This window comes from Streptomyces sp. ISL-1, from assembly GCF_018614585.1.
In the GTDB taxonomy this organism is placed as follows: Bacteria; Actinomycetota; Actinomycetes; order Streptomycetales; family Streptomycetaceae; genus Streptomyces; species Streptomyces maoxianensis.
Genome location: NZ_JAGGOI010000003.1, coordinates 1 through 211,004, shown reverse-complemented (window position 1 = coordinate 211,004; position 211,004 = coordinate 1). Strand labels below are relative to the sequence as shown.

The window sequence follows — 211,004 nt, the reverse complement described above, 5'->3', positions numbered from 1 at the left end:
CGGGGCCTTTCTGCGTTCAGGGTGCGGTCCTACCCCTGTGCAGGTGCCGACAGCGGCTGACGGTAGGGTCAGGGGGCATCGTTGGCACGTTCCACACAGGAGGCTCCCGGGTGGAGGTCCAGGAGACCCGCGTTCAGACGGACCGGGTACTCACCATCCCCAACATCCTCAGCATGGCGCGCCTCGCCGGCGTGCCACTCTTCCTGTGGCTGATTCTCCGCCCCGAGTTCGGGGGCCCCAACAGCGACGGCTGGGCATTGCTGGTGCTCATGCTGAGCGGTGTCACTGACTATCTCGACGGCAAGCTTGCCCGGCGATGGAACCAGGTCAGCAGGCTGGGGCGGCTTCTCGACCCGGCCGCCGACCGTCTGTACATCCTGTCCACCCTGGTGGGGCTGACCTGGCGCGAGATTCTGCCCATCTGGCTCACCGCGGCCCTATTGGCGCGGGAACTGATGCTGCTGGTGATGGTGGGAATCCTCCGGCGGCACGGCTATCCGCCGCCCCAGGTGAACTTCTTGGGCAAGGCAGCCACGTTCAATCTGATGTGTGCCTTCCCGTTGCTGCTACTCAGTGACGGCAGCGGGTGGCTTGCGTCACTGGCTGCTATTTTCGGATGGGCGTTCGCAGGATGGGGTACAACTCTGTATTGGTGGGCAGGGATCCTCTATGTGGTCCAGGTCCGCCGACTCGTCAAGGCGGACGCAGTGGCCGATTGACCTCGTCGATGCGGTGCCGTGCAGTGTTGCCGGCCGCGCATGGCGCCAGAGTGCCTTTTTGGGCGGGTGAAGTCGGCTAGACCGTCGTCTCTTCAAGGAGGACGCTTCCGACATGAAGGCCGTCGTGATGGCCGGTGGCGAAGGAACCCGACTTCGCCCTATGACCTCGAGCATGCCCAAGCCGCTCCTGCCGGTGGCCAATCGACCGATCATGGAGCATGTGCTGCGATTGCTGAAGCGGCATGGACTCAATGAGACCGTCGTAACCGTGCAGTTTCTCGCCTCACTCGTCAAGAATTACTTCGGTGACGGCGAAGAGCTCGGGATGGAGCTCACCTATGCCGATGAGGAGAAGCCACTCGGCACCGCGGGGAGCGTGAAGAACGCCGAGGAAGCACTCAAGGACGATACGTTCCTAGTCATTTCCGGTGACGCGCTCACAGACTTCGATCTCACTGATCTGATCGCCTTCCACAAGGAGAAGGGCGGATTGGTCACGGTCTGTCTGACGCGCGTGCCGAATCCGCTGGAATTCGGCATCACCATCGTGGACGAAGAGGGAAAGGTCGAGCGCTTCCTGGAGAAGCCGACCTGGGGACAGGTTTTCTCGGACACCGTGAACACGGGCATCTATGTCATGGAGCCCGAAGTATTCGACTACGTCGAGGCAGACGTTTCGGTCGACTGGTCCGGGGATGTGTTCCCGCAGCTCATGAAGGACGGCAAGCCGATCTACGGCTATATCGCCGAGGGCTACTGGGAGGACGTGGGCACGCACGAGAGCTATGTGAAGGCCCAGGCCGACGTCCTCGAGGGAAAGGTGGAGGTGGAGCTGGACGGCTTCGAGATCTCTCCCGGGGTGTGGGTGGCGGAAGGCGCGGACGTGCATCCGGACGCCGTGCTGCGCGGTCCGCTGTACATCGGGGACTACGCCAAGGTCGAAGCCAATGCGGAGATCCGCGAGCACACGGTCGTGGGCTCCAACGTCGTTGTGAAGAACGGTGCCTTTCTTCATAGGGCAGTCATCCACGACAACGTGTACATCGGGGAGCAGTGCAACCTCCGTGGCTGCGTGATCGGCAAGAACACCGACATCATGCGAGCCGCGCGCATCGAGGAAGGCGCCGTCATCGGTGACGAGTGCCTGGTGGGCGAGGAGTCGGTCATCCAGGGCAATGTCCGCGTCTACCCCTTCAAGACCATCGAGGCCGGCGCCTTCATCAACACCTCGGTCATCTGGGAGTCGAGAGGGCAGGCGCATCTCTTCGGCGCCAGGGGCGTCACCGGGATCCTCAATGTGGAGATCACGCCGGAGTTGGCGGTGCGGCTGGCAGGCGCGTACGCCACCACCCTCAAGAAGGGGGCGACGGTCACCACCGCGCGTGACCACTCCCGTGGTGCCCGCGCGCTCAAGCGGGCCGTGATCTCGGCTCTGCAGACCAGCGCCATCGATGTACGGGACTTGGAGAACGTGCCGTTGCCCGTCGCGCGGCAGCAGACCGCGCGCGGCAGCGCCGGCGGCATCATGATCCGTACATCTCCGGGTGTGCCGGACTCCGTCGACATCATGTTCTTCGACGAACGCGGAGCGGACCTCTCTCAGGCCGGACAGCGGAAGCTGGACCGGGTGTACGCACGCCAGGAGTACCGGCGGGCGTTCCCTGGCGAGATCGGCGATCTGTACTTCCCGTCCAGCGTCTTCGACTCGTACACCGGATCCCTGCTGCGCAACGTCGACACCTCCGGGATCGCCGAGTCGGGGCTGAAGGTTGTCATCGACGCGTCCAACGGCAGCGCCGGACTTGTTCTGCCGAGCCTGCTGGGCCGGCTCGGGGTGGACGCCCTGACGATCAACCCGGGCCTCGACGAGTCGCGGCCCACGGAGTCGGCCGACGGACGCCGGTCCGGGCTGGTGCGGCTCGGCGAGATCGTGGCCTCGGCGCGGGCCGCCTTCGGGGTGCGCTTCGACCCCGTCGGCGAGCGGCTCTCCCTGGTCGACGAACGAGGACGGATCGTCGAGGACGATCGTGCGCTGCTGGTGCTGCTCGACCTGATCGCCGCCGAGCGGCGCAGCGGGCGGGTGGCGCTGCCGGTGACCACCACACGTATCGCCGAGCAGGTGGCGGCGTACCACGGCACGCAGGTCGAATGGACGACGACGTCGCCCGACGATCTGACGCGGGTCGCGCGTGAGGAGACCACGATCTTCGGTGGTGACGGCCTCGGTGGCTTCATCGTGCCGGAGTTCAGCAGTGTCTTCGACGCTTCGGCGGCGTTTGTGCGGCTGGTCGGGCTGGTGGCCCGTACGCAGCTCACGCTGAGCCAGATCGATGCCCGCATCCCGCGGGCGCATGTGCTGCGGCGTGATCTGGCGACGCCCTGGGCGGTCAAGGGGCTGGTGATGCGGCGGGTCGTCGAGGAGGCCGGGGACCGGCACGTCGACACGACCGACGGAGTACGGGTGGTCGAGGCCGACGGCCGCTGGGTCATGGTCCTTCCCGATCCCTCCGAGGCCGTCACTCATCTGTGGGCAGAGGGGCCCGATGACGCTTCGGCCCAGGCGCTGCTCGACGAGTGGGCGGCCGTTGTGGACAGCGCCGGTCACTGAGGTGGGACAGGTGTGCCGGGAGGGGTCTTTCGACGGCTTCCGGCACACCGGTGGGGCCATTCGGCGGTAGCGCCTGCGACGTGCGACGATGTGCGGCATGTCGCAGCAGCCCCCCGTTCGGAGCACCGGCTCTCCACCCGCGCGTCCAGATGCGTCCATGTCGCTGCTGACGAACGTTATGGAGCACAGCCTCGACGACGGATACGCGGAGGCCGCGGCCCGCAGGGAGGCCGAGGGCGGGGGACTGCCCCGTACGCTGCGTGCGAAGCTCGGACTCGCCGCCGGTCTCGTGCTGGCGGCTCTGGTCGTCACCGTCGGGGCCGCGCAGGCGCGGATATCGGCACCGGTCGTGGCGAAGGAGCGTGAGGAGCTCATCGACCGGATCGGTACCGAGACGGCCGACGCCGACGCGTTGGAGGAGAGCGTCGACAAGCTCCGGGACGAGGTGGGGGACCGGCAGCAAAAGGCCCTCAAGACGCAGGGCGGGGGCCAGGGGGAACTCGTCGCACTGCTCTCCGGCGCCACCGAGGTCGAGGGGCCGGGTGTGAAGCTCGTCGTCGACGATGCGAAGGACACCGACCAGGGCGGCGACGGGCCGCGGGAGACCAGCGGCTTCAGCGACACCGGCCGGGTCCGGGACCGCGATATGCAGCGGATCGTCAACGGGCTCTGGGAATCGGGTGCGGAGGCCGTCGCGATCAACGGGCAGCGACTGACCGCCCTGTCCGCGATCCGCGCGGCGGGCGACGCCATACTGGTCGACAACAGGCCGCTGGTGCCGCCGTACACCGTGCTTGCCGTGGGGGACGGCAAGAAGTTGAGCACTGCGTTCCAGGACAGTGCCGATGGGCAGTATCTGCACGCGTTGCAGGAGAACTTCGGTATCCGCACCAGCATCTCCAGCGAGGAGAAGGTGCGTCTGCCGGCGGCGCCGAGCTTGATCGTACGTACAGCAGAGCCGAAGACCGCCGACGCCGGTAAGGGCAACGGGCAGGGCACGGCTGACACAGGGAAGGGCACATCGTGATCGCCGTACTGGGCCTCGTCGTGGGAGTCGTGGTCGGACTGTTGGTCCGACCCGAGGTACCGGCGGTGGTCGAGCCCTATCTGCCGATCGCTGTCGTCGCTGCTCTCGACGCGGTCTTCGGCGGCCTTCGGGCCATGCTCGACGGGATTTTCGTGGACAAGGTCTTCGTCGTCTCCTTCCTGTCGAATGTGGTGGTGGCAGCGCTGATCGTGTTCCTGGGCGACAAGTTGGGCGTCGGCGCCCAGCTGTCCACGGGTGTGGTGGTCGTGTTCGGCATCCGAATTTTCTCCAACGCTGCCGCGATCCGCCGGCATGTGTTCCGGGCGTGAGGCCGATGAACAGCGAAGAGAACCCGAAGGGCGAGACCCCGAAGAGCGAGAACCCGAAGGGTGAGGAGCCGGAGGCGGTTGCGCCGTCGGCGGGACGGTCCGAGCCCGACCGGGGCGGTCCGGACCGGCCCGATCAGCCCGAGCAGGGGCAGGCTGAGCCGGATCAGCCCCAGGCCGAGCAGCAGACCGGCCGCCAACGACTCGTCGCGGTGCTGTGGCCGCCGCGGGTCAACCGCGCTCAACTCATCGTCGCCGTACTGCTGTTCGTCCTCGGTCTGGGGCTTGCCATCCAGGTCAGCTCGACCAGCGACAACAGCGCGCTGCGCGGTGCCCGCCAGGAGGACCTGGTGCGCATCCTCGACGAGCTCGACAACCGCACACAGCGCCTCGCGGACGAGAAGCAGCGTCTCGAGACCCAGCGCACCGAACTGGAGAGCAGTTCGGACCAGGCGGAAGAGGCGCGTAAGCAGACGCGGCAGAAGGAGCAGCAACTCGGCATCCTGGCCGGCACGGTCGCGGCGCAGGGCCCCGGCATCACGCTGACCGTGGAGGACCCGTCCGGAACCGTGGAGTCCGACATGCTGCTCGACGCGATCCAGGAACTGCGCGCCGCCGGTGCGGAAGCAATCCAGGTCAACGACATCCGCGTTGTCGCTGACACGCATTTCACAGGTACGGGTGGTGAGATCGAGGTGGACGGCAAGAAGATCACCGCGCCGTACCGCTTCAAGGTCATCGGCAGGCCGCAGGATCTGGAGCCCGCCCTCAACATCCCCGGCGGTGTGGTGCAGACGCTGGAGAAGGAGCAGGCCACCGCCAGGGTGGAGCGTTCGCAGAAGATCGTCGTGGATGCCTTGCGACCTGCGAAGCGGCCTGACTACGCTCGGTCGTCGGCGCAGTGAGGCGGGGGTGCATGGGGTCGGGCGGACCAGGGCATGACGTTGCGGGGGGTCGACACATCACAAGCGTGCCGCCTGGTGGAAACTGTCTGGTGGTTACGGACGTTGTGAGGATGTCCGGGTCGGCAGGTGTGATCATTGAGGGTTCGTCCTGCCCCACGGGCGGGTCTATTTCGGTCAAGGGGAATCGCCCGTGAAGTTGTTTGGGAAGTTGTTCGGCAAGAGCGCACGCGAGGACGGCGGCAACGCCAGGCATCGCGCACCGCGCCATGGCGAGAGTGAGGAGCAGGGCGCTGAGCGGCCTCTCTTCCGGGACGAGGTCGGTGGCCCGGGTGGTGACATTTCGGGCGGTCAGGGCGCGTCGTCTGTTGACCCTGCCGGTCCCGGCCGCATAGGTTTCGGGGAACCATCAACCTCAAGTACGGGTGGAGGGTTTTCCTCCGACCCGTATGCGACCAATCCCCACGCGGGGCAGCCGCGGCAGGAGGATCCTTCCATGTCGGCCTTGGTTTGTACGAGGTGCGGGCACCGCAATGCCGAGGCCAGCCGGTTCTGCTCCAACTGTGGCGCGCCGCTGCGTGCCGGGACGCCGGCGGAGCGCCCTTCGGAGACGACCTCGACGATCTCCATCTCCGGTATCGAGGCGTACGACTCGGAGGTGACGGGACAGACGCAGGTTCCGTCGCTCTCTCCCGAAGCCCAGGCGGCCGTCGACGCACTGCCGCTCGGCTCGGCGCTCCTGGTGGTGCGCCGCGGACCGAATTCCGGCAGCCGCTTCCTGCTGGACGGCGACCTGACCACGGCCGGCCGTCACCCGCAGAGCGACATCTTCCTCGACGACGTCACCGTTTCGCGGCGTCACGTGGAGTTCCGCAGGGGTCCGGACGGCAGCTTCAGCGTCGCGGACGTCGGCAGTCTCAATGGCACGTACGTCAACCGCGAGCGGATCGACTCGGTCCTCCTGTCGAACGGCGACGAGGTCCAGATCGGCAAGTACCGTCTGGTCTTCTACGCGAGCCAGCGGGGCGTGTGACCCTCCCCCAGACTCTGTCTGGGGGGACCTCAGGGAAGGTACATGCTGCGAACACCGACGGGCGGTGCCGGTCACGGCACCGCCACAGCGGGCGAGAGGCTGATGAGCATCGGTATGGTGCTCAGTCGGCTGCGCGACGAGTTTCCCGAAGTGACCATCTCCAAGATCCGTTTTCTGGAGACCGAGGGTCTGGTCGAGCCCCGGCGCACCCCGTCCGGGTACCGCAAATTCAGCCCCGAGGACGTGGAGCGGCTGGCACAGGTGCTGCGGATGCAGCGGGACCACTATCTTCCGCTGAAGGTCATCCGCGAGCATCTCGACGCCCTCGGCCGCGGCGAGCAGGTGCCGCTGCCCACGCAGGGGCCGCAGCGGGAGCTGCTCGACGGCGCCTGGGAAGCCGACTCGGAGCGGGTGACCGCGGCCCGGGTGGGCCGTTCGGAGCTTCTCGCGGCCGCCGAGGTGAGTGAGGCGGAGCTGGACGAGTGGGAGTCGTACGGCCTGCTCGCGCGGGACGAGGACGGCGGATACGACGCCGAATCGGTAACTGTCGCACGGCTGGTCGCGGATCTGGGGAGATTCGGCCTCGAACCCCGGCATCTGCGATCGATGAAAGCCGCCGCAGACCGCGAGGCGGGACTGGTCGAGCAGGTGGTCGCACCCTTGCGGCGGCACCGTAATCCGCAGACCAGGGCGCACGCCGCGGCGACCACGAAAGAGCTGGCGGCCCTGTCTGTGCGGCTTCACGCGGCCCTGCTGCAGACAGCCCTCGGGGTCCGGCTGCACTGATCTTGGGGGAGCCCGACTACCCAAACCGGTCGGGCAAGTCCTAGGGTTGCTGTGTGAACGAGCTCGACGTTGTGGGTGTCCGGGTCGAAATGCCCTCGAACCAACCGATCGTGCTCCTGCGTGAAGTGGGAGGCGACCGGTACCTCCCCATTTGGATCGGTCCCGGGGAGGCGACCGCCATTGCCTTTGCCCAGCAGGGCATGGCACCGGCAAGGCCGCTGACGCATGACCTCTTCAAAGACGTGCTGGAGGCCGTGGGCCAGGAGCTCACCGAGGTCCGCATCACTGACCTGCGTGAAGGGGTTTTCTATGCGGAGCTGGTCTTTGCCAGCGGAGTCGAGGTGAGTGCGAGACCGTCCGATGCCATAGCGCTTGCCCTGCGCACCGGTACGCCGATCTACGGCAGTGACGGGGTGCTCGACGACGCGGGAATCGCCATTCCGGACGAGCAGGAGGACGAGGTGGAGAAGTTCCGCGAGTTCCTCGATCAGATCTCGCCCGAGGACTTCGGTACCAACAGTCAGTGACCGCCGAGACGGGCGGAGTTGGCACATTCGAGTAGCCTTTCCCCGAATACGGGCACGAGAAACCACTCTCAGGGTGATTATCACTCGGCGTGCCGAGTGTGGCGATCGTTGACGCACCCCGGGTGACTGCCTACCGTCGACATGGCAGGTCAAGGACGGAGGTCGGCGTGAGAAATAGCGGCGACGGTGCGGCAGGGGGCGTCCCCGGACGGAGTCTGGGGGAGGGCGGGCCGTATCCGCTCCACGAGAGTTCGGCCGACCCCTCCAGGGAGACGATCGGCTACCGGGGGCCGACCGCGTGTGCGGCGGCGGGAATCACCTATCGGCAACTCGACTACTGGGCGCGTACCGGGCTGGTCGAGCCCAGCGTGCGGTCGGCGTACGGATCGGGCACCCAGCGGCTCTACAGCTTCCGCGATGTGGTCGTCCTCAAAGTCGTCAAGCGTTTTCTCGACACCGGTGTGGCGCTGCAGAACATCCGCACCGCGGTGCAGCATCTGCGGGCGCGGGGCTTCACGGACCTCGAACGCATGACGCTCATGAGCGACGGCGCCACGGTTTACGAGTGCTCCTCGCCCGACGAGGTGGTCGACCTGCTGCAGGGCGGTCAGGGGGTCTTCGGGATCGCCGTCGGCGTGGTGTGGCGGGATGTCGAGACGGCGCTGTCGCAGCTGCACGGCGAGCGGATCGACACCGGCGAGACCCTCGTCGGGAACAACCCCGCGGACGAGCTGGCCAGGCGCAGGCGCGACCGGGCCGTCTGAGCGCCGACGCCAGGCTTCGTTGGCCTCGCTCGCCCGGATGGCTCCCCGTCCCTCGGCGCCATTGTCAGTGGCGTAGGGCAGCATCGGACATGTGAGAACCGCGCCGACGATTCTGCATCTGGACATGGATGCCTTCTTCGCCGCCGCCGAACAGGCGGCGAAGCCGAGTCTGCGCGGAAAGCCGGTGGTCGTCGGGGGGCTCGGGCCGCGAGGGGTCGTCGCCACCGCTTCGTACGAGGCGAGGCGCTTCGGGGTGCACTCGGCGATGCCGATGGCGCAGGCAAGGCGGCTGGCTCCGAACGCCGCGTATCTCGTGCCGCGCTTCTCGCTCTACCGCGCTGTCAGCGAGCAGGTTATGGACCTGCTCGGCAGGCTCTCGCCACTGGTGGAGCCGCTGAGTCTGGACGAGGCCTTCGTCGACCTGGAGGCGGGGGGCTCGGCCGACGACGCGGCTTCCGCGCGGGTGGCCGGTGAGCGGCTGCGGCGGGACATCCTTGCCGTCACCGGGCTGTCGGGGTCCGTCGGGCTCGCGGGCTCCAAGATGCTCGCCAAGATCGCTTCCGAGCAGGCGAAACCGGACGGCCTGTTGCTCATAGAGCCGGGCACGGAGCGCGAGCTGCTCGGGCCGATGTCCGTGCGGACGCTGCCGGGGGTGGGGCCTGCCACGGGGGAGCATCTGCGGCGGGCCGGGATGACGACAGTCGCCGAGCTGGCGGAGGCGGGCGAGGACGAGCTCGTACGGCTGCTGGGCAAGGCGCACGGGACCTCGCTGTTCCGGATGGCCATGGGGTACGACGACCGGCCGGTGGTGGCTGAGCGGGACGCGAAGTCGGTGTCGGTGGAGGACACCTTCGATGTGGATCTGCACGACCGGGTGCGGGTGCGGATCGAGGTGGAACGGCTGGCCGACCGGTGTGTGCGGCGGCTGCGCGAGTCCGGGCACTCGGGGCGGACCATCGTGTTGAAGGTGCGGCGGTACGACTTCTCCACGCTGACGCGCTCGGAGACGCTGCGGGGGCCGACGGATGACCCGGAGGTGGTGCGGGAGGCCGCCGGGCGGCTGTTGGAGGCGGTGGACACCACGGGCGGGGTGCGGCTGCTGGGGGTGGGCGTGACGGGGCTGGCGGACTACACGCAGGAGGATCTCTTCGCGCAGGCCGCGGCTGTTGAGCGGGCCGAGCGTGAAGCAGACGAGGAGGTGGCTGAGGCCGAGCGGGAGGCGCACGAGGTCGACGACGCGGCGGGGGCGGGGACCCGGGCGGGGCGGGGTGCCTGGACAGGCGTGGAGGGCGCGGCGGGAGCCGGCACCGACTCCCGGGCCCCGGCGGGAGGCGCTGCCGGAGCCGAGGCCGGGGCTGGAGCGCCAGCGGTAGCAGGTGAGGGTGTGGGCGCAGCGGGAGGGGCAGGAGTCCGGGCGGGAGCAGGTGATGGGGCGGGGGCGGGGGACACCCCCGGGGGAGCGGCCGCAGCCGGAGCGCAGGCCGGAGTGGAAGCCGGGACAGGGACAGGGGGCGCGGCGGGAGGCTCGAGCGGAGCGGAGGCCCGGGCGGCGGGAGCGGGAGCTGGGGCCGTGACCCGAGCCGGGACAGGGACAGGGGGCGCGGCAGGAGGCTCGAGCGGAGCGGAGGCCCAGGCGGCGGGAGCGGGAGCTGGGGCCGTGACCCGAGCCGGGACAGGGGCAGGGGCAGGGGCAGGGGGCGCGGCGGGAGCCCAGGCCGGAGCAGAGGCCCGGGCGGGAGGGGCCTCAGAGGGAGCCCGGGTCGGGGCAGGGGCCTCGGCCGGAGCCCGGGTCGGGGGAGCCGAGCGCGAGGCGCTTGCGGCGCGGCGGTGGGCCGCCGGGCACGACGTCCGGCATGCCGAGTACGGGGCGGGATGGGTGCAGGGCAGCGGGCTCGGGCGGGTCACCGTGCGGTTCGAGGAACCTGGGTCGCCGCCGGGGCGCGTACGCACCTTCCGGGTCGACGACCCCGATCTGGAGCCCTCCGACCCGCTGCCCCTCGTCGGGCAGCCCACGGCGGTGGAGGGTGCGGGTCAGTCCTCCGGGCCGGCCACGCGGCCGAAGGACCTGTCCCCCGAGGAGGGGGCCGGCGTCTCGGGTGCCTCGGAGAGGTCGAGGCCGTAGTGGTGGTAGAGCTGAAGTTCCTGCTCCGGGGAGAGATGGCGGCCGACGCCGAAGTCCGGGGCATCCCTGATCAGCGAGCGCTCGTAGGGAACATGCAGGGTGTCGTCGACCAGCTTGCTCGGCTCCAGCGGGACGAACGCGTCCCGGCTGAACAGGCCGGTTCGCACGGCTGCCCACTCGGGCACTCCCGTGGCATCGTCCAGGTACACCTCGTCCACAGTCCCGATCTTGTGGCCGTTGCGGTCGAACGCCTTGCGGCCGATCAGGCTGCGCGGATCGATATCGGTCTGCACGGTCCCTCCAATTGGTCGCAACTGCTCTGTAAATACTACAAAAGTGCACATCGGGGGTGTCGGCCACTTGAGCGATCGCCGAGGGGGCGCGCTGGTAGGCTGGCAAACGGCTGCTGACCCCGTGCGGGAGAGTCCACCGGTGAACGTGCCGGCGGCGCCGAAGGAGCAAATCCTCCCCGGAATCTCTCAGGCCCCTGTACCGCACGGACGAGGTCACTCTGGAAAGCAGGGCGGGCGTCGGACGGCATCCGCTCTCACCGACGGTGAAAGCCGGAGCGTCACATCCGTGCGCCCCGGTGAAACTCTCAGGTTGAGATGACAGAGGGGGAGGCCGTCCGGGCATCCGCGCCGTGGTGCCCCTCGCCGGTCGTGTCAGACCAGGAGGCCTCCTATGACCGCCAACCGCATTCCGCTCTCCCAGCTGGAGCGAGGCATCCCCTTCGAGCAGCGCCACATTGGGCCCGACGCCGAGGCCCAGGCGAAGATGCTGGCGCAGGTGGGCTACGGCTCGCTCGACGAGCTGACCGCCGCCGCGGTGCCAGATGTGATCAAGAGCGCGGAGGCGCTGAACCTCCCGGGCGCGCGCACCGAGGCGGAAGTGCTCGCCGAGCTGCGCACCCTTGCCGACCGCAATCAGGTGCTTGCCCCCATGATCGGCCTTGGTTACTACGGCACCTTCACGCCGCCGGTGATCATGCGCAATGTCATGGAGAACCCGGCCTGGTACACCGCGTACACGCCCTACCAGCCGGAGATCTCGCAGGGCCGGCTCGAGGCGCTGCTCAACTTCCAGACGATGGTCGCCGACCTGACCGGTCTGCCCACCTCCGGCGCCTCGCTGCTCGACGAGAGCACGGCCGCCGCCGAGGCCATGTCGCTGGCCCGCCGGGTCGGCAAGGTCAAGAACGGCGTCTTCCTGGTCGACGCCGACACCCTGCCGCAGACCCTCGCGGTGATCGAGACGCGCGCCGAGCCCACCGGCGTCGAGGTCGTCACCGCCGACCTCAGCGACGGCATCCCGGCCGAGATCGCTGAGCGCGGCGTCTTCGGCGTGCTGCTGCAGTACCCGGGCGCCTCCGGCGCCGTACGCGACATCAAGCCCGTCATCGCGCAGGCGCACGAGCTCGGCGCGATCGTCACCGTCGCCGCCGATCTGCTGGCGCTCACCCTGCTCACCTCGCCCGGGGCCCTGGGCGCGGACATCGCGGTGGGCACCACGCAGCGCTTCGGCGTCCCGATGGGCTTCGGCGGCCCGCACGCCGGTTACATGGCCGTACGCGAGAAGTTCGCGCGCAGCCTGCCCGGCCGGCTTGTCGGCGTCTCCGTGGACGCGGACGGCAACAAGGCGTACCGGCTCGCGCTGCAGACCCGCGAGCAGCACATCCGCCGCGAGAAGGCCACCAGCAACATCTGTACCGCGCAGGTGCTCCTCGCCGTGATGGCGGGGATGTACGCCGTCTACCACGGCCCGAACGGGCTCAAGGGCATCGCGCAGCGCACCCACCGGTACGCCGCGGTCCTCGCCGAGGGTTTGCGGTCCGGTGGGGTCGAGGTCGTGCACGGGGCGTACTTCGACACGCTGACCGTACGGGTGCCGGGCAAGGCCGCCGACGTCGTGGCCGCCGCGCGTGAGGGCGGGGTCAACCTCCGCCTCGTCGACGCCGACCACCTCTCCATCGCGTGCGACGAGACCACGACCCGTACCCAACTGGCCGCCGTCTGGGCCGCCTTCGGCGTCGAGGCCGACGTCGAGGCCCTGGACGCGGCGAGCGGCGACACTGTGCCGGCCGACCTGCTGCGCTCCGACGACTACCTCACCCACCCGGTCTTCCACCAGCACCGTTCCGAGACGGCGATGCTGCGCTACCTGCGCAAGCTCGCCGACCGCGACTACGCGCTGGACCGCGGCATGATCCCGCTCGGTTCCTGCACCATGAAGCTGAACGCGACCACCGAGATGGAGCCGGTCACCTGGCCGGAGTTCGGGCAGATCCACCCCTTCGCGCCGGTCGAGCAGGCCGCCGGATACCTCACGCTCATCCATGAGCTCGAGGAGCGTCTCGCCGAGGTCACCGGATACGACGCGGTCTCCATCCAGCCCAACGCCGGTTCGCAGGGCGAGTTCGCCGGTCTGCTCGCCGTGCGCGCCTACCACCGGGCAAACGGCGACGACCAGCGCACCATCTGCCTCATCCCGTCCTCCGCGCACGGCACCAATGCCGCCAGCGCCGTGATGGCGGGCATGAAGGTCGTCGTGGTGAAGACCGCCGACGACGGCGAGGTGGACATCGAGGATCTGCGCGCCAAGATCGAGCAGTACCGCGACGAGCTCTCGGTCCTGATGATCACCTACCCGTCCACGCACGGCGTGTTCGAGGAGCATGTCGCCGACATCTGCGCGCAGGTGCACGAGGCCGGCGGCCAGGTGTACGTCGACGGCGCCAACCTCAACGCGCTGGTGGGCCTCGCCAAGCCGGGCAAGTTCGGCGGCGACGTCTCGCATCTCAATCTGCACAAGACCTTCTGCATCCCGCACGGCGGCGGCGGTCCGGGCGTCGGCCCGGTCGGCGTACGGGCGCACCTCGCTCCGTACCTCCCGAACCACCCGCTCCAGCCGACCGCCGGTCCCGAGACGGGGGTGGGCCCGATCTCGGCCGCTCCCTGGGGCTCGGCGGGCATCCTGCCGATCTCCTGGGCGTACGTACGGCTGATGGGCGGCGAGGGCCTCAAGCGCGCGACGCAGGTCGCCGTGCTCGCCGCCAACTACATCGCCAAGCGCCTGGAGCCGCACTACCCCGTGCTCTACACCGGCCCGGCCGGTCTGGTCGCGCACGAGTGCATCGTGGACCTGCGGCCGCTGTCGAAGGCGACCGGAGTCAGCGTCGACGACATCGCCAAGCGCCTGATCGACTACGGCTTCCACGCGCCGACGATGTCCTTCCCGGTGGCCGGCACGCTGATGATCGAGCCCACCGAGAGCGAGGACCTGAACGAGATCGACCGCTTCTGCGACACCATGATCGCGATTCGTGGGGAGATCGAGAAGGTCGCTTCGGGCGAGTGGCCCGCGCAGGACAACCCGCTGCGCAACGCACCGCACACCGCGGCGGCGCTGGGCGGCGAGTGGGAGCACGCGTACAGCCGCGAGGACGCGGTCTTCCCGGCCGGGGTGAACGCCGCGGACAAGTACTGGCCGCCGGTGCGCCGGATCGACGGTGCCTTCGGTGACCGTAACCTCGTCTGCTCCTGCCCGCCGATGGACGAGTACGACAACTGACGGACACGGCGGCGCACATGCGTCGGGGCCGGTGCGGAGATCCGTCTCCGGGCCGGCCCCCTTGTCGTACGGACGGCGTTAGGCGGCCGTCATCACCTGCCCGCTCCCACGCGGCCGGTGCGGCGCGATGATCTGGCCGTCCGGCAGCAGCTCACCGGTGTCCTCGAAGAGCAGGACGCCGTTGCACAGCAGGCTCCAGCCCTGCTCCGGGTGGTGCGCCATGAGACGGGCGGCTTCCCGGTCGGCTGAGTCGGATGTCGGGCAGGCTGGTTTGTGCTGGCACATGGGTGGGTTCTCTCGCTGCGTTGTAGTGACTGTGACTGTCCTGCGGCTCGATGAGGTGTTCATGGCCGCCCCCCGTATCTGTCGGTCGGATCCCAGTGTTGCCCCACGGGCGTCAATCCGCAGGGATTTCGCGGCAGCTCTTCTTACTGGTTAATGACGTATCACCCGGGCGGACGGTTCAGCTCAACTCCATTGTCCTTTCGGGTGGTTCGGGGTGGCCGGTATGGGCTAGTCCGGATGGGGCAGCAATGCGCCCCGCGACCGAGTGGTCACGGGGCGCGAAGGGGGCGTGAGCTGGGCTCGAGCGGCTCGCGAGCGAGGGTGGACGGTCAGGCCGGGGAGCCGAGCAGTGGTGCGGGTGTGAGCCGCAGGGTCATCAGCGGCAGCAGATCCGCGACCCGGTGCGGCCGGTGGGCCGTGATGCCGGGAGGCGCCGGGCGCAGCGGCACCAGGACGTCGGTCGGACGGGGTGTGCCGGCCGAGGCGTCGGCGTCCGTGTCGCCGTGCAGCCAGAGGGTGAGCATGTAGAGCTCGGGGATGGAGAGCAGTCTTGGCTGGAAATGAGTCCCCATGGACTCGGCCTGGCGCAGCGCCCGTTCGGTGGAGCTCAGATAGGGCCCTTCGAAGAAGTGGGAGAAGGTCCAGCCGTCGGGGGTGAGGATCGTGTCCGCCGCGGCCACGGCTCGTTCGCCGCTGCGGATCAGGAAACGCCAGCCCGTGAGGCGGGTGTAGGGGGCACTGTCGCTCGGGACGATCTGATCCAGTACATGGACGGGAAGCGGCAATTCGGGGCTCAGAGATCCCTGGACGGACCTGAGAGCGGGCGTACGGGCCTCGCGGACGGCTGTCGGGGAACCGAGTGCCGCGAGGACGCTGCGCAGGGCAGGCGCGGGAGCCGGGGGGACATGCAGCGGCATGATGGGTCGCCTCTCACTTCGGAGACACGTTGGTGCAAGGGTTGGTGCGATGGCAGGTGCGGACGGCGCTGTCAGCGTGCGGGGCCAGAGGGGGCCGGAAAGGCCACCGGGCGCCAACTCTCTGCCTCGTTCACGGAGTTTATACGACTCGCGTTCTCACAGTGTTTCCGCTAGCGCTCGAGCGTATTTCCGGCAAGGGTGTATCAGGTCTTTTTGTTGCGGTTTTTTCTCCCGATTTTCCGTGACGGCAGGTCCGCAGCCTGGGATTTTAGCGGCCGAGCGGTAGGCCGAAACCTGTCGGGGCTTTTCACCAGGCATCGAGCGGTGGTAACTGCGTAGTGCATCATGCCGACGGAATGTGCCGCTCGAACACTCGGCACACGCTACCGGCAGCGGACCGTTCGCGGGGCGTTATAGATCGGCCAGTCTGGGCATTATCGTCCGTGACGCGAGCGGCTGAGGCTGCGTGGTGCCCACTCGAGGAGGGACGCTTCGATGGGGGAGAAGGTCGTGGCAGGCGGGATCGACCTGTCCGATCGGCTGAGGTACCGGCGAAAGTTGCAGCAGTGCCTCGCGGGTCTGGGGAGGCTCCTGGCGGAGAAACGGTTCGACCGGCCCAGAAATCTCATGGGCCTCGAGATCGAGCTGAATCTGGCAGGTGCCGACGGGCTGCCGCGGATGATGAATGCGGAAGTTCTGAAGCGCATCGCGAGCCATGATTTCCAGACCGAGCTCGGTATGTTCAACCTGGAAGTAAATATCGTTCCGCACCGGTTGAGCGGGCGTGTTCTGGACCAGCTGGCCGAGGAGTTGCGCACCGGTCTCGGATATGCGCACCGGAAAGCGGCCGAGGTGGGCTCGGGGATCGTGATGATCGGAATTCTGCCGACGCTCGCCCAGCACGACCTGGTCTCCGCGAATCTCTCCGACGTCGACAGATATATGCTGCTCAACGACCAGATCGTGGCGGCACGCGGCGAGGACTTCACGCTCGACATCGAAGGCGTGGAGCGGCTGACCTGCACCTCGGCGTCGATTGCTCCCGAGTCAGCCTGCACCTCGGTGCAGTTGCACCTCCAGGTGACGCCTGCGCGCTTCGCCGATGTGTGGAACGCCGCGCAGGCGGTGGCCGCCGTGCAGGTCGCCGTGGGCGCCAACTCGCCCTTCCTGTTCGGCAGGGAGCTGTGGCGCGAGTCGCGGCCGCCGCTGTTCCAGCAGGCCACCGACACCCGACCGCCCGAGCTCCAGGCCCAGGGGGTCCGGCCGCGTACCTGGTTCGGCGAGCGCTGGGTGAGCTCGGCGTACGACCTCTTCGAGGAGAATCTGCGCTACTTCCCAGCCCTGCTGCCGATCTGCGACGAGGAGGACCCCCTGCGAGTGCTCGACGACGGCGGCGTACCGCGGCTTCAGGAACTCGTCCTGCACAACGGCACGGTCTACCGCTGGAACCGCCCGGTCTACGGAGTCGTCGACGGCGTGCCCCACCTACGGGTGGAGAACCGCGTACTGCCCGCCGGGCCCACGGTCACCGATGTGATCGCCAACACCGCCTTCTACTACGGGCTGGTGCGCGCGCTCGCCGAGGAGGCCCGGCCGGTGTGGAGCAAGCTGCCCTTCGCCGCCGCGGCCGACAACTTCGACACCGCGTGCCGCCACGGTATCGACGCCGAGCTCCAGTGGCCGCGACCGGGCCGGGCCGGCGGCATCACGCGAGTACCGGTCGTCAAACTCGTACGCGACGAGCTGCTGCCGCTCGCCGCGGCGGGACTGGACGCGTGGAACGTCGAGCCTGCCGACCGCGACTTCTACCTCGGTGTGATCGAGGAGCGGTGCAAGCGGCGGGTGAACGGGGCGTCGTGGCAGGTCGACACGTACCACCGCGCGCTGGAGGCCGGTCTCGAACGGGACGCCGCCCTCGCGGCCACCACCCGCCGTTACTGCGAGCTGATGCACGAGGGCGAGCCGGTGCACACCTGGCCGGTCGGCTTCCCCGGTGCGCACTCCTGAGCGGGCCTCCACTGAGCGGGTGCGGGCCTTCACTGAGCGGGCCTTCGTTCAGAGGTACTCACTGAGCGGCGGTTCCGCCCGCCTGGCCGACGGCCATGATCGCCTTGAGGATCACGGTCTGGATCTCGGCCGGGTCGCTGACCTGGTAGCCGGCCCCGCCGGTCGCCCTGGCGATCTGGTCGACCTCCGAGAGGTCGGCGTCGGGCCCGACCGCGATGGCGATCAGCGGCACCGGGCGCTCCGTGTCGGTGCGCTCCTTCAGCTCGGTGATCAGCGAGCTGCGGGAGATGCCGAACTGGTCCTGGTTGGCGCCGTCGGTGAGGATGACCACGGCGTTGAACTTGCCCTCCGCATAGGTGGCCTGGGCCTCTTTGTAGGCCGCGAGCGTCGTGTCGTAGAGACCGGTCGCACCGTCCGGCACGGGCGCGAGCTCCTCGAATGCCTTGGCCAGCCGCGCCCGCTGGGTGCCTTCGCCCTTGGCGGGAGCGCCGAGCCGCGCCGTCGCCACCAGCTGGCGGTAGTCCCGCGGGCCGTCGAGCCCGGCCGCGAACTCCCACAGCCCGATCTCGTCATCGGGCGTGAACTGGTCAAGCGCCTGGAGGAGGGAGGCTTTGGTGACATCGAGCCGGCTCTGCGAGCCACGGCCCGGCACCGGCAATCCCATGGACCCCGAAACGTCGACGACCGTGCTCAGCCGGGCGCTCCGCACGGTGATGGTCCACAGCCCCAGCGTCTCCTCGAGGGCGTCCGACGACAGCGGCGCGGCCGCGACCTTGGACGCGTCGTACGGCTGTGGGTCGCTGCCGCCCGCGGCGCGTACGAGGCTGTCGTCGACCGTGTTGTCGGCAGGGCGGAAGCCGTGCGCCGCCAGCGTCCGCCGGGACTCCTTCTCGCCGAGCAGCGCCACGAAGCGGGTGGCGGCCCGGCCCTCGTCGGTGCTCAGGCCGCCCTCGTCGACCAAAGTGAACGGATAGTCCAGCCGGGGCGTGGCGTCATTGGGATAGAACAGATCGAGGTCGCCGGCGCCGTCATGGGCGGAGTTGTAGGCGAAGGCGGCCTGCTCGGACAGGAACACGGCCTGGTTGCGGCGGGAGTCGGCCCCCGTGCCGGAATCGGGCGCCAGGGTGCGCAGGAGCTGCGCGTCCGCCTCGGAGACCCGCTGCGACAGCAGTTTGGCGGTGGCCGCGACCCTGGTGTCGGCCTCCGGGCCCTCCTGCGCAGTGGACCGGGAGACGCTGGTGAGCGCGAGCAGCCCGGTGGCGCTGCGGGCGGGGTCGGCGGCGCCGAGGCGGATCTCGTCCGTCGCGGTGGTGGCTGCCGCCAACTGCGCCCAGGTGTACGTCTTCGTGGGCCAGCCCAGCGTGGCGCCCGCCGAGTGGACCGTGGCCAGGGCGACCGGTGACACGGCGACATTGCCGGCCGGTGTCAGCGGTACTCCGTCCTCGAGCGCCTTGGCGCGCTGGGACCACACGCCTGAGTCGGGCACCCAGACTTCGTAGTCGGGCGTGGCGCTGGCGGCGGCGAGTTCCTGCGCGACCTCGTAGTTCTCGCGGGCGGTGACGCGTATGTCCATGCACTGACCGTCCGAGGTGATCTTCTCCTCGCGGGCGCGGTCGGCGACCTCGCGCACGGCCGGGGCGATGTCGGGGGAAGCGACGACGTCGAGGCGCACGGTGGAGCCCTCGCACGGCTCCGCGAAGGACAGCAAGCCGCTCTGCGCGGCGATCCCCGTCCCCGCCGCCACTGCCAGGAGGAGCATCGTGGCGATGGCGATCGTACGACGGCGTTCACGCGGACGGGACCTGGCTGTGTCCCTCGCCCTGTCGTCGGGCAAGCTGTGACGTCCCATGCGGTGGTGCCCTCCTTGAAACGATGAACAAGGAAAAGGGGACCGCGTCATTGCGATGACGCACGTCCCCCGGCCTGTCGCGTGCGATCTTCGTACCTGCATTCGAGACCCTAGCGGGGCGAGGATGTGGATGAGGCGGGATTACTCAACTGGAGGCAGGTGTGCAGGCGGAGGCGGGACGCGTGGCTGATTCTCATCCTCAAGGGGGCATGTCGCGAAGGATCTTGCGGTCCGAGACACTGCTCGTGCTCGCGGTCTCGCTGGGTGCGAGCGCAGTGTCCGCGCTGATCAGCTTCGTGGGTTCGCTGACGAAGCCGGGTGCCCTCAAGGAGCAGGCGGCGACGCTGAACGGGTCGTACGCCCCTGGGCGGCCGTGGCTCGATCTCGCCTGGCAGCTCTTCGACATCGCGACGGGTCTGGTGCCTGTACTGCTCGTCGGGCATCTGCTGCTGCGGGATGGCGTTGGGCTGCGGGCGATCGGTTTCGACCGGAGCAGACCATGGTCCGACCTCGGGCGCGGCGCCCTCGTCGCGGCGGGCATCGGCAGCGCCGGGCTCGCGTTCTATCTGGTGGCGCGGGCCTCCGGGTTCAACCTCACCGTGGTGCCGGAGGCGCTGCCCGAGGTGTGGTGGAAGTACCCCGTGCTGATCCTGTCGGCGATCCAGAACTCCGTACTGGAGGAAGTGATCGTCGTCGGGTATCTGCTGCGCAGACTGGGGCAGTTGGGCTGGTCGCCGATGGCGGCGCTGGTGGCGAGCTCGGTGCTGCGTGGTTCGTACCACCTCTACCAGGGCATCGGCGGCTTCGTCGGCAACATGGTGATGGGTGTTGTCTTCGTGCTGCTCTACCGGCGGTGGGGGCGGGTCGGGCCGCTGGTGGCCGCGCACGCGCTGCTCGACATCACGGCCTTCGTCGGGTACGCGCTGCTGGCCGGGAAGGTGGGATGGCTGCCCACGCCGTGACCGCTGGACGAAGGGGCGTACGGCGGCTGCCGTACGCCCCTCGGCGTGTGCGGATGCCGGTCGGGCCGTCGTCAGCTGCTCGGCGTGGTCAGCAGCTCGCCGTCGATGACCGTGACGGCGTTTCCGGTGAGCAGGGTGCGCTCGCCGCGCAGTGAGGTGCGGACCAGGCCGGAGCGGGCGGAGGCCTGCAGGCCGGTCAGTTCCGTACGCCCCAGACGGGCGGACCAGAACGGAGCGAGTGCCGTGTGCGCGCTGCCGGTCACCGGGTCCTCGTCGATGCCGACCCGGGGGAAGAAGCCGCGCGAGACGAAGTCGTAGGAGCCGGCGGGGTCTTCGGCGGCCGCGGTGGCGATGACACCGCGCTCGGAGTGGGCCGTCAGCGCGCGGCAGTCCGGAGTCAGCGCCCGCACGGCCTGCTCGTCGGCCAGTTCGACGACCAGGTCGCCGATGTGCGGGCCCGTGTAGTGCGCCGAGACGACCTTGGCGCCGAGCGCCTCGGCGACGCCGTCCGGGACCTCGACTGGGGTGAGCGGGGAGGTCGGGAAGTCGAGGGTGATCATGCCGTCCTCGTGGGCGGTGGCGGCGAGGATGCCGCAGAGCGCGGCGAAGCGCACCGTGCCGCTCGCGTTGCCGGTGGTGTGCAGCACATGGGCGGTGGCCAGCGTGGCATGGCCGCACATCTCCACCTCGGTGGCCGGGGTGAACCAGCGCAGCGCCCAGGCGGCCTCGCCGCCGGCGGGCAGGGGGTGGGCGAAGGCGGTCTCCGAGAGGTTCACCTCGGTCGCCACCCGCTGCAGCCAGGAGTCGTCAGGGAACCGGTCGGAGTCCAGGAGCAGGACTCCGGCGGGGTTGCCGGTGAAGGGGCGGTCGGTGAAGGCGTCGACGATTCGAATCCGCATGAGCTGACCGTAGGGGCGGCGCAAAGCCGCAGGCCAAGGCCAATCCGGGGTTGCTGGACCGATTGAGCATTGCCAGTTGGCGGCTTCCGATATATCGTTGACGCATCGCGACAGATCAATGATGGAAGGAGCGTAACGATGCGTTCACATGGACAAGAGCACGGTCAGGGTCATGGGCACTGCGGGCCCGGCCATCAGGGTCGGGGTGACTTCGAGGGGCGGCGCGGGGCGTTCGGCCCGTTCGGGCCGCCGTTCGGCGGACCCTTCGGTGGCGGACGCGGTCGTGGCGGCGGCCGGGGAAGGGCGCGGCGCGGTGATGTGCGCGCTTCGATCCTGGCGCTGCTCAAGGACCGGCCGATGCACGGCTACGAGATGATCCAGGAGATCGGCGAGCGCAGCGGCGGGGCCTGGCGGCCCAGCCCGGGCTCGGTCTACCCGACGCTCCAGCTGCTCGAGGACGAAGGTCTCATCACCAGTGCGAGCGAGGGCGGCAAGAACCTGTTCACGCTCACCGAATCGGGGCGCGCCGAGGCCGAATCGGGGCCGGAGGCTCCGTGGGAAGAGGCCGGGCGTGGAGTCGACTGGGAGACGGTCAACGAGATCCGGCAGGCCGGGTTCGGCCTGATGGAGGCGTTCGGCCAGGTCTGGAAGACCGGCAGCACGGAGCAGCGGCAGAAGGCCGTCGCCGTGATCAACGAAGCCCGCAAGAAGCTCTATCTGATCCTCGCCGACGAGCACTGAGTACGTCGGAGAGGTGCGAGGAAGGGCCCCGTGCAGCCGCGCGGGGCCCTTCCTCCTGAGCAGGTGTACGGGGGATGGGGGCGAGTCTCAGGTGACGAGTCCGGCCAGCTTGCGCAGCGATTCATTGAGTGCGGCGGTCGCGGAGTCCTTCAGCTTGCCCGCCATCAGCGATACGGCGGCGCCGGTGAACTCCCCGTCGATGCGCACCTTTGTGCCGTCCCCGTCCGGGGTGAGCGTGTAGCGGTTGGCGACGCTGACGCCCATCGGGCCTTTGCCCCTGATCCCCAGCACGCGGCCGGCCTCGAACTCGTCCACGGTCCAGGCCACTTCGGCCGGGAATCCCATGAGCTTCATGTTCTCCTCATAGGTGGCACCGAGCCCCAGGGGCGCCGGACCGCCCTTGGGGAAGCTGGTGTGGGTGGCGTTCCACTGGCCGTAACCGGAGAAGTCCGTCAGCCGGGCCCAGACCTTCTCGGCCGGTGCCTCGATACGGGCCTCGGCGCTGACTTCGGCCATACGACCACCCCTTCGTGTCGGCTTACGGTGTCGCGGAACGTAGCCGCACCTGCCGGAACATTCAATACTGATGAACAGTCAGATCTCTTCGGGCGGTGGGACATGGCTGCCCACGTGCTGATGGCAAGGCGGCGCGCGCTCCCTCAGGGAGAGCTGTCTTGATCTCATCCGTAAGGAGGAGAAACCGGTCGGGTGTGCCCAACCTCCGTCGGATGGGCAAATGGGCCCCGACGGCGACGCACGGGCTCCCGGGAGCTGATGAGGTGGGAGATGTGCAAAGCCCTGTCCCGTGGGTGCCTCAACAGCCCGCCGCCACCCGCCCGGAGATCGACGCCAGACTCACCGCGGAGCTGGCCTCGGTGGTCGCGACTGCGCGCAGGAGGGCCCTGCGCGACGGCGACCGGCAGATCGACACGGCCCATCTGCTGCACTCCCTGATCGAGTCGGACCCCGAGGTCCGTGCCGCTCTCGGTGCCGGCCCGCAGATCGCGCGGGTGCTCGGCTATCTCGTGCAGCGCAGCATCGGATACGGGCTGCGCTGGCAGGGCTCGGTGGAGGACTCGGGCACCGTTCCCGTCGTACGCGCGACGGATGCGGAGGCGTCGGGATGGTCGCCTTCGGCGGCCGCCGCGATGGAGGGTGCGCTGGCGCGGGCACAACTGCGGGGCGCCGCGCGAGCCGGGGGGATCGATCTGCTCGCCCGCCTCGCCGCGGATCCGGAATGCCGGGCAGTGCAGGTGCTGCGGCGGGCCGGGGTGGACGCGGAGCTGCTGGGCGGGCGGATAGCGGCCGAATAGCGCCGGACGACCCAACGGCGGCCCAGAGTTCTCGACATGTGTCACGGGGGTGACGGTCCTGACTTGCGCTGACATGATGTGCCGATGCACGCGTCTCAGGTTAGGAGCGCCGGCCTGGGACTCGCCCTGGGCTCGGCGTTCGCATTCGGTGGATCAGGTGTCGCGGCCAAGCCGCTGATCGAAGCGGGTCTCGACCCGCTGCATGTGGTGTGGTTGCGAGTGGCCGGCTCCGCCCTCATCATGCTGCCGGTGGCCTGGCGCCACCGGGACCTGGTGCTGCGCAGGCCCGCACTGCTCGTCGGCTTCGGACTGCTCGCCGTCGCGGGCGTACAGGCCTGCTACTTCGCGGCGATCTCCCGGATCCCGGTCGGCGTCGCGCTGCTCATCGAATATCTCGCCCCCGCGCTGGTTCTCGGCTGGGTCCGCTTCGTGCAGCGCCGGCCCGTCACCCGGGCCGCGGCGGTCGGCGTGGTCCTCGCGGTCGCCGGGCTCGCGTGCGTCGTCGAGGTGTGGGCGGGGGTCGGCTTCGACGCGATCGGGCTGCTGCTCGCGCTGGCCGCGGCATGCTGCCAGGTCGGCTACTTCGTCCTGTCGGACCAGGGCGGCGACGGGGACGACGCGGCGGATCCGCTGGGCGTGATCGCGTACGGACTGCTCATCGGCGCGGCGGTGCTGACGCTGGTGGCGCGGCCGTGGGGGATGGACTTCTCGCTGCTCGGCGGGAGCGCGGACATGGGCGGTACGCAGGTGCCGGCGGCGCTGCTGCTGGGCTGGATCGTGCTGATCGCCACGGTGCTGGCGTATGTCACCGGGGTCGTCTCGGTACGCAGGCTCTCCCCGCAGGTGGCGGGTGTGGTGGCATGCCTGGAGGCGGTCATCGCCACGGTGCTGGCGTGGGTGCTGCTGGGGGAGCATCTGTCGGCGCCGCAGATCTTCGGTGGTGCGGTCGTGCTGGTGGGGGCGTTCATCGCGCAGTCACAGGCGCCGAAGGCGGCGTCGGGCCCGGTGGCGGGCGGCGGGCTCGCGGAGGGTCCGCCGGTGCACGGTGAGCGTGCCGTCGCCGATGGCGAGTTGTCGGCCCCGCACGCCGGACCGTAAGGTGGCGATCATGCATTCGACCGCACTTCCGCCGCCTGCCTCCTAGCGCGGGCCGCCACTTTCTGACGAAGACCGGGCTCGGGGTGTTCCCGAGCGGTTCGTCGCTGCCCGCGTGACGCAGTCGAGCGATCACCCATCCCGTTCTTCATGCACGGAGAAGTCACGTGTCGAATGTTTCCTACGCGCCTGCTGTCAGCCTGCCCGTCGGGCGGAGCCTGCTCTTTCTGATCTTCGCCGGAGTCGCGTGGGGGACCGCCGGCGCGGCCGCTTCGCTGGTCTTCCGGGTGAGCGATCTCGGTCCTCTCGCGCTGTCGTTCTGGCGCTGTGCGGGGGGTCTGGTACTCCTGCTGGGCGCGCTCGCGCTGCGGGCCCGGCGTACACCTGTGGCCAGGCGTTTTGTCGCGCCCGTCGAGCCGCGACGGCGCCGGCTGCTGCGCATTCTCGGTACGGGAATCGGGCTCACCCTCTTCCAGAGCGCCTACTTCGCGGCCGTCCAGGCGACCGGTCTCGCCGTGGGCACGGTCGTCACGCTGGGCGCGGGGCCGGTCCTCATCGCCGTCGGCGCGCGGCTGACGATGGGGGAACGGCTCGGGCGGGGCGGCGTCGTCGCCGTCACCGGGGCGCTTGCCGGTCTGTTCGTGCTGGTTCTGGGCGGCGAGAGCGGGACGGTACGGCCCGTGGGGGTCGCGCTCGCGCTGCTCTCGGCGGCCGGGTACGCGGCGATCACGCTGCTGACACGGTGGCTGGGGCGTGATGGGAGCGGTGACTCGCTGGCCACGACGGCGTGGGCGTTCGCGATCGGGGCGGTGGGGCTGCTGCCGATTGCACTGGCGGAGGGACTGTTGCCGCACACCGCGGATCTGGGTCAGGTGGTCTGGCTGTTGACGTACGTCGCGGCGGTGCCCACGGCGCTCGCGTACGCGCTCTACTTCGCGGGGGCGGCGGTGGTGCGGTCGGCGACGGTCTCGGTGATCATGCTGCTCGAGCCGGTGAGCGCGGCGGTGATCGCGGTGACGGCGCTGGATGAGCGGCTCACGGCGGCGACGGTGGTGGGGACGGCGCTGCTGCTGACTGCGGTGGCGGGGCTGGCGGTGGCGGAGACGCGGGTGGCGGTGGGGAGGGGGTAGACGGGTGCGGGGTTGCGGGGTGGGGCCGGTCGCGTGCGGCGGGCTTCTCCCCACCCCCGCCGCCCTTCCCACCGCCCCTTCCCGCAACTCCGGCTCGCACCGGAGCGCGGGGCGGAACGGCGGGCGCCGACTCCGCGGCGCCGCGGGTGGCCGGGGGTCGGTGCCGGGGCTCCTTGCCCGGAACTGGGCGGGCCCGCACTTGCGGCCTCGGCAGGCGCTCCGCGGGCCGCCGCCTGTCGCCGCCTCACGCTCCCGTCAAGTACCCCGGTACCCCGATCGAGTCGTCCAGGTCCGCCGCCGGGATCGGTGTGCCCTGCCCGGTGGTCAGCGGGACCACTCCCGTCCAGTACGGGAGTTCCACGTCCTCCGGGTCGTCGCTCGGGCCCCCCGTGCGGAGCTTCGCCGAGACCTCCGTCAGCGTCAGGCGCAGGACCGCCGTCGCCGCCAGTTCCTTCGGGTTTGCCGGGCGGGAGTCGAGTGAGCGGCCCGGGACGACACTGTCGACCAGGGCGTCGAGGGCGGTGCGCTTCTCCGCCGGGTCGGTGACCTGGCGGGCGGTGCCGTGGACCACGACCGAGCGGTAGTTGATCGAGTGGTGGAACGCCGAGCGGGCCAGCACCAGGCCGTCGACGTGGGTGACCGTCAGGCACACGTCGAGGCCGAGGTCCGCTTCGCCCGCCATGCGCAGGGGGCGTGAGCCCGTCGAGCCGTGGATGTACAGGTGGTCGTCGACGCGGGCGAACAGCGTCGGCAGGACGACCGGCGCGCCGTCGCGGACGAAGCCGAGATGGCAGACGTATGCCTCGTCGAGTATGGAGTGGACCAGCTCGCGGTCGTACGCGGCGCGGTCCCGGGAACGGGTGGGGACGGTGCGTTCGGTCGGCTCGTAAGCGTCCGGCATTGCGAACTCCATTGCATTAGTGCATAATCTTGTTTGTGCTAGGAGAGTATCGGATCGTTGGGCACCGCGCATCGGAGATTGCCGCCGACATCGAGCGCGCGGTCGGCGCGGGTGACCTGGAACCGGGTCAACTGCTGCCGCCTATGAGGGAGTTGGCCACCGAGCTGGGGGTCAACCCGAACACCGTCGCGTCCGCGTACCGGACCCTGCGAGAGCGCGGAGTCATCGAGACCGCGGGGCGCAAGGGCAGCCGGGTGCGCCCGCGGCCGGCCAGTACGGCTCGCGGGTCGATCCGGGTCGACGCGCCCCCCGGCGTACGGGACCTGGGCGAGGGGAACCCCGACCCCGCGCTGCTGCCGCCGATGGGCGACGCCCTCGCCGCCGCGGCCCGGCGCAACGCGGAGGAGCCGGGTCTGTATGGACAGGCACCCGTCGACGCGGAGTTGGCACGGCTCGCCCGCGCCGCGATGGACGCCGACGGCGTGCCCGAAGGGCCGCTCGCCGTCACCTCCGGATCGCTGGACGCCATCGAGCGCGTCCTCGCCGCGCATCTCAAGCCCGGCGACGCGGTCGCCGTCGAGGACCCCGGCTGGGGCAGCACGCTGGACCTGGTGCCGGCGCTGGGGCTGAGGCCCGTGCCCGTGGCGGTCGACGACGACGGGCCGGTGCCGCAGGCAGTGTCCAAGGCGCTCGCCGCCGGGGCCAGGGCCCTCATCGTCACCGACCGGGCGCAGAACCCCACCGGCGCCGCCGTGAGCAAGGAACGCGCGCGTGAACTCCGGGCCGTACTGGCCGAGTTCCCGCACACCCTGCTCATCGAGGACGACCACGGACACGCGATCGTCGATCTCCCGCTGCACCCGCTCGCCGGGGTCACGGACAGCTGGGCGTTCGTACGCTCCACCGCCAAGGCCTACGGGCCCGATCTGCGGGTCGCCGTGCTGACCGGCGACGCCGTCACCATCGACCGTGTGATGGGCCGTCAGCAGCTCGGACCCGGCTGGGTCAGCCGACTGCTGCAGTGTGCGGTGGTGCACCTCTGGACCTCGGGCGCGGTGGACCCGCTCGCCGTCGCGCACGCGTACGGGGAACGGCGCGACGCGCTTCTGCGAGCGCTGGCCGAGCGGGGGATCGAGGCCTATGGACGTAGCGGGATGAACGTCTGGGTGCCCGTCCCCGACGAGACCGGGGCGGTGGCCCGGCTGCTGCACGCCGGTTGGGCGGTCGCGCCGGGAGCGCGTTTCCGGATGTCGGCGCCACCCGGCGTGCGACTCACCGTTTCGAGCCTCGGGAAGGACGACATCGAGCCGCTCGCGGACGCGGTCGCGGCTGCCGCCGGCCCGGCGCCCGCGCGCAGTTACGGCTGAGCCGCAGCCCTCGCAGCCCTCGCAGCCCCCGCAGCAGCCTCGGCGGGAGCCTGCGGCAGCGCCGAGGCGCCCGTGGCGGCGGACGGTCGCTTCGGCCGGCTCTGGGTCAGCGCCGCGCCCGCCAGCACGATCAGTGCGCCCACCGGGGTGTTCCAGCCCAGCTGCTCGCCCAGCACCGCGACGCCCGCGGCCGTCGCGATGACCGGGATGAAGTACGTGACCATCTGCGCCGTCGTCGGCCCGACCTCGGCGACCAGCCCGTACTGGAGAAGCAGCGCGAAGCCCGTGCCCAGGGCGCCGAGCGTGATCACGGCGAGCAGCGGCACGAGTGGGAAGGACGTCGGCAGCGTCGTGAACAGCGGTGTGACCACGGCGAGTTGGACTGTGGCGAGCAGCAGCTGGGCACCGGTCAGCGAGAGATTGGAGTGGCTGCTGCCGGCCAGGGTGCGCCGTACGTAGATCCAGCCGATCGGATAGCTCAGCGAGGCCAGCAGCGCCATCGCCGTGCCGCCGAAGTCGAGCCCGGAGAATCCCTGCCACGCGCCGAGCACGGTCAGCACGCCCAGGAAGCCGATGCCGAGCCCGGCGACCCTGCGCCGGGTCGGCCGGTCCTCGGAGAGCGCGACCATGGACAGTGCCATGCCCCACAGAGGCGAGGTGGCGTTGCAGATGCCGGCGAGCGTCGACGGGATCGTCAGCTCGGAGTAGGCGAAGAGCGAGAACGGCAGCGCGTTCAGCACGAACGCGGCGACGGTGAGGTGCAACCAGGTACGGATCCCGCGCGGCAGCCGCTCCCGCCGCACCGTCATCGCGACGGCCAGCACCGCCGTACCGAAGAACAGCCTGCCGAAGGTGACTTGAAAGGGTGCGTACCCGCCGGTGCCGACCTTGATGAGGAGGAAGCTGAAGCCCCACACCGTGGAGAGCACCGCGAAGCGGATGCGCCAGTCGAGGCCGCGGCGGCGTGTGGAGTCGGCAGGGGCGGGGGCGGGGGCCGATGGAGTCCGGGAGGGGACGGCGGTGCTCATGCCGTCCACCCTGGCCGCTCCAATCTCGTAGGACAAGCGAGAATTATTTGCGGTATTCGCTTAGCATCACTTACATGTTGAATCTGGAGCGCCTGCGGACCCTGGACGCGCTGGCCCGCCATGGCTCGGTGAGCGGAGCGGCCGACGGGCTGCATGTGACGACCTCGGCCGTCTCTCAGCAGATGGCGAAACTGGAGCGGGAGGTGGGCCAGCCACTGCTGGCCAAGAACGGGCGCGGCGTGCGTCTCACCGACGCCGGTCGGCTGCTCGCGGACCACGCCGCGCGCATCCTGTCCCAGGTCGAGCTCGCGCAGGCCGATATCGAGGCGCAGCGCGGGCAGGTGGTGGGCGAGGTCAGGATCGGCGCGTTCCCGACAGCCGCCCGCGGGCTCTTCCCCGCGGCCCTGACTTCGCTGCGCACGAGCCACCCCGAACTGCGAGTGACATCGAGCGAGTTGGAGCCCGAGCAGGGGATCAGGCAGGTGGTCAGGGGTGACCTCGATCTCGCGGTCGTGCTCGACTGGAGCAACAAGCGGCTGCCCGTGCCCGGCGGACTCGCGCAGGCTCATCTGCTCGATGACGTCCCGGATGTCGCCATGCACGCGGACCATCCGCTGGCGGACCGGGCGGAGGTGGATCTCGAGGAGTTCGCCGAGGACGACTGGGTGTCCTGGCCTGAAGGCGAATTCTGCTACGAGTGGCTGATGTTCACGCTGCGCTCGAAGGGCTTCGAGCCGCGGATCGCGCACATGGCGGTGGAGCACCACACGCAACTGGCTCTGATCGAGGCGGGGATGGGGGTGTGCGTCACGCCGAGACTGGGGCGCGGCTGGGTGCCTGAGGGGGTACGGCTCGTGCCCGTGAGGCAGCGGATGCGCAGGCACATCTACGCGGTGTGGCGGACGGACGCGGACCGCCGCCCGTCGATCAGGGCGGCGGTCGATGCCTTGCGTGGGGCCGCGGAGACGGTGGAGCGGTCAGAGGCCTGACGGCTTGGAGTCCGGCTGCCGCGAAGGCTTGGCGGCTCGGAGGCCGGCTGCCTCGGAGGCCCGCTGTCCCAGAGGCCCGCTGTCCCAGAGGGCCTCACAGCTTCCTGAAGTCCCAGGAGGCGACCGAATCGGGGGTCAGCCGCAGCCACGCATGTCTGCCGTCGTGCGGCATCTCGTCCATACCGAAGTTCTTCCGCGCGAACAGCCTCTCCGGCAACTCCAGTTCGGGGCACACCTCACCCGTCCGAGGCGCTTCGCCCACGAAGACCGCGGTGCCGGACAGCTCCGCGCCGCGCAGTTCCCCGTACTCCTCGCCGTCGTCCACCACGACCGCGAGCCGAGGATCGTGCCGCAGCTGTGCCCAACGGCGGCTGCACGTAATGGAGTACAGCCACAGTGAGGTCCCGTCCCAGGCGAACCACAGGGCGCTGACATGCGGGCGGCCGTCGGCGGACACGGTGGCAACCCGGCAGGTGCGCTGCTCGGCCAGGAACTCGTCCAGTTCGCCGGGCGTCATCATGATGCGACGGCCCCGGCGTTGTGTGACGGTCATGGGCAGCCCCCTCCTCATAGCCGAAACACTTAGCTGACTGTGTGTCAGGAATCATGAGCGCTCTTCCTTCGTCGCGCAATGGCGGTTACTGTCGCGCGCCCGGCCCGAAGAGTCGAAAAGTCCGAAGAATCGAAGAGATCGAAGAGGGGGACTCGTGCCGTCCTTCGAACAGCTCGCGGAACAGCTCGACCCGGCCACCACCGCGCTGCTCACCGTCGAGTGCCAGCAAGGTGTCGTCGGCGAGGAAAGCGCCCTGCCCGAACTCGCCGCGCAGGCACGGTCTTCCGGCGCGCTGTTCAGGATCGCCCGGCTGGTCGCGGGTGCTCACGAAGCGGGCGTACAGGTCCTGCACGCGGTGGCCGAGCGGCGTCCCGACGGACGCGGCGCCAACCACAACGCGCGGCTTTTCCGGGCGGCCGCCCGGCTCCCCGTCCAGCAGCACTCCGGCACGACGGCCGTCCGCATCGCGCCGCCCATAGAGGTCGCGGACGGAGATCTCGTCGTACGGCGGCTGCACGGCCTCTCGCCCATCGCCGGCACCGACGTCGACGCGCTGCTGCGCAATCTCGGCTGCCGCACCCTCGTCGTCACCGGCGTCTCGGCGAACGTCGCCATCCCCAACGCCGTCTTCGACGCGGTCAACCTCGGCTATACGGCGGTGGTTCCCAAGGACGCCATCGCGGGGGTGCCCGCCGACTACACCCCGGCGATGGTCCGCCACACGCTCGCCCTGGTCGCCACGATCACCACGACCGAAGATGTGCTCTCCTGCTGGAAGCGGCCGCGCCGCGCCTAGGCGAGCTTGATCGAGTCCCCGTCCACAGTGATGGAGGCGGGCGGCAGCGGGGAGGTGGCGGGACCCTTCTTGACGCTGCCGTCCGCGGCGCTGAACAGGCTGCCGTGACAAGGGCAGTTGATGACGCCGTCGGCGACGTCCTTCACCGCGCAGCCCTGGTGGGTGCACTTGGACGAGAACGCCTTGAATTCCCCGGCCTTCGGCTGCGTGACCACGACATCGCCGATGACCTTGCCGCCGCCCTCGGGGATGTCGGCGGTCTTGGCGAGCACTTTGCCCCCGTCGCCCGCTCCGCCCGTGCCGTCTGCCGGTGGTTCGGCCACCTTCTGGCCGCCGTCGTCCGAGCCGGCGCACGCGGTCAGCGCGACGGTGAGGCCAGCCCCGCCCACCGCGGCGACGACGGTACGGCGAGTCACGGTCCGCGACGGCCCCTGTGATCCGTTCATGCTGGCTCCCTTTCGACGCTCCCTGTCCGGCCTTTCACACCGGCCGGTTCTTGATGTTTTACGCGTGGGCGGAGCGGCATGTTCAGTGCCTCGGGGAATTCAAGGATTTCTTCAGAAAGGCCGTCTCGAGCAGCAGCAGATTACTCGCCTGGTCCCGATCGGTGATCAGATGCGTGGCTCCCGAGAGCGGCAGCACTGTGTGCGGGCGGCCCGCCGCCAGCAGCGCCGATGAAAAGCGCAGCATGTGCGCGAAGACCACGTTGTCGTCGGCGACGCCGTGAACCAGCAGCAGCGGACGGGTCAGCTTGTGGGCATACGGGACGAGCGAACTGCGTTTGTAGTTCTCCGGCAGCACGTCAGGGTGACCGAGGAAGCGCTCCTCCCAGTGCGTGTCGTAGAGCCGCCGGTCGGTCGGTGCGGCGCCCGCGACCGCCGCGTGGAAAACCTCCGGGTGGTGCAGCAGTGCGCCCGCCGCCAGATAGCCCCCGTAGGACCAGCCACGGATCGCCACCGCGTCCAGGTCCAGATCGGGATGGAGGGCGGCCGCCTCGTGCAGCGCGTCGATCTGGTCCTCGAGTACGAGTGTCAGCCGGTCGCCGTGAATGGCCTTCTCCCAGGCCCTGCCCCGGCCGGGGGTGCCGCGGCCGTCCGTGACGAGCACGGCAAAACCCTGCTCGGCGAACCACTGCGACACCGCTGACCACCATCCGCGCTCGTGCACCACCAGCTGGGTACCGGCGCCGGAGTACGGGTTGAGGAGCACCGGCAGCTTCCCGGAGCCCGGCTTGTGCCGGGACGGCAGGAAGAGCTGGCTGCGCAGCTCGCGCTCCCCGAGGGTGAGGAACACCGGCCGGGGTGTGACCAGGGGGGTCTCGGCGAGCACGGCGATCTGTCCGCCGGGCTTGCCGCCGTGCAGCACGGTCACCGACTGTCCGTCGTCCGTCCTCCTGTCCAGGACGACGGTGTCACCGCCCACGGCGGCGGTGTGGACGCCGGGGCCCTCGCTGACCCGGACGAAGCCCGCGTCCGGGTCGTGCGACCAGACATGGATATAGGTCGGATCCTCGCTCGCGGTGAACAAGACCAACTCGCCGACGGTGCCGACCACCTCGCGGATCTCGAGTCCGTCCGGGGTGACGGTGTCTCCGATCCGCAGCCCCTGAGTGTCGGAGCGGCACCAGGGAATCACGAGCGTGCCCGACGGGAGACGGAAGGGAGTGCCAGGCATCAAGGACACCCACGCCTCGTCGCGGGCATGATGCTGCGTCTGTGTCGCCCCGGTCGCGGGATCCACGGACAGCGTCAACTGCGAGCGCTGATCACGGGTCTGCACGGAGATCAGCGGGCCATGGCGGTCCCAGTCGGCCGACGTGACGTACTCGAAGGCGGGATCGGTCCAGGCCGAGGGGTGGTGGTCCTCGCCGGCAGCGGCCGGGATGCGTACCCGCACCCGAGCACTGTCAAGGCGCACGATGTGCATCGACACCTCGGCGTTCGCCGTCCCCGCCGCCGGATACGGCATCGACGTCGGAGGCTTCGTCGGGTTCGCGGGATCCGCGATGTACCAGCGCTGCACGGGAGAGCTGTCCACGCGGGCGACCAGCAGCGCGTCCCCGTCCGGCGACCACCAGTGGCCGCGCGGCCGTCCGATCGACTCCGCCGACACATGATCGGAGAGCCCATAGGTCACCTCGTGGCCCTCCGGCGCGGCCAGCAGCCGGTCGTCGGTCCCGTCGCTGCGTACGACACGGAGAGCCCCACCGGTGACGTACGCGATCCGCTCGCCGTCCGGCGAGGGACGCGGGTCGACCACGGGGCCCGCTGTCGCGATCCTGCGCGCGGCACCGCCGTCCGTCCGTACCGTCCAGAGTTCCCCGCCCAGCGCGAAGGCCACGATCAGGACCGCGCCGTCGGTCGCGTACGACACCACACCCGACGATGTCTCCCTCGCGCGTTCCCGGCGGACCTTCTCCGCCTCCGGCACGTCCGCCTCGCCGCCCAACGCGAGGGGATCGGCGAGGACGCGTTCCTGCCCGTCCTCGTACAGCCACAGCCGGCTGACTCCGTCCTGTCCGCCCGTGCTGCGTACGAACAGCACGCGCGAGCCGTCCGGCGAGACGGTGAAGCGCCGGGGGACGCCGAGCGAGAAGCGCCGGGTCCGGGCGTACTGACGAGGGAAGTCCTGGGCATCCATGGGGTCTTGCGTGTCTTCGGCCATGAGGCATCCTTGGCATGTCTGCGCAGGCCATGACAAGCGATAATCCGAGCGGTCACCCGACCCGCCCGAAGTACTGTGGGGCAATGCTCTCCGAAGTCACCGCGACCCGCTACGTCACGCCCCTGCGTGAAGGCGGCTCGCTTCCGGGCTTCGTCGAGGCCGACGATCTCGGCACGTACGTCATGTAGAGGCCGAGACTAGGTCTCTGACCTCCCCAAGGCCTCCCAAACGACGAGGAAACTCCCCAGCCGCTCCCCAACGGGAGCGGCTGGCGAGGTCGAGTCCAGGGCGTATTGCACGGCGCCAGACGCGGGCAAGCGCATCGGGTTCGCATCGCCCGCAATGGCATCGAGTCCAGCGAACGACTCGGGCGGCGCAGATGGGTCATCGAGCGGACGATCTCCTGGCTGTCCGGCTACCGCCGACTCAGCCCCCGCTACGAACGCCATTCAGCCTCAGCAACCCCAGCCAGCTGGCCATCCATACAACAATCAAACGCCCCTGCCGGGACAAAAACTCTTTATGAAGGTGTTGGATCGGGATGGTTCGTGGTCCTGGGTGACATCGCCCAGCCCCAAAGACGCGCAAGACCCACCTCGTTGTCGACACCAGTATCTGGATTTTCGGCAAGCACGTGCTGCTGCCCGTCGGAACCATCGAGCGCATCGACACGGCCGCGGAGACGCTCTACGTCAACCGGACGAAAGATTCAGATCAAAGGCGCGCCCGAATTCGACGAGGCCAAGTACACCGGCGAGCCCAGCTACCTGGAGCAGTTCGCCCGGTACTACGGTCAGCCGCACATGTAGCGATGGTGTCACCCCGTCAGCGCAGAGGCACTGCCCACGATTGCCGGAGTCGCCGCCTACAACGAGCAGCGGCTGCGACAGCTTCAGGCGCCCGTCGGCTGGGGTGAGTACGTGATCTCTGCCGACTTCTGGAGCCGGTCCCTGCAGAACTGGCAGTCGGAGCTCCTCGCGGTCGCGTCCATGGCCATTTTGTCCGTCTACCTCCGTCAGCGGGGCTCACCCGAATCAAACCAGTCGGCGCCGCCCACAGCTCCACCGGCATCGAAGGCTGACGTCCGAGCTCGAATCCGACGGTCACCGTCCAGTTCACAGCCAGCGTCCCTGCTTTCGGAATGCACAGGGCCACTCAGCGCAGGAAATCGTCAGTCCATGAAGTCAAAAGGTTGATCCGGCTTCAGTGCCCGCTGCCGCATGATGCGGCGCGCGCGTACTTCCTCGACCTCAACCGGACCGTGTGGGAAAGCCTGCCCGACGGCGAGAGTGTGCGTGATTACCTGGAGGACAACCGCCTGGCCTTTCTCGACGCGGCCCGAGCAGTCATGGGATAGCTCACCGCAGGGTGCCCTCTGCTGTTCACCGCCGTCCGACAGCCTTCTGGGCTGCCGGAGTTCGGGTCAGGCGCCGGGTCATCAGAGTGATGGGTTACCAGGCCAGATGGGCTTCGCCGTTGTCGACGCTGTAGCGGATGGCATCGACGCTCTCGTGCCTCGGCCACCTTTAGGGGTGCCCTCCCGCCTTGGTCTGGCTGGCCGGGAGGCGGCATCGGTTCGAGCAGGGCCAATCAGCGACGGTGGTGTCGGAGGGATGTCGGCGGCGGCGCATGACGGGCGTTCGGGTTCTCGCGGGTGGGACAGGACGGCGCATCTACTTGCCCCCGGCGGCCAACCGCCGCCGACGACATGCTTGTTGAGCTTCTCCCCATGGGGAGAAGCACCGTGGATTTGCAACGACTCCGATTGCCGGCCGGTACGGCCTACGCGGCAACCGGACTCGCGCTGTCGGCAACAGCGGTGGCGGGATGAGGCTCTCGAGCGGGCCCGTTCGCGCCCGCTAACGAGCGGGAGAATCGAGGCCGCCGAGATCAACACGGTGAAGGAAGTGACCGAGTCCTTCTCGAAGCGCGCCAAACGCCAAGGGGGAGTGAACGGCGGACGGCCCTTTACCAGTACCCATACGAGGACATCGCGACGTCCGCGGTGGCGCCTTCGCGGTACGGGCGTCGCGCACGTCTGAGCGAGCGCGAAAGTCGCATGAGAGGTCTAATTCCGAAACGGACTAATCGAACCGGTTACTGGAGATCTGCAGCCGTAGCGTGTGCGATGACGTCGGAGGGGCACTCTGCCGCGCGTCTTGCTCGCCAACGGCAAACGTAGGGATTCGTATGGCCACTTCCACCGAACCGATCGCTCCTGTCCCGGTCGCGGGACGCACACGCGGCAGTGTCGTGATCAGCTGGATCACGACGACCGATCACAAGAAGATCGGTCACCTCTATCTCATCGCCTCGTTCATGTTCTTCGTGCTCGCCGGTGTGATGGCGCTGATGTTGCGGGCGGAACTGGCTCGCCCTGGTCTGCAGATCATGTCCACTGAGCAGTACAACCAGACGTTCACGATGCACGGCACGATCATGTTGCTGTTCTTCGCTACCCCGACCTTCGCGGGATTCGCCAATGCGGTCATGCCGCTGCAGATCGGCGCACCCGACGTCGCATTCCCACGGCTGAACATGCTCTCATTCTGGCTGTTCCTCTTCGGCGGGCTGATGGCCACCGGCGGTTTTCTCGCCCCGCAGGGCGCCGCCGACTTCGGCTGGACTGCTTACACCCCGCTCAGCGGGGGCGAGCGGACCCCCTTCATCGGTGGAGACCTGTGGGTCATGGGGCTCGCGCTGTCCGGGTTTGGCACGATCCTCGGCGCGGTCAACTTCATCACGACGATCGTATGCATGCGCGCGCCCGGGATGACCATGTTCCGCATGCCGATCTTCACCTGGAACATCCTGTTCACATCGGTGCTGGTCCTGCTGGCCTTCCCCGTCCTCGCAGCTGCGCTGCTCGTCCTGGAGGCCGACCGCAAGTTCGGGGCCCAGGTGTTCGACCCGGGAAACGGCGGCGCCCTGCTGTGGCAGCACCTGTTCTGGTTCTTCGGACACCCAGAGGTCTACATCATCGCGCTGCCGTTCTTCGGCATCGTCACCGAGATCATCCCCGTCTTCGCCCGTAAACCGATCTTCGGCTATGTGGGGCTGGTGGGCGCCACCATCGCTATCACTGGCCTGTCTGTCACGGTGTGGGCTCATCACATGTTCGCAACAGGCGCCGTCCTGCTGCCGTTCTTCTCCTTCATGACGTTCCTCATCGCTGTGCCGACTGGGGTGAAATTCTTCAACTGGATCGGCACCATGTGGACAGGCTCGCTGTCCTTCGAAACACCGATGCTGTGGTCCATGGGGTTCCTCGTGACCTTCCTCTTCGGCGGCCTGACGGGCGTCATCCTGGCCTCCCCGCCGATGGATTTCCACGTCACCGACAGCTACTTCGTCGTGGCCCACTTCCACTACGTCGTCTTCGGGACCGTCGTGTTCGCGATGTTCGCCGGTTTCCACTTCTGGTGGCCCAAGATGACAGGCACCCTGCTCGACGAGCGACTCGGAAAGATCCACTTCTGGACGCTGTTCATCGGCTTCCACACCACGTTTCTCATCCAGCACTGGCTGGGTGCCGAAGGCATGCCCCGCCGATACGCCGACTATCTGGCCGCGGACGGCTTCACCACGCTGAACACCATCTCGACCATCGGGGCCTTTCTTCTCGGCTCCTCCACGCTGCCGTTCTTCTACAACGTGTGGAAAACCGCCAAGTACGGCAAACGCATCGACGTCGATGATCCCTGGGGATACGGACGCTCCTTGGAATGGGCAACCTCCTGCCCCCCACCCCGGCACAACTTCGTTGCCCTGCCCAGGATCCGCTCCGAATCACCGGCCTTCGACCTGCACCACCCCGACCTCGCTGAACTCGAAAACATCACCAGTGGCGATCGCCGTGACGTCATCGAACCTGGCAAAGGCGTCGCACCCCCGCTGGGAGACGACAAGGGCGACTCCTGATGGAACAACCACCACCCACAAAACAGGAGACTGCCGCAGGTATCAACAAGATCGAGGGCTACCTGCTCTACCAGGCAGAACTGCGCACAGCACGCAGCGAAGCCGAAGCATTTGTCCGCAGCATGCCCTGGCTCACCACCGCCGAACAGAACGAGATCGCCCGGCGCTACGCCGAGCAGCGCGTCAACCTGTCGAAACAGATGCTCAGAGCGATTGCCGCCCGCTGCACCGAACTGAACAGCACCTATACCGCCCGCTACCTTGCCCTCCGCCGCCGACTACTCGGCCTCAACGTCGCCTGCCTCCTGCTATCGGCTGCGCTCTGCGTCGGCTTGTTATTGCTCTCCTGATACGGCAGCGCGTGCTCAGTCGTTCTTCTCGACAACGTCGCACGGGCGCCGAAGCGGCGGGCCGAGCTGAACATCTGGATCAAGGTCCTGAGGCACGGGACCTCTCGCCGCAGACCACGGGCCAGGTCCATGCTCATCACCAACCTGAGGAGCGTCCTGCCGTTCCTCACCGAGTACGCGGCAAAGTACACAACACTGCGTCAGATCACCCGAGACGACGTCATCGAATGGCTCGCCAACCGTCCCTATCGCGCATACGACGCCAGTGCCCCGAGAGGACTGTTCCGCACGCTCAAGGCCGAACGCCTGGTGTTCTCCAACCCGATGCGCGGCGTCCACGGCGGTAAGCTCCCCGACTCGATTCCCTTGTCGCTCACCGCGGACGAGGTGGAGTCGTTGGCTCAAGCGGCCCTGCAGGAACCGGCCCTTCGCGTGGATGTCGCTCTGTCCGGTGTCCATGCTCTGCCTGCCCGCCGGATCAGTTCGCTGCTGCTGGAAGGACGAGTACACCGCCGAGGCGATCAACGACTACCTCGCCTACCGGCACCGTCGCTGGTCGAACAGCACCACCGCACCTGCTGATCAGCCGGAACACCGCGACAACCACTGCGGCAGTGGGCACGTTCTGGATGGACAAGCTAGTCAAGCAGCTACCAGTGGGCATCGACCGGCTACGGCAGGACCGCATCCTCGAAGAAGCTCTCGCCAACGGCGCCGACCCCCTTCATCTCGCACACGTCTTCTCCCTCGGCGCCAAGACCAGCCTCCGTTACACGTGCGCCGTCGCCACTTCGGCCGCCGAACAGGATTCGCGCCCTCGGTGAGCAGATCGAGGCCACCAAGGGCGGGGGCTCAGATCTGACGGTCGTTCCGATGGCGGCCAAGGGCCCGACCGAAACGCTCTGAGATGCCCGGCATAAGGCCCTCGCCGTCAGCCGGCCGGTCCAGGCCGAAGACGTAGCCAGGGAAGTCCAGTTCCTTCTGCACAGCCCAGATTGCCTCGTGATCCTGGGGCGGAAGAATCCGCGCCGGGTCGCCCACGGCTACCCAACCGATCGGCACCATCGAGTCGGCGGGCAGCACCGTGCGCAGGTGCACGATGCCGTTGATGCGCACCTCCGAGCGCGTCCCGATGCGCGCGCCGTTGAACACCCGGCTTCCGGTTGCCAGGAATACCTCGTCCTCCACCGAGCATCCGGTCAGGTACGAGGTGGGGCCGACCAGGACCTGCCGCCCCAAGCTCAGTGGATTGCGGCGTGTCCCGCGCAGGACCGCGTTCTCCATCACGATGCAGCCCTCGCCGAGTTCCACCGGGCCGCCTTCGGCAGTGAGCACGGCGCCGAACAGCACCCGACACCCCGCTCCCACCCGCACGTCCCCGCTCAGTGTCGCGGTCGGCGCGACATAGGCCGTGGGGTGCACGGTCGGCGAACAGCCCTCGTGATCGATCAACATGCTCGCGATCATTCCGCAGCCTGGGCCATTTACGCGCGCTATTCCACCAGGTAAGACCGCAGGGCCCGGCACCAGGCTGATCAACGAACAAGACATCCCCCTGGGCAATCGGCACCGGTGTGCAGAAGCCCGAGTCCCTCGTCCGACGACAGTGCGGGCCAGCGCCCGAGGCAACCGGCTGGGGAAGGAAAAGCGGACCTGGGGATTCTCTGCACTGAACCGAGGTGCCCATGCGGGTCAAGTTCCTGTAGCCATCCGTGGATTCATCCAGAGCACTCTTCAGAATTCGCGAACTCGCGGAGGTTCGGCATCGAAGCTCTCTACTGCCGGCCCGGACTTGGGGGAGCCCATGAGAAGGGCGGAGTGGAAGACCCGATCGGCTGGTTTCGTCGCAACCACCTGGTACCGGTCCCCGAGATCGCCTCCCTCGCCGAGCTGAACGCGATGGTCGAACGATGGGACGCGGAGGATGAGGAACGCCGGATCGGCTCACGGCCCCGGCCGGTGAGCGAGTACTTCGCGGTCGAACGTCCGTTACTGCAGCCGTTGCCGGACGAACCCTTCGAGAGTGGGCGGCTGTTCAGCCTGCGAGTGGACCGGTTCAGCCAGGTCAGCGTCCGCACCAACCGTTACTCGGTGCCGGTGGGGCTAATCGGACGAACGGTGCGGGTCGTGCTGCACGCCTCAGAGCTGGTCGTCGACGACGGGCGGGAGGAGGTCGCCCGGCACGAGCGGCTGATTGCCAAAGGCAAGACTCGCCTGGAGCTGGACCATTACCTGGAGGCGCTGATCCGCCCGGTGCCTTTCCCGGGGCGACCGCACTCGACCAGGCCCGCTCAGCGGGAAGGTTCACTCCGGTCCACGACGCCTGGTGGGCGGCGGCCTGCAAGGCCCACGGCGACCGAGACGGCACCGGGGCCCTGATCGAGGCCTGCTGCTGGGCCGTCACATGTCCCACAAGCATCTGGTCACCGGGCTCGCTGCTGCCGTTCGAGCCGGCGCTCTGACCGCAGACGCGGTCGCGCTGGAAGCGAGGAAAGCAGCAGAGGCCGAAGAGGTGGTTGTCCCGCCCGTCCCGGCCGAGCCCGAGGGAGCCACGGTGACGTTCCTGACCGAACGGCGGCTGGCTCATCCTGCCGCCCGACAACCGGCCGTTGCCCTCGGTCGGCCTATGACCAGCTGCTGCGGTCGCGGCAGCCGGCCGACCGTTCCGCCACCCAGGGAGAGATGCCGTGACGACGTTCAAACGCCACCGCGGGCTGCTTGGTCCTTCCCCGATAGGTGCCGCTAACTGCGACCGGTCTATCGGGCGGCGGACCCGGTCTCGCGGACGGGCTATGAGCCGGGCGAACTGGCCCAGTGCGACCTGTGGTTCCCGCCCGCGGACATCCCGCTGGGCTTCGGCCAGATCGCGAGCCCGCCGGTCTTGGTGATCGTGGCCGGCTACTCGCGGTGGATCATGGCCAGGATGCTGCCGACGAAGAATGCGGCCGACCTCATCGCTGGCCACTGGCGGCTGCTGACCGGCCTCGGTGCTGTCCCGAAGACCTTGGTCTGGGACAACGAGGGTGCGGTGGGATCGTGGCGGGGCGGACGGCCTCAACTGACCGAGGACTTCACGGCGTTCGTCGGGCTGCTGGGCATCCGGATCATCCAGTGCCGTCCCGGTGATCCGGAGGCGAAGGGGCTGGTCGAGCGGGCGAACGGCTATCTGGAGACTAGTTTCCTGCCCGGCCGCGTGTTCGCGTCGCCGACCGACTTCAACATCCCAGCTGGCGGACTGGCTGAGTAAGGCGAATCGGCGTATCCATTGCACTTTGCAGGCCCGTCCGTCGGACCGGCTCGACGCGGACACCGCCCGGATGCTGGCGCTGCCGGCGGTCGATCCGCCGGGCTGGTGGAAGTCTTCGCTGCGGCTTCCGCGCGACCGCGTCTCCGCCGCAGGCGCCCGCCAGCGGCGGCGTCCGACATCGCGCAGCCAAGACGGAGGCGGCGGAGAAGGCGATCCGCACGCTGGTCAAGCGCGGCGAGCCGATTACCTTCCAGGCCGTCCAGCGCGAGGCCGGCGTCTCCTACGCTTTCCTCTATAACCACCCCGACCTGCGCGGTCGCATCGAACGTCTGCGAGCCCAAGCCCGTCCGGTCCCCGCACCGGCGCCTCCGGCCGACGAACAGACCACACTCGTTCTCGCGCTAACCAGCCAGATCACCCGCTTGAAGAAGCGGCACCGAGAAGAAGTACGGGCGCTGAGGGACGCGCTCGAACAAACCCACGGCGAGAACCTCGACCTCCGCCGCGAACTCGCCTGCCGCGGCGGCACCACAGCAGCCCCTCAGTGACGGCCCGACCGATCAGCCAACCATGCGGCATGCTGACGGATTCGGGAGAGATCGTCGGGAAAATAGCTCTCCCAGCCCTCGTCCAGCCTCTTCCAGGCCACCGGCTGCCCAGCCTCCGGGACAAACGAGGCCGCTGCATCAACGACAGCGGCATACGACAGCCCGAGAGTGACCGGCCAGTCCGGGTGATACGAGCGAACCGCAACCGCTGCCGGCTCGGGCAGCAGTTTCGCCCGAACGCCCGTCTCCTCGAAAAGCTCTCGGGTCGCCCCCTCGCACGGTGTCTCCCCGGCCTCGACTTTCCCGCCCGGAGGAACCCAACCCCGCCAACGGTGCTTCACCAACACCACCCGTGCAAGATCCTTGTCGAACACCCAGACCTCGGCCGCAAGAGGCTCCATCGGTCCCTGCCGGGCAGCAGCCAGCCACCGGCAGGCCCCGTCGAACTCGGCTATCGCCTGTTCGGCATCGTGCACCGCCGCCTCGACGGCCCGCTCGTCGACCACGTTCTGAATCATCGGGCCAACATACGAGGCTGCACTGACATCGCAGCCACGTCACGTCGATCTCATGAAGGTCCCACCAGCGACAACATGCCGGATCTCGAACCGAACCCTCGATAACCACCGGCAGGCTGCTGCCTGAGCCTCCACGAGCGGCGCGGCGGCGGTGAACATTGGCCGTCGCGGGCAGTCTGCGGGGCCGGTCCCACGGACTCCGTGCCCTTGCCCCTCATCCACACCGCGGCCACCCGTCGCCGGGGTGCTCGGACGGTGCCGCCACCGGCACCCCCAGCGGGTGTGCGGTCGTGGGGGGACCGTCACCCGGTTGGTTCACCCGCGGCGCGTGCCTCGGATTCAAGCCGTGGACTGGTGGCTGTGGCCCCGATAGAAAGCGCGGTTGTGGGCAGGTGATCAGTGCGGCCGAGCGCACTCGGCCTGCGAAGGAAGCTGATTCAAGGAGGGTGTCATGCCTGCAGGTTCCAGCCCGAAACGGGAGCGCCAGTACGAACACATCAAGGAAGGCGCCGAGAAGCGCGGTGCCTCCACCGGGCGGGCGAAGGAGATCGCTGCGCGGACCGTCAACAAGGAGCGCGCGCGCTCCGGCGAGTCGAAGAGCGCCAGCAAGACCTCCACCCGGGACAGGAAGTCTGCTTCGCAGCGTGGCGGCGAGCGTTCCCACAGCGGCGCGCAGGGCCCCACAAAGGACCAGCTGTATGAGGAGGCAAAGAAGAAGAACGTCGAAGGACGCTCCTCGATGAACAAGCAGGAGCTGCGCCAAGCCCTCGGGCGCTGAGAGCAACCCACCAAGGCGGGCACACGGACGGTACGGGCCCCGGCGACGCCCCGGCGAGCAGACGCTCCATGCGCTCGGGCAGCGGGGCCCAGCCCTCACTGCCAGCGCGTTTCGCGTTCACCTTGGCGACCGCCCGCGGTATAGGCGCTCTGGACTCCTTGGGGAGTGGCCCCCAGGTGATAATCGACCACCCGGTGACCGTTCCCGGTCACAGCACTCGTAGCTGTTGCCGGGGGCATCAAGGGGCTCTCGGTATGGGCTGCGGACTTAGGCAGGGGGAAGCCTTCGGGGTCAGTCCAGATGATATTGACTACGGTCGGGGAGTAATTCATGTAACAAGGCAGGTGTAAGCATTGAATGGTCGTCTTTACTTCACCCTTCCCAAGGGAGCTAAGGCGCGCACTGTGGATATGTCAGAATCTGTCGCTCAGGAATTGAGGACACACGTCGCAGACGTACCCCGCTGTGGAGGTGGAACTCCCTTGGGGGGAGCCGGGAAAGCCGACGAAGAAGTTCTCCCTGCTGCTCACCACGCGGTTCGCGAATGCCATTGCCGTGAACACGTTCAACACCTACGTGTGGAAGCCTGCGTTGGCGCGCATCGGGGTGATCCCGCCACGACTTGAGGCGGCGAAGCCGTGGCAATGGGAGGCGGCGCACAGGGATAGCTTCCACGTGCTGAGTCACACCTACGCTTCGGCCGTGCTTGAGGCGGGGGAGTCAGTGGTGACCCTCGCGAAGTGGCTGGGGCATTCGTCCCCGACGATCACGCTCGACCACTACGCTCACTTCATGCCGGAGGCTGGGGGGAGGGGCGTCGAGCCATCGACGGTCTGCTGAGCAGCCGGGGGACCGAGGTCCCCAGCTCAAACTCCCCAGATTCTCCCCAGGGTTGATCACGGGTCTCGCGGGATGAGCCGTGCTTCGGGGCGTGCCGTGGATCGTGAAGTGCAGCTGCCGGATAGCCTGGGAAAATGCTCTCCGAAGTCACCGCGACCCGCTACGTCACGCCCCTGCGTGAAGGCGGCTCGCTTCCGGGCATCGTCGAGGCCGACGATCTCGGTACGTACGTCATGAAGTTCACCGGCGCCGGACAGGGCCGCAAGACCCTGGTGGCCGAGGTCATCTGCGGGCAGCTCGGGCGGCGGCTCGGCCTGCGTGTGCCCGAGCTGGTCAGCATCCAGCTCGACCCGGTGATCGGTCTCGGCGAGCCCGACCAGGAGGTGCAGGAACTGCTGAAGGCGAGCGGCGGGCTGAACCTCGGGATGGACTTCCTGCCCGGTTCGCTCGGCTTCGACCCGCTCGCCTACGAGGTGGACCCGGCCGAGGCCGGCCGGGTCGTCTGGTTCGACGCGCTGATCAACAATGTCGACCGCTCCTGGCGCAACCCCAACATGTTGGTGTGGCACGGCGAGCTGTGGCTGATCGACCATGGCGCGACCATGATCTGGCACCACAACTGGCCGGGCGCCGCCGTCTCCACCGCCAAGCCGTACGACGCCTCCGACCACGTCCTCGCCCCCTTCGGGCCGGACATCGATACGGCCGCCGCGGAGCTCGCGCCGCTGGTCACCGAGGAACTGCTGACCGAAGTCGCGGCCGACGTTCCCGACGAGTGGCTGGTCGACGAGCCGGGCTTCGAGACCACCGACGCGCTGCGCCGCGCCTATGTCGAGGCGCTGCTGCCGCGTGCCGCGACCATCCACGAGCGCATCAATCTCGGGCCGCGCACCGAACGCAAGCCGTCCCAGGCGCCGGGCTGGCTGACCGAGCAGCCGACCCCCTGGCCCCACCCGACGAGGAAGACCACGAAGGACAGCGACCAGTGAACGACCGTGACGTCTTCGAGTACGCGGTGCTGCGCGTCGTGCCACGCGTCGAGCGCGGCGAGTTCTTCAACGCGGGTGTCGTGGTCTACTGCCGGGCCAAGTCGTTCGTGGCCGCCCGTACCCATCTGGACGAGGCCAAACTGACGGCACTGGACCCGCAGGCCGACGTGACCGGCGTCCGGGCGGCGCTGCACGCTGTCGAAGGCGTCTGCCGCGGCGGTGAGGGCGCGGGCCAGGCGGCGCGCGACGACGCCGGCCGCCGCTTCCGGTGGCTGATCGCGCCGCGCTCGACCGTCGTACAGCCGGGCCCGGTACACACCGGATTGACCGCCGATCCGGAGGCCGAAGTGGAGCGACTGCTGACGCTGCTGGTCTGCTAGGCACCCCCTCAGTGACGCGGGGCACCCGAAGGGCCGTTGACACCGGGTGCCAGGGCTTCTAGCGTCTCGTCTGCTGAAGGTACTAAGCGGTCGCTCATCCGGCGGACGCGGAACGTCACCGGGTGAGCCGCATCCAAGGGCGAGGAGAACCAGCATGTCCACCACCGAGCAGCGCGTCGCCGTAGTGACCGGGGCTGCGCGAGGCATTGGCGCCGCCACCGCGGTACGGCTGGCGGCCGAGGGCCGCGCCGTAGCCGTACTCGACCTCGACGAGGCGGCCTGCAAGGACACCGTCGAGAAGATCACCGCGGCCGGCGGCAAGGCCATCGCCGTCGGCTGCGACGTGTCCGACAGCGCCCAGGTGGAGGCGGCCGTCGCGCGCGTCGCCGCCGAGCTCGGCGCGCCGACGATCCTCGTCAACAACGCGGGCGTGCTCCGCGACAACCTGCTCTTCAAGATGAGCGAGTCCGACTGGGACACCGTGATGAACGTGCACCTCAAGGGCGCGTTCCTGATGGCCAAGGCCTGCCAGAAGCACATGGTCGACGCCGGATTCGGCCGTATCGTCTCGCTCTCCTCCAGCTCCGCGCTCGGCAACCGCGGCCAGGCCAACTACTCCGCCGTCAAGGCCGGCCTGCAGGGCTTCACCAAGACCCTCGCCAAGGAGCTCGGCAAGTTCGGCATCACCGCCAACGCCGTCGCCCCGGGCTTCATCGTCACCGAGATGACGGCCCAGACGGCCGCCCGCGTCGGCATGGGCTTCGAGGAGTTCCAGGCCGCTGCCGCCACCCAGATCCCGGTCGCGCGCGTCGGGTTCCCTGAGGACATCGCCAACGCCATCGCCTTCTTCACGGGCGACGAGGCCGGCTTTGTCTCCGGCCAGGTCATGTACGTGGCCGGCGGACCGCTCAACTGAACCGGGAGACGACCAACATGACCTCAGAGGTACAGGACAGCGGAAAGGTCGCCCTGATCACGGGCGCGAGCCGCGGCATCGGATATGGCATCGCCGAGGCGCTCGTCTCGCGTGGTGACCGGGTGTGCATCACCGGCCGCGGTGAGGACGCGCTCAAGGAGGCCGTGGAGCGGCTCGGTGCCGACCGGGTGATCAGTGTCGCCGGCAAGGCTCACGACGAGGCCCACCAGGCGGCGGCCGTCGAGCGCACCATGGAGGCGTTCGGCCGGGTCGACTTCCTGATCAACAACGCCGGTACGAACCCGGTCTTCGGGCCGATGGCGGATCTCGATCTGAACGTGGCGCGCAAGGTCTTCGAGACCAACGTGATCTCTGCGCTCGGCTTCGCGCAGCTGACCTGGAAGGCATGGCAGAAGGAGAACGGCGGCGCGATCGTGAATATCGCCTCCGTCGCCGGAATCGCGCCGTCGCCCTTCATCGGCGCGTACGGCATGAGCAAGGCGGCCATGGTCAATCTGACCCTGCAGCTGGCGCACGAGTTCGCGCCGGCCGTGCGGGTCAACGCGATCGCCCCCGCGGTGATCAAGACGAAGTTCGCCCAAGCGCTGTATGAGGGCAGGGAAGCCGAGGCGGCCGCGGCCTACCCACTGGCACGGCTCGGAGTTCCGGAGGACATCGGGGGCGCAGCAGCGTTCCTCACGTCCGACCAGTCGGACTGGATCACGGGGCAGACGCTGGTGGTGGACGGCGGTATCTTCCTCAATGCCGGGGTGCACTGAGCAGCCTGGACCGTTTTGTTCCTGAATGAGTCAAGTGCCCTGCCGGGCCAGAAGGTTGACCCGGCAGGGCGCTGCGGTATGGTCGGCCGACCCTGGCTGAACGAGGAGCGTGCACGTGTTCTACCGGACCTGTCTGCAGGCGGCTGCAGCCCTAGCGTCCATATCTCTGCTGGCCGGATGCAGTCTGTTCTCGAACGAGGACGCCGAGCGTGAGCAGAAGATTTCGGTCGGTACGACGAGTGAGCCCACCACGCTCGACCCTGCCGCCGCCTGGGACGGCTCATGGGAGTTGATGCGGAACGTCTTCCAGACGCTGCTGAGCTTCCCGGCCGGGAGTACCGTGCCGCAGCCCGACGCCGCGAAGACCTGCCGGTTCGTGGACACGAGTAACAAGGTCTTCGAGTGCGAGCTGCGTGCCGGGCTGACCTTCTCCAACGGTGACAAGCTCGACGCGGCTGCCGTCAAGCACTCCATCGACCGGATCCAGAAGATCGATGTGCAGGGTGGCCCCAACGGTCTCCTCGGCTCCCTGGACAAGATCGAGACGGCCGGCGACCGCATCGTGAAGTTCAGCCTCAAGACTTCGGACGCGACGTTCCCGTTCATACTCGCCACGCCCGCGATGTCGCTCGTCCCGCCCGCGGAGTACCCGGCAGACCAGCTCCGGGAGGACGGCAAGCTGACCGGCTCGGGGCCGTATCTCCTGGATTCGTACGAGAAGGGCAAGAAGTCCGAGCTGATCAAGAACTCCAAGTATGACGGGTTCGCGAAGCGTAAGAACGAAGCCGTCACCATTCGGTACTTCGGGGACTCCGACGTGATGGTCAAAGCCCTGAAGAAGAAGGAGATCGACGCGATCTACCGCGGTCTGACCGCGCAGGAGGTCGTCGAGCTGCAGAAGAAGAAGCCCGAGACCGAGCACCTCCAGCTCGTCGAGACGGTCGGCGCCGACATCCGCTACCTGGTCTTCAACTCCAAGGACCCGATGGCCGGCAAGCTCGCCGTGCGGCGCGCCATCGCCCAGGTCGTCGACCGCGGCGCACTGGTCGGCCGGGTCTACCAGGGCACGGCGGAGCCGCTGTACTCCATGGTTCCCAAGGGCATCGTCGGCCACACCACCGAGTTCTTCGACCGCTATGGCGAGCCGGACGTGGACAAGGCCAGGAAGATCCTCAAGGGCGCGGGTATCACTCAGCCGGTGCCCCTGACCTTCTGGTTCACCACCGACCGCTACGGCTCCGGCACCGCGCTGGAGTTCGCCGAGCTCAAGCGGCAGCTGGACGCCTCCGGCCTGTTCAAGGTCACGCTGCAGAGCAGGCCCGAGAAGGAATTCCAGAAGGGCTACAAGGCGGGTCAGTACCCGGTCTTCGGCCGCGGCTGGTTCCCCGACTTCCCGGACCCGGACAACTTCATCGCGCCGTTCGTCGGCTCGAAGAACGTGCTCAACACTCCGTACGAGAACAGCGAGATCACCGACCAGCTGCTGCCCGCGTCCCGGCGCGAGAGCGACCGCAGTGCGGTCACCGAGCAGTTCGAGCGGGCGCAGGAGATCCTTGTCGACGAAGTCCGTCTGCTGCCGCTGTGGCAGGGCAAGCTGTACGTCGCCTCCAGCGAGGAGATCGGCGGCGGCGAGCTCGCCCTCGACCCGCAGACGGTCATGCAGATGTGGGAGCTGTACCGGAAGGCCAGCTGGTAGCCGCGATTGTCAGTGGCTGCGGGTAGGTTCTGCGGTCGTAACTGATCGCATACCGGAGGTTGTTGACGTGACCGACACCGACATGCTGCCCGAGTCCTGGCGCGACGTTCTCGGCGAAGAGCTCCACAAGCCCTACTTCAAGGAGCTCACCGAGTTCGTCGAGGAGGAGCGGGCGCGGGGGCCGGTCTACCCGCCGCGCGAAGAGGTCTTCGCCGCGCTCGACGCCACTCCGTACGACCGCGTCAAGGTCTTGATCCTCGGCCAGGACCCGTACCACGGAGAGGGGCAGGGGCACGGTCTCTGCTTCTCGGTGCGTCCGGGCGTCAAGACCCCGCCCTCCCTGCGGAACATCTACAAGGAGATGGCGGCGGAGCTCGGCCACCCGGTCCCGGACAACGGCTATCTGATGCCGTGGGCCGAGCAGGGCGTGCTGCTGCTCAACGCTGTGCTCACGGTGCGGGCAGGCGAGGCCAACTCCCACAAGGGCAAGGGGTGGGAGAAGGTGACGGACGCGGTGATCCGCGCCGTGGCCTCGCGGCCCGACCCCGCGGTGTTCGTCCTGTGGGGCAATTACGCGCAGAAGAAGCTGCCCTTGATCGACGAATCGCGTCACGCGGTGGTCAAGGGCGCGCATCCCTCGCCGCTCTCGGCCAAGAAGTTCTTCGGCTCGCATCCGTTCACACGGATCAACGAAGCGGTGGCGGCCCAGGGGCACGAGCCCATCGACTGGCGGATTCCGAACCTCGGCTGAGCACCTCGGCCGATCTTCGCGCACCCGGCTGACAGGCTCGGGCCCCCGCCCGAGCCTGTGCCGCATTGCCCGCGGAGGCGGCTAGCGTCGTGATCCCTGGATGGTCGCGAATCGCCGCATGGACGTGGGAGGCCGCAGTCATGGAGCAGCAGGAGGCGTCGGAGGACGCCGTCATGACCCGCATCGGACAAGCGATCATGCTGCTGCACGGCGGTGACCGTGAGGAGGCGCGAAATCGCTTCGGCGCGCTCTGGTCGGAGATCGGCGAGGCCGGTGATCCGCTCCACCGCTGCACTCTGGCGCACTACATGGCCGATGCCCAGGACGACGCCAGTGACGAGCTCGCCTGGGATCTGCGGGCGCTGGCGGCGGCCGAGGGGCTGAGTGAGGAGCGGCTGGCCCGCCACGAGGTGACGCTCGCCGTGCGGGCCTTCTACCCCTCGCTTCATCTCAACCTCGCCGCCGACTATGTGAAGCTCGACCGGCCGGAGCCCGCGCGCGCCCACCTCGAACGGGCGCGCGCGGCGACGGACGCCCTGGGGGACGACGGATACGGAAACGGTGTCCGGGCCGCGATCGACCGCCTGGAGCGCCGTCTGGCCGGCGAGTGAGACCCGAGCGCCGGCCGGCCGACGAGTGAGATCGGGGCGGCGAGCGACGCTCAGTCGGCGAGCGCGGTTCAACTCCGGTAGGTCTCCCGGCAGATCAGAGACTCGGGGCTGCCCGGCCGCCAGCGGCCGTAGCTCTCGCCCAGGGCGCAGACATCCGGCCGGTCGGCCGGCAACGGCCGCACGGATGGCAGGGCAGGTGGCTCGGCGGTCCGGGGCACAGGTGGCCGGGACTTCTGCGGCCGGGGCTCCGGGCGCCCGGTCGGTGAGTGAGCGGCGGCGGGAGCCGGCGCCGTCGGGCGAGCGGCCGACTCGGCCGAGGGTGAGGTCAGGGGCGGTGGCGCGAGGACGTCGCGGGCCGGTCTCTGCACGATCTGCGGCTCCACGGCCTGCGCGGGACTGCCGCCGTGGGACGGGGGCGAGGCGACGGGCTGCGGATTCACGGCCACACAGCCGGACACGGCCCAGACAGCCATCCCCGCCAGGATCTTCGCGGTGGTTCTTGGTCGGTGCACCCGCGCAACTCTGCTGTGCGCGGGGCACGTTCACAGTCGTACGGGCACACAATGGCCCGCACGGGTGACGCCGGTCAGCCTCCGGTCAGTCGCCCGTCGCGCCGTCGATCCGCTCACGGATCAGATCCGCGTGGCCGTTGTGGCGCGCGTACTCCTCGATCATGTGCGTCATGATCCACCGCAGGTTGTAGCTCTCCCCGGTGCGGCGGGACTTCGTCTTGCCTATGTCGTCCAGCCCATGGGCCGCTGCCAGCTCCCGCGCCCGCGCGATCTCGGCCTGCCAGGCGGCGTACGCCTCGGCATAGGTGTCCTGCTCGGTGACATGGAAGTCGCCGTCATGGTCCGCTTCGCTGTAGTAGAGCGGATCGAGGCCCTCCCCGGCGAGGGTGTTGCGGAACCATCCCCGCTCGACCTCCGCCATGTGCCGTACGAGTCCGAGCAGCGAGAGCTCGGACGGCGGCGCGGACAGCTCCCTCAGCCGACTGTCGTCCAGGTCTGCGCATTTCTGTGCCAGCGTCTCGCGGTGGTAGTCCAGCCACCCGTCGAGCATCTCGCGCTCGCCGGCGGTGGTGGAGGGTTCGGTCCGTTCAGGCATCGTCATGGCGGTCATCCTGCGGCACCCGCCCCACGTGCCGCCAGGGCTTATTCGCCGAGCATTCCGCGCAACAGCTCGGCGAATCCGGTGCGCAGCTCCGCGAGGTCGGGGACCTCCGAGTGGTAGGAGCCGACCGCGCAGGAGAACATCAGACCCTCGCACCAGGCCACCAACGACAGGGCGTGGCGCTCCGGTTCGGGCGAACCCGCCGCCGCCATGAGGGCGTTGAGCCGCGCGCGGAACTGGCTGCCCGTCGCATCGTAGAACTCCCGCAGCTCGGGCCTTCGGGTCGCCTCCAGCGCCAGTTCGTAGCGGGAGACGAGCAGTTCGCGGTGGCGGGTCAGGTAGCGGTGCAGCGCCAGCGCGAGTGCGTCGACCAGGTCCTGAGTGCCGCCGTCGGGCACGGGCATCTCGTCGGGGGTCAGGACGGCCGCCTCGCGTTCCGCCTGCCGCCGTACGGCCGCCTCCAGCAGCGCCTGGCGGGTGCGCGCGTAATTGGATGTCGAACCCTGGGGGAGTCCGGCCGTCTCGTCCACGGCGCGGTGGGTGAGCCCGCGCATCCCGCGCTCGGCGAGCAGCTTCAGCGCGGCGTCGGCGATCAGTTCGGCACGGGAAGTGCTCGTGGTGGTGCGTGCGGCCATGAGAACAACCTACCGCCATTACTACAGCTGTAGTACGGTAAGTCTCACTACAGGTGTAGTCGGCGGCCCGTGAACCGGCACCAACGCACCGAACCGAGGAGGAGCCATGTCCGAGCCCCGAGCCGTCGTCATCGGCAGCGGAATCGGCGGACTGACCGCCGCCGTGGCCCTGCACCAGAGCGGCTGGCAGGTCACCGTCCTGGAGCGCGCCGAATCCCTGGCGCCGGTCGGCGCCGGAATCGGTCTCGCCCCCAACGCCCAGCGCGCCCTCGACGTCATCGGTCTCGGCGACGACATCCGCGAACTGGCCGCCTGGCAGGGCGACGGCGGCATGCGCAATCCCGCCGGCCGTCGGCTCTCCCGTACGAACAGCGCCGCCGTCGCCGAACGATTCGGCGGACCCCTGGTGCTGGTCCACCGCGCCACCCTGATCGACCGCATCGCAGCCCGGCTGCCGGCCGGCACGGTGCGCACCGCCAGCCCCGCACAGCTCGCCGACTCCGGTGTCACCGGTGGCCGCCCGGCCCGCGTCAGCACTCCCGACGGGCACATGGAGGCCGACCTCGTCATCGGCGCGGACGGCATCAACTCGGGTGTGCGCCGCACCCTCTTCCCGGACCACCCCGGCCCCGCCTACACCGGATTCACCACCTGGCGCGTCGTCGTCCCCGCGCCCGACCGTCCCTTCGAGCCGCACGAGACATGGGGCGCCGGCGCACTGTGGGGCACCCAGCCGCTCAAGGACGGCCGGATCTACGCGTACGCGGCCGCCGTCGCGCCCGCCGGAGCCCGCGCCGCCGACGACGAGAAGGCCGAACTGCTGCGCAGATTCGGCGCCTGGCACGAACCCATTCCCGGGATCATCGCCGCCGCCGAAGTCGGCCAGGTGCTGCGCAACGACGTCCACCACCTCATCAATCCGTTGCCGTCCTTCCACCGCGGCCGGACCGTGCTCATCGGCGACGCCGCCCACGCCATGGCACCCACGCTCGGCCAGGGCGGCAACCAGGCCATCGAAGACGGCATCGTGCTCGCCCACCACGCGGCCCCTGCCGGCGACCTGGGCGCGGGTCTTGCCGCGTTCACCGCGCAGCGCCTGCCGCGCACCACGGGCATCGTCCGCAGGGCCGCGAACATCGGCCGGTTGATGTCCCTGACCAGCGCTCCGGCGGTCGCGGTGCGCGACACCCTGATCTCCGCCGTCTCCAGGCTCGCACCCGGCCTCGTTCTGCGGACCTTCGACGGCATCGCCGACTGGCGGCCGCCCCATCGCACGTATGCTGCCGGAGCGCAGGACGTACACGAGGTACACCACGGACAACCGGCGGAGCGCCAAGGGAGGCCCCAGTGAAGGTCGGCTGCATCGGGCTCGGCGACATCGCGCAGAAGGCCTATCTGCCCGTGCTCACCACCCTGCCGGGGGTCGAACTGCATCTGCAGACCCGCACCCCCGCCACTCTGGCGCGGATCGCCGAGACCCATCACATCCCCGCCGAACGGTGCCACACCAGCCTCGACTCACTGCTCGCCCAGGACTTGGACGCCGCCTTCGTGCACGCCCCGACGTCCGTGCACCCCGAGATCGTCGACCGGCTGCTCCAAGCGGGTGTGGCGACGTTCGTCGACAAGCCGCTCGCGTACGAACTGGCAGACTCGGAGCAGCTGGTGAGCCTCGCCGAGGAGCGCGGCACCAGCCTCGCCGTCGGCTTCAACCGCCGCCTCGCGCCCGGCTACGCCCAGTGCGTCGAGCACCCGCGCGAATTGATCCTGATGCAGAAAAACCGCGTGGGCCTCGCCGAGGACCCGCGCACCCTCGTCCTCGACGACTTCATCCACGTCGTCGACACCCTGCGCTTCCTCGTCCCCGGACCGGTCGACCACACCGACGTGCGTGCCCGGATCGTCGACGGCCTGATGCAGCACGTCGTGCTGCAGCTGTCGGGCGACGGCTTCACCGCGATCGGGGCGATGAACCGGATGAGCGGCTCCACCGAGGAGATCCTCGAAGTGTCGGGCCAGGGGACCAAGCGCGAGGTGCGCAATCTCGCGGAGATCGTGGACCACAAGGGACAGCCGAGCGTGCGGCGGCGCGGCGACTGGGTGCCGGTCGCCCGCCAGCGGGGCATCGAGCAGTCGGTGCTGTCCTTCCTCGACGCCGTGCGCGCGGGAAAGGTCCTCAGCGCCCAGGACGCCCTGCGGACTCATGAGTTGTGTGAACGGGTGGTTCGCCAGGCCCTGGAGCAGGCCGCCTGAGGGACCGGGCACCCTCGGTGGCGCAGAGCGCGGCGAGGACGGCGAGCGCGCCGTAGACCGGCCAGTCGCCGAACCTGACGTACGGGGTCGTGCCACGGGCGAGTGGGATGTCGTAGACAGCCGCGGTGCTGCTTTCCGTGCCGAGCGGGCCGCCGACCCGCTCGCCGTCCGGCCCGTACACCGCGCTGACGCCGGTGAGTGTGGCATGCACCATCGGCCGCCCGCTCTCGGCTGCCCGCAGCGCCGCCAGCGAGGCATGCTGTTCCGGCGCCCAGCTCCCCTGGAACGACGAGGTCGCCGACTGGGCGATCAGCAACTGTGCGCCGTCCCGGGCAAGCCGCCGGCTCATATCAGGGAACGCCGACTCGAAGCAGACCAGCGGGCCCAGCCGCAGCCCGCCGTCGCCGGGCAGCACCATCACCACCGGACGGCTGCCGCGCAGCCGGTCCTCGCCCGCGGCCTTGCCCACCGAGGTCGCCCAGCCGAGCAGCGCGCGAGCCGGGACGTACTCACCGAAGGGGACCAGCCGCATCTTGTCGTAACGGTCCCCGGTCGGGCCCTGCGGGCCCACGAGGACCGAGCTCTTGTAGATCCCTGCCGTGCCCGTACCGCCCGCGCGCCGCCGGGCGTCCACATTGACCAGCAGCTCGGCCCCGACCGCGCGCGAGAGCACCGCGAGACGAGCGGCCAGATCGGGGCGCTCGCGCAGGTCCGAGCCGACACTGCTCTCGCCCCAGACCACCAGATCGAGGTTCTGCCCTGCCAGTTGGCGGGTCAGCTCCTCGCTGCGGGCGAAGCGGCGCTCGACACTCTCCATGCCGTCGACCACCCCGGGCTGGACGACCGCGACACGTGCCCGCCCCGATTGTCCTGGCTGCGGAACCCACATCCAGACCGCTGTGGTGGTGAGGGCACATATGAGGCCGCCACCCACCGCGGCCGTACGGGCGTGCGGCACCGCTACCAGCACAGTTACCGCTGTGTTCACGGCCAGCACCAGCAGACTCACCAGCCACACGCCACCCACCGAGGCGAGCTTCAGGGCGGGGGAGACCTCCCACTGGGTCGCCCCGAGCAGACCCCAGGGTCCGCCCAGGCCCTCCCAGGACCGGGCCAGTTCGATCATCAACCAGCCGGAAGGGACGATCGCGAGCGCCGCGGCCGCTCGCCCCGGCGACGGCGTCCCGCCGAGGAGCGACCACACGAGCCAGCCCCACGGCCCCCACATGAGCCCGAGGAGCGCGGCGATCACGACGATGAAGACATGCAGGCTCGGAATCAGCCAGTGGTGCACGGCGATCATGAAGCCGATGCCGCCCAGCCAGCCCTCGACCGCCGCACGGCGGCCGGTCGGCGCGGACCGCACGAGCAGCATCCACGGCACCAGCGCGACATACGCGAACCACCAGAGCGAAGGCTCGGGAAAGGCGAGCGCGGGCAGCGCACCGGCGGCCACCGCGGCGAGGCCGCGCCACCAGGGGGACGAAAGCGCCAGCCGGGTGAACGGCTGACTCTCGCCGCGGTCGTGCCGCTTCACACGCTGGTGGCACTCGCCACGGTCGCGCCGCTCGCCCCGGTCGCGCAGCTTCACACGCTCGCCCCGGTCGCGCAGCTTCACACGCTCGCGCTGCTCCACACGCTCGTGCCGCTCGCCATGCTCCTGCTGCTCGTGCCCCTCCAGCCCCTCCCGCCGCTTCGGTCGGCCGACCGGAATCCGCATGCCGCGCCTCCTCGTGCTGCCTCGAAGGACTCGCGAGCACTGTCCCCCTCCAGTGTGCGCGAGCGGGACCTGCACCGACAGACGACCCAGGAAGTCAGCCGCCGTCGAGCGCCCCCGCGGCCCGCCGCCACTTCTCGTGGATGACCACGGTCCGCAGCCGCCAGCCCGCGTCCGTACGCAGCAGACTGAAGGCGTATCTGCCGCCCGAGACGAAGTCGTCCCCCGACTCCAGACGCATCGGGTTCACATAGTCGGCCTGCACCTCCGCGCGGTCGCCCGGATAGCCGCCCAGGTCCTGGATGTGCAGTCGCCGGTTGACGATGAGGTGCTGACGTACCGGAAAGAGCCGCAGCGTCTGAGCCAGCCAGTCGGCGACCTCGGCGGCCGGGCCCTCGATCCCGCCCGAGCTGCGGTAGTCGGCGCGCCCCTCCTGCGCGAACAGCGCCCGGTACGCGCTCCAGTCGGCATCGTCCACGGCCACCGCGTAACTGGTGACCAATTCGTCGATGGACAGCCGGTCCATCACGGTCGCTAGATCTACGCGCTGCGTCATCGGGTCAGTTTCGGGCAGCGAGCGCCGGACGCCAAGAGCTGTGCGCACCAGTCACCCGCTCTTCACCCGCGCTTGGTCAGCAAACGGTCGATCTATGTCAGTTCGGGGATCCACCGGACCTTGCGTGTCACCAGCCATACTGACCCCATGCGCATCGACTACGACCCCGCCGAGTGCGACCGCGCCACCTTCTACCGGCTGCTGACCGCGACCGTCGTCCCGAGGCCCATCGCCTGGGTCTCCACCACGTCGGCCGATGGCACCGACAATCTCGCCCCGCACTCCTTCTTCACCATCTCGTGCGTGTCGCCGCCGGTCGTGCAGTTCACCTCCGTCGGCCGCAAGGACTCGCTGCGCAATATCGAGGACACCGGCGCCTTCGTGGTCAACCTTGCGCCGGAGTCGCTCTTCGAGCAGATCAACGCGACCGCCACCGACTTCCCGCGCGGCATCAGTGAGTTCGACGCGGTGGGCGTGGAGCGCGAGGCGAGCCTGCGCGTGAAGCCGCCGCGCGTCGCGGCATCGCCGGTGGCCCTGGAGTGCGAACTGCACAGCACCGTACGGCTGGGCGACTCGACCGTCGTCTTCGGCCGGGTGGTGCATGCGGCGATCAGCCCGGAAGTCATGGCGGACGGGCACCCCGAGGTGACGAAGCTGGCTCCGCTGACCCGGCTGGGCAAGGACGAGTGGGGCACGCTCGGCGACGTACGCGAGATCTCCCGTGTTCCGTACGCGCAGTGGCAGGACGGCGGCGCGGCCCGCTGACCGCTACTTCTTGACGGCCCGCAGGACCACGAACTTCGGGTCGGAGGCGACGACTTCGCAGTTGCCGAAGAGTCGGCGCAGCCTCGCGTGGTACCCGAGGTGCCGGTTGCCGATCACCCACAGCTCGCCCCCGGACCGCAGGGCGCGGCGCGCCCCGCCGAACATCCGGTGGGCCGTCGCGTCCGTCGTCGCCTGGTGCGAGTGGAACGGCGGATTGTTCAGAACCAGGTCGACCGAGTCGGCCGGCACTCCGGACAGTCCGTCGCCCACCAGGAACTCGGCCCTCGCGTCCGAACCGGCGTTGTCCCGGTAGGTGGCCTCGGCCGACGCCACCGCGGAGAACGACTCGTCGATGAACGTCACCGAGGCCTCCGGGTTGGCCAGCGCGGCCGCCGTGCCGATCACGCCATTGCCGCAGCCCAGATCCACCACCCGCTCCGGGCCGCGGCGCTTGGGCAGGCTGCGCAGGAAGAACCTGGTGCCGATGTCGAGCCGCTCGGCGCAGAAGATGCCCGCGTGATTGGTCACGGTCCGGCCCGCGAGCGCCCCGGCGTCGGCGGGCAGCGCGTACCGCAGCGGCCAGGGCCCGGGGGTGCGGGCCAGCCCGGGGGCGGGCGTACAGAAGATCAGCCGTGCCTTCTTCACTGCCAGCGAGGTCCTGGTCGGACCGATGATCCGCTCGAACAGCTTCAGCGTGGAGGTGTGGATCTCGGTGACCATGCCGGTCCCGACGATCACGGTGTCCGCGTGCACGGCGGGCGCGAGGCGGTGCAGCTGGTCCTCCAGCAGCGCGAGGCTCTTGGGCACCCGGACCAGCAGTACGTCGATGCGCTCCGGCGGCACGTCCCTGACCGACAGCAGCGCCACCGTGTCCGCGTCGATGCCGTTGCGCGCCAGATTCGCGCGGGTCGCCTGCTGGCCGAGGAAGGAGTCGGTGATCTGTACGGGGCTGTGCTCGGCGAGCGAGGTGGCAAGGGCGCCCCACCGGTCGCCGACGACGACTACGGAGCCGGAGAGATCCGTGGGCCCGGCGTCCTCGATTCCCTTGAGCGGCTCGTCCCCCTTGAGGTGCCTGAGGAGGTACTCATCCGCGGCGTCCCAGGCGCGCAGCGGGTCGCGGGGGTCCTCGGGGAAGCGGGCGAGGTCGAACCCGCCCCATGACGTCGTCAAAAGGTTCATCGTGCACCCAGGCTAGCCGAGCGCCCGGCCGCGGCGCCGACGGTCGGACCGGGCGTTCGGGCGGCCGGGTCCGGCCGGGGGCATGCCGGGCGGTCAAGAGCGGGGAGGCAGGGGCGGGTCGGGCAGTTGGGCGGTGAGCCCGTGCTCACGCCGCGCGCTCGACCCCGTCGAGCGACGCCGCGGCCCACTCCACCACGAGCGCCTCGTACTCCGGCCGTCGGTCGTCGGGCAGCTCGCCGTCGGCCCAGAGCTCGCGGATCCGGACATTTAGCTCAGCAGCGGACAGTGCAGTTTCTGACTCGCGGGGAAACGGCGACATGGCGACAGGCTAGGGCCTCGGTACGACAGCCGTCTCCACCCCGACAGCGGGCGTCAGCCCGCCGACTCACCCGCGTGCGGGCTCAGCGCATCCGATCCGACCAGGATGAACAGCAGGATTCCGAGCAGAATTCGGTAGATCACGAACGGCATGAAACTCTTCGTAGTGATGAATTTCATGAACCAGGCGATCACCGCGTAGCCGACCGCGAAGGCAATGATCGTCGCGAAGATCGTCTGCGGCCAGGACACATGCCCGCCCGCGCTCGCGTCCTTCAGCTCGAAGACGCCGGACGCGAGCACGGCCGGGATCGCCAGCAGGAACGAGTAACGGGCCGCCGCCTCACGGGTGTAGCCCATCAGCAGACCGCCGCTGATGGTGGCGCCCGAGCGGGAGACGCCGGGGATCAGGGCCATCGCCTGGCAGAGGCCGAAGATCAGACCGTCCCGGACGCCCAGCTCCTTCAGGGTCTTGCGCTCCTTGACCTGCCGGTGCTTGCCGCCGGCCTCGTCACGGGCGGCAAGGCGGTCGGCGATGCCGAGAACGATGCCCATCACGATCAGGGTTGTGGCGATCAGCCGCAGATCGCGGAACGGGCCCTCGATCTGGTCCTTGAAGGTGACGCCGAGCACGCCGATCGGGATCGAGCCGATGATCACGAGCCAGCCCATCTGCGCGTCGTGGTCGCTGCGCAGCGCCTTGTTCGTGAGGGAACGGAACCAGGCGGAGACGATCCGGGCGATGTCCTTGCGGAAGTAGATCAGGACAGCCGTCTCCGTGCCGATCTGTGTGATCGCGGTGAACGCCGCGCCCGGGTCGTGCCAGCCGGCGAATGCGGCGGTGAGCCGCAGATGCGCGCTGGAGGAGATGGGCAGGAATTCGGTCAGCCCCTGGACGAGCCCGAGGATGAATGATTCGAACCAAGACATGGAAAACTACGCCACCCAAGAAATGATCACGGTCTGACGGCGCGTAGCGTTCCCGATCATGCGCCAGTTGGGGGAAAGCGTAGCGTCCCCGGCTGACGGGGCTTCCGTCAGCCCCGAGGGATCTGCCTTGCGGGGCATCGTCAGTTGGGGCGGACGCCGTTTCAGGATCCGCGGGCCGCTGCGTTTTCTGGGTGGGCAGCGCGCGACTTTCACCGCGTAATGCCGCCTGGATCCCGTACTCGAACAGCAGCGCAATGGCCGTAGGCGCAAGGCGCGGGGGATCAGTGGCCCCGCAGCCGGTGCCGCTTGCGCCAGGCGATCACGCCCGCGGCAAGACCGGTCACCACGATGAAGCCGATCGCGATCAGAAACGCCGGAGAGGTCGGAGAGCCCGCCCGGCTGCCCGCGACCACATACGCCGCCGTGTTCGGGATCGAGCCGAGCCCCGTCGCCAGCAGGAAGGGCACATAGCCCATACGGGAGACGGCGGCGCAGTAGTTGGCCGCGGCGAACGGAACCCCCGGAAAGAGCCGCAGCGCCAGCATCGAGCGGAAGCCGTGGCTGCTCAGCTGGGTGTCGGCCGCCTTCAGCCAGCGACCCCGCAGCAGCGGCCGCAGCGCGTCCTGCCCCAGCAGCCGGCCGAGCGTGAAGGAGATGCCCGCGCCCAGCACCGTGCCGACCAGCGCCGAGACCAGACCGGCCTGCGAGCCGAAGAGCGCGCCCGCCGCCAGGTTCAGCAGCGGCCGAGGCACGAAGGCCGCCGTGCACGCCCCGTATGCGACGCCGAACAGCACCACCGCCGCCGCGCCGCTCAGCTGCGGCGGCCAGCCGGCCGCCAGCAGCCGTTGCGGCTCGTACAGCACCACCGTCAGGGCCGCCGCCGCCAGCATGGCCACGAGCAGCGACAGTCGCGACCACGGCGAGAACAGCGCGCGGGTGCAGCGAAGGGCGAGGCTTGATGCCGGCATGGGGACGGGGTCGAGCATCCGGGGAGACTAACCGACAAGGGGATGTGATCGCCGTAATGTGAGCGGCATGACCCGCACCGTCCCGCAGAGCGATCTCGCCGACACCGTCATGGAGAGGCTCACCGCCGTGTACCCGACCGGCGCGGACGCGACCCGGGCCGTGGGGGCCGCCGCGTACATGAAGGGCGTCGCCCCCTTCCTCGGTCTCTGCACACCCGATCGCCGAGCCCTGTCCCGCACCGTCGTCGAAGGAACGCCGCGGCCCGACGAGGCCGACTGCACCGCCATCGCCGTGCGCTGCTGGGAGCTGCCCGAGCGGGAGTACCACTACTTCGCCGTCGACTATCTGCGCCGCCATGTGGGGCGCTGCTCCTCCGGCTTCCTGCCGGTCGTGCGCCGCCTCATCATCACCGTCCCCTGGTGGGACACCGTCGACGCCCTCGCCTCACACGTCGTCGGCCCGCTGGTGAGTGCCGATCCCAAGCTGAAGTCAGACATGGACGCCTGGATCGACGACGACAACCTGTGGGTCGCGCGCACCGCGCTGCTCCACCAGCTCCGCTACAAGGACGCGACCGACGCCGACCGGCTCTTCTCCTACTGCCTGCGCCGCGCCGACCACCCCGACTTCTTCATCCGCAAGGCGATCGGCTGGTGCCTGCGCGAGTACGCCAAGACGGATCCGCAGGCGGTACGCGACTTCGTCGACGGCGCCCGCGACCGGCTCGCGCCGCTGTCGGTGCGAGAAGCCACCAAGCACCTGTGACCTGCTGAACTCCCGTACGCGGAAAACCATTCGACGCGGCCGTGGCCGTGAGCGATCATCGACGCCATGTCCCGGTACGCCTTCCTCGCAGCGCCGTCCGCAGTCGCGGACGCGCCGAAGGCTGCCGTACTTCCGGAGTTTCCCGCGGCGGCAGCGGCCGCAGCCGCAGCGCCCTTCGGCGGCGCCCGAAGCTGACCCTTCCCGGATCGTCCGGCGGACCCCACAGGGGGAGGGTCGGCAAGGCCCAGGGGTCCCCAGCACGCTTCGAGTTCCGAGGAAATCCGAGGGATACAGCCATGCCCAAGACGGCATACGTGCGCACCAAGCCGCACCTCAACATCGGCACCATGGGCCACGTCGACCACGGCAAGACCACTCTCACCGCCGCCATCACCAAGGTCCTCAGCGAGCGCGGGACCGGCACGTTCGTGCCGTTCGACCGGATCGACCGGGCGCCCGAGGAGGCGCAGCGCGGCATCACCATCAACATCGCGCACGTCGAGTACGAGACCGACACCCGGCACTACGCCCATGTGGACATGCCCGGCCATGCCGACTACGTCAAGAACATGGTCACCGGAGCCGCGCAGCTCGACGGGGCGATCCTTGTCGTCTCCGCGCTCGACGGGGTCATGCCGCAGACCGCCGAGCACGTCCTGCTCGCGCGCCAGGTGGGCGTCGACCACATCGTCGTCGCGCTCAACAAGGCGGACGCGGGCGACGACGAGCTCACCGACCTGGTGGAGCTGGAGGTCCGCGAGCTGCTGACGGCCCATGGATACGGCGGCGACGCCGCGCCGGTCGTCCGGGTGTCGGGACTCAAGGCGCTGGAGGGCGACCCCCGTTGGACCGGGGCCGTCGAGGCGCTGCTCGACGCGGTCGACACGTATGTGCCGATGCCGGTCAGGTACACGGACAGGCCGTTCCTGCTCCCGGTGGAGAACGTCCTCACCATCACCGGGCGCGGCACGGTCGTCACCGGCGCCGTCGAGCGCGGCACTGTCCGGGTCGGCGACCGTGTACAGGTGCTCGGGGCCGACACCGAATCGGTGGTCACGGGACTGGAGACCTTCGGCAAGCCGATGGAGTCCGCCGAGGCCGGGGACAACGTCGCCCTGCTGCTGCGCGGCATGGCGCGCGACGCGGTCCGCCGCGGGCACGTGGTGGCGGCGCCCGGCAGCGTCGTACCGAGCCGGCGCTTCACCGCGCAGGTGTACGTCCTGTCGGGCCGCGAGGGCGGTCGCACCACCCCGGTCTCCACCGGCTACCGGCCGCAGTTCTACATCCGCACCGCGGACGTCGTCGGGGACATCGACCTCGGTGAGGCGGCGGTCGCGCGGCCCGGCGAGACGGTCAACATGACCGTCGAGCTGGGACGTGACATCCCGCTCGAGCCGGGCCTCGGCTTCGCGATCCGTGAGGGCGGCCGCACGGTCGGCGCCGGCACGGTCACCGCACTGGTCTGATCCGATCCGGCCTTGGCGATCCCGCCCCGGCCGGTCTCCCGCACCTCACGGGAGACCGGCCGGGCACCTGGCCGGGCACAATGAGACGGTGAACGAGCAGATACCCGTCCTGCGCGACGTCGACGGCGGAACCGCCAAGCTGATGCCCGACGTCGACCGGGAGCGGGCCTGGCTGCTGACGGTGGACGGCGCACCCCAGTCGTATGTCGACCTGGACGCGCCCACCCATCTGGAGTTCGAGTACACCAGGCGCCTCGCCCATGTCGTCGACTGCGCCGCGGACGAGGGCGCACCCCTCGAACTGCTCCACCTCGGCGGCGGCGCCCTGACCCTGCCCCGCTATGTCGCCGCGACCCGGCCGGGCTCGCGCCAGGACGTGGTGGAGGCGGACCGCGGACTGCTGGAACTCGTCGCCGAGCATCTGCCGCTGCCCGCGGGGTCGGGCATCGAGGTGCACGCCGCGGATGCCCGCGCCTGGGTCGAGTCGGCCCCCGCGGACTCGGCGGACGTACTGATCGCGGACGTCTTCGGCGGCTCACGGGTACCGGCCCACCTCACGTCGGTCGAGTACGCACGGGCGGCGGAACGTGTCCTGCGCCCCGGCGGGATCTACGCGGCCAACCTCGCCGACGGCGCGCCCTTCGCCTTCCTCCGCTCCCAACTGGCCGCGTTCGCCTCAGTGTTCGGCGAGCTCGCGCTGATCGCCGAACCTGCCGTGCTGCGCGGCCGGCGCTTCGGCAACGCCCTGCTCCTCGCCTCGCACACCCCCATCGGCACGGCCGCCCTGGCCCGCCGCACCGCCGCCGACGTCTTCCCGGCCCGGGTCGAACACGGGCTCTCGCTGACCCGGCTCATCGGCGACGCGACGGCGGTACGGGACGTCGACGCGGTGGCGTCACCCGAGCCGCCCGACGGCGCCTTCAGCATCGGCTGAGGGCGTCACGGCAGGGCCCGTCGCGACCTCCTTCGTACGGCGGGTCAGATTCCGTACGTCCGGCACGAACAGCACCGCGGCGGTGACCAGCACCACCAGCACCGCGCACCCCCACAGCGACTCCCGCCGCCCGAACAGGCCCTCCGCGGGGCCGGCGAGCGCGGTGGCCAGCGGCAGCATCGCCACGGAGCCGAACCAGTCGTACGCGGACACCCGGGAGAGCATGTCCTCAGGGATCTCCTGGTGCAGCGCGGTCATCCACGCGACCCCGAACACCTCGATCGCCACACCGCTGAGAAGCATCACCACCGAGAGTCCCGCGACAGGCAGCGGCACGGCTAGCGCGGCCGCCGGCGCGGCCAGCGGGAAGACGCAGAGCGTTCCGGCGAGCAGCATCCGCCGCGGCTTCCAGCGCATCATCAGCAGCGCCCCGCCGAGGGTGCCCACGCCGAACGCGGCGAGCGCGATGCCCCAGGGGCCCGCGCCGCCGAGCTCGTCCCGGGCGACCAGCGGCCCGTACACCGACTCGGCGGCGCCGACGACGGCGACGACCACCGAGAACTGGGCGACGATGCCCCACAGCCACGGCCGGCTGCTGAACTCCTTCCAGCCGTCCTGCAGATCGGCCAGCAATCCGCCACCGGGCTGGCGCGGACGGATATGGCCGACGTCGAGGAAAGCCCGCAGTGCGCCCGCGACCGCAAACGCCGCGGCGTCCACGGCCAGCACCCATCCCGGACCGACAGCCGCGATCAGCGCGCCGCCGAGCGCGGCACCGCCGATGGCCGCGCCGTGCATGGCCATACGGAACAGCGCGAAGGCCCGGCCGGCCTGTTCGCCGCTGACGCTGGACATCAGCATGCCCTCGGCGGCCGGGTTGAAGAACGCCTGGCCGGCGCCGCAGAGCGCGGTCAGCAGCATCATCTGCCACAGCTGTGGATCACCGGCCAGGACGAGCACGGCGAAGAGCCCCTGCGAGACGCAGTTGAGCGCGTTGGCCGCGACCATCACCCGGTGCCGCGGCACCCGGTCGGCGATCGCGCCGCCGATCAGCAGAAAGAGCACAAGGGGGAGAGTGCGGGCCGCCGCGACCAGGCCCACGTCGCCGCCGTCCCCGCCGGACTGCAGAACCGCGAACGCCGCCGCGATCAGCGCACCATGGGTGCCCAGGCTGGTGACGATCGCGGCGGCGGTCAGCAGGGTGTAGTTGCGTCCGGCCCATTCGGGGCGGCGCGCATGGCGGCGGAGTCCGGCGGCGGGTGTGGTCACCTCGGGACTGTCCCCGCTGCCGGCCGCCGTGCCAAACGGATTAGCCGGAGGGCGTGCCCGCCAGCCGCACCGTGCTCAGGATCTGCTGGATGGTCGCGTTCGGGACCTCGTCCTTGACGCCGGTGTTGGCGTAAAGGACCCAGCTCCTGAACTCACCCGTGGCGTCCTTGAAGGAGAAGGCGATCGACTTGCCGTCGGTCTCGCACTTGTTCTCCTTCTTGACGCCGAGCGCGGTGGCCGTCGAGACGCTGCCGCTGAGCCCGGACTTGGTGGTGTACGGCTTGGCCTTGGTGATCTTGACCGTGCCCTTGGGCTCGGTCTGCGCGTAGCCCGCCCACACCCAGTTGCCGGCCTCGTTGTAGGCGGCCGTGGCGGTGTCCTTTGCGCCCTTGCCGCCCTTGGTGCCGACCGAACTCTGGCCCCACGTCTCGAGCTTGCCGTCCTTGTCGCTGTCGAACGTGCACCACTTGGACTTGTAGTAGGCCGGAGCCGACATGACGACGACCGGCGAGCCGTCACCCTTCTTCTCGTCCTCGAAGAAGGTGCTGATGCTCGAACCGGCCACCTCCCAGGTGGGCGGGACGTCGAACTGCGTGCCGTGCTTGGGGTTGCTGACGACCTTCCAGCCCGCGATGGTCGGCTTGGCCTCATCGCCGCCGCGCGGGTTCTCGGTCGGCGACGCGGGAGCCTGGCTGGGCTTGTCCGCCGCGGGCGTCTTCGAGCTGCTGACCTTGCCGCCCTCGTCCTCGGTGCCCTTGCTGTCGTCCTTCAGCACGATGACGCCGGTGACCACCGCGGCCGCGACGACAGCCGTGGCCGCGACGATCGCGACGATGGTCGTCTTCTTCTTGTCGTCCCGCGGCGGTTGTGGCCCACCGGGAGGCTGCCCCGGCACGCTGTGCTGCGGCACGGTCGGCTGCTGATACGGGTTGGCCTGCTGCTGGTAACCCGGCTGCTGATAGCCCGGCTGTTGGTACCCCGGCTGCTGGTACGGATTGGGCTGTTGGTACCCCGGCTGCTGGTACGGGTTCTGGTCCTGCGGGTTCTGCTCGCCCCCGGGCGGCTGCTGTCCTGGCCACATGGCGAGTAACGATAGAGGTGCGGCGTCATGGGTGCTACGGCCGCCCCCGCCCGGGTATGGCCAACCTCGCTACTCATGGGTAACATCCCGTTCCATGAGCGCTGATCAGATGTCCGTCGGCGAGATGCTCGCCGCCACGGTCCCCATGGCCCGGACCCTCAACCTGGAGTTCGTGGAGACCACCGCCGAACGTGCTGTCGTCCGCCTGCCGGACCAGCCCGACTTCCACAACCACGTCGGCGGACCGCACGCCGGGGCGATGTTCACTCTCGCCGAGTCCGCGAGCGGCGCGATCGTCATCGCCGCCTTCGGTGACCAGATGTCGCGCGCCGTGCCGCTCGCCGTCAAGGCGGAAATCGGCTACAAGAAGCTGGCGATGGGCGAGGTCACGGCGACGGCCACCCTCGGTCGTCCCATCGCGGACGTCGTCGCGGAGCTGGACGCGGGCGAGCGCCCGGAGTTCCCGGTGAAGATCGCCATTCAGCGCGCGGACGGCGCGGTGACCGGCGAGATGACCATCGTGTGGACGCTGCGCCCGAGCGCCTGAGGCCCTTCGTGCCGGTGCCCGGCTGACCAGGTAGGCTTCCCGGCGTGCGCCGACGGGGGCGCGCGCCGGGCAGCACAGGCCCTGCGAAATCGGGAGGAACCGGCGTTGCACGTCCAGGAGTGGCTCGAGACCGTCCCTGCGGTCAGCATTTATCTCCTGGTGGGGGTGGTCATCGGGCTCGAGAGCCTCGGCATCCCGCTGCCGGGCGAGATCGTCCTCGTCAGCTCGGCGCTGCTGGCCTCGCAGCACGGGGACATCAATCCGTACATCCTCGGCGCCTGCGCGACCGCCGGCGCGATCATCGGCGACTCGATCGGGTACGCCATCGGCCGCAGGGGCGGCCGCCCGCTGCTGACCTGGCTCGGCGGGAAGTTCCCCAAGCACTTCGGCGAGGCGCAGATCGCCATGGCGGAGCGGTCGTTCGAGAAGTGGGGCATGTGGGCCGTCTTCTTCGGCCGCTTCGTCGCCCTGCTGCGTATCTTCGCCGGGCCGCTCGCGGGCGTACTGAGGATGCCGTACTGGAAGTTCCTCATCGCCAATGTCTTCGGCGGGATCCTCTGGGCAGGCGGCACGACCGCTGTCATCTACTCCGTCGGCGTGGTGGCCGAGGCCTGGCTCAAGCGCTTCTCCTGGCTGGGTCTGGTCCTCGCCGTGCTGATCGGGCTCAGCTCGATGCTGGTGCTCAAGAGCCGCGCCAAGAAGGCGGCCGCGCGGGAGCAGGCCCGTACTGTGGCGGCGGCCGAGCCGGATCCCGTGCCCGCCGCCGACTGAGCGGCCCGAGACGAACCGGCCCATGAACGAGGAGAAGGCGATGCCGGCACAGGCGCTGATCGCGGCGGTGGGCGGCAAGGAGCCGCGGATCTCGCCGGACGCCTTCACCGCTCCCACGTCCGTCGTGATCGGTGAGGTCACCATGGCCGCGGGCTCCAGCGTCTGGTACCACACCGTGCTGCGCGCCGACTGCGGTCCCATCGTCCTCGGCGCCGACACGAACATCCAGGACAACTGCACGGTGCATGTCGACCCGGGCTTCCCGGTCACCGTGGGCGAGCGTGTCTCGGTCGGCCACAACGCCGTGCTGCACGGATGCACCGTCGAGGACGACGTACTGGTCGGCATGGGGGCGACCGTCCTCAACGGCGCGCACATCGGCGCCGGATCGCTGATCGCGGCGCAGGCGCTCGTACCCCAGGGGATGCGTGTCCCGCCCGGCTCCCTGGTCGCGGGTGTGCCCGCCAAGGTCAAGCGCGAGCTGACCGAGGAGGAGCGCGATGGGATCAAGCTGAACGCCGCGATGTATCTGGTGCTGGCCAAGGGGCACCGCGAGGCGTCCGAGACGGACTGAGCGCCGGCGCCCCGGCCCCCTATCGCGGGTGGCCCGAGGGCCCGCCGTACTGGGCGGACAGGATGATCTCCGCTGCCACCACGCTGCCGACCGCCAGGCGTCGCGTGCTGGTGCGCGTCGCGAAGGACTCCACCAGCGCCAGCCCATGACCGCAGTCGGCATGCGCGTCGAGCGGCTCCTGACGCCGCACCGGGCGGTGCTTCCACCTCCCGCCGTCCCTGACCTCGGTCGTCAGGGTGTCACCGCGGACCTTGATGGCCACAGCCACCCATGAGCTGCCGCTGTGCAGCACCACGTTGCTGACCAGCTCGGTGACGATCACCGACAGCGCCTCGTGGGAGTCGTCGCCCAGCCGCCAGCGGTGCGCCACGGCGCGGGCGAAATGTCTGAGCTTGCGCACCGCTTCCGGGGTCGCCGACATCGCACACTGGGCCAGACCCGAGATTCCGCCATGTGGCACCAGGCCGGAAGACGGAGGGTGGGAAGACTCCTCTGCTGCGAACACGTCGGCTCCTTTTGCCCAGGCGGTTGCCCCGAGCGGCAGCTCTACGCTCATGGTCGCCGCGTAGTAGCGCAATTGGGGAGACTGAAGTACGGATACGCAAAGAAATGAAATGACCGGAAATGTCGAGGAGCGTGAGCCTGTGAGCACACTCAGTGACGAGGCCTGGGAACGGTGGCTGACACAGACGCTTGCCCATCCCACCCGGCAACCGGCATTGCTGCTGATCGAGGGGCCTGCCGGAACCGGCAAGAGCCGACTGGTCGACCGGCTGCTCGAGGCCGCTGAGACCGGCCCGCGATCACGCGTCGTCCTGGCCTTCACCGCGTCCGGCGTCGCACTGGCGCACCACACTGTGCGCTCGGCGTCATCGGACGCGGGCAGTGGACAGGCCGCCGGGCGCACACGCCACGAGCCGCTTCCTCTGCCGCCGCGTCTCTACCCGGACGCCGCCGCGCTGGCCGAGGACCTGGTACCGCTGCTGGAATCCGAGGGGCCTGTCCTGCTGATCGCCGAGGACGTGCACCGCGCCGACGGGGGCGGCCAGGAGCTGCTGCGACGGCTGCTTGAGCGGGCGCCCGCCGGACTCGCCGCCGTACTGGCCTACCGGCCCGAGGAACTGGCCGAGCCCGGACTGGTCCTCGGCCGGGCCGTGACCTACCCGGCCCGGCTGTCGCTACTGCGAATACGCCTCATGCCGCTCGACGCCGAACAGGTGCGCCTGATGGTCGAGGAGCGGCTCGGCGCCGAGTGCTGTCCGCCGGAGCTGGTCGCCCGCATCCACGAGCGCTCGGCCGGCGTGCCCCAGGTCGTCGCCGACCTGGTGCGCCAGCTTCAGGACGTGTGCGGGCCGAAGGAGCGGTACACCGCCAAGGACGTGGACGCCACGGGGACGCCCGTACGACTGGCCGAGCTGGTCCTCGGCCGCGTCGCCGCGCTGCGGGAGGAGCACCGGGCCGTAGTCCGGGCCGCGGCGGTGCTGGAGGAGCCCAGTACCGCCGAGGATCTGTACGCGGTGGGCGCGCTGCCCGCCGGGACCGGCCGGCAGGCGCTCGTCGCCGCCCTGCGCAAAGCCGTACTCCAGGAGACCGGCAACGATGTGTACGGCTTCCCCTCGCCGCTCGCGGGCGCGGCTGTCTATGAGGAGCTGCCCGGGCCGCTGCGCCAGGAGATGCACCGCCGGGCCGCCGATGTGCTGACCCAGCGGCAACCGGTGCCGTGGGCCCGGCTCGCGGAACACCGGCACCGCGGCGGACGGCTGCGCGGCTGGCTGAAGGCGGTCGAGCGTGCCGCGTGGCAGTGCGCCGATGCCGGTGAGCACCAGACGGCGATCGATCTGCTGGAGCACGCCCTCTCCCACCACGCGGTCCCCCGGGAGATGCGGGCGCGGCTCGCGCCGCTGCTGGCCCACAGCGCGGTGCTGGGGCTGCACACCGACCAGACGGTGCAGGTGCTGCGGCAGATCCTCGACGAGCAGTCCCTGCCTGCGGCCGTACGGGGCCAGATCCGGCTCGACCTGGGGCTGGTCCTGTACAACCAGGCGGGAATGGGCCTGCAGGGCTGGGTGGAACTGGAGCAGGCGGTCGACGAGCTGGCGGAACGGCCCGCGCTCGCCGCGCGTGCGATGTCGGCGCTCGCGATGCCGGTCATGTCCACGGTCCCGCTGGAACGCAATCTGTACTGGCTCGAGAAGGTCCGGAAGATGGCTGCGCACAGCGACGACGCCGAAGTGCGAACGGCGGTCGCGGCCAACACCATCGCTGTGCTGCTGGAGACCGGGGACCCCACGGCATGGGACGTGCTGGAACGGCTGCGCGGCGCCACCGAGTCCGACCAGGCCGAGCGGCTGCCGCATGTGGCCCGCGGTCTGGTGAACGGCGCGGACGCCGCGCTGTGGCTGGGACACCCGCAGCGCGTCGGAGATCTGCTGGAGGAGGGGCTGGATCTGGCGGCCCGCAGCGGAGCCTCCTACGTCGAGCAGGACGGGCGCGGCACCGGCCTGCTGCTGGACTGGGTCACCGGCCGGTGGACCGGACTGTCCGGGCGGGCCCGGGCCTTCATCGCCGAGACCGGCGTCATGCCGGGACCCGCCGCCGACGCCCGGATCGTCCTTGGCATGCTCGCCCTGGCCCAGGGGGAATGGCAGCAGATGGCCGCCTGGCTGTCGGGCGACGGGCATCCGTTGCCTGTTGGCTCGCCGCTGCCGCATGTGGCGGCGGCCGCCGGTGCGTTGGTCCGGACCGCCCTGGCCCGTGGCGACGTCGACACTGCGGCGGCCGAGGCGGCCACGGCCTGGGACAGGCTGCGCGACAAGGGCGTCTGGGTGTGGGCCTCGGAACTCGCCCCCTGGGCCGTCGAGGCGACCGCCCTGGCGGGCCGCCGGAATGCGGCCGAGGACATGATCGCCGAGTTCGAGGCAGGGCTGAAGGGGAACGTCGGTCCGTCGGCCGCCGCCGCACTCCACTGGTGCCGCGGTGTCCTGTCACAGGCGGCGGGCGAACAGGCCCTGGCCGTACCTCATTTCCGCCGGGCGGCGGCTGTGTACGGCGAGATGCCCCGGCCGTACGCGGTGATCCTCACCACCGAGGCGGCCGCCCAGTGCACCCTGGAGTCGGGCGCGGACGCCGGGGCAGCGGCCGCCGCCGTGAAAGACCTCGCCTCCTGCGTGCAGCAACTGACCGATGTGGGCGCGGGTTGGGACGCCGCGCGGGTGCGAGCCACACTCCGTGCCCATCAGCCGGCCGCCGAACAGCGCCGTCGCGGCCGCCCGAGCTACGGGGACCAGCTCTCCCCGCGCGAGCAGGAGGTCAACGACCTGGCCAACGCGGGGCTCACGAACCGGGAGATCGCAGCTACCCTGCACCTGTCGCCGCGTACGGTCGAACAGCACGTGTCCCGGGCCAGGCGGAAGCTCGAATCGCAGTCCGGGCAGCAGCTGAGCCGGACCCGGACCTCCCGCCCCGGCTGATTTATTTACGTATCCGTGGATCGCCTGCACGGATAGGAGCATGGCGACATCCGGGCTTAGTTTCCAGGCACCGAAAAGCGGAATGCACCGTTGCCGTGTCTGATCGCGGGAGCCGGAGTGCCCGCGTTCGGTGCTGTGCCCGGGCTGCCGGAATGCCGGGCGAGTGTGCGCCACATCCCCACCTCGGTGGCTGCCCTCGTCGCGGCAAGGGGGCCCGGCCCCGGGCACGGCTCTGAGCCGGTCAATCTCCTTGAGAGCGTTGCCCCTCACTGCTTGAGGGGGCCGTGACCGGGGACGGCGGCTGAGGCTCGGCCCGCAGGTGTTCGCCGATCCGCTCGACCAGTTCGGTCATCAGATGGCCGACCAAGCCCGGATCGGCGTCGTCCTCCGTCACGACGGCCAGATGCGCTCCGCCTTCCGCCTCTACAACGAACAGCAGGCCGCCGTAGAACTCGGTCATCGAATGCCGTACGCCGCCGCCGGCGTTGCCGAACTCGACCGAGGCGCCCTGGGCGAGCGCCTGAATGCCCGAGCAGATGGCGGCGAGCTGATCTGCCTGGTCGAGCGTCAGATGCCGGCTCCAGCAGAGCTTCAGCCCGTCGCGCGAGAGCACCAGGGCGTGCTGGGCCCCCGGGGTCCGTTCCAGCAGGCTTTCCAGAAGCGGGGCGAGGCTGTTGTCAGTGGTCTGCATCGGGTGCGTGGGGCGGGTGCTGCCCGGTAGTCCGGTCACCCGCCCGTGCCTCCTGTCTCGACGTTCTCGTGCGGGTGGACGGGCGGGCCGGACGGGGCGGTCCTGAGCGAGCGGTGGAAGGCGCCGAACTGAGCACCGGCATCGCGCCCGGTCGAGTCATGGACCGCGTCCGGTGCGGCGGACCTGGTACGGCCGCGTTCGGCGGCGGCCATGGTGCGCCCGGGCGGCCGAACCGGCAGCCTGCCCGCAGTGGCCACCCGGGGGGCGCCCTGCGACGGGATCGCGGTGCTGGTGGCAGAGCCGGAGGGGGGCGGCGCGTCGGGTTTCCGGGCCGGCCGCCCGGCCGGGGCGGCGGCGGATCGCCGCTCATCGACGGCCAACTCCCGTACCGCCGTGTTCAGGAGGACCCGCAGCCGTGCGTCGGTGGGCTGTTCGAGCTCGGCGAGCACGGTTGCGGCCGAGGCGCCCCGGCGCAGACGCGCGGCGGCGGCCGGCAGAGTCACCGTCGTCACCCGCTCCAGCTCGTCGGCCGCCTGCGCCAACTGGCCGCGCAGTGAACACAGTTCGCCGTGCGCCACGGCCGCCGCTTCACGCAGCCGCCGGGAGGAGAGCGCGGCGGCCACGACCGTGACGGCAAGACCGAGCCAGGCGGCCGAGACGGTCCCCACGACCCAGGCGCGAGCCGTATCCGGCGCCGCCGTGATCACCGCGCCGCCGATCGCAGCCGGCACCACGAGCGCCGTCAGTGGTGTCGTGAGCGGTAACTGCCACGGCGTGCGTATCCGGTGCGGTTTCGGGGCGACTGGCACTGACATTCCGCGATCCCTCGCTGCTCGAGTGCGGGAAACAGAGGGGCCGACGAGCGCACATCGGCCGCACATACGGCTGTACGGCACCAAGTTGACGGTGATCTTCCGCATGTGTGTGGCGCTCATGCTAGCCACGCGGTGATGCTGGTGAGACCGGAGTGCTTCGACTGCCCTCAGAACGGAGGACTCGCACTCGAACGTGAGACACCCCGGCGAGCCGCCGTGGTAAGCGGCTTCGGCTTCGTGGGGTGAACATCACAGCGCACCACCGCGATCGGGCCAGGTCCGGCCGACTACCGTGTGCGGGTGCCGATGAACAGAAACACGTTCTCATCGCTCGCCGCCTGGCGGCGGCGCGTCCTCGCGCGCGCCGTCCACCGCGGCTGGCGCTGGGTGCAGGAGGCGGGCGCCGTCACCGCCGAGCACCCGGGACGCCTGAGTTTCCGCCGGCTCGGCCACGGCACCCGGCTCGCCTTCCCGCAGGGCACCGTCTTCGGAGAGGCATGGATCGAGCTTGGCGACCACTGCATCATCGGTGAGCGGGTCACGCTCAGTGCGGGGATGATGCCGGGCCTGGACCTGGGACCCGACCCGATCCTCACGCTGGGCGACGGCGTGGTCCTCGGCCGAGGCAGCCATGTCATCGCCGACACCAGGGTGACCATCGGCTCGGACACGTACTGCGGTCCGTACGTCTACATCACCTCGACCAACCACAGCTACGACGACCCCCACCAGCCGGTCGGCAAGCAGTGGCCTCGTGCCGAGCCTGTTGAGATCGGGCCCGGATGCTGGCTGGGCACCGGCGCGGTGGTCCTGCCGGGCGCGCGGCTCGGCCGCAATGTGGTGGTCGCCGCGGGCGCGGTCGTACGGGGAGAGGTCCCCGACCACTCGGTGGTGGCCGGGGCCCCGGCCAGGGTCGTCAGGAGCTGGGACCCGGCCCGCGGCTGGCAGCCCCCGCTGCGTACGCCCGCTCCCGTGCCGATTCCGGCGGGCGTCACGCCCGAACAGCTGCTGGCGCTCGCGGAGTTGGAGGAGAGCTGAACCGGGCTGCTCAGCCGCCCGCCAGCAGTACGGTGCCCACCAGTGCGAGCCCCGCGCCGGTCGCCTGGACCAGGCGCAGCCGCTCCTTGAGGAGCACCAGCGCCGCAAGCACCGTCACCACCGGGTAGAGGTTCGCCAGTACGGCGGCGACCGTGACGGGACCGTTCTGCGCGGCGATGGAGTAGGTGCCGTTGGCCGCGACATCTGCGAGGCCGACAAAGGCGAGGGCCGGGAGCGAGGACCAGATGACCCGCATCCCGCCGTCCTCCGGCAGCGCCCGGGCCCCGCGCTTCACCGACGCGTACAGTGCCGTGCCGCCGACCGCGACATTGGTGACGCGCTGCACGAAGAGCGCGAGGAAGAGTCCCGTGATGGTGGTCGAGGCCTCGGCGATCAGGGTCATCACCGCGCCGAAGCCGAAGGCGGCGACCAGGGTCAGCCCGATCGCCTGCCGCTGCACCGCCGCGCCGCGCAGCTCAGGTCCGCCCGCCAGGACGATGCCGGCCACGGCAACCGCGATGCCTGCGAACTGGAGCAGCCCGGGCCGCTCGCCGATCATCAGGCCGACACCGATGGGCACGGCCACACCCAGCGATCCGAGCGGGGAGACCACGCCCATCGGTCCGAGCGCGAGCGCCTTGTAGAAGGAGAGCATCGCCACCGGGCCGACGGCGCCCGCCGCGACCGCGTACCAGAGCTGCGCTCCCGCCTCGTGCCAGCCGCCGGTGGCCACCACGATCGCACCGAGGACGACCACCGCGACCGACTGCGAGGCGACGACCACGGTGAGGGCCGGCGCTCGTCGTGTCAGCAGTCCGCCGCCGAAGTCGGCCAGGCCCCACAGCAAGCTCGTGGCCAGGGCGAACAGTGCGGTCATGACGGGCCTCGCAGTACAGTGCAGTGAACGTTCGGGTGCACCACAGCGTAGTGCAGTTTATTGAACTCTGTCATTCAGAATATTGGACGGAATGTGACGGACCTCGACCAGCTCACGCAGTCGCTCGCCCGCAATCTCAAGCGCTGGCGCAGCGAGCGGGGGTTCACGCTCGACGCCCTCGCCGCCCGCGCGGGGGTCAGCCGCGGCATGATCATCCAGATCGAGCAGGCACGTACGAATCCGAGCGTCGGTACCACGGTGAAGCTCGCCGACGCACTCGGCGTCAGCATCACCACGCTCCTCGACTACGAGCAGGGCCCGCAGGTCCGCCTCGTACCCCCTGAGCAGGCCGTACGTATGTGGTCCACCTCGACCGGCAGCTTCACCACCCTACTCGTGGGCACCGAGCGCCGAGGGCCGCTCGAACTGTGGGCCTGGCGGCTGATGCCCGGCGAACGCAGCGAGTCGGACCCGCACCCCGAAGGCACGATCGAGTTGCTCCATGTCACAGCGGGCGAACTCACCCTCGTCGTCGACGGCGAACCGTACGCCGTACCGGCCGGGACGTCCGCCACCTTCGAGGCGAACGTCTCGCACGCGTACCGGAACGACGGTGACGAGACGGTTGAGATGACGATGGCGGTCTCCATCCCGCCGGTGCGCTGAGACGGTCGATCGCACTCGGAGGAACCGCTGTTAGCGTGAGGCGTATGCGCGCTCCCATCGGAAACTTCGACGACGCCAGGCCCGCCCCCCACTGCCTCGACGTGCTCACCCCGCCGGTCGCCGACGCCGTGCGCGCCTGGCACGGCGACGTGGCCGCCGAGCAGCTGATCTACGTCGACACCGACCCGGACATCGCCGACACCGCCGTCTTCGTGGAGCACTACGGGCGGGAACTGCTCGAGATGTCCGCGAACTGCGTGGTCGTGGCGGGTAAGCGCGGCGGCGGGACTTCGCTCGCCGCCTGCGTTGTCCTGTCCAGTACGCGCGTCGACGTCAACGGCGTCGTCCGTAAGCAACTGGGCGCCCGCAAGGCGTCGTTCGCGTCCATGGACACCGCGACCGGCGAGACCGGTATGGAGTACGGCGGCATCACACCGATCGGGCTGCCCGCCGACTGGCCGCTGCTGGTGGACTCGGCGGTCGTCGACACGGAGTGGGTACTCATCGGCAGCGGCCGGCGGCGCGGAAAGCTGATCGTGCCGGGGAAGGCGTTCGCCGGGCTGCCGGGCGCGGTGGTCATCGAGGGCCTCGGGATCTGAGGTCCACCGAGCCGCGGGCCCGACCCGCAGGCGCGGGCCCGGTCAGCCGAGCCGCGGGATCTCGATCGCCGGGCAGCGGTCCATCACCATGTCGAGCCCTCCCGCGAGCGTGCGCTCGTACGCCTCCACGTCGATCACACCCAGCTGGAACCAGACCGCCTTCGCGCGGATCGCGACGGCCTCCTCGGCGACCTGGCCGGCGAGGTCGGAGTTGACGAAGACATCGACGACGTCGACCTCGAAGGGAATGTCCGCGAGCGTCGCGTAGCCCTGCTCGCCATGGACCGTCTCGGCCTTGGGGTGCACCGGCACGATGCGCTTGCCGTAGCGCTTGAGCACATCGGCGACGCCGTACGCCGCCCGCGCCTCGTTGTTGGACAGGCCGACCACCGCCCAGGTCTCGCCCGTCGAGGTCAGAATCCTGCGGATCGTCTCTGCGTCTGCGTACATGCTCAGGACAACCGGCGGCCCGCGCGGAGCATTCCCCTCCGGGCGACGCATAGGGTGGCCGGATGCAGGAGCAGTACCGGACGGTCGCCCGCGAGGGCGTGCACGAGACCGAGATCAACAGATCACGTTTCATCTGCGCGCTCGCGCCCGCCGCGACCGAGGAAGAGGCGCAGGCATTCGTCGCACGCATCCGCAAGGAGCACCCGACCGCCACGCACAACTGCTTCGCGTACGTCATCGGCGCCGACGCCTCCGTGCAGAAGGCGAGCGACGACGGCGAACCCGGCGGCACGGCGGGCGTGCCCATGCTGCAGATGCTGATGCGGCGCGAAGTCCGTTATGTCGTAGCCGTCGTGACCCGTTACTACGGCGGAGTGAAACTCGGCGCGGGCGGCCTCATCAGGGCGTACGGCGGAGCCGTCGGCGAAGCCCTGGACGCGCTGGGCACCCTCACCCGGCAGCGCTTCCGGCTCGCCACAGTCACCGTCGACCACCAGCGGGCGGGCAAGCTGGAGAACGATCTGCGGGCGACCGGACGGCATGTGCGCGAGGTGCGGTACGCGGAGGCGGTCACCATCGAGATCGGCCTGCCCGACGCCGACGTCGACGCCTTCCGCGGCTGGCTCGCCGATTCCACGGCGGGGACGGCGCGATTGGAGCTGGGCGGTGAGGCGTATGGAGACGCCTGAAGCCACCCGTGATGTCCGACCCCACCGATACTCTCGGGGATCATGAGATTCCTGCATACGTCGGACTGGCACCTGGGGCGGTCGTTCCACCGGGTGAGCATGCTCGACGCCCAGGCGGCGTTCCTCGACCACCTGGTGGCGACGGTGCGCGAGCGCGACGTGGACGCGGTCCTGGTCGCAGGAGATGTGTACGACAGGGCAGTGCCGCCGCTCGCGGCCGTGGAACTGTTCGACAAGGCGCTGCACCGGCTCGCCGCCGCCGGTGTGCCGACCGTGATGATCTCCGGGAACCACGACTCGGCGCGCCGGCTCGGCGTCGGGGCGGGGCTGATCGATCGCGCCGGGATACATCTGCGCACTGATCCGGCCGCGTGTGACACACCCGTACTGCTGAGTGACGCGCACGGCGCGGTGGCCTGCTACGGACTGCCGTATCTCGAACCCGCCCTGGTGAAGGACGAGTTCAAGACCGACAAGGCACGACACGAGGCCGTCGTCGGCGCGGCGATGGAGCGCGTACGGGCCGATCTCGCGACGCGCGGGGCCGGTACCCGTTCCGTCGTCCTCGCCCATGCCTTCGTGGCGGGCGGCGAAGAGAGCGACAGCGAACGGGACATCACCGTCGGAGGCGTGTCCGCCGTGCCCGCCGGCGTCTTTCACGGCGTGGACTATGTCGCGCTCGGACACCTGCACGGCTGCCAGACCATCACCGACCGCGTGCGCTACTCAGGATCGCCGCTCGCCTACTCCTTCTCCGAGGCGCGGCACCGCAAGACGATGTGGCTCATCGACCTCGGCGCGCGGGGCGAGATCGAGGCCGAGCGCATCGAATGTCCCGTGCCCCGGCCGCTCGCCCGGCTGCGCGGCGCGCTGGAGGAACTGCTCGACGACCCGGAACTGGCCCTGCACGAGCAGTCGTTCGTCGAGGCGACGCTCACCGACCCGGTGCGCCCGGCCGAGCCGATGGCGCGGCTGGCCGAGCGGTTCCCGCACACCCTCAGCCTCGTCTTCGAGCCCGAGCGGACCGGCGACGACGCGGTCGCCTCGTACGCACAGCGGCTGAAGGGGCGCGACGATCACCAGATCGCGGAGGACTTCGTGGCCCATGTGCGCGGCGGCAGCGGGCCCGACGATCTGGAGCGCACCGTGCTGCGCGGCGCCTTCGACGACGTACGGGTGGACGAGGGCGTGCGCGAGGTGGCCGGGTGAGACTGCACAGGCTGATCGTCACCGCCTTCGGTCCGTTCGGAGCCGGCCAGGACATCGACTTCGACGCGCTGTCCGCCGCCGGGATCTTCCTGCTCCACGGCCCAACGGGCGCGGGTAAGACGTCCGTCCTCGACGCGGTCTGCTTCGCGCTGTACGGAGCGGTGCCGGGCGTGCGGCAGAGCGCCGGGGCGTCCCTGCGCAGCGACCATGCCCCGGTCGGCACCTTCACCGAGGTCTGCCTCGAACTGACCGTGGGAGGGCGGCGGTTGGAGATCCGGCGGCGGCCCGCGCAGCCACGCCCCAAGAAGAACGGCAAGGGCTTCACCACGGAGCGGGCCCAGAGCTGGCTGCGTGAATACGACTTCGAAGCCGGCCAGTGGCAGGCGCTGAGCCGCTCCCACCAGGAGATCGGCGAGGAGATCAGCCAGCTCGTCGGGATGAGCCGCGACCAGTTCTGCCAGGTGGTGCTGTTGCCACAGGGCGACTTCGCACGGTTCCTGCGCGCCGACGCCGAGGCCCGCGGCAAACTGCTCGGTCGGCTCTTCGACACCCGCCGCTTCGCCGCGGTCGAGGAGCGCCTCGCCGAACAACGCCGCGCCGCCGAGCAGCAGGTACGTGCCGGTGACGAGCGGCTGCTCGCGGTCGCCCACCGGATGGAACAGGCCGCGGGTACGGCGGCGGGGGACTGGCCGGTGCCGCCGCAGCAGCCGGGTGATCCGGGACTTGCCGCAGCGGTACTGCAGTGGGCGGCCGTCGCCCGCGCGGGCGCCCGGGAGAGGCTGGACATCGCCGAATGCGCGCTGGCCGCCGCCGAGAGCCGGCAGGCCGCCGCACGGCACGACCTGGATGCCGAGCGTGAACTCGCCGGGCTCCAGGAGAGATACGCGGACGCACTGCGGCGCAGCGAGGCGCTTCAGGCGCGGCGGCCCGAGTGGGAGCAACTGCAGGCCAGGCTGGCACGGGCCCGCAAAGCGGAACTTGTCGAGCCCGCGCTGCGGCTGCGCGACGACGCCGAGCGCGAGCACCGGCGCGCGAGCGCGGACCGCGAGCGGGCGCGGACCGGACTCCCGCCGGAGCTCACGGAGGCCGGCGCGGAACAACTCGCGGCGCTCGAACGCAAGCTGCGCCAGGACCTGGGCGGCCTCGAAGCCGCCCGGCGGGCGGAGCGGCGCAGCGCGGAGATCACCCACGAGCGCGCGGATCTCGACCGCCAGGCCCGGGCCGACGACGACATCCTGGCCGACGCGGCGGGCTGGCTGGCCGGCTGGGAGGCGGCCCGGCGCACCCACCAGGACCGCATCGCGGCCGCCCAGGACGCCGCGACCCGCGCCGAACACCTCGCGGGCCTCATCGACCCGGCCCGCCGCCGACTCCGCGCGGCCCGCGAACGGGACCGGCTCGTGGCCCGCACCGAACAGTTGGAGGACCAACTGCACACGGCCCGCGAACGCGCCAACACGGCCCGCGAGAGCTGGCTCGACCTCAAGGAACGACGCCTGCGCGGCATCGCGGCTGAACTGGCGACGGGCCTGGTCCGGGGCGAACCCTGCGCGGTCTGCGGCTCGGCGGAGCACCCCGCGCCGGCAAGCGCGGGTGAGGGCCATGTGGACCGCGGGGCGGAGGAGTCGGCGTACGAGAGGTACACGCGGGCGGACGCGGCGAAAGCGGAGGCGGAACGTGAACTGGCGGTGGTTCGGGAGTCGTTGACGACGGCGAGGGAGGAGGCGCGGGCTGCGGAGCGGGTGGCGGGTGGCGTCCCCGGCGACAGCGAGGAGGCCGGCGCGCGAACGGGCCGCTCAGGCACGCCGGGCTGCTCAGGCACGCTCGGAGGCGAGGCGCAGGGTGGCGGCCCCGGGGGCGGCGATGACGCGGATGCCACGCTCGGCCGGGCGTGGCGCTCCGATGGTGGGGGCGACGCGGTAGGTGCCCCTGCCGAGCGCCCCACCGACACCCACGCGCGGCAGCCGGGCGCCGGCTCCGGGATCGGGGACGAGCCCGACGTTTCCGATCTCCTCTGCCTCGTCGATCAGCTGGAGCGCGACCACCGGCATGCGCACAGCATCGCCTCCGGCATGCACGCCGCTCGCGAGGCGCTCGATCAGGCCGAGCGTGAGCGCGAGGAGCGGGTTGCCGCGCAGCAGCAGGCCGAGCGGCGGGTCGCCGCGCGGACCTCGCGGCGGGAAGGACTCGACCGGGAACAGGCCGCGCTGGAAAGCGAATTGGTCAGGGCCCGAGGCGGCGCGGGCAGCGTCGCCGAGCATGCCGAGCTGCTGGAGCGCCGGGTGCGGCTGCTCGCCGACGCCGCCGAAGCCGTGCGAGACGTCGACATCACCGCGCAGCGGCTGAAGGAGGCTGACGACCGGCTGGCCGACGCCGCGTTCCGGGCGGGGTTCGACACGCCGCGTGCTGCTGCCGCCGTGCTGCTCGGTGAGGCGGAGCAGCGGGATCTGCAGCACCGTATCGACGACTGGCAGACCGAGGCCGCGGCCGTCGCCGACCGGCTCGCCGAGGCGGACTCCAGCAGCGTGGCCGAGCATCCGCCCGCCGACCCCGAAGCCGCCCGGGCCGCGCATGACGAGACCGAGCGTGCCCTGCGCGCCGCCGCGTCGGTGCTTGCCGCCGCCCGCGACCGGTGCGCCGAACTCGCGCGGCTGTCACGGCAGGCCGTCGCGGAAGTGCTCCGCCTCGGCCCGCTGCGCGAGGAGTACGACCGGGTCGCCCGCCTCGCCGCGCTCACCGCCGGTACCTCCGTCGACAACGAACGTAAGATGCGCCTCGAGTCGTACGTCCTGGCCGCCCGCCTCGAACAGGTCGCGGCCGCCGCCACCGTACGGCTGCAGCGCATGTCGTCCGGCCGCTACACCCTGGTGCACTCCGACGCCCGCACCGGCGGCAAGCGCTCCGGACTCGGCCTGCATGTCGTGGACGCCTGGACCGGAAGCGAACGCGACACCTCGACCCTCTCCGGGGGCGAGACCTTCTTCGCCTCGCTCGCCCTCGCGCTCGGCCTCGCCGACGTCGTCACCGACGAGGCCGGCGGCGTACAGCTCGACACCCTCTTCATCGACGAGGGCTTCGGCAGCCTCGACGAGCAGACCCTGGACGAGGTGCTCGACGTGCTGGACTCGCTGCGCGAACGGGACCGCAGCGTCGGCATCGTCAGCCACGTCGCCGATCTTCGCCGCCGCATCCCGGCCCAACTGGAGGTCGTCAAGGGCCGCCAAGGCTCCGCGGTACGGCTCTGCGGGACGCCGCTCAGCGGCTGATCGCGCGGCGCGGCAGCGGCGAGGAGTAGACGACGCTCGTCGTGACCGAGCCGAGCGCGCCGATCTTGCCCGAGACCTCCTCGAGATGGTTCATGGACCGGGTGGCGACCTTCAGTACGAAGCAGTCGTCGCCGGTCACATGGTGCGCCTCGAGGATCTCGGGCGTCGTCTCCAGCAGATCGTGGAATGGCTTGTAATTGCCGTTCGGATACCGCAGCCGAACGAAAGCGAGGATCGGCAGCCCGAGCCGGTCCTGGTCGACCACCGCGGTGTAGCCGGCGATCACCCCGGCCTCCTCCAGCCGCCGCACCCGCTCGGTCACGGCGCTCGGGGACATCGAGACGGCCCTGGCCAGCTCGGCGAAACTGGCCCTGCCCCGGCTCTGCAGGGCTGCGAGGATGCGCCAGTCCGTGGCGTCCGGTGAATATCCGGTCATCCCCGAGAGATAGCAGGGAAATCCCCGGACGATCAAGACCGGTGCCGGGGATTTTCACTTTATGGAGTCGGCCACCGACCGTAGATTTTCGGTCATGACCACGACGCAGCCCGCCTCGAACCCCGTCCTTCGTGTCCCGCCGGCCTCACCGACCGCGGCCGCCGCGTACTTCGGCGCGTGCCTGGCCTTTCATGCTGACGTCTCCGATGTCGCCGCGGCCCTGTCGGCGGGCGGTGACCCCGGATTCGTCGTACTCGACTCCCGGTCCACCGAGTCCTGGGACCAGGGGCACATTCCCGGCGCCGTCCACCTGCCGACAGCGCTGATCCCCGAACAGGCCGAGCGGCTGCTGGACAAGTCGGTGCCGGTCGTCACGTACTGCTGGGGCCCCGGCTGCAACGGGGCGACGCGCGCCGCCCTCGCGCTCGCCGAACTCGGCTACCAGGTCAAGGAGATGCTCGGCGGTTTCGAGTACTGGGCCCGTGAGGGCTTGGAGTTCGAGACCTGGGAGGGCGGGCGGCAGCACGCCGCCGACCCTCTTACCGCGCCCATCGCCGCGGACGACTGCGGCTGTTGAGCGGCCGGCGCGACGGCGGGGGAGGGCGTCAGGAACGGCGCGTGCGAGCGGCCGGGTTCGGCCACCGGACGCGCCGCCCGCAGGCCGGGTGTCGCAGTCCCGGGCCCGTTCGCCCCAGGCTGCGTCGGCCTCGACGACCGCCCCTTCGATGTCCGCAGCGCCAACGCCGACCACGCCGACCGCGCCGACATCGGCGTCGACCACAATCAAGCTCGGCACCCTGACCGCGATCCGGCCCGCTCCAGTCGCCGACGCCGCGCCCGCTCCCGCAGCCGGCCCGGGCCCGCTCCGGCCGCCGTCCTGCGCGGCCGAGCGGGCCCGGTCCCCAGAGCTACGAGAGCTTCGACATTCAGAGCTTCGACAGCTCGTCGACCAGGTCGTCCAGCCCCAGCGAGCCCTGCGACAGCGCCGCCATGTGCCACGCCTTCGCGTCGAACGCCTCGCCGTGCGCCTTGCGGGCGTTCTCCCGCCCCAGCAGCCAGGCCCGCTCACCGAGCTTGTAGCCGATCGCCTGCGCCGGCATCGACAGGTACCGCGTCAGCTCGCTCTCGACGAAGTCGGCGGGCCGCCCGCTGTGGCTGCCGAAGAACTCCTGTGCCAGCTCCGGAGTCCACCGCTCGCCCGGGTGGAACTCCGAGTCCGCCGGAATCTCCAGCTCCAGATGCATGCCGATGTCGACGATCACCCGGCACGCCCGCATCATCTGCGCGTCCAGATAGCCGAGCCTGCGCTCCGGGTCGGGCAAGAAGCCCAGCTCGTCCATCAGCCGCTCCGCGTACAGCGCCCAGCCCTCCGCGTTGGCGCTGACGCCACCGATCGTCGCCTGGTAGCGGGAGAGCTGGTCGGCGACATGCACCCACTGCGCGATCTGGAGGTGATGGCCGGGCACACCCTCGTGGTACCAGGTCGACACCAGGTCGTACACGGGGAAGCGGGTGGCGCCCATGGTCGGCAGCCAGGTGCGGCCCGGCCGGCTGAAGTCCTCCGAGGGAGAGGTGTAGTACGGCGCGGCCGCGCCGCCGGGCGGAGCGATCCGGGACTCCACTTTCCGTACCCGCTCGGCAAGTTCGAAGTGCGTGCCGTCCAGCGCCTCGATCGCCTCGTCCATCAGCTTCTGCAGCCAGACCCGCACCTCCTCGACGCCCTCGATGTGCTCACCGTGCACGTCGAGATGGGCGAGGGCCTCCCACGGCCCGGCGCCCGGAAGGATCTTGTTGGCCTCGGTCTTCATCTCGGCCAGCAGCCGGTGGTACTCGGACCAGCCGTACGCGTACGCCTCGTCGAGGTCCAGATCCGTGCCGTTGAAGAAGCGCGACCAGCGGGCGTAACGCTCCCGGCCGACCGTGTCGGGCGCGTCCGCGACAGCCGGCGCGTACACATCGCGCATCCAGTCGCGCAGCTCGGCCAGCGCATCCGTCGCCGTGCGGGCCGCGGCGTCGAGTTCGGCGCGGAGCGTGCCGGGGCCGTCGGCCACGAAGTCCTCGAACCAGCTGCGGTCCGTGCCGAGCCACTCCGTCATCTGGCCGATATTGGTCGCGGTGGCACGGGGGCCGCCCAGGAGCTTGCGTTCGAGCCCCAGTTCCAGCGACGTCCGGTAACCCTCCAGCGCTCGCGGCACCGTACGAAGGCGCTGCGTGATGGCCGCCCAGTCCTCATCGGTCTCCGTCGGCGTCACGGTGAACACCTCGCGCACCGTGTGTACCGGCGAGCGCATATTGCTCACCGTACGCAGTCCCTCATCGGCCTCGTGCACAGCGAGTTCGGCCGTCAAGCGCTCTCGCAGCAACCGGCCGCAGCGACGCTCCGCATCGCTCTCGGCGCCCGGCAGCTTCTCGGCATCGTCGAGCCGGGCGAGCGTCTCGCGGGCGAGTTCGGCCATTTCTTCCTGACCCTCGGGCGAGTAGTCGGGAAGGAATCCCGAACTCTCCCTGATTCCGAGATATGTGCCGATGGTCGGGTCGAGTTCGATGAGTGCGTCGACGTAGGCGTCGGCGACCTGGCGCGGCAGCGCGCTGCTGAGGGTGACTGACATGCTCACATCCTCATACGAGTGGGGCCCCCGCGTCACCATCATCGATGCCCAGTGGCCTGTCAGCCATGCGTCAAATCGGCTGACGGCGGAAGCAGCGGGCCGCAGTCCCACTGCTGGAATATCAACCGGGTTTCGACGCGGGCGACTTCGGGCCGCGAGGTGAACTCGTCAACCACCAGGCGCTGCAGATCCGCCGTGTCGGCCACGGCGACATGCACCAGGTAGTCGTCGGGGCCCGTCAGATGGAACAGCGCCCGGGACTCGGGCAGCGCGCGGATCCGTTCCACGAACGGGCCGATCAGTTCGCGCCGGTGCGGACGCACCTGGACCGAGAGGAGCGCCTGCAGTCCCCGCCCCAGCCGGGCCGGGTCCAGGGCCAGCCGGTGCCCTACGATCACGCCCGAGCGACGCAGCCTCGCCACCCGGTCGAGACAGGTGGACGGAGCCACTCCGACCTCCGCCGCCAGATCGCGATAGGTGGTCCGGGCGTCGTTCTGCAGCAGGCGGAGTATGTGGAGATCCACCGGGTCGAGAGCGACAGTTTCAGCCATTTGCCGAACGTAACACGGGCCATGGTCCATGCCCTCCGGCAGGTGTTCAGAGTGCGGGCATGGAGAACGAAGCCTTCGCCGCCCCCGTACCCCGGGCGCTGGCCACCGAAGCCGTCCACGCCGGACGCGAGGACCTCGCGCGGCTCGGCGTGCACGCCCCGCCGCTGGACCTGTCCACCACCTACCCGTCGTACGACGCCGCCGGAGAGGCCGAGCGGATCGACGAGTTCGCCGCCACCGGCGCGCGCCTGGAGGGTCCGCCCGTCTACGCACGGCTGGACAACCCGACGACGGCCCGTTTCGAGACGGCGCTGGCCAGGCTCGAGGGGACGGAGAGTGCGGTGGCCTTCGCCAGCGGGATGGCGGCGCTCACGGCCGTACTGCTGGCACGGGCGAGCCAGGGCCTGCGCCATGTGGTCGCCGTGCGGCCGATCTACGGATGCAGCGATCATCTTCTCAGCGCGGGGCTGCTGGGCACCGAGGTGACCTGGACGGACCCGGCCGGCATCGCCGCGGCGATCCGGCCGGACACCGGTCTGGTGATGGTGGAGACGCCCGCCAATCCGACGCTCGCGGAGGTGGATCTGCGTGCCGTGCGGCACGCCTGCGGTGCGGTGCCGCTGCTCGTCGACAACACCTTCGCCACGCCGGTTCTTCAGCGGCCGGCGGAACACGGTGCGAGGATCGTGCTGCACAGCGCCACCAAGTATCTGGGCGGGCACGGCGATGTGATGGGCGGCGTGGTGGCCTGCGACGAGGAGTTCGCACGGACGCTGCGCCTGGTGCGTTTCGCCACCGGGGGCATATTGCACCCGATGGCCGGATATCTACTGCTGCGCGGGCTGTCAACGCTGCCGGTGCGGGTCCGGGCCGCGTCCACCACGGCCGCCGACCTGGCCTGCCGGCTGTCCGCCGACCCGCGCGTCGCCCGCGTCCACTATCCGCGGGTGGGCGGGGCGATGGTCTCTTTCGAGGTGTACGGCGACCCTCACCATGTGATCGCGGGCGTCCGGCTGATCACGCCGGCGGTCAGTCTCGGCAGCGTCGACACGCTGATCCAGCACCCGGCCTCCATCAGCCACCGCATCGTGGCTGAGGGAGACCGGCGCGCGGCGGGCGTCAGCGACCGGCTGCTGCGGCTGTCGGTCGGGCTCGAGGACGTCGAGGATCTGTGGCGCGATCTGACCGAGGCGCTCAGCGCTCAGCCTGTTCGAACAAGGAATGGGAGCGCACGGCTGTCGAGTCCAGTCTCGCGGTGATCACCAGCGTGCCCTCCTCGATCTGGTAGTCGAGCGGCAGGCCGAGGCCGCGCATGGCCGCGACCATGCCGGTGTTGGAGGACTGGGTCACCGCGTACACGCTCTCGCAGCCGGCCTCGACGGCGAGCGCGACCAGTCGGCCGAGCAGTTCCGAGCCGATGCCGCGGCGCTGCCAGGCGTCCTCCACGAGCAGCGCGACCTCCGTCTCGTCGCCGTCCCAGAGGAGATGGCCGAGGGCGACGAGCCGGCCGGAGGCCGTCTGCACGGTGAGGGTGCGGCCGAAGCGCGGGCTGAGCAGGTGGTTGAGGTAGCGGCCGGCGTCGCCGACCGGGCCGTGGTAGCGCAGGCTCAGGGTGCGGTCGGAGCAGCGCTCGTGCATGGCCGTGGCCGCCTCGACATCGCTCTGGTCGGCACGTCGCACAGTGATCTCATTGCCCTCGGGGAGGGTGAGGACGTCCTCGCTGCGCGGGATGCGCGGGCCGAGCCGGGCATCCAGTTCGACCAGGGCCCGGGCCCTGGCGAACTCCGTGGGTGTGAAGGGGAGGTAGGGCCGCTCGATGGTGATCGCGCCGCCGTTCGGGTCGCGCAGCCGCATCACCGTGTCCTCCAGCACGCCCTCCACGGGCGGGGTATCGCCCAGGGGGCGGCCGGTGAGCGTGACTGCGGGCAGTGAGTGGATGGTGCAGCGGCCGAGCAACTGCCGCAGTGCGAGCGGCAGTTCGGCCGCGTCGAGCGCCGTACGGGTGGCGAGGCCGAGCACCCGGGTCGGGGTGTCGACGAGATCGTGGGCGTCGGCGCGCTCGATCCAGGTGCTGCTGCCGCCCGCCGCCGAGATCTCCCGCGTCAGCTGCTGGGCCTGGAGGGACGCGGGGGCGCGCAGCAGGAACTCGTCGACCGTGCCGTCGGCGAGCGGATGCGTCTGGAGGGTGAGGATGTCGACGCGGTACTGAGCGAGGGCGATGCACAGCGCGGCCAGGCTCCCGGGCGTGTCCCGCACGGTGGTCCGCATCCGCCAGAGCGTGGTCTCGCGCACGTCGTCGTCCTGCTCGGCGGGCTCGGTCGCGGTCGGCGCGTACGCCGCGCCGCTGGAGACCGAGCCGCCGGTGGTATGGGTGATTTCGGCCGGAGGGGCATGGCCGTGGCGTCGTGCCCACCATGTGTGGAAGGTGGCCGTGGCAACGAGGATCACAGCGGAGGTGATGAGCAGGAACGGGCCGTCCGGCCGGTGCCCGATCATGTTCGCCACGGCGTCGGCGACTGCCACCGCCGTGAACAAGGCCGCCAGCTCGACGAGATCCCGCCGCCAGTGGTGTGGGCGGCGGGCGGTCTTCGCGGAAGTCACATCAGTCATGACCTCACTGTGAACGAATGGTGTTGCGTGATCACGAACGCTTTGTGACTGATGGGTTAAGCATGTCTATAGGTCACTATCGGCCGATTTTCACCGTTTCTGGCGTGGAGTGATCGGCTTCACGATCCAAGCTGGTCAGCAGCCGGGACGCCTGACCGACCAGCTGGGAAGACCCCCGCCGCCTCCCATTTAGTCCGGGTATCCCTCCCGCACTCGATGAACCCGCGGCGGCCGGTCCTTAATCGCTCGACGCAGTCGGCGGCCACGGTCACTGTCTCCCCGAGTCCGCGGACCGGAGCCTTGGAGGCCGACGGCCCGGGCAGCGCCCCGCGAGCACGGACCAGGTCGTCGCATACGCGCCGGTCGCAGCGGCCCGTACGGGCGGACTCGGCCGGTCCGTTGGCCGTCACCCTGCCGCATCCGACCAGCCCGGCCGGCTCGCGGCCCAGCTCGCCGTCCAACTGCCCACGGGCGGCCGGCACCAGCAGAGCGTCCACCGTCATCAGCCGGGCACCGGGCCGACGGGCGCCGAGACAGGGGGGATGGTCCTGGGCACCCGTCGGCGTGAGTCCGCCCCATGTCTCCAGGCCGAGGAGCCGTCCGCCCCTTGCGGACTCGAGGGCGGACGGTCCGGCGTAGGCCAGTGCCTGAACTGATCGCGTCATGAAATTGACGTTGCGCCCACCACTGGCAATCAGGGCGGGGAGCCGGGGCGCGCGGTTCAGCTACTGGCCCACACGCCCGGGCTGAAGCACCTTGCTGAACAGGACAGTTCCCCCCTCCGCCCGCAGCCGCACCGTCAACTCACCGCTGCCGCCGTCGATGTCGACCTCCCCGAAGTACTGCGGCGACTCCATCGGTGAGACATTCGCGCGCTCCGGCGCCCGTACGAAGACGCGCTCCGGACCGAACGTGGCGTCCAGCGCGTTGGCCGGGAAGCCGCCGGCGGCCAGCGGGCCCGAGACGAACTCCCAGAACGGCGCGAAGTCCTTGAAGGCCGCGCGCTCCGGCGCGTAGTGCTGAGCCGAGGTGTAGTGCACATCAGCGGTGAGCCACAGCGTCCCCGTGATGCGCCTGTGCTTGATGAACCGCAGCAGCTCGGCGATCTGCAGCTCACGCCCGAGCGGGACACCTGGGTCGCCCTGCGCCACGGCCTCGAAGTTCGCCGCGCCGTCCGGGACGACAAGACCGAGCGGCATGTCGGAGGCGATCACCTTCCACACCGCGCGAGAGCGCGACAGCTCACGCTTCAGCCAGGCGAGCTGCTCCGCGCCGAGGATGCCCTGCGTGTCGTCGGCCTGCCGGCCGGGGGAGTTGGCGTTGCGGTACGAACGCATGTCGAGGACGAAGACGTCGAGGAGCGGACCGTAGCGCACCACCCGGTGGACTCGGCCCTCGTCCCCGCCCGCCGGGAGGGTCGAGATCGGGAAGTACTCGCTGAAGGCGCGCATCGAGCGCTCCGCCAGCAGATCCACGTTCTTCTCGGTGTAGCGCGGGTCGTCCAGGATCTGTCCCGGGTACCAGTTGTTGCGCACCTCGTGGTCGTCCCACTGCACGACCGTCGGCACCTGGGAATTGAAGCGCCGGACATTCTCGTCGAGCAGGTTGTAGCGGAAGTTGCCGCGGAAGTCGGCGAGCGTCTGCGCCACCTTGGACTTCTCCTCGGTGGTGATGTTGCGCCAGATCCGGCCGTCCGGCAGCGTCACGCTCGGCTGGATCACACCGTCCGCGTACACCGTGTCGCCGCTGCACAGGAAGAAGTCCGGGTCCAGACGGCGCATTTCCTCGTACGCGCGGTAGCCGCCGATGTCCGGGTTGATGCCCCACCCCTGGCCCGCGATATCGCCCGACCACAGGAAACGCACGCCCTCGCGGCGCTTCGCGGGAGCCGTGCGGAACGTCCCGTACACCGGCTCACCGGTGCGCCTCGGGTCGTCGGGGTCGGCAAGCGTGACCCGGTAGTGCACCTGCTCGCCCGCGGGCAGACCGCGCAGCGATGTCGTCCCGGTGAAGTCCGTGCCCGACCCGATCAGCGGGCCGTGGTGGCGGTGCGCCCGCCGGAAGGAGTCCGTCGCGGACGTCTCCACGATTATCCGGGCGGGCCGGTCCGAGCGCACCCACACCAGGCCGGACGAGGCCGTCACGTCGCCGGTCTGCACGCCCCACGCGGCGCGCGGCCGGCCTGACAGCGCCAGCGCGGGCGCCGCTCCGAAGGCGGGCAGTGCCAGCGCCGCAGACGCGGCGACCGTGGCGCGCAGCACGGAACGACGGTCGGGGGACGAAATTCGCGGGTTGTGCGACATCGCTGCGCCTCCAAGGCATGTCGGGCGGGTGTGCCGTGCCATGCCTAGCGCCCGGCCACGGCCGTCACGCCAACCCCAAGTGAACAACTGTCCCTGGAGCGTTCGGCCGACGACCGGCTGCCGCCCCGACGACCGCTGCCGACTGACGAGCGGCGGCCGATCGACGACCCCCTGCCGCCTGACGAGCAGTGGCCGGTCGGTCCGTTCAGTGCGCCGCCCCGGCCGCCTTTGCCATCAGCCGTACTCCGTGCACGATCTCGGACGGCGTCAGATGCGCGTACCCCAGGACCAGCCGTACCCCGGCATCACCGGTGAGCGCCACCGCGTAATCGGCCAGCGGGTGTACCGCCACACCGGCCCCGGCCGCGCTCCTCAGGAATCGCGGCTCGGGAGCGTACCGCTCGGGCAGCCTCGCGATGATGTGCAGACCGGCCGCGATGCCACTGACCTCGGCGCCCGGGAAGTGCTCCGTCAGCGTGCCGACGAGGGCGTCCCGCCGTTCCCGGTAGGCGCGTTGGCAACGGCGCAGCTGCCGGTCGTAACCGCCGCGGTCGATGAAGTCGGCGAGGAGCGCCTGGTCGAGGGTGGGATTGCCGAGATCCAGGGTGCGTTTGCGCTCCACGACCTCGTCCATGAGGCGTGCCGGTACGAGCAGCCAGCCGAGCCGCAGTCCCGGTGCGAGGGACTTGCTGACCGAGCCGGTGTACGCGACGCGTTCCGGGTCGAGCCCCTGGAGAGCGCCGACGGGCGCCCGGTCGTAGCGGAAGTCGCCGTCGTAGTCGTCCTCGAGGATCAGGCCGTCCACGGCCCGCGCCCAGTCCAGGAGTTGGGCACGTCGACGAGCCGAGTAGGCGATTCCGGTGGGGAACTGGTGGGCCGGGGTGGTCACCACGGCACGTACGCCGGACCGCTCAAGCGGCCCGGTCGCGAGCCCTTCGTCGTCCAGCGGCAGCTGCGTCATGCCCAGCCCGGCCGCCGCGAACAGCGGCCCGTGCCCGGGGCTCCCTGGATCCTCGACGCCGAGGGTCCGCAGTCCGTGCTCGTGCAGTACGAACCCGAGCACCGTCATCGCCTGGGCGACGCCCGAACACACCACGAGGCATTCCGGATCGGCCACCACACCCCGCCGCCGGGTCAGCAGCGAGGCCACCGCGGTGCGCAGTTCGGGCAGGCCCCGCGGATCGGGATAGCCGAGCGCCCGGTGCGGCAGCCGCGCGAGGACGGCTTTCTGCGCCGCTGCCCAGGCGGTGCGCGGGAAGAGCGAGAGATCGGGCGTCCCAGGTCGGAAGTCCACCAGAGCGCCGGGAGCGCGCGGGGCGAGGTCGCGCGCCGCGGGCACGGCCGCGCGCGCCGCGTCCCCGACCCAGGTGCCCGCGCCCCTGTCACTGCGCAGATAGCCCTCCGCTGTCAGCTGCTCGTAGGCCTCAGTGACGAGTCCGCGTGAAACCCCCAGGTCGGCGGCGAGTTCGCGGCTCGAAGGCAGCCGGGTTCCCGCCGCCAGCCGCCCCGATCTGACCGCTTCGCGAAGCGCCGACTGCAACGCGAGCCCGCGCTGCCGGGCGGGAGCCGCGGCCGCGGGCAGCAGCAGCTCCCAGGCGGGGGTCCAGGAGTCACCCCGGGAAGGGCCGCCGGGCCTACCGGATTCGCCGGAGCCGGTGGCGGAAGTGGTCCCCGATGACGTCATGGAAGTGGACCTTAAACCGGACCGCCCTGATCCATAGCGTCGGCACCGTGCCGCATTTCCCGGGCACAACCCCCGGCCCCGGCCGGCAAACAGGCCGACGGGCTTATCGCCGCAAGAGCGTGAGACGGACACAGATGCACCTGAATTCCCTGCGTGGCGTGCTCCTCGTCACCTTCGCCTACACCCTCGTCGGCGCCTCCTTCACCGCCAACAGCGTCCTGGGCGACTATCCCTACGCGGGTGGCCAGGCGCTGCGCTACGCCCTGGCCTGCCTGCTACTTCTGCCACTGCTCGGCGGCCGGGCCGCACTTGCCCCGCTGCGTGCGCTCAGCCGGCGGCAGTGGGGGCGGCTCGCCCTGCTCGCAGCCGTCGGCATGGTCGGCTTCAATCTGGCGATCCTGGCGGCGGAACGTACCTCCGAGCCCGCCGTTCCAGGCGTGTTCGTCGGCTGCGCGCCCGTCATCGTCGCCGTTCTCGTACCGCTCGTGGACGGCCGTCGGCCGGCCCGGCCCGTGCTGTACGGGGCTCTACTCGTCGCCGCCGGAGCCTTCACCGTGCAGGGCTGGGGCCGTACCGACCCGGCGGGCATCCTGTGGTCGGTGGGCGCGCTGGTCGGCGAGGTGGGCTTCGCCGTACTGGCCACTCCCGTGCTGCGACCCCTCGGCCCCAAGCTGCTCACCGCCACCGTCTGTGGCATCGCGGCCGTCGAGTCCACAGCCATCGGCCTGGTCCTCGACGGCGCGGGCTTCGTGCGGACGCCCGACCAGGGCGAGACGCTGGCACTGCTGTGGCAGGCGGCGATCGTCACCGTCGTCGGCTTTGTCACCTGGTACATGGGCGTGCAGCGCATAGGCGCCGAGCGCGCCACGCTCTTCAGCGGGCTGATCCCCGTCGCCGCCGCCCTCACCGCGCCCCTGGTGGGCACAGGAACGTTCGGTCCGGCCCAGGCGGCGGGCGGTGTGCTGGTCGGAGCGGGCGCGGCCGTCGGCTCGGTGGTGTTCGAGAAGCGGTCAGCGGCTGCCGTCCAGGATGACGCGCGCGACGAGCGCGGGATCGTCGTTCATGGGCACATGGCCGCAGCCGGGCAGCCGCACCAGCCGTGCCCCGGGGATGACGTGTTTGGCCCTGATGCCCTGGCGGCGCAGCAGCAGCCGGTCACGCGTCCCCCAGCCGATGGTGACCGGCACGTCGGGGACGTCGTCGCAGAACAGGACGGATCGCCCGGCGGCAAGGGTCTCGTGGAAACCGGTGGCCCGGCGCAGCGCGAGGGTCTCGGCGACGGCCGCCTCGGGTGAACGGCGTCCGGGCCGGGCGTAGATGCTGCTGGTCAGCGCTGCCCGCCCGGCCGCTGTGCGGGACAGTCCCTCGATCAGCGGCACCGGCATCGACTGCGCCCCGAACCGCATCGCGCGAAGCGTCCCGAAGGCGTAGAGCCGCTCTCGCTCCGTCCAGAAGCCGGCGGGTGAGAGCGCCGTCACCGACCGTGCGAGCTTCTCCCGGCCGAGCTCCAGGGCGAGCAGTCCGCCGAGGGAGTTCCCCGCCACATGGGGGCGCTCGATGTCCAGCGCCTCGCAGAGAGAGCCGAGGAGCGAGCCCACAGTGGCGAGGTCGTACGACACGCCGTCGGGCAGCGCCGGTGAGTCGCCGAAGCCGGGCAGATCCACGGCGATGACATCGCGCTCGGCGGCCAGGATCCCGAGGACCGGCTCCCATGCCTGCCAGTGGTGCCCGATGCCGTGGAGCAGCAGCAGTGGCTCGCCCTCGCCGACGCGCTCGTAGATGACGGACAGCGCGTGGCTGCCCCTGGGGGACTCGATGGAGAACGAGATCTTCGCGGCCATGCTGCTGCTCCCTGGTGTCGCCCACGGTGTCGCGCGCTGCGGCGCCCACGTGAAAGCGTTTTAGACGGCTCGTCAGTAACAATTACCGCTCGGTAGCTTTCAGTTCAAGGGGGCATGCGGGTGGAAGGCTGCCTGGACAGGAGGTGCGTGGTCGGTTGGGATGGAGGGGTGGCAGCAGACACCGTGACTGACGTCTTCGAAGAGCACCGGCCCGTGCTGACCGGGGTGGCCTATCGCATGCTCGGCCGGGTGGCCGACGCCGAGGACGTGGTGCAGGATGCGTGGCTGCGCTGGTCGGCCGACGACCGCAGCGACGTCCGGGAGCCACGCGGCTTTCTCGTACGGATCACCACCCGCCTCGCCATCGACCGGCTGCGGCACGTCCAGTCGCGGCGCGAAGCCTACGTCGGCCCCTGGCTGCCCGAGCCGATCGCCACGGACTTCGGGCCCACCCTGCCCGACACGGCCGAGCGCGCCGTTCTCGCCGAATCCGTCTCCCTCGCGGTCCTCGTCGTACTGGAGTCGCTGTCGCCGCTGGAGCGCGCGGTGTTCGTGCTGCGCGAGGCCTTCGGATTCCCGTACGGAGAGATCGCCACCACGCTGGAGCGGTCCGAGGCGGCCGTGCGCCAGCTCGCGGGCCGGGCCCGCCGGCATGTGGCGGAGCGCAAGCCCCGCTACGACGTCGACCCGGGCGAACGCCGCGACCTCACCGAGCGCTTCCTGGCCGCCGCGTCCGGCGGTGACCTGGACGCGCTGCTGACCCTGCTGGCACCCGATGTGCGCCTGGTCGGCGACAGCGGAGGCAAGGCCAAGGCCCCGCTGCGGGTCCTCCAGAGCGCGGACAAGGTGGGCCGTTTCCTGTTCGCCGTGGCCAAGGAGCCGATCGAGGAGCTGGACGTCCGCCTCCTGGAGATCAATGGCGCGCCCGCGCTGCTCGTCCTCTCCGCCGGAAAGCCGGACAGCGTCTTGCAGTTGGAGGTCCTGGACGGCCGGGTCCAGTGCGTCTACGTCATTCGTAACCCCGACAAACTCGCCTCCCTGGCTGCCGCCTAGGCGCTCCTGTCGCCGCAGGTCGGGCCCCCTGCCCCACGAGGACACGGGGTCTTGTGCTGCCCGTGTTTCACAGGAGCACGAACGTCCTGTGAACGCTCTGCGATTCCGTTCGGTTCCCCTGCGTAACCGGCGGAGGATTGGTCTTGACCAAGGGGGAGTGCCGTCCTATGGTCGGCAGAGTTAGTGCAAGAACCTTTAATAAACAAGGGCGCGGAATAGCCGCCGCTGACACGGCGATTGCGGAGGATCAGGGTGGGGACCACGCAGCTCGATTCGGTGCCGGAGCCCAAGTACTGGCACCTCAGGACCGTCCTCGGCGAAGCGCTCGACTCGGACTTCGCGGTGGGGGAGATCCTGCCCAATGAGCGAGATCTGGCCGCCCGCTTCGGAGTCGCCCGCGCCACGCTCCGCCAAGCGCTGGAACAACTGGAGCTGGAAGGCCGGTTGCAGCGGCGTCGCGGCGTCGGCACGACCGTCGCCCCGCCGCGCATGGGCGTGGACGTCTCCACCACCGAGCACACCTGGCCGGGCGCCGGCGAGGACGCCTGGCGGACCGTCGACTGCACGATGGTGGTGCCGCCGCCGGCCGTGGCCCGGCTGCTCGACACCGACACGGGCGAAGAGACCCACACCGTACGCAGGCTACGCGTGACGCACGGCCAGTCGGTCGCCGCCGAGCTGCTCTACATCCCGGCCTCGTCCGTGCCCGAACTCTCCGCCATCGACGCGCCGTCAGGGACCGCCCGCGCCCGCGCCGTACTGCGTGAGCTCCAGCGCCTCGACCTCGAGGGCCAGGACCGGGCGGTGGAGCTGGGATCGGCCCGTGTGGACGACGCCAAGGAGCTCGACAGGCTGCCGGGCGCGCCCGTGCTGGTCGTCACCACGCGGTACTTCACCGAGGGCAGGACCGCGGCCGTCTCGGTGGCCACATACCGCGCCGACACCTGCCGGCTCACCTTCGGCGACTCGGGTGACCTGGAGATCAGCCACCACGACGAGGAACGCCGCGCCTCCTGAATCCGGCGCTGTCAGCACGGCCCGTCGCACCGAGCTCGCACCGAGCTCGCGCTCAGCGGCGGGCCGTCACCGTTGTCTCGACGGCGAACAGCTGCTCCTCGACATGATCGAGCGCGAGGCGCAGCGCACCGGTCGCCACGGCCGCCTCGCCGAGCAGCGACAGAGCCACCCGCGGCGGCCGCAGGCAGTACCGGGACAGCTCGTCGCGCAGCGGGTCGAGTACGCCGTCGAGCCCCGCCGCCCAGCCGCCGACCACCACCAGCTCCGGGTCGAGCGCCAGGACCAGTGCTGCCACATCGTGCACCAGGCGCTGGATGAACCGTTCCACCGCCTCCTGCGCCCGGGGATCGCCCTGCCTGGCGAGGGCGAAAACATCGGCCACCGCCTGCTCGTCCAGCGGGTGCAGCGGCTCGTCCGTCGTCGACAGCAGCTTCTCCGGGGTCACCTCGCGGCCCAGCAGATGCAGCGCCCCGATCTCACCGGCCGCTCCGCCGTAGCCGCGGTGCAGCCGTCCGCCGATCAGCGAGCCCGCGCCCGGGCTGAGCCCCGCCAGTACGAACACGATGTCGTCGGACTCGGTCGCGGCGCCCTTCCAGTGCTCGGCGACAGCGGCCGCGTTCGCGTCGTTCTCCACCAGCACCGGGCAGCGGAACGACCTGCGCAGCCGCTCGCCGAGCGCGAGCCCGGTCCAGCCGGGCAGCGCGGTCCCGAGCCGAACGGTGCCGTCGGCCTCCACGATGCCCGGGGAACCGACGCCGACGGCGCGCAGACTGCTGCGCGCGACCCCGGCCCGCCGCAGCACATCGGCGACGAGCAGGCGCACCCGCTCCAGCCGCTCGTCCGCGCAAGCCGTCTCCGACACATCCCGGGACCCCGCGCCGATGATGCGTCCGTCCAGGCCGGAGAGCAGCGCGGCGATACGGTGCGAGCCGATCTCGACCCCCAGCAGATGACCGGCCTCGGCCCGGAACCTGAACCGCCGGGCCGGGCGTCCCTGACGGCGCGCGCCACCCTCCTCGGGGACGGTCTCGACCACCAGGCCGGCCTCGATGAGCCCCTCGGTCACGCCCTCGACGGTCGGCCGCGAGAGCCCGGTGATCCGGGTCAGGTCTGTGAGAGTGGGGGAGACAGCGCCCCGCAGCGCATGGAGTACCACCGCGGAATTGATCCGCCGCAGTAGCGACGGGTCTCCGCCGGTCAGCCGCCCCACCGTGTGTCCTCCCCCGCTCGAGCGTGTGTTTGCCGGATCGTACTCGCTGGCTGCGACGGCGGCGAACGTCCGCGGGAGATCGCCGGAGTCAGGCAGGCGCCACGAAACCGGACTCGTACGCGGCGATGACCGCCTGGGTGCGGTCGCGGGCGCCCAACTTGGCGAGCACCGCGCTGACATGGGACTTCACGGTTTCTGCGCCGACGATCAGCTCGGCGGCGATCTCCGCGTTGGACAGTCCCCTGGCCATCAGCCGCAGCACCGCCGCCTCGCGCCCGGTGAGCGCGGCCCGCTCCATCGCGTCGCGGGCGTCGCGGTTTCCGTACTCGGCGGCCAGGGAGCGGACCGCGGCCGGGAACAACAGCGATTCGCCTTCGGCGACCAGCCGAACCGCGTGCACGATCTCGGCCGGCCGGGCGCGCTTGAGCAGGAAGCCGTCTGCCCCGGCGCGCAGCGCCTCGTACACGTACTCATCGTTCTCGAAGGTCGTCACGACCAGGATCTTCGGTGGCTGAGGGACCGTGCGGAGCACGATCCGGGTGGCCTCGATGCCGTCGAGCAGCGGCATCCGCACGTCCATCGCGACCACGTCTGGCCGCAGTTGCCGGACGAGGGGGACCACGGCGGCGCCGTCGGCCGCCTCGCCGACCACCTCGATGTCGGGCTGCGCTTCCAGCACGGCGCGCAGCCCCGCGCGTTCTAGAGGCTCGTGGGGGCGCTCGGCCCCTGGGCCGGGCTCGCAGTGACGGCGGCCTGGGCCGCCCCGGCGCTGGTCGCCGGGTGGTGGGCCGTACGCCGCCGGGATGCCTGACAGGCAGCCAATTGTCAGTGTGGGCCGGTTTACTGGGGACATGACCACGGCACGGCACCTCGACACGATCGACTTGCTGCGCTCCCGGGGGTTTCCCGCGGAGTGGGGCCCGTCGGACGTCGGCTCGGAAGGCCCCGGATTTCACATCGCGGAGCTGACCGGGCACTTCGGTCACGGCGCGGACCCGGACGCGGACCGAGAGGCGGAGGCGGAGGCGCAACAGCGTCTGGCCGAGCAGGAGGGCTTGTTGCGGGGGCTCACAGAGCGCTGGGGCGAGCCGGACCTCTTCAGCCTCGCCAGTACGCAGCTGCGCGCCGAGAGGGACGAAGAGGTGCCGGACCCGTGGCGGCGGCTCAGCGAGCAAATGGGGTGGCTGCACCTGTGGCGCATAGAGGACCGGTGGATAGCGGTCGGACTGTCCGAGTTCCAGCTGCTGGCCGTGGTGACCGAGATAGACCCGCCCTAGCGATCCTGGACTGAGCCGTCCTGGACTGAGCCGTCCTGAGGCGAGGCGTCCGGGAGCGAGGTGCTCTCCTCCGCCGCGGCGCGCAGCCGCGCGAATTCTTCGGCCATCGTCTGCGCGGTCCAGTGGGCGTTGAGCCCGCTCGGATTGGGCAGCGCCCAGATCCTTGTCCGGCCGATCGTGCGCTCCTGGGGCCCGATTTTCGCCTTCCGCTCGCCGAAGGCCGTGCGGTACGCCGTCACGCCGACGACTGCCAGCCACCGCGGCCGCAGCCGCTCCACCTTCGCCGTCAGCAGCCGCCCGCCTTCGCGGAACTCCTCATCGCTCAGTTCATCGGCGCGTGCCGTCGCCCGGGCCACCACATTGGTGATGCCGAGACCGTGGCCGAGAAGCTCCTCCTGCTCCGCGGGCTTGAACTGACGCGGCGTGAAGCCCGACAGATGCAGCACCGGCCAGAACCGGTTGCCGGGGCGGGCGAAGTGATGCCCCGTCGCCGCTGTCATCAGGCCGGGGTTGATGCCGCAGAACAGCACGGAAAGACCGCCCGCCACCACGTCGGGAACGACGCGGTCGCGGGCGGCCTCGAGCTCGGCGGGAGTCAGAGGATCGACCCCGGGGTGTAGCCGGCGGCGTCCGGGTGCTGCTTGACGATCTCCTCGATCCGGGATACCACCGCCGCCACCTGCTCGGCCGCCGCGCCCGTGAACGACAGCTTGTCGGCCATCAGCGCGTCCAGCTCCGCCCGGTCCAGTGGGATCCGCTCGTCAGCGGCGAGCCTGTCGAGCAGCTCATTGCGCTCGGCGCCCTGTTCACGCATCGCCAGTGCCGTCGCGACCGCCTTCTCCTTGATGGCCTCGTGCGCGAGTTCGCGGCCCACCCCGGCCCGTACAGCGGCCATCAGCACCTTGGTCGTGGCGAGGAAGGGGAGGTACCTGTCCAGCTCGCGGGCGACGACAGCGGGGAACGCCCCGAACTCGTCGAGCACCGTCAGGAAGGTCTCCACCAGGCCGTCGAAGGCGAAGAACGCGTCCGGCAGCGCCACCCGGCGTACCACGGAGCAGGATACGTCGCCCTCGTTCCACTGGTCGCCCGCCAGCTCGCCCGTCATCGAGGCGTAGCCGCGCAGGATGACCATCAGCCCGTTGACGCGCTCGCAGGAGCGGGTGTTCATCTTGTGCGGCATCGCGGAGGAGCCGACCTGGCCCGGCTTGAAGCCCTCGGTGACCAGCTCGTGCCCGGCCATCAGCCGGATCGTCTTGGCGACGGAGGACGGCGCGGCCGCCAGCTGCACCAGCGCGGACACCGCGTCGTAGTCGAGGGACCTGGGGTAGACCTGGCCGACCGAGGTGAACGCGTGTGCGAAGCCGAGGTGCCTGGCGATGCGCTGCTCCAGCTCGGCGAGCTTCGTGGCGTCGCCGCCCAGCAGGTCGAGCATGTCCTGCGCGGTGCCGACCGGGCCCTTGATGCCGCGCAGCGGGTAGCGGCCCAGCAGGTCCTCGAGCCGTCCGTACGCCACAAGCAGCTCATCGGCCGCGGTCGCGAACCGCTTGCCCAGCGTCGTGGACTGCGCGGCGACATTGTGCGATCGCCCGGCCATCACCAGCTCGGCGTACTCACCGGAGAGCTTGCCCAGCCGGGCGAGCACGGCGACCGTGCGGTCGCGCATCAGCTCCAGCGAGAGCCGGATCTGCAGCTGCTCGACGTTCTCGGTGAGGTCGCGGGAGGTCATGCCCTTGTGGATCTGCTCGTGGCCCGCGAGAGCGTTGAACTCCTCGATCCGCGCCTTCACATCGTGGCGGGTGACCTTCTCCCGCTCGGCGATCGACGCCAGGTCGACCTGGTCGAGCACGCGCTCGTAATCGGCGATCGCGGCCTCGGGCACCTCGATGCCGAGGTCCTTCTGGGCGCGCAGCACCGCGAGCCAGAGCTGACGCTCCAGCTTCACCTTCTGCTCGGGGGACCACAGGACGGCCAGCTCCGTGGAGGCATAGCGGCCGGCCAGGACATTGGGGATGCGAGGCTTCGCAGACACAGCAGTCACGTGTCCAGATTCTACTGGCGGTTTCTGCAGGCCAGCGCCGCGGTCCCGCTTGTACCTTGCTACGAAAGCCTACGAGGGCCTACGGGGAACTCCGAGGACTTACGAGAACTCCGAGGAACTCCGAGGAATTCCGTGTAACTCCGAGGAACGCAGAGCGGCCACGCGGAACGCAGAGCGGCCACGAGGAACGACCACAGGCACGCCGGCTACGAGAGCGGCGGCTCGTACGGCAGGAGCTCGGGCCGCTTCGACGGCAGGCCGTCCCCGGACGAGCGTCCCGTCAGCCGCCTCCCGACCCACGGCCCCAGATGCTGCCGTGCGAACCGCACATCAGCGACCCGCCGGGCCGCCCACCCGGTTCGTGCCGCAGGTGGCAGCAGTTCCTGCCAGTCGTGCTCGGCGTCAAGTCCCAGCGTCTGCCAGACGGCCTCGGCGACCCGCCGGTGTCCCTCGGCCGTCAGATGCAGTCGGTCGACGTCCCACATCCGCTGGTCGCCGAGGGCCCCCGTCCCGTACAGATCCACCACCAGCGCCCCGTGCCGGGCCGCCAGTTCGTCGATGTGAACGAACAGCTCCTCCATGCGAGGGCGGAAACGTTGCATCACAGGACCGTTGCGGCCCGGGCTGCGCATCAGCACCAGCTGACCGCAGGACGGCGTCAGCTTCTCCACGGCCTCCTCGAGGAGACCGCGCACCCTGCCCATGTCGCACTTGGGCCGCAGCGTGTCATTGAGCCCGCCCACCAGCGTGACCACATCGGCCTGCATCGCGGCCGCCACATCCACCTGCTCATCGACGATCTGGCCGATCAGCTTTCCGCGCACGGCGAGATTCGCGTACCGGAAACCCGGTGTGCGCGCGGCCAGACGGCTCGCGAGCAGATCCGCCCAGCCCCGGTAGGAACCGTCGGGCAACAGATCGGACATGCCTTCGGTGAAGGAATCGCCGACCGCGACAAAGCTGGTGTATGAGGCATTGATCTCCATGGCGGAGTGATCCTACCGCGCGGTAAGGTCCGTCGGTTCCGTACCGGGAGGAAGCCCTGTGAGTGACGCGCTGCTGAACGCGCTGGCTGAGGCGCTGGCCGATCTAGTGACCACGATCGACACCTGTGACGACGATGTGCTCGACCCCGACACCGCGGTGAAATGGCTGGAGAACACCGGTTATCTGCTCGCCGGTCTCCCGCCCGCGGACCGCGGGGCCCTGTCCGCTCTGGTACGCCGGGCCGCGGCGCGTCAGCCCGACGGAGCCTGGCGCGACGACCTGCTGCGGATACCCGAGAGCTTCGGCCTCGACGACGATCAGCACGAGCTGTACTGCGACTCGGTCGAGCAGCTGGAGCGCCGGTTTGTCGAGACCGTACGGGACGTGGATCCCGCGACGCCCGTGCCGAGCTGCCCCGGCTGGACCTTCGCCGACCTCGTCAAGCACCACGGCACGACGCATCGCTGGATGGAACATCTCGTACGGACCCGGGCCGCGGAGCGGGTCTGGTCGCGGGACGTCCCGCTCGACCTGCCCGAGGACCCGGCGGAGTATCCGCAGTGGCTCGCCCGCAGCGCCGAGCTCACGCTGCGCACCCTGCGCGGAGTCGACCCGGAGACCCCGATGTGGTCCCACGGCGCCGACCAGCGGGTGCGCTTCTTCCCGCGCCGGCTGCTGTTCGAAGCAGTCGTCCATCTCGCCGACGCGCAACTCGCCCTCGGCCTCGAACCGCGCGTCACAGCGGCCACGGCCGCCGACGGTATCGAGGAGTTCCTGGAGAACCTGCCGTACTACTCCTGGATCGCCGAGCCGGTTGCCGCGCTCGCGGGCGGCTCGGTCGGGCTGACCGCCACGGACACAGGCGCAGCCTGGACCATCGGCTTCGGGGGCGGCGGCTTCGCCTGGACGAAGAGCGATGGGTCGAGCGCCGTGGGTGTCGAGGCAACGGCCGGCGATCTGATGCTGCTCGTCTACGGACGCCTGAGCGCGGACGACGCGCGCTTCGGCATCAGCGGGAACCGCGCGATTCTCGACGCCTGGCTCGCGGCGACCGCCCTCTGACCGGACAGGCCGCTCTGCCGCCAGGGCTATCGGCACGGCGCGTTCCGCAGTATGTCCAGAGCATGTTCACAACAGACTTCTGGAAAGCCACCGCGGAGCGCGCCGTTCGTACCTTCGCCCAGTCCCTCGTCGCCGTACTGACGGCGGGTGCGACGAATCTCTTCGATGTCGAATGGCAGGCCGCTCTCGCCACCGCGGGCCTGGCCACTCTCCTCGCCGTCCTCACCGCGATAGGCGCGGCCAAGGCCGGACGGCCAGGACCCGGCATCACCGAGACCACGGAACGGGCCGTCACCAGCGAGGTGAGTTAGTCGTCACCCAGTGAGGTGAGTCAGTGGGGCCTGCCCACCAGCTCGCGCAGCACGTCCTCCATCGTCACGAGTCCCATCGGCGTGCCGTCCTCGTCCAGCACCGCCGCCAGATGAGTACGGCTGCGCCGCATCGCGGTCAGTACGTCGTCGAGCGGCGTGGTCGCCCTGACCCGGGCGATCGGGCGCAGCGCCGAGACCGGGAACGGCTGATCCCGCGGAATCGCGTCCAGCGCGTCCTTCACATGGAGATAACCGAGGATCCGGCCGCCCGGGTCGACAACCGGGAAGCGGGAGAACCCGGACTCGGCCGCCAGCCGCTCCAGCTGTTCGGGTGTGGTCCCGACCTGCGCGTACACCACCCGCTCGATCGGCATGACCACATCGCGCACCGGCCGGCGTCCGAGTTTCAGGGCGTCGCGCAACCGCTCGGCGGACCGGCCGTCGAGCAACCCGGCTTTGTCCGCGTCCCGTACCAGCCGCTCCAGTTCGGCGTCCGAGAAGGTCGCCGACACCTCGTCCCTGGTCTCCACCCGCAGTAGTTTCAGCAGCCCGTTGGCGAAGGCGTTGACGGTGAAGATCACCGGGCGCAGCGCCCGGGCGAACGTGACCAGCGGTGGTCCGAGCAGTAGCGCGGTCCGGGTGGGTTCGGCGAGCGCGATGTTCTTCGGCACCATCTCGCCGAGCAGCATGTGCAGATAGGTCGCCGCCGACAGCGCGATCACGAACGAGATCGGGTGCACCAGGCCGTGCGGCACGCCCACCGCGTCGAAGAGGGGCGTCAGCAGATGCGCGATGGCGGGCTCGGCGACGATGCCGAGCACCAGGGTGCACAGGGTGATGCCGAGCTGGGACGCGGCCAGCAGCGCCGAGACATGCTCAAGGCCCCACAGGACGCTGCGCGCCCTCCGGTTCCCGGCCTCCGCATCCGGCTCGATCTGGCTGCGGCGTACGGAGATCAGGGCGAACTCCGCGCCGACGAAAAAGGCGTTGACCACCAGGGTCAAAAGGCCGATGAGGAGCTGAATCGCGGTCATCGCCGGGCCTCCTCGGCGTCGTCGTCCGAGGGGAGCGGCGCATGCATCAGCACGCGCGCCGCACGTCGCCCTGAGGCGTCCACGACGTCGAGCCGCCAGCCCTCCAGCTCGACCTGGTCACCCTCTTGGGGGATGCGCCCCAGCTTGGTGGCGACAAGTCCGGCGAGCGTTTCGTACGGGCCTTCAGGCACCCGCAGCCCGACCCGTTCCAGTTGGTCGGTGCGGGCTGCGCCGTCCGCCGACCACAGGGTGCGTCCGTCCGCGTCCTCGCCGGCCGGCGCCAAGTCCGGTGTCTCATGCGGATCGTGCTCGTCGCGCACCTCGCCGACGACCTCCTCGACGATGTCCTCCAGCGTGACCACACCGGCCGTGCCGCCGTACTCGTCGATGACGATGGCCATTGTGTTCTTGCCTGACAGCCGGTCGAGCAGCCGGTCCACCGTCAGTGTCTCGGGCACGAGCAGCGGCTCGCGCATCAGCTCGGAGACCGGGTATCGGAGCCGTTCCTCGGCCGGGACCGCCAGCACGTCCTTGATGTGCGCGATCCCGACGACGGTGTCGAGGTTGCCCCGGTAGACGGGGAAGCGGGACAGGCCCGTGGCGCGAGTGGCGTTGGCCACGTCCTCGGCGGTGGCCTGCACCTCCAGGGCGGTGACCTGGACCCTCGGGGTCATCACGTTCTCCGCGGTCAGCTGGGACAGCTTGAGGGTGCGTACGAACAGTTCGGCGGTGTCCGGCTCCAGCGCGCCTTCCTTCGCGGAGTGGCGGGCCAGTGCGACCAGTTCCTGCGGGCTGCGCGCGGAGGCCAGCTCCTCGGTCGGCTCCAGACCGAGGCGGAGCAGGATGCGGTTGGCCGTGTTGTTGAGGTGGCTGATGAAGGGCTTGAAGGCCGCGGTGAAGATCCGCTGCGGGGGCGCCACCACCTTGGCGACGGCCAGCGGGGAGGAGATCGCCCAGTTCTTCGGGACCAGCTCGCCGACGACCATCAGCACGATGGTGGACAGCGCGGTGCCGAGGGCCAGGGCGGCCGACGAGGCCACCGAGGGGGAGAGGCCGAGCGCCTCCATCGGTCCGCGGATCAGCTTGGCGATGGACGGTTCGGCGAGCATGCCGACGACCAGGTTGGTGACGGTGATGCCGAGCTGGGCGCCGGAGAGCTGGAAGGTGAGGCTCTGCGCGGCCTTGAGGGCGCCGGCCGCACCGCGCTCGCCGCGCTCGGCGGCACGCTCGAGTTCGCTGCGCTCGACCGTGGTGAGCGAGAACTCCGCCGCGACGAAGACGCCGCAGGCGACCGAGAGCAGTACCGCAACGACGAGCAAGAGCACTTCGGTCATCGGTTCACCTCCGTCCCATGATCGGGCAGGGACCGGAGGAATGCTCGATGTCGGCTACTGGGAGGCTCGCCCATGGGCGGACGCTCACACCTTTCGTAGGAAGAGGACGGTCTGCCCATGGTAAAGGACCTGCAAAGTGTCCGATGCGATGGCAGCGGCGGCTAGGCGAACGGCTTCACCCAGCGGCGCCAGTGGTCCTCGCGCTGGTACCCGGCGGCGGCCCACGCACGCCTGGCCCGCTCGTTGGCCTCCAGGACCATGGCGTCCCCGCGCCTGCCGCCCACGGCCAGAAAGCGCCTCTCGGCCGCCTCGAGCAGCGCCGAAGCGATCCCCCGCCGGCGGTGGGACGGCAGCACGGCAAGCCGGTAGAGCGAGCAGCGCCACCCGTCGTACCCGGCGATCACCGAGCCCACCACCCGGCCCTCGTATTCGGCGAGGATCAGCGCCTCGGGGTCGCGCTCGATGAGACGGGTGACCCCGTCCATGTCGTCGGTGATGCTCGTGCCCTCCGCCGCTGCCTTCCAGAAGCTGAGGACGGTCTCGGCCTCGCCGGCCCTGGCGGTGCGTATCTGCAGGTCGATCACGCACGGGAGCCAAACACGCGGGGAAGCGGGCGCGCCACCGACTTTCAGGGCTCGAGAGGGGCCGGCGGCGCCGGGTTGAGCCGCCACGCAGCTCCTGGAGACAAGGCCCCGGCCCCGACCGCGATATCAGGGGGCCGGATCGCCGGGCCGGATCGCCGGGCCGAATCGCCGGGCCGCGTTCCGGCCCGACTACTCGTGCGCGATGGCGGCCAGCACATTCATCCGCGAGGCGCGCAGCGCCGGCAGCACTGCCGCCACGAGCCCCACGACCACCGAGCCCACCACGACCGCGACGAGTGTGCCCCATGGCACGGCGAACGCCGTCATTCCCTCCAGTGCCAGCACCTGCTGCACCGCCACGCCCCACACCATTCCCAGAGCGAGCCCCAGCAGTGCCCCGAATACCGCGATCACGACTGATTCCAGCCGGATCATGCGCCTCAGCTGGACGCGTGAGAGTCCGATCGCGCGCAGCAGCCCGATCTCCCGGGTCCGCTCCACCACCGACAGGGCAAGGGTGTTGACCACGCCCAGCACGGCGATGACGATCGCCAGCCCCAGCAGCGCGTACACCAGGTAGAGCATCACGGCGATCTGCTGGCGGATCAGCTCCTTGTAGTCGGCCTGATCTCTGACCTGCACCTGCGGATACGGATCGAGGGCCGTCTCCAGGCCCTTACGCAGCTCCTGGACGTCGCTGCCGCTCTTGGCGTTGACGTAGAGGGCGGCCTCCTGCCCGCCCGGCAGATACTTCTCGGCGGTGGCGAGCCCCATGAACAGGCCGCCCTCCATCCCGGGCCCGCCGCTCTGGTCCATGTCCGTCAGCGCCCCCACCGTCAGCCTCGCGCGCTGTCCGCCCGCGAACTCGGCCGGCAGGACCGAACCGACGCGCACCTTGTGCTCGGTGGCGAACCTGCGGTCCATGGCGATGCTGTCAGGCGCGAGGGCGGCCGTCGTGTCCCCGCTCGCATAGGTGATGTGAGCGGCCTCGTCGAGCCGCGGGTCGTACCCGGAGGCCGTGGACTCCACCCGCTTCCCGTCCGGCAGGCTCAGCGCGAGCGGCGCGAAGCGCTGCCGTACGACGGTGCCCGCGCTGTCGACGCCCTTCACTTTCTCGGTGATCTCTTGCGGGAACGGCATGAAGTTGCTGTTCTGTACGACGAAGTCGGCGCCCAGCGTCTTGTCGATCTGGTCGTCGAAGGACTTGGTCATCGAGGCGCTGGCGATCGAGAGCCCGCCCACCAGCGCCAGGCCCACCATCAGCGCGGCCGCGGTGGCACCCGTGCGCCGCGGATTGCGCAGCGCGTTGCGCTGGCTCATCCGGCCGACCGAGCCGAACACCTTGGGGAACGCGCCGCCCAGCACCCGGATCACCGGCCGTACCAGCAGCGGTCCCGCCACCACGGTCGCGATCAGCGTCAGCACCACGCCGAGACCGAGCAGTGAGGACGCTGTCGCCGTCCGCTCGCTCGCCACGCAGCCGGCCAGCGCTGCCGCTCCCGCCGCGCCGACCACGCTTCCGGCAATCGCCCGGATCTTCAACGGCCGCCCCACACCGGCGACTTCGGCGTCCGCGAGCGCGGCCATGGGGGAGACCTTGGCCGCCCGCCGGGCCGGCAGATAGGCGGCCACGAAAGTGACGCCGAGACCGACCGCGTACGCGGACACCGGCGTCGCCACACCCAGCACCATCTCGGCGGCGCTCAGATTCATGCCGAGCAGGCCCATGAGCTCGATCAGCCCGGCCGCGAGCCCGATCCCGGCGGCGAGACCGAGCGTCGAGCCGACAAGACCCAGCAGCACGGCCTCGGTGAGTACGGAGCGGCGCACCTGGCGGCGGTCCGCGCCGAGTGCCCGCAGCAGCCCCAGTTCGCGGGTGCGCTGGGCGATCAGCATGGAGAAGGTGTTGACGATCAGGAAGATGCCGACGAGCACGGCCACACCCGCGAAGCCGAGCATCACCCACTTGATGACATCCAGGAAGCCGCCGAGCTGGGCCGCGGCCGACTTGGCCTGCTCGTCGGCGGTCCTGAGGTCGTAGGCGTCACCGAGCTCTGCCGCGATCCGCCGCTTGAGCGTGGCGTCGCTGACAGTGTCCGCGGCGTCCACCGAGATCGAGGTGGCCACACCCGGCCTGCCGAGCAGCTTGGTCTGGGCTGTCGGAGTGTCCAGGAAGACCAGCGCGGCGCCCGGGTTGGTGGTGGTGAACGTCGCGATGCCGACGACCTCGACCTTGAACGAGCCCGGCCGCGCGAGGACGGTGAGCGTGTCCCCGATGTCCACCTTCTTCTTGTCGGCGGTGTCCTTGTCGAGCAGCGCCTCGCCCGGCCCGCTCGGCTCGCGCCCGCTGGTCAGCTTCACCGGGCTGCGATCGGTGAGGTTCCAGTTGGTGGCGATGGTGGGGGCGCCGGTGGTCGGTCCGACGGGGTCGTTCTTGTCGTCGACGACGGTGATGTTCTCCACCGCCGCGCCGATGTGTGTGGCTTTCACGCCGTCGACCGAGCCGATCCGGTCGGCGAGTTCGACTGGCAGGGTGCGTACGACTCCGGTCGGCAACCTCTCGTTGATGCCCTTCTTCGGCGCGACCGTCACATCCGCGGCGGTGGAGGCGAAGAGCCGGTCGAAGGTACGGGAGACGGTGTCCGAGAAGATCAGGCTGCCGCTGACGAAGGCCACGGACAGCAGCACCGCCAGCGCCGACAGCAGCAGTCGGCCCTTGTGCGCGAAGAAGCTCCGCAGCGTCGCTTTCAGCATCGTGGCCTCAGCTCTTGCGCAGGGCGTCGGAGCCGGGGGCCTGGGACTGTCCGCCGGAGAACAGGCGCATGCGTTCCAGGACCGCCTCCGCCGTCGGGTCCCGCATGATGTCGACGATCCGTCCGTCCGCCAGGAACAGCACCAGGTCGGAGTAGGCGGCCGCGCCGGGGTCGTGCGTCACCATCACCACCGTCTGGTCCAGCCGGTCGACGGCTTCGCGCAGGAAGGTGAGCACCTCGGCGCCCGCGCGCGAGTCGAGATTGCCGGTCGGCTCGTCCGCGAAGATCAGCTCGGGGCGGGAGGCCAGCGCCCGCGCACAGGCCACCCGCTGCTGCTGCCCGCCGGAGAGCTGGGCGGGCCGGTGCTCCAGCCGGTCGCGCAGCCCGAGCGTGTCGATGACCTGCTCGACCCACTCGCGGTCCGGTTTGCGCCCGGCGATGTCCATGGGGAGCGTGATGTTCTCGGCGGCGGTCAGCGTGGGCAGCAGGTTGAAGGCCTGGAACATAAAGCCGATCCGGTCCCGGCGCAGCCGGGTCAGCTCACGGTCCTTGAGACCGGTGATCTCCGTGTCGCCCAGCCAGACCTGACCGGCGGAGACGCTGTCGAGCCCGGCGAGGCAGTGCATCAGTGTGGACTTCCCGGACCCGGAAGGACCCATGACCGCGGTGAACCGGCCGCGCGCAATGTCGACGTCGACGGCGTCCAGGGCGCGTACGGTCGTCTCCCCGCTGCCGTACGCCTTGGTCAGGGCCCGCGCCCGGGCAGCGAGCGGCACACCCGGGGCCTGGTCGTGGGCGGGTGCAGTGGCAGGTGTCGACAAGGCCGCCTCCCGGGTCGTGGCCGCTCCAACTCCCGTACAAGAGGCGAGAGTAGAGGGGACGTGCGTGCGCCGGTATCCCTCGCAGGTCCGGTCCTCCGGGTTCATGTAAGGGGCACCTGAAGGACCTCTTGCTCATGCTAGCGCCCGTGCGCTAGCTTTGTCGTGTGGCGAAGACTCAGTTGAACGTGAGAGTGGACGAGTCCACCGCGGAGGCCGCGCGCCGGCGGGCCATGCAGCGCGGGATGAGTGTGAACCGCTACATCGAGGAGCTCGTCAAGCAGGACGCGGGCGAGGTGGGACGCACTTTCGTCGAGGCGGCGTCGGACTTCATGAAGCAGTACGAATCCGTGTTCGCGGAGGAGTTCGGCGAGTCCGGCACCGGCACCGACAGGGGTAGTGGCAAGGGCATGGGAAGCGGCAAGGGCACCGGGCGCGAAGGCAAGCGTTGACTCTTCAGATCGACCTCGCGTGGCTGCTCATGGTCGCGGAGCACAAGACCCCCGGCGATCCACAGGTCAGCGACTGGGGCGCGCTCGTCGCGGCAGTCAGCCGTCATGACGCCGAGATATTCGGCATCCCGGTCTACAGCGACCCGCACGCCCGCGCCGCGTCCCTGCTTCAGCTGCTGCTGCATGTGCCCGCGCTCGAGCACTCCAACGCGATGTTCGCCTCCGCCGTCGCATACGGCTATCTCGTGGCCAGCGGACTGAAGGTCGTCACCTCACCCGTGCGCGTACGGGACTTGGCGCGGCTGGTCAAGGAGGGCAAGGCGGACGTCGGAACCATCGCCGACGAACTGCGGCAGTGGAGCCGGTGAGTACGCGGGATCCGGTGATCACCCGCCCGCGGTTTCGCTGAAGGGCCGCCGTGCCACGCCCAGCACACAGGGGGACGACGGCAGCCGCAGGCCACTCTCGGGCACCCGCAACCTGCGAAACGTCCCCAGCTGGAAGCCCGCGCCCTCGATCGCGGCGACGGTGTCCCGCGCGGTGTGGCACCCGCCGAACAACAGCGGCCACACCGTGCGGTCCAGGGCCCGCTGGACCCGTGCCATGCCCTTGGTCTCGGCCAGACCGTGCTCGAAGAACCGCAGCTCACCCTCCGGCCGCAGGACCCGTCTGATCTCGGCGAGGGCCCGCGGCAGATCCCGTACGGAGCACAGCACCAGCGACACCACGGCCGCGTCGAACGCCTCACTCTTGACCGGCAGCGCCTCGGCCGCCCCCGGCACCACGTCCACCGGAACATCGGCGCTGCGCGCGGCCTGCGCCGCCAAGTGCCGCAGACTGCGCTCCGGTTCGAGCGCCACGACCTCGGAGACGGCCGACGGGTAGTGCGCGAAGTTCAGGCCGTTGCCCGCGCCGATCTCGATCACCCGGCCGGACAGCCCGGACAGCAACTCCTGGCGGTAGGCGGCTATGCCCGCGCTCGTCTCGGCCGCCACGCTCAGCTTGGCGTAGACACGGGCGAAGACCGGATGGTGGACGGCGTCCCGGGGCACTTTGGTGCTGCGCAGGGGCATTGCGGGCCTCCTCGGAACGGCGGTGCACTCACCGTCATTGTCCCCCTGCGGCGACCAAGCAGAACTCGTTCCCCTCGGGATCGACCAGGACCTGGAACCTTCCGTGATCGTCGGTGACGACCGCGCCGAGCCGTACGGCGCCGAGCCGCACGGCCTCGTCGGCGGCATCGTCCACCTCACCCGCGTCGAGATCGAGATGGAGCCGGTTCTTGGCCGTCTTGCCCTCGGGTACGCGCTGGAAGGCGACCCGTACGAAACCGGGCGGATCGATGTACGACCAGTCGGCGCTTCGGTCCACCGGGTCTCCGCCGAGCAGGGCCGCCCAGAAGCGCACCAGGCGGGCGGGGTCGTGGCAGTCGAAGACGATCTCGTCGATCCGGGCTCGCACGAGGATCAGCGTACGGCGGCGGCGAACGCCTCGGCGTCCCACTCACCGCCGAGCCGGGGCGCGAGCCAACTCCCTGCCCGCGCACGGAACTCGGCGGGCGCCAGCGCGCCCGCCCCTTCCGGCACCGCGCCCAGTAGCGGCGCGCCCGCGGCCTCGGGCAGATCAGCGAGATTGCAGCGGGCGGCCAGATCCGGCCTGCCGGGCCAGCTCCCGACCACCACGCCGAGGTGTTCCAACTCCCGTGCCCGCAGGGCCTCCGCGGTCAGCGCGACCGCATTGAGCGTGCCGAGACCGGCGGGCGCGACGACCAGCACGGGCGCGCCCAGCAGCCCCGCTACATCGGCGAGCGACCCGCCGTCCTCGTCGAACCGCACGAGCAGCCCCCCCGCCCCCTCGACCAGCACGAGGTCATGCTCCGCGGCCAGCTTCTCGACTGCCTCGGCCACCTCATGCGGCCGCACGGTCGCCATCCGGGCCCGCCGCGCGGCGGTCGCGGGTGCCAACGGCTCCGGAAACCGCGCGAGTTCGACCCCGGTCACCGCCCCCGCGAGCCGGGCGACCTCGGCAACGTCCCCCGGTTCACCGGCAGCGAGCCCGGTCTGCGCCGGTTTCACGACGGCGACGGACCGCCCCCGCGCCCGGAAGGCCGAGGCGACTGCGGCGGTCACGACGGTCTTGCCGATCTCGGTCCCGGTCCCGCTGACAACGATGACGCTCATGTGGCTCCTGCTCTGTCCCGCATCCGTACCCCCGCATGGGCCTCACCCCGACACCGCGCGGGCCTCACCCCGACGCCGCCGCCGCGCACACCGCCCGCGCTATCCGGGCGATGTCCTCGTCCGCCGACACAAAGGGCGGCATGGTGTAGATCAGGTCCCGGAACGGCCGCAGCCACACCCCCTCGCGCACCGCCGCCTCCGTCGCCGCCGCCATGTCCACCTCGTGGTCCAGTTGTACGACGCCGATCGCCCCCAGCACCCGTACGTCGCTCACACCCGGCAGGTCGCGCGCCGGCGCCAGTCCCTGCGTCAGTGCGGCCTCGATCCGCTTGACCTCCTGCTGCCAGTCCTGGCCGAGCAGCAGATCGATCGAGGCGCAGGCCACCGCCGACGCCAGCGGGTTGCCCATGAACGTCGGCCCGTGCGCCAGTACCGGCACCTCGCCCCTGGAGATGCCGTCCGCCACCCGCGAGGTGCACAGCGTCGCCGCCATCGTGAGATAGCCGCCGGTCAGCGCCTTGCCCAGGCACATCACATCAGGTGAGACCCCTGCGTGCTCCGCCGCGAACAGCGCGCCCGTGCGTCCGAACCCCGTCGCGATCTCGTCGAAGATCAGCAGCACGCCGTGCTCGTCGCACGCCTCCCGCAGCACCCGCAGATACTCGGGGGAGTGGAACCGCATCCCGCCAGCCCCCTGCACCACGGGCTCCACGATCACCGCGGCCAGCTCGTCAGCGTGCCGCGCGACAGCATCGCGCAGCTGCTGTGCGTACGACTCCTCGAACCCGGCCGGGGGCGCGTCCACGAAGATCTGGCGCGGCAGCACCCCCGACCACAGCTCGTGCATCCCGCCCTCGGGGTCGCACACCGACATCGGCTGCCAGGTGTCCCCGTGGTACCCGCCGCGCCATGTCAGCAGCCGCTGTTTGGCCGGCCGCCCCACCGAGCGCCAGTACTGCAGGCACATCTTCACCGCGACCTCGACCGAGACCGAGCCCGAGTCGCAAAGGAAGACGTGCCGCAGCGGCTCGGGGGTGATCTCGACCAGCCGGGCCGCCAGCCGTACGGCGGGCTCGTGCGTGAGCCCGCCGAACATCACATGGCTCATCCGCTCCAGCTGGCTGTGGGCCGCCTCGTTGAGCACCGGGTGGTTGTAGCCGTGGATCGCCGACCACCAGGACGACATGCCGTCGACCAACTCGCGCTGCCCGTGCACCGGTTCGGCCAGCCGCAGCCGTACCCCGGATGCCGACTGGACGATCAGCGGATCCGTACGGCCCGGCATCGGTCCGTACGGGTGCCACACATGCGCCCGGTCCAGCGCCAGCAGTTCGCCGGGGCTGTAGGCGGTCTCAGGCATTGGGCGCCAGATCGGTGCCGGCGCCGCGGCGGCGCACGGCGACCAGATCCGTACGGGCCCCGGGCACATCCGCCGTGGGCACCTCGGCGGCGGGCTCGCTGTCACCGCAGGGCGCGCACCCGCCGGAGTGCGAACCGCAGCCGCCGCCGAGCGCCTCCGCACGGTGCTCGGGCAGCGTCGTCGTGTCCGTGCCCTCCACCTCGAACCCCGCGTCGGCGATCATGTCGAGGTCGGTCTGTCCGGCCTGCCCCTCGCTGGTGAGGTAGTCACCGAGGAAGATCGAGTTGGCCAGGTGCAGCGCGAGCGGCTGCATCGAACGCAGATGCACCTCGCGGCCGCCCGCGAGCCGAACCTCCACGTCGGGGCAGACGAAACGGACCATGGCCAGGATCCGCAGCGCGCGCTGCGGGGTGAGGTTCCACTCCTTGGCCAGCGGCGTGCCCTCGAACGGGATCAGGAAGTTCACCGGCACCGAGTCCGGGTCCAGCTCGCGCAGCGAGAAGACGACATCGACCAGGTCGTCGTCGCTCTCGCCCATGCCCGCGATCAGCCCGGAGCAGGCGGAGAGCCCCGCTGCCTGCGCCTGGTGCACGGTGTCCACCCGATCGGCGTAGGTGTGGGTGGTGGTGATGTCCCCGTATGTCCCCTCGGACGTATTGAGGTTGTGGTTGTACGCGTCGGCGCCCGCGGCCCGCAGCCGCTCCGCCTGCCCACCCGAGAGCAGCCCGAGGCAGGCGCAGACCTCGACGTCCTCGTTCTGCTCCTTGATCGCCTCGATCGTCTTGGAGACCCGGTCGACGTCGCGGTCCGTCGGACCGCGGCCGCTGGCCACCAGGCAGACCCGCTTGGCGCCGCCCGCCACCCCCGCCGCGGCCGCCTGGGAGGCCTCATCGGGCTTCAGCCAGGTGTACTTGAGGATCTCGGCCTTGGAGCCGAGCCGCTGGGAGCAGTAGGAACAGTCCTCGGGGCACAGCCCCGATTTCAGGTTGACGAGATAGTTCAGTTTCACCCGTCGCCCGAACCACTGGCGGCGCACCTTGCCGGCCGCGGCCACCACATCGAGCAGATCGTCGTCGGGGGTCGCCAGCACGGCGAGCGCTTCTTCACGGGTCGGCAGCTCGCGCCGCAGCCCCTTCTCCACCAGCGTGTTCAGCAGGTCCATGGCGCAGATCCTGACGTACGGCACACGTTGTGGCCAAGGAGGAACCCCACAACAGAGCATGTTTGAGGTGTGTGCATGGCCACATCCGGTCCGGGAGCGACCCCGGCTAGGGTCTGTGCGCTGCCTACAAAAGGACCGGACCACCATGCCCCAGGATCCTTTCGACTGGATCGACGACGAGTCGCGCCGCCGTGAAAGCGCGGGCCTCGTGCGTACGCTCCGGCCGCGCGCCGCCGACTCCGAGCTGCTGGATCTCGCCAGCAACGACTACCTGGGCCTCACCCGCCGTCCGGAGATCACCGGCGCGGCGGCCGAGGCTGCCCGCCGCTGGGGCGCGGGAGCCACCGGCTCCCGGCTGGTCACGGGCAGCACAGCGCTCCACGCCGAGCTGGAGCGGGAGCTTGCCGCCTTCTGCGGATTCGAGGCTGCCCTGGTGCTGTCCTCGGGCTATGCCGCGAACCTCGCCGCCGTGACCGCGCTGAGCGGCCGCGGCTCGCTGATCGTCTCCGACGCGGGCAACCACGCCTCGATCGTCGACGGCTGCCGGCTCTCGCGCGCGGAGACCGCGGTCGTCCCGCACGCCGATGTCGAGGCCGTACGCAAGACGCTCGACGCGGACCCCGGGCGGCGCGCCCTCGCGGTCACCGATTCGGTCTTCTCGGTGGATGGCGACGCCGCTCCGCTCACCGACCTGGCTCAGGCGTGCGGCGAGCACGGCGCCGCGCTGCTCGTCGACGACGCGCACGGTCTCGGCGTACTCGGCGACGGCGGGCGCGGAGCCCTGAACGCCGCGGGCATCGCGGGCGGCGCGGGCGTCGTCGCCACGCTCACGCTCTCCAAGTCCCTGGGCAGCCAGGGCGGCGCGGTTCTCGGCCCGGCCCGGGTGATCGACCACCTGATCAACACCGCCCGTACGTTCATCTTCGACACCGGCCTGGCGCCCGCCGCCACCGGAGCCGCGCTGGCGAGCCTGCGGCTCCTCGGCCGCGAACCGGCGCTGGCCGAGCGGGCCCGGACGGTCGCCGCGACCCTGCACCGCCGGCTCACCGACGTGGGCCTGACCGCCGCACGACCGGACGCCGCGGTCGTCTCCGTACGGGCGCCGTCCCCGGAGTCCGCGCTGCGCTGGGCCGCCGACTGCCGCGCGGCCGGCCTCGTCGTGGGTTGTTTCCGCCCTCCGTCGGTGCCGGACGGCATCTCCCGGATCAGGCTCACGGCGAGGGCGGATCTGACGGATCAGCAGATCGAGAAGGCGATCGCCACGATCACTCGGACCGCGCCGGTCGGCTGACCGTCAACGGGCGATCACGTGACCGTCTCCTCGTGGACCGCGGTCAGGAAGCGGGACCAGGCCCGCGGCGAGAAACGCAGGGCCTGCCGCGCGATGTTCTTGGAGTCCCTCAGCGCGAGCGTGTCGTCGGGCAGCCGGGCGGCCTCGACGCAGTTGTTCATTCCTGTGCTGCGGCTGCTGCGCCGCCACCGTAGTGATTCCTGTGCGAGGCGATCGGACATGTGGGGGGTGCCTCCTATGCGCCGTCACTGATCCGTGCGATGAGATCCAATGAGTCCGCCGGTGACAGAGCGCGCTTGCGCATCGCATGGAAGGCGGCGCTGTACACCTCAAGGTCTTCTTTCCGCTCGAGATAGAGGCTACTCGTCAAGTGGTCGAGAACAACCACGTCCAGATCAGAAGTGGCCGGAAAGGAGAAGATAACGAAAGACCCTGTGAGTCCCGCGTAGCCGCCGACGGAGAACGGCAGTACCTGGAGCCGCACATGGGGTAGTTGGGCGGCCTCCGCAAGCACACGCAGCTGCTCCCGCATCACTCGGCGGCCGCCCACCTCGCGCCGCAGCGCCGCCTCGTCGAGCACCGCACTCAGCTTGAGCGGCCGCTCCGCGCGCAGCACCGACTGACGCGCGATCCGCACCTCCACCAGCGAGTTGACGGTCGTCGCGGGCATTTCCTCCAGCGCCGCGCGGGTCACCGCATGTGCGTAGTCGGGCGTCTGGAGCAGGCCCGGCACCACCGAGGTCTCCAGGGTGCGCGCCGCACACGCAGTGGCCTCCAGACTGATGAAGTCCCGGTAATCGGGCGGGATCAGCCCGCGGAACGCATGCCACCAGTCGCTGCCCGCGCCGTCCGCCGCGCCCGCCAAGGTCTCCAGCATCGTGCGCAGTTGAGGATCACCAACGCCGTAGAGCTCCAGCAGCAGGGTCACATCGGCCGTCTTGACCCCGCTCGCGCCGGTCTCGATCCGGCTCACCTTCGACTGGTGCCAGCCCGCCAGCCGCCCGGCGTCCCGGCTGGTGAGACCCGCCTCCAGGCGCAGCCTGCGCAGCTCCTCGCCGAGCTTGCGACGGCGCACCGCGGGACCGTGCCGCATCTCCCGCTCCTTTCCGCACCTGAACAAATCGGAGTGTGCCGCCCAAATACGGTCTCGCGTAGCAGAGTTCACCGCTTTGAGCGACAGATATATGCACATCTTGGTGGATCGCCGCCCTCGACGGCACGTTAGGTGGCAGTCTGGCGCGAAGCGCAATCCGTGGCCGTCCTCGCATTCATCCGCTACGAGTCGGAGCCCGGCCCCGGTGGGAAAGGGACAGCGTCGCCATGGCAGACCATCAGGAAGCCTCCGTCACTTTGCCGAGCGCCCCAGCCTCGGTCTCCGCGGCCCGGACATTCGCCACCGACATCGTCTCCGAGTGGGGCCTGCCGGCCGGGACCGAAGCCGTCGACACCGTCCGGCTGATCGTCTCCGAACTCGCCACCAATGCCGTCCAGCACACCTTCGGCCAGTCGCCCACCTTCACCGTGGACCTGAGTCTCGAGCGGGACGAGCAGCTGCGCATCGGCGTTACCGACAGCCACCCTCGCTGGCCGCAGCGGCTGCCCGCCGCCGTCCGCCAGGACAACGGCCGAGGCATGGTCATCATCCGCAGCCTCACAGCGGAGTGCGGCGGACAGCTCTCCGTCACCCCGACCGCGGAGGGCGGCAAGACCGTCTGGATCGTCATGCCGTGGACTGCGCCGGTGCGGAGCTGATCATCGCCAGGCGGTCAGTTTCCCGCGCGGCCGAACGCCCCGCGCAGCAAGGCCCGCAGTGACTCGGCAGCGGGACCCGACTCCTCGCCGCGGTGCGCCACCGAGATCGTCCGCCGGAACGCCGCCGGTTCCAACTGCCGTACGCCGAGCGGCGTCGCGGCCATCGCGGCGACCATCTCCGGCACGACCGCCACCCCGAGCCCCGCGCTGACCAGCGCGCAGACCAGCGCATAGCCGGGCGACTCGCAGACCACAGCGGGGCTCGCGCCGGCCCGCGCCAGGGCCCCCTCGACCCCCTTGCGCGGCGGGTGCGAGGGAGCGCTGCTGATCAGCGGCTGGCCGGCCAGCTCTGATACCGGCAGCCGGCCCGAGCCACCGGCGAGCGCATGGCCGGGCGCCGTGACCAGGACCAGCTCCTCCACCAGCAGTGGATCCAGCACCACACCCGCGGGCGGCGTCGCCGGTTCGGCCGGTTCGTACGCATGGGTCAGCGCCAGATCCGCATCGCCCGCCGCCACCGCCAGGACCCCGCCCGGCGGTTCGTACTCCGCGACGGTGAGCTCCACATCCGGATGGGCACGGCGAAACGCGCTCAGCACCGGCGGCAGCAGATGGATGCCCACCGTCGTGAACGTGCCCACCCGCAGCCGCCCGCCGGACAGGCCCGCCAGTCGCGCCAGCTCGTGCCGCGCCTGCTCCAGCTCGTCCAGCACCCGGCGGGCCCGCGTCGCCAGCAGCTCGCCCGCGGCCGTCAGCCGCGCGCCGCGGTGGTGGCGCACCAGCAGTGCCGCCCCGGCCTCCCGCTCCAGCTTGGCCAGCTGCTGGGACAGCGCGGGCGCGGTGTAGCCCAGACGGGCCGCCGCCCGGGTGATCGAACCGGCCTCGGCGACCGCCACCAGCGCCGCCAGCCGTGTCGGGTCGTACATGCCACCCCTTAAGCATCGCTTTAGGCAGACCTAGAAGACTGCAAGTAGACGCTAATGCCCTATCCGGTTCAGGATGGCTGTCATGGACGCACAACTCGTCGCCTTCATCGGGGTCGCCGCGGGCATGATCGCCATGCCGGGCGCGGATTTCACCGTCGTCGTTCGCAACGCCCTCGCCTCCCGGCGCTCGGGCGTGGCCTGCGCCGTCGGCGTCGCCGGGGGACTGCTCGTGCACACCGCGCTCGCGGTGGCGGGCCTCGCGGCGGTCCTGATCGCGGTGCCGGTGCTGTTCCGCACGCTGCAGATCGTGGGCGGCGCCTATGTGCTCTACCTGGGGGTACGGGCGGTACGCGGCGCGCTGCGTCCGGCGCACGCCGGGCCGGACCTCAAGGGCGAAGCGGCCGACGGCATCGGCCGCAGTCTGCGGCACGGTTTCCTCACCAACGTCCTCAACCCGAAGGCGCCGGTCCTCTTCCTCAGCCTGCTCCCGCAGTTCGTGCCGGACGGCGCGCCGGTGCTGCCGCGCACCCTGCTGCTCGCCGCGATCGTCGTCGTAATGGCGCTGCTCTGGTTCCCGGCGGTGGCGCTGCTGGTGGACCGGCTCGGGGCATGGCTGCGGCGGCCGCGCACCACCCGCGCCGTAGAGGGCGTCACCGGCGGCGCACTCACCGCGCTGGGCGTGAGCCTGCTGGCCCAGCCGCTGGCGCACTGATCCGGCGTTGGCGCACTGACGCGGCGTTGGCGCACCGGGCGCGTGCCCGGTGCGCCTACCGGGCCGTCAGCGCACCCGGCCGTACCAGACTTTCTTGGTCCAGATCTTCTCGAGCTTCACCCAGGAGCCGGACTTGGGCGAGTGCCAGATCTTGCCGCTGCCGGCGTAGATCCCGACGTGGTAGACGCTGCTGCCGGAGTGGAAGAAGACCAGATCCCCTCGCTTGCGCGAGGAGGCCGAGATACGGCGGGTCTTGTTGAACTGCTGCTGGGCGGTGCGTGGGAGCTTCTTGCCCGCCTTCTTGTATGAATAGAGCGTCAGCCCGGAGCAGTCGAACCGGGATGGGCCCGACGCGCCGTACCTGTAGGGCGCTCCCTTCTTCGAAGAGGCCACAAGAAGTGCCTCGTTGGCGTGGGCCGTAGCCGCTACTGCCTCGGAGGCGGCGCCGGGCACCAGCAGTGAGCCGCCGAAGGCGGCGAGGGTCAGGGCCGATACGGCACCCGCCCGGGTCAGCAGAAACGGGCTGTGAATGTGCGCAGTCATGCGCAACCCTTCGTCAGCCGCCTGTGAAGGATGACCTGTCGGGTTCGGACGGACGAAGATGCCCGGCCGCGGAACGCGGCTTCACCCCAAGGGACTACCGGAAATTCCGGATGTCCCGTCGTGCTTGGGTCCTCCACTCCTGCCGATGCACTTCTGTCGACCAGTCATCCGGAGCGGCGGCAGGACTCGGCGTCCGCCCGGACCGCCCCGCCGGGGATGGCGGGGGCTTGTCGTCCCAGGGATCTTGACCCACACCATGCCGGATTTCCGAGTCGAAATGACGGTTTGTGAGCTTCGACACCACTGATCTGTTCGGGTGGACAGAGTTGTTCCGGGGCCCGGCGGCGGACACCTGAGGACTCCCACACCAGCAGCGGAACAGGACATTCCGCCAAATCCGTAGTCATGGAGCGCAAGTTGTCCGTAGTCGATGAGGGGACGCTGAATACGTCGAATGGAGGACGGCCTCAGGTACCCCAATGGCGGTGGACGGAAGCGGCCGATTCGTCAACTCATCGACGCGGGCGGCATCGTCACCCGGCGCGCTCTGCGTTCGCCGTCGAGAACCCTGAGCGCCTCGGTGAGCGTCGTCGCATGGACCTCGCTCTCGCCGCGCATATGCATCACCGTCAGGGCGTCCTTGAGTGCGGTGGCCCTGCCGACCAGCGCCTGCGCCGCACGCAGCGCTCCATAGGTGTGCGTCGAGCGGGCCGGATTGATCCGTCCCAGCAGGTCGAGGACTTCGAGATAGCTGTCGATGAACTCGCACTCGGCGCGGGTCAGCGCCGGTAGCGGTGGCAGCTCGGGTGGCAGCATGCGGCGCTCACCTGGAACCGGGGGTGGAGAGCGACGTCTTGCGGTTCTTGATCACGTGGTCGACCAGTCCGTAGGCCTTGGCGTCCTGCGCCTCGAAGATCTTGTCGCGCTCCAGGTCGGCGGCGATCCGCTCCGGACTCTGGCCGGTGTGGCGTACGAGCATTTCGGCGAGTTGGGCGCGAAGCCGCAGCAACTCCCGTGCCTGGATCGCCAGATCGGACGGCTGGCCCTGCAACGGCTCGTCGAACGCGGGCTGCTGGACGACGATCCGGGCGCCCGGCAGTGCCATCCGCTTGCCGGGTGCGCCGGCGGCGAGCAGCAGGGCGGCGGTCGACGCGGCCTGCCCCAGACAGGTGGTCTCCACGTCGCAGGTGACCACCTGCATCGTGTCGTAGATCGCGGACATGGCGCTCAGCGAGCCGCCGGGGGAGTTGATGTAGAGCGAGATGTCCCGGTCAGGGGCGGCGTACTCGAGGTGCAGGAACTGTGCGATCACATCATTGGCGGCGGTGTCGTGGACGGCGGTGCCGAGGAAGATGATCCGCTCCTCGAGCAGCTTGGAGTACGGATCGAGGGTGCGGGATCCGACGCTGGTGCGCTCGGTGAACTGGGGCAGGACGTAGCGGGCGGCAGTGCGGATCATGGCATACCTCTCCTCGCGCAGTGGCCCTGAGGTCTCTGTAAAAAATGTACAGGACGTACAGGCCGTTATGATGGGGAGCATGGCCTACGAGATTCCGGTGACGCAAGCCCGCGCAGAGCTCGCCGAACTGATCAACCGCGTTGTCTACGGCGGGGAGCGCGTCGTCGTGACCCGACACGGGAAGCCGCTCGTGGCGCTGGTGTCAGCCGCTGACCTGGAGCGACTCGAGAAGAAGCAGGAGGCCGCCGAGGAGCAGGTGATCAGCTCGGTGTCCTCGCTGGGCTCGGTCGCGTCCGCTCCAGGCGAACGAGGACGCTTCGGTCTGGCGGCCGAGCACCGCCGCCCCGACCACCGCGGCTGACTCGGCGCCTGCCGAGTGTCAATGCGGCTGCGGCTGATGCCGCGCCGACGGGCGCGGCTGCCGGTGACGCGGCTGCCGGGTGACCGCGTGCCGCTGGGTGCGCACGCGAAAAAGGCCGCGCGCCCCGTCCGCTACAGCGGGGACACGCGGCCGGTCGAAGGTGTCGGCCGAAGGGATCAGCCGACGGGCACGGGAGTGGCTTCCCGGTGTTCCGTGGCCGCGGCGGGCCGCCCGCCCCGCCGCGCGCCCGCCAGCACCACCGCCAGTCCGAGCACTGCCCAGAGCGACAGTGTGAGGACGCTCGCCCCCGCGGCGCTGCCGTCGAAGTACGCCACCGAGCGGAGGGTCGTCGCGCCGGCGCCCGGTGGCAGCAACCGGCCGAGCGCTCCGGCCGGTTCCGGCAGCAGTTCGGGCGCGCTCGCGGCTCCGGAGAACGGGTTGCCGATCAGCACCATCAGCAGGCCGCCGAGGGCGACTCCCGGCGTGCCCATCAGAGCGCCGAGCCCGGCCACGCCGGCGCTCGTGGCGAGAACGGTCAGAGCGAGCACTCCCGCCTCGGCCCACCAGGAGCCGGTGAGCACGCCGAGCCAGCTGTCGGCCAGCACGGCCGCGGTGATGCCGGCCAGGACCGAGGCGCCGACGAGAGCGGCCACCGCGCGCGCCCCGCGCAGCCGCAGCAAGGTGACGACCGCGCCGGCCGCGACGCCAGCCAGCGCCAGCGGCAGGATGCTCGCGCCGAGCGCGCCGCCGCGCGGATCGCCGGCGGGCGTCGGCACGACATCCGTCACCGGTACGGGGGTGCCGGCCGGAGCCTGCGAAGTGACGGCCTCCTTGAGGAGCTGGGCCACGACGGGGCTCGCCGCCGAGGCGGTCAGCAGGTGCGGCCCCCGGTCGGTGAGGACCACCGCTCCGTATACGACCCGGTCCTCGACCGCGGTGCGGGCGGCGGCCTCGTCGTCGTAGCGGTGAACGTCGAAGGCTCCCTCCCGCTGCTCGAAGCGCTCCTCCAACTGGGCGGTGGCACTCGCGGGTCCGGCGATGCCGATGGGCACCTCGCGGGGTGCGATACGGGCCGCGGGCCAGGCGAAGGCCCAGAGCGCGAGCGCCACCACTGCAGGGATCAGCGCCATCACCGCGACCGTGCGGCGAGTGGGCGTAGTGGACATGATGACCCTCAATTCAAAGAGAATGATCGTTCGTTTTTAGGTTGACCTCACTGTCGCGCCGGGGTCCGGAGCTTGTCAAGAAGGAATGTTCGTTTTAGTTTGATCGCATGGCCCGCGTATCCCAGGAACACCTCGACGCCCGCCGCCGCCAGATCCTCGACGGCGCCGCCCGCTGCTTCGCCCGCAACGGCTTCCACGCCACATCGATGCAGGACATCCTGGGTGAGGCGGGCCTGTCGGCCGGCGCCGTCTACCGCTACTTCCGCAGCAAGGAGGAGCTGATCGCGGCAATCGCCGACGAGGCCTTCGCGGGGATCCGCGGAGCCTTCGAAGAGGCCGCCCGGACCACCCCGCCGCCGACCCCCGACGTACTCCTCGGCCGGGTGCTGCGCCGGATGCTGGAAGAGCAGGTGCCCGGCGGGGACAGGCAGGCCTTCGCCCGGCTGATCGTGCAGGTGTGGACGGAGACGCTGCGCAACGAACAGCTCGCCGCGACCCTCGACGAGGGCTATGGCGGGATGCGCCTGGTCTGGGCGAAGCTCGTCGACGTGTACCGCGCCAACGGCCTGATGGGCACTGACGTACCCGCAGACCATGTGGCCCGCACGCTCATCGCCACAGCCCAGGGCTTCATCGCCCAGCAGGCGCTCTTCGGCAATGTCGAGGTCGGTGTCCTGGAGGACGGCCTGCGGGCGCTGATGTCGATGGGGGACCGGCCGATGGGGGAACCGTCGACGGGGGATACGGGGGAGACGAAGGAGAGTTAACGCGACGGAAAAGATTCCGCCCTACCGTTCAACCCCTGCCCGCGAGGTGTTCGCGTACGGGTCAACGATGCGTTGACGTGACCTGGAGCCCGCTGCGCCCAGGCGGGCCCGGGCCGGACGACTGTGAGGTGGACGCGTGCAACTCTCCCCGCACGAGCAGGAACGACTGCTCATTCATGTGGCGGCCGACGTGGCTCAGAAGCGCCGTGCGCGTGGGGTGACGCTGAACCACCCCGAGTCCGTCGCCCTCATCACCTCGCACATCCTCGAAGGCGCCAGGGACGGACGTACGGTCGCCGAGCTCATGGCGTCGGGCCGAAAGGTGCTCACCCGCGCGGACGTCATGGAAGGCGTCCCCGAGATGATCCACGACGTCCAGGTCGAGGCGACCTTCCCGGACGGCACCAAGCTCGTCACCGTCCACGACCCGATCGACTGAGAGGGAGGGCAGCCAAGATGATCCCCGGAGAGATCCTCCACGCCGACGGGCCCGTCGCCCTCAACGAGGGCCGCGAGGTCACCCGCCTCACCGTCGTCAACGCCGCCGACCGCCCAGTGCAGGTCGGCTCCCACTACCACTTCGCCGAGGCCAACCCCGGTCTGGACTTCGATCGCGGGGTCGCCCGCGGCCTGCGGCTGAACATCGCGGCGGGCACCGCCGTGCGATTCGAGCCCGGTATCCCCATTGACGTCGAACTCGTCCCCTTCACCGGCCTGCGCGTCATCGCCGGGCTGCGGGGAGAGACCGGAGGTGCGCTCGATGCCTGAACTCCACCGTGCCGTCTACGCCGACCTCTTCGGCCCGACCACCGGCGACCGGATCCGCCTCGCCGACACCGACCTCTTCGTCGAGATCGAGGAGGACCGCTGCGGCGGGCCCGGACTCGCGGGCGACGAGGCAGTGTTCGGCGGCGGCAAGGTGATCCGCGAGTCCATGGGCCAGTCCTGTACGACTCGTGCGGAGGGCGCACCCGACACGGTCGTCACCGGTGTCGTTATCATCGATCACTGGGGCATCGTCAAGGCCGACATCGGCATCCGTGACGGCCGGATCGCGGGTATCGGCAAGGCCGGCAACCCCGACACGATGGACGGCGTCCACCCCCGCCTCGTCATCGGCCCCGAGACCGAGGTAATCGCCGGCAACGGGAAGTTCGTCACCGCGGGCGCGATCGACGCGCACGTCCACTTCATCTCGCCGACGATCATCGACCAGGCCCTCGCGACCGGGGTCACCACCCTCGTCGGCGGCGGCACCGGGCCGGCCGAGGGCACCAAGGCCACCACCATCACGCCTGGGCCGTGGCACCTTGCCCGGATGTTCGAGGCGATGGACTCCCTGCCCGTCAACATCGGACTGCTCGGCAAGGGCAACACCATGTCCCGCGAGGCCATGCACTCCCAACTGCGCGGCGGTGCACTCGGGTTCAAGATCCATGAGGACTGGGGCGCGACCCCCGCCGTCATCGACGCCTGTCTGAGCGTCTGCGAGGAGACGGGCGCGCAGCTCGCCATTCACACGGACACCCTGAACGAGGCGGGCTTCGTCGGCGACACCCTCGCCGCCGTCGCGGGCCGTACGATCCACGCGTACCACAGCGAGGGCGCGGGCGGCGGGCACGCACCGGACATCATCACCGTGGTCTCCGAGCCGTATGTTCTGCCCAGCTCCACCAACCCGACCCGGCCGCACACCGTCAACACCATCGAGGAACACCTCGACATGCTGATGGTCTGCCACCACCTCAACCCGGCCGTGCCCGAGGACCTCGCCTTCGCCGAGTCGCGGATCCGGCCCTCCACCATCGCGGCCGAGGACATACTGCACGACCTCGGCGCCATCTCGATCATCTCCTCCGACTCCCAGGCCATGGGCCGCGTCGGCGAAGTGATCATGCGTACCTGGCAGACCGCGCATGTGATGAAGAAGCGCCGGGGCGCACTGCCCGGCGACGGTCGTGCCGACAACCGACGCGCACGTCGCTATGTCGCCAAATACACCATCAACCCCGCGGTCGCACAGGGCCTCGACCACGAGGTCGGCTCGGTGGAGACGGGCAAGCTCGCCGATCTGGTGCTGTGGGACCCGGCGTTCTTCGGCGTCAAACCGCTCCTCGTCATCAAGGGCGGGCAGATCGCGTACGCGCAGATGGGCGACGCCAACGCCTCCATCCCGACCCCGCAGCCCGTTATGCCGCGGCCGATGTTCGGCGCGCTGGGGCGGGCGGCGTCGGTGAGCTCGGTCAACTTCGTCGCCGAGGCGGCGATCGAGGACGGACTGCCCGAACGCCTGGGCCTGGCCAAGAAGTTCATGCCCATCACCAGCACCCGGCAGATCACCAAGGCCGATATGCGGGAGAACGACGCCCGGCCGCGAGTCGAGGTCGACGCCGACACCTTCACGGTGACGATCGACGGCGAGCCGGTCGAGCCCTCTCCCGCCGCCGAACTCCCCATGGCCCAGCGCTACTTCCTCTTCTGATGAGCCGCGATGAGTAGAGCTGCCCTGCTGGTCCTCGCCGACGGCCGGTTTCCCGCCGGTGGCCACGCCCACTCCGGCGGCGCCGAACCGGCCGTCAAGGCGGGGCGGATCCGCGATGCGCGCGACCTGGCGGAGTTCTGCCGGGGGCGACTGCACACCACCGGCCTCACCGCGGCGGCGCTCGCCGCCGCGGCCGCCCTGGGCCTCGACCCGCTGGAGCTGGACGACGCGGCCGACGCCCGCACCCCCTCGCCCGCGTTGCGGGCCACCGCCCGCAAGCTCGGCCGGCAGATGATGCGCGCCGCCCGCTCCACCTGGCCCGGCGCCGAACTCGACGCGCTGGCCGCAGCCCGCCCGCGCGGCGCCCACCAGCCGATCGTCCTCGGGCTCGCCGCCCGGTCCGCCGGACTCGGCCCCGAGGACGCCGCGCACATTGCGGCGTACGAGACGGTCAGCGGCCCGGCCACCGCCGCCGTACGCCTCCTCAGCCTGGACCCCTTCGAGGCCACCGCCGTCCTCGCCCGCCTCGCACCCGACCTCGACCAGATCGCTGAACGGGCCGCACGCGCCGCGCACGACGGCATCGACGCGCTGCCCGCCGCGTCCGCCCCGCTGCTCGAGATCACGGCTCAGGCCCATGCCGCCTGGCCCGTACGCCTCTTCGCCTCGTAAGACATAAGGGAGCCGCACCTATGCACCTCGACCACGCCAACGACGGCCCGGCCGCCGTCAGCGCCGACGCCGTACGCCCCGACGGCAAACGCCGCGCCCTGCGCATCGGCCTGGGCGGACCTGTCGGCTCCGGCAAGACCGCCACCGTCGCCGCGCTCTGCGGCGAACTGCGAGACCAGCTGTCCATCGCCGTCGTCACCAACGACATCTACACCCGCGAGGACGCCGAATTCCTGCTCCGTCACGCCGTACTGCCGCCCGAGCGCATCCAGGCCGTCGAGACCGGCGCCTGCCCGCACACCGCAATCCGCGACGACATCTCCGCCAACCTCGAAGCCGTCGAGGACCTGGAGGAGAGCGTCGGCCCGCTCGATCTGATCCTCGTCGAGTCCGGCGGCGACAATCTCACCGCGACCTTCTCCAAGGGGCTGGTGGACGCCCAGATCTTCGTCATCGACGTCGCGGGCGGGGACGACATCCCGCGCAAGGGCGGCCCCGGAGTCACCACCGCGGACCTTCTCGTCATCAACAAGACCGACCTCGCGCCCCACGTCGGCTCCGATCTGCGGCGCATGGCCCGCGACGCCAAGGAGCAGCGCGGTGAACTCCCCGTCCTCTTCACCTCGTTGAAGGGCGAGGATGGCGTCGGCCCGGTCGCCGACTGGGTGCGCGCACAGTTCGCCGCCTGGACCGCATGAGCGTCGAGGCCACCGCCCGTATCGTCGCCACCCGCGACGGCCTGCCGGTGCTGGTGAGCGACGGGCCGCTCGCCGTGCGCCGCACCCGCGCCACGGGGCCGTACACCCGCGTCACCGTCGTCGGCGCGATGAGCGCGCCGCTCGGCGGCGACCGGCTCGCCATCGAGGCGGACGCGGGGGAGGGAGCCCGGCTCCTCGTGGACTCCGCCGCCGCGACCGTCGCACTGCCCGGACGGAGTCCCGAACAGGCCCACTACGACGTGCGGCTGACGGTCGGTGAGAACGCCGAGCTGCGCTGGCTGCCGGAGCAGCTCGTCTCCGCGTACGGCAGCGATCTGCGGATGCGTACGAGGGTCGAACTGGCCGCCACCGCACGGCTGGTGCTGCGCGAGGAGCAGATCCTGGGCCGGTACGGCGAACAGTCCGGCACCCTCGCCAGCCGCCTCACCGTCCACCTCGCCGGACGCCCCCTGCTCGACCAGGAGCTCGGCTACGGCCCCGGCGCACCCGGCGGCTGGGACGGCCCCGCGGTCCTCGCCGGGCACCGGGCCGTCGGCCAACTTCTCGTCGTGGACCCACAGTTCGAGGACAAGCCTGCCGAGCCGCAGCTGCTGGGCGAGACCGCGACCCTCATGCCGCTCGCCGGCCCGGCCTTCCTGGTCACCGCCGTAGCCCCGGACGCCCGCCAACTGCGGTGCGTACTCGACGATGTGCTGCAGGCCCGACTGCCCGGCTGACCGCACCGCTCAGCGGGACACCTCACACCGGTTATTGGTTCGGTAAAGAACACCAGTACGGACTGTTCCCGGCAGCCCCACAGACGAAAGGATCCCCCGGACACTCGACAACAGACAGGGGGAGTTCTACGTGAGACGCACAGCAGTGCTCGGCTCGGCCGGCACTCTGGTCGCGGGCACCCTCATAGCGGGCGCCATCGCGGCTCCGGCGGCAAGTGCCGAAGGCCGCAACAGCGGTTGGTCCGAGGCACGCGGTGTTCAGGTCGCCGCCGAGCGGGCCGCCAAGAAGGGCATCGACTGGACGGACTGTCCGGCGGACTGGGGCATCGCCAAGCCCATCCAGTGCGGCTGGGTGAGCGTTCCGCTCGACTACGCCCGGCCGAACGGCAAGCAGATCAAGATAGCCGTCGACCGGATCGGCAACACCGGTTCCCAGGCCGATCGCCAGGGCGCCCTGGTGTACAACCCGGGCGGTCCCGGCGGCTCGGGCATGCGCTTCCCGACCCGGGTCACGAACAAGAACCCGCTCTGGGCCAACACCGCCAAGGCGTACGACTTCGTGGGCTTCGACCCGCGGGGAGTCGGCCACTCGACGCCGATCTCCTGTGTCGACCCGCAGGAGTTCGTCAAGGCGCCGAAGGCCGACCCGGTGCCCGACAGCGATGCCGACAAGGCCGCCCAGCGCAAGCTCGCCGCGGAGTACGCGGACGGGTGCGCCGAGCGCAGCGGCTGGATGCTGCCGCACATGACCACGCCGAACACCGCGCGCGACCTGGATGTCCTGCGGGCCGCTCTCGGTGAGAAGAAGCTCAACTTCCTGGGCGTCTCCTACGGCACGTACATCGGCGCGGTCTACGCGACGCTCTTCCCCGGCCATGTCCGCCGGATGATCGTCGACAGCGTCGTCAACCCGTCGCGGGAGAAGATCTGGTACGAGGCCAACCTCGACCAGGACGTCGCCTTTCAGATGCGCTGGGACGACTGGAAGGCCTGGGTCGCCAAGAACGACGCGGCCTTCCACATCGGGGACACCCCCGAGAAGGTCGAACAGCAGTGGCTGAAGCTGCGGGCCACCGCCAAGAAGAGCCCGCTCGGCGGGGTCGTCGGACCGGCGGAGCTCATCAGCTTCTTCCAGAGCGCTCCGTACTACGACTCCGCCTGGGCGCCCGTCGCCCAGACCTGGAGCAAGTACGTCGCCGGTGACACCCAGGCACTGGTTGACGCCGCGGCGCCTGACCTGTCAGACACCGCGGGCAACATTGCCTCGGAGAACGGCAACGCCGTCTACACGGCCGTCGAGTGCGCGGACGCCAAGTGGCCGACCAACTGGCGCAAGTGGGACCGGGACAACACCCGGCTCCACCAGGACTACCCCTTCATGACGTGGGCCAACGCCTGGATGAACCTCCCGTGCGCCACCTGGTCGTCCAAGCAGCAGACCCCGCTGTACGTCAAGTCGGGCAAGGGCCTGCCGCAGGTGCTCATCGTGCAGTCGACCCGTGACGCCGCCACTCCCTTCGAGGGCGCCGTCGAGCTGCACAAGCGGCTCAAGGGCTCGCGGCTGATCATCGAGAAGGACGCCGGCTCGCACGGTGTGACCGGCCTGGTCAACCCGTGCATCAACCAGCGGGTGGACGCCTACCTGCTCACCGGCAAGCTGGACAGCAGCGATGTGACGTGCGCTCCGCACGCCACCCCGAAGCCGTAAGGCACAGCGAAACGGGGGAGGGGCGGCCGGTCACGGCCGCCCCTCCTTCGCGTCCGGCCCGGCTCACCGCGTTCCGTTCAGCCAGGAGTCCTCCGCCGCGTAGTCGAACCAGTCCTCCTTGTACTTCTGGAGGTTGCTGAAGATCTCGCGCCAGTCCCGGCCGTCGAGCTGCCGGGCGAGCCACTCGACGGTGGCCGGCAGAGCCGCGGCGTAGCTCGTGACGGGCCGGTAGCCCAACTCCCGTTCGGCCGCCGTCATGTCGTACACGATCGGACGGTCCAACCCCCACGGGGTGAGCCCCACCGTGCCCACCGGCGCGGGACCGTCGAGGAGTACGGTCTCGCTCGTCACACCCAGCGCCGCGTCGACTCCCGCGCTGATCTCCAGGACCGTGGGCACGTCCGGATCACCGGCGTTGAGCACCCGCGAGCCCGGCTTCGCCGCCGCCAGGCGGATCAACTCGGCGAGATTGCCCACATGGACGGGGTGGAAGCGGGAGCGCCCGTTGTACGAGAGGATGCGCACCGGCCGCCGGTCCAGCGCCCGCTTCACGAAGAACAGCTCGCGCGGACCACGGCAATACGGTCCGTGGATCGCGCCCGCGCGCAGCAGCGTCGTCGGCAGCACGGCGCCGGCCGCCAGCAGATCCCGCTCCAGAGCCACCTTCCGGGTGCCGTAACTCGCCTCCCCGGGCGACACGGTGGCCTGCGTCTCCGGGATCGGTACCGGGTAGGCCGGAAAGCCGTCGGGCTCGTCCTGGGTGTCGAAGCTGCGACCCTTGTCGTCCTCGTACACCGCGCCGCTGGAGATCACCACCGCCGAGCCGATCCGGTCCGCGAGGCCCTTCAACTGCCGGGCGTGGCCCGGTCCGTAGGCCACCATGTCCACCAGCACGTCACAGCCGTCGCCGAGCACGGCGGCCAGCGCCGCATCGTCCTCCCGGTCGGCCCGCAATGCCCGCACCTCGTCGGGCCAGTCCTCGTCCCGGCCGCCGCCGCGGGACACCGCCCGCACCTGCCAGCCGTCCCGGGCGAGCGCGCGCACCGCGGCCCGCCCCACCTGTCCGGTCGCTCCCAGCACCACTGCGCTTCCCGTCGTCATGACAGGCACGCTAGGCGGCCGACGGACGCCGGGCACAGAGGAGTTCGCCGAGCGCGGATCCGCTCTCAGCTTCTGCGCCGCGGGAACCTCTTCGGCTGCTCCAGCTCGGCCTTGACGTCGGCTGCGTAACGGTCCACGTACTCCTGGCCGGACAGTTCGAGAATCGCGTACATGATCTCGTCGGTGACGGCCCGGATCGCCGCCTTCTCGTTCTCCATGCCCGCGAACCGAGAGAAGTCGAGCGGCTCCCCGAATCGCACGGTGACCCGCTTGATCTTCGGCAGGGCCTGTCCGGGCGGCTGGATCTCGAACGTCCCGACCATCGCGCACGGCACCACCGGAGCCTGCGCCCTGATCGCCATCACGGCGACGCCGACCTTGCCCTTGTAGAGCCTGCCGTCGTGCGATCGTGTGCCCTCGGGATAGATCCCCAGCAGCTCGCCCTTGCTGAGCACGCCGAGCCCCTCGCGGATCGCCGCCTTCCCGGCTTCCTTGCCGGAGCGGTCCACCGGGATCTGACCGGCGCTGCGGAAGAACGCCGCGGTCAGCCTTCCCTTCAGCCCCGGTCCGGTGAAGTACTCAGCTTTGGCCAGGAAGGTGATGCGTCGTTTGATGATCGCCGGCATCAGGAAGTGGTCCGAGAACGACAGATGATTGCCCGCGACGATCGCCGCGCCCTCGGCCGGAATGTGCTCGAGTCCCTCGATCCTGGGCCGGAACAGTAACCGCAACAGCGGCCCCAGAAGGACGTATTTGAGCACGTAGTAGAACACGTGGGGCGCTCCTCACTCCGCAGGACCTGCTCCGGGGCCACGTTGTGCCAGGTCATCGGGGATGCCGGGAGGGATCAGTGTAGGTGCAGGCATCGCCACGTGTAAGCGTCTGCGATCAGACATATCCTGACTCGATCCCGATCCTCCTGACGTCATGTCAGACGTCCTGACGGTTCGGGCGGGTGCGCTGGGGGCGTGGCGAGACCCGACCCGGTGATCATCACGTACGTCGCCGTCACCAGCAGCACCGTCACCAGCGGCAGCACCGGCCGGCGTACGGCGCCGTGGGGCATCCACGCGCCCAGCCCCTGCCCGCCGTCCGTGGACCATACGGAGGCCCGCACCCAATGACCCGTAGGGCGCCGGCGGAGCTGTTTGCCGAGGGCGGGCCCGGGCACTCGCCCGGCAGGAGATATCGGCAGAGTCGATCGACAGAATCGAGGGGACAGGCCAGTGGGCACACCTCCGAACGATCCGGTCCCGCCCAGCCCGACGCCCGCGCCGGGACCCGGAGGGCCACAGCCAGGGCCCCTGCCCGGCCCCGTGCCCCCGCCCGGTGGGCCCGATCCCGTGCCCCCGGCCCCGCCCCGGCCCGAGCCGGACCCACCCGCGCCGACGCCACCCCCGGAGCCGCGGCCCCACCCGGGTCCGCTGCCAGGGCCGATCCCGGCACCTGAGCCCACCACCTGAATCCGGCCGGAGAGCCGCCGCTCCACTGGAGGAGGCCATGACCGCGACCGACGCACTCGGGCGCTACCGCGGCAAACGCGACTTCTCGAAGACCGCGGAGCCCAAGGGCGGCCGCGACGGCCGGACCGAGCAGCCCATTTTCGTCGTGCAGATTCATGACGCGAGCACCCTGCACTTCGACTTCCGGCTGGAGGCCGACGGGGTCCTGAAGTCGTGGGCGGTCCCCAAGGGACCGTCCAGCAACCCCCATGACAAGCGTCTGGCCATGCCGACCGAGGACCATCCCCTCGAGTACGCGGACTTCGAGGGCGTCATCGCGGAGGGCGAGTACGGCGGCGGAACCGTCATCGTCTGGGACGCGGGGACCTGTCGCAACCTCACCAGGGACAAGCGGGGCCGGGAGATTCCGCTCGCCGAAGCCCTGGACCGCGGCCACGCCTCGTTCTGGCTGGACGGCGTCAAACTCCGCGGCGGCTACGCACTGACCCGCATCCGCACCAAGAAGGACGAAGGCCGCGAGGCATGGCTGCTGGTCAAGGAGGCCGACCGGTACGCATCCACCCACGGCACTCCCGCGCCGACGCGGGCCCGCTCGGCGCTCACCGGCCGCACCCTCAAGCAGGTGGCTGCCGAGGCCGCGGCGAAAGGCTCGTGATGAATACATTGCTGGATCGCCTGCCCGCCGGGCAGCGCGACCGCGTACGGCCCGTGACGCACGGGGCGGCCGGACGGGTGGCCGAACAGCCCACGGAAAGGTCGGCACCGGCTACGACACCAAGACCATCATCGAGCTGCGCCGAGTGGACCCGCGCCGGCATGCTGCGCCACCCCCGATTCCTGGGACTGCGCGACGACAAACGCGCCGCCGACGTGGTCCGCGAGCTACCCGTGGGAGGACCCCGATGAGCCCCGCACTTGAGGTACCGGCCGGGCGCCGCACCGTACGGATCAACCGGCCGGACAAGGTGCTGTTCCCCGGCGAGGGAATCACCAAGGCCGACCTCGCGGAGTACTACCGAACCGTCGCCCCGCGCATGCTGCCGAAGCTGCGGGGGCGGCCGCTGATGATGGAGCGCCACCCGGACGGCATCGACGGCCCGTCGTTCATGCACAAGGACGTGCCGGGTCACTTCCCCGACTGGATCCACCGGGCCGAACTGCCCAAGGAGGACGGCACCGTCACGTACGTGCTCTGCGACGACACGGCCACCCTGGTCTATCTCGCCGACCAGGCATGCATCACTCCGCACCGCTGGCTGTCCAGGGCCGACCGCCCTGACCACCCCGACCAGCTGGTGTTCGACCTCGACCCGCCCGGGGACGACTTCACTCCCGTACGCGAAGCCGCCCGGGCGCTGCACCATCTCCTGGAGGAACTGAAGCTGCCGTCGGCGGTGATGACCACGGGCAGCCGCGGACTGCATGTCGTGGTGCCTCTGGACCGCCGAGCCCCCTTCGACGATGTACGCGACTTCGCTCGCGACGTTGCCGATCTGCTCGCCGCACGTCACCCCGACGCCCTCACCACCGCGCCACGGAAGCAGGCCAGGCGTGGTCGCCTCTACCTCGATGTCCAGCGCAACGCCTACGGACAGACGACCGTCGCGCCCTACGCCGTACGTGCTCGGCCCGGCGCTCCGGTCGCCACGCCGCTGGCCTGGCCGGAGGTCGACGATCCGGACCTCGACGCCCGCCGCTGGACGATGAAGACCGTCCCGGACCGCCTGGACAGCGACCCCTGGCAGGACACCCTGCGCCGAGGCCGCTCACTTGCCCCTGCCCGCCGCCGGCTGGCCGCGCTTACGGACGGGGACGGTTGAGGTCACTCGGCGACCTCGGTCCGTTCCCACCACTCGTAGACGGGCAGGCGTCCCTCAGGGCCTTCCTGATGCCGCGGAGTGAGCTTGAAGTGCTCGTACCCGCCGCGGTGTGGAATCTTCAGCTCTTGTCCGGGAGGGGTGATCGGAACGACCCGCTCGGGCAGATCGTCCGGGCCACCCTCTAGGACTGCCTTTGTAGCCATATCCCCAGTGTCCTACCCGCTCGGCCACCCGCACATCGGGATACCCGGCCGATACTGGCCGCCGGACGCGCCGACTCGCCGGGCGTGGCCGACGATGGAAGGAGTCGGGAGGCTTCCATGGATTACCCAGAGAGCTACGAATTGATATTTCAGGCGTCCGCTGTCGAGGACGACGTCGTGATCGTCCGGCGCACCGACAAGGCGGGAGCGGGCGGGTATCCGATCTACGAGGACGAGACGGGGATCGTACGCGCGGAGATCAGCGACCGGGGCGAGGTACGGATGGTCGCCAGCGGCGGCCACCAAGTGCTCAGGACACCGGTGAAGGCACGCTCGCTCAGCTCCTGAACCCGCCCACTGCGGGACGGCCGGCTTGCTCCGGACGGGCGACGTGTTGCGGTCTTGGGGAGCCGCGGTCACTCTGGTGTGTGACCCAGAAGCGACATGCGCTCACTCTTCGCACTCGGGGGTCCGCAGCCGAAGAGGTGACCAGGTCGCGGTGAGGAGTAACGGTCATGCACGTCACGACCGCCTGCCGCTACACCTTGGAAGTGCAGGCATCCATAGAGCGGATCCCCCAGATCCGGCGCATTCTCTCAGCGCACCTTCGGTACTGGAGCCTCGAGCACCACGTCACAGCAGTCTGTCGCGCTGTCGACGAACTCGTCGGCAACGTCGTGCAGCACGTCGACGGCGACAAGACATGCGTGGTGGAACTGCGCTGGACGGGAAGGCACCTGATCGCGTCCGTGGCGGACAATGACCGCCGGATGCCGCGGGTGACCAGTTCCTGCCCGACGAAAGGCGGGCTCGCCACGGTCGCGTTCCTCAGTGACAGCTGGGGCACATGCGGCACCGCCACCGGCAAGGTGGTCTGGTTCAGCAGGCGGGTCAAGGAGGTCCAGCACATTCTGCGGTCCTCGCCCGTCCCGAAGCTGCCCACGCGCGAGTTCAAGCCCCTGCCGCTGGAGACTGCGCTGAGCCGCGAGGGCCCGGACGCGCACGAGAACATCCGGGAGCGGGACCGCGTCCGCGTCGCGGCACTCGGCTGACGAGCGAGCCGTACGGGCGAAACACCTCGCCCGTACGCGCTGTCCGGCAGCGTGGCGGCTTGCCTGCGCCGGCATCGACAGGTGCCCTGGCCATCTGCCCGGCCCGGCCTCCCGGCCTCCGCGTCGGCCCCTTACAGCCAGGAGCACCGGGTGCACCGCACCGCAGCCTTCGCCGCAGCCGCCCTGCTCACCCTCGCCACGGCCATTCCCGCGTACGCCGCCGGCGGCGAGCCCGGCCCGCCGCGAGGCCTGTTCCTGACGGTGTCGGGCAGCCAGAACACCTGGATCCGCGGCGTGCTGCTGCACTGTTCTCCGCGACCCGGCGGGGCGCACCCCGATCCCGTCGCCGCCTGCGAGGCGCTCGCCGCCGCACGCGGGGATCTGGACCGGCTGCCCGGCAATCCGCATCCATGCGTCAAGACGTTCGACCCGGTCACGGTCGAGGCCACCGGGGTCTGGCGGGGCAGACCCACGGCCTGGCACAAGACGTATGCCAACGCGTGCGAACTCGACGCGGCGACCGGAGAAGTCTTCGACTTCTGAATCCGCTGCTTCCGCTGTCTCCCCTCGGGGCGGCCTGCCCGGCACGCCGCTTCAGTTGCCGCGCGAAGCGATCACCCCGATCGTCACCAGGCCGAGAACAACCCAGCCGAACCAGAGCCAGCCATTGCTTCCGAGTGCCGCCGTGTAGGCCGTCACGACCACCAGGGTCCCGACGGTGAGCACTCCCATCACCTTCGTGGATCCGGACATGCGCGCCCTCCTCCGACGGCCACGGCCGTCGTGCTCATCGTCACCCGTGAGGAGGGCCTTGCGCTACTGCCCGGCTACTGTCCGCGCGCTTGGAGCGAGGCAAGATACGCGTTGTACGCCACGAGCTCCTTGTCGCCGTCCCGGTCCGCGGCACGGTCCATGCGCCTCGCCTCCCGCTGCTCGGAGCGGTACCACTGGAAAACCAGCGCGACCAGCACCAGCACGGAAGGGATCTCGCTGAACGCCCAGGCGATGCCGCCGGCCGCGTTCTGATCGGCGAGCGCGTCGATGCCGAGCGAAGCCGGCGGATTCTCGTACGCCTTGATCATCGGCTCGGTCGCCATCATCAGCGCGATGCCGAAGAAGGCGTGGAACGGCATGCCCGCGAAGAGCTCCAGCATCCGCATCACATAGCCCGGCCGGTGCGGCCCCGGGTCCACGCCCATGATCGGCCAGAAGAACACCAGACCGACCGCGAGGAAGTGCACCATCATCGCCACATGCCCGGTCTTGGACCCCATCAGGAAGTCGAACAGGGGCGTGAAGTAGAGCGCGTACAGGCTCGCGATGAAGAGCGGGATCGTGAAGACGGGGTGCGTGACGATCCGCATGAAGTGGCTGTGCAGCAGGGAGAGCAGCAGCTCACGCGGGCCCTTGCTGCCGCGGCGCGAGGCGACCGGCAGCGCGCGCAGCGCCAGCGTCACCGGCGCTCCCAGCAGCAGCACGATGGGGGAGAGCATGCTGATCACCATGTGCTGCACCATGTGCACGCTGAACATGACCATGCCGTAGTCATTGAGCTTGGTACACATCACCAGTGCCACGCTCAGCACGCCGACGGTGAAGAAGACGATACGGCTGACCGGCCAGCTGTCGCCGCGCCTGCGCAGCCGCAGCACACCCCAGCCGTACAGACCGAGCCCGAGCAGACAACCGATGAGGAAGAAGGGGTCCGGTGAGAGTTCGAGCGCCCGCCCCAGCGTGAACGGCGGCAGATCCATCGTCATGCCGTGCCCGCTGTGATCCATCCACCGGCTCCTGTTTCGTACTGGGTTGTCCGCTTGTCCGGACCAGAGTAGAACTGCCCCCGGCCGCGCCTGCGGCCGGGGGCAGTTCATTCAGTTATGCGCGATTTCAGCCAAGCATGATTTCAGCTGTGGCGATCTCAGTAATGGCGATTTTCAGAGCACGCACTCGGCCTCGGCGTAGCGATCGGCCGGGACGGTCTTCAGCGTCTCCACGGCCTGGGCCAGCGGCACCATGGTGATGTCGGTGCCGCGCAGCGCCGTCATCATGCCGAACTCACCGCGGTGCGCGGCCTCCACGGCATGCCAGCCGAAGCGGGTGGCGAGGACCCGGTCGTACGCGGTCGGCGTACCGCCGCGCTGGACGTGGCCCAGGATCACCGGCCGGGCTTCCTTGCCGAGCCGCTCCTCCAGCTCGATCGAGAGCTGCCGGGCGACGCCCGCGAAGCGCTCGTGCCCGTAGACGTCCTTGCGGCCCTCGTCCCACTGCATCGAGCCCTCACGGGGCTTGGCACCCTCCGCGACCACGACGATCGCGAACTTCTTGCCCGCCGAGAAGCGATCACCGACCCGCTCCGCCAGCTCGCCGATGTCGAACGGCCGCTCCGGGACGACGATGGCGTGCGCTCCCGCCGCCATGCCGGAGTGCAGCGCGATCCAGCCGGTGTGCCGTCCCATGACCTCGACGATCAGCACACGCTGGTGCGATTCGGCGGTGGTCTTCAGCCGGTCGAGCGCCTCGGTGGCGACCCCGACCGCGGTGTCGAAACCGAAGGTGACGTCGGTCGACGAGATGTCGTTGTCGATGGTCTTGGGTACGCCGACGATCGGCAGGCCGCTCTCGGAGAGGAGGTTGGCGGCCTTGAGGGTGCCTTCGCCGCCGATCGGGATGATCGCGTCGAGACCCAGCTCGGCGACATGTCCCTTGGCCCGCTCCACACCGTCGCGCAGATGAGCCGGCTGGACCCGCGAGGAGCCGAGAATCGTGCCGCCGCGGGCCAGGATGCCGCCTACCGCGTCAAGATCGAGCTTGCGGTAGTCGCACTCCAGAAGGCCCTTCCAGCCGTCGTGGAAGCCGATGACCTCGTCGCCGTGGTCGACGACGGCGCGGTGCACGACGGAACGGATGACGGCGTTCAGACCGGGGCAGTCGCCGCCGGAGGTGAGCACACCAATGCGCATAGCGCGAAGAACCTTTACAACGTGGGCCGACTCCCGGACCACGTCGTCCGGTTCGATCCCCGCCACCCTACCGGCGCGGGGTGACGGGGCCGAACCGGGCGTCCGAGGCGTGGACGCCCGGCTGTCAGGCGGGCTGCGCCGCGGCTGCGATGCGCTCGGCGCGCAGCGACTCGTACCACCGGTCGTCCGTAGGCGGCAGCGCGTTCACATCGAGCGCCAGCTTCAGCAGCAGGTCCGCGATCTGCGGGTTGCGGGCCATCACGGGACCGTGCATGTAGGTGCCGAACACCGTCTCGTTGTACGCGCCCTCGGTTCCGTCGCCCGTGCCGTTGCCGCGGCCGAGGATCGTGCGGGCGAGCGGGCGGGCCGACGGGCCGAGATGCGTGATGCCCTGGTGGTTCTCGAAGCCGGTCAGCTGCGGCAGCCCCAACTGCGGGTCGATGTCGGCCAGTACGTCGCCGACGCACCGCTCGCCCTCGCCGCGCGTGGAGACCACGTCGATCAGACCGAGACCCGGCTCACGCTCGCCGAGGTCGTTGACGAACTCATGGCCGAGGATCTGGTACCCGGCACAGACCGAGAAGATGATCGCGCCGTTGGACGCGGCCCGGCTGAGCCCGCCGTCGCGGCGCAGCCGCTCGGCCGCCAGCCGCTGCGGCCGGTCCTCGCCGCCGCCGATCAGATAGATGTCGCCGGAGGTGGGGACCGGCTGGTCGCTGCGTACGTCGATACGCATCACGTCCAGGCGGCGCTGCCGGGCCCGGCGCTCGACGACGAGGGCGTTGCCCTGGTCGCCGTAGGTGCTGAGCAAGTCCGGGTAGACCCAGACCAGACGCAGGCTGTTATCGCTCATGCTCATGTCCTTTTCGGATCCGCGGTCAGTTGCCGACGCGGCGGCGCACGTCCTGGAAGGCGGTGTAGTTGGCGATCAGCTCGATCCGCCCGGGCGGGGCGTGCTGCACGGCCTCGTCGACGGTCTCGCACACCCGGAAGTCCAGGCCCGCGACTTCGAGCCGCACTGCCAGGTCCAGCCGGCGGTCGCCGATCACGAGGATCGGGTGGCCGGCGAGCCGGGTGTAGTCGACATCCCAGAGCCAGGAGGTGTCCGTGCCGTCGGCGCCACGGGCGTTGACCGACAGGATGACCGGGGTCGGCGGCGGGTCGATCAGGGAAAACGTTTCGAGCCAGCCGGCCGGGTTCTTCGCCAGCAGCAGGCGCAGATCGCGGTTCAGGTAGGAGACGACGTCATAGCGGCCGGCGACGGCCTGCACGGAGTACATGCGCTCCAGGGCGACCTGCGGCGGCACGCCGAAGCAGGCGGCGACCGCGGCGGAGGTCGCGGCGTTCGCCCTGTTGGCGCGGCCCGGCAGCTGGAGGTGGATCGGCCAGGCCGAGCCGTGCGGATCCAGGACGTGATCGCCGCTGAGCACCCAGCTCGGGGCGGGCCGGCGGAAGCCGCACTCGGCGCAGAACCAGTCGTCGCCGGGCCGCTGCATCACTCCGCCGCAGGACGGGCAGGACCAGGCGTCGTCCTTCCACTCCTGGCCGGCGGCCACCCACACCACATTGGGCGACGAGGACGCGGCCCACACGATCAGCGGGTCGTCGGCGTTGGCGATGACCATGGCCTTCGTACCGGAAAGCCCCTCACGCCACTGCTCGGCGAGCATCCTGGTCTCGGCCGCGCGGTCCAGCTGGTCGCGCGAGAGGTTGAGCAGCGCGATCGCCTTCGGAGTCACATCGCGGGCGACGCCTGCCAGATACTTCTCGTCGACCTCGATCACACCGAACTTGGCGTCGGAGCCGCCGGCCAGCGCCGATGTGATGCCCGCGGGCATGTTGGCGCCGAGCGCGTTGGAGACGACAGGGCCGCTGGCCCGCAGAGCCTCGGCGATCAGCCGGGTCGTCGTGGTCTTTCCGTTGGTCGCCGACACAAGGACGACGTCCAGGTGCTGCGCCAGCCGCCCCAGCAGATCGGGGTCGAGCTTGAGCGCGACCCGGCCGCCGATCACTGATCCGCTGCCACGTCCGGCGGCGCGCGACACCGCTGCCGCAGCCTTGCCTGCCGTCACGGCCAGCTTGGCGCGCGGCGTCAGGGGCTCAGAGTTGGCTGACATCGTCCTTGATCCTCCTTGCATTGGTCCGGCCCAGCCTATCGAGGTCCGGTCGGACGCCCGTACGTCGGCACCGCCGGAAAACGTGGAGGTCACGCGGGACCGTACGCTTACGGCCATGCGAAACCGGCCGATCCCCGGCAGTTCCGGACTCGTGAGGGCCATGAGCCTGCTCGGAGATCCGGTGCTGCACGCCCCCTGCGAGACCGTCAGCGACTTCTCGGCCGGGCTGAACAAGCTCATCGAGGACATGTTCGCGACGATGTACGCGGCCCAGGGAGTGGGCCTCGCGGCGAACCAGGTGGGGATACCTCTGCGGGTGTTCGTCTACGACTGCCCCGACGACGAGGACGTCCGCCATCTCGGACACATCGTCAACCCCCGCCTGGTGGAGGCGGACGGGGTCACGATGCGCGGCCCGGAGGGCTGCCTCTCGCTGCCGGGGCTGGAGGCCGGGACGGAGCGCTGCGACCACGCGGTGGTGGAGGGTGTGACGTCGGACGGTGCGCCGGTGCGGGTGGAGGGCACCGGCTTCTTCGCGCGGTGCCTTCAGCACGAGTGCGACCACTTGGACGGGCTGGTCTATCCCGACCGGCTCAGGGGCTGGCGCCGCGCGAAGACACTGCGCGCGGCGCGCAGGGCAGGGCTGACATTCAGCCCGTCCGGCGATTGAGGACCGGGGTCCGGGGCGGAGCCCCGTCGAGGCCCTAGAAGCCAGGGCCGCCGGCGCGGTCGCTCGCCGCCGCCAGGCGGCCCCAGAGCAGATCGGCCAGGCAGCGCACCAACTCGGCGCGGGAGCAAGGGCGTTCGCTCAGCCACCAGTCGCCCGCCCCGTGCATCATGCCGACGATGCCGTGGCCCCACACCCGCGCCAGTTGCTCGCTGCCGGGGCCCAGGTCGACCCGGTCGTAGATCACCTTCGCCAGTTCCTCGCCGAGCCTGCGCAGCAGCGGCGCCGAGTGGCGGCCGACGTCGAAGCCCGCCTCCGACGGCTGGGTGTCCTCGGCGGGATGCATCAGGAAGCGGTAGACCTGCGGGCGGGCCTCGATCGCCGCGAGATACGTGTCGAGCGTGGCCTCGACCCGCTCCCGGCGCTCCGCGGGCGCGTCGACGGCAGCACGCAACGCGTCCAGCAGCGCGTCGGTGTGGCGCTTGGCGAGAGCCCGGTAAAGACCGCCCTTGTCGCCGAAGTGCCGGTACAGGATGGGCTTGGTGATGCCCGCCTCGGCGGCGATGGCGTTCATGGAGGCCTGCGGGCCGTCCCGGAGCACCACTCGGTCCGCCGCCTCGAGCAGCTCCCGGCGCCGCTGGTCGGCCGGCCTCTGCTGGCCCGCCGCCTGCTGTGTGGTCTCCATACTGGTGTCTCCCCACCCGAGCGATTGCGTAACGCCTGCGCAACGTAACACCCTGACCGCCTGTCCAGGTCAACCGGCCAGGGCCGGTTGACATGCGCTACTTGCCAGTAACACACTTCGGTTACCGCAAGTAACACCCAAGAATCACCGTAGTGCTGGAGGCGACATGGCCGAGTTCACGCTCGAACTCAACGACGACCAGAAGCAGGTCCGCGATTGGCTGAACGGCTTCGCCAAGGACGTGATCCGCCCGGCCGCCGCCGAGTGGGACGAGCGTGAGGAAACTCCCTGGCCGGTGATCCAGGAAGCGGCCAAGGTGGGAATCTACTCCCTCGACTTCTACGCCCAGCAGTTCTTCGACCCGACCGGACTCGGCATCCCGATGGCGCTGGAGGAGCTCTTCTGGGGCGACGCCGGCATCGCCCTGTCCATCGTCGGCACCGGGCTCGCGGCCGTCGGCGTCCTCGCGAACGGCACCGAGGAGCAGATCGGCACCTGGATCCCTCAGATGTACGGCGACGTGGACGACGTCAAGGTCGCGGCCTTCTGCTCCTCCGAGCCGGACGCGGGCTCCGACGTCGGGGCGATGCGCACCCGCGCGGTCTATGACGAGGCCAAGGACGAATGGGTGCTGAACGGCACCAAGACCTGGGCGACCAACGGCGGCATCGCGGGCGTCCATGTCGTGGTCGCCGTCGTCGACCAGGAACTCGGCTCCAAGGGCCACGCCTCCTTCATCGTCCCTCCGCAGACCCCTGGCCTCTCGCAGGGCCAGAAGTTCAAGAAGCACGGCATCCGCGCGTCCCACACCGCCGAGGTGGTCCTTGAGGACGCCCGCGTCCCCGGGCACTGCCTGCTCGGCGGCAAGGAGAAGCTCGACGAGCGCCTCGCCCGGGCGCACGAGCGGGCCAAGGCGGGCGGCGAGCGAGTGAAGAACGCGGCCATGGCCACCTTCGAGGCGTCCCGCCCGGCCGTCGGCGCGATGGCAGTGGGCACCGCCCGCGCCGCGTACGAGGTCGCCCTCGACTACGCCACGACCCGCAGCCAGTTCGGCCGCCCGATCATCGACAACCAGGGCATAGCCTTCCAACTGGCCGACATGCGCACTCAGATCGACGCCGCGCGGCTGCTGGTGTGGCGCGCCTCCTGGATGGCGGCGACGGGCAAGCCCTTCACCTCCGCCGAGGGCTCCATGTCCAAGCTGTACGCCTCCGAGACGGCGAAGAAGGTCACGGCGCAGGCCATCCAGATTCTGGGCGGCAACGGCTTCACTCGCGAGTACCCGGTCGAGCGCATGCACCGCGACGCCGCGATCTACACGATCTTCGAGGGCACCAGCGAGATCCAGCGCCTGGTGATCGCCAGGACTCTGTCGGGCATGCCGATCCGCTAGCGCGGTGGCGTGCTCTTCGTGCAGCCGGGGCTCCGCCCGGACCAGGTACGCCCCCTACGCCTGCGGGCGTAGGGGGCGCTGTACTCAATCGCCGGACGGGCTGAAACGAGGTCAGGCGGCGAGGAGCGCCTCGATCGCGGCGACGACCTCCGCGGCCTCGGGCTCCGTGGTCGGCCGGATCCGGGCCACGACCTGGCCGTCCTTGCCGATGAGGAACTTCTCGAAGTTCCACTGGATGTCGCCCGCCTCGCCGTCGGCGTCCGCGACCTTCGTCAGCTCCTCGTACAGCGGGTGCCGGTCGGCCCCGTTCACATCCGTCTTCTCCAGCATCGGGAAGGTCACACCGTAGGTCGCCGAGCAGAAGGACTGGATCTCCTGCGCGCTGCCCGGCTCCTGGCCCGCGAACTGGTTGCACGGCACGCCCAGAACGCTGAACCCCTGGTCGCCGTACTCCTTCTGCAGTCGCTCCAGACCGGCGTACTGCGGGGTCAGCCCGCACTTGGAGGCGACGTTCACCAGCAGGACGGCCTTGCCCTGGTAGTCGGCGAGCGAGGTGGGCTCACCGGTGAGCGTGCGCAGCGGAATGTCGTACAGGGTCATGGAAATCTCCTCAGGGGCAGGCAATCGACGTTCATTGTGAACTCCAAGGACGGAAGAGACCTTCCTGCACGACCGATACGAGGAGATTGCCCCCTCGGTCGTAGATACGGCCGCGCGCCAGCCCCCGCCCGCCCGTGGCGATCGGCGACTCCTGGTCGTACAGAAACCACTCGTCCGCGCGGAAGGGCCGGTGGAACCACATCGCGTGGTCCAGAGATGCCATGTCGAACCCGCGCTTGCCCCACAGCGGCTCCACCGGGATGCGGACGGCGTCGAGGAGCGTCATGTCGCTCGCGTAGGTCAGCGCGCAGGTGTGCACCAGCGGGTCGTCGCCGAGGGGCCCGACCGCGCGCATCCACACCGCGCTGCGCGGGTCCGCCTCCTTGATCTCCTCCGGGGTCCAGCGCAGCCGCTCGGCATAGCGGATGTCGAAGGGCTGGCGGCGGGCCATCCGCTCCAGCGACTCGGGCAGCTCGCCCAGATGCTCACGGATCTCCGTGGTGACCGTGGGAAGGGTCTCGGGGTCCGGGAAGTCCAGACGCGGCGGCAGCTGGTGCTCGATGCTGCCCTCCTCCGGCCGGTGGAAGGAGGCGGTCAGATTGAAGATGGTCTTGCCCTGCTGCACCGCCGTGACCCGGCGGGTGGTGAACGACCGGCCGTCCCGCACGCGCTCGGCCTGGTAGACGATCGGCACCCCGGGGATGCCCGGGCGCAGGAAGTACGCGTGCAGCGAGTGAACCGGCCGTTCGCCGTCGGTGGTGCGGCCGGCCGCGACCAGCGCCTGTCCCGCCACCTGACCGCCGAAGACCCGTTGCAGGGACTCCTCCGGGCTGCGCCCGCGGAAGATATTGACCTCGATCTGCTCCAGGTCGAGCAGATCGACCAGGCGCTCGGCCGGGTTCGTCATCGAGTGTTCTCCTGTGTTCCCGGTGTCAGAGCTGGCCGACGGCGGTGACGCGCACGACGGCACGGCCTTCCTCGTCGGAGGCCGCAAGATCGACCTCCGCGCTGATACCCCAGTCATGGTCGCCGTTCGGATCGGCGAAGATCTGCCGGACTCGCCACAGTCCGTGCTGCGCGTCCTCCTCGATGAGCAGCAGCTTCGGGCCGCGCGCGTCGGGCCCGGTGCCCAGGTCCTCGTACTCGTCCCAGTACTTGTCCATCGCCTCGCCCCAGGCATCCGCGTCCCAGCCGGACTCGGCGTCCAGCTCGCCGAGCTTGCCGACCTGGTCCAGCGCGGCCAGCTCGACCCGGCGGAACATGGCGTTGCGGACGAGCACCCGGAAGGCGCGGGCATTGGCCGTGACCGGTTTGACCTGGTCGGCCTTCTCCTGGGCCTGCTCGGCAGTCTCGACCTCCGGGTTGGCGAGCTGCTCCCACTCGTCCAGCAGGCTGGAGTCGACCTGCCGCACCATCTCGCCGAGCCAGGCGATCAGATCCTCGAGATCCTCGGACTTCAGATCGTCCGGGATGGTGTGCTCCAGCGTCTTGTACGCGTTCGCGAGATAGCGCAGCACGATGCCCTCGGTGCGGGCGAGCTCGTAGTGGGAGGTGAACTCCGTGAAGGACAGGGCACGTTCGTACATGTCGCGGATGACCGACTTCGGCGAGACCGGGTGGTCGCCGACCCACGGGTGGCTCTTGCGGTAGACGTTGTACGCGTGCCACAGCAGCTCTTCCAGCGGCTTGGGGTACGAGACCTCCTGGAGCCGCTCCATCCGCTCCTCGTACTCGACACCGTCGGCCTTCATCGCGCCGATGGCCTCGCCGCGCGCCTTGTTCTGCTGCGCGGCGAGGATCTGGCGCGGATCGTCCAGTGTCGACTCGACGACCGACACCATGTCCAGGGCGTACGAAGGCGATTCGGGGTCGAGCAGCTCGAAGGAAGCCAACGCGAAGGTGGACAGCGGCTGGTTGAGCGCGAAGTCCTGCTGGAGATCCACCGTCAGCCGGACGATCCGGCCTTCCGCGTCCGGCTCGTCCAGCCGCTCGACAACGCCGCCGTCGAGAAGCGAGCGGTAGATGGCGATCGCCCGGCGGATGTGGCGGAGCTGGTTCCTGCGCGGCTCGTGGTTGTCCTCCAGGAGCCGGCGCATCGCGTTGAAGGCGTTGCCCGGGCGGGCGATGACCGACAGCAGCATGGTGTGTGTGACCCGGAAGCGGGAGGTCAGCGGCTCGGGATCGGAGTCGATGAGCTTGTCGAAGGTGGTGTCCGACCAGGCGACGAAGCCCTCGGGCGCCTTCTTGCGGACGACCTTGCGGCGCTTCTTCGGGTCGTCGCCCGCCTTGCTGAGAGCCTTGTCGTTCTCGATGACATGCTCGGGCGCCTGGGCGGCGACCAGACCGGCAGTGTCGAAGCCGGCCCGGCCCGCGCGGCCGGCGATCTGGTGGAACTCACGGGCGCGCAGGGTGCGTACACGAGTGCCGTCGTACTTGGTGAGGGCGGTGAACAGCACCGTGCGGATGGGGACGTTGACGCCGACGCCGAGGGTGTCCGTACCGCAGATGACCTTCAACAGGCCTGCCTGGGCCAGCTTTTCGACCAGCCGCCGGTACTTGGGGAGCATGCCGGCGTGGTGGACGCCGATCCCGTGCCGTACGAAACGGGAGAGATTCTGGCCGAACTTGGTGGTGAAGCGGAAGCTTCCGATCAGCTCGGCGATCTGGTCCTTCTCCTCACGCGTGCACATGTTGATGCTCATCAGCGACTGGGCCCGCTCCACGGCCGCCGCCTGCGTGAAGTGCACGATGTAGACCGGCGCCTGCTTGGTCTCGAGCAGCTCGGTCAGCGTCTCCGTGATCGGGGTGCGCCGGTACTCGTACGAGAGCGGGACCGGGCGGGACGCGGAGCGCACGACGGAGGTGGGACGGCCGGTGCGGCGGGTCAGATCCGCCTCGAAGCGGGAGACGTCGCCGAGGGTCGCCGACATGAGGATGAACTGCGCCTGCGGCAGCTCGAGGATCGGGATCTGCCAGGCCCAGCCGCGGTCCGGCTCGGCGTAGAAGTGGAACTCGTCCATCACGACCTGGCCGATGTCGGCGTGCTTGCCGTCGCGCAGGGCGATGGAGGCCAGCACCTCTGCTGTGCAGCAGATCACCGGGGCGTCGGCGTTGACGGACGCGTCGCCCGTCAGCATGCCGACGTTCTCGGTGCCGAAGAGCTTGCAGAGGTCGAAGAACTTCTCGGAGACCAGCGCCTTGATCGGCGCGGAGTAGAACGTGACCTTGTCCTGAGCCAGAGCCGTGAAGTGGGCACCCGCAGCGACGAGGCTCTTGCCGGAGCCGGTGGGGGTGGAAAGGATCACATTTGCCCCGGAAACCACCTCGATCAGCGCCTCCTCCTGAGCCGGGTAGAGCGTGATGCCCTGGCCTTCGGCCCACGACGAGAAGGCTTCGAAGAGGGCATCGGGGTCGGCATCCGGCGGCAGCTGATCGATAAGGGTCACGCCCCCCATCTTGCCTGCCTTCACCCCCGATAAGGGAACCGGACGGAGACGACAAGATCACGGGCGATACGCTGCGCTGTCAACTGGGCTTCACCACAAGAACAATGGGGCGGGAACGCACATGATGGGACCGGCGCACTCTCTGTCCGGGGCGGCTGCCTGGCTGGGGGTGGGCGCGGCGACCGCTGCCGCCGGCCACCCGATGCCGTGGCCGGTCCTCGTCGTCGGAGCGCTGCTCTGCGCCGGCGCGGCGCTGGCGCCGGACCTCGACCACAAGGCGGCGACGATCTCGCGGGCCTTCGGGCCCATCTCGCGCGGAATGTGCGAGGTCGTCGACAAGCTGTCGTACGCGGTCTACAAAGCGACGAAGAAACAGGGCGACAAGCGCAGGACGGGCGGCCACCGCACGCTCACCCACACCTGGCTGTGGGCGGTCGTGATCGGCGCGGGCACCTCCGCGCTGGCGATCACGGGCGGCCGCTGGGCGGTCCTCGTGATCCTCTTCATCCACCTGGTGCTCGCGGTCGAGGGCCTGCTGTGGCGGGCGGCGCGGGTCTCCAGCGACGTACTGGTGTGGCTGCTCGGCGCGACGAGCGCCTGGATCCTGGCCGACATCCTCGACAAGCCGGGCAACGGCGCGGACTGGCTGTTCACCGCCCCCGGTCAGGAGTATCTGTGGCTGGGCCTGCCGATCGTGCTCGGCGCTCTGGTGCACGACATCGGTGACGCGCTGACGATCTCGGGATGCCCGATACTGTGGCCGATCCCGGTGGGCCGCAAGCGCTGGTACGCGTTGGGGCCGCCCAAGCCGCTGCGGTTCAGGGCGGGCAGCTGGGTGGAGATGAAGGTGCTGATGCCGGTGTTCATGCTGCTGGGCGGAGTGGGCGCGGCCGGGGCCCTGAACTTTATTTAGGGACCCGGGGCGGGGGCTCCGCCCCGGGTCCGGGCGGGAGCCCCCACTGCGTGGGCCCTGTCACCCGTGCCAGGATCGCCACAGCGCCGCGTACGCGCCCCCGGCCGCCACCAGTTCGTCGTGGCTGCCCAGTTCGCTGATCCGGCCCTCCTCCACCACCGCGATCACATCCGCGTCGTGCGCCGTGTGCAGGCGGTGGGCGATGGCCACCACCGTGCGGCCGGCCAGGACCCTGGAGAGCGAGCGCTCCAGATGGCGGGCCGCGCGCGGGTCGAGCAGTGACGTCGCCTCGTCCAGGACCAGCGTGTGCGGGTCCGCGAGGACCAGCCGGGCCAGCGCGATCTGCTGGGCCTGGGCCGGTGTGAGGGCGAGGCCGCCCGAGCCGACCTCGGTGTCCAGGCCGTCGTCCAGCGCCCGCGACCAGCTGTCCGCGTCGACCGCTGCGAGCGCGGCCCACAACTCCGCGTCCGATGCGCCGGTACGGGCCAGCAGCAGGTTGTCGCGCAGTGAGCCCACGAACACATGGTGTTCCTGGTTGACCAGCGCCACATGCTCACGGACCCGCTCGGCGGGCATCTTGGCCAGCTCCGCGCCCCCGAGCGTGATCTGTCCCGCGCGCGGTGCGTAGATGCCCGCGAGCAGCCGCCCGAGCGTGGACTTCCCGGCGCCCGAAGGACCGACCAGGGCCAGCCGGGTGCCCGGTTCGACGTTCAGCGTCACCCGGTGCAGCACGTCGACGCCCTCGCGGTAGCCGAAGTGCACCGTGTCGGCGCGTACTTGGCGGCCGTCCGGCACGACACCCGCGTCGCCGGCATCCGGCTCGATGTCGCGTACGCCGACCAGCCGGGCGATCGACACCTGGGCGACCTGGAGTTCGTCGTACCAGCGCAGGATCAGGTTGACCGGGTCGACCAGCATCTGCGCGAGCAGGGCGCCCGTCGTCAGCTGCCCGACGCTGATCCAGCCCCGCAGCACGAAGACGCCGCCGATCAGCAGCACCGAGCAGAGGATCGTCAGATGCGTCACGTTGATCACGGGGAAGAGCACCGACCGCAGATAGAGCGTGTAACGCTCCCACGCGGTCCACTCCTTGATCCGCTGCTCGGACAGCGCCACCCGGCGTCCGCCGAGGCGGTGCGCCTCCACCGTCCGCCCGGCGTCCACGGTCTCGGCCAGCATGGCGGCGACCGCCGCGTATCCGGCGGCCTCGGAGCGGTACGCGGAGGACGCCCGCCTGAAGTACCAGCGGCAGCCGATCACCAGCACCGGGACGGCGACGAGCACCGCGAGGGCCAGCGGTGGCGCGGTCACCGTGAGCGCGCCGATCAGCAGCGCAGCCCACACCACGCCGATCGCCAGCTGCGGCACGGCCTCGCGCATCGCGTTGGCCAGCCGGTCGATGTCGGTGGTGATGCGGGAGAGCAGATCACCCGTGCCGGCCCGCTCAAGCACACCGGGTGGCAGCCCGACCGACCGCACAAGGAAGTCCTCGCGCAGGTCGGCCAGCATCTCCTCGCCGAGCATCGCGCCACGCAGCCGCATCAGCCGTACGAACACGGTCTGCACGACCAGCGCAAGGGCGAACAGGGCGGCGGTGCGCTCCAGATGGAGCTCGCGGGCCCCGTCCGCCAGGTCCTCTACAAGTGAGCCGAGCAGATACGGGCCGACCATCGAGGCGATCACCGCGACCGCGTTGGCCAGGACGAGCAGCACGAAGGCCCGGCGGTGCCGTCGCAGCAGTTCGCTGACATAGGCCCGCACGGTCGCCGGGGATCCGACGGGCAGGGTTGCCGCCGTCTCCGGGGCCGCCGGGTCGTACGCCGGTGGCGCCATGCCGATCATGCCGACTCCTCGATCTCTTCCAGCGCTCTCAGCTCGTCGTCGGCATCGATGCCGACGAGCTGCTCTTCCTCAGTCTCGCGGGTGACGACCGCGCGGTATTCGGCGTTGCTGTGCAGCAGTTCGCGGTGCACGCCGACCGCCGCCACCTCGCCTTCGTGCACGAACACCACCCGGTCCGCGTGGTCGAGCAGCAGCGGTGAGGAGGCGAACACGACCGTGGTGCGGCCGGCCCGCAGCTCACTGACTCCCTGCGCGATCCGCGCCTCCGTGTGCGAGTCCACGGCCGACGTGGGCTCGTCCAGCACCAGCACCTCGGGATCGGTCACCAACGAACGTGCCAGGGCCAGCCGTTGGCGCTGCCCGCCGGACAGCGAGCGGCCGCGCTCGGTGATCCGCGTCCGCATCGGGTCCCCCGAGTCCTCCGCCGAGGCCTGTGCGAGAGCCGCCAGTACGTCACCGCACTGCGCGGCCCTCAGCGCCTCCTCGGCACTCACCTCACCCGAGGCCGGCACGTCCAGCAGCTCCCACAGCGTCCCGGAGAGCAGCACCGGGTCCTTGTCCTGTACGAGGACACAGGTCCGCGCCCCATCGAGCGGCAGGTCGTCCAGCGCCACCCCGTCCAGCAGGACGGAGGGGCTCTTCTCCTCCTCGGCGGCATGACCGCCGAGCCGCTCGGCGAGCAACCCGGCCGCGTCCGGGTCGCCGCACACGACGGCGGTGAACCTGCCCGCCGGGGCCAGCAGACCGGTGGCGGGGTCGTAGAGGTCCCCGGCCGGAAGGGCGGCATGGTCAAGGCTGCCGCGATCGCCCTCGTACGCGGTCCGCTCCAGCGAGAGCACCCGGGCCGCCCGCGTCGCGGAGGGGCGCGAGAAGGAGTACGCCATGGCGATCTCCTCGAAGTGCCGCAATGGATACATCAGGAGCGTGACCGTGCTGAAGGCGGTGACCAGCTCGCCGACCTCGACCCGGCCGTCGCGGGCGAGCCCCGCGCCGTACCAGACCACCGTGATCAGCAGCAGACCCGGCAGCAGCACCTGGATCGCCGAGATGAGCGACCACATGCGGGCGCTGCTGACGGCGGCCGTGCGCACCTCCTGGGAGGCCCGGCGGTAGCGGCCGAGAAACAGCTCCTCGCCGCCGATGCCGCGCAGCACCCGAAGGCCCGCCACGGTGTCCGAGGCGAGTTCGGTGGCCTTGCCCGCCTTCTCGCGCTGGATGTCGGCGCGCCGGGTGGCCCGCGGGAGCAGTGGCAGCACGGCCAGGGCAAGCACCGGTACGCCGACGGCGACCACGATGCCCAGTGCCGGTTCGTACAGGACCAGTCCGACGCAGACCAGGACCACAGTGACGGCGGCCGCGGCGAAGCGCGAGACGCCCTCCACGAACCAGCCGATCTTCTCGACGTCGCCGGTGGAGACCGCTACCACCTCGCCGGCGGCGACCCTGCGGGTCAGCGCCGAGCCCAGTTCCGCCGTCTTGCGTGCGAGGAGTTGCTGGACGCGTGCCGCGGCGGTGATCCAGTTCGTGACGGCGGTGCGGTGCAGCATCGTGTCGCCCAGGGTGAACGCCACGCCGCACAGCACGATGAGCGCGCCGGCGAGCGCGAGTCGGACGCCGGAGCGGTCCACGACCGCCTGCACGGCCTGGCCGACGCCCAGCGGCAGCCCGGCGACACCGCAGAAGTGCAGCAGCCCCCAGGCCAGCGACTTGAGCTGGCCGCCCAGCTGATTCCGCCCGAGCCACAACAGGAATCGCGGCCCTGACCTGGCATCGGCCACACCGGGGTCGGGATACGGAAGATCGCGAATCTGCATGACGTCCCAGTGCTCGGAAGTTGGGCGGAAACCGTGCAAGGTTCGCCTTTCGGAGCCCCGTCCCGCAATCGATTTTTGTGCCGCGGGACACACAACACGCCAAGATCGCTGCTACGACCGCTGTCACGAGGGCACCGCTTGCCCCATCAGACAGGGGCTTGACCGAGTCCACGCCGAGGCTGCCTGAAGGTGAGCCGCGCCGGCTTGTCAGCAGTCCGGCCCCGGCCCGTCGACCAGGGTGGAAAGCAGCCCGCCGAGCACTTCGCGCTGGTCGGCGGTCAAAGGAGCCAGGATGTCCTCGGCGGCCGCGCGGCGCGCGTCACGCAACGCCCTGAGCGTGGCGCGGCCGGTGTCGGTGAGCTCGATCCGGATCACCCTGCGGTTGGTCGGGTCGGGGGCGCGGCGGACGCGGCCACTCGCCTCCAAGCCGTCCACCAGGCTGGTCACGGCTCGGGGGACCACCTCCAGGCGGGCGGCGAGATCGGCCATCCGTGGCGGCTCGTCGTAATGCGCGAGGGTGCGCAGCAGCCGGGACTGGGCGGGGGTGATCGCGATGTCGGCCGACTCCAGCTGCCGCTTCTGGCTGCGGTGGAGCCGTCGGCTCAGCCGCAGCAACTGCTCGGCCAGCAGGCCGTCGGGGTCGGGGAGCCCTGAAAATAGCCCTGAAGATGAGGACAGCATGTGGGAACAATATCAGGATCAGACTCATTGTGAAGTTAGGTAACAATGAGCTATGCTCCCAAAATCTTGGCTGTCCCACACCGTCGAACCCTTGTCGAAGGAGCCCATGCGCCTCCATACCGAGTCCAGCTGGACACCACCGCCACGTGATCGGGAGCAGCCGCCCGCCGAGGTGCGGCGGATCCTGTGGCTCTTCCATCCCTACCGAGGCCGCCTCGCGGTGGTCGGCCTGCTTGTGGGCGCCGCCTCGCTCGTCTCGGTCGCCTCCCCCTTCATGCTGCGCGAGATCCTCGACACCGCGATCCCGCAGGGCCGCACCGGCCTGCTCAGCCTGCTCGCCCTCGGCATGATTCTCACAGCGGTGATGACGAGTGTCTTCGGCGTGCTCCAGACGCTGATCTCCACCACCGTCGGCCAGCGCGTCATGCACGATCTGCGCACCGCCGTCTACGCCCAGCTGCAGCGGATGCCGCTCGCATTCTTCACCAGGACCCGCACCGGAGAGGTCCAGTCGCGCATCGCCAACGACATCGGCGGGATGCAGGCGACGGTGACCTCCACGGCGACCTCCCTGGTCTCCAACCTCACGGCGGTGGTCGCCACCGTCGTCGCGATGCTGGCGCTGGACTGGCGGCTCACCGCCGTCTCGCTGCTCCTGCTGCCTCTGTTCGTCTGGATCAGCCGCCGCGTCGGCCGCGAGCGCAAGAAGATCACCACGCAGCGCCAGAAACAGATGGCCGCCATGGCGGCCACCGTCACCGAGTCGCTCTCCGTCAGCGGCATCCTGCTCGGCCGCACGATGGGCCGCGCCGACTCGCTGACCAAGTCCTTCGCCGAGGAGTCCGAGCGCCTCGTCGACCTCGAAGTGCGCTCCAGCATGGCCGGGCGGTGGCGGATGTCCACCATCGGCATCGTCATGGCCGCCATGCCCGCCCTGATCTACTGGGCCGCCGGCTTCGCGCTCCAGTCCGGCGGGCCCCAGATATCGATCGGCACGCTCGTCGCCTTCGTCTCGCTCCAGCAGGGCCTGTTCCGCCCGGCCGTGAGCCTGCTCTCCACCGGAGTGCAGATGCAGACCTCGCTAGCCCTCTTCCAGCGGATCTTCGAGTACCTCGACCTGCCGGTCGACATCACCGAGCCCGAAAAGCCGGTCCGGCTGGAGAAGATCAGCGGCGAAGTGCGGTTCGAGCACGTCGACTTCGCGTACGACGACACGCAGACCCGGCCGACCCTCGACGGCATCGACATGACCGTGCCCGCGGGCGGCAGCCTCGCCGTCGTCGGGCCCACCGGCTCCGGCAAGTCCACGCTCAGCTATCTGGTGCCCCGGCTGTACGACGTAACCCGGGGCAGAGTCACCATCGACGGAGTCGACGTACAGGACCTCGACTTCGACACCCTCGCCCGGGCCGTGGGAGTCGTCTCCCAGGAGACGTATCTCTTCCACGCCTCCGTCGCCGAGAATCTGCGCTTCGCCAAGCCGGACGCCACCGAGGCGGAGATCGAGGCGGCCGCGCGCGCCGCGCAGATCCATGACCACATCGCGTCACTGCCCGATGGCTACGACACCCTGGTCGGCGAGCGCGGATACCGCTTCTCCGGAGGCGAGAAGCAGCGCCTCGCCATTGCCAGGACGATTCTGCGCGACCCGCCCGTCCTCATCCTCGACGAGGCGACCAGCGCCCTCGACACACGTACCGAGTACGCGGTGCAACAGGCGATCGACGCGCTCTCCGCGGGCAGGACCACCATCACCATCGCCCACCGGCTCTCCACCGTCAGGGACGCCGACCAGATCGTGGTCCTCGACGCGGGGCGGATAGCCGAGCGCGGCAGCCACGACGAGTTGATCGAGCGGGACGGCCGTTATGCCGCTCTGGTGCGCAGGGACGCGCAGTTGACCCCGGTCGCACCCTGACCGACCGACGCACCCTGACGGACCGGCATCCGCTGGGGTACGGCATGATCGCCGCCCATGAGAGCTCTTCTTGGGGTGGAACTGCCTGGCTACCGACCCGTCGACCATGACGTATGGGCCAATGACGAAGGCGACGTACTGTCGCTGCACTTCTTCGGGCTGCCACCGGACCTGCCCGCGTCGCTCGACGACGGTCCCGCGCTGCGCGCCGCGCTCACTCGCGTGACCGCCGAGGCGGGCGGCGGCCTCATCGAGGCATCGGTCAAGTCACTCGGGCAGCTGCCGGCACTGAAGCAGATACTCAAACTCCCGCTGCCAGCAGGGCCCACCGGCCAGGTGTTCATCGGCAGCTTCACCGTACCGCGCGCCAACTGCAGCGCTGTGGTGAAGATCCAGGCCCCCGAGCACGGCATGACGGGAATGCGCGAGGCCATGGTGATGGCGCAAGTGGGCCACGACAACTACTTCCGGCCGCACCCGTACGCCCCCGAGGTGCAGGGCGGACTGCCATTCCACGCCGCCGACCACGCCCAATGGGACGCGCAGTTCCCGGATCACCCGCTGACCAGGGTGCGGCGCACCCTCGACGCGCTCACCGAAGCGGTCCAGGTGGTGCCGGAATTCGCGGCCCTGCCGCCCTTCACGCCGTAGGGGCCGTGTCACTCCCGGCCGGGTGCGGGGATCGGCGTATGTGCCGGGTTAGCGTGCGCGCATGATGAACGAACCCCCGCCGGCCCAGTCCGGGCGCAGGTTCCGCCTGACCCGCCGTGGCCGGCTGGTCCTGATCGTCAGCGCGGTCGTCGTCATCGTGGCGACCGCGGTGCTGGTGCCGCTGCTGCTGAGGCAGGCCAAGGAGGAGAAGGCATCGCTGCTCATCCCCGAGGGCTGGCGGGCCTCGCAGGTCTACGCGGCCGTCGACAAGGCCCTCGAGGAGCAGCCCGGCACCACCCGGAAGGCCGTCGGCACGGCGAAGTTGACGCTGCCGGCCGACGCCAGGGGCAACCCCGAGGGCTACCTCTTCCCCGCCACGTATCCCATCGACGACAAGACCACGCCGGCGAGCCTGCTCAGTTACATGGTCAACACGGCCAATCAGCGCTTCGGGGCCGACCGCATCAGCAGCGGCGCACAGCGCGGCGGCGTGACGGTTTATCAGGCGGTGAACATCGCCAGCATCGTGCAGGCCGAGGCCGACACACCCAAGGACATGGGAAGGGTCGCCCGGGTCATCTACAACCGGCTCGCCAAGGGAATGCCGCTCCAAATGGACTCGACCCTGAACTATGCGCTGAACCGCAGCACTCTGGACACCACGGCCGCGGACACGAAGATCGACAGCCCGTACAACAGCTATGAACGCCCGGGCCTGCCGCCCACTCCCATCGACAACCCGGGAGAGCAGGCGATGCATGCGACGATCAATCCGACGCCCGGGAACTGGCTCTACTTCGTCACCGTCGCGCCGGGGGACACCCGCTTCACCGCCGGCTATCGGGAGCACCAGCGCAACGTCGAGCAGTTCAACGCCAACCGCTCAAGCGGGGGCAGCGGCCGCTGACTGCCGTCGTACCAGCGCCGGTTCGCCCTCCAGCAGCCGCATGACCTCGTGGACCGCGGCTCGTCCGGCGCGGTTGGCGCCGATCGTGGAGGCCGAGGGCCCGTATCCGACGAGATGGATGCGGGCGTCCCGTACGGCACGTGTGCCATCGACCTGGATGCCGCCGCCCCGCTCGCGCAGCTTCAGTGGCGCGAGGTGGTCGATCGCCGCGCGGAAACCGGTCGCCCAGAGGATCACATCCGCCTCCACGGTCCGCCCGTCGTCCCAGACCGGTCCCGTCGGAGTGATCCGGTCGAACATCGGCTGCCGGTCCAGGACCCCCGACTCGCGGGCGCCCCGAACGGCGTCGTTGATCGGCAGCCCGGTCACCGAGACCACACTCCGCGGCGGCAGTCCGCGGCGTACGCGCTCCTCCACCATGGCCACCGCCGCTCGCCCTACGACCTCGTTGAACGGGCCCTCGCGGAAGACGGGCGGCCGCCGCGTCACCCAGGTGGTGTCCGCGGCCACCTCCGCGATCTCCATCAGATGCTGGGTCCCCGAGGCCCCGCCGCCGACCACCACCACGCGCTGCCCGGCGAACTCCTCGGGCCCGGGGTAGTCCACGGTGTGCAACTGCCGTCCCCGGAACGTCTCCTGGCCGGGGTAGCGCGGCCAGAACGGGCGGTCCCAGGTGCCCGTCGCATTGATCAGCGCCCGCGTCGCCCAGGCTCCCTCCGAGGTCTCCACGAGCAGCCGCCCGCCCTCGCCCTCGCGTACCGCGGAGACGTCGACGGGACGGTGGACGCGCAGATCGAAGCGCTCCTCGTACGCGGAGAAGTACGCGCCGATCACCTCGGAGGAGGGCCGCGTGTCGTCCGCGCCGGCCAGCTCCATACCCGGCAGCGCGTGCATGCCGTGCACCTTGCCGTACGTCAGCGAGGGCCAGCGGAACTGCCAGGCGCCGCCCGCTCGCGGGGCGTGGTCGAGCACCACGAAGTCGCGGTCCGGGACCAGACCGGCGCGCCGCAGATGGTAGGCGCCGGACAGGCCCGCCTGTCCGGCGCCGATGACGACCACGTCCACGTTTCGCGCCCCGAAGTTGTTCACGCTTCTACCAACCGTGCCGGGGCCATGGATCTTCCCGCTGCCCGCTGCCCGCTGCCCGGGCCTCGGCCGTAGCGTGGTGCGCCGTGCCCGAGATCAGCGGGCCCGTCAGGGGCGCCCCCTCGAAAGGGTCGCCGGCTGGCAGCTGCGCGGACCACCTTTCGGGGCGCGCACCGTCCCCCATGCGGTGCGCACCGCCCGCACCTGTCCGCCGTCGACGTCCCGTAACGGTGATGTGCATACGGACCGCCGTACCGGGTCGGGCCACGCGCGGACAACACGCCCCAGCAGCCGAGCCCCAACGACCGTCAGCACTCGATGAGTTGTGGGCCGACTCCGCCGATGTCCGGTGGTGAGCAGAGCCGCACGCGACATGGCGGGTAATGTCGGACCGGTTCCCGATCGGTCCAGGCGTCTCGGTCCCCGGACGCGCGATTCCGCCGGGGAAACGAGACGATGGACCCATGCCCGGACCCTTCACCACCCGGATCCTGAACATCTCCACCGGCTCCGACGAGACGGTGACCGATCTGACCCGCGCCTGCGAGCAGTTCCTCCAGGAGACCTCCGACGGCAGGGACGGCCTGCTCAACGTCTTCGTCCCGCATGCGACGGCAGGCATCGCCATCATCGAGACCGGCGCCGGCAGCGATGTCGATCTGCTCGCCACGCTGCACACGCTGCTGCCGGCCGACGACCGCTGGCAGCACCGGCACGGCAGCCCCGGCCACGGCAGGGACCATGTCCTGCCGGCCTTCGTCCCGCCGCACGCCACTCTGCCCGTGATCGGCGGCCGGCTGGAGCTCGGCACCTGGCAGTCCGTCTGCCTCGTCGACACCAACATCTCTAATGTCAACCGTCAGGTTCGACTGAGCTTCCTGAGCTGATCAAGATCGTCCAGGGGGTGGCCGCGATTTCTCCGTAACCTGCGTGCTCGAAACGGAGAAGCCTTGCGCGGTACGGACCTGGACATGATCGAACGACCCTATGACGGATGCGGAAAGTGCCTGCTCGGCGTGCGGCGGCTATCCCGCATGAAGGCGGCCACGTCGTCACCGGAGCGTCAGAGGGAGGACGTTCTCTCAGCCGCCGCATCCATCGGGGGTCACATCATCGGCTGGGCCGATGACTGGGAGGTCTCGGGCGCAACGGACCCCGTGACACGGCCCAAGCTGGGCCCGTGGCTCCGTGATAAGCGGGGACCGTACGACGGCCTCGTGGCTGCCGCCGTGGACCGCCTCGGCCGCAACGTCGTCGATTGCCTGAACACCGGTTACAAGATGCGCGACGAGGGAAAGTTGCTCGCCACGTACGGTCACGAGGGCCCGTGGGACCTGGATGACCCGACAGACGAGAACCGCTTCACCATGGAGGCGTGGGGCGCGCAGATGGAGCTGCGAGCGATCCAACGCCGGAACCGTAACGCCACCATCAAGACGCGGGCCGCTGGACGGCCCAAGGGGAAACCGTCGTACGGGTTCCAGTACGTGCGACTCGTGATGGGCGGAAAGATCGACCATGTAGAGCTCCACCCGCACGCGTCTACCGTGCTGCGGCTCATCGCTCGCCGCATCCTTGCCGACCCAGAGCGTGTCACGCCCAGCAGCGAGGCTGCCCGACTGAACCGGGAGGGGGAGTTGTGCCCGGCCGACCATCTGGCTGTCATGTACGGCAAGCCAGCGGGGGGCCGCCCGTGGTCTCCGACCAGCTTGCGGAACATCCGAACATCCTTCTGTCCGAGGCTGCTCTCGGCTACTTGATGCACGGGGGCAAACCCGTCATCGACCAAGAGGGGAACCCCGTACGTCTCTGCGAAGGCTTGTGGAACCGGGCAACCCACGAGGCCCTGAAGCGAGTTCTTGCACCCAGCGAGACGCCCTGGGCGGGGCGTCGGTCGAACCGCGACTACATGCTTACGGAAGTGGCGTTGTGCGGGCAGTGAGCCTTTTTCAACCTCATGTTGAGGCGTGGTGAAGGACGAGGACGGCTTTCACGATGTCGGTGATCCGGTTGGTGCTGCAGCGGAGCTTGCGGAGCAGGCGCCAGCCCTTGAGGGTGGCCATGGCCTGCTCGCCGAGGCAGCGGATCTTGGCGTGGCTGCTGTTGTGCCGGCGCATCCACCGCTTGAGTCGGCGGCCCCGAAACGGCACGCGGACTGGTCGGCCGGCGCCCTGGTACGCCTTGTCCGCCCAGCACTTCACGCCTGCCTTGGCGAGCGCGTCGATGATGCCGTGAGCGCGGGCGGCGGTCAGATCGTGGGTGGACCCGGGCAGTGCGGGTGAGGTCCACAAGAGCCGTCCGAACGGATCGGTGAGGACCTGGACGTTCATGCCGTGGCGTTTGTGTTTCCCGGAGTAGTAGGGGGTGTCGGCAGCGATCCGGTCGATCGGCAGCAGGGTGCCGTCCAGGATCACGAACACCTTCGTCCGCACGGTCTTCATCGCCTCATCCAGGGTGGGGGCCAGGGCGGCCAGGACGTCGATGGCCTCGCGTATGTAGCGGTACGCAGTCGCGGTGCCGATGCGGAAGCCGGCGGCAAGCTGGGCGTATGTGTCGCCGCACCGCAGGTGGGCCAGGGCGAGCAGGGCCTGACGCCCGACCGGCAGGCGTCGCCACCGCGTCCCGATCTCCCGCCGCCGAGCCCGGAGCTGCCCCGTCAGGTACCGAAGGGTGTGGCTGGACAGATCAATCGACGACGGGTAGACAAGCACACGAACCTCCTGGCGGACACGGGTGATCTTGGTCGAGAACCCGTCTACCAGGAGCTTCGCTGTTCCGTACAGCCCTAACCCACCAACACCCCGACCACACAGCCAGGTTGAAAAAGGCTCAGTGCTCCCGCCTGTGGAACCGCTGATCCCCGCAGTCACCCAGGCCCATACAGCACTTATGTGACGACAGGACTCCGTCGCTCGACCAGGACGACGTCGCGCCAGACACCGTGGTGGCGGCCGATGCGCTCGCGAGTGCCGATCACACGGAAGCCGGCACGCTCGTGCACGGCGAGGCTGGCTGTGTTCTCGGGGAAGATCCCGGACTGAATCGTCCAGATTCCCGCCGCCTCGGTGCACTCGATGAGCGTCTTCAACAGGGCGGAGGCGATCCCGCGGCCGCGGCCATCGGGGTGGACGTAGACGGAGTGCTCGACCACGCTGGCGTACGCGCAGCGGTCGGAGACGCTGCTCGCCGCGACCCAGCCGAGCACCGCCCCGTTGGTGTCGAGGGCGGCGAAGCGGTGCCTGGGCAGTTTCGCGGTGTCGAACGCCTCCCAGCTGGGTGCGGTGGTCTCGAAGGTGGCGTTGCCCTCGTCGATGCCGGCCTGGTAGATCGCCAGGACCTGGTCGGCGTGCTCGGCGGTCAGCGGCACGATGACCGCGGACGACGGGCTTGCGTGGCTGGACACCTGCGAAATCCCCGTGTGTGGTCAGGCCGCGGTCGCGGCGGTGGTGAGCAACGCGCCCATCGCGGCGAGCACGGAGGGCTCGACGCGGTAGTAGACCCAGGTGCCGCGCCGCTCTGAGGTGAGCAGCCCGGCCTCCTTGAGCTTCTTCAGGTGGTGGGAGACGGTCGGCTGGGAGACGCCGACGTCGGAGATGTCGCACACGCATGCCTCGCCGCCCTCGTGCGAGGCGATCGCGGAGAACAGCCGCAGCCGGACCGGGTCGCCGAGCGCCTTGAACATCTTCGCGGCCGTCTCGGCCTCCTCCGCCGACATCGGGCGTTCGGTCAGCGGCGGGCAGCACGGCGCCACAACCTCGTCGGGTTCCAGCAGCGGCAGCACCTTAGTATTCGACATGCATCTATGTTGACATACGTCGAACTATTCCGGGAGGGGGTCGGCGGGCTCAGCGACGGCCCAGGTGGGCCGCCAGGCGCCGGGCGGCGCGGGCGGCGTCGCGGCCGACGCCGCGCAGCGAGTTGGAGGAGAGGCTGCGCTGCCATTCCAGCCCGACGAACGCCAAACCCGGATGCGCCTCTAGATTCGACGAATGTCTATGTTGACGTTCATCGAAGCAGGTGCCATGCTGGCAGCGCAAGACATTGACAGGCATCGAAACACCGAGGAGTCGTCATGAACGAGCCCGTCGCCCCCGCCACCGAGCCCACCCCCAACTCGCCCGAGACCGCGCCCTCGTGTTGCGAATCGGCCCCCGCGCAGCCCTCCACTAGGGCGGTTCCGGCGGCCGAGGCATCCCCGTGTTGCGGCACCAGCGAGGACGCGAAGGCAGCCGGGGCCTGCTGCGACCCGTCGGCCAAGCAGGAAGCCGTGGCCACCGGTACCGGCTGCTGCTGAACAAGCCGGCTCACACCACCGCCCCCTGCCCTTCGTACGAGTCCGGAGACATGTGATGAGTGAGAGCACCACCGCCGAGCTGCCCGTTGTCGTGATCGGGGCCGGTCCCGCCGGCCTCGCGGCCGCCGCCCACCTGATCGAATACGGCCTCGAGCCCCTGGTCCTGGAGACCGGCCCGGCCGCCGGCGCCGCGGTCCGCGAGTGGTCGCACGTGCGGCTGTTCTCCCCCTGGGGCGAGGTCACCGACCCCGCGGCCGAGAAGCTGCTCGCCCCCACCGGCTGGGTGAAGCCGGACGCCGCCACCTACCCGTCCGGCGGCGACTGGGCCGAGCAGTACCTCCAGCCGCTCGCCGACGTCCTCGGCGACAAGGTGCGCTTCGGCGCCACCGTCACCGGCGTCTCCCGCACCGGCCGCGACCGCATCGTCGACGCCGACCGCGACACCCAGCCCTTCGTCATCCACGTCGATCACGCCGACGGCCGCGAGGAGCGCCTCTTCGCCCGCGCCGTCATCGACGCATCCGGCACCTGGACCACTCCCAGCCCCGCCGGCGCAAGCGGACTCCCGGCGCTCGGCGAGCGGGCAGCCGCCGACCGCATCACCTACCGTGTCCCCGACCTCAAGGATCCCGCCGACCGCGCCCGCTACGCCGGACGGCGCACCGCGGTCATCGGCTCCGGGGCCTCGGCCTTCACCGCCCTGGCCTACCTGGCCGACCTCGCCAAGGCCGACGAGGGCACCGGCACCCACGCCGTGTGGATCCTGCGCCGCGGCATCAACGGCTCCACCTTCGGCGGCGGCGAAACCGACCAGCTCCCGGCCCGCGGCGCCCTGGGCCTGGCCGCGAAGGCCGCTGTCGACCAGGGGCACGCCAGCGCGGTCACCGGCTTCCGCACCGAAGCCGTCGAGCGCGGCCAGGACGGACGCCTGGTGCTGGTCGCCGAGGACGGAAGCCGCCTGGAACCGGTCGACGAGGTCATCGTGCTGACCGGATTCCGCCCGGACCTGTCCTTCCTGTCCGAGATCCGCCTCGGCCTCGACGAACGTCTCCAGGCCCCGGTGGAACTCGCCCCGCTCATCGACCCCAACCAGCACTCCTGCGGCACCGTGTACCCCCACGGCGTGGGCGAGCTCTCGCACCCGGAGCAGGGCGTCTACCTCGTCGGCATGAAGTCCTACGGCCGTGCCCCGACGTTCCTCGCCATGACCGGTTACGAGCAGGTCCGCTCCATCGCCGCCGCACTCGCCGGCGACCAGGAAGCCGCCGAGCGCGTCGAGTTGACCCTCCCCGAGACCGGCGTCTGCGGCGGCGCCGGCCTGTTCGACGAGCCCGACGCCGCCAAGGCCGAAGAGGGCGGCGGCTGCTGCGCGGCCCCCACCACCCTCCAGATCGGCATCGGCGCCCCGGCCACATCCGGCGGCTGCTGAGTCCTCATCCATCCACCCAGCAGGAGGTTCGTCATGTCCCGCATACAGCTCGCCCTCCGCGTCCCCGACCTCGCCGCGTCCATCGCCTTCTACACCAAGCTCTTCGGCACCGAGCCCGCCAAACTCCGCGACGGTTACGCCAACTTCGCCATCACGGAGCCCCCGCTCAAGCTCGTCCTCATCGAAGGCACAGCGGGCGAGGAAACCCGCATGGACCATCTCGGCGTCGAGGTGGAATCCACCGACGCCGTCCACGCCGCCACCGCACGACTGCGCGAGGCGGGCCTGGCCACCGCCGAAGAGAACGACACCACCTGTTGCTACGCCCTCCAGGACAAGGTCTGGGTCCACGGCCCCGGCCAGGAACCCTGGGAGGTGTACGTCGTCAAGGCCGACGCCGACAGCCTGGCCAAACAGGAAGGCAGCACCTGCTGCACCAGCACCGCGCTAGCCGACACGGGCGCGGGCGAGGCGGTCGCCGCCAGTGGCTGCTGCTGACCTGACGATGACCGACCTTCACAGCAGCACCAGCGGGGCCGCGACCGGAACAGGGGACCGGTCGCGGCCTCGCGCCGCGCTTCCCGCCCTGTGCGCCACCCAGATCACCAGCTGGGGCATCGTCTACTACGCCTTCCCCGTCCTGCTTCCGCACCTGACCGCAGATACCGGCTGGTCCACAAGCGCCGCTACCGCCGCGTTCTCCGCCGCCCTGCTCGTCTCAGCTCTCGCTGGGATACCAGTCGGCCGCATCCTCGACCGCCGAGGTCCCCGCGCCGTCATGATCACCGGCTCCGTGCTCGCGGTCGCTGCCATGCTGGCCATCGCCATGGCCCCCAACCTCTACGTGTTCACGGCCGCCTGGCTCGTGGCGGGCATCGCCATGGCCGCCACCTTCTACCAGCCCGCCTTCGCCGCCCTCACGCGTTGGTGGGGCCCCGACCGCGTCCGCGCCCTGACGATCGTCACCCTCGCCGGCGGCCTCGCCAGCACCGTCTTCGCGCCCCTCACGGCAACGCTCGCCGACCACCTCAACTGGCGCACCACCTATGTCGTACTCGCCGTCATCCTCGCCGTCGTCACCATCCCGGCCCACGCCCTGGCCCTGCGCGCCCCCTGGCCTCCCGCCCCACCGACGGCGCCCGCGGCCAGCCGCACGCAGATCGCCCGCAGCCGCCCCTTCCTGCTGCTCACGCTGGCCTTCACCTGCTCCGGCTTCGCCATGTACGCGGTGGTCTTCGGCCTGGTCCCGCTGCTCACCGAACGCGGCGCCGACCCAACAACTGCTGCCTGGGCACTGGGACTCGGCGGAGCGGGCCAGACACTGGGCCGCATGCTCTACGCCACCCTTGCCCGCAGTACCGGCGTCACCACCCGCACCACGATCCTCATCGCCGCCGGCGGAGCCACCACGGCCGCGCTCGCCCTCGTGCCCGGCCCGATCCCTTTGCTGATCCTGCTCGCCGTCCTCGCCGGAGTCGTACGCGGCAACCTCACCCTCCTCCACGCCACCGCGGTCACGGACCGCTGGGGCACGGCCCACTACGGCCGCCTGTCCGGACTCCTCTCGGCTCCGGCCGCCGTGGCAGCAGCCATCGCTCCCTGGACTGGTGCTGCCCTGGCTGGATCGCTGGGCGGCTACGGCGGCCTCTTCCTCGCGCTGGCAATCATGTCCGTCCTGGCGGCATTTCTGGCTATCGCTTCGAGGTATCCCGCCCAGGGCGCTATCGGTTACAGCGCGCAGGTTTCGCCAGCACGACGACGTCGTCAGCAGCCTGCTCAAGATGAGAGATGTCCGGATAATCAGTGACCGGATGCATGGTATTGAGCTGAGGACCGGCCCGACCGGCCCAAACGCCAGCGCCAGCAGGCTTGATCACGGACTGTTGAACCCCGGCACCGCTATGCTTTCCGCAAAAGCGATGGCCTGCGGAAGCGGCCACGAGGCTCCGCCCCAGCACCGGGGACGGAGCCTCTACGCGTCGGAAGGGAAATCCGCTGCGCGGAGGTTCGTCGGCGCGGGCAGCCGTCAGGTCGTGGGTCGATCCCGGGTGCGCGGCGCCGAGAAAGAGCAGTTCGCCGCTGGTGGTGGTCAGAGCCTGGACATTTGCGCCATGGTCGTGGTGCTTGCCGCTGTAGAGCGGGTTGGGGCTGGCTTGCGTGGCCAGGCCGGCGCAGCGCCAGGTCGGGATCAGGGTGCCGTCCAGCAGCAGGCGGCGCTCTGCGCCCGAGGCCGCGATTGCCTCGGGCAGGGTGGGCGCGAGCGGAGCGAGGACCTCGATGCCCTCGTGTGCCGGGCCTGTAGAACCGAGGGACAGCGGGTGGCAGCCTACGGCAGGCGCCAGCCCGCCGGCTCCGCCCCTGCTGCGCCAGCAGCTCGTTCGGGTCGGTACAGCAGCCCGCATATCACAACCTCACCACCGGTTCCCACGTACTGCTGTACTGAGCCGCCCACCAGGACTGGGCCTGGAGACCCCTGGCTATGCTGCGGGTTGTCTTTGCGGAGGTTGGCGGATACGAACAGGGATAATCCCAGCCGTCAGGTCCGGTTGAGCTTCTTCGGCCAGTGAGTCGCTTCGGTGGGACTGCAGAGCGAAAGTCCGGCCGCACCAACTGAACAGCGTGCGAAGCTGCCGCATGGGCTACGAAGGCTGCCAGCAGGTTCTTCGTCTGCTGGGTGGCACACGCGCCGCCCTACGCCTGACAGCCCAAATGTCGGATGCTGGACCAGGTTTCCTGTGCCTGGTCCGCAAATGGCCCCCATTTGCAATGCGCCCACCTTCGACGCCGCATGGTTATGGAGAGGGCCCGTTTCCGTCGGGGCGGGCCCATCCGGTCAGCAGGAGGTCAGACGCGGTCGGCTGCGATGAGGAGGTACTGGAAGGACCCGTCCTTGTAGGAGTTGATAAACGCGTCCTCAATTCCCGTGACCAGCGAAGACGTGGCCCGCAGCTCCCAGTAGGGCAGGGTGTCGGGGGTGAGGTCGACGACGGCCTGTGGCACGAGGCGATTGTCGGCCATGGCGCGCAGGTATTCTCGGCGCGAGTGGATGTTGCACTCGAAGTGCGCGTTGATCTGCGAGACCCACTTCGAGGGCTGGCCGTACCGCGGGTTCCAGCAGCCGGTGATGGTCACGTAGCGACCGCCGACCGCGAGGATGCGGGAGTGTTCGGCGAAGAGGTCGTGCAGGTCGACGTACATGCTCGACTCGTTGTTCCATGAGGCCGCAGCCGACGCGGTCTCGAAAGGCGTGGCGAGCATGTTGCAGACGCGGGCACGGACGTGGTCCTGGAAGCGGAGTTCGCGGGCGCGACCGTTGGCGAAGTCGGCTTGCTTGGCCGACAGCGTGACACCTTCGACCTTGCATCCGAAGCGCTGGTGCGCCATCACCATTGAGCCGCCGCGGCCACAGCCGGCGTCCACCAGGGTGTCGTCACGCCCGATGTCGCCGAGGTGCCCCAGGAGGAACTCGGCCTGCGCCGACTCCAGTCGGTGGAGCTCGGCGATCAGCTTCTTCTCACTCGCGCTGTCCTCGGTGTCGCCGAGTGCGGCGTGGTCGACTTCACCGATGCCGTAGTGGTGGTGGTAGAGGCCGTCGACATCGCCGAGACGCAGGTTCACGGGCCTGGCCTCCCCGTCCCAGTAGCGGGCGATGTCCCCCTGGTAGGGCGTCGCCGGGCGGGGGATGCGCAGGCGGGTGGAGGTGGCGGTGAGTTCGGTGTTGGTCACAGATGCGTCCATTCTCTTACCAGAAGTCGGGCAGGCTGTAGCGATAGGTGTTGGACTGGTGCCAGTAGTGGTTGCCGTCGACCCATGCGGCCACGCCCCGCAGGAAGCGCTGCACATTCGGGGCGGGGCAGGCGGTGGCCAGAGCCGAGGCTTCTGTCTCGAAGTCGTGCATGAGGTCGTTGTGGACCTCGACCGACTTCACATAGGCGTCCCGGTCGGAGAGGCCCTCACGTTGGGCGATCACGACGGGCAGGTTCAGGTGCTGGCCGGGAGCGTCGAGTTCCTTGGTGTACGAGTACAGGTCGTTCACGATGGTCGTCGCGTTCCCCGCGAGAGCGATGACCTTTTGCATGGCGGCCTGGGCATGCAGGTCCGCCGGCAGTTCGTAGCCGCCGACGGTGTCGGTGATGGTTGGGCAGGGGCGGAAGTTGTTGAACTGGCGCATCGCCAGGTACTCCCACACCTCCGGGACGTGGTCCAGCTGGGCCCAGGCTGCTTCGGCGAGGTACCCCATGTGCAGCCGGGCCATGTCGTGCCGGAGCCGGTCCGCCTGGGAGGGGCTGGCCGCTCGGACGAAGTACTGCATGGCGGATCGGTAGGCGCGCCGAGGGGCGTCCGCATGGAGCGACTTCGCCCATTGCGGCTGGTACTCCTCCGTGGTGTGCAGGGGGTCGAGGGCGGTGTGCGCCAGCAGAAGGCGTTCGCCGAGGCCGATGGGTGAGCCCCCGTGGTCCTCGCAGTAGCAGTCATCCACCGCGTTCTCGGCCACCATCAAGCGTGTTGCGAGCATCAGGTGGTCGACGGTGGGCGCGTCCGGATGACAGCCGACCATGTAGCGGCCCACGGAGAAGCCGTCGAACTCCTCCTCCCAGTCCTCGGGATACAGGGCGACCTCGTCCAATGCCCAGGACTTGATCCTTCGGCTGACCTCCTCGACCCGCATCGGGTCGGGCTCGGGGACCGGGTGGTAGTAAAGGCCCGGGACCGGCATGCCTTCCGCCGTATCTGCCGACGGGTCCGAAGGCGTCGGCGGCTCCTCCCGCAGGATCAGGCGCAGGCCCGCCGTGCCCAGGCCGCTCGGGCCACGCAGGATCCGTTCCAGGTCGGCGCTCGATGCCGGCACCTCGGCTGCCTGGGGGTCAAGGGGAGGCGGGGCGGGCGCGGAAATCGCAGGCGGGGCGGGCAAGGAAGGCGCGCAGGGTGGGCTGCCGGTGACGGCCTTGATATCGCAGGCGCGGGCCGCTGCGGCAGCGAGTACGTGCGCCCCGAAGTGGGAAGCGGCCTCTGGCAGGCTCGACTGTGGCGGTGGCAGCTCAGGCGCGGGCATCCATGGCTCCTTGGTGGGGTGGGCGGCTGTCCCGAAGCCCTGCGGGCATGCGCGACTGACCCGGAGGGTCCGGGGTGTCGCACCAAGCCTCTCGGGCGGGGTCCGCTACTTGGGCCAGCGGGCGATCTGCACGTTTTCCAGCACGCCGACCGCGTCCGGCACGAGGATGGCGGCGGAGTAGTAGGTACTGACGAGGTAGGACGTGATTGCCTTCTCGTCGAGGCCCATGAAGCGGACCGACAGACCCGGTTCGTACTCGTTCGGCAGTCCGGTCTGGTGCAGACCGATGACGCCCTGGTTCTCCTCGCCGGTACGCATGACGAGGATCGAGCTGGTCTTTTCCTGTGTGACGGGGATCTTGTTGCAGGGGAGGATCGGGACCCCCCGCCAGGCCGGGACCTGCTGTCCGCCGAGGTCGACGTGGTCCGGATAGATCCCACGCGAGTTGAACTCACGCCCGATCGCCGCGATCGTCCGGGGGTGCGCGAGGAAGAACTTGGAGCCGCGGCGTCGACAGAGGAGTTCGTCCATGTCGTCCGGGGTCGGCGGGCCGGAGTGTGTCTGGATGCGCTGCTTGAAGTCGGCGTTGTGGAGCAGGCCGAACTCCCGGTTGTTGATCAGCTCGTGCTCCTGGCGCTCGCGCAGCGCCTCGATGGTGAGCCTGAGCTGCTCCTTGGTCTGGTTCATCGGCCCGTTGTAGAGGTCGGCGACCCTCGTGTGGATCCGCAGAATGGTCTGGGCAACCGAGAGTTCGTACTCGCGCGGTTTCAGTTCGTAGTCGACGAACGCGCCGGGCAACTCGTGCTCGCCGATGTGGCCGGCCGACATGGCGATCTCCGCCTCGCCGCGATGGTTCTGCCGCTGGCGGGAAAGCGATGAGAACTCTTCGAGGTGGTCTCGGAGGCTCGGCGCTGTGGACAGCACGGCCGCGAAGTCGGCGCGTGACAGGGTGAGCAGCGTGCCCGAGGTCTCGGCGGAGGCGGTGTGCTCCCACCGGGCGTCCTCGTCCAGCAGGGCGTTCTCTCCGAACCGGTCGCCATCGGCGAGTACGTCCAGAGCGACCTCGTCGCCGTAACTGCCGACGGAGGTCTGGCTGATGCGGCCGTGGGCGATCAGGTGGAGCTTGTCCGCGGGCGTCCCGCGCTCGACCAGTGTCTCGCCGATCCGGAAATCGCGTTGGACGCACCGATCGGCGATGGCAGTCAGCACCTCCACGTCGTCGAAGCCGCGCAGCAGAGCGAGTTCACCGAGCTCACGGGGGATCACCCGGACGTCGGCGCCCTCCTGGACGAACTCCACGCTCCCGTCGCCTACGGTGTAGGTCAGGCGACGGTTCACCCGGTAGGCGCCACCCTGGGTCTCCACCCAGGGGAGCATCCGCAGCAGCCAGCGAGAGGTGATCTCCTGCATCTGCGGGGCGGACTTGGTCGTGGTGGCGAGGTTGCGGGCAGCCGCCGTGCCCAGGCTGGATTGCCGGGGCAGCTCCTGTCGCGCTTCCGGGCTCGAGTCAACAGTCATCGGTCAAGCTCTCCTTGGTCAGGGCGGTGACGCGCGTATGTGGACGCCACCGGGCAAAAGGAGGAAAAAGTGGTATGTGAACGGGAATCCGTCCAGATCCAGAGGAACACTAATGGCCGCTTCGCCCTCTGGACCAAGGGAAGTTGCCGACATTAACTCGATGCGATGATCGCGTCCGCTCGATGTTTGTCCGGGTATCGAAGGGATTCGGCCGCGATTGGCGGCGCGTCCCGGCGAGCGGCCGGTGTGGCTCAGGGGTGCGGGACCGACGAGTCGAGGGGCGGCAGAAGTGCCGAACACCAAGGACGTCGCGGGCTATCGGGCCGGACGGGCGACCGCCCGCTGCCGCCACCGTCCGCATGTGTCACGACCGACCTCACGGCACGAGGTTAGAAACGCGACAGGACCCAGTCGGGCAATGGCGACAGCTCCGTACTCAACGTCTCGGTCAGCGTCTGGAGTCGGCTCAACCTCGCCACGACCAGGTGGCGGGCGCGGACCTGAGTCGACCGGCACCGGGCCGTACATACCAAGTAGTTGGTCGACGCAACAACACGGGGTGGCAGCGCCGCCCCCGGACCGTCTCCCCGGCGCGCTTTGCTCACTCGCGTGCGTCGAGCGCGTCGGCGAGGTGCGGGTCGATGTGTCTGAGCGCCGCCACGGCGAACTGGGTCGTGAACTCGGCGGCCGATGCCGGATCCAGCGAGTCGGCGACCAGCGTGTACCGCGCGCCCTCGACGACCAAGCCGACGACGAAGGAGGCGCAGAGCTCCGCACTGGTCCCCCAGGCGCCACGGCCGTGGCGCTTGGTGAAGTACCGAATCCGGCGCGTGATCTCCCGGGTGGCGGCCGACATCAGCCGTTGCCTGGCCTCGGCCGCCGACCCCGTCGCGTGCGCGCCGAAGAGCAGCCGGAATCTCCCCGGATGGACGTCCGCGTAATCGAAGAACGAGGCCACGCCCGCGCGCACCTGCTGTTCGAGCGGGAGGTCGGCGGCTGCTGCGTAGGCCTCGAAGAGCGCACTCGCCAAGGTGTCGGCTGCGAGGTCGGCGCATTTGCCGAACAGGTCCTCCTTGCTGCCGAAGTGTGCGTACAGCGTGGGTTTGGTGGATCTCGCACGTGCGGCGAGGACGTCCATTGTCGCCGCGTGGAATCCGGCCTCGCTGAAGACCGCGGAGGCCGCGTCCAGCATGTCGTCGTCGGTCGGGCGTGCCGCAGGGTGGCGGCGACGGCCCGCTGGACGCTGTGGCGCGGAGCCGGCCTCGGGCGAGTGATCAGCCATGTCCACCACTTTACTTCCGGGTAAACCCGGATTACGATTTTACTCCAGAGTAAATGCGGTTGTGATCGACTCCTGACTGGAGAACCGGCCAGGGCCTTGTGGAGGCTTTCATGCACCACACTCACCTCGTACAGCCCGCCGCGACCGCCGCAACGCGCCCCGTCCCTGCCCCGTCCCTGGGCTTCGCCCCCGACCGGGAGCTGACCGTCGCCGGCCCCTGGCGGCTTCCGCGGGCTCCGGACGCCTGTGGTCAGGCCCGCAGAGCGGTGTGCAGCACCCTGGCCGACTGGGGCCTGGACCATCTTGCGGACACGGCCGAACTCCTGGTCAGCGAACTGGTCGGCAATGCGCTGCTTCACGCGTACGGTCCCGTCCGCCTCACCGTGGTACGCCGCGAGGTCATCTGTTGCCAGATCCGAGACGGCAGCCGGGAACTGCCGCAGCTCCGTTCGGCGCGGACCACCGACGAATTCGGCCGCGGCCTGCATTTGGTTGACCTGATGGCGAGCAAATGGGGTGCCGATCCCACACCCTGGGGCAAGGAAGTCTGGTTCGAACTTCCGGAAGCGACGGATTCCCTCGGTGGAGGGTGGCACTGACGGGGCGCCCTCGCGCGTATCGAGCCGCGCTGGGTTGCGGATCTCCCGGCGAGTGGGGCGGTACAGCTTCCGATTGGTCAGCTGAAGAAGACGAACCGCGGGAGCGGCCAAGGCCCTCTCCGAGGCCATTGCCGCCCGGTTCGAGCAGATCAAGCGCGATGGGGAGGGGCGTGAAGGGTGGAGGTCAGCCGTTGAGGAGCCCGGCTTCGACGACGGCGCGGCCGAAGGGGCTCGCGAGTTCGGCGAGACGTTCGCAGTCGGCGTCACCCAGGGCAGCGTAGGCGGGAAGGGCCAGGCGGTCGGTGCGGTCCTCGATGTGCTGGCGCAGGCGTACGCCTTCCGGGCTCAGGGAGTCGCCGTCGAGGAGACCTCGCGTGCGCAGGCGCTCCTCGGTGTTGGCCCACTCCTCCTCGGGCCACGCGCGGCTTACCTTGAGGAAGTCGACGGGAACCTCACCGGTGGCAGCGTGCAGAACCAGGGCCTCCAAGCCCCCCACGCCCTCGCTCAGCAAGCACGCGACATGGCCGTCTCCACGGAACTCCCGGAGCAGCGTCTGAGCGTGCCACAGCTGCAGGACCGGTTCTTCCGGCCAGGGCAGCGCGGCATGCGCGGCGAACAGCGGGCGGCCCTGCGCGTGTTCGCAGGCCGCGTCGGCGGCCCTGCAGGTCAGCGCCAGGACCTCGTCGAAAGCAGGGAGTTCGTGGATGCCGGCTCGTCGCAGGGCCTCGCATGCGGCGGCGTGCCGCGCGTCCAGCACCTGCTGCGGCGTCACCGCGTCCCAGACCCCGTCGACTGCTTTCCGTACGAGACCGGGGTTGAAGTTGTAGAAGGTCGAGATGACCAGCTCAGCGGATGCCCGGCCGAAGGCGGCGCTCCGGGAGGCGAAGTACCCGGCCCGTCCGCTCAGTCCGAGGTCCGCGTACCGTCGCCTTCCCTCGGGGGCGAAGTAGATCATGCCGTGTACGGGCTCGAGTCGGCGCCAGGCTGTTCGGGCTGTCTGCATGGGGTCACCTCTTCTGAGAGTCGACAGAGGGGGTATTCGCTGTGGTTCCGGACTCGCCGTGCGCCCGCAGATGTTCGAGCAGCAGGCGGCTCAGCGTTTCGGGCGCCTCCTCGGGGACCCAGTGGCTGACGCCCTGGAGGGTCTCGAACCGGTACGGCCCGTTGACCCACTGCCCGGTCTCACGCGCGGCCGCCGGGCCGAACGCGCTGTCCTGCGTGCTCCAGACATACAGCGTGGGCACCTCGATGACGCCGATCGCGCCGTCGGGGCGGCCGGCCCGGTACCAGTTCAACGCCGCGGTGAGAGCACCCGGCTGGGAGAGGTGACGCACGTAGGCCTCAGCACTGGCCTGCGGGACCTTTCCGGTGTAAGCGGCGCGAAGCGCCTCGGCATCGCCTGCCAGCATGCGCTCTTCGGTCGCGGGCGTTTCACGCCAGGCGATCATGTACTGCGATCGTTCGCGCTGGTCCTTGTCGGTACGCAGGGTGGTGGCCAGAGCGCCGGGGTGCGGGGTCGAGACCACCGTCAGGGTACGCACGCGGTCGGGGTGGGCATCGGCGGTCCACCACGCCACCGCGCCTCCCCAGTCGTGGCCGACCAGGTCGAACGACCCCCAGCCCAGTTCCTCCGTGATCGCGACCACATCGTCGACCAGGACGTTCATGCGGTAGTCCGCAGGCCGCTCGGGGCGGGCCCCGGGAGAGTACCCGCGCTGGTCGGGTGCCACCACCCGGTAGCCGTGCGCGGCGGAATCCGCGATCTGCCGTTGCCACACCAGCCGCGTCTGCGGGAAGCCGTGGAGCATCAGCACCGGGCGGCCCTCGGGCGGACCCGCCACGGTCGCGTCGAACACGCCCGCAGCGGTGGAGATGCTCAGCTCGGTCACGATCCGCCCTTTCATACCGACTGGTCGGTCAGCCTTAAGCTGCGGAAGAGGATTGTCAAGGTCGAGAACACGCGCACTTCCCGCAACGACAGCCGCGTGCCGCCATCCCTGAGATCTGATCTGTTGAACTTGACATCGAATTCAACTATAAAAGATCGCGAGGCCGGCTCCCGTCACCCTGCGGCCGTGGCGCACGTCATCGGTGACGGAGGGACGGTCACTAACTGCTCACAGCGCCCCGGTCGGCGTTCGGCTCCGCCTACCGGCATCGAGCCCGGCCAGCCGGCATCGAGCCCCAACCGGTATCGACTCCGGCTCACGGAGCTCGGGATTCCAGCCCTGAAGTGCCCAGACGAACCGGACCGACAGGAAGTAGTGAGGCGACATGAGGGAAGCAGTCATCGTTTCGACGGCACGGACGCCGACCGGGAAGGCGTACCGCGGCGCGTTCAATGACACCCAGGCGCAGGAACTTGCCGCCCATGCCCTCTCGCACGCGGTGCAGCGCGCCGGGCTCGAGGGAGGCGAGGTCGAGGATGTGATTTTCGGCTGCGCCATGCAGCAGGGGTCATCCGGTGGCAACGTCGCCCGCCAGGCCGCTCTCCGTGCCGGACTTCCGGACTCTGTGTCGGGGATGACGATCGACCGGCAGTGCTCGTCCGGCCTGATGGCGATTGCGACGGCCGCCAAGCAGATCGTCGGCGACGGCATGCAGGTCGCTGTCGGCGGCGGTGTCGAGTCGATTTCCCTGGTGCAGAACGAGCACATGAACACCCACCGCATGACGGATCCCTGGCTGGTCGAGCACAAGCCGAGTATCTACATGCCGATGTTGCAGACGGCGGAGATCGTCGCCGAACGCTACGCCGTGAGCCGGGAACGACAGGACGAGTTCGCGCTGGTGTCACAGCAGCGCACTGCGGCGGCGCAAGCGGCCGGGCGGTTCGACCAGGAGATCGTCGCGCTCGACAGCGTCAAGAAGATCCTGGACAAGCAGTCCGGGGAGGTGCGGGACGAGGCCGTGACCCTCACCCGGGACGAGGGCAACCGCGCGTCGACCACACTCGAGGGCCTGGCCGGGTTGGCGCCGGTGCTGCCGGACGGTCAGGTGACCGCGCATTCCAGCGTGACGGCGGGCAACTCCTCGCAATTGTCGGACGGGGCTTCGGCGTCGGTGTTGATGGAGTCGAAGGAAGCCGAGCGCCGCGGACTTGAGCCGCTGGGCGTATACCGGGGTATGGCCGTTGCCGGTTGCGGGCCGGACGAGATGGGGATCGGTCCGGTGTTCGCCATTCCGAAACTGCTGAAGCAGCACGACCTCACCATCGACGACATCGGTCTGTGGGAAGTCAACGAGGCGTTCGCTTCCCAGGCGCTGTACTGCCGTGACGAACTGAACATCGACCCGAAGCGGTTCAACGTCAATGGCGGCGGAATCTCGGTCGGCCATCCGTACGGAATGACCGGTGCCCGCCTGGTGGGGCACGCCCTGATCGAGGGCAAGCGCCGTGGCGTCCGATATGTAGTGATCTCGATGTGTGTCGGCGGCGGAATGGGCGCAGCCGGGCTGTTCGAGGTCGCTCAGTCCTCATGAGAATCGGCGGACCATCGCTGCCTCGCAACGGCCGGTGGGAAGCCGGCCGCGGTCGCAGCGGCGGTGGGAAGCCGGCCGCGAGAGAGGGTGTGGATACTGTGTCGAGCGTGGTGGAAAAGGCCCGAACCGCGGTCCTCGTGGACTTCGGCGGGGTCATCACCTCCAGTGTGTTGCGGGCGTTCACCGACTTCGGCGCCTCACTCGGCGGCGACCCGCGCCTGCCGCTGGACCTCCTCAGCCGGGACCAGCCATCGCGCATCCTCCTGGCCGACCATGAGTGCGGCCGTATCGACGCCGGAGCCTTCGAACGAGGATTCGCCGAACGTCTCCGTGCCCACGGCGCCGACGTACCCGCCGAGGGGCTCACGGCTCGGATGCAAGCCGGAATGTCGATCGACCAGGACATGCTCGCCCTGCTCGGTGATCTTCGCGCCGCCGGGTATCCCGTTGCGCTGGTATCCAATTCTTTCGGGACCGGAACCTACGATGGCGTCGACCTCGCCGCTGTGGCCGACGCGGTCGTCATCTCCGCCGAGGTCGGGATCCGCAAGCCTTCCCGGCGGATTTACGCGATCGCATGTGAACGACTCGGCGTCTCCCCCGAGGAGGCAGTCATGATCGACGATCTGCGGCAGAACCTCGACGGAGCGGCGCGGATCGGAATCGGGGGTGTGCTTCACACCGGTGCCGCCGACACCCGCCGCCAACTCGCCGAAGGCTTCAGGATCAGCGCCTGACCGATCGACCGCATGGACTCGGCAACCAGGACATCAAGGTAGGCGAGGCGGGCTATCTGGGGCGCCGGGCAGGGCGTCGGGGCGGTCGAGGCCGTACTTCCCGCGGCAGCGGTCGTCGAGCGTCTCGCAGGTGAGTACGCGGAGGCGAAGGGTCGGTTTCAGCGCATATGACGGTGTGCGCCGCAAGCGCACCACACAACTGAGTGCCGCTGTCAGCGAGTACCGGCGACTTGGCCTGAGCGGCGTCGCCTCCGGGGACCGCTCCGGGTCCGTCCGCGAGCGCCGCGCGCACCTGTCCAGTTCATGACTCTGGCGTCGGATTCAAGTACCCTTTCGGCGATGGATACCACTGCGCCCGAGGAGAATTACAGCGAGAAGGCACCGCCGATGGCGCCCCTCTCGTCACTTCGCGAGCTGCCGACGACAAAGCGCGGAGCGCGGACACGCGCCGCTTTGGTGAAGGCCGCGCGGAAGGTGTTCGAGCGGGACGGCTACCTCGACTCCCGCCTGGCCGACATCGCCAAAGAGGCCCAATGCGCGGCGGGATCCTTCTACACCTACTTCGCCGGCAAGGAAGAGGTGCTTGCCGCCGTCTTGCTGGAGGCGCAGGAGGACATGATGCACCCGGGCATGGGCCGGGTGCAGGGTACCGACGATCCGTATGCGGTACTCGAGGCGAGCAATCGCGCGTATCTCGAGGCATATAAACGGAACGCGAGGCTGATGGCACTGCTTGAGCAGGTCGCACAAGTGGAGCCGGAGTTCCGTAGGTTCCGAAGCCGGCGCGCGGATGCGTTCATCCACCGCAACGCCCGCGGCATCGCCGACCTGCAGGCGCGGGGTGTCGCAGACCGTCAGGTCGATCCGATGATGGCCTCCCGTGCGCTGTCGGGCATGGTCAGCGTCATGGCCTACAGCGCCTTCGTGCGCGGCGAAGAACAAGAGGAAGGTACGCCGGTGGACTTCGAGGAGCTCGTCTCCACGGTCACCCGGCTCTGGGCGAACGCCCTGCGGTTCCCCGGCCACCGCTGATCCGGCAATAGCGCCGGCCGGGGCGGAGCCGCCGTCTCCCGTTCGACGATCCTGGACTCCGGCGCCCGCAGCGGCGACGGATCAGGTTGCGTGAGCCTCCACGCTCGGCCACCTCACTCACCACACCCTGGGTGCCGCCGGGTTCCGCTCTCCTTCCCCTCTCCTCCACGGATGTGACGGCGCGCGCAGACGGATGGGTAAGCCGACAGGTCAGGGGCGGGGAACGGCACCTGGCCGTACCCGTCGTCGAGGCTGCGCAGCCGTCGAACGTCAGCAGTTGCGACGACACGGCCGCCGGCCGGGCCGTGTTCGGTGAGCTGCTCCTACCCCTGGGACAGGCGAAGGGCAGCGATGCCCGCCTTGAATTCTTTGTCCGCACTCCAGTGGGGTGAGGCTGCCTGCTCCGCGTGGTGATGCGCTCCAGATAGTTGAACTTGACGTCGGATTCAATTATACAGGGTGGAGACCACGGTCACCTCATCTCGGGGGTCGTGGCCCGGCACCGCACGCCCCGCCATGGAGAGGTTCGCTGTGAACGTTGCACAAAGGGTTGCCATCGTCACCGGTGGCGGAGGCGGCATCGGCGGCGCGCTGGTCGCACGGCTCGCTCGCGAGGGTGCCCGGGTCGTCGTCGCCGACCTCGACGCGGACACCGCGCGGGCGGTATCGGCGTCAGTCAACGCCGACCATCCGGGAAGCACCGTGAGCGCGGGCGCGGACGTGTCGGACACCCCACAGATCGAGCAGTTGATCGCTCTGGCGGAAAGCGCGTTCGGTCCGGTCGACCTCTACTTCGCGAACGCGGGCATCGCCGGGGCACCCGGCCTGGATGCGAACGAGCAGGACTGGGACCTCTCGATCGACGTGAACCTGCGCGCCCACATCCGTGCGGCGACGCTGCTGGTGCCGCGGTGGCTCGAGCGCGGCGAGGGCTACTTCGTCAGCACCGCCTCGGCGGCCGGGCTGCTCACCCAGATCGGCTCCGCCACGTACGCCGTCACCAAGCACGCGGCCGTCGGCTTCGCCGAATGGCTGAGTGTCACCTACGGCGATCGCGGGGTCCATGTCAGCTGTCTGTGCCCGATGGGGGTGAACACCAACATGCTGTCCCTGGGGAAGGACTCCGGGGACGCCCTGGGGCGAGCCGCCACGCAGGCCGTCACGTCCGCCGGTGACGTCCTCGAGCCGGCCGAGGTCGCCAACGCCGTCCTGGCCGCGATCGAGGACGAGCGCTTCCTGATCCTGCCGCACGAAGAGGTTCTGGACATGTACCGGCACAAGGGCTCGGACTACGACCGGTGGCTGCGCGGGATGCGCCGCTACCAGAACTCCCTGCCGGCGCAGTCATGACCGGCGCGCCCGACGAACTCGTCCTCGCCGAACACCGCGGGCCCGTGCTGGTGCTCACGTTCAACCGGCCCGCCAAGCTGAACGCCTGGACCGACGAGCTCGGCGTACGCGCCGGCGTGGCCGGGGCCGATTTCGTCGAAGGCGTGGCCAGTCACCTCGACAAGCGCACACCGAGTTTTCCCTCCCTACCCGTCAGGAGTTGAGATGTCCCTGTTCGAGACGTCGGACCGCGCCAAGAAGTACCAGGCGGATCTGCTCGAGTTCATGGATTCGCACATCTACCCCGCTGAAGCGGTCTACGACGAGCAGATGCGCGCGTCGGGTGACCCGAACTTCCATCCGCCGATCATCGAGGACCTCAAGGTGGAGGCGCGGGGGCGCGGACTGTGGAACCTCTTCCACCCGCACGCGGAGTGGGGCCCGGGGCTGACGAATCTGGAGTACGCGCCGCTTGCGGAGATCATGGGGCGCAGCCACATCGCCTCCGAGGCGTGCAACTGCAACGCTCCCGACACCGGCAACATGGAGGTGCTCACACGCTTCGGCAGCGACGAGCACAAGGAGAAGTACCTGAGGCCCCTGCTCGACGGGACGATGGCCTCGGCGTTCGCGATGACCGAGCCGCGTGTCGCCAGTTCCGACGCCACCAATATCGAGTTGCGGATGGAGCGCGACGGCGACGAGTACGTGCTCAACGGCCGTAAGTGGTTCGCGTCCAATGCCATGCACCGTAATTGCAAGGTGCTCATCGTCATGGGGAAGACAGATCCCACCGCTGCCCCGCACCGGCAGCAGTCGATGATGGTCGTCCCGATCGACGCCCCCGGGGTCACGGTGATGCGCGGGCTGCCGGTGTTCGGCTACCAGGACCGTGAGGGGCACGCCGAAATCGATTTCACCGACGTACGGGTGCCGGCCAAGGACGTACTCAAGGGCGAGGGTGAGGGTTTCGCGATCAGCCAGGCCCGGCTCGGGCCCGGTCGTATCCACCACTGCATGCGAGCGATCGGCGCGGCCGAGCGGGCGCTTGAGCTGATGTGCCGGCGCGCGCAGTCACGGGTGACATTCGGTAGTCCGGTTGCCGAACGGTCCAATGTCCAGGACTGGATAGCGGAAGCGCGTATCGACATCGAGATGATCCGCCTCCTCACGCTGAAGGCCGCGTATCTGATGGACACGGTCGGGAACAAGGAAGCGCGCACCGAGATCGCGGCCATCAAGGTGGCCGCCCCGAACATCGCGTTGAAGATCGTCGACCGCGCGATTCAGGTGCACGGGGGAGCAGGAGTGACCGACGACTTCCCGTTGGCGATGATGTATGCGGGTCTGCGGACATTGCGGCTGGCGGACGGTCCCGACGAGGTCCACAAGAGGGCCATCGCCAGACAGGAACTGCGGCAGTACCGCGACGCGGCCACGGCAGCGGTGAGCTGAGATGGCAGGACTCGATCTCACCGGTCGCACCGCCGTCGTCACCGGCGCCTCGCGCGGTATAGGGCTGGCGATTGCCCAGGCCCTCGCCGCGGTCGGCGCAAACGTCGTCCTCACCGCCCGGTCCCAGGTGGCGGCGGACGCCGCCGCGGCCCAGGTCAAGGGCACAGCGGTCGGCGTCGGTGCGCACGCCGTCGACGAAGAGGCGGCTCAGCGCTGTGTGGATCTGGCGCTTGAGCGCTTCGGAAGCCTGGACATCCTCGTCAACAACGCGGGGACCAACCCGGCCTTCGGGCCGGTCATCGACCAGGACCACGGTCGGTTCGCCAAGACCTTCGACGTGAACCTGTGGGCTCCCGTCCTGTGGACGGGGCTGGCCACGCGGGCCTGGATGGGCGAGCACGGCGGGGCGGTCGTCAACACCGCGTCGGTCGGCGGCATGGCCTTCGAGGCGAACATCGGGTTGTACAACGCCTCGAAGGCCGCACTGATCCATCTCACCAAGCAACTGGCCCTGGAACTCTCGCCGAAGGTTCGCGTCAACGCGGTGGCACCGGGTGTGGTCCGCACGAAGCTGGCCGAGGCGCTGTGGAAGGAGCACGAGCAGGCCCTGTCTGCCTCGACGGCGCTCGGGCGCATAGGGGAGCCTGCCGACATCGCCTCCGCGGTCGCCTTTCTCGTCTCGGACGCCGCGAGTTGGATCACCGGCGAGACCATGGTGATCGACGGCGGGCAACTCCTCGGTGACGCGCTCCCGTTCAGGCAAGGAGCCGGCATCGGTGTCTAGCGCGGACATCGTCGGAGTCGACGCCGGGGCGGTGAGCCGCTGGCTCGAGACCCTCGGCGTCGACTTCGCCGGGCCACTGACCTTTGACCGGATCGGGCTCGGTCAGTCGAATCTGACCTACTTGGTACGGGACCAGGACGACCGCAGGTGGGTGCTGCGGCGCCCACCGCTGGGTCGCCTGTTGGCGTCGGCGCACGACGTGGCTCGCGAGGCGCGGATTCTGACCGCGCTGGAGGGCACCGCCGTCCCGACCCCGCGGGTGCTCGGGCTGACCGCTGATCCCGCCGTGACCGACGTCCCGCTGCTGCTCATGGAGTTCGTGGACGGCCAGGTCGTCGACACGATGCCGATCGCGCAGTCGTTGACGCCGGAGCGCCGCCGGGCGATCGGGATGTCCTTGCCGCGGACGCTGGCGAAGATCCACGCGGTCGATCTCGAGGCGACCGGGCTGACCGGACTGGCCAGCCACAAGCCGTATGCGCAGCGTCAGCTCAAGCGGTGGACGGGCCAGTGGGAGAAGTCCAGGACCCGCGAGCTGCCCGCCCTCGAGGACCTCACCCGGCGCCTTGTCGCCGCCGTCCCGGAGCAATGCGAACTGACGCTCGTACACGGCGATTTCCATCTGCGCAACGTCATCACCTCTTACGACAGCGGGGAGGTGACCGCGGCGCTCGACTGGGAGTTGTCGACGCTCGGGGATCCGTTGGCGGACATGGGCAGCCTGCTGGCGTACTGGCCGGAACCGGGAGAGGAGGAGACCGGGGGCGATTTCGCCGCCTCCGTCCTCGACGGCTTCCCGGACCGTGCCGAGCTCGCTCAGGTGTACCTGACCGAAACGGACCGGGACCCGGCGGCACTGAAATTCTGGCATGTGCTGGGCCTGTGGAAGGTGGCTGTGATTGGTGAAGGCGTGATGAGGCGAGCGATCGATGAACCGAAGAACAAGAGCGCGACAGGCACGCCCACCGTGGAACGCATCGATGCGCTCGTGGACAACGCATGTCGAATCGCTGACGAAGCCGGGATCTGAGGAGGAGTAGTAATGGGCTCTTCCGCCCAGAGCTCGGCGGTGCTGTTCGAGCGACGCGAACACAACGGCATCATCACGTTGAACCGGCCGGAGGCGATGAATGCGGTGAACGCTCGACCTGGGAAGCGTCGGCGAGGTGCCGCCGATCACCGGTGCCGCGAAGGAGTACGGCTTCAAGGTTGTCGCCGTCAATCGCTCGCCGGTCCGGCGTGGGCCGGTGCCGGTGCCGGTCATTCTCAGGATCGGTGAGCCCGGGGGTTCTGGGCATGGCACCTGTTTGTGGCGCGGGGGTGCGGTGGCCCACGGGCGTGCTGCGGAAGGATCGCGGCATGAGGCAACGACAGGCGGTGACGGTCGGGGTCGACCTTGCTGCGAGTGCACGGCGTACGGCTGTGTGCCGGGTGGTCTGGGGCGGCGTGGACAGCTTGGCGGCGGAGTTCGTCGTGCCCGAGGGGGATGAGGATCTGCTGGCGGTTGTCCGGGCGGCCGACAAGACCGGCCTCGACTGCCCTCTTGGCTGGCCGTCGAGCTTCGTGGCAACGGTCCTGGCCCACCACCGGGGCCTGCGGCTGCCGCCCCCCGTCAGGTTCGAGGAGCGTGCGGACGGGAGGCCCGGTCTGGATGCGCTGCGATTCAGGTTCACCGACGACCTCACATGGAAGGCGACCTCGATGCGGCCTCCGCTGTCGGTGTCCACCGATCTTCTGGGTGTCGTGGCGCTGCGAGCGGCTTATCTGCTGGATGCCCTCGCGGCGATCGGTGCCCCTGTGCCCAGGGACGGGTCGGGACCAATCGCCGAGGTCTACCCCGCTGCCGCACTGCGGCGGTGGGGGATTCGCCTTCCTGGTAGCTACAAGAGCGCCACGCCCGAAGCGCGTGCCGTCCGAGAGCACATCGTCGGCTCGGTCGAGGCGGGCTTGGGGTTGGCCCTCCCCGAGGCGGTGCGCGGGCAGTGTGTCAACAGCCACGACCATCTCGACGCGTTGGTCTGTGCCCTGGTTGCTCGCGCCGTCCTGGTCGGGGACACTTTGTGGCCGCGTTCTCCGGACGAGCGCGCGGCCGCTGGGCAGGAGGGCTGGATCCACCTGCCCGGTACGGATCTGGCGGCCCTCCGCCACTGACGGCTCAATTGGGGTTGCACTAACGGAGTTTCGCGGACACGAACAAGAACAACCCGAACCGCCAGGTGCGGCTGAGCTTCCTCGGTTGATCAAGATCGCCCTGGGGGTGGCCGCCGATTCTCCTTACGCTCGTGCGGAGCAGGACTTGTGCGGAGCAGGAGAAGGATTTGCGCGGTCGAGGAGGTGCACGCCAAGCCGAGCGGACAGCCCCGCTGCCGCAACACGGCGGGCTTCGGCACCGCCAGGATGTATCTGACCCTGCTTCAGGATCACCTTGACGCTCTGTCAGGTGCGAGGCGTCCGACAGTCCGTCAGCGTCGCCCCCCAGGTCAGTCGGGCGGTGGGACGAGATCACCGCGCAGCCGCCGAGCGCGAAGCACCAGCTCCAGTTCGAAGCGGCGGTCCGGGTCGTCCAGGTCCTCGCCCCACAACTCACGGAGCTGTCTCAGCCGGTAGCGCACGGTCTGCGGGTGGACTCCGAGCCGGGCGGCCACCTCCGGCGTGCCGCCCCGCGTTTCCAGCCAGGCCAGCAGGGTCTCGGCGAGACGGTGGGCGTGCGCCGGGCCGCCACACTCGTCCAACTGGGCGAGCCGCCGCCGCGCCAGCTCGTCGATCAGCTCCCCTGCGGGCAGCAGCACCAGGGCTTCGACATGCTCACCGCAGTGCAGGAGCCGCCCTTGCGGCAGCAGGCCCTGCTCGATCATCCCGACGGCGGTCTCCGCCCAGCGCAGCGACGTGGCGGCCTCCGCCAGGGGAACCGACGGGCCGATCGCGCCGGACCAGTTGGCCATCGCCCGGTGCAGCAACTCCGCGCGCCCGGGGGCCTCCGGGTCCGGCACCACCATGCGCGGGTGCTCGCCCTCCATGTCGAGCAGCACCTCGACGCCCACGGCGGGGGCGACAGCCTCTGGGGCGGGGCGGAGCAGCACGGCCACCGCCACCTTTTCGGGCAGTTGCCAGCCGACGCCGGCCGCGCGGTCAGCGAGGAAAGCGGACGGATCCGTGCGGTGCTCGGCGAGCAGGAGCTCGACGAGTTGTCGTTGCAGGCGCAGCCGCTCCCCGGCCTGGCGGGCGACGGCCTCGGCGTAGCCGCGTACCGACTGGGCCACCATGACGTCGAGGTACTCGAACGCGGACTCGGCGAGTTCGTACATGGCTGCGGGCGGGATGTCGACCTGCTGGCCGATCTCCGCCATACGCCGCCAGGAAAGGCGTACGCCCAGCCGGTAGATCCCCTGCAAGGAGTCCAGGCTGCGCCCCTGCGTGACTTCGCCGCGCCCGAAGTCCTGGAACATCTCGGGAAGGGCGCGCGGCCGGTCCGACCCCGTGGTCATCTGCTCCAGGAAGAGCTCCAGCGCGTGCCGGATCGCCACCAGGGCCTTCGGCTCTCCGGACTCGTCGGCGATGAACGCCAGACCCGGATATTCCCGTCGGATCGCGGCGAGGATGTCCTGTGCAAGATCGGGGACCTGCTCCAGGGCTCGGTCGGCGAACCGCTGAATCCGTTCTCGTGGCACGTCGTGCCACGCTGACGATGCTGCCACAGCGCCTTCTCCCGGACGTCCGGTCCGCATGCCGCTCGATCAGCGGGCCTGGATCTTCACAAACCTAGCCCGCGCTGGGGCTCGGTGTGCTGGACGTCCCGTTGGCGGGAGGGTCGGGGAACGTGACGAGCGGCACATTCTGCTGCTCGGGTGTGACATTGAGGGCCGCGACGATTCCGAAGGCGGCGCCTGTGGCCAGGACGGCGGAGGCGACGCAGGTCAGGAAGGCGGCGAGCAGTCTGGGCATGAGGGTGATTGGCCTCTCTGTCGATGAGGTTGTCACCCAGCGCGCCGGCCCGGTCCGGCGCGATCAGTATGCGAGTCGCATTGACAGGTGGTCAAGCTCCGCCTAATTTCGCCGGTCACAGCGCTGTTACTCCCGGGTACGCCACTCCTCGGCCCGGACAGCCTGAGATCCGTGCGTGTGACCCCTTCCTGCACAGTCCACGTACGCCCCGCACATCCCGCCCGCATTGGAGTACCCGCATGCGCCGTTCACCGTCGCGTTGGTCCCTGATTCTGCTGGGTACTGGCGTTTTTCTGCTGGTACTCACTCAGCTGCTCGTCTGGTACGTGGAGCCGCGTGCCAAGCGCACGCCGACCGACGTGAACTCCACGACGGTCTTCAGCGGTGAGGGTAGTTATTTCGACACCGGATCCGTCTCCACGGTGGACGGCCAGACGATAACGATCACCCGTCGGGTGCTGGGCGACGTCGCCGGCAGCGAGCGCAGCGGAAACGCGATCTGGGACGTTTCGACACAGATCGACACGCCGAAGACGCTGCCGCTGGCCGACCCGCGGAAATCCCTGCAGTGGACCACGGAACGCTGGGTCACCGACCGCCGGACGAACCTGCCGGTGCGCTGCTGCGAGGAGAAGCCCAGGTTCGAGGGCGAGGCCTACCTGAAGTTCCCGTTCGACGTCGAGAAGCGCGTTTACACCTGGTGGGACAGCACCCTGGGTGCCGCCGTGCCGCTGGAGTTCAAGGGCACCACCAAGATCCGCGGCCACCGGGGCTACCTCTTCGTCGGCACCGTCGCGGCCACCGCCACCGGCACCCGTCAGGTGCCCGGCGTGCTGGTGGGCCGCCCGCAGGGCCAGGTGCTCGCCGAGGAGTGGTACTCCAACGCGGGGATCGAGCTGACGGTGGACCAGCGCACGGGCCGGATCATGAACGCGGCGATCGCGCCGACGAAGACGCTGCGGGCCCCGGGTTCGAAGAAGGACGCGATCACCCTGCTGTCCAGTAAGCGGCTGGAGTTCACCGAGGCGACCCGGCGCGAGCAGGTGACGCTGGCCTCGGACGACGGCAGTCGGCTGAAGGTGCTCGGCGAGACGGCGCCCGTTGTGGGCGGGATCGCGGGCGGTCTGCTCGCCGCCGCCGGCGTGCTGATGCTCATCCGTGGCCGTCGGCGGACGGAACACTCAGACAAGTGATGAAAGTGGGCCGCCAACCAGCCCAAACTTGTCACCCGCGTGAGTAGTGGAACGAATCACTCGAACGAACACTTGGGTTACCCCGCAGTAGAACTAGTGATTCCGGTTCGTGCCAGGCTCCCACTCTCAGGAGTCTGCCACCGGCCCGATGCTCACACACATCGACCGCACATCCCGGTCGGCACCGTCCCGGCAGTACCCCCCACACCGAGCCAGCCCAGCGCTTCACCCCCGGAAGCCCGGCAATCCCTCACCCGCCTGCCCCCGCAGCCGCCGAGTGGAGCACCTCTATGCCCCAGCACGCGTCCGCTCTGGCCTCCGGCCAGGAGGACTCCGTCCCCGCTCAAGCCCGCACCGGCAGCCCAGCCACCAACTCGCTCGCCGATGACCCGCACATCGCACCCGTCGCGGAACCTCTGCCGCGCCGGATCACCTTCCTCGCCCGCCGTGACCTGGGCAACCAGGCCGCCGGCGGCTCGGAACTGCTCATCGACCGGATAGCCGGCGGTCTGACGGCCGGCGGCCACGAGGTCACGCTCGTGTGTGGCGGCCCGGCCGCAGAACGCGACTACCGGGTGGTCTCCGCAGGCGGTGACGCAGGACACTTCCTGCGCGCCAGGAAGACCTTCGCCCGCGAGGTCGGCGACTGCGACCTGCTGGTCGAGGTGTGCAACGGCATGCCGTACCTGGCGCCGCTGTGGCACCGCGGACCGACGTTGTGCCTGGTCAACCATGTGCACACCGATCTTTGGCAGATGCGTTACCCGGGCCCGGCGGCCCGGCTCGGCCGCAGGCTGGAGCACTGGGCGCTGGCAGGCACCCACCGCGCAAACCTGATGGTGGCCGTCTCCGAGTCGACCGCCTCCGAGCTTCGCGGCATCGGCGTGGCCGCGGACCGTATCCGGATCGTCAACAACGGCGTCGAAGACCCCGGCGTGCTGCTGCCCGAGGCGAAGGAACCGCTGTTCCTGGCCGTCGGACGGCTGGTGGAGTACAAGCGCATCGATCTGCTCCTGCGGCTGTGGGAGCGGGTCCGTCCGGTCACCGGCGGTCGGCTCGTCATCGTCGGTGACGGCCCCGAGCGGGAGCGGCTGGAAGCCATGGCCGGCCCCGGTGTGACGTTCGCCGGCCGGGTGTCGGAGGCCGAGAAGCACCGGCTGATGTGCGAGGCGTGGCTGCTGTTGCACCCCTCCCTCGTCGAGGGCTGGGGGCTGGTCGTCACCGAGGCCGCCGCCCGGGCCACTCCCGCAGTCGGTTTCGACATACCGGGCCTGTGCGACTCCATCGAGGACGGAGAGACCGGGGTGCTGGCCCGGGGCGAGAGTTCGTTCGCCGCCGCGTGGTGCACTCTGTCCCTCAGTGCCCACCGGCGCGCAGCCATGGGACGTGCCGCCGCGCGTCGCGCCAAGCGTTTCCGCTGGAGATCGACGGTCCGTCAGTTCCAGGCGGTCGCCGCCGAGGCCGCTGCGCTCGCCGCCGCCCCGGGACGCGGGAGGTGAGCGGCCATTTTTGATGTCACCGAACGCGCGTTCAAGGATCCGTCGCTGCGGCGATCGGCCACCCTCTTCCGGGCGTTCATGCGCGAACAGAGCGACCCCGAGCAGTGCTACACCCTGCTGGCCCGTGACTCGGTCTCACAAGTGGCACGTCACATCGACCTGCCCGGCAAGATCGTCGTCGACATCGGCGGCGGCAGCGGCCACTTCACCGAGGAGTTCCGCCGCCACGGCGCGCAGAGCTACCTCTTCGAGCCCGACCTGCGGGAGCTGAGCGCCCGCGGCCCGGTGACCGAGGACGCGGTGCTCGCCGACGGCTATCTGCTGCCGCTCGCCGACGGCGCGGCGGACGTGTGCTTCTCGTCCAATGTGCTGGAGCACGTGTCGGACCCGCAGACGTTCATCAGCGAGATGGTGCGGGTCACCCGCCCCGGCGGACTGATCTACCTGTCGTTCACCAACTGGCTCTCCCCCTGGGGAGGTCACGAGACAGCGCCGTGGCACTACCTCGGGGCCGCCCGGGCCCGCGAACGCTACGAACGGCGCACCGGCCACGAGGCCAAGCACACGGTCGGCGAAAACCTGTTCCCCGTCCATATCGGTCACACCCTGCGGCACGTCCGCGGCCGCGACGACGTGCAAATCGTCACGGCGCGGTCCCGTTACTGGCCATTCTTCGCGAGCACGATCACCCGGGTGCCGGGACTCCGCGAGATCGCCACCTGGAATCTGCTGCTGATTCTCAGGCGAAGCCCATGAGCAAGCGAAGCGAGGAACGGTCATGACCACTACGGTCCAGGCGCCCACCCGGGCGCCGCAGCCCGGCGCGACGCCGTCCGAGGCGTCCGGGGCGCCGCGCGGACGACGTCTGCTTTTCGGCTTCTGGGGCGTCGTGCTGGTGTCCTTCCTCGCGGTGTCACCGGGGAAGATGACGTTCGAGACCAAGCTCGGCGTCGCCCTCGACCCGTGGCGCTTCCTCGGCGACCTCGGTTCGCTGTGGAACGGCAACGCGGGCCTCGGCGGCATAGCCAACCAGTACATCGGCTACGCCTTCCCGGCGCTCCCTTACTACGCGTTCATGGACCTGCTGCAGGTGCCGGTGTGGCTGGCCGAGCGGCTCTGGCTGTCGATCATCGTGACCGCCGCCTTCTGGGGTGCGCTCAGGCTCGCCGAACGGCTGCATGTGGGCACGCCCGCGACACGGCTGCTCGGTGCGGTGGTATACGCGCTGTGGCCCACCTTCACGATCGTCATCGGCTCGACCTCCGCCGCCGCGCTGCCCGGTGCCCTGCTGCCCTGGGTGCTGCTGCCGCTGACCTCTGCGGCGCTGAGCCCCCGTATGGCCGCCGCACGTTCGGCCATGCTGATCCCCTTCATGGGTGGCGTGAACGCCGCCTCGACGCTGGCCGCGCTGCTGCCCGTGGGTCTGTACCTGCTCAGCCGCCCGGCCGGCCGGCGTCGGCGCGCGCTGCTGGGCTGGTGGATACCGGGCGTCGTGCTGGCCACCGTGTGGTGGGTGGTGCCGCTGTTCCTGCTCGCCATCCACGGCGAGAACTTCATGCCGTACGTCGAGCAGGCCGAGACCACCACCGCCACCATGTCCGCGACCGAGCTGCTGCGCGGCGCCGGCAACTGGGTGGCGTATCTCAACTTCGGTGAGGCATGGCTGCCGGCCGGCTGGACCGTCGCGGCCTCCGTCATCACCGTCCTGGGTTCGGCGTTCGCCGCCGCACTGGGGCTGGCGGGCCTGGCCCGCCGGGACCTGCCGGAGCGCCGCTGGCTGCTGTTGACCGTCCTGGCCGTCGTCCTGATGACGCTGGCCGGGTACGGCGGCGCCTTCGGCGGTCCGTTCCACGGTGTCGTGCAGGAGTGGTTGAACGGGTCGCTGAAGCCCTTCCGCAACATCTACAAGTTCCAGCCGGGACTGGCCCTCGCGCTCGCCCTCGGCCTGGCCCACCTGACGGCTGTGTTCTCCGTGGGCAGAAGTCCTCGCGCACTTCCCGGTCGCCGCTGGGCGCCCGCAGTGGTGGCGGTGCTGGTACTGCCCGGCCTGGCCCTGCCGTACCTCAATGGCTCGATCCTGCAGCCCGGCGCCTTCACCAAGCTGCCCACCCACTGGGAGAAGGCTGCGGACTGGCTCAAGGACAACGCCCCGAACAGCCGGGCCGTGGTCGTACCGGCGACGGCGCACGGCATCTACACCTGGGGTTCCCCCATCGACCAGCCGTTCGACGTGCTGGCCGAAACGCCCTGGGCACAGCGTGACTTCGTCCCCTTCGGTACACCCGGTTCACGCCGTGCGACGGACGCCGTCGAGCAGGCGCTGCTGTCCGGCACCGAGGTTCCGGGCCTTCAGGCGTACCTGGCACGGGCCGGCATGCACGAAGTGGTCGTGCGTAATGACCTCGACCCCGACCAGATCGGTTATGTACCGCCGCAGACGGTGAAACGGACCTTGGAATCGTCCGGCTACAGCAAGGTCGCAGGGTTCGGCCCGCTCGTGACCGGCGGGCGCATCGCCGCCGACACCCCGCTGCAGGTGCAGGGGCTGTATCCGCGGCTCCAGTCCGTGGAGATCTATCAGCCGCAGGACCGCGACAGGCGTCCCGCCAGGGTCGGTGTGTCGACCGTGGCCGACACGGCCGTGGTCAGTGGCGGACCCGAGGCGCTGCTCCAGCTGTCGGCCGATCCCTCGATGGCCGGCCGGCCGGCCGTACTGGCCGGGGACCGTCTTCCCAAGGGCGTCACCGCACCGGTGAAGGCCGTCGCGGACGGGCTGCGCCGAGCCGACACCCGGTTCGGCCTGGTCAACAACAACACCTCGTACACGTACACCCCGGACGAGCGCAATCACTCCGGCAGCCTGCAGAACCCGGGCGAGAAGCCCAAGCAGATCCTGCCGTCGCAGGGCACCGATCACCAGACGACGGCCGACCTGCGCGGCGCGACGTCCGTGACGGCCTCCAGCAGCGGCAACTGGCTGTTCCACCTGCCGCAGTACGACCCGGTGAACGCCTTCGACGGCAACCCGGACACCGCGTGGGCCGAGGGCAGCCCGGGCAAGCCGGCCGGTCAGTGGCTCAAGGTGGACTTCTCCGGGCCGACCGACGTCCCGGCCTCCATCCAGCTGACGCCCCTCCCGGGCGACAGCATGCGCGCTGCGCCCACGCGGGTGCGGATCGAGACCGACCGCGGTTCGGCCGAAAGCCCGCTGCAGACGAACGGCCAGCCGCAGACCGTCAAGGCGCCCGTCGGCGAGGCCTCCTGGATGAAGATCACCGTCCTTGCCGCGCAGCAGGCGCGGCCGGGCCTGTCCGGGGCCGGCTTCTCCGAGGTGTCGATCCCGGATGTGCAGGTGACGCGCATGCTGGCGCTGCCCGCCGACGCGAAGCGCACCGACGCGGAGGCGACCGTTTACTCCCTGCACCGCGGCACCGACGCGGGCGGCTTGTCGCCCGTATCGGCCGAGGTGGGACTGCACCGGCAGTTCAGCACCCAGGAAGCGGGCGAGTACAAGGTGTCGGCGCGAGCCGTCGCCGTGCCCGGCGGCCCGTTGGACGAACTGCTGGACCTTTCGGCTCCGGGATCGAGGAACCGGGTGACGGCCTCCGCGGATTCCACCAGCCGCAACGGCCTGTCACTCAGCGCCCGCAACCTGGTCGACGGTGATCTGACGACCGCCTGGATCGCGGGCGACCGGCCGGTCGTCCACCTGAGCTGGCCCAAGAAGAAGAAGGTTGACGAGATCATCCTGGCTGCGGCGGGCGGGGTGTCCACCCGGCCCGAGCAGGTGCTGATCAGCTCGCCGCACGGCGCCGCGACGGCTGAAGTGGACGAGAACGGGCGGGTGCGCTTCCCGGAGATCGAGACGAACCGGCTCGACATCACCGTCAGCAGGGTCGCCCCGCTCACCGTCCACAATCCGGTGGCGAACGCGCAGTTGCAGCTGCCGGTCGGGCTCAGTGAGGTCCACGTTCCCGCGCTGGCCGACCTGCGGGTGCCGCCTCCGAAGCCGTCCGCGCGCTTCTCGCTGCCGTGCGGTGAGGGCCCGGACCTTGCCGTCGGCGGCGTCCTGCACAAGACGAAGGCCTCCGGATCCGTCCGGGACCTCACCGAGCGGCGTCCCGTCACCGTCGCACTCTGCGCGGGAGAGGAAAAGGACGGCACCCTGGACCTTCCGGTCGGAAAGCACGAGGTGGAGGCGGGTGACGCGGGTCCGCTGGCGATCAGCGACGTCACTCTGACCCACGGCACCCCGCAGAAGATCGCGGGAGCGGCGGGCCGCGAGGCCACCGTCACCAAGTGGACCGACGACAGCCGGACCGTGTCGGTCTCGGCCGGCTCCGGCGAGGCCACGTACCTGCAGACCTACGAGAACGCCAACGACGGCTGGAAGGCCACCCTGTACGGCACGGAGCTGGAGTCGGTGCGGCTCGACGGCTGGCAGCAGGCCTGGGTGGTCCCGGACGGGGCGTTCGGCACGGTGAAGCTGGAGTTCGAGCCCTCCAGGCCGTACCGGGCCGCCCTGATCGGCGGTGTGATCGCGCTCGCCGCGCTGGCCGCACTGGCCTTCGTGGGCCGCAGGCGCAACGTCGGAGGAAGAGACGAGGAGCTGCCCGAACCGGCGGCCCCCGGGATGCTGCTCGGGACGCTGGCGCTGACCGCCGTCGTCGCGGTGGCGGCGGGTCCGCTGGCCCTGGTGGTGCCCGTACTCGCCGTGGCGGCCCGGTTCCGGCCGGCCGTCCTGGTGCCGACCGCCGCGGTGGCGATGGCCGGAGCGGGCATCGCCGCGGCCGTCGGCGCCGGGGAGCCGGCTGCCGCCGGGCAAGGCGCGTTCAGCGCCTTCGCCCAGGTACTGGCACTGGTGGCCCTGTCCGCCGCCTTGGTGACGGCGGTGAGCCCGGCGTCCGCGGCCGCCGGTCGGGAAGACGATGGCGGTGCCGACGCGCCGGAAGCCGGACCGATGGTCACGGCCCAGCAGGGAAGCACGGGCGACGGGGACTGGCCCGAGCCGCCCCCTCGGTATCCGGGAGGCGGTGGCCCGTCATGACCTCGTCGCGGACCGCCGCCGGGTGGGGGACCGCAACCCATCCCGGCGGGGTCCGGCTTCCCTTTCCGATCATCGATGAGGTGTCGCGGCACTGCCTCAGTGACGACGAGCCGGAGACCGTACATGTCGAGGTCCATCTGCCCGGACGGCTGGACCCGGCACGGTTGCGGACCGCGTTCCGGCGGGCGCTGCTGACGCACCCCCGGGTGCTGATGCGGGAAGTGCCCGGCCGCCGGCACCGGCAGTCCTTCGCGTGGGAGCTGACTGGCGAACCGGACAGCGACCCGGTGAGCTTCGCGCGGCCGGGACCTGACGCGTTGGGCCGCGCCCGCGCGCGAGCCCTGACCCAATGCCCGTCACTGGCCCTGTCGCCGCCGATGCGCCTGGAAGTCATCGAGGTGGACGGGGGAGCGGCCGCCGGTGAGCCGCCGGAGGCGGGCGTGCCGGGGGCGACCCGGACCGTGCTGCTGCTGACGATGCATCACACGGCCCTCGACGCTGGGTCCGGGCTGCGGGTGCTCGCCACGACCGCGGAACTGTACGGCGGCTCGGCCGCTCTCCCCGTCCCCGGGCCGGTTCGGCTGGACCCCTCGGGGCCGCCCCCGGCCGCGACCGACGGCACGGGCCGCGCGGTGCGCGCGCGGCCCGTGCGAGTCGCGCCGGACTCCCGCCCCGAGCCGGTGCGCGCCCGCGCCGCGGGCAACGGCATGCTGCAGGCGGAACTGCCCGTTCCGCCGCGTGTGGGCCGGACCGGCGGGCTCGCGCCGTGGACCGTCAACGACCAACTGCTGGTCGCGGCGTCACTGATGGTGGGCCGCTGGAACGTCTCGCAGGGCAGGCCGGCCGGTCCGGTGCGGATCACCATGCCCGTCGACGACCGTCCGCGCGGCAGAGAGATGCCGATGGGGAACGGAACCCGGCTCGTCGAGGTGGCCATGACCTCCGAGGACCCGCGCGACACGGACCTGCTGCTCGGTGAGCGGCCGGACCTGGCGGCCGTGGCCCGGTTGCTGGGCACCACCGCTCGGCGCACCCGCGCGCTGAAGTCGGCCCAGGGCGCGCCGCTGGGTTCCGGGGCGAGCCTGTTGACCGCGCGGCTGCTGCCGGTCGGAATCCGGGGCGCGCTCACCCGTGGCGCGCGGCGGGCGGCGGCGCCCTGGACGTCGACGGCGCTGGTCACCAATATCGGACGCGTTCCGTACTCGCTGGACTTCGGTGACGCCGGCCGGGCGATAGCCGTGTGGTTCTCCGCACCGGCGCGGATGCCGCGCGGGCTGAGCGTGGCGGCGGCTTCCACCGATGGGCGACTGCATGTGACGCTGCGCTGGTCGCGGGCGCTGCTCGGTGACGCAGCGGGCACGCACTTGGCAGGCTTGTTCGAGCAGTCGCTTTCGACGACGTCACAGGTCACCCGGGCCGGGTCGAACGCTTGGGGTTTTGGGCCGGAAGCCGACATTCCGGAGGTGGACGCCACCGCTCCGGACCCCGAGGCGCCCGGAGCTCGGGGCAAGGCATGCCGACCCGGCCGGCCGTACGACCGCGACGCATTGCGTCCGGACCCGACACCGGGTGGAGCCCGCTCCGCCCGGGAGAACCGTGAGAGGCCGTCATGACCCCCTCCTCCAACGGCTCCGCCGCCGGGAAATCGCCCGAGGCACCGGTGCATTCGCCGACCCGGCCCGTCCCCGGGCTGCGGGATTTCTACGAGGACCCCACCGTCCCCGTCGCCTCCGGCGAGGCCCGTAGTCTGCGCCAGGCCCGGATGCTGGCCGATGCGCTCGGGCCCGCCGGGCCCGGCCGCCCGGCCGCGACCGTGCTCGACGTGGGCTGCGGTGACGGCTCGGCGGCCGCGACCGCCGCCCGCGTACTGAACGGGCACCGCATCGTGGGAGTCGACTGGTCGCAGGACGCGCTGCGCCGGGCGGCGCCGCGTCTGAGCCAGGTCGTCCGCGGCGAGCTGACCGGCGGTGGGCTGCCGTTCGCCTCCGGCAGCGCCGATGCCGTGCTGTTCAGCGAGGTCGTCGAGCACCTCGTCGACCCCGACAGCGCCCTCGACGAACTGCACCGGGTGCTGCGACCCGGGGGGCATCTGATGCTCTCCACGCCGAACCTTGCCGCCTGGTACAACCGCGGGCTGCTGCTCGCCGGAGTCCAACCGGTGTTCTCCGAGGTGAGTCTGCGCCGCATCCACGGCAGGCCGGGCAGCCAGGTGGTGGGCCATCTGCGGCTGTACACGGCGCGCGCGCTGCGCGAGTTCGTGGCGGCGTCCGGGTTCGAGGTGGTGACGGTCGCCGGTGCGCCGTTCCACGGAGTGCCGCGCCCGCTCCGCCCGCTGGACCGCTTGGCCTGCCGACTGCCGTCCCTCGCCTCCATCCTCCTGGTTCACGCGAGGAAGGTGTAGCCCGTGGTGTGGGGAGTGGCCGCCGCACTGGCGGCGAACGTCCTGTACAGCACCGGCTTCGTCCTGGAGAAGCGGGCTCTGGCCGGCATGCCGCCGCTGAGCGCCGCACAGCCGGGCCGGGCCCTGCTCCTGCTGGCCGGCAGGCCCTTGTGGATCTGCGGGGCCACGGCGCTCGCCCTGGGGTTCGCCGCCCAACTGGCCGTCTACCGCACACTGCCGATCGCCGCCGCCCAGGGTCTGTTCCTGTCAGGGCTGGCCCTCCTGCTGGTGCTCTCGTCGGTGGTGCTCGGTGAGCGCCCCTCCGGCCGGGAGCAGCGCGCGGTGGCCGTCATCGGGCTGGCGCTGGTCATGGTGGTGTCCTCGCTGTACGAGAGCAGCGAGGAGATCAGCCGCAGCGCGCCCGCAGGTCTCCTGCTGGCACTGTGCGTGCCGACACTCGCGGCCGGACTGCTCCTGTACGCGGCCGCGGAACGGCGAGCCCGCCGGCGTCACCGGCAGCCGACCACCGGAGTGGCCTACGGGGTGGCGGTCGGTCTGCTGTACGGGGTCAGCTCGCTCGCCATCAAGGGCATCTCCGGGCACCTGGGCACCTCGGACCTCCAAGGCTCCGTGCCGGCACTGCTCGCCTCCCCCTACCCGTACCTTCTGGTGTTCACCGGGATCAGCGGACTGGTGCTGTCCCAGACCGCCCTGCAGCGCTGCCGCGCGTCGCTGATCGTCCCGGTCTGCTCGACGGTGACCTGCGTGTTCACCATCGTCAGCGGCACGATCGCGTTCGACGAGCCACTGCCCGAGGACCCGCTGCGGCTGCTGCTGCGCCTCGGCGGCACCGCGTTGGCCCTATCGGTCCTGCTCACCATGCCGCGACATGACGCGGACACCTCCACCTCTGAAGGAACCCGGCCATGAAGCCTGACAACCCGCTGCTGAAGATCCTCGCCTGCCCGCTCGACAAGGGTCCGCTGATCCTCGACGAGATCAGGGGCGCTCTTTACAATCCGCGCCTGCACCGCCGCTATCCGATCGTCGACGGCATCCCGCAACTGCTCCCCTCCTCCGGCGAGCCCGCCGTCGAGCAGGAACACGACGTACTGCCCGCCGAACTGCCCGACTCCGGCAGTTCGTGACCGTTGCTGCCGGACGGGGCGCTGTGGTGATCCTGATGAAGCTTGGTGATGACCGTGCGGTCCCGGTAGCCGAGCCGCCGGCACAACCAGCAGCCCGACCCGGCGCGTCCGGCCGCCGAGGAACAGGTCGAGGCGTACGTGCTGTCGGCAGGCGGGAGTCCCGCCCTCGCAGCAGCCGGTCGCGACCGGGCGACAGGCCGCGTACCGGCGGGCCCAGCGGTGACGCCCTCATTTCCTTCGGGTGTGCGAGACGGCCCCGGGCCGGGGACGGGAGCCAAGATCAGGCCTGAACCAGCAGGAGGCGTGCAGCGGCCCACCGAACTCAGAGCCCGGTGACTTTGGCGCTCGCCGACAGCTCGTAGACCAGGGTGACCGTGCGGCGGCCGCCGGGCGGGAGGGTGACGTCCCAGCGGGCGATGCCCTCGGCGTCGACCACGTCGGGCGCCGGGGAGCATGAATCCTTGTGCAGGCGTATCTCCACCGCCGAGACCTCGGAGACCGGGATCCGCTCCCGAAGGGCGACCACCCGCTCGCCGTGCTCCCCGGAGGCGGAGAACCGGGACAGGTGCAGCCGGACCGTGCGGGTGACCACGGTCCGCTGGGTGATTCCGGCCAAGTCGCGGGACTCCTCGGCATGCCGGACCACCCTGTAGTCGTCGCAGCTGCCGAAGGCCAGCTCAACTGGGGCGGCGGGGGCAGTGAAGTCCAGCGTGCCGCGGCCGCTGAATCCGCTGCCGCGGACCAGGTCCACGGGCCCGGCGAGCAGCGCGTGGCCGGACAGGTTGTCGAACCGCACCACCTGGGTGACCAGGGGGGACAACTCCGGTGAGCAGGCGTACTCACTGCGCGCGGCCGTGGTGAACGCGGAGAGCGGCACCCGGTGGGCGCGGCCGTCACCGGGCACCGAGACCGGCGCGGGGGATCTCAACACCCGCGCCTCGCCGCCGTCGTCCACCCCCGGCAGGCCGAGCACCGGGGCCGGGCCGAGGGCCCCGACCTCCTCCTCGCGCAGCTCGACGTCGACCGTGCGGCGCTCCGCTGCGGAGCGGTCCTTGAGCGTCAGCCGGTCCTCGCCAAGCCGTGGCGGATCGGTGGCCAGCGCCGAGCGGGCCGTCGACAATGTCAGTCGTACGTCCGACCAGTCCTCACCGGTGCGCTGCCAGACCATCGCGTCGGTCTCCAGTGTCAGGCAGTCCCCGTCGAGCACGGCCCGGTAGGCGGGCCGCCACAGCGCACACGGGGTGAGGTGGCTCAGGCGCAGCCCGACCGGCCCGGCGACCGCGGCCTCCACGGTCAACTCGATATGGCCGACCAGCTCGGCGGGCTCCTCCTCGGAGAGGTGCATGGCCCGCTGGGCTTCCCCGAGTTCGGCAGCGAGGGCGGCCAGCCGGGCCTCCACGGTGCGCAGTTGCTCGCCGTGCGCGTCGCGCTCGTCATCCACCCGGTCCAGTTCGCGGGCCCAGCGGGGCCGTTCGGTCTCTCCGGAGCCGGCGCCTTCGCCGATCTCCCGCAGCAGATCGGCGGCGAGGCGGCCGAGCAGGTCAAGGCGGGCATGCAGCCGGTCGCGTCGCCGCCCCAGGGCCAGCCGCTCCTCTTCGAGGGTGTGTACGCGGCGGCGCAGGGCGGAGTCGTCGTCGGTGGACGGCAGCGGCCCGCGCGGCGTCCAGCTGCGGACGATCCGCACGTCGAGCACGGTCGCGGGGTGATCGGCGGTCAGCTCGGCATGGAGGCTCCGGTCGACGGCCAGCGCACTGACCGGCCCGAGACGCAACTGCTGGACCCCGGCCTCCAGGTCGAGCACGACGGCGCGCTCGATGTGGGCGCGATCCTCAAGGCACGTGACGGCGGTGACGGGGAGGGCGATCGGCTTCGGGGCCGTGGACATGGCGTGTGTCAGCTCCTGCGGTTGCCGCCGGCCAGGGCCTTGCCGGTCGGGATGCGGATCTCGTAGCCGCCGTCGAGGGCGGCGGTGGCGCCTGCGGGCAGGTCCAGCCGCCAGACGCGGGTGCCCGGCGCATGGCGATCGGGCCCCGTGCCTTCCTCGGGTGCCGTCCAGTCGGCCCGTTCCTCGATCCGGACGTCCGGTTCGGAGCTGACCGGCACCCGCTCGCGGACTTCGACGGTGACGGCCCTCGCGAGCCGGTTGGCCAGCTCCACGTGGACGCGGTGGTCGAGCACGGTGGTGTTGTTGCGCAGGCCCGAGGTCGACTCGTGCACGTTCGTACGGCGGGTGACCCGGATGTCCTCGGCCGGCCCGAGCCCCACCCGGCGGACACCGCCGGGGGCGAGCGTGGGCAGTGCGGCGGTCAGCAGGAAGTCGTCGTCGACGGTGACCTCCACCGGGCCGGCCAGCAGTGCCTGGTCGGTGGCGTTGGAGAGCACCAACGTCGCGTACACGGTCTGCTCCACGGACGGCACGCAGAGGTACTCGGTACGCAGGCCGACCGGGATCTCGCCGACGGTGACGGTGTGCCAGGTGCCGTCCGACGGAATGTCGGCTCGGGCGGTGGCATCGAAGCGGTGGTCGAAGGAACCCGCCGACTCGCGGGGCCGCACGGCCTGTCCGGGCAGCGGCAGCGCGGCTACGGCTTCGGCGCGGCGGCGGTACTCGGCCGCCACCGGGTCGAAGGGAGAATCGGGAAACAGCCGGCCTCTGCGACCGCCCTGCTCGTCGGGGCCGCACAGCACGAGGGCGGCGTAGTCGAGCTCGGCGCCGCTCGGCTGCGGCGGACCGGCTACCGGTGCCGGAGGGGGTGGCGGCGCAGCCCGGCCAGGAGCCGCGGGCGCCATGGCGGCGGGGGCACCCGCGAAGGGCCTGCCGCCGGCACCCGGCCTGCCGGCCGGCCGTGACCGGGCCGTTGGCTGCGCGAGGTCGGGTATCCCGCCGCCGAAGACTTCCGGGGGAGCGCCGTACGTGCCGCCGGGCACCGGGACCGCGGCCGGCGGACCGCCGTAGCCCTGCGGTGCCGGCGGTGGGGGAGGCGGCGGTGGCGGAACGGGACCTGGCGCGGAGCCGCCCGCGGTACCCACGGGCGCGGAGCCTGCCCCGACAGCCGCGGGTGCGGCGGTCGTCGCCGGGCCAGGGCCTGCCGCGTCGTACCCGGTGAACAGGTCGACAAGCCCGGCCGGGGGCTCGCGCCAGCCAGAAGGCGCGGGGGCGGGCTGACTGCGTCCGATCCGGATCGAGCGGAGCCTCGGCAGGTCGGTGCGGCGCCGAAGATCGGCGGTGGCCAGGGCGATGCGCACGCCGGTCCAGTCCTCGCCGGTCCGCTGCGCGACCGAGGCGCGCAGCACCAGACGGCCGCTGCCGTCGCCCTGACGGTGAGTGAGACGGTAGGCCGGCACCCAGACGGCGCCCGGCACCCCGTATTCCAGCTCCAGCTCCACCTCCGCGTCACCGGTGCCGATGAGGGTCAGGACCGCGCAGACCGTGGTCTCCACATGCGCTGACGGCGCGTCGGTGGAGGCGCGGGCGAGCCTGTCGGCGGCGGCGGTGAGCTCGTGCTCGACGTTGCGCAGTGCCTCCTCCAGCTCGACGAGGCGGTTGTGCAGTCCCGTCAGCCGCTCGTCGACGAAGTCGGCGAGCTCCAGCCACTCGTCGACCGGGGTGTGGCGGTGCGGGTCCTCGCGCCTGCGGGCAGGTGGGACCGGGTGGAGAGCCCTGACCTCCTCGATCAGGCTCAGTTGTCGGTCCCGGCGTCCCAGGGCCGCGGCGTAAGCGTCTCTCAGCCGCTCGACCTCGCGCCGCGACTCGTCGGGCGTGCCCGTGGCGAGCGGCTCTGCCTCGACTTCCACCCGGGCCTCGGTGACGCGCACCCCGGGGGCGCCCAGGACATGGGCTCGCAGCGAACCCGGGTCCAGCGAGCGGGGCAGTCCCGTCACCCGTACCCGGCCGTCGGGCGGCACGCTGCCCCGGGCCAGGCGGCGGCAGATCGCGCCCTGCGCGTACACCACGACCGAATCGAGGGTCGACCCCCATCTCCGTGTCGTCTCAGCCGTCATGTGCTACGCCCCCCGCCGCCGCGTCCATGCTGAGCGAAGCCTACGCCCGGCCGGTTCGCGCGTCCGCCTAAGCTGCCGTCCGGCACCGGCCTCGACCCAGGAGCGCACCTCATGTTCGACCCCGCCCACAAGCTCCCGTATCCCGACGCCCTGCGACCGGACGACGCACCCGCACCGCACGCACTGCTCGCGCCGGTGATCGGGCTGCTGGGTACCTGGGCCGGCCGGGGCCGGGGCGGATATCCGACGCTCGACGAGGAGTTCACGTACGCGCAGGAGGTCACCTTCAGCCACGACGGGCGGCCTTTTCTCCACTACGAGGCGCGCGCCTGGCTGCTCGGCGCGGACGGTACCCCGCTGCGTCCGTCGGCCCGGGAGAGCGGCTGGTGGCGGCTCCAACCCGATGGACGGGTCGAGGCGTTGATCACCCAGCCCACCGGCATCGCGGAGATTCTGGTCGGCAGCGCCGACGCCGGCACGGTCGACCTCATCACCCACGAGGTGGCTCTCACCCCCACGGCCAAGGAGGTGAACGCCACCCGCCGCCGCTACACCGTGACGGACGAGGACACGCTCGACTTCGTCCATGACCTCGCGGCGGTCGGTCAGCCCCTGCAGCACCACCTTTCGGCACGGCTTCGACGGAAGCCCTGATTAGGCGTCAGGCGTCAGGCGTGCGGTGCTCGCGGTTCGATCCGGAAGTCGAAGGCGAGCGTGCCGGGGTCGAGGGCGGTCACGCCGCCGTCGACGGTGAGGACGGCCCCGTTGACGAAGGAGGAGGCGGGCGAGAGCAGCCAGGCGACGGCCTCGGCGACCTCGCGCGGCTCAGCGGGACGCCCGGCGGGCAGGACACGGGTCACCTCCTCGTACGCCGCGTCGACACCGCCCGCACCCAGTCCCGCTTCGTCCGCGAACCGGCTCATCCGGCGCTCCGCCATGTCGGTGCGCACCCAGCTCGGGCACACGGTGTTGGCGCGCAGGCCCGCGGCCCCGTAGTCGACCGCGAGCGAGCGGCAGAGCTGGAGCAGCGCCGCCTTGGAGGTCGCGTAGGCGGCATTGCCCACGCCGTTCAGCAGGGCGGACACCGAGGCGACCGCGACCACTGCGCCCCGGGCGTCGAGCAGATGAGGGAGCGCGGCGCGCAGCAGATGGAACGGGCCGGTGAGGTTGGTGCGCATGACCGCGTCCCAGTCCTCCAGCGTCACCTCGCCCACACTTCCGCCGCGCCCGATACCGGCGTTGAGGACGAGCCCGTCGAGGCGGCCGCGCGCGGCGACGGCCGTGTCGACGAGTGCCCGTACCGCATCGGGGTCACCGATGTCGGACGGGACGGCCAGGGCTCCGGTCTCCTCCGCGACGAGCCGCAGCGGTTCGGGGCGGCGCCCCGAGATCACCACGTGGTGCCCCGCTTCGTGCAGCAGCCGGGCGGTCGCGGCGCCGATGCCCGTCCCGCCGCCGGTCACGAGGTACACGCGCTGGTCCGCCATGGTCGTCGAGCCTCCGTCGTCGTCTGTCGTCGTCGTGATCCTATTCACGGCTTCGGCTTCGCCGGCCGGTCGGCGTAGTCCTCGACCAGTTCGCCGATGAGCGCGAGCAGAGCATCGGTCCGGTGCCGGTCCTCGCGCTGGTTCCGCAGCTTGTGGTCGAGCGCCCGGAGACTGGCCAGGGCGGCCGGATCCCGGCGCCTCACCGCGTCCAACAGCGGTGTGGTGATGAGGTCCAGGCATTCGGTGAACAGGAGCCGAGTGGCCGGGGAGGGCGGGTTGGGGTCGGGGGTGGCGAATCCGGTGGTCAGGTACCGGGCCGGGTCGGTGAGGCTCCAGCCGACGACGGTGCCGTCCTGGACGAGGAGTGCCACGTCGGGGGCGATTCCGATGCGAGCTTCCAGCGGCTCGTCGAGGACGTCGAGGTCGCGCAGGCAGGTGAGCACAGTGTCTCCGGGGGCGCGGCAGAGCTCCGTGGTCACCTCCAGGCGGAAGTCCCGGGCCTCGTCCGCGCGGAGACCGCCCGGACGGACGGGGGGTGTGGCGGGAACGCGGGCAGAGTCCTCGGCGTCGGCGCCTTCACCGGCGATCTGAAACTCGGCGCCGACCAGTTCGAGGTTCCGCTGGTCGAACCGGAGCTCGTCAGGCGTGTCCCACAGCCAGGGCTGACTGCCGAAGGTGTCCAGAAGGAACCGCCCACGTTCCTCGACGTCTTGGTATGTCGCGATGCGCACACGGAAGTCCCGGAAATCGAAGCGCGGGGTGATGTGCAGCGGATCGGCCGTCGTCGTCGCGGTCCAGTTGTCGTCGATGGTGATTCTCATGGTGAACGCCGCCTCATCTGACCTGCTCCGCGGGAGCCATGTAGCCGTTCTTGGCCGGAATCCTGCCCTCCACCACGTCTGCGTGCGTAATCGGCTTACCGGGATCGGTGGGCAAGCCGCCCAGCGCCTCGGCCCCGGAAGGACCCTTGATGCCGGACGAACCGTATGCCGTGATGACGTTGCCTGCCCCCTGACGGTCAGCCCGGACCACCACGATGTCCTCACCCTGACGGAAAATCAGGTTTCCGCTGCCCGCCGTCGAGTGGTACACCGCGTCCGGCTTCTTGAGGATCTCTATGACCATGTCCTCAGTGAAGCCATGGTCGTGCGCGTGGTAGTTGCCGGCCTTCTTCATCTTGCCGTCCTGCGCCCTCTGGATGACGTCATCCAGGGCCTTGTGGGCGTCCTCCCGTGCCTTCTGTGCCTTCTCCTCCTTCGTGTACTTGGGCATGAGGCCCAGCGGGTCGCACCCGGTGTACGGGTTGTCCACGTACGCGAGGGGGTTGGGGGCGGGAGCGAGGCCGAGGGGGTCCGGGGAGGTGTAGCGGCCGCTCTCCGGGTCGTAGTGGCGGAAGTAGTTGTAGTGGAGGCCGGTCTCGGGGTCGAAGTACTGGCCGGGGAAGCGGAGCGGGGTGTACGTGCTGCTGTCGCGGGCCCAGGCGGTGGTGCCCCACAGGGTGGCCCGGGAGCGCCACGAGATGTCGCCGGACTCGTCGATCAGTTCGGTGGGAGTGCCGATGAGGTCGGTGGCGATGGCGAAGAAGCGTCGGTCGATCTCCTCCTGGCGTTCGTCGGGCGTGAGGATGCGCTCGGTCTGGGCCAAGGGGACGTCGGCACGGTGGTCCCAGGTGAGGGCGACCGTGTGCGGGAGGTCCGGTTGGTGGCTGGTCTGTTCGCACAGGGTCAGGCTGTCCCAGGTGAACCTGACCTCCTCGACCACGCGCTCGCCGTCGGCCGCCAGGCGCTGCTTCGCGACACGGCGGCCGAGCGGGTCGTAGCGGTACCTCCAGCGGGTCCCCTCGGGGGTTGTGACGGAGGTGAGGCGGTTCTCCGTGTCCCACGCGTAGCGCCAGGTGTCCGGCTTGCGGGAGAGACGGGTCTTCTGGCGCAGGGTGACCCGACCGAGGGCGTCGTACTCGAAACGGACCCCTCCGGCGCGGGTGAGGGTGGTTCCGGTGTAGGAGCGTGGTCCGGTGGCCTCGCTGCCGGGGTGGCCGGACGGCCAGGACGCCGAGGTCTGGTTGCCGACGTCGTCGTAGGCGTACCGCTCCGTCCAGCCCTGGGCGTGGACGGCGGTGACCCGGCCCGCCCGGTCGAGATCGAAGGTGCGGGTGCCCGACAGCCGGTCCGCGACGGAGGTCAGGTGACCGTCCGCGCGGTAGGAGTAGGCGCGGCTGTTGACGGCGCGTCCTCCGGTGGTGATGTGCTGCTCGGAGAGCCGTCCGGCCTCGTCCCAGGCGGAGGTCATCGTGATCGCGTCGCCGAAGACACGGGCCAGTTCGCGTCCGGCGGCGTCGTGGGTGAAGTCGACGCGGTGGCCGCCGGTGGTGAGGCGGTGGGCCTGTCCGTCGGCGCCGTAGGCGTAGGAGGTGACGTGACCCGTGGGCGTGGTGCGGCGCGTACGGCGGCCCAGGACGTCGTACGCGTACATGATGGGGCGGCCGTCGACCAGTTCGGTCTTGGTGAGCCCGCGGCGGTCGTACTGGTACCGCAGTCCGCTGGCCGGCCCGGCCGCCTCCAGCAGGCGTCCCGCCCTGTCGTAGGCGTAGGTCGTCACCTGGCCGTCGACGTCCTTGCGGGTCACCTGGCCGAGCTGGTCACGGATGAACGAGATGGTTCCGCCGAGCGCGTCGGTGCGGGCGGCGAGCCGGCCCGCGGCGTCCACACGGTAGGTCAGGGTGCGGCCGTCGAAGTCGGTCTCGGAGACGATGTTGCCCGCGGCGTCGTACTCGTAACTCCAGGTCATCCCCTGCGGGTTGACCACGCGGGTGAGGCGCAGCTCGGCGTCGTGCTCGAACTCGTGGCGCGCGCCGTCCGGTCCGGTGCGGGCGACCGGCAGGTCGCAGTGGGTGTACTCGAAGCGGGAGACGCCACCCGACGCGTCGGTGCGGGCGAGGAGGTTGCCCTCGCCGTCGTAGGTCCATGACTCCACCGCACCATCGGGGCCCGTGCGGCGTGCGAGCTGACCGTCCGCGTCCCACTCCAGGTGCGTGACCCCGCCCACCGGGTCGGTGACGCGGACCGGGCGGCCGAGGGCGTCGCGCTCCGTGCGGGTGATGGCACCGGCCGGGTCGGTCACCTCCACGGGCAGCCCCACCGCGTCGCACACCACGCGGGTCGTGGCCCCGAGGGCGTCGGTGACCGAGGTGAGCCGGCCGCCGTGGTCGTAGGTGTAGCGGGTGGTGGTGCCTGCCTGGTCGGTGACCGCCGTGCGGTTGCCGCGTTCGTCGAACTCATGGACCATGCGGGCGCCGTCCGGCCCGAAGACCTCCACCGGCAGGCCGAACAGGCCACGCACGGTGTGCAGTTCGCTTCCGTCGGGGCGGACGGCGGATATCAGCCGGTCGTGCTCGTCGTACGAGAAGGAGGTTGTGAGGCCCAGCGGGTCGGTGCGGGACAGGGTGTTGCCGCGCGGGTCGTGGGTGAACCGGGTGGTGTGGCCGAGCGGGTCGGTGATGGCCAGGAGACGGCAGCCGGGGCCGAACGTGTGCCGGGTCGCGTGCCCCTCGGCGGTGGTGATCGTGGTGGTGTGGTGGCCCGTCCCGGGGTCGGGTTCGGTGTACGCCAGGGTGATCTGGATGTGGCCGGCCTCGCCGCCCTCCGCCACGACGCGGTCGCGGTCGTCGTAGACGTAGTCGTAGCGGCTTGCGTTGGAGTCGATCCAGGCGATGACGCGGCGGCGGTCGTCGTAGACGAAGGCGGTGGTGGCGCCGGACGGCTTGGTGACGGCGGTGAGGTCGCCGTCCTGGTAGCCGTAACTCATCAGAGGCAGGTCCGCGCCGCCCTCGCCCGCGCCTGCCAGGGACAGGGCGGTGACCAGGCCGTCGGCGACGGACAGCTTCACCTGGTGGCCCGCCGAGTGGACCAGGGCGAGCGGCAGGCCGTCCTCGGTGCGGTCGACGGCGAGGGAGTGGCCGTTGCGTTCGGTGATCCCGGACAGCCAGGCGTCGCCGTCGCCGCCCGGCTCGCTGCCGGACGGGGCGGTGAAGTGGAAGGTCAGGCCGCTGTCGGGGTCGATGACCGTGTAGTCGCCGTCGGCGTCGCGTGCCAGCAGGGTGCGGGCCCTGCCCGTCTCCGGCCGGGTGGGCGCGCCGGGGACCGGGTGCGGGTACGGGACCAGGAGCCCTTCGGCGGTGACGTGGACGACGCCGACGGCGTCGATCTCCAGGCGTTCGTCGACGGTGGACGTCCAGGCGGGACCCAGGAAGCGGCCCACCGCGCAACCGGACTCGGTGCGGCGTGTGAAGACCAGCGGCAGGATGCCGGGCAGTTCGACATCGGTCTGGGGCAGGAACATCCGGCCGGTGGCGAGGTCCACCGGGTCGCCGCCGGCGTCGCGGTCGCCGTCCGGGATGCGGTGGGTACCGTCGGGGGAGTCGTCGACCAGCTTGCGCGCCTTCGCCGCGTCCGCCATGTCCGCGGCGATCCGCACACCCTTCACCGCGGCGCCGCCTCCGCCGGTGGCCACAGTCAGCGCCGCGTCGGGTAGCAGACGGCCGAAGCCCTCGTACGGGTCCTTCATGAAGTCGCTGACCATCTGACGCCCGGTGCCGATCGGGTCGTTGGCCGCGACCACAAGACCCGCCGCGAGGCTGTTCAGTGAGGTGGCGTACTCGGCCGGGTGCGTGATGTTGTACGGGTCCAGGGGGTTGATCCCGCGGACGAAGTTCAACAGGCCCGCGGTGCCCTTGATGACGCCGCCGCCGACGTGGTCTCCCATGATCTGCAGTTCCTGGAGCCCCTGGCCCAACTGCTGGGCGTACGAGGGCTTCTCCGGAGCCTTGTCACGCGCGGCGCGGACCGCGGTGCGCGCGGTCTCCGCGGCCGTGTTCCGCTGCTTGCGGGCCTCGGCGAGGATGTCCTGCGCCTCCTGCAGCAGCTTCTTGCCGGGGTCCTCGAACGTCGCGGCGGGGCGGGGCGGCAGCGTCGACGGGTCGCGCTTGTCGGCGGGCTGGGCGTTGTACCGGTCGACCGCGCCGTTGAAGTCGTCGACCTTCTTGCGGTGCGCGCCGGCGGCGTCCGCGGAGGCCTTGGTGCCCTCCTTCCACTTCTCGATCGCCGTCTGAGCCTGTCCCTGCGCCCAGGTGACCGTGCCGGCGAACGCCCACAGCGCGCCGGCCGCCTTCTCGCAGGCGTCGGCTCCTGTGAACCACTTGGGCGGCTGGGTGCGCACGGCGGCCCGCAGCGCCTCGGCCGCCTCGCCCTTGAGCTGGGAGGAGTCAAGGCCCTTGAGGCCCTCGGCGGAGCTGTCGAAGGCCGTCTGGAAGGCACGGAGTTTCTTGGCGGTGGAGGTGATCTTGTCCGGGCTGCCGTATATCAGCTTGGCCTTGTCCTCGGTCTGTCCGAGGTCCATCTCGTCGACCTCGGCGCCCATCCGATTGGCGACCGAACGGGACTGCTCGCGCACCCAGTCCGCACCGGACTCCCAGCCGACGTCGTCCAGCCGGTCGGCGGTCCAGTTCCCGGCGTCCTCGACCCGGTTGCCGGCCCACTCGACGCCGTCCTCGACCGCGTCCTCGACCGAGTCGGGCGTGATGTCACTGATGAAGTCGCCGATACCCATGGTCAGTTCCCCCCGGACTCACCCTGCTGCTGCGCCTGCTGGGCGCGCTCCTCCGGCGACGGGCCGAAGGTGTCGTCCAGCGCCTGGTTCCACTGCTCGTCGGAGATGCCGAGCGCGTCGTTGAGAATCTCCGACTGCCGGCCGCCCTGGCCCTCGGTGAGGACAGTGCGGCCGGTGTCCTTCCACGTCTGCCCCATCTCCTGACCGGCCCGGTCCCACGACTCGGCGCTCCAGTCCGGGTTCAGGTAGTCCGGTGTGAACACATCGCCCCAGTTCTGCTGGGTGATCTCCTCCTCGGTGGCGTGCGGGTTGCCGCCCATCACGGAGTTGACGCCCACCTTCAGTGCGCCCTCGACGTACTGGTCGTGCTCCCACTGGGTGCCCGCCGCCAGGCCGAGGCGGTTCGCGATCGCGCCGGCGTCGCTCACCAGGGCGCGCACACCCCACTCCCAGCGCTCGCAGAAGTCCTCGAAGTCGACCGAGAGGCCGTGGTGTCCAGCCTCCATCCCGGTCATCGACAGCTCCGAGAAGCCCTTGCCCATCACCGAACCGGTGGCGCCGCCGAGTTCACCGAGCTGGTCGATGGCCGCGCCCACGCCCTGCGTGAACTTCGCGACGGACGCCTTGTCGAAGTTCAGATCCGCCCCGTCACCGCCCATGGCCGCGCCCTTCCTCTGCCTCACCTGAGTCGACGGCGACGCCGTCCGGAACGATGCCGACGACCGGTGGGAAGAACATCGACCCGTCCTCGGTGGCGATGTCGACGGCGAGGCCTGCGGGCTCGTCCAGGGACGGCACGACCTCGTCGACGATGCGCGCGCCCAGCAACGCCGCGTAGTCCATGGGCTGATCACCGGATGCGTGAAGCAGGGCGAACCGGGTCAGTGCGGCCTCGTCGGTGAACCCGCAGATCCACCGCACCCCGCCCGACCGCGCCGACCAGAGACCTCCGCCAGCTGTCGGCACCAGAAGGACCGAGCGCCGCATCTCACCGACCAGCCCGCGAGGGTCACCGACTCCCCTTCTCTGCTCGGCAATTCGCTCGGCGAGCGCTGTCCTTGCCTGCTCCACGGTCCCTCCCTCGTCGTAGGTGTCTGATCGCACCGTGGATCAGGACGCGCGACATGGCAGGGTCGGTTCTCGTGAAGGTCCGCTCGGGGCCGACTGGTCTCAGGGCACGGGAGTCGCCGGCCGTGCCCGGTCCTCGCGGGCGGGACGCGCTGGTGGCCCCGGGTGCCTTACCACCCATGCGATGACGATCAGTGTTGCCTTCACGGAGGTCGGCGACACCAACAAGGACAACCCCGACCGTCAGGTCCGGCTCAGTTTCCCCGGCTGAGGGGCATACGGCTCGGCGCTCAGCGCAGAGGCAGCACCAGTTCGGACGGGTCGTCCTCCGGCGAGCCGAACGACACCTCGCTGCCCAGCGGTGAGCGACCGCCGTACAGCGGGTCCTTGGTATCCAGGACCAGAGCCAGTCGGTGCCCTGCGGGCACGTCATAGGCGGTGGCGAAGAGCGAGATGTCGAGGGGGAAGGCCTGCCCGGGCGTCCTGCCGGTCCAGCTCTGCGGGGCGTGGGAGATCAGCTTTCCCACGCCGAGGGAGTTCACGTCGTAGAGGTAGGCGATCACCGTGCCCTCCGGCATGGAGGCGGTTACGGTCGTATGCAGCCCGGCCGCTCCGCGGATGTGCTGCGTGGTTGAGTACGGCGCCGACTGCCAAACAGCTCCGGCCCAGCGGGGCAACAACGGGACCACGACGATGGGCGGCAGCTTGGCGACCTGGTCGAGCAGCCCGGACAGTTCGGTGATGCCGCCGTCGGCGCCGGAGTTGGTACCGCCGACGACCGTGGTCCGCCACCCTGTTCCAGCCGCGCCGCTGCTCCCGGGGCCGGCGCCGCTGAGCTCACCTGTGCCGAAGAAGTCCGCTCTGCCGAGCCGGAGTCGGTCCGTGCGAGAACTGACGGCCTGCCAGGTCGGATAAGTCTCGTGTGCCCTGCTGGGCCGCACCTCCAGTTCCACCGGCGGCCGGGGTGTGCCGCCGCTGCCCTTGAGGTGCTCGTCGAACCACCTGAGCGCGCTCGCCCAGGTGGCGTTGTCCAGCCCCAGCAGGCCGGTGACCTCCTGCGTGGCATGGTCGCCGGGACGCATCTCGATCCGCTTGGGGCCGGTGAGCTTCCGGTAGAAGGCAGTGATCTGGCTGGGGTTGAAGATGCTGTCCCCCCACGCGCTGGCGATGAAGACGGCCGTGCCATTGGCATTGATGCGGTCCACGTAGGTCTCGGGGGACCTGGTCCGCGCCCATCTGATGACGTCAGGGGTGTCGCGGTCGGCGAAGAGGCGGGCCAGCATCCGCCGGAACTCGGCGCTTTCGCGACCGGTGGGCGCCTGTACGGCGGTGAGTGCGGCGGCGGCCTGGAGGTGCCGGGTCTCGCCGCTGTACAGCGAGTCGACCAGGTCCCCCCACCCGCTCATCGCGGCCACCGCCTTGATCCGCGGGTCGGCGGCGGCCCCCATCAGAGTCAGGCCGCCACCCAGGGAGAGGCCGGTCATCCCGATCCGCTGCGGATCGGCCGGAGTCCGGGCGAGGACCCAATCGATGACCGACGAGATGTCCGCCACGTCCTTGGGCCCCGCGACGTCGACCTCGCCCCCGGAGAGCCAGAAGCCACGGACGGTGTAGGTGAGCACGATGTAGCCGCCCGCGGCGAGTTTCTTGCCCTGGAGGACGTACTCGAGGTCGTTCTGTCCCCAGCTGGCCGGCTGCACGATCACGGGGTAGCGGCCATGTGCATCGGCGCCCGGTGTGCCGGGGGCGGGGGTGAACACATTCGCCTTGAGGACGACACCGTCCGTCATTGGGATGTCGGCGAGGCGGAAGGAGGATTCCGCTGTGGCCTGGGCTGCCGCGTGCTCCGCCCCCCGGGCTGCTGAGGCGGGTGCCGCGGGTGCCGCGGGTGCCGCGGGTGCCGCGGCGACCGTTCCGACGAGGGCGAGTGCCGCGGCGACGGCGGCGGTACTCGTTCGGACCCTGGCGCGGTGTTCGCCGTGGCGTTGCGTTCGTTTCACTGGAGCTCCATCTGGCTCGGACCGTCGTGCCACGAAGGCACCGCCCACCGGCGCGGTGATCGGAGCGTAGAGGTGCAGAACCAGCCGCAGTGAGACGATGATCAGCCAAATTACCCGCGAGTAGGGGCCGGGAGGCCGGATGCCTGCGCGTGTCCAAGTCGCCGATCGCGCGATCCCGTGCCTCGGACGCTCTTTCGGCCGCCGCAGCGTCGGTGGCGGTCATCGGCCGGACGGTGCTGAGCAGTCCGGACGGCGAATATCTGTTGCCTCAGGTTCATAATGTGCGATGCCCGCGCCGTGCTACTCTTGATCCAGTTGCAGTTGTGGTTCCCGTAGACTTCAAGTGCCTTTGACGGTTTTATTCCGTCGGGCACTTTTGTATTTCCGGTACTGTTTTCCGGACGGGGCGATCATCGCGGCGACGCCGGGGTTCGCGCAGTGCGGACCCCCGTGCCCCGAAGGAGATTTGACATGGCTACTGGCACCGTGAAGTGGTTCAACGCGGAAAAGGGTTTCGGTTTCATCGAGCAGGATGGTGGCGGCCCCGACGTCTTCGCCCACTACTCGAACATCGCCACCCAGGGCTTCCGTGAGCTCCAGGAAGGCCAGAAGGTGACCTTCGACGTCACCCAGGGCCAGAAGGGCCCGCAGGCCGAGAACATCGTTCCCGCCTGACGCTGACCCGTACAACGCAGCTGGGGCCCGCACCTTGCGTGCGGGCCCCAGCTCGTTGCTGTGTGCGGGGTTCGCCCGACACGCCGTGACGGCAGGCGCTGTCGTCCCGCCGTACGGCGGGACGAACCCCATTGGCTCCGGCCGGACGCAGGTCCGCCCGCCACCTCTATTCCGGCCCCCAGCCGCCCATTCCGATGGATTCCTGGAATTCTGACGCCAGGCGCCACTGTTTTCTGCGCCGGTGCGGCCGGCTTCGTCCCAGTTCTTATCCGGCTCGTTCTTGCAATTCTTTCGGCCATTTCGCCGAGAATTCCTCGATACGTGCCATATCGAGGAAGGTTCTGCATGAACCGCTCTGCTCGCACGAACGACCGCTACTCCAACCCCCGCAAGGGGGGCTCCGCCGGTTCCGACCGCGGCGCCCGCTTCCGCCCGCAGGGGCAGGGCCAAGGCCGCCCCGGCAACCGTTCCGGCGGCTACGGACGCCGTCCCTCCGCGCCGCAGGGCGAATTCGCCCTGCCCGTCACCATCACCCCGGCCCTCCCCGCCGCCGTGACCTTCGGCGAACTGGACATGCCGGTCGAACTGCTGAAGATACTCACCGAGCTCGGCATGAACGAGCCGTTCCCGATCCAGGCGGCGACGCTGCCGAACTCGTTGGCGGGCCGGGACGTGCTGGGCCGCGGCCGTACGGGGTCGGGCAAGACCCTCGCTTTCGGTCTGGCGCTGCTGGCGCGTACCGCGGGCCGGCGGGCGGAGCCGCGTCAGCCGCTGGCTCTGGTCCTGGTTCCCACGCGGGAGCTTGCGCAGCAGGTCACCGACGCGCTGACTCCGTATGCCCGGTCGCTGAAGCTGCGGATGACCACCGTGGTGGGCGGGATGTCGATCG

Annotated in this window: 206 protein-coding genes, 5 pseudogenes and 2 riboswitches; of the genes and pseudogenes, 116 read left to right on the top strand and 95 right to left on the bottom strand. The window is 70.1% G+C overall.

Annotated elements, in window-relative coordinates:
* The first annotated feature begins 110 nt into the window (after positions 1-110).
* The 10 genes from J7E87_RS02155 (at position 111) to J7E87_RS36050 (ending at position 10,814) form a co-directional block, all read left to right on the top strand.
* Complete coding sequence (locus J7E87_RS02155; RefSeq protein ID WP_215089214.1) at positions 111-719, top strand: CDP-alcohol phosphatidyltransferase family protein; 609 nt, start codon at positions 111-113, stop codon at positions 717-719.
* 112 nt (positions 720-831) lie between these two features.
* Positions 832-3,327 (top strand): mannose-1-phosphate guanyltransferase, encoded by a 2,496-nt coding sequence (locus J7E87_RS02150; RefSeq protein ID WP_215089212.1) that lies wholly within the window; start codon positions 832-834, stop codon positions 3,325-3,327.
* A 97-nt stretch (positions 3,328-3,424) separates the two neighbouring features.
* Positions 3,425-4,354 (top strand): DUF881 domain-containing protein, encoded by a 930-nt coding sequence (locus J7E87_RS02145; protein WP_215089210.1) that lies wholly within the window; start codon positions 3,425-3,427, stop codon positions 4,352-4,354.
* Entirely contained in the window at positions 4,351-4,683 is a 333-nt protein-coding gene (locus J7E87_RS02140) for a small basic family protein (protein WP_023543062.1), read from the top strand. Before J7E87_RS02145 ends, J7E87_RS02140 begins: the two co-directional genes overlap by 4 nt.
* A 5-nt stretch (positions 4,684-4,688) precedes the next feature.
* Positions 4,689-5,585, top strand: coding sequence for a DUF881 domain-containing protein (locus J7E87_RS02135; RefSeq protein ID WP_215089208.1), 897 nt, complete (start codon positions 4,689-4,691; stop codon positions 5,583-5,585).
* A 148-nt stretch (positions 5,586-5,733) separates the two neighbouring features.
* Positions 5,734-6,615, top strand: coding sequence for an FHA domain-containing protein (locus tag J7E87_RS02130; protein ID WP_251016858.1), 882 nt, complete (start codon positions 5,734-5,736; stop codon positions 6,613-6,615).
* Between the two features lie 42 nt (positions 6,616-6,657).
* Complete coding sequence (locus tag J7E87_RS02125; RefSeq protein WP_215089205.1) at positions 6,658-7,401, top strand: MerR family transcriptional regulator; 744 nt, start codon at positions 6,658-6,660, stop codon at positions 7,399-7,401.
* A 53-nt stretch (positions 7,402-7,454) separates the two neighbouring features.
* On the top strand, positions 7,455-7,928 hold the full coding sequence (locus J7E87_RS02120; protein WP_006123076.1) for a bifunctional nuclease family protein: 474 nt from the start codon (positions 7,455-7,457) through the stop codon (positions 7,926-7,928).
* A gap of 167 nt (positions 7,929-8,095) precedes the next feature.
* A complete protein-coding gene (locus tag J7E87_RS02115; RefSeq protein WP_215089203.1) occupies positions 8,096-8,692 on the top strand; it encodes a MerR family transcriptional regulator in 597 nt (198 codons plus the stop codon).
* Between the two features lie 91 nt (positions 8,693-8,783).
* Entirely contained in the window at positions 8,784-10,814 is a 2,031-nt protein-coding gene (locus J7E87_RS36050; protein WP_308312808.1) for a DNA polymerase IV, read from the top strand.
* Here the strand turns inward: J7E87_RS36050 and J7E87_RS02100 are convergent.
* On the bottom strand, positions 10,724-11,107 hold the full coding sequence (locus J7E87_RS02100; protein ID WP_308312807.1) for a PRC-barrel domain-containing protein: 384 nt from the start codon (positions 11,105-11,107) through the stop codon (positions 10,724-10,726). The genes J7E87_RS36050 and J7E87_RS02100 overlap by 91 nt on opposite strands.
* Before the next feature lie 114 nt (positions 11,108-11,221).
* Positions 11,222-11,319: riboswitch (glycine riboswitch) on the top strand.
* A 179-nt stretch (positions 11,320-11,498) separates the two neighbouring features.
* Between J7E87_RS02100 and gcvP the strand changes: the two genes are divergently transcribed.
* Positions 11,499-14,384, top strand: a complete 2,886-nt coding sequence (gene gcvP / locus J7E87_RS02095; protein WP_215089201.1) for an aminomethyl-transferring glycine dehydrogenase — start codon at positions 11,499-11,501, stop codon at positions 14,382-14,384.
* A gap of 78 nt (positions 14,385-14,462) precedes the next feature.
* Here the strand turns inward: gcvP and J7E87_RS02090 are convergent, their stop codons facing one another.
* Together J7E87_RS02090 and J7E87_RS02085 are read right to left on the bottom strand one after the other, a co-directional pair.
* Entirely contained in the window at positions 14,463-14,669 is a 207-nt protein-coding gene (locus J7E87_RS02090) for a DUF5999 family protein (RefSeq protein ID WP_215089199.1), read from the bottom strand.
* 329 nt (positions 14,670-14,998) lie between these two features.
* Complete coding sequence (locus tag J7E87_RS02085; RefSeq protein WP_215089197.1) at positions 14,999-15,586, bottom strand: hypothetical protein; 588 nt, start codon at positions 15,584-15,586, stop codon at positions 14,999-15,001.
* A 495-nt stretch (positions 15,587-16,081) separates the two neighbouring features.
* Between J7E87_RS02085 and J7E87_RS02080 the strand changes: the two genes are divergently transcribed.
* Positions 16,082-17,593, top strand: a complete 1,512-nt coding sequence (locus J7E87_RS02080) for a glutamate-cysteine ligase family protein (RefSeq protein ID WP_215089195.1) — start codon at positions 16,082-16,084, stop codon at positions 17,591-17,593.
* A gap of 58 nt (positions 17,594-17,651) precedes the next feature.
* Here the strand turns inward: J7E87_RS02080 and J7E87_RS02075 are convergent, their stop codons facing one another.
* Positions 17,652-19,442 carry a substrate-binding domain-containing protein gene (locus J7E87_RS02075; RefSeq protein ID WP_215089193.1) on the bottom strand — a complete coding sequence of 597 codons (1,791 nt, stop codon included), beginning with the start codon at positions 19,440-19,442 and terminating at the stop codon, positions 17,652-17,654.
* Positions 19,443-19,651: 209 nt separating this feature from the next.
* Between J7E87_RS02075 and J7E87_RS02070 the strand changes: the two genes are divergently transcribed.
* Positions 19,652-20,404 (top strand): CPBP family intramembrane glutamic endopeptidase, encoded by a 753-nt coding sequence (locus J7E87_RS02070; RefSeq protein WP_251016822.1) that lies wholly within the window; start codon positions 19,652-19,654, stop codon positions 20,402-20,404.
* Positions 20,405-20,475: 71 nt separating this feature from the next.
* Here J7E87_RS02070 and J7E87_RS02065 read toward each other — a convergent pair whose 3' ends face one another.
* On the bottom strand, positions 20,476-21,303 hold the full coding sequence (locus J7E87_RS02065) for a PhzF family phenazine biosynthesis protein (RefSeq protein WP_215089189.1): 828 nt from the start codon (positions 21,301-21,303) through the stop codon (positions 20,476-20,478).
* Between the two features lie 138 nt (positions 21,304-21,441).
* Here J7E87_RS02065 and J7E87_RS02060 point away from each other — a divergent pair, with 138 nt between their 5' ends.
* A complete protein-coding gene (locus J7E87_RS02060) occupies positions 21,442-22,044 on the top strand; it encodes a PadR family transcriptional regulator (protein ID WP_215089187.1) in 603 nt (200 codons plus the stop codon).
* An 87-nt stretch (positions 22,045-22,131) separates the two neighbouring features.
* Here the strand turns inward: J7E87_RS02060 and J7E87_RS02055 are convergent, their stop codons facing one another.
* Positions 22,132-22,560, bottom strand: coding sequence for an SRPBCC family protein (locus J7E87_RS02055; protein ID WP_215089185.1), 429 nt, complete (start codon positions 22,558-22,560; stop codon positions 22,132-22,134).
* 272 nt (positions 22,561-22,832) lie between these two features.
* On the opposite strand from J7E87_RS02055, the gene J7E87_RS02050 reads away from it, so the two are divergent.
* The 3 genes from J7E87_RS02050 (at position 22,833) to J7E87_RS02040 (ending at position 25,582) form a co-directional block, all read left to right on the top strand.
* Positions 22,833-23,357, top strand: a complete 525-nt coding sequence (locus tag J7E87_RS02050; RefSeq protein WP_308312806.1) for a Clp protease N-terminal domain-containing protein — start codon at positions 22,833-22,835, stop codon at positions 23,355-23,357.
* An 84-nt stretch (positions 23,358-23,441) separates the two neighbouring features.
* Positions 23,442-24,455 carry a DMT family transporter gene (locus tag J7E87_RS02045; protein ID WP_215089182.1) on the top strand — a complete coding sequence of 338 codons (1,014 nt, stop codon included), beginning with the start codon at positions 23,442-23,444 and terminating at the stop codon, positions 24,453-24,455.
* Positions 24,456-24,619: 164 nt separating this feature from the next.
* Positions 24,620-25,582, top strand: a complete 963-nt coding sequence (locus J7E87_RS02040) for a DMT family transporter (RefSeq protein ID WP_215089181.1) — start codon at positions 24,620-24,622, stop codon at positions 25,580-25,582.
* A 244-nt stretch (positions 25,583-25,826) separates the two neighbouring features.
* Here J7E87_RS02040 and J7E87_RS02035 read toward each other — a convergent pair whose 3' ends face one another.
* Entirely contained in the window at positions 25,827-26,483 is a 657-nt protein-coding gene (locus J7E87_RS02035) for a pyridoxamine 5'-phosphate oxidase family protein (protein ID WP_251016821.1), read from the bottom strand.
* A 35-nt stretch (positions 26,484-26,518) separates the two neighbouring features.
* Between J7E87_RS02035 and J7E87_RS02030 the strand changes: the two genes are divergently transcribed.
* Complete coding sequence (locus tag J7E87_RS02030; RefSeq protein ID WP_215089179.1) at positions 26,519-27,850, top strand: aminotransferase class I/II-fold pyridoxal phosphate-dependent enzyme; 1,332 nt, start codon at positions 26,519-26,521, stop codon at positions 27,848-27,850.
* Here J7E87_RS02030 and J7E87_RS02025 read toward each other — a convergent pair.
* The gene (locus tag J7E87_RS02025) at positions 27,841-28,878 is read right to left on the bottom strand and encodes a DMT family transporter (RefSeq protein ID WP_251016819.1); all 1,038 of its coding nucleotides are present in this window, start codon (positions 28,876-28,878) and stop codon (positions 27,841-27,843) included. The two genes, J7E87_RS02030 and J7E87_RS02025, sit on opposite strands and share 10 nt — an antisense overlap.
* Positions 28,879-28,952: 74 nt before the next feature.
* Between J7E87_RS02025 and J7E87_RS02020 the strand changes: the two genes are divergently transcribed.
* Positions 28,953-29,867, top strand: a complete 915-nt coding sequence (locus J7E87_RS02020) for a LysR family transcriptional regulator (protein ID WP_215089178.1) — start codon at positions 28,953-28,955, stop codon at positions 29,865-29,867.
* Positions 29,868-29,961: 94 nt separating this feature from the next.
* Here the strand turns inward: J7E87_RS02020 and J7E87_RS02015 are convergent, their stop codons facing one another.
* Positions 29,962-30,420: a pyridoxamine 5'-phosphate oxidase family protein gene (locus J7E87_RS02015; RefSeq protein ID WP_215089177.1), complete on the bottom strand. Its 459-nt coding sequence runs from the start codon at positions 30,418-30,420 to the stop codon at positions 29,962-29,964.
* 154 nt (positions 30,421-30,574) lie between these two features.
* On the opposite strand from J7E87_RS02015, the gene J7E87_RS02010 reads away from it, so the two are divergent.
* Positions 30,575-31,216 (top strand): cysteine hydrolase, encoded by a 642-nt coding sequence (locus J7E87_RS02010; protein ID WP_215089176.1) that lies wholly within the window; start codon positions 30,575-30,577, stop codon positions 31,214-31,216.
* On the opposite strand, the gene J7E87_RS02005 is transcribed toward J7E87_RS02010, so the two are convergent.
* Positions 31,213-31,662 carry a Rieske (2Fe-2S) protein gene (locus J7E87_RS02005; RefSeq protein WP_215089175.1) on the bottom strand — a complete coding sequence of 150 codons (450 nt, stop codon included), beginning with the start codon at positions 31,660-31,662 and terminating at the stop codon, positions 31,213-31,215. The genes J7E87_RS02010 and J7E87_RS02005 overlap by 4 nt on opposite strands.
* Positions 31,663-31,744: 82 nt before the next feature.
* Positions 31,745-33,880: a prolyl oligopeptidase family serine peptidase gene (locus J7E87_RS02000; RefSeq protein WP_251016818.1), complete on the bottom strand. Its 2,136-nt coding sequence runs from the start codon at positions 33,878-33,880 to the stop codon at positions 31,745-31,747.
* 326 nt (positions 33,881-34,206) lie between these two features.
* On the opposite strand from J7E87_RS02000, the pseudogene J7E87_RS01995 reads away from it, so the two are divergent.
* The 7 genes and pseudogenes from J7E87_RS01995 to J7E87_RS01970 all read left to right on the top strand — a co-directional run.
* A pseudogene (locus J7E87_RS01995) lies at positions 34,207-34,332 on the top strand (IS5/IS1182 family transposase); the annotation flags it as partial.
* 393 nt (positions 34,333-34,725) lie between these two features.
* Positions 34,726-34,961 (top strand): annotated as a pseudogene (locus tag J7E87_RS34725) (DUF6766 family protein); the annotation flags it as partial.
* 111 nt (positions 34,962-35,072) lie between these two features.
* Positions 35,073-35,237 (top strand): hypothetical protein, encoded by a 165-nt coding sequence (locus J7E87_RS01990; protein WP_215089241.1) that lies wholly within the window; start codon positions 35,073-35,075, stop codon positions 35,235-35,237.
* A gap of 833 nt (positions 35,238-36,070) precedes the next feature.
* Positions 36,071-37,801 (top strand): cytochrome c oxidase subunit I, encoded by a 1,731-nt coding sequence (gene ctaD, locus J7E87_RS01985; protein ID WP_215089174.1) that lies wholly within the window; start codon positions 36,071-36,073, stop codon positions 37,799-37,801.
* A complete protein-coding gene (locus J7E87_RS01980) occupies positions 37,801-38,151 on the top strand; it encodes a hypothetical protein (RefSeq protein ID WP_215089173.1) in 351 nt (116 codons plus the stop codon). Before ctaD ends, J7E87_RS01980 begins: the two co-directional genes overlap by 1 nt.
* 129 nt (positions 38,152-38,280) lie before the next feature.
* Positions 38,281-38,733 (top strand): hypothetical protein, encoded by a 453-nt coding sequence (locus tag J7E87_RS01975; RefSeq protein WP_215089172.1) that lies wholly within the window; start codon positions 38,281-38,283, stop codon positions 38,731-38,733.
* A gap of 47 nt (positions 38,734-38,780) precedes the next feature.
* Positions 38,781-38,975, top strand: coding sequence for a hypothetical protein (locus tag J7E87_RS01970; RefSeq protein WP_215089171.1), 195 nt, complete (start codon positions 38,781-38,783; stop codon positions 38,973-38,975).
* A gap of 28 nt (positions 38,976-39,003) precedes the next feature.
* Here J7E87_RS01970 and J7E87_RS01965 read toward each other — a convergent pair whose 3' ends face one another.
* Positions 39,004-39,618: a gamma carbonic anhydrase family protein gene (locus J7E87_RS01965; RefSeq protein ID WP_215089170.1), complete on the bottom strand. Its 615-nt coding sequence runs from the start codon at positions 39,616-39,618 to the stop codon at positions 39,004-39,006.
* 351 nt (positions 39,619-39,969) lie between these two features.
* Here J7E87_RS01965 and J7E87_RS34720 point away from each other — a divergent pair, with 351 nt between their 5' ends.
* The 3 genes from J7E87_RS34720 (at position 39,970) to J7E87_RS35795 (ending at position 41,946) form a co-directional block, all read left to right on the top strand.
* Entirely contained in the window at positions 39,970-40,530 is a 561-nt protein-coding gene (locus J7E87_RS34720; protein WP_251016817.1) for a hypothetical protein, read from the top strand.
* Between the two features lie 367 nt (positions 40,531-40,897).
* Positions 40,898-41,398, top strand: a complete 501-nt coding sequence (locus J7E87_RS34715; protein WP_308312810.1) for a DDE-type integrase/transposase/recombinase — start codon at positions 40,898-40,900, stop codon at positions 41,396-41,398.
* A 5-nt stretch (positions 41,399-41,403) separates the two neighbouring features.
* Complete coding sequence (locus J7E87_RS35795; RefSeq protein WP_308312809.1) at positions 41,404-41,946, top strand: DUF6262 family protein; 543 nt, start codon at positions 41,404-41,406, stop codon at positions 41,944-41,946.
* On the opposite strand, the gene J7E87_RS01950 is transcribed toward J7E87_RS35795, so the two are convergent.
* A complete protein-coding gene (locus J7E87_RS01950) occupies positions 41,940-42,464 on the bottom strand; it encodes an NUDIX domain-containing protein (protein WP_251016816.1) in 525 nt (174 codons plus the stop codon). The genes J7E87_RS35795 and J7E87_RS01950 overlap by 7 nt on opposite strands.
* 451 nt (positions 42,465-42,915) lie before the next feature.
* Here J7E87_RS01950 and J7E87_RS01945 point away from each other — a divergent pair, with 451 nt between their 5' ends.
* From J7E87_RS01945 to J7E87_RS01905, 9 genes are all read left to right on the top strand, one after another.
* Positions 42,916-43,242, top strand: a complete 327-nt coding sequence (locus J7E87_RS01945) for a plasmid stabilization protein (RefSeq protein WP_215089169.1) — start codon at positions 42,916-42,918, stop codon at positions 43,240-43,242.
* A gap of 465 nt (positions 43,243-43,707) precedes the next feature.
* Complete coding sequence (locus tag J7E87_RS34710) at positions 43,708-44,082, top strand: integrase (RefSeq protein WP_251016815.1); 375 nt, start codon at positions 43,708-43,710, stop codon at positions 44,080-44,082.
* A gap of 134 nt (positions 44,083-44,216) precedes the next feature.
* Positions 44,217-45,071 carry a HipA family kinase gene (locus J7E87_RS01935; RefSeq protein ID WP_215089168.1) on the top strand — a complete coding sequence of 285 codons (855 nt, stop codon included), beginning with the start codon at positions 44,217-44,219 and terminating at the stop codon, positions 45,069-45,071.
* On the top strand, positions 45,068-45,451 hold the full coding sequence (locus J7E87_RS01930) for a DUF3037 domain-containing protein (RefSeq protein WP_215089167.1): 384 nt from the start codon (positions 45,068-45,070) through the stop codon (positions 45,449-45,451). Before J7E87_RS01935 ends, J7E87_RS01930 begins: the two co-directional genes overlap by 4 nt.
* 154 nt (positions 45,452-45,605) lie before the next feature.
* On the top strand, positions 45,606-46,367 hold the full coding sequence (gene fabG, locus J7E87_RS01925; protein ID WP_215089166.1) for a 3-oxoacyl-ACP reductase FabG: 762 nt from the start codon (positions 45,606-45,608) through the stop codon (positions 46,365-46,367).
* Positions 46,368-46,384: 17 nt separating this feature from the next.
* Positions 46,385-47,146, top strand: coding sequence for an SDR family oxidoreductase (locus J7E87_RS01920; protein ID WP_215089165.1), 762 nt, complete (start codon positions 46,385-46,387; stop codon positions 47,144-47,146).
* A 115-nt stretch (positions 47,147-47,261) separates the two neighbouring features.
* Positions 47,262-48,842 carry an ABC transporter substrate-binding protein gene (locus J7E87_RS01915; protein WP_215089164.1) on the top strand — a complete coding sequence of 527 codons (1,581 nt, stop codon included), beginning with the start codon at positions 47,262-47,264 and terminating at the stop codon, positions 48,840-48,842.
* A gap of 67 nt (positions 48,843-48,909) precedes the next feature.
* On the top strand, positions 48,910-49,593 hold the full coding sequence (locus J7E87_RS01910) for a uracil-DNA glycosylase (RefSeq protein WP_215089163.1): 684 nt from the start codon (positions 48,910-48,912) through the stop codon (positions 49,591-49,593).
* Positions 49,594-49,733: 140 nt separating this feature from the next.
* Entirely contained in the window at positions 49,734-50,204 is a 471-nt protein-coding gene (locus J7E87_RS01905) for a hypothetical protein (RefSeq protein WP_215089162.1), read from the top strand.
* A 68-nt stretch (positions 50,205-50,272) separates the two neighbouring features.
* On the opposite strand, the gene J7E87_RS01900 is transcribed toward J7E87_RS01905, so the two are convergent.
* The 3 genes from J7E87_RS01900 to J7E87_RS01890 all read right to left on the bottom strand — a co-directional run bounded on the left by J7E87_RS01900 (position 50,273) and on the right by J7E87_RS01890 (position 51,952).
* The gene (locus J7E87_RS01900) at positions 50,273-50,716 is read right to left on the bottom strand and encodes a hypothetical protein (protein ID WP_308312805.1); all 444 of its coding nucleotides are present in this window, start codon (positions 50,714-50,716) and stop codon (positions 50,273-50,275) included.
* Positions 50,717-50,801: 85 nt separating this feature from the next.
* Positions 50,802-51,317, bottom strand: a complete 516-nt coding sequence (locus J7E87_RS01895) for a DinB family protein (protein WP_215089161.1) — start codon at positions 51,315-51,317, stop codon at positions 50,802-50,804.
* Positions 51,318-51,358: 41 nt separating this feature from the next.
* Complete coding sequence (locus J7E87_RS01890) at positions 51,359-51,952, bottom strand: TetR/AcrR family transcriptional regulator (RefSeq protein WP_215089160.1); 594 nt, start codon at positions 51,950-51,952, stop codon at positions 51,359-51,361.
* 106 nt (positions 51,953-52,058) lie between these two features.
* Between J7E87_RS01890 and J7E87_RS01885 the strand changes: the two genes are divergently transcribed.
* Together J7E87_RS01885 and J7E87_RS01880 are read left to right on the top strand one after the other, a co-directional pair.
* Complete coding sequence (locus J7E87_RS01885; RefSeq protein ID WP_215089159.1) at positions 52,059-53,303, top strand: FAD-dependent monooxygenase; 1,245 nt, start codon at positions 52,059-52,061, stop codon at positions 53,301-53,303.
* Positions 53,300-54,205, top strand: coding sequence for a Gfo/Idh/MocA family protein (locus J7E87_RS01880; protein ID WP_215089158.1), 906 nt, complete (start codon positions 53,300-53,302; stop codon positions 54,203-54,205). The genes J7E87_RS01885 and J7E87_RS01880 overlap by 4 nt, the downstream gene beginning before the upstream one ends.
* Here J7E87_RS01880 and lnt read toward each other — a convergent pair.
* Entirely contained in the window at positions 54,129-55,925 is a 1,797-nt protein-coding gene (gene lnt, locus J7E87_RS01875) for an apolipoprotein N-acyltransferase (protein ID WP_215089157.1), read from the bottom strand. The genes J7E87_RS01880 and lnt overlap by 77 nt on opposite strands.
* Positions 55,926-56,019: 94 nt before the next feature.
* Positions 56,020-56,478: a nuclear transport factor 2 family protein gene (locus J7E87_RS01870; protein WP_215089156.1), complete on the bottom strand. Its 459-nt coding sequence runs from the start codon at positions 56,476-56,478 to the stop codon at positions 56,020-56,022.
* 147 nt (positions 56,479-56,625) lie between these two features.
* On the opposite strand from J7E87_RS01870, the gene J7E87_RS01865 reads away from it, so the two are divergent.
* Positions 56,626-57,243 (top strand): flavin reductase family protein, encoded by a 618-nt coding sequence (locus J7E87_RS01865; protein ID WP_215089155.1) that lies wholly within the window; start codon positions 56,626-56,628, stop codon positions 57,241-57,243.
* A gap of 3 nt (positions 57,244-57,246) precedes the next feature.
* Here the strand turns inward: J7E87_RS01865 and J7E87_RS01860 are convergent, their stop codons facing one another.
* The 4 genes from J7E87_RS01860 to J7E87_RS01845 all read right to left on the bottom strand — a co-directional run bounded on the left by J7E87_RS01860 (position 57,247) and on the right by J7E87_RS01845 (position 60,656).
* Positions 57,247-58,422, bottom strand: coding sequence for a methyltransferase (locus tag J7E87_RS01860; protein ID WP_215089154.1), 1,176 nt, complete (start codon positions 58,420-58,422; stop codon positions 57,247-57,249).
* Positions 58,423-58,567: 145 nt separating this feature from the next.
* Positions 58,568-58,741, bottom strand: coding sequence for a hypothetical protein (locus J7E87_RS01855; protein ID WP_215089153.1), 174 nt, complete (start codon positions 58,739-58,741; stop codon positions 58,568-58,570).
* Between the two features lie 53 nt (positions 58,742-58,794).
* The gene (locus J7E87_RS01850) at positions 58,795-59,670 is read right to left on the bottom strand and encodes an undecaprenyl-diphosphate phosphatase (protein WP_215089152.1); all 876 of its coding nucleotides are present in this window, start codon (positions 59,668-59,670) and stop codon (positions 58,795-58,797) included.
* Positions 59,671-59,951: 281 nt separating this feature from the next.
* On the bottom strand, positions 59,952-60,656 hold the full coding sequence (locus tag J7E87_RS01845) for a TVP38/TMEM64 family protein (RefSeq protein WP_215089151.1): 705 nt from the start codon (positions 60,654-60,656) through the stop codon (positions 59,952-59,954).
* A 49-nt stretch (positions 60,657-60,705) separates the two neighbouring features.
* On the opposite strand from J7E87_RS01845, the gene J7E87_RS01840 reads away from it, so the two are divergent.
* From J7E87_RS01840 to J7E87_RS01830, 4 genes are all read left to right on the top strand, one after another.
* Positions 60,706-61,404 carry a DNA alkylation repair protein gene (locus J7E87_RS01840; protein WP_215089150.1) on the top strand — a complete coding sequence of 233 codons (699 nt, stop codon included), beginning with the start codon at positions 60,706-60,708 and terminating at the stop codon, positions 61,402-61,404.
* 66 nt (positions 61,405-61,470) lie between these two features.
* Positions 61,471-61,599 carry a hypothetical protein gene (locus J7E87_RS35790; RefSeq protein WP_285427287.1) on the top strand — a complete coding sequence of 43 codons (129 nt, stop codon included), beginning with the start codon at positions 61,471-61,473 and terminating at the stop codon, positions 61,597-61,599.
* Positions 61,600-61,700: 101 nt separating this feature from the next.
* On the top strand, positions 61,701-62,870 hold the full coding sequence (gene tuf, locus J7E87_RS01835) for an elongation factor Tu (protein ID WP_215089149.1): 1,170 nt from the start codon (positions 61,701-61,703) through the stop codon (positions 62,868-62,870).
* 88 nt (positions 62,871-62,958) lie between these two features.
* Positions 62,959-63,804 carry a spermidine synthase gene (locus tag J7E87_RS01830; protein ID WP_215089148.1) on the top strand — a complete coding sequence of 282 codons (846 nt, stop codon included), beginning with the start codon at positions 62,959-62,961 and terminating at the stop codon, positions 63,802-63,804.
* On the opposite strand, the gene J7E87_RS01825 is transcribed toward J7E87_RS01830, so the two are convergent.
* Together J7E87_RS01825 and J7E87_RS01820 are read right to left on the bottom strand one after the other, a co-directional pair.
* Complete coding sequence (locus tag J7E87_RS01825; protein WP_215089147.1) at positions 63,766-65,073, bottom strand: MFS transporter; 1,308 nt, start codon at positions 65,071-65,073, stop codon at positions 63,766-63,768. The genes J7E87_RS01830 and J7E87_RS01825 overlap by 39 nt on opposite strands.
* A gap of 40 nt (positions 65,074-65,113) precedes the next feature.
* A complete protein-coding gene (locus J7E87_RS01820) occupies positions 65,114-66,154 on the bottom strand; it encodes a hypothetical protein (RefSeq protein WP_215089146.1) in 1,041 nt (346 codons plus the stop codon).
* A gap of 109 nt (positions 66,155-66,263) precedes the next feature.
* Between J7E87_RS01820 and J7E87_RS01815 the strand changes: the two genes are divergently transcribed.
* From J7E87_RS01815 to J7E87_RS01805, 3 genes are all read left to right on the top strand, one after another.
* Positions 66,264-66,701: a DUF4442 domain-containing protein gene (locus tag J7E87_RS01815; protein WP_215089231.1), complete on the top strand. Its 438-nt coding sequence runs from the start codon at positions 66,264-66,266 to the stop codon at positions 66,699-66,701.
* A 105-nt stretch (positions 66,702-66,806) separates the two neighbouring features.
* A complete protein-coding gene (locus J7E87_RS01810; protein ID WP_215089145.1) occupies positions 66,807-67,472 on the top strand; it encodes a DedA family protein in 666 nt (221 codons plus the stop codon).
* Between the two features lie 40 nt (positions 67,473-67,512).
* Positions 67,513-68,046 (top strand): gamma carbonic anhydrase family protein, encoded by a 534-nt coding sequence (locus J7E87_RS01805; RefSeq protein ID WP_215089230.1) that lies wholly within the window; start codon positions 67,513-67,515, stop codon positions 68,044-68,046.
* A 19-nt stretch (positions 68,047-68,065) separates the two neighbouring features.
* Here the strand turns inward: J7E87_RS01805 and J7E87_RS01800 are convergent, their stop codons facing one another.
* On the bottom strand, positions 68,066-68,551 hold the full coding sequence (locus J7E87_RS01800) for an ATP-binding protein (protein WP_308312804.1): 486 nt from the start codon (positions 68,549-68,551) through the stop codon (positions 68,066-68,068).
* Positions 68,552-68,690: 139 nt separating this feature from the next.
* Here J7E87_RS01800 and J7E87_RS01795 point away from each other — a divergent pair, with 139 nt between their 5' ends.
* A complete protein-coding gene (locus J7E87_RS01795) occupies positions 68,691-71,516 on the top strand; it encodes a LuxR C-terminal-related transcriptional regulator (RefSeq protein WP_215089143.1) in 2,826 nt (941 codons plus the stop codon).
* Positions 71,517-71,757: 241 nt separating this feature from the next.
* Here J7E87_RS01795 and J7E87_RS01790 read toward each other — a convergent pair whose 3' ends face one another.
* Positions 71,758-72,207 carry a roadblock/LC7 domain-containing protein gene (locus J7E87_RS01790; protein WP_215089228.1) on the bottom strand — a complete coding sequence of 150 codons (450 nt, stop codon included), beginning with the start codon at positions 72,205-72,207 and terminating at the stop codon, positions 71,758-71,760.
* A 35-nt stretch (positions 72,208-72,242) separates the two neighbouring features.
* On the bottom strand, positions 72,243-73,022 hold the full coding sequence (locus J7E87_RS01785; RefSeq protein WP_215089142.1) for a hypothetical protein: 780 nt from the start codon (positions 73,020-73,022) through the stop codon (positions 72,243-72,245).
* A gap of 300 nt (positions 73,023-73,322) precedes the next feature.
* Between J7E87_RS01785 and J7E87_RS01780 the strand changes: the two genes are divergently transcribed.
* The gene (locus tag J7E87_RS01780) at positions 73,323-74,060 is read left to right on the top strand and encodes a DapH/DapD/GlmU-related protein (RefSeq protein WP_215089141.1); all 738 of its coding nucleotides are present in this window, start codon (positions 73,323-73,325) and stop codon (positions 74,058-74,060) included.
* A gap of 10 nt (positions 74,061-74,070) precedes the next feature.
* Here J7E87_RS01780 and J7E87_RS01775 read toward each other — a convergent pair whose 3' ends face one another.
* Positions 74,071-74,937: a DMT family transporter gene (locus tag J7E87_RS01775; protein ID WP_215089140.1), complete on the bottom strand. Its 867-nt coding sequence runs from the start codon at positions 74,935-74,937 to the stop codon at positions 74,071-74,073.
* A 93-nt stretch (positions 74,938-75,030) separates the two neighbouring features.
* Between J7E87_RS01775 and J7E87_RS01770 the strand changes: the two genes are divergently transcribed.
* Together J7E87_RS01770 and J7E87_RS01765 are read left to right on the top strand one after the other, a co-directional pair.
* The gene (locus J7E87_RS01770) at positions 75,031-75,603 is read left to right on the top strand and encodes a helix-turn-helix domain-containing protein (RefSeq protein ID WP_215089139.1); all 573 of its coding nucleotides are present in this window, start codon (positions 75,031-75,033) and stop codon (positions 75,601-75,603) included.
* A 44-nt stretch (positions 75,604-75,647) separates the two neighbouring features.
* Positions 75,648-76,202, top strand: a complete 555-nt coding sequence (locus J7E87_RS01765) for a YbaK/EbsC family protein (protein WP_215089138.1) — start codon at positions 75,648-75,650, stop codon at positions 76,200-76,202.
* A 42-nt stretch (positions 76,203-76,244) separates the two neighbouring features.
* Here the strand turns inward: J7E87_RS01765 and J7E87_RS01760 are convergent, their stop codons facing one another.
* On the bottom strand, positions 76,245-76,652 hold the full coding sequence (locus J7E87_RS01760) for a CoA-binding protein (RefSeq protein WP_215089137.1): 408 nt from the start codon (positions 76,650-76,652) through the stop codon (positions 76,245-76,247).
* A 62-nt stretch (positions 76,653-76,714) separates the two neighbouring features.
* On the opposite strand from J7E87_RS01760, the gene J7E87_RS01755 reads away from it, so the two are divergent.
* Genes J7E87_RS01755 through J7E87_RS01745 form a run of 3 tightly spaced genes read left to right on the top strand, consistent with a single transcriptional unit; the run spans position 76,715 to position 81,816 of the window.
* Positions 76,715-77,341 (top strand): YigZ family protein, encoded by a 627-nt coding sequence (locus J7E87_RS01755; protein WP_215089136.1) that lies wholly within the window; start codon positions 76,715-76,717, stop codon positions 77,339-77,341.
* 42 nt (positions 77,342-77,383) lie between these two features.
* Complete coding sequence (locus tag J7E87_RS01750) at positions 77,384-78,550, top strand: exonuclease SbcCD subunit D (protein WP_215089135.1); 1,167 nt, start codon at positions 77,384-77,386, stop codon at positions 78,548-78,550.
* A complete protein-coding gene (locus J7E87_RS01745) occupies positions 78,547-81,816 on the top strand; it encodes an AAA family ATPase (RefSeq protein WP_215089134.1) in 3,270 nt (1,089 codons plus the stop codon). The genes J7E87_RS01750 and J7E87_RS01745 overlap by 4 nt, the downstream gene beginning before the upstream one ends.
* Here J7E87_RS01745 and J7E87_RS01740 read toward each other — a convergent pair.
* Positions 81,806-82,252 (bottom strand): Lrp/AsnC family transcriptional regulator, encoded by a 447-nt coding sequence (locus J7E87_RS01740; protein ID WP_215089133.1) that lies wholly within the window; start codon positions 82,250-82,252, stop codon positions 81,806-81,808. The genes J7E87_RS01745 and J7E87_RS01740 overlap by 11 nt on opposite strands.
* A 94-nt stretch (positions 82,253-82,346) precedes the next feature.
* On the opposite strand from J7E87_RS01740, the gene J7E87_RS01735 reads away from it, so the two are divergent.
* Positions 82,347-82,829 (top strand): rhodanese-like domain-containing protein, encoded by a 483-nt coding sequence (locus J7E87_RS01735; protein ID WP_215089132.1) that lies wholly within the window; start codon positions 82,347-82,349, stop codon positions 82,827-82,829.
* A gap of 349 nt (positions 82,830-83,178) precedes the next feature.
* Here the strand turns inward: J7E87_RS01735 and J7E87_RS01730 are convergent, their stop codons facing one another.
* Together J7E87_RS01730 and J7E87_RS01725 are read right to left on the bottom strand one after the other, a co-directional pair.
* Positions 83,179-84,861, bottom strand: coding sequence for a DUF885 domain-containing protein (locus tag J7E87_RS01730; protein ID WP_215089131.1), 1,683 nt, complete (start codon positions 84,859-84,861; stop codon positions 83,179-83,181).
* Positions 84,862-84,920: 59 nt separating this feature from the next.
* Complete coding sequence (locus J7E87_RS01725; protein ID WP_215089130.1) at positions 84,921-85,412, bottom strand: Lrp/AsnC family transcriptional regulator; 492 nt, start codon at positions 85,410-85,412, stop codon at positions 84,921-84,923.
* Positions 85,413-85,471: 59 nt separating this feature from the next.
* On the opposite strand from J7E87_RS01725, the gene J7E87_RS01720 reads away from it, so the two are divergent.
* Positions 85,472-86,671, top strand: coding sequence for a PLP-dependent aspartate aminotransferase family protein (locus J7E87_RS01720; protein ID WP_215089129.1), 1,200 nt, complete (start codon positions 85,472-85,474; stop codon positions 86,669-86,671).
* On the opposite strand, the gene J7E87_RS01715 is transcribed toward J7E87_RS01720, so the two are convergent.
* The 3 genes from J7E87_RS01715 to J7E87_RS01705 all read right to left on the bottom strand — a co-directional run bounded on the left by J7E87_RS01715 (position 86,607) and on the right by J7E87_RS01705 (position 92,009).
* Complete coding sequence (locus J7E87_RS01715; RefSeq protein WP_215089128.1) at positions 86,607-88,022, bottom strand: GNAT family N-acetyltransferase; 1,416 nt, start codon at positions 88,020-88,022, stop codon at positions 86,607-86,609. The genes J7E87_RS01720 and J7E87_RS01715 overlap by 65 nt on opposite strands.
* A 725-nt stretch (positions 88,023-88,747) precedes the next feature.
* Entirely contained in the window at positions 88,748-90,325 is a 1,578-nt protein-coding gene (locus J7E87_RS01710) for an alkaline phosphatase (protein WP_215089127.1), read from the bottom strand.
* 205 nt (positions 90,326-90,530) lie between these two features.
* Positions 90,531-92,009: a PLP-dependent aminotransferase family protein gene (locus J7E87_RS01705; protein ID WP_215089126.1), complete on the bottom strand. Its 1,479-nt coding sequence runs from the start codon at positions 92,007-92,009 to the stop codon at positions 90,531-90,533.
* Here J7E87_RS01705 and J7E87_RS01700 point away from each other — a divergent pair.
* Positions 92,000-92,983, top strand: a pseudogene (locus J7E87_RS01700) (DMT family transporter); the annotation flags it as partial. The gene J7E87_RS01705 and the pseudogene J7E87_RS01700 sit on opposite strands and share 10 nt — an antisense overlap.
* A 36-nt stretch (positions 92,984-93,019) precedes the next feature.
* Here J7E87_RS01700 and J7E87_RS01695 read toward each other — a convergent pair.
* The gene (locus tag J7E87_RS01695) at positions 93,020-93,850 is read right to left on the bottom strand and encodes an alpha/beta fold hydrolase (RefSeq protein WP_215089125.1); all 831 of its coding nucleotides are present in this window, start codon (positions 93,848-93,850) and stop codon (positions 93,020-93,022) included.
* Positions 93,851-94,018: 168 nt separating this feature from the next.
* Here J7E87_RS01695 and J7E87_RS01690 point away from each other — a divergent pair, with 168 nt between their 5' ends.
* Together J7E87_RS01690 and J7E87_RS01685 are read left to right on the top strand one after the other, a co-directional pair.
* Positions 94,019-94,903, top strand: a complete 885-nt coding sequence (locus J7E87_RS01690) for an RNA polymerase sigma-70 factor (protein ID WP_215089124.1) — start codon at positions 94,019-94,021, stop codon at positions 94,901-94,903.
* Positions 94,904-95,155: 252 nt separating this feature from the next.
* The gene (locus J7E87_RS01685) at positions 95,156-95,920 is read left to right on the top strand and encodes a GntR family transcriptional regulator (RefSeq protein ID WP_215089123.1); all 765 of its coding nucleotides are present in this window, start codon (positions 95,156-95,158) and stop codon (positions 95,918-95,920) included.
* Between the two features lie 52 nt (positions 95,921-95,972).
* On the opposite strand, the gene J7E87_RS01680 is transcribed toward J7E87_RS01685, so the two are convergent.
* Together J7E87_RS01680 and J7E87_RS01675 are read right to left on the bottom strand one after the other, a co-directional pair.
* On the bottom strand, positions 95,973-97,130 hold the full coding sequence (locus J7E87_RS01680) for an ROK family transcriptional regulator (RefSeq protein ID WP_215089122.1): 1,158 nt from the start codon (positions 97,128-97,130) through the stop codon (positions 95,973-95,975).
* Between the two features lie 88 nt (positions 97,131-97,218).
* Positions 97,219-97,839: pseudogene (locus J7E87_RS01675) on the bottom strand (response regulator); the annotation flags it as partial.
* A gap of 142 nt (positions 97,840-97,981) precedes the next feature.
* Between J7E87_RS01675 and J7E87_RS01670 the strand changes: the two are divergent.
* The gene (locus J7E87_RS01670) at positions 97,982-98,407 is read left to right on the top strand and encodes a hypothetical protein (RefSeq protein WP_215089121.1); all 426 of its coding nucleotides are present in this window, start codon (positions 97,982-97,984) and stop codon (positions 98,405-98,407) included.
* Here the strand turns inward: J7E87_RS01670 and mug are convergent.
* From mug to J7E87_RS01655, 3 genes are all read right to left on the bottom strand, one after another.
* Complete coding sequence (gene mug / locus J7E87_RS01665; protein WP_215089224.1) at positions 98,404-99,006, bottom strand: G/U mismatch-specific DNA glycosylase; 603 nt, start codon at positions 99,004-99,006, stop codon at positions 98,404-98,406. The two genes, J7E87_RS01670 and mug, sit on opposite strands and share 4 nt — an antisense overlap.
* Positions 99,003-100,445: an adenylosuccinate lyase gene (purB, locus tag J7E87_RS01660; protein ID WP_215089120.1), complete on the bottom strand. Its 1,443-nt coding sequence runs from the start codon at positions 100,443-100,445 to the stop codon at positions 99,003-99,005. Before purB ends, mug begins: the two co-directional genes overlap by 4 nt.
* A 206-nt stretch (positions 100,446-100,651) precedes the next feature.
* Positions 100,652-101,431: an SGNH/GDSL hydrolase family protein gene (locus J7E87_RS01655; RefSeq protein ID WP_215089119.1), complete on the bottom strand. Its 780-nt coding sequence runs from the start codon at positions 101,429-101,431 to the stop codon at positions 100,652-100,654.
* 58 nt (positions 101,432-101,489) lie between these two features.
* On the opposite strand from J7E87_RS01655, the gene J7E87_RS01650 reads away from it, so the two are divergent.
* Both J7E87_RS01650 and J7E87_RS01645 read left to right on the top strand, forming a co-directional pair.
* Positions 101,490-102,494 (top strand): maleylpyruvate isomerase family mycothiol-dependent enzyme, encoded by a 1,005-nt coding sequence (locus J7E87_RS01650; RefSeq protein ID WP_215089118.1) that lies wholly within the window; start codon positions 101,490-101,492, stop codon positions 102,492-102,494.
* A gap of 62 nt (positions 102,495-102,556) precedes the next feature.
* Positions 102,557-102,805: a holin gene (locus J7E87_RS01645; protein WP_215089117.1), complete on the top strand. Its 249-nt coding sequence runs from the start codon at positions 102,557-102,559 to the stop codon at positions 102,803-102,805.
* A gap of 20 nt (positions 102,806-102,825) precedes the next feature.
* On the opposite strand, the gene J7E87_RS01640 is transcribed toward J7E87_RS01645, so the two are convergent.
* From J7E87_RS01640 to J7E87_RS01620, 5 genes are all read right to left on the bottom strand, one after another.
* Positions 102,826-103,839 carry a hemolysin family protein gene (locus tag J7E87_RS01640; protein WP_215089116.1) on the bottom strand — a complete coding sequence of 338 codons (1,014 nt, stop codon included), beginning with the start codon at positions 103,837-103,839 and terminating at the stop codon, positions 102,826-102,828.
* On the bottom strand, positions 103,836-105,173 hold the full coding sequence (locus J7E87_RS01635; RefSeq protein ID WP_215089115.1) for a hemolysin family protein: 1,338 nt from the start codon (positions 105,171-105,173) through the stop codon (positions 103,836-103,838). Before J7E87_RS01635 ends, J7E87_RS01640 begins: the two co-directional genes overlap by 4 nt.
* A gap of 161 nt (positions 105,174-105,334) precedes the next feature.
* Positions 105,335-105,757 (bottom strand): GNAT family N-acetyltransferase, encoded by a 423-nt coding sequence (locus J7E87_RS01630; protein ID WP_215089114.1) that lies wholly within the window; start codon positions 105,755-105,757, stop codon positions 105,335-105,337.
* A gap of 189 nt (positions 105,758-105,946) precedes the next feature.
* Positions 105,947-108,511, bottom strand: a complete 2,565-nt coding sequence (locus J7E87_RS01625; RefSeq protein WP_215089113.1) for an ABC transporter permease — start codon at positions 108,509-108,511, stop codon at positions 105,947-105,949.
* A 7-nt stretch (positions 108,512-108,518) separates the two neighbouring features.
* Entirely contained in the window at positions 108,519-109,331 is an 813-nt protein-coding gene (locus tag J7E87_RS01620) for an ABC transporter ATP-binding protein (RefSeq protein WP_215089112.1), read from the bottom strand.
* Between the two features lie 164 nt (positions 109,332-109,495).
* On the opposite strand from J7E87_RS01620, the gene J7E87_RS01615 reads away from it, so the two are divergent.
* A complete protein-coding gene (locus tag J7E87_RS01615; RefSeq protein ID WP_215089111.1) occupies positions 109,496-109,780 on the top strand; it encodes an antitoxin in 285 nt (94 codons plus the stop codon).
* Positions 109,777-110,148, top strand: coding sequence for a fic family toxin-antitoxin system, toxin component (locus J7E87_RS01610; RefSeq protein WP_215089110.1), 372 nt, complete (start codon positions 109,777-109,779; stop codon positions 110,146-110,148). Before J7E87_RS01615 ends, J7E87_RS01610 begins: the two co-directional genes overlap by 4 nt.
* 18 nt (positions 110,149-110,166) lie before the next feature.
* On the opposite strand, the gene J7E87_RS01605 is transcribed toward J7E87_RS01610, so the two are convergent.
* From J7E87_RS01605 to bioB, 5 genes are all read right to left on the bottom strand, one after another.
* The gene (locus tag J7E87_RS01605) at positions 110,167-110,853 is read right to left on the bottom strand and encodes a class I SAM-dependent methyltransferase (RefSeq protein WP_215089109.1); all 687 of its coding nucleotides are present in this window, start codon (positions 110,851-110,853) and stop codon (positions 110,167-110,169) included.
* Between the two features lie 34 nt (positions 110,854-110,887).
* Positions 110,888-111,241 carry a VOC family protein gene (locus J7E87_RS01600; protein ID WP_215089108.1) on the bottom strand — a complete coding sequence of 118 codons (354 nt, stop codon included), beginning with the start codon at positions 111,239-111,241 and terminating at the stop codon, positions 110,888-110,890.
* A gap of 5 nt (positions 111,242-111,246) precedes the next feature.
* Complete coding sequence (bioD, locus tag J7E87_RS01595) at positions 111,247-111,960, bottom strand: dethiobiotin synthase (RefSeq protein WP_215089107.1); 714 nt, start codon at positions 111,958-111,960, stop codon at positions 111,247-111,249.
* A gap of 64 nt (positions 111,961-112,024) precedes the next feature.
* Positions 112,025-113,320 (bottom strand): adenosylmethionine--8-amino-7-oxononanoate transaminase, encoded by a 1,296-nt coding sequence (locus tag J7E87_RS01590; RefSeq protein ID WP_215089106.1) that lies wholly within the window; start codon positions 113,318-113,320, stop codon positions 112,025-112,027.
* The gene (bioB, locus tag J7E87_RS01585; RefSeq protein ID WP_215089105.1) at positions 113,313-114,482 is read right to left on the bottom strand and encodes a biotin synthase BioB; all 1,170 of its coding nucleotides are present in this window, start codon (positions 114,480-114,482) and stop codon (positions 113,313-113,315) included. Before bioB ends, J7E87_RS01590 begins: the two co-directional genes overlap by 8 nt.
* 145 nt (positions 114,483-114,627) lie before the next feature.
* Between bioB and J7E87_RS01580 the strand changes: the two genes are divergently transcribed.
* Positions 114,628-115,773 (top strand): 8-amino-7-oxononanoate synthase, encoded by a 1,146-nt coding sequence (locus tag J7E87_RS01580; protein WP_215089104.1) that lies wholly within the window; start codon positions 114,628-114,630, stop codon positions 115,771-115,773.
* Between the two features lie 14 nt (positions 115,774-115,787).
* On the opposite strand, the gene J7E87_RS01575 is transcribed toward J7E87_RS01580, so the two are convergent.
* Together J7E87_RS01575 and J7E87_RS01570 are read right to left on the bottom strand one after the other, a co-directional pair.
* On the bottom strand, positions 115,788-115,994 hold the full coding sequence (locus J7E87_RS01575; RefSeq protein ID WP_215089103.1) for a DUF397 domain-containing protein: 207 nt from the start codon (positions 115,992-115,994) through the stop codon (positions 115,788-115,790).
* A gap of 14 nt (positions 115,995-116,008) precedes the next feature.
* Positions 116,009-116,866, bottom strand: a complete 858-nt coding sequence (locus J7E87_RS01570) for a helix-turn-helix transcriptional regulator (RefSeq protein WP_215089102.1) — start codon at positions 116,864-116,866, stop codon at positions 116,009-116,011.
* 227 nt (positions 116,867-117,093) lie between these two features.
* Between J7E87_RS01570 and J7E87_RS01565 the strand changes: the two genes are divergently transcribed.
* The gene (locus J7E87_RS01565; RefSeq protein ID WP_215089101.1) at positions 117,094-117,525 is read left to right on the top strand and encodes an ATP-binding protein; all 432 of its coding nucleotides are present in this window, start codon (positions 117,094-117,096) and stop codon (positions 117,523-117,525) included.
* 14 nt (positions 117,526-117,539) lie between these two features.
* On the opposite strand, the gene J7E87_RS01560 is transcribed toward J7E87_RS01565, so the two are convergent.
* Complete coding sequence (locus J7E87_RS01560) at positions 117,540-118,451, bottom strand: LysR family transcriptional regulator (RefSeq protein WP_215089100.1); 912 nt, start codon at positions 118,449-118,451, stop codon at positions 117,540-117,542.
* Between the two features lie 82 nt (positions 118,452-118,533).
* Between J7E87_RS01560 and J7E87_RS01555 the strand changes: the two genes are divergently transcribed.
* Positions 118,534-119,163 carry a LysE family translocator gene (locus J7E87_RS01555; RefSeq protein WP_215089099.1) on the top strand — a complete coding sequence of 210 codons (630 nt, stop codon included), beginning with the start codon at positions 118,534-118,536 and terminating at the stop codon, positions 119,161-119,163.
* Between the two features lie 66 nt (positions 119,164-119,229).
* Here J7E87_RS01555 and J7E87_RS01550 read toward each other — a convergent pair whose 3' ends face one another.
* The 3 genes from J7E87_RS01550 to J7E87_RS01540 all read right to left on the bottom strand — a co-directional run bounded on the left by J7E87_RS01550 (position 119,230) and on the right by J7E87_RS01540 (position 121,165).
* Positions 119,230-119,706 (bottom strand): C40 family peptidase, encoded by a 477-nt coding sequence (locus J7E87_RS01550; protein ID WP_215089098.1) that lies wholly within the window; start codon positions 119,704-119,706, stop codon positions 119,230-119,232.
* 2 nt (positions 119,707-119,708) lie between these two features.
* A riboswitch (cyclic di-AMP (ydaO/yuaA leader) is annotated at positions 119,709-119,895 on the bottom strand.
* A gap of 318 nt (positions 119,896-120,213) precedes the next feature.
* Positions 120,214-120,522, bottom strand: coding sequence for a hypothetical protein (locus J7E87_RS01545; RefSeq protein ID WP_215089097.1), 309 nt, complete (start codon positions 120,520-120,522; stop codon positions 120,214-120,216).
* A 7-nt stretch (positions 120,523-120,529) separates the two neighbouring features.
* A complete protein-coding gene (locus J7E87_RS01540; RefSeq protein WP_215089096.1) occupies positions 120,530-121,165 on the bottom strand; it encodes an ATP-dependent Clp protease proteolytic subunit in 636 nt (211 codons plus the stop codon).
* Between the two features lie 79 nt (positions 121,166-121,244).
* On the opposite strand from J7E87_RS01540, the gene J7E87_RS01535 reads away from it, so the two are divergent.
* Positions 121,245-121,526 carry a type II toxin-antitoxin system Phd/YefM family antitoxin gene (locus J7E87_RS01535; protein WP_215089095.1) on the top strand — a complete coding sequence of 94 codons (282 nt, stop codon included), beginning with the start codon at positions 121,245-121,247 and terminating at the stop codon, positions 121,524-121,526.
* Positions 121,527-121,702: 176 nt separating this feature from the next.
* Here J7E87_RS01535 and J7E87_RS01530 read toward each other — a convergent pair whose 3' ends face one another.
* Entirely contained in the window at positions 121,703-122,692 is a 990-nt protein-coding gene (locus J7E87_RS01530) for an ABC transporter permease (RefSeq protein ID WP_215089094.1), read from the bottom strand.
* Between the two features lie 107 nt (positions 122,693-122,799).
* On the opposite strand from J7E87_RS01530, the gene J7E87_RS01525 reads away from it, so the two are divergent.
* The 8 genes from J7E87_RS01525 (at position 122,800) to J7E87_RS01490 (ending at position 129,756) form a co-directional block, all read left to right on the top strand.
* Positions 122,800-123,459, top strand: a complete 660-nt coding sequence (locus J7E87_RS01525) for a TetR/AcrR family transcriptional regulator (protein WP_215089093.1) — start codon at positions 122,800-122,802, stop codon at positions 123,457-123,459.
* A 136-nt stretch (positions 123,460-123,595) separates the two neighbouring features.
* Positions 123,596-123,898, top strand: a complete 303-nt coding sequence (locus tag J7E87_RS01520) for an urease subunit gamma (RefSeq protein WP_215089092.1) — start codon at positions 123,596-123,598, stop codon at positions 123,896-123,898.
* A 17-nt stretch (positions 123,899-123,915) separates the two neighbouring features.
* Positions 123,916-124,227, top strand: a complete 312-nt coding sequence (locus J7E87_RS01515; protein ID WP_215089091.1) for an urease subunit beta — start codon at positions 123,916-123,918, stop codon at positions 124,225-124,227.
* Positions 124,220-125,941 carry an urease subunit alpha gene (locus J7E87_RS01510; protein ID WP_215089090.1) on the top strand — a complete coding sequence of 574 codons (1,722 nt, stop codon included), beginning with the start codon at positions 124,220-124,222 and terminating at the stop codon, positions 125,939-125,941. Before J7E87_RS01515 ends, J7E87_RS01510 begins: the two co-directional genes overlap by 8 nt.
* Before the next feature lie 9 nt (positions 125,942-125,950).
* Positions 125,951-126,613 carry an urease accessory protein UreF gene (locus J7E87_RS01505; RefSeq protein WP_215089089.1) on the top strand — a complete coding sequence of 221 codons (663 nt, stop codon included), beginning with the start codon at positions 125,951-125,953 and terminating at the stop codon, positions 126,611-126,613.
* A gap of 20 nt (positions 126,614-126,633) precedes the next feature.
* A complete protein-coding gene (ureG, locus tag J7E87_RS01500) occupies positions 126,634-127,311 on the top strand; it encodes an urease accessory protein UreG (RefSeq protein ID WP_215089088.1) in 678 nt (225 codons plus the stop codon).
* A complete protein-coding gene (locus tag J7E87_RS01495) occupies positions 127,308-128,048 on the top strand; it encodes an urease accessory protein UreD (protein ID WP_215089087.1) in 741 nt (246 codons plus the stop codon). The genes ureG and J7E87_RS01495 overlap by 4 nt, the downstream gene beginning before the upstream one ends.
* 130 nt (positions 128,049-128,178) lie before the next feature.
* The gene (locus J7E87_RS01490; protein ID WP_215089086.1) at positions 128,179-129,756 is read left to right on the top strand and encodes an alpha/beta hydrolase; all 1,578 of its coding nucleotides are present in this window, start codon (positions 128,179-128,181) and stop codon (positions 129,754-129,756) included.
* A 63-nt stretch (positions 129,757-129,819) separates the two neighbouring features.
* On the opposite strand, the gene J7E87_RS01485 is transcribed toward J7E87_RS01490, so the two are convergent.
* The gene (locus J7E87_RS01485) at positions 129,820-130,857 is read right to left on the bottom strand and encodes an NAD(P)-dependent oxidoreductase (RefSeq protein WP_215089085.1); all 1,038 of its coding nucleotides are present in this window, start codon (positions 130,855-130,857) and stop codon (positions 129,820-129,822) included.
* A gap of 65 nt (positions 130,858-130,922) precedes the next feature.
* Positions 130,923-131,630, bottom strand: coding sequence for a 1-acyl-sn-glycerol-3-phosphate acyltransferase (locus J7E87_RS01480; protein WP_215089084.1), 708 nt, complete (start codon positions 131,628-131,630; stop codon positions 130,923-130,925).
* Positions 131,631-131,825: 195 nt separating this feature from the next.
* On the opposite strand from J7E87_RS01480, the gene J7E87_RS01475 reads away from it, so the two are divergent.
* From J7E87_RS01475 to ligD, 3 genes are all read left to right on the top strand, one after another.
* Positions 131,826-131,981: a hypothetical protein gene (locus J7E87_RS01475; protein WP_215089083.1), complete on the top strand. Its 156-nt coding sequence runs from the start codon at positions 131,826-131,828 to the stop codon at positions 131,979-131,981.
* A 376-nt stretch (positions 131,982-132,357) separates the two neighbouring features.
* Entirely contained in the window at positions 132,358-132,975 is a 618-nt protein-coding gene (locus J7E87_RS01470) for a DNA polymerase ligase N-terminal domain-containing protein (protein ID WP_215089082.1), read from the top strand.
* A gap of 247 nt (positions 132,976-133,222) precedes the next feature.
* Positions 133,223-134,140: a non-homologous end-joining DNA ligase gene (gene ligD / locus J7E87_RS01465; protein ID WP_215089081.1), complete on the top strand. Its 918-nt coding sequence runs from the start codon at positions 133,223-133,225 to the stop codon at positions 134,138-134,140.
* 2 nt (positions 134,141-134,142) lie between these two features.
* Here ligD and J7E87_RS01460 read toward each other — a convergent pair whose 3' ends face one another.
* On the bottom strand, positions 134,143-134,343 hold the full coding sequence (locus tag J7E87_RS01460; RefSeq protein WP_215089080.1) for a DUF5988 family protein: 201 nt from the start codon (positions 134,341-134,343) through the stop codon (positions 134,143-134,145).
* A 117-nt stretch (positions 134,344-134,460) separates the two neighbouring features.
* Here J7E87_RS01460 and J7E87_RS01455 point away from each other — a divergent pair, with 117 nt between their 5' ends.
* The 3 genes from J7E87_RS01455 (at position 134,461) to J7E87_RS01445 (ending at position 135,938) form a co-directional block, all read left to right on the top strand.
* Positions 134,461-134,691 (top strand): DUF6296 family protein, encoded by a 231-nt coding sequence (locus J7E87_RS01455; RefSeq protein WP_215089079.1) that lies wholly within the window; start codon positions 134,461-134,463, stop codon positions 134,689-134,691.
* A 167-nt stretch (positions 134,692-134,858) separates the two neighbouring features.
* Complete coding sequence (locus J7E87_RS01450) at positions 134,859-135,395, top strand: ATP-binding protein (protein ID WP_215089078.1); 537 nt, start codon at positions 134,859-134,861, stop codon at positions 135,393-135,395.
* 150 nt (positions 135,396-135,545) lie between these two features.
* On the top strand, positions 135,546-135,938 hold the full coding sequence (locus J7E87_RS01445; RefSeq protein ID WP_215089077.1) for an SSI family serine proteinase inhibitor: 393 nt from the start codon (positions 135,546-135,548) through the stop codon (positions 135,936-135,938).
* Between the two features lie 51 nt (positions 135,939-135,989).
* On the opposite strand, the gene J7E87_RS01440 is transcribed toward J7E87_RS01445, so the two are convergent.
* From J7E87_RS01440 to J7E87_RS01420, 5 genes are all read right to left on the bottom strand, one after another.
* Positions 135,990-136,148 (bottom strand): hypothetical protein, encoded by a 159-nt coding sequence (locus J7E87_RS01440; RefSeq protein WP_215089076.1) that lies wholly within the window; start codon positions 136,146-136,148, stop codon positions 135,990-135,992.
* Positions 136,149-136,222: 74 nt separating this feature from the next.
* Entirely contained in the window at positions 136,223-137,176 is a 954-nt protein-coding gene (locus J7E87_RS01435; protein WP_215089075.1) for a cytochrome c oxidase assembly protein, read from the bottom strand.
* A gap of 153 nt (positions 137,177-137,329) precedes the next feature.
* On the bottom strand, positions 137,330-138,355 hold the full coding sequence (locus J7E87_RS01430) for a 6-phosphofructokinase (RefSeq protein WP_215089074.1): 1,026 nt from the start codon (positions 138,353-138,355) through the stop codon (positions 137,330-137,332).
* Between the two features lie 124 nt (positions 138,356-138,479).
* Entirely contained in the window at positions 138,480-139,208 is a 729-nt protein-coding gene (locus J7E87_RS01425) for a type 1 glutamine amidotransferase (RefSeq protein ID WP_215089073.1), read from the bottom strand.
* Positions 139,209-139,233: 25 nt separating this feature from the next.
* Positions 139,234-140,472 carry a MurT ligase domain-containing protein gene (locus J7E87_RS01420; protein WP_215089072.1) on the bottom strand — a complete coding sequence of 413 codons (1,239 nt, stop codon included), beginning with the start codon at positions 140,470-140,472 and terminating at the stop codon, positions 139,234-139,236.
* A gap of 115 nt (positions 140,473-140,587) precedes the next feature.
* On the opposite strand from J7E87_RS01420, the gene def reads away from it, so the two are divergent.
* On the top strand, positions 140,588-141,142 hold the full coding sequence (def, locus tag J7E87_RS01415) for a peptide deformylase (protein ID WP_215089071.1): 555 nt from the start codon (positions 140,588-140,590) through the stop codon (positions 141,140-141,142).
* 34 nt (positions 141,143-141,176) lie between these two features.
* On the opposite strand, the gene J7E87_RS01410 is transcribed toward def, so the two are convergent.
* The gene (locus J7E87_RS01410) at positions 141,177-141,824 is read right to left on the bottom strand and encodes a TetR family transcriptional regulator (protein ID WP_215089070.1); all 648 of its coding nucleotides are present in this window, start codon (positions 141,822-141,824) and stop codon (positions 141,177-141,179) included.
* A 166-nt stretch (positions 141,825-141,990) separates the two neighbouring features.
* On the opposite strand from J7E87_RS01410, the gene J7E87_RS01405 reads away from it, so the two are divergent.
* On the top strand, positions 141,991-143,217 hold the full coding sequence (locus tag J7E87_RS01405) for an acyl-CoA dehydrogenase family protein (protein ID WP_215089069.1): 1,227 nt from the start codon (positions 141,991-141,993) through the stop codon (positions 143,215-143,217).
* A 111-nt stretch (positions 143,218-143,328) separates the two neighbouring features.
* Here J7E87_RS01405 and J7E87_RS01400 read toward each other — a convergent pair whose 3' ends face one another.
* From J7E87_RS01400 to J7E87_RS01390, 3 genes are read right to left on the bottom strand one after another with little or no spacing between them, the layout of a single operon-like run.
* Positions 143,329-143,817, bottom strand: a complete 489-nt coding sequence (locus J7E87_RS01400) for a glutathione peroxidase (RefSeq protein WP_215089068.1) — start codon at positions 143,815-143,817, stop codon at positions 143,329-143,331.
* 31 nt (positions 143,818-143,848) lie between these two features.
* Complete coding sequence (locus J7E87_RS01395; protein WP_215089067.1) at positions 143,849-144,724, bottom strand: acyl-CoA thioesterase II; 876 nt, start codon at positions 144,722-144,724, stop codon at positions 143,849-143,851.
* A 25-nt stretch (positions 144,725-144,749) separates the two neighbouring features.
* Complete coding sequence (locus J7E87_RS01390; RefSeq protein WP_215089222.1) at positions 144,750-147,272, bottom strand: RNA helicase; 2,523 nt, start codon at positions 147,270-147,272, stop codon at positions 144,750-144,752.
* A 112-nt stretch (positions 147,273-147,384) separates the two neighbouring features.
* Between J7E87_RS01390 and J7E87_RS01385 the strand changes: the two genes are divergently transcribed.
* A complete protein-coding gene (locus J7E87_RS01385; protein WP_215089066.1) occupies positions 147,385-148,176 on the top strand; it encodes a metal-dependent hydrolase in 792 nt (263 codons plus the stop codon).
* A 60-nt stretch (positions 148,177-148,236) separates the two neighbouring features.
* On the opposite strand, the gene J7E87_RS01380 is transcribed toward J7E87_RS01385, so the two are convergent.
* The 3 genes from J7E87_RS01380 to J7E87_RS01370 all read right to left on the bottom strand — a co-directional run bounded on the left by J7E87_RS01380 (position 148,237) and on the right by J7E87_RS01370 (position 152,513).
* Entirely contained in the window at positions 148,237-150,018 is a 1,782-nt protein-coding gene (locus J7E87_RS01380) for an ABC transporter ATP-binding protein (RefSeq protein ID WP_215089065.1), read from the bottom strand.
* Entirely contained in the window at positions 150,015-151,832 is a 1,818-nt protein-coding gene (locus J7E87_RS01375) for an ABC transporter ATP-binding protein (protein WP_215089064.1), read from the bottom strand. The genes J7E87_RS01380 and J7E87_RS01375 overlap by 4 nt, the downstream gene beginning before the upstream one ends.
* A 207-nt stretch (positions 151,833-152,039) precedes the next feature.
* The gene (locus tag J7E87_RS01370) at positions 152,040-152,513 is read right to left on the bottom strand and encodes a MarR family winged helix-turn-helix transcriptional regulator (RefSeq protein WP_215089063.1); all 474 of its coding nucleotides are present in this window, start codon (positions 152,511-152,513) and stop codon (positions 152,040-152,042) included.
* A gap of 106 nt (positions 152,514-152,619) precedes the next feature.
* On the opposite strand from J7E87_RS01370, the gene J7E87_RS01365 reads away from it, so the two are divergent.
* From J7E87_RS01365 to mltG, 3 genes are all read left to right on the top strand, one after another.
* Positions 152,620-154,431: an ABC transporter ATP-binding protein gene (locus J7E87_RS01365; protein WP_215089062.1), complete on the top strand. Its 1,812-nt coding sequence runs from the start codon at positions 152,620-152,622 to the stop codon at positions 154,429-154,431.
* A 57-nt stretch (positions 154,432-154,488) separates the two neighbouring features.
* Positions 154,489-155,082: a hypothetical protein gene (locus J7E87_RS01360; RefSeq protein ID WP_215089061.1), complete on the top strand. Its 594-nt coding sequence runs from the start codon at positions 154,489-154,491 to the stop codon at positions 155,080-155,082.
* A gap of 61 nt (positions 155,083-155,143) precedes the next feature.
* Positions 155,144-155,989: an endolytic transglycosylase MltG gene (gene mltG / locus J7E87_RS01355; RefSeq protein WP_215089060.1), complete on the top strand. Its 846-nt coding sequence runs from the start codon at positions 155,144-155,146 to the stop codon at positions 155,987-155,989.
* On the opposite strand, the gene J7E87_RS01350 is transcribed toward mltG, so the two are convergent.
* Positions 155,966-157,078, bottom strand: coding sequence for an NAD(P)-binding domain-containing protein (locus tag J7E87_RS01350; protein WP_215089059.1), 1,113 nt, complete (start codon positions 157,076-157,078; stop codon positions 155,966-155,968). The genes mltG and J7E87_RS01350 overlap by 24 nt on opposite strands.
* Positions 157,079-157,539: 461 nt before the next feature.
* Between J7E87_RS01350 and J7E87_RS01345 the strand changes: the two genes are divergently transcribed.
* The gene (locus tag J7E87_RS01345; RefSeq protein WP_215089058.1) at positions 157,540-157,962 is read left to right on the top strand and encodes a secondary thiamine-phosphate synthase enzyme YjbQ; all 423 of its coding nucleotides are present in this window, start codon (positions 157,540-157,542) and stop codon (positions 157,960-157,962) included.
* Positions 157,963-158,046: 84 nt separating this feature from the next.
* Positions 158,047-158,835 carry a recombinase family protein gene (locus J7E87_RS34700; protein ID WP_251016810.1) on the top strand — a complete coding sequence of 263 codons (789 nt, stop codon included), beginning with the start codon at positions 158,047-158,049 and terminating at the stop codon, positions 158,833-158,835.
* Positions 158,836-159,030: 195 nt separating this feature from the next.
* On the opposite strand, the gene J7E87_RS01335 is transcribed toward J7E87_RS34700, so the two are convergent.
* From J7E87_RS01335 to J7E87_RS01320, 4 genes and pseudogenes are all read right to left on the bottom strand, one after another.
* Entirely contained in the window at positions 159,031-159,786 is a 756-nt protein-coding gene (locus tag J7E87_RS01335) for a transposase family protein (protein WP_215089057.1), read from the bottom strand.
* A gap of 176 nt (positions 159,787-159,962) precedes the next feature.
* On the bottom strand, positions 159,963-160,478 hold the full coding sequence (locus tag J7E87_RS01330) for an N-acetyltransferase family protein (RefSeq protein WP_374195118.1): 516 nt from the start codon (positions 160,476-160,478) through the stop codon (positions 159,963-159,965).
* Positions 160,479-160,499: 21 nt separating this feature from the next.
* Positions 160,500-160,871: a helix-turn-helix transcriptional regulator gene (locus tag J7E87_RS01325; RefSeq protein WP_215089056.1), complete on the bottom strand. Its 372-nt coding sequence runs from the start codon at positions 160,869-160,871 to the stop codon at positions 160,500-160,502.
* 49 nt (positions 160,872-160,920) lie between these two features.
* Positions 160,921-161,046, bottom strand: a pseudogene (locus tag J7E87_RS01320) (FAD-dependent oxidoreductase); the annotation flags it as partial.
* Between the two features lie 378 nt (positions 161,047-161,424).
* Here J7E87_RS01320 and J7E87_RS01315 point away from each other — a divergent pair.
* From J7E87_RS01315 to J7E87_RS01305, 3 genes are read left to right on the top strand one after another with little or no spacing between them, the layout of a single operon-like run.
* On the top strand, positions 161,425-162,798 hold the full coding sequence (locus J7E87_RS01315) for an NAD(P)-binding domain-containing protein (RefSeq protein ID WP_215089055.1): 1,374 nt from the start codon (positions 161,425-161,427) through the stop codon (positions 162,796-162,798).
* 33 nt (positions 162,799-162,831) lie between these two features.
* Positions 162,832-163,296: an ArsI/CadI family heavy metal resistance metalloenzyme gene (locus tag J7E87_RS01310; RefSeq protein ID WP_215089054.1), complete on the top strand. Its 465-nt coding sequence runs from the start codon at positions 162,832-162,834 to the stop codon at positions 163,294-163,296.
* A gap of 7 nt (positions 163,297-163,303) precedes the next feature.
* Positions 163,304-164,605, top strand: coding sequence for an MFS transporter (locus J7E87_RS01305; protein ID WP_215089053.1), 1,302 nt, complete (start codon positions 163,304-163,306; stop codon positions 164,603-164,605).
* Here J7E87_RS01305 and J7E87_RS36365 read toward each other — a convergent pair.
* The 5 genes from J7E87_RS36365 to J7E87_RS01280 all read right to left on the bottom strand — a co-directional run bounded on the left by J7E87_RS36365 (position 164,520) and on the right by J7E87_RS01280 (position 170,651).
* Positions 164,520-165,200: a transposase family protein gene (locus J7E87_RS36365; RefSeq protein WP_215089052.1), complete on the bottom strand. Its 681-nt coding sequence runs from the start codon at positions 165,198-165,200 to the stop codon at positions 164,520-164,522. The genes J7E87_RS01305 and J7E87_RS36365 overlap by 86 nt on opposite strands.
* Positions 165,201-165,642: 442 nt before the next feature.
* Positions 165,643-166,524 carry a geranyl diphosphate 2-C-methyltransferase gene (locus J7E87_RS01295; RefSeq protein WP_215089218.1) on the bottom strand — a complete coding sequence of 294 codons (882 nt, stop codon included), beginning with the start codon at positions 166,522-166,524 and terminating at the stop codon, positions 165,643-165,645.
* A 16-nt stretch (positions 166,525-166,540) separates the two neighbouring features.
* The gene (locus J7E87_RS01290; RefSeq protein WP_215089051.1) at positions 166,541-167,851 is read right to left on the bottom strand and encodes a family 2 encapsulin nanocompartment cargo protein terpene cyclase; all 1,311 of its coding nucleotides are present in this window, start codon (positions 167,849-167,851) and stop codon (positions 166,541-166,543) included.
* Positions 167,852-167,956: 105 nt separating this feature from the next.
* Positions 167,957-169,369 (bottom strand): family 2B encapsulin nanocompartment shell protein, encoded by a 1,413-nt coding sequence (locus J7E87_RS01285; protein ID WP_215089050.1) that lies wholly within the window; start codon positions 169,367-169,369, stop codon positions 167,957-167,959.
* 601 nt (positions 169,370-169,970) lie between these two features.
* Entirely contained in the window at positions 169,971-170,651 is a 681-nt protein-coding gene (locus J7E87_RS01280) for a TetR/AcrR family transcriptional regulator (protein WP_215089049.1), read from the bottom strand.
* A gap of 110 nt (positions 170,652-170,761) precedes the next feature.
* Between J7E87_RS01280 and J7E87_RS01275 the strand changes: the two genes are divergently transcribed.
* Positions 170,762-171,250, top strand: a complete 489-nt coding sequence (locus J7E87_RS01275; RefSeq protein ID WP_215089048.1) for an ATP-binding protein — start codon at positions 170,762-170,764, stop codon at positions 171,248-171,250.
* A 184-nt stretch (positions 171,251-171,434) separates the two neighbouring features.
* Here the strand turns inward: J7E87_RS01275 and J7E87_RS01270 are convergent, their stop codons facing one another.
* Together J7E87_RS01270 and J7E87_RS01265 are read right to left on the bottom strand one after the other, a co-directional pair.
* Positions 171,435-172,253, bottom strand: a complete 819-nt coding sequence (locus tag J7E87_RS01270; RefSeq protein ID WP_215089047.1) for a hypothetical protein — start codon at positions 172,251-172,253, stop codon at positions 171,435-171,437.
* A 4-nt stretch (positions 172,254-172,257) separates the two neighbouring features.
* Positions 172,258-173,139 (bottom strand): alpha/beta hydrolase, encoded by an 882-nt coding sequence (locus J7E87_RS01265; RefSeq protein WP_308312803.1) that lies wholly within the window; start codon positions 173,137-173,139, stop codon positions 172,258-172,260.
* Positions 173,140-173,524: 385 nt separating this feature from the next.
* On the opposite strand from J7E87_RS01265, the gene J7E87_RS01260 reads away from it, so the two are divergent.
* The 9 genes from J7E87_RS01260 (at position 173,525) to J7E87_RS01220 (ending at position 182,221) form a co-directional block, all read left to right on the top strand.
* Positions 173,525-174,733, top strand: a complete 1,209-nt coding sequence (locus J7E87_RS01260) for an acetyl-CoA C-acyltransferase (protein ID WP_215089045.1) — start codon at positions 173,525-173,527, stop codon at positions 174,731-174,733.
* Between the two features lie 110 nt (positions 174,734-174,843).
* Positions 174,844-175,470, top strand: a complete 627-nt coding sequence (locus J7E87_RS01255; RefSeq protein WP_308312802.1) for an HAD family phosphatase — start codon at positions 174,844-174,846, stop codon at positions 175,468-175,470.
* Positions 175,471-175,809: 339 nt separating this feature from the next.
* Positions 175,810-176,502 (top strand): TetR/AcrR family transcriptional regulator, encoded by a 693-nt coding sequence (locus tag J7E87_RS01250; RefSeq protein ID WP_215089043.1) that lies wholly within the window; start codon positions 175,810-175,812, stop codon positions 176,500-176,502.
* A gap of 531 nt (positions 176,503-177,033) precedes the next feature.
* Entirely contained in the window at positions 177,034-177,852 is an 819-nt protein-coding gene (locus J7E87_RS01245; RefSeq protein WP_308312801.1) for an SDR family oxidoreductase, read from the top strand.
* Positions 177,849-178,055: a hypothetical protein gene (locus tag J7E87_RS01240; protein ID WP_215089041.1), complete on the top strand. Its 207-nt coding sequence runs from the start codon at positions 177,849-177,851 to the stop codon at positions 178,053-178,055. Before J7E87_RS01245 ends, J7E87_RS01240 begins: the two co-directional genes overlap by 4 nt.
* A gap of 1 nt (position 178,056) precedes the next feature.
* Entirely contained in the window at positions 178,057-179,286 is a 1,230-nt protein-coding gene (locus J7E87_RS01235) for an acyl-CoA dehydrogenase family protein (RefSeq protein WP_215089040.1), read from the top strand.
* 1 nt (position 179,287) lies between these two features.
* A complete protein-coding gene (locus tag J7E87_RS01230) occupies positions 179,288-180,070 on the top strand; it encodes an SDR family oxidoreductase (RefSeq protein ID WP_215089039.1) in 783 nt (260 codons plus the stop codon).
* Positions 180,063-181,100, top strand: coding sequence for a phosphotransferase family protein (locus J7E87_RS01225; protein ID WP_215089038.1), 1,038 nt, complete (start codon positions 180,063-180,065; stop codon positions 181,098-181,100). The genes J7E87_RS01230 and J7E87_RS01225 overlap by 8 nt, the downstream gene beginning before the upstream one ends.
* 329 nt (positions 181,101-181,429) lie before the next feature.
* Positions 181,430-182,221: a DUF429 domain-containing protein gene (locus J7E87_RS01220; RefSeq protein WP_215089037.1), complete on the top strand. Its 792-nt coding sequence runs from the start codon at positions 181,430-181,432 to the stop codon at positions 182,219-182,221.
* 329 nt (positions 182,222-182,550) lie between these two features.
* Here the strand turns inward: J7E87_RS01220 and J7E87_RS01215 are convergent, their stop codons facing one another.
* Entirely contained in the window at positions 182,551-183,795 is a 1,245-nt protein-coding gene (locus J7E87_RS01215; protein WP_215089036.1) for a CdaR family transcriptional regulator, read from the bottom strand.
* A gap of 34 nt (positions 183,796-183,829) precedes the next feature.
* Positions 183,830-184,012, bottom strand: coding sequence for a hypothetical protein (locus J7E87_RS01210; protein WP_175257004.1), 183 nt, complete (start codon positions 184,010-184,012; stop codon positions 183,830-183,832).
* A 239-nt stretch (positions 184,013-184,251) separates the two neighbouring features.
* Between J7E87_RS01210 and J7E87_RS01205 the strand changes: the two genes are divergently transcribed.
* From J7E87_RS01205 to J7E87_RS01170, 8 genes are all read left to right on the top strand, one after another.
* The gene (locus J7E87_RS01205) at positions 184,252-185,205 is read left to right on the top strand and encodes a DUF3068 domain-containing protein (protein ID WP_215089035.1); all 954 of its coding nucleotides are present in this window, start codon (positions 184,252-184,254) and stop codon (positions 185,203-185,205) included.
* A 290-nt stretch (positions 185,206-185,495) separates the two neighbouring features.
* Positions 185,496-186,704, top strand: coding sequence for a glycosyltransferase family 4 protein (locus tag J7E87_RS01200; RefSeq protein ID WP_215089034.1), 1,209 nt, complete (start codon positions 185,496-185,498; stop codon positions 186,702-186,704).
* A gap of 78 nt (positions 186,705-186,782) precedes the next feature.
* The gene (locus J7E87_RS01195) at positions 186,783-187,460 is read left to right on the top strand and encodes a class I SAM-dependent methyltransferase (RefSeq protein ID WP_215089033.1); all 678 of its coding nucleotides are present in this window, start codon (positions 186,783-186,785) and stop codon (positions 187,458-187,460) included.
* Between the two features lie 22 nt (positions 187,461-187,482).
* Complete coding sequence (locus tag J7E87_RS01190) at positions 187,483-191,751, top strand: alpha-(1->3)-arabinofuranosyltransferase family protein (RefSeq protein ID WP_215089032.1); 4,269 nt, start codon at positions 187,483-187,485, stop codon at positions 191,749-191,751.
* Positions 191,748-193,364 (top strand): condensation protein, encoded by a 1,617-nt coding sequence (locus J7E87_RS01185; protein WP_215089031.1) that lies wholly within the window; start codon positions 191,748-191,750, stop codon positions 193,362-193,364. The genes J7E87_RS01190 and J7E87_RS01185 overlap by 4 nt, the downstream gene beginning before the upstream one ends.
* Positions 193,361-194,152 (top strand): bifunctional 2-polyprenyl-6-hydroxyphenol methylase/3-demethylubiquinol 3-O-methyltransferase UbiG, encoded by a 792-nt coding sequence (locus J7E87_RS01180; RefSeq protein WP_251016808.1) that lies wholly within the window; start codon positions 193,361-193,363, stop codon positions 194,150-194,152. The genes J7E87_RS01185 and J7E87_RS01180 overlap by 4 nt, the downstream gene beginning before the upstream one ends.
* 3 nt (positions 194,153-194,155) lie before the next feature.
* Entirely contained in the window at positions 194,156-195,061 is a 906-nt protein-coding gene (locus J7E87_RS01175) for a DMT family transporter (RefSeq protein ID WP_308312800.1), read from the top strand.
* Positions 195,058-195,279, top strand: coding sequence for a Trm112 family protein (locus J7E87_RS01170; RefSeq protein WP_215089030.1), 222 nt, complete (start codon positions 195,058-195,060; stop codon positions 195,277-195,279). The genes J7E87_RS01175 and J7E87_RS01170 overlap by 4 nt, the downstream gene beginning before the upstream one ends.
* A gap of 322 nt (positions 195,280-195,601) precedes the next feature.
* On the opposite strand, the gene J7E87_RS01165 is transcribed toward J7E87_RS01170, so the two are convergent.
* Together J7E87_RS01165 and J7E87_RS01160 are read right to left on the bottom strand one after the other, a co-directional pair.
* The gene (locus J7E87_RS01165) at positions 195,602-197,164 is read right to left on the bottom strand and encodes a mucoidy inhibitor MuiA family protein (RefSeq protein ID WP_215089029.1); all 1,563 of its coding nucleotides are present in this window, start codon (positions 197,162-197,164) and stop codon (positions 195,602-195,604) included.
* Positions 197,165-197,172: 8 nt separating this feature from the next.
* Entirely contained in the window at positions 197,173-199,281 is a 2,109-nt protein-coding gene (locus tag J7E87_RS01160) for a DUF4139 domain-containing protein (RefSeq protein WP_215089028.1), read from the bottom strand.
* A 111-nt stretch (positions 199,282-199,392) separates the two neighbouring features.
* Here J7E87_RS01160 and J7E87_RS01155 point away from each other — a divergent pair, with 111 nt between their 5' ends.
* The gene (locus J7E87_RS01155) at positions 199,393-199,935 is read left to right on the top strand and encodes an FABP family protein (RefSeq protein WP_215089027.1); all 543 of its coding nucleotides are present in this window, start codon (positions 199,393-199,395) and stop codon (positions 199,933-199,935) included.
* A gap of 14 nt (positions 199,936-199,949) precedes the next feature.
* On the opposite strand, the gene J7E87_RS01150 is transcribed toward J7E87_RS01155, so the two are convergent.
* From J7E87_RS01150 to J7E87_RS01125, 6 genes are all read right to left on the bottom strand, one after another.
* The gene (locus tag J7E87_RS01150; RefSeq protein ID WP_215089026.1) at positions 199,950-200,768 is read right to left on the bottom strand and encodes an SDR family NAD(P)-dependent oxidoreductase; all 819 of its coding nucleotides are present in this window, start codon (positions 200,766-200,768) and stop codon (positions 199,950-199,952) included.
* Between the two features lie 44 nt (positions 200,769-200,812).
* Entirely contained in the window at positions 200,813-201,589 is a 777-nt protein-coding gene (locus J7E87_RS01145) for a hypothetical protein (protein ID WP_215089025.1), read from the bottom strand.
* 13 nt (positions 201,590-201,602) lie between these two features.
* Positions 201,603-206,372, bottom strand: a complete 4,770-nt coding sequence (locus J7E87_RS01140) for a putative T7SS-secreted protein (protein WP_215089024.1) — start codon at positions 206,370-206,372, stop codon at positions 201,603-201,605.
* Positions 206,373-206,374: 2 nt separating this feature from the next.
* Entirely contained in the window at positions 206,375-207,031 is a 657-nt protein-coding gene (locus tag J7E87_RS01135) for a hypothetical protein (RefSeq protein ID WP_215089023.1), read from the bottom strand.
* Positions 207,021-207,443, bottom strand: a complete 423-nt coding sequence (locus J7E87_RS01130; protein WP_215089022.1) for a hypothetical protein — start codon at positions 207,441-207,443, stop codon at positions 207,021-207,023. The genes J7E87_RS01135 and J7E87_RS01130 overlap by 11 nt, the downstream gene beginning before the upstream one ends.
* Before the next feature lie 287 nt (positions 207,444-207,730).
* Positions 207,731-209,440, bottom strand: a complete 1,710-nt coding sequence (locus J7E87_RS01125) for a CocE/NonD family hydrolase (RefSeq protein ID WP_215089021.1) — start codon at positions 209,438-209,440, stop codon at positions 207,731-207,733.
* A gap of 471 nt (positions 209,441-209,911) precedes the next feature.
* Here J7E87_RS01125 and J7E87_RS01120 point away from each other — a divergent pair, with 471 nt between their 5' ends.
* Together J7E87_RS01120 and J7E87_RS01115 are read left to right on the top strand one after the other, a co-directional pair.
* A complete protein-coding gene (locus tag J7E87_RS01120) occupies positions 209,912-210,115 on the top strand; it encodes a cold-shock protein (RefSeq protein WP_095578638.1) in 204 nt (67 codons plus the stop codon).
* 345 nt (positions 210,116-210,460) lie between these two features.
* On the top strand, positions 210,461-211,004 hold a 544-nt coding region (locus J7E87_RS01115; RefSeq protein WP_215089020.1), incomplete at its 3' end, for a DEAD/DEAH box helicase.

Bases quoted from the DNA above. Each gene is read 5' to 3' on its own strand.
- J7E87_RS01605 (WP_215089109.1), bottom strand. From the start codon at position 110,853: ATGCCCCTGCGCAGCACCAAAGTGCCCCGGGACGCCGTCCACCATCCG.
- J7E87_RS01150 (WP_215089026.1), bottom strand. From the start codon at position 200,768: ATGGCGGACCAGCGCGTGTACCTCGTGACCGGCGGCGGGACGGGCATC.
- J7E87_RS01450 (WP_215089078.1), top strand. From the start codon at position 134,859: ATGCACGTCACGACCGCCTGCCGCTACACCTTGGAAGTGCAGGCATCC.
- J7E87_RS02005 (WP_215089175.1), bottom strand. From the start codon at position 31,662: ATGAACGGATCACAGGGGCCGTCGCGGACCGTGACTCGCCGTACCGTC.
- J7E87_RS02065 (WP_215089189.1), bottom strand. From the start codon at position 21,303: ATGCGGATTCGAATCGTCGACGCCTTCACCGACCGCCCCTTCACCGGC.
- J7E87_RS01495 (WP_215089087.1), top strand. From the start codon at position 127,308: ATGAGCGTCGAGGCCACCGCCCGTATCGTCGCCACCCGCGACGGCCTG.
- ctaD (WP_215089174.1), top strand. From the start codon at position 36,071: ATGGCCACTTCCACCGAACCGATCGCTCCTGTCCCGGTCGCGGGACGC.
- J7E87_RS01640 (WP_215089116.1), bottom strand. From the start codon at position 103,839: ATGACCGCGATTCAGCTCCTCATCGGCCTTTTGACCCTGGTGGTCAAC.
- J7E87_RS01240 (WP_215089041.1), top strand. From the start codon at position 177,849: ATGACCGGCGCGCCCGACGAACTCGTCCTCGCCGAACACCGCGGGCCC.
- lnt (WP_215089157.1), bottom strand. From the start codon at position 55,925: ATGCGGATTCCGGTCGGCCGACCGAAGCGGCGGGAGGGGCTGGAGGGG.
- tuf (WP_215089149.1), top strand. From the start codon at position 61,701: ATGCCCAAGACGGCATACGTGCGCACCAAGCCGCACCTCAACATCGGC.
- J7E87_RS01505 (WP_215089089.1), top strand. From the start codon at position 125,951: ATGAGTAGAGCTGCCCTGCTGGTCCTCGCCGACGGCCGGTTTCCCGCC.
- J7E87_RS01715 (WP_215089128.1), bottom strand. From the start codon at position 88,022: ATGACTGATGTGACTTCCGCGAAGACCGCCCGCCGCCCACACCACTGG.
- J7E87_RS01135 (WP_215089023.1), bottom strand. From the start codon at position 207,031: ATGGGCGGTGACGGGGCGGATCTGAACTTCGACAAGGCGTCCGTCGCG.
- J7E87_RS01865 (WP_215089155.1), top strand. From the start codon at position 56,626: ATGCGCATCGACTACGACCCCGCCGAGTGCGACCGCGCCACCTTCTAC.
- J7E87_RS01565 (WP_215089101.1), top strand. From the start codon at position 117,094: ATGGCAGACCATCAGGAAGCCTCCGTCACTTTGCCGAGCGCCCCAGCC.
- J7E87_RS01290 (WP_215089051.1), bottom strand. From the start codon at position 167,851: ATGCCCGCGCCTGAGCTGCCACCGCCACAGTCGAGCCTGCCAGAGGCC.
- J7E87_RS01185 (WP_215089031.1), top strand. From the start codon at position 191,748: ATGACCTCGTCGCGGACCGCCGCCGGGTGGGGGACCGCAACCCATCCC.
- J7E87_RS01950 (WP_251016816.1), bottom strand. From the start codon at position 42,464: ATGATTCAGAACGTGGTCGACGAGCGGGCCGTCGAGGCGGCGGTGCAC.
- J7E87_RS01220 (WP_215089037.1), top strand. From the start codon at position 181,430: ATGAGGCAACGACAGGCGGTGACGGTCGGGGTCGACCTTGCTGCGAGT.
- bioB (WP_215089105.1), bottom strand. From the start codon at position 114,482: ATGGACCTGCTGAACACGCTGGTGGAGAAGGGGCTGCGGCGCGAGCTG.
- J7E87_RS01140 (WP_215089024.1), bottom strand. From the start codon at position 206,372: ATGGGTATCGGCGACTTCATCAGTGACATCACGCCCGACTCGGTCGAG.
- fabG (WP_215089166.1), top strand. From the start codon at position 45,606: ATGTCCACCACCGAGCAGCGCGTCGCCGTAGTGACCGGGGCTGCGCGA.
- J7E87_RS02015 (WP_215089177.1), bottom strand. From the start codon at position 30,420: ATGACCGTCACACAACGCCGGGGCCGTCGCATCATGATGACGCCCGGC.
- J7E87_RS01885 (WP_215089159.1), top strand. From the start codon at position 52,059: ATGTCCGAGCCCCGAGCCGTCGTCATCGGCAGCGGAATCGGCGGACTG.
- J7E87_RS01395 (WP_215089067.1), bottom strand. From the start codon at position 144,724: ATGACGAACCCGGCCGAGCGCCTGGTCGATCTGCTCGACCTGGAGCAG.
- J7E87_RS01170 (WP_215089030.1), top strand. From the start codon at position 195,058: ATGAAGCCTGACAACCCGCTGCTGAAGATCCTCGCCTGCCCGCTCGAC.
- J7E87_RS01540 (WP_215089096.1), bottom strand. From the start codon at position 121,165: ATGATCCGCACTGCCGCCCGCTACGTCCTGCCCCAGTTCACCGAGCGC.
- J7E87_RS01195 (WP_215089033.1), top strand. From the start codon at position 186,783: ATGCGCGAACAGAGCGACCCCGAGCAGTGCTACACCCTGCTGGCCCGT.
- J7E87_RS36365 (WP_215089052.1), bottom strand. From the start codon at position 165,200: ATGCGGGCTGCTGTACCGACCCGAACGAGCTGCTGGCGCAGCAGGGGC.
- J7E87_RS01270 (WP_215089047.1), bottom strand. From the start codon at position 172,253: ATGCAGACAGCCCGAACAGCCTGGCGCCGACTCGAGCCCGTACACGGC.
- J7E87_RS01840 (WP_215089150.1), top strand. From the start codon at position 60,706: ATGACCCGCACCGTCCCGCAGAGCGATCTCGCCGACACCGTCATGGAG.
- J7E87_RS01405 (WP_215089069.1), top strand. From the start codon at position 141,991: ATGGCCGAGTTCACGCTCGAACTCAACGACGACCAGAAGCAGGTCCGC.
- J7E87_RS01820 (WP_215089146.1), bottom strand. From the start codon at position 66,154: ATGTGGCCAGGACAGCAGCCGCCCGGGGGCGAGCAGAACCCGCAGGAC.
- J7E87_RS01625 (WP_215089113.1), bottom strand. From the start codon at position 108,511: ATGCTGAAAGCGACGCTGCGGAGCTTCTTCGCGCACAAGGGCCGACTG.
- J7E87_RS02070 (WP_251016822.1), top strand. From the start codon at position 19,652: ATGTCGCGAAGGATCTTGCGGTCCGAGACACTGCTCGTGCTCGCGGTC.
- J7E87_RS01365 (WP_215089062.1), top strand. From the start codon at position 152,620: ATGCGCCTCCATACCGAGTCCAGCTGGACACCACCGCCACGTGATCGG.
- J7E87_RS01555 (WP_215089099.1), top strand. From the start codon at position 118,534: ATGGACGCACAACTCGTCGCCTTCATCGGGGTCGCCGCGGGCATGATC.
- J7E87_RS01845 (WP_215089151.1), bottom strand. From the start codon at position 60,656: ATGCTCGACCCCGTCCCCATGCCGGCATCAAGCCTCGCCCTTCGCTGC.
- J7E87_RS01705 (WP_215089126.1), bottom strand. From the start codon at position 92,009: ATGACGTCATCGGGGACCACTTCCGCCACCGGCTCCGGCGAATCCGGT.
- J7E87_RS01975 (WP_215089172.1), top strand. From the start codon at position 38,281: ATGCTCATCACCAACCTGAGGAGCGTCCTGCCGTTCCTCACCGAGTAC.
- J7E87_RS01860 (WP_215089154.1), bottom strand. From the start codon at position 58,422: ATGAACCTTTTGACGACGTCATGGGGCGGGTTCGACCTCGCCCGCTTC.
- J7E87_RS01470 (WP_215089082.1), top strand. From the start codon at position 132,358: ATGACCGCGACCGACGCACTCGGGCGCTACCGCGGCAAACGCGACTTC.
- J7E87_RS01905 (WP_215089162.1), top strand. From the start codon at position 49,734: ATGGAGCAGCAGGAGGCGTCGGAGGACGCCGTCATGACCCGCATCGGA.
- J7E87_RS01635 (WP_215089115.1), bottom strand. From the start codon at position 105,173: ATGACCGAAGTGCTCTTGCTCGTCGTTGCGGTACTGCTCTCGGTCGCC.
- J7E87_RS02025 (WP_251016819.1), bottom strand. From the start codon at position 28,878: ATGAGCACCGCCGTCCCCTCCCGGACTCCATCGGCCCCCGCCCCCGCC.
- J7E87_RS01260 (WP_215089045.1), top strand. From the start codon at position 173,525: ATGAGGGAAGCAGTCATCGTTTCGACGGCACGGACGCCGACCGGGAAG.
- J7E87_RS01345 (WP_215089058.1), top strand. From the start codon at position 157,540: ATGCCCGGACCCTTCACCACCCGGATCCTGAACATCTCCACCGGCTCC.
- J7E87_RS01720 (WP_215089129.1), top strand. From the start codon at position 85,472: ATGGAGAACGAAGCCTTCGCCGCCCCCGTACCCCGGGCGCTGGCCACC.
- J7E87_RS01945 (WP_215089169.1), top strand. From the start codon at position 42,916: ATGCCTGCAGGTTCCAGCCCGAAACGGGAGCGCCAGTACGAACACATC.
- J7E87_RS01850 (WP_215089152.1), bottom strand. From the start codon at position 59,670: ATGTCTTGGTTCGAATCATTCATCCTCGGGCTCGTCCAGGGGCTGACC.
- J7E87_RS01435 (WP_215089075.1), bottom strand. From the start codon at position 137,176: ATGGATCACAGCGGGCACGGCATGACGATGGATCTGCCGCCGTTCACG.
- J7E87_RS01440 (WP_215089076.1), bottom strand. From the start codon at position 136,148: ATGTCCGGATCCACGAAGGTGATGGGAGTGCTCACCGTCGGGACCCTG.
- J7E87_RS01485 (WP_215089085.1), bottom strand. From the start codon at position 130,857: ATGACGACGGGAAGCGCAGTGGTGCTGGGAGCGACCGGACAGGTGGGG.
- J7E87_RS01420 (WP_215089072.1), bottom strand. From the start codon at position 140,472: ATGTCAGCCAACTCTGAGCCCCTGACGCCGCGCGCCAAGCTGGCCGTG.
- J7E87_RS01325 (WP_215089056.1), bottom strand. From the start codon at position 160,871: ATGTCGAATACTAAGGTGCTGCCGCTGCTGGAACCCGACGAGGTTGTG.
- J7E87_RS01460 (WP_215089080.1), bottom strand. From the start codon at position 134,343: ATGGCTACAAAGGCAGTCCTAGAGGGTGGCCCGGACGATCTGCCCGAG.
- J7E87_RS01855 (WP_215089153.1), bottom strand. From the start codon at position 58,741: ATGTCGCCGTTTCCCCGCGAGTCAGAAACTGCACTGTCCGCTGCTGAG.
- J7E87_RS02000 (WP_251016818.1), bottom strand. From the start codon at position 33,880: ATGGCCGAAGACACGCAAGACCCCATGGATGCCCAGGACTTCCCTCGT.
- J7E87_RS01180 (WP_251016808.1), top strand. From the start codon at position 193,361: ATGACCCCCTCCTCCAACGGCTCCGCCGCCGGGAAATCGCCCGAGGCA.
- J7E87_RS01120 (WP_095578638.1), top strand. From the start codon at position 209,912: ATGGCTACTGGCACCGTGAAGTGGTTCAACGCGGAAAAGGGTTTCGGT.
- J7E87_RS01200 (WP_215089034.1), top strand. From the start codon at position 185,496: ATGCCCCAGCACGCGTCCGCTCTGGCCTCCGGCCAGGAGGACTCCGTC.
- J7E87_RS01285 (WP_215089050.1), bottom strand. From the start codon at position 169,369: ATGACTGTTGACTCGAGCCCGGAAGCGCGACAGGAGCTGCCCCGGCAA.
- J7E87_RS01895 (WP_215089161.1), bottom strand. From the start codon at position 51,317: ATGACGATGCCTGAACGGACCGAACCCTCCACCACCGCCGGCGAGCGC.
- J7E87_RS01155 (WP_215089027.1), top strand. From the start codon at position 199,393: ATGTTCGACCCCGCCCACAAGCTCCCGTATCCCGACGCCCTGCGACCG.
- J7E87_RS01980 (WP_215089173.1), top strand. From the start codon at position 37,801: ATGGAACAACCACCACCCACAAAACAGGAGACTGCCGCAGGTATCAAC.
- J7E87_RS01560 (WP_215089100.1), bottom strand. From the start codon at position 118,451: ATGTACGACCCGACACGGCTGGCGGCGCTGGTGGCGGTCGCCGAGGCC.
- J7E87_RS02090 (WP_215089199.1), bottom strand. From the start codon at position 14,669: ATGTGCCAGCACAAACCAGCCTGCCCGACATCCGACTCAGCCGACCGG.
- J7E87_RS02145 (WP_215089210.1), top strand. From the start codon at position 3,425: ATGTCGCAGCAGCCCCCCGTTCGGAGCACCGGCTCTCCACCCGCGCGT.
- J7E87_RS01380 (WP_215089065.1), bottom strand. From the start codon at position 150,018: ATGATCGGCATGGCGCCACCGGCGTACGACCCGGCGGCCCCGGAGACG.
- J7E87_RS01805 (WP_215089230.1), top strand. From the start codon at position 67,513: ATGCCGGCACAGGCGCTGATCGCGGCGGTGGGCGGCAAGGAGCCGCGG.
- J7E87_RS35790 (WP_285427287.1), top strand. From the start codon at position 61,471: ATGTCCCGGTACGCCTTCCTCGCAGCGCCGTCCGCAGTCGCGGACGCG.
- J7E87_RS01670 (WP_215089121.1), top strand. From the start codon at position 97,982: ATGACCACGGCACGGCACCTCGACACGATCGACTTGCTGCGCTCCCGG.
- J7E87_RS01965 (WP_215089170.1), bottom strand. From the start codon at position 39,618: ATGATCGCGAGCATGTTGATCGATCACGAGGGCTGTTCGCCGACCGTG.
- J7E87_RS01575 (WP_215089103.1), bottom strand. From the start codon at position 115,994: ATGTCCGATCGCCTCGCACAGGAATCACTACGGTGGCGGCGCAGCAGC.
- J7E87_RS01375 (WP_215089064.1), bottom strand. From the start codon at position 151,832: ATGCAGATTCGCGATCTTCCGTATCCCGACCCCGGTGTGGCCGATGCC.
- J7E87_RS02075 (WP_215089193.1), bottom strand. From the start codon at position 19,442: ATGGGACGTCACAGCTTGCCCGACGACAGGGCGAGGGACACAGCCAGG.
- J7E87_RS01645 (WP_215089117.1), top strand. From the start codon at position 102,557: ATGTTCACAACAGACTTCTGGAAAGCCACCGCGGAGCGCGCCGTTCGT.
- J7E87_RS01545 (WP_215089097.1), bottom strand. From the start codon at position 120,522: ATGCTGCCACCCGAGCTGCCACCGCTACCGGCGCTGACCCGCGCCGAG.
- J7E87_RS01740 (WP_215089133.1), bottom strand. From the start codon at position 82,252: ATGACCGGATATTCACCGGACGCCACGGACTGGCGCATCCTCGCAGCC.
- mltG (WP_215089060.1), top strand. From the start codon at position 155,144: ATGATGAACGAACCCCCGCCGGCCCAGTCCGGGCGCAGGTTCCGCCTG.
- J7E87_RS01590 (WP_215089106.1), bottom strand. From the start codon at position 113,320: ATGCCTGAGACCGCCTACAGCCCCGGCGAACTGCTGGCGCTGGACCGG.
- J7E87_RS01250 (WP_215089043.1), top strand. From the start codon at position 175,810: ATGGATACCACTGCGCCCGAGGAGAATTACAGCGAGAAGGCACCGCCG.
- gcvP (WP_215089201.1), top strand. From the start codon at position 11,499: ATGACCGCCAACCGCATTCCGCTCTCCCAGCTGGAGCGAGGCATCCCC.
- J7E87_RS01400 (WP_215089068.1), bottom strand. From the start codon at position 143,817: ATGACCCTGTACGACATTCCGCTGCGCACGCTCACCGGTGAGCCCACC.
- J7E87_RS02125 (WP_215089205.1), top strand. From the start codon at position 6,658: ATGCTGCGAACACCGACGGGCGGTGCCGGTCACGGCACCGCCACAGCG.
- J7E87_RS01275 (WP_215089048.1), top strand. From the start codon at position 170,762: ATGCACCACACTCACCTCGTACAGCCCGCCGCGACCGCCGCAACGCGC.
- ureG (WP_215089088.1), top strand. From the start codon at position 126,634: ATGCACCTCGACCACGCCAACGACGGCCCGGCCGCCGTCAGCGCCGAC.
- J7E87_RS01920 (WP_215089165.1), top strand. From the start codon at position 46,385: ATGACCTCAGAGGTACAGGACAGCGGAAAGGTCGCCCTGATCACGGGC.
- J7E87_RS02060 (WP_215089187.1), top strand. From the start codon at position 21,442: ATGCGTTCACATGGACAAGAGCACGGTCAGGGTCATGGGCACTGCGGG.
- J7E87_RS02055 (WP_215089185.1), bottom strand. From the start codon at position 22,560: ATGGCCGAAGTCAGCGCCGAGGCCCGTATCGAGGCACCGGCCGAGAAG.
- J7E87_RS02085 (WP_215089197.1), bottom strand. From the start codon at position 15,586: ATGCCGCTGCATGTCCCCCCGGCTCCCGCGCCTGCCCTGCGCAGCGTC.
- J7E87_RS01515 (WP_215089091.1), top strand. From the start codon at position 123,916: ATGATCCCCGGAGAGATCCTCCACGCCGACGGGCCCGTCGCCCTCAAC.
- J7E87_RS01455 (WP_215089079.1), top strand. From the start codon at position 134,461: ATGGATTACCCAGAGAGCTACGAATTGATATTTCAGGCGTCCGCTGTC.
- J7E87_RS01525 (WP_215089093.1), top strand. From the start codon at position 122,800: ATGGCCCGCGTATCCCAGGAACACCTCGACGCCCGCCGCCGCCAGATC.
- ligD (WP_215089081.1), top strand. From the start codon at position 133,223: ATGAGCCCCGCACTTGAGGTACCGGCCGGGCGCCGCACCGTACGGATC.
- J7E87_RS01410 (WP_215089070.1), bottom strand. From the start codon at position 141,824: ATGGAGACCACACAGCAGGCGGCGGGCCAGCAGAGGCCGGCCGACCAG.
- J7E87_RS01790 (WP_215089228.1), bottom strand. From the start codon at position 72,207: ATGCAGACCACTGACAACAGCCTCGCCCCGCTTCTGGAAAGCCTGCTG.
- J7E87_RS01725 (WP_215089130.1), bottom strand. From the start codon at position 85,412: ATGGCTGAAACTGTCGCTCTCGACCCGGTGGATCTCCACATACTCCGC.
- J7E87_RS01425 (WP_215089073.1), bottom strand. From the start codon at position 139,208: ATGAGCGATAACAGCCTGCGTCTGGTCTGGGTCTACCCGGACTTGCTC.
- J7E87_RS01205 (WP_215089035.1), top strand. From the start codon at position 184,252: ATGCGCCGTTCACCGTCGCGTTGGTCCCTGATTCTGCTGGGTACTGGC.
- J7E87_RS01570 (WP_215089102.1), bottom strand. From the start codon at position 116,866: ATGCGGCACGGTCCCGCGGTGCGCCGTCGCAAGCTCGGCGAGGAGCTG.
- J7E87_RS01550 (WP_215089098.1), bottom strand. From the start codon at position 119,706: ATGACTGCGCACATTCACAGCCCGTTTCTGCTGACCCGGGCGGGTGCC.
- J7E87_RS01215 (WP_215089036.1), bottom strand. From the start codon at position 183,795: ATGCGGACCGGACGTCCGGGAGAAGGCGCTGTGGCAGCATCGTCAGCG.
- J7E87_RS01970 (WP_215089171.1), top strand. From the start codon at position 38,781: ATGGACAAGCTAGTCAAGCAGCTACCAGTGGGCATCGACCGGCTACGG.
- J7E87_RS01145 (WP_215089025.1), bottom strand. From the start codon at position 201,589: ATGAGAATCACCATCGACGACAACTGGACCGCGACGACGACGGCCGAT.
- J7E87_RS02080 (WP_215089195.1), top strand. From the start codon at position 16,082: ATGGGGGAGAAGGTCGTGGCAGGCGGGATCGACCTGTCCGATCGGCTG.
- J7E87_RS01430 (WP_215089074.1), bottom strand. From the start codon at position 138,355: ATGCGCATTGGTGTGCTCACCTCCGGCGGCGACTGCCCCGGTCTGAAC.
- J7E87_RS01775 (WP_215089140.1), bottom strand. From the start codon at position 74,937: ATGACCGCACTGTTCGCCCTGGCCACGAGCTTGCTGTGGGGCCTGGCC.
- J7E87_RS01710 (WP_215089127.1), bottom strand. From the start codon at position 90,325: ATGTCGCACAACCCGCGAATTTCGTCCCCCGACCGTCGTTCCGTGCTG.
- J7E87_RS01935 (WP_215089168.1), top strand. From the start codon at position 44,217: ATGCTCTCCGAAGTCACCGCGACCCGCTACGTCACGCCCCTGCGTGAA.
- J7E87_RS01750 (WP_215089135.1), top strand. From the start codon at position 77,384: ATGAGATTCCTGCATACGTCGGACTGGCACCTGGGGCGGTCGTTCCAC.
- J7E87_RS01655 (WP_215089119.1), bottom strand. From the start codon at position 101,431: ATGGAGATCAATGCCTCATACACCAGCTTTGTCGCGGTCGGCGATTCC.
- J7E87_RS02135 (WP_215089208.1), top strand. From the start codon at position 4,689: ATGAACAGCGAAGAGAACCCGAAGGGCGAGACCCCGAAGAGCGAGAAC.
- J7E87_RS01535 (WP_215089095.1), top strand. From the start codon at position 121,245: ATGGCCTACGAGATTCCGGTGACGCAAGCCCGCGCAGAGCTCGCCGAA.
- J7E87_RS01765 (WP_215089138.1), top strand. From the start codon at position 75,648: ATGCGCGCTCCCATCGGAAACTTCGACGACGCCAGGCCCGCCCCCCAC.
- J7E87_RS01735 (WP_215089132.1), top strand. From the start codon at position 82,347: ATGACCACGACGCAGCCCGCCTCGAACCCCGTCCTTCGTGTCCCGCCG.
- J7E87_RS01310 (WP_215089054.1), top strand. From the start codon at position 162,832: ATGTCCCGCATACAGCTCGCCCTCCGCGTCCCCGACCTCGCCGCGTCC.
- J7E87_RS01360 (WP_215089061.1), top strand. From the start codon at position 154,489: ATGAGAGCTCTTCTTGGGGTGGAACTGCCTGGCTACCGACCCGTCGAC.
- J7E87_RS01235 (WP_215089040.1), top strand. From the start codon at position 178,057: ATGTCCCTGTTCGAGACGTCGGACCGCGCCAAGAAGTACCAGGCGGAT.
- J7E87_RS01315 (WP_215089055.1), top strand. From the start codon at position 161,425: ATGAGTGAGAGCACCACCGCCGAGCTGCCCGTTGTCGTGATCGGGGCC.
- J7E87_RS02020 (WP_215089178.1), top strand. From the start codon at position 28,953: ATGTTGAATCTGGAGCGCCTGCGGACCCTGGACGCGCTGGCCCGCCAT.
- J7E87_RS01165 (WP_215089029.1), bottom strand. From the start codon at position 197,164: ATGTCCACGGCCCCGAAGCCGATCGCCCTCCCCGTCACCGCCGTCACG.
- J7E87_RS01785 (WP_215089142.1), bottom strand. From the start codon at position 73,022: ATGTCAGTGCCAGTCGCCCCGAAACCGCACCGGATACGCACGCCGTGG.
- J7E87_RS34700 (WP_251016810.1), top strand. From the start codon at position 158,047: ATGATCGAACGACCCTATGACGGATGCGGAAAGTGCCTGCTCGGCGTG.
- J7E87_RS01190 (WP_215089032.1), top strand. From the start codon at position 187,483: ATGACCACTACGGTCCAGGCGCCCACCCGGGCGCCGCAGCCCGGCGCG.
- J7E87_RS01510 (WP_215089090.1), top strand. From the start codon at position 124,220: ATGCCTGAACTCCACCGTGCCGTCTACGCCGACCTCTTCGGCCCGACC.
- J7E87_RS01390 (WP_215089222.1), bottom strand. From the start codon at position 147,272: ATGGGGGGCGTGACCCTTATCGATCAGCTGCCGCCGGATGCCGACCCC.
- J7E87_RS01755 (WP_215089136.1), top strand. From the start codon at position 76,715: ATGCAGGAGCAGTACCGGACGGTCGCCCGCGAGGGCGTGCACGAGACC.
- J7E87_RS01890 (WP_215089160.1), bottom strand. From the start codon at position 51,952: ATGGCCGCACGCACCACCACGAGCACTTCCCGTGCCGAACTGATCGCC.
- J7E87_RS01210 (WP_175257004.1), bottom strand. From the start codon at position 184,012: ATGCCCAGACTGCTCGCCGCCTTCCTGACCTGCGTCGCCTCCGCCGTC.
- J7E87_RS01230 (WP_215089039.1), top strand. From the start codon at position 179,288: ATGGCAGGACTCGATCTCACCGGTCGCACCGCCGTCGTCACCGGCGCC.
- J7E87_RS02150 (WP_215089212.1), top strand. From the start codon at position 832: ATGAAGGCCGTCGTGATGGCCGGTGGCGAAGGAACCCGACTTCGCCCT.
- J7E87_RS01385 (WP_215089066.1), top strand. From the start codon at position 147,385: ATGATGGGACCGGCGCACTCTCTGTCCGGGGCGGCTGCCTGGCTGGGG.
- def (WP_215089071.1), top strand. From the start codon at position 140,588: ATGCGAAACCGGCCGATCCCCGGCAGTTCCGGACTCGTGAGGGCCATG.
- J7E87_RS01280 (WP_215089049.1), bottom strand. From the start codon at position 170,651: ATGGCTGATCACTCGCCCGAGGCCGGCTCCGCGCCACAGCGTCCAGCG.
- J7E87_RS01305 (WP_215089053.1), top strand. From the start codon at position 163,304: ATGACCGACCTTCACAGCAGCACCAGCGGGGCCGCGACCGGAACAGGG.
- J7E87_RS02045 (WP_215089182.1), top strand. From the start codon at position 23,442: ATGCACGCGTCTCAGGTTAGGAGCGCCGGCCTGGGACTCGCCCTGGGC.
- J7E87_RS01580 (WP_215089104.1), top strand. From the start codon at position 114,628: ATGCCCCAGGATCCTTTCGACTGGATCGACGACGAGTCGCGCCGCCGT.
- bioD (WP_215089107.1), bottom strand. From the start codon at position 111,960: ATGAGCGTCATCGTTGTCAGCGGGACCGGGACCGAGATCGGCAAGACC.
- J7E87_RS01760 (WP_215089137.1), bottom strand. From the start codon at position 76,652: ATGTACGCAGACGCAGAGACGATCCGCAGGATTCTGACCTCGACGGGC.
- J7E87_RS01870 (WP_215089156.1), bottom strand. From the start codon at position 56,478: ATGACGCAGCGCGTAGATCTAGCGACCGTGATGGACCGGCTGTCCATC.
- J7E87_RS01815 (WP_215089231.1), top strand. From the start codon at position 66,264: ATGTCCGTCGGCGAGATGCTCGCCGCCACGGTCCCCATGGCCCGGACC.
- J7E87_RS01530 (WP_215089094.1), bottom strand. From the start codon at position 122,692: ATGTCCACTACGCCCACTCGCCGCACGGTCGCGGTGATGGCGCTGATC.
- J7E87_RS01730 (WP_215089131.1), bottom strand. From the start codon at position 84,861: ATGTCAGTCACCCTCAGCAGCGCGCTGCCGCGCCAGGTCGCCGACGCC.
- J7E87_RS01160 (WP_215089028.1), bottom strand. From the start codon at position 199,281: ATGACGGCTGAGACGACACGGAGATGGGGGTCGACCCTCGATTCGGTC.
- J7E87_RS01370 (WP_215089063.1), bottom strand. From the start codon at position 152,513: ATGCTGTCCTCATCTTCAGGGCTATTTTCAGGGCTCCCCGACCCCGAC.
- J7E87_RS01695 (WP_215089125.1), bottom strand. From the start codon at position 93,850: ATGGCCGCGAAGATCTCGTTCTCCATCGAGTCCCCCAGGGGCAGCCAC.
- J7E87_RS02035 (WP_251016821.1), bottom strand. From the start codon at position 26,483: ATGCCGGACGCTTACGAGCCGACCGAACGCACCGTCCCCACCCGTTCC.